Origin of the sequence: Variovorax paradoxus, assembly GCF_024734665.1 — a bacterium.
In the GTDB taxonomy this organism is placed as follows: Bacteria; Pseudomonadota; Gammaproteobacteria; order Burkholderiales; family Burkholderiaceae_C; genus Variovorax.
Map to the genome: position 1 here is coordinate 6,100,796 of NZ_CP102931.1, position 227,933 is coordinate 6,328,728.

A 227,933-nucleotide genomic window follows, 5' to 3' on the forward strand; every position below is an offset into this window, starting at 1 on the left:
GGTCTACGCGCCGGTGTGGGAGCCGCAGGAAGAACGCACGCGGCTCGACCTTGCGGCGGCGGGCATCACCAGCGTGGTCTGGTGCATCGGCTTCTCACCCGATTTCGCATGGGTCGACGCGCCGGTGTTCAACGGGCGCGGCGCACCGGTGCACCTGCGCGGCGTGACGAACGAGCCGGGGCTTTACTTTCTCGGGCTGCCCTGGCTGTACACGTGGGGTTCGGGTCGCTTCTCGGGCGTGGCGCGCGATGCCGAGTTTCTGGCCCAAGCCATTGCGCAGAGAAAAGAGGGGTTGCGCGGCAGTGCCGAAACCGCACCGCCCCCCGAGTTGCGCGCAGCCTAGGCCTGCTGCGCCTCGGTCAGCGCCTGCGCAGCCACTACCGCCTCTGTGCGGTTGCGCACATTGAGCGCCCGAAAGATGGCTGCCAGGTGGATCTTCACGGTGCCTTCGCTGATGCCCAGGCTGCGCCCGATCAGCTTGTTGGGCTTGCCCTGCGACAGCAGCTGCAGCACCTCGACCTGGCGCTCGGTGAGCACGTTGCGCAGGTGCTCCAGCGTCTGGGTGCCGCCATTGCCGCCGCCTGCGCCGCGCGTCAGCGCCTCGGTGGCCGCCTGCGGCCCCATGCCGGCCACGATGCCCGGCGGCAGCGCCGTGAGCATCATCGGCGGCACATACACGCCGCCGGCCAGCACCAGCCGCACGGCCGAGAGCATGACCTCGGGCGAATACGCCTTGGGAATGAAGCCGAGCACGCCGCGCTCGAGCGCGCTGCGCATGATGGCCGGGTCTTCGTAGCCCGACAGCACGATCACCGGCACGGCCGGATGGCGGCGGCGGATTTCGTCGATGTGGGCCTGGCCGTCGGCGCCTGGCATGTTGAGGTCGATCAGGGCCAGGTCGAGATCGTCGGTGGCTCCGGCAAGCAATTCGTCGACGCTCATCGCCAGAACGAATTCGATGCCAGGCTCCAGCTCCGACAACTTGGCTTTGACCGCCTCGATGACGAGCCGGTGGTCGTCGGCGATCAGGATTTTCATGATGTCTTTCCCCGTGTCCCAGCGTGCAGTGCACTTGCAGACGCTGAAGATACCGGCGAATGCCCCGCTCAGCAAGGCCGCCCGCCCCACCAACGGCATAGACCCCAAGCGATATGGCGCCCGCCGCGCCCCCTTTGAAAGAATGAACGCCTACTCGAAGGAACCGGGGACATGGGCATGTGCCATCGCAGCAGACTCTGGCGCCGGGCATCCTTCGCAACGCATGGCTGAGCGGGCCCGCCCATGGCTCGCCTTCTAGACTGCTTCTCCAGCTTCATCTCGTTCGGCCTCGCACTGGACGCATCGATCGCGGCCGGCACGCCCATGCTGGCGCACGATGCTGCACAGCAGCAGGCCCGCCAGCGGCTCGACGCGGCCCGCGCCGCCGCCGAGGCCTCGGGCACGCCCGCGGGGCAGATCGAATCGGCGGCTTTCGCAATGGTGGCCTGGATCGACGAAATCCTCGCGCGCCACCCCGAGGCCACCTTGGCGGCAGGCGCGGCGGCCCCGCTGCAGGTGCAGCTCTTCAACTCCAACAACGCGCACAGCGAGTTCTTCCACCACCTGTCGGCCCTGGGCGCGCGGGACGACGCGGTGCGCGAGGTGTACTGGCATGCGCTGGCGCTCGGCTTCAAGGGCCAGTACTACTTCGAGGACGGCGACCAGGGCGAGCTGGGCAAGCTGAAAGACCTGCACGGCAGCCAGCTGCTGCTGCGCCCGCTGTCCACCGGCAGCCTGGTGCAGGACCGCATCACGCCGCAGCCCTACGAGGTGCCCGACCCGCGCGGCCCCAACGACACGCGCCGGCGCGACCGCACGCTGCTGCTGAGCAGCGCCGCGCTGGCGCTGGCGCTGCCCCTGCTCTACCTGCTGTGGCTGTGGTCCACCGGGTCGCCCGCGGCCGCCACCGGCCTGAGCCAGCGCGTCGAGCAGCACCTGCAGACTTTTGCCTGCGCCGACCTCACTGCCACCGTCGACCGCGACGGCCGCACGCAAGTGACCGGCTTCGTCTCGCTGCCGGGCGACCTGCCGCGCGTGGAGCATGAAGTGAGCGCGCTGCCCGGCGTGAAGGCGCCGCGCTTCGACATCGGCCTGCGCGTATGGCCGCACTGCGAGGTGTTCGCCATCCTCAAGCCCTACCAGATGCGCAACAACGAGAAGGTCTACGGGCTGGACGTGACCGCGCCCTCGGCCCGAGAAGGCCAGCTGCGCGAGGGCGACAACGTGCGCGTGCAAGTGGTGGCGCCGCGCCACGACAGCTACATCTGGGTCGACTACTACACGGTCGACGGCTCGGTCATGCACCTCAATGCCGGGCAGATGCCCACGCGGCTGCACGCCGGCGAAACGCTGGAGCTGGGCCGCGACATTCCGTCGAGCTGGCTGGTGAGCCCGCCCTTCGGCAACGTGCTGGTCACCGTGCTGTCGTCGCCGACGCCATTCAGCGAAACCTCCGATCGTCCGCCCTACGAGTTGGCCTCCGCCTACCTGCTGCGGCTGCGCGAGGCGCTCGCGGCCGGCAAGAGCAGCGAGCGGCTGATCGCCGACTTCGTCTTCCTCGAGACCGTTTCCCGATGAACGCCCTGCTCTCGCCCACCCATCGCTTCTGGCTGCTGCTGGCGCTGTGCCTGCTCGGCTTCGGCCTGCTGTACGCGGTGGTGCGCGATGCGGGCCGCGGTGCGCGCCGACGGGGGCTGCAGAAGCGCATCGCGGCGCTCGGCGCGCCATCCACCGGCGCCGACGAGGCTGCCATCGACGCCCTGAGAGACGGCATGGCGCAGGCGCAGCAAGCCCTGCGCCGCTCGCCACGGCCGAAAGCCGTGGTGCCCGCGCCGTGGTTCCTGTGCTTCGGCGACGCGGCAGCCAACCTGCCCGGCCTGTTCGCTACAGCGCACGCCGAACGCGTGCCCCCGCCCGCCCCCGCGAGCGGAGGTGGCAGCGGCGAACCCTTCGGCGCGACGTGGTGGCACTGGTGGCTGACAGGCGCGACGGTGTCCATAGAGATCCATCCGGGCGCGCTCGGCGACACGGCCGGTACGCCGCCGCTGCGCGGCTTGTGGCTGCAGTCGCTGCTCGCGCTGGCCGAGCGGCGCAACCGGCTGCCGCTCAACGGCCTGGTGGTGGGCGTGGCGGCGGGCGAGCTGCTGCATGCCGATGCCACGGAGCTGAAGTCATTGGCCGCGCGAGCGCGCCGCCTGCTCGACGAAACCAGCGACACCCTGCGCCTGCAGCTGCCCACCTACCTCGTCGTGACCGGGCTCGAACAGCTCACGGGCTATGCGGCCCTGCGCGGCGCGCTGCCGCCTGAGGTGCTGGCGCAGGTGCTGGGGCACCGGCTGACCGACGCCTCGCCCTTCATCGAGACACCGGCCGGCGAGCGGCTGGATACCGTGTTCGACCCCATCGCGAAGCACCTGCACGCGCTGCGCATGGCGCTGCTGCGCGAGCAACCCGGCGCCGCAGGACGGCTCGCCATTCATGAATTCGTGGAGGCCGTGCGCGCGCTGCAGCCCGGCCTGCGCCAGTTCGCGCAGGTGCTGTTCGAGAACCACGGCAAGTCCTCGCGCACGCCGCGCTGGCGCGGGCTCTACCTCACGGCAGCCGCATCGGACTCAACCCGCGGGGCCTTCGTGAATGATCTGTTCGAGCACTTCCTGCCCGCCGACCAACCGCTGGTGCGGCCAGGGCGGCCGTCATGACCCGCCCCCGAGGAAAACCGCAGCGCCTACTTCGCGTCGATGCGCATTGCGCGTGCGCCGAAAGTCACGTCGAGCGCCTGCGCCTTGCCCGTGGTAACCGGACGCACTTCGCGCCAGCGCGCACGGTCGAGATCGCGGAACGCCGCCATCACGCCGATGGACTTCGCGTCGGGCGGCAGGTTGAAGTCGAGCTTCTTCGTCTCGCCGGGCCGCAGCAGCACTTCTTCGCGCTGCACGAGTTCGGCGCCGAGCGTGGCCTGGTCTTTCTCGAACAGCGAGAAGAAATCGGCGCCCTCGAACGGGCCAGGCGACTTCAATGCATACACGCGCACGGTGAGCGGCGAGGCCCGGCCGCGCGCATCGGGGTTGGCGTCGGCGCCGGCCGTGAGGGTCACGGCCACCGTGGTGACCACCGGTTTGCTCGCGCAGCCCGCGATGAAAAGACCCGCTGCAGCAAGGCCAAGAGCTGCGATGCGGCGCCGCGTTGCCGCGCCAAGGAGGCCTTCATAGGACGAATGGTGTGTACCCAGCGTGCGCATGCTATTCCCTTCGTTGCATTGACCGGTCAAGACGCATCTTTGATTATCACCAGCGAACTCCAACAGGCAACATGCTGACCAACGAACTCGCAGCCACACTGCTCGCGCCCATCGGCGAGGCCTCGCCGTGCGGCGACGATCTCGAGTACGACGCGGACTTCATGACGCTGGTCTCGGCCGCGCAGGGAAAGCCCGAGCAGCAGTTCGGCGACACCGTGATCCCCGCGGTCGAACCCGAGTGGCGCGAAGTGGGCGAACGGGCCGACGGCATCCTGCGCCGCAGCAAGGACGTGCGCGCCGCGGTGCTGCTGCTGCGCGCATCCACCCGCATGCAGGGCGTGGAAGGCTTCGCCGCCGGGCTGCGCCTGCTCAACGGATTGCTCGACACATTCTGGGACGGCATACATCCAAAGCTGGATGCCGACGACGACAACGACCCGACGATGCGCCTGAACGCGCTCGCGCCGCTGACCGACGAGAGCATGGGCCTGCGCGACCTCTACGAGGCGCAGATCGGCATCGCGCGCGGCGTGGGCCCGATCCGTGTGCGCGACATTGCCATTGCCCACAACACGCTCACCGCCGTCGGCGGCGAGGCCGCCTACTCCGCAGCGCAGGTGCATGGCGGGCTCGAAGCCATCCAGGCCGAGCGGCCCGAGGCGATCCAGGCCGCACTCGGCGTGCCCGCGCTGGTGGAGCAGCTGAAGAAACTCGTCGCCGATCACACCGGCCGCGCCGATGCCGTCGACCTCGAGCCGCTGCGCACCATCGCCCGCGTGCTGCAGAAGGCCTGCGCCGCCGCCAGCGGCGCGCCGGCCGACGCCGCTTCGGATGCCTCCGGCGACACGGCCGCCGATGCACAGGCGAACGGCAGCGCGGCCGCCCGCCCCGCCGCAGCACGCGGCGAGATCCAGAACCGGCAGGACGCGGTGCAGATGCTCGACCGCGTCATTCGCTACCTCGAGCAGGCCGAGCCGGGCAACCCCGCGCCGCTCTTGATCGAGCGCGCCAAGAAGCTCATCGGCGTGAGCTTTCTCGAAATCATGGCCAACCTCGCGCCGAACGCGATGGACACCATCGAAACGGTCACGGGCCGCCGCCCGTCCGAGTAAGCCAACACCACCCCACACCCGCCCCCATTCACACCCGCAAGGAGCATCTCCATGGCCAAGAGCAGTCAGAAATTCATCGCCCGCAACCGGGCGCCCCGGGTCCAGATCGAGTACGACGTGGAGCTCTACGGGGCAGAGAAAAAGGTGCAGCTGCCCTTCGTGATGGGCGTGCTGGCAGACCTCTCGGGCAAGCCGGCCGACCCGCTCGCGCCGGTGGCCGATCGCAAGTTCCTGGAGATCGACGTCGACAACTTCGACTCGCGCATGAAGGCCATGAAGCCGCGCGCGGCCTTCGCGGTAGAGAACTCGCTCACCGGCGAGGGCGACCTGAAGGTGGAGCTCACCTTCGAGAACATGGAAGACTTTTCGCCCGCCGCCGTGGCACGCAAGGTGGGCGCGCTGAACAAGCTGCTCGAAGCGCGCACGCAGCTGTCGAACCTCGTCACCTACATGGACGGCAAGGGCGGCGCCGAAGACCTGCTGGCCAAGGTGCTCGAAGACCCTGCCCTGCTGCAGACGCTGGCCGCGAGCAAGAAGCCCGAAGACGCCGGCGGCACACCCGCCGCCTGACGACGACACCCATCCGACCGCCACACAGGATCACGAGGAGTAAACCACCATGGCCACCGAAGCACTCGAACAGAGCGCGCTGAAAGATGTCGCGTATGCGGGCAGCGACTTTTCGTCGCTGCTGCAAAAGGAATTCAAGCCGCGCAGCGACGAAGCCAAGAGCGCCGTCGAAGCCGCGGTGCTCACGCTGGCGCAGCAGGCGCTGGCCAACAGCACCGTCATCGGCAAGGACGTGACCAAGTCGATCCAGGCCATGATCGCCGCGATCGACGCCAAGCTCACCGACCAGGTGAACAAGATCATCCACCACCCCGAATACCAGAAGCTCGAGAGTGCGTGGCGCGGCCTGCACTACATGGTGAACAACACCGAGACCGACGAGAACCTGAAGATCCGCGTGATGGACATCTCCAAGACGGATCTGGCCAAGAGCCTGAAGAAGTTCAAGGGCGCGGCCTGGGACCAGAGCCCGATGTTCAAGAAGATCTACGAGCAGGAGTACGGCCAGTTCGGCGGCGAGCCCTTCGGCGCGCTGGTGGGCGACTACCACTTCGACCAGAGCCCGCCCGACGTGGAACTGCTCGGCGAGATGGCCAAGATCGCCGCTTCGGCGCATGCACCGTTCATCACCGGCGCCAGCCCCAACCTGATGCAGATGGAGTCGTGGCAGGAGCTCGCCAACCCGCGCGACCTGACCAAGATCTTCCTCACGCCCGAGTACGCCGGCTGGCGCAGCCTGCGCGAGTCGGACGACTCCAAGTACCTCGGCATGTGCATGCCGCGCTTCCTGGCGCGCACGCCCTACGGCGCCAACACCAACCCGGTGGAAGAGTTCGACTTCGAGGAAGACACCGCCGGCGCCGACCACAGCAAGTACGCCTGGGCCAATGCGGCCTACGCGATGGCGACCAACATCAACCGTTCGTACAAGCTCTACGGATGGGGTTCGCGCATCCGCGGCATCGAGTCGGGCGGCGCGGTGGAAAACCTGCCGCTGCACACCTTCCCGAGCGACGACGGCGGCGTGGACCAGAAGTGCCCAACCGAGATCGCCATCAGCGACCGGCGCGAAGCCGAACTGTCGAAGGCCGGCCTGCTGTCGATGATCCACCGCAAGAACTCCGACTTCGCGGCCTTCATCGGCGCGCAGTCGCTCAACAAGCCGGCCGAGTACGACGACCCGGACGCCACGGCCAACGCCAACCTGGCGGCGCGTCTGCCCTACCTCTTTGCCTGCAACCGCTTTGCGCACTACCTCAAGTGCATCGTGCGCGACAAGGTGGGCAGCTTCAAGGAGCGCGAGGACATGCAGCGCTGGCTGAACAAATGGATCATGAATTACGTGGACGGCGACCCGGCCAACTCGTCGGAAATCACCAAGTCGCAGAAGCCCCTGGCGGCCGCCGAAGTGGTCGTCGAGGAAGTGGAAGGCAACCCGGGCTACTACACGTCCAAGTTCTTCCTGCGCCCGCACTACCAGCTCGAAGGCCTCACGGTTTCTTTGCGCCTGGTGTCGAAGCTGCCGACGGCCAAGGGCGCCGGCTGAAAAAAATCTGGGGATTCTTCTTGAATTCCCGGTTCCGTTTCGTTCTATGAGTAGCTGCCGGGCATCGGAACTTACCTCCCACCGCCGGCAGCCATTTTTCTCGTTTCGATCATCAACCGCCCGAACGCAATCGGGTTCCAAGGAGTAGGAACATGTCATCTGACTTTCACATCAAGCTCGACGGCGTCAAGGGCGAGTCTTCCCACAAGGACCACAAGGACGAGATCGAGATTTCGTCGTGGTCCTGGAGCGTGGCCAACGCGTCGGGCGCGGGCTCTGGCGGCGGCTCGGGCAAGGGCAAGGCCACGCCCGGTGAATTCCACTTCACGCACACCTACGACAAGGCCTCCCCGGTGCTGGCCAAGAACTGCGTGAGCGGCAAGCACTTCAAGGACATGGTCCTGACCTGCCGCAAGTCGGGCGAAGGCCAGCAGGAGTACCTGAAGGTCACGCTGAAGGAAGTCTTCATCTCCAGCGTGGGCCCCGGCGGCGCGCAAGGCGGCGACGTGTACGAACAAGTGATGTGCTCGTTCAAGGACATCGAGTTCGCCTACAAGGCCCAGGACGACAAGGGCGCCGGCGGCGGCGAAGTCAAGTTCGGCTGGAACGTGGCGACCACCGAAACCCGCTGACGGGCGACGGACCGCCGGGCACGGCATCGGGCGCGCCAGTGCCCGGTGCGGTTTCCATGCGTCCTCACCGCACCGGAGCAATGCAATGGCATTCAGCACCCCAACCATCAGCAGCAGCGGCGCGCTGCTCACGACCTACAACACCGACTGGTCGGTCGGTCGGATCGGCTCCAACACACGTGAAGACGTGATGCTCGTGCAGGCGCTGTTCAAGATCTTCTACTACGAACTGCTCGGCTTCAACCACGATCTGGAGCCGCCTCCCGGCCAGACAGAGGTGATCGTCGTGGACGGCTACTACGGGCAGATCACGCAGAAGCACATTACGCACTTCCAGACGCAGGCGATAGCGCTCGGATACAAGGTTCTGCCGGACGGCATCTTCGATCCGTTCCGGGAGCCCGGTGCGTCCAGCACGATCAGCAAGACACGCTATGCGCTCGACCTGCTCAACAACGCCTGTGCCAACTGCTGCAAGGAGCAGGGCATCGACAACTACACGAACCTGCCGAACCGGGACGACATGCCCCTGTTGCTGCGCAGCGCGTTGAAGAAGGTCAAGAAGACGGCCAGGAAGTACAGCTGAGCGGCCCCAGCGACCGCCAGCCTGGCGCCCGTCCGATGGACGGGCGTTTTTCTTTAGGGGCTCAGGTGTCCGTCGATGCGGCGTTCTCGGGCATCAGCCGCGTCGCGTCGTCTTCGTCGTCCTCGATCACCCACAGCGTGAGCGCCGTGTAGTTGTCGTAGCCCGGCTTCGCATTCGCCTTGACCTGCGCGTCGAGCAGCTCGGTCCACTGGCTGGGCGTGCGCGAGGCGTGCAGCGTGTCGATCAGGCATTCGTCGCCCAGCGGCTCCCACACGCCGTCGCTGCACAGCAGGAGCACGTCGCCGGGCAAGAGGCGCATGCGGTCCGACACGGCGATGTCGGGCGCTTCCTCGACCGAGCCCAGCGCCGACAGCAGCATGTTGCGCTGCGGATGCAGCCGCGCACCCTCTTCGTCGAGCATGCCGCCAGCCACCATCTGCTGCACCAGGCTGTGGTCGGTGGTGCGCGCCACGATGGCGCCGCCACGGAACAGGTAGGCCCGGCTGTCGCCACTGTGCACCCATGCCAGAGCCTGGCTTTCGAGGTCGATGGCCGCGAACACGATGGTCGAGCGCATGCCCGCGAGCTTGCCGCCCTCGGCCTGGCGCGCCACCACGTCGAGGTTGGCCTGCTCCACCAGCCGGCGCAGCGTGGCTTCGTCCAGCCCCGGCGCAGCCGAGAAGCCGCCGAGCATGCTGCCGCGCGCGGTGGCCGCCGCCACGTCGCCGCCGCCATGGCCGCCCGCGCCGTCGGCCACCAGGCAGGCGACATAGCGCTCGTCGTGCCAATGGCCGTGCACGTCCTCGTTGTAGGTGCGGCCTCCCTGCCGGGAGAGCGTGACGATTTCGATTTCCAAGCGGGGTGCCTCGCGGGTGCTGGGGTTGTTCTGGTTTTCTTCAGGCGTCGGACTTCAGGCGCGCCATCTGCTCTTCGTAGGCCTCGAGGAAAGCCTTGCCGAAGAGGCTGTGGAAGTCGTCCTCCGCCTCGCTCGCGATGCCGCCGTAGAGCGACACGAACTGGTCCCAGAGCTTGGCCTTGCGGTTGGCGCTGAAGAGCGCGTCGAGCGCCGACTTGGCACTGATCTTCTTCTCAAGCTCCGCCGGCTCGAAGCGCCCGATGACGTGGGCCAGCGCCGCGCGCATGCCCACCATCACGCCGAATTGATGCGCGCGCAGGTCGTTGAAGGCGTCGCGCATCGCGGCCTCTGGCGGCATGAAGCCGCGCACGCCGGGCCCCAGCAGATGGGCCAGCGCCACCTCGACAGTAGGCGAGAACTTCAGCGGATTGTTGGCCTGCGCCGCGATCATCGTGACCTCGGCGCGCACCTCGCGCTTGAACTCCTGGCGCGTGAGCAGCAGCTGCAGCGTGCCCTCGGTGGCGCTGCGCAGCATCGAGCCAATGCGCTCCATCAGGCCCGGCGTGAGCATCTCGGGCGGCTGGTGCGTGCTGGCCAGGCCGCGCAGGAAGGCGGCGAGCAGCTCGTCGTCGGTGGCGATGCGCTCGGGCGGCGTTGCTGCGCGCCTGGCTGGCGGCGCGGGCGCGATGTCGATGGGCGGCGGCAGCGACTCGACGGGCCTGCCGGAACTCTCGGGTCCGCTGATGCGTATCGGCTGGCCGGTGATGTCGTCGAACTGCGCCAGCGGTTGCACGGGCGCCGGTGCAGCCACCGGAGGCAGTGCAGGCGGCGGCGGTGGTGGTGGCGGCTCGATGGCCTTCGGCGGCGTAAAGCCGAACTGGTCGATCGGCAGATGGTCGGAGCGCGGCGTGGGCGTACGCGGCGCCGCGTGCTGCAGCGCGGCCAGTGGATCGGCTTCGGAAGCGGTGTTGGGCTGCAGCAGCGGATCGGCCAGCGGCGACAGCGCGAGCGGATCGCCTCCGATGCCGCCGCCACCACCCATGCCACCGAACAGCTCGTCGATGCCCGCGGCCTTGCCATGCGCGGGCGGCGCGCCGAGGTCGGAGAAATCGTCGAGCGCACCAAGGCCGGCCGCTGGCGTCGACGACGGCGTGGGTCCGAGCAGGTTCGCGAAAGGATCGATCTGCGCGGCCTGCACGTTGCGCGAGCCGCTTTCCATCGGGTCGGGGAACAGCAACGAATCGGGCAGTGCCGCGGCAGGGGTCGGGGCAGGCGCCGCGGCTGGTGCGGCCGGCGGCGCGAGGCCGGCCAGCAGGTCGGCGAAGGGGTCGTCGCTCGAAGGTGCGGCTGGCGCGGCCATGGCAGCCCCTCCAAGCACCGTGCTCGGGATGGCCAACGACGGCGGCGCGACGGCGGCAGTCACGCGCACCGTGAGCTCGAAGCTGCCTACCACCAGCCGCGCGCCATCGGTCAGCGCGGCCTCTTTACCCGAGCCCAACGACACGCCGTTGCACTGCATCGGGTTGCTGCCCCGGTCGATGACGAAGTACTGCCCGTCGCGGCACAGCACCTGCGCATGCACGCGCGAGACGGTGCGGTCCGGATCGTCCAGCACCAGCGTGTTGGTGTCGGCCCGGCCGATGGTTCCGCCATTGGGTCCGAAGTCCGCGGCAATGGCCTGCCCCGCCGGAGCGCCTTGCCGGGTGATGACAGCGATATGGATCATGAATCGGCCCCCGAAGGCTCTGTGCCTGAATGCGCCCGAACAAACTCGCAAGGAGTATTCATTCCGTGGGGCATGTTGGCAATCTCGCCTAAAGAGGTATGCCGTCGCCAAGCCAGCGCTGCTGCCGCCACGCCGGCGCGCTGGTTGCGAACAGCGGCGCGCGCGCATCGAGCAGCGCAAGGTGCAGCGCCGCTGCCACGCGCTGGCGCTGGAAACCCTGGCGCAGCACACCCGTGCAGCTGTCGGGCGAGACCGGCTGCCCCATGAAGAGCCGCACACCAGGGGCAAAGCGCGCGCCGTTCTGCTGCCACCACGCGCGGATCTTGTCGACATCGGGCCAAGGCAAGGCTATGTCCTCGGGCAGCTCCACGTTGTCGTCGTCGGGGTCGTCGGTCGGCCCATCCTCGAAGCCATCGGGCGGCGGAACCTCCATCTGCGCGAGATTGAAGTCCACGCCGGTAATGGTCACGAAGGCCTCGGCCGCAATGCGTGCCGTGGCCGGCTGCGCCATCTGCTCGATGAGCCAGGGCACATAACGCGCATCGCCGATGAAACCGGAGCCGATGACGCGCAGACGCTGCGCCTCGGGCAGCGCGGCACTGTCGAGCAGCAGCGCGTGGCCAGGTGCGAGCTCCATCACCTGCAGCGCGAGCTGGAACGCGCGCGGCTGGCGCGGCCCGCTCTTCAGCGCAAAGGTTGAGAGCGCATCGAGTGCCTGCGCCCGGTCGCCGAGCAGCACCGCCGCCCACGCGGCCCAGAAGCGCAGCTCGGGCTTGGCCTCGCCGAGCAGCGATTGGGCCTGCGGCAACAGGTCGGCACGGCCCAACTCGCCGGCCGCGCGCAGCGCGCGGATGCGCACGCTGTCTGGCGCACTCGCGAGCAGTTGCCCGAGCAGCGAACCTGCGTCGCGCCGATGCAGCGCGCAGGCTGCCACGCCGAGCTTCTGCCGCAGCGGAGAGGTGTCTTCGAGCAAAGCCCTGACGCGGCCGCCGAGATACTTCGGCTCGACCCAGCCCAGCGCAGAGATCAGGCCGGGCACGACTTCGGGCAGGTCCTTCGCGCGCTCGACCAGATCGTCGAAGCGACCATCGACCGCTTCGATGGCGAGCACGGCGGCGACGAAGAAGTCTTCGGGGCCTTCGTTGTCGGTAAGCGCCAGTGCTTGCTGCCAGCCTTCGTCACCGGCAACGCGCAGGCCGTCGATGTGGGCGGCGAGGCGTTCGTCGAGGTCGGCGAATTGCTGGGGCGAGTAGTTGGGGGCGTGGACTGCGCTGGCGCGTTGGAGCCAGAGGAAGGAGGCTTCGTCGGCGTGCTCTGCGACAACGGAAGACAGCGTGTCGGAGTCCATGGGCAAACTCCTATTCGAAGTGCAGCCGCACGATGGGCAGCGTCTCGTGCCAGGCGCAGCAGAGATTGATGATGAGATCCCACGCCTCGGCGTCGGCGTTGTCCCAGACCCATTCGTGATAGTGGATCGTGCGCGGATCGTTGAACATGGCCTGCGCGCCGCCGGCTTCCACGGGAAGGTCAGGATCCAGAGGGTAGGCCAGCGTGAGGGCATCCCACAACGCCAGGGTGGAGAGCAGCTTCTGGCCCACATCCGGGGGCACCGGATGCGCGAATTCGATCTCCACCAGCAGGGCGTAGTTGCCGCCCATGTCCTCCGGGAACTCGACCTCGAAGGGCGGGAATTCCGACGCCGCCGGACGCACCCCACTGTCGATCTGCAGGTCGAACTCGCGCTGCCCCAGAACGGCACGCGCGGACTGGATGAAGGCGTCGCGGTGGCGCCCGTCCGCCAGCATGCCGGCCAGCACGGCCAGGGCCGCCACGGGCAGATCGTCGACGTCCACCCGGCCGTGCACTGACGCACCTGCGACGTAAAGTTCCAGCGGCGCCGAAGGACACAGCCTTGCGGGGAAGAAGAAGCCAGCGCCGATCGCATCGATGAAGCTGCGAAGCTGCCGCTCCACCACCTCGATCGCGTCTGCGGGACCCTGCGCCGGTGTCACCTCCAGCAGGAGCAGACCGCCGTAGCGCTCAGACGAAGAAACGTCGAAACCACTCATAGGCGTCGTCTCCCTGCATGCCATCGACCGCGACCTCGTCGAGTGCCTCGTCGGGCGCCACGACGGGCGCCACCATGCGGCCGACTGCGTGGTAGACGGGCAGAGGGTCCCGCCGATTCACATCCCCCAGCGCCGGCGCCTCTCCGGCGCGCAAGATCGCCCCGCCCGGACTCAGTGGCAGCACGCTCACTTCCGTGGGTGCGTTCTGTGCCAACGCCTTGCCTCCCCCCAGCGCGGCCGTCAATCCGGGGCCGAGCAGGGTCAACCAGCTCACCACGGCCAGGCCCGCCTCGGAGGCATTCGCGACAGACAGCGGCTTGCCATAGCCGAGGCCCGGATGGCGTCGCAACAAAGGGGCGGCCCACTCGCAGATCGCCTGGTCCACCGAAGGGTCGCGGTCCCACAGCAGCGAGTAGCCGCAATAGCCGCTCGCCAACGGAAACTCGGCGAGCGCATCCTGGGCCAGCCGCACCACCTGGTCCGGGCTGTCGCCCGACTCGACGGGCAGGACCATTCGAAACACATAGCGCTGGGGTTCGAAGTTGCCCATCAACGATATGTCGAGCGCCGGCGCGGCGATGTCGCGCGCAGTGGCGCCCGCATGCGCCTCGAATCCCAGCACCTTGGTCGCCAACAACGCGGGGTCGGAGAACCAGTGGCGCGGTCCCTCGAGTGCCTTGGGATCGAAGGGACGGAAGCGCTTCATGTCGCCGGTGCGATAGACCGAGAGGCGATCACCGAATGCCTCGCAGAACACGCGCAGGAATCTCGCGAACCCGGCGCCGTCGGCGGGAACTCCGAACGAAAAGGCGACGAGCTCGAGACAAGGCACCGCCGCCACGCGCTCGTCGAACTTCAGGGTGAGTTTCTCGGCATCCATCTGGAGTCCTTTCAGGTGCACAGGCAGTCGGGAGGGGGTTTGGCATTGGGGTCGGTGCCGACGGTCATGGTAGTTACTTTGTCCTTCTGCGATTTCGGCATCGAGTCCATCAGGGACTGCTGATTCTTGGTGAGCGTGTCATTCGGAAACTTGACCTCGACGAAATGCTTGATGTCCTTGACCCCCAGCGACTTCACTCCGGGGGTGACTCCGGCCGCGGTAATGACGATGTCCCACTTGACGAAGGCACGGCCATTGGCGACCTTGGAACCCCATTTGCCGATGAGGTCCTTGCCCGCCTGTCCCACCTCCGTGATCAGCCCCGGGTTCTTGGTCCCGCGCTTGCGCGGGTCCAGCAGGTTGCGCATCTCGTTCTGGAACTTGCTGGTCGAGGGCTTCTGCTTCTTCTTGTTCTGCTTGGCCTTCTTCTTGGCCTTGTTGTCGCCCTTCTTCTTCTTTTCCATCGCCTTGCAGGCGGCTTCGCAGAGCTTCTGCGCCAGGGCCTGGTCCCCGTCCAGCGCATCGATCAGCGGCTGCTGCGCCACCCCACCCAGATTCGCCGCGTTCTCCGAGTTATGGAACATCTTGTCCGTGAGCCGGGCCGTGTTCTTGCCGTCCATCTTCACGTCGAAGGAGTAGAGGATCCAGGTTGCCTCCTTCATGAAGGTGCTGGACTTCACGCCCCCCGCCACACCTGCGTTGTCACCGTTGGACAGCGCGAACTTCGAGCCCTTGTTCGCGGCCATCGCCTTGTCGCCTTTGACGGTGCTGGTGCCGCTCGACAGCGTGATCGAGTTGGCGATGTTCGGATAGGGAACCGGCACGGGACCACCGGGGCTCGGCGTCTTGCACACGTCGGGGATGGTCGCGGTGCTGATGCCGATGCTGAACTTGTGGACCAGCGTGAGACTGGTGCCATTGACCCTGATGGTGAGCGGCATGACTCAGCCTCCCATCGGTTCAGCGCAGCGCACCAGCACCGCCCCGCGTTCGCCCGACTCGGAACTGCCCCATATCATCGACAGCGGCCCCTTGGCGTAGCGCTTGCGATTGGCGATGACAGCCAGCGCCATGTGCAGCGGCGAACCCGCCGCACCCACGTCACCCCAGCAGTCGGCTGGCGCGATGAAATCCGATGCTGCGCGAAAGTGTTCTCCGTTGCGCAGCGTGGCAAAGCCGAACTCGTCGGCCCGGTAGGGCTCTCCGTTGAGATCGCAGAACACGTTGTGCACTTGCTCGCCAGGCGCGAGGGCCCGCAGCGCGGCGCGGAAGGCCTGGGTCAAGCCCTCGCCGATGCACACCGCATCCGTCTTGATGACCTTGGACTCCATGCCAATGCCAACCGACACCAGTTCCCCCAGGGGCACGATGCCGCACAGCTGAGCCAAACGGGGCGTGCCAAGCAGCACCGCACCAGCGGCCTCGCCGGGGATGAAGCCCCAGGCATTGTTGAGCGGGCCGCCGCCGTGGAGTTGATCGCAGGCTTCGACCCATTCGAGCGTCTCGGGCGTGAGGTACGAGTCGGTGCCCGCCACCACACAAGCATCGAAAGCATCACGCGCGCAACCTGCCTCGGCCGCAGCTATGGCCATGTGGCCCGCTGCGTGGCCGACTTCGAAGCGCGCGATGCGGGCGAATCGATCCCCCATGCGTTCCCGTATGGCCTCCAACACGTCATCGGCCAAGCCATCAGGCTGCCCGGGGCGCGGCGGCGGCAGCGCCAGTGCAAGGCCGATGCGCGGCGACACGTTTCCGCCAGGCTCCGTCAACGGTGCCAACGCCTCCTCGATGGCCGGCAGCAGCAGCGCGCCCAGGCGCGCGGCGCCGTCGAGGCCAACGTCGAGCCAGGGCGCTCGCGCGATACGCATCGCCTCGCCGGCCGTGTCGACCATGTACGGGTGCTCGGAAAATCCACACACGCCAGCGCGCGCCGCCGCGGCACTGGCCCACACATTGCGTCCTATCGGCGTGCTGGCGCCGAGCCCGAGGATCTGCAATGCGTTGCCGGCCATGCTCAGGCCTCCACCGCCTGCTCGGGCACAGTCTCGCCCAGGCGCAGTAGCCGTTTCTCGACGATGCGCGTCTTCAGCAGCTTATGAACCTTGGGATGGCAAGGCAGCGCGCTGTGCCAGACCAACGAAACGCGCATCACCGCCGGCTCGAGGATCACCGTGTGCAACTGCGGTCGCTCATGCAGCACCTTCGTGTCGTCGGAGAAGAAGGTTTCGAGACCCAGCAGCACGCGCGGCAGCGTGAAGCGTATCTCGGACTGCTGCGCCAGATGCACCATCAACACCGGCTCGTCGCCCACCAGCAACTGCGGCGCCTGCTGATCCACAGGCGCACACTGATAGTGCCGATCATCGAAATCCACCGGCAGCAGCGGCAACCGATCTCGCTGCCACGCCTCGTCATACGTCCCCGCAAACCCCGCGCGTGGCTGCCAGTGATTGCACAGCGGCCCGAAGCCCGCCGGCTCCGGCCTGTCGCTCCACGCCCGCACGCATTGATCCGGATATTCGATATTCGGCAGTCGCACACCTTCCGCATGCGCAGCCTCCATCACAAAGCCCGTACCCACCGGATTGCGCACATCGAACTGCGGCAACGGCGCATCGCGCATCCACGGATCGACACCGCCGTATGCGCGCTCCCACACCAGCGGCATGGTGCTGAAAGGCTCGGGCTCCGATGGCGTGCCGCCGAGCCACACGCGGTCGCCTGTCACGCGCAGCCGCTTGGCAATCGGGCCGACGCGCAGGCCCACGTCGAGCTGCGTCACGGGCACTCCACCGGGCGCATGCGCATTGCCGATCAACAGCACGTCGGTCGTCAGCTTGGTGCGCACCAGGTCCATCTCGTAGAGCAGGCTGGGCTGCGGCGCGGCCTCGTCGACGAAGACGGGCGCCTGCGCGACGGGTGGTTGTTCGGGGGCAACGCTCGTCTCGCCATCGGGCGAAATGTCGAAGCTGCACTTCACCGCCACGAGCCAGATCTCCGCACCATCGCGGTCGCGCACCCAGGTGCGTTCGGCGGCATAAGGCGTACGGTTGTCGAGCTGCCACATGGCGTGTGCCTCGTTCGTCAGTTGATGCCCACGTAGGCACCCTTGACGCGATTGGCGCCGCGCGAGCGAGACAGCACGTAGTTGCCGTTGATCAACACCTTGCCCGCACGCGTGAGCACGATGCTGGCCTCGCCGCAGCGCAGCTCGATGCGCTCGCGCCCCTGCAGCACGACGCGCTCGCCATCCACGCGCGCATCGAGTGCCGGTGGTGCCTCGGTGCGCAGCGGCTGCACGCGTCCGACGATGACTGGGTGCCGCACCTCGCCCTGCTCGAAGGCCACGACGATCGCCGTGCCTGCATCGCCAGGTGCCAGGCCTACTGTCGAGAGCGCCTGCACCGGCGCCATGCCTTCGCCCAGCGTGACCAGGAAGCGCCCCTCGGCATCGAAGCCGGCAAAGGCGGCCACCGCCACGCCCTGGCCCGACAGCTTCGACCAGGCCGCCACGCTGTGCAGCACGCTGCGCGCGCTCTGGAGATCGGTTTGGTCTTCCACGGCGTCAGTCCTCCCCCAGGTTGGAGCCCTTGATCTTGATCGAGCCACCGGCCTTGAACGATGCGCTGCCGTCAGCCTTGATGGTGATCTTGGCGCCCTTGATGGTGATACCGCTGGCGTTCATGACGATCTTGCTGCCGCCCGCCTTGAGCATGATGGTGGGCGCCTCGACCATGCAGATCGCGCCCGCCTTGATCTTGATCGGCCCCTTCGATGTCTCGGAGATCACCGCGGCCGAGAGCTTGTGCGGACCACCCACCGAGATCGACTGCAGCGCGCCCACGCTCACCTTCTGCACGCCGCCCACACTGACCATCTGCGCGCCGCCGACGCTCACGGTCTGCACGCCGCCGACATTGATGGCCTCCCCCGCGCCCACGCTGTGCATGCGGCCCGCGCCCACGGTGTGCGCCTCGGCCACCGAGATGGTGGTGGTCTGCATGCCATTGACGGTGTGACTGCGCCCGCCGTTCACGGTCACGGTCTCGCCGCCGTTCACGGTCTCGGTGCGGTGGCCGGTGATGACGATGGTCTCGGTGCCGCCCACAGTCTCGCTTCGGTTGGAGCCTATCGACACGGTCTGGTCGACGCCCACGTGCTGCTTCTGGTTGTTGCCCACGCTCTCCGAGTCGTCCACGTCGATGGTGTCGGTGCGGCTGTTGTGCACTGTGGTCGTCTGGTTGTTCTCGACCGTGGTGTTCATGTCGTACTGGCCGTGGATGGTCACCTTCTCCTTGCCGGCGGTGTCGTCCATCGACAGCTCGTTGTAGCCCTTGCCCTTGTGCGTGTTCGACTTGATGCCGCTCACCACGGCACCGGCCGGCAGGCCGAAGGGCGCCATCGATTCGCCGTTGTAGAAGCGGCCGACGATGATGGGCTGGTCGGGGTCGCCGTCCAGAAAATCGACGATCACTTCCTGGCCGATGCGCGGAATGCTGATCGCGCCCCAGCTCTTGCCGGCCCAGGGGTGCGACACGCGCACCCAGCACGAACTGTTCTCGTCGTTCTTGCCGTAGCGGTCCCAGTGAAACTGCACTTTCACGCGGCCGTGCTCCTCGGTCCAGATCTGCTCGCCGCTGCGGCCGGTGACGATGGCGCTCTGCGGGCCGGGCATGGTGACGCGCGGCGTCAGGCGTGGCGGGCGCCAGGGCGTGTTCAGCGGAATTACCGTGAGCAGAAAGCTGCTGCTCGCGCGCTGGCCGGTGCTCAGCGCCGGCGTCTCTGCGATCAGGTCGCCCACCAGTTCGCCCAGCCCGGTGTTGACGGGGTCGTCGGCCAGCGCGTCGTGCAGCACGACGTCGATCGAACGCTGGCTCTCGGGAAAGTTCGCGCCCTCGTAGCCGGGGTGGCTCGCGACGAAGGTGCAGGCCGCGATCAGATAGTCGCCGTCGCGCTTGCCGTCGGGGTCGCCCTTGAACGCGAAGCTGCGCCCGGCCGTCACGTCGGGCCAGCTGGTCAATGCCCAATGGCGCTGCCGCCGGCCGATGAGTTCGTCGAGCCGCAGTTGCGCAAGGTTGTCGGTGTCGTCGCCCGACTGATAGCCGCCCGGGAACTCGAACACTTCGAGGTCCGACAGCTCGTGCGTGTCGGGATCGCCCTTGTCGGCGCGCAGCTGCTTGCTGATGACCTTGAAGTCGCGGTCGCGCGACGCGAACTTGCCCGATTCGAACTGGCGCGAGCTGATCCAGCGCGTGATCTCGTTGAAGCGCCCTTCCGACGCACCGCGCTCTGCATGGTTCAGCGTGTCGGCAACGGGCAGTTTCTCGTGCGCCAGCGTGCTGCTGTCCGACAGGTACAGGGTACCGGGCGCGTCGTGCGCGTCGAACCAGTAGTAGATGCCCTCTTCTTCCAGAAGGCGCGAGAGAAACTGGTAGTCGCTCTCCCGGTATTGCACGCAGTACACGTGGGGTTCATGGGGGCCGACCACGCCGCCCGCCTTGAGCTTCTTGAGGCTGCCGATGGGGCTGTCGTCGAGCACGGCATCGATCACGCCCAGCACCGGCTTGTTCTGCAGGATGCGCGCGTTGACGCGCTTGCTCAGCAGCCAGAACCACGAGCGCAGGCTGATGCGGTATTCGAGGAAGCGCCCACTCTGCGCCACGCGCGTGAAGCGCACGGCATGCCCCTGGCAGTGCCGCTTGTGGATGTCGCCGTCGGCATCGGCGAACTCGATCACCACGTCGAAGGAGCGGCCCAGCACGTCCGCTGCATCGATGCTTTCGTTGTCGGTCAGCACGGTGAGTTCGTAGGCCGACGGGCGCGCAAGCACCTCGTGGCCCACGATGCGCCAGAACATGAGCTTGTCGACTACGGGCGAATCGCCCTGGATGCTGAACTTGTGATCGGCCATGTTTTCCGTCCCTTTTTTGCGTTCCCTCTCCCTGGCGAACCGCACCGTCGTGCGGCCCGCGCGGCCACCCCGCCTAGGGCGCCAGCAACAGCACCAGCGGCTGGCTCGGCACCGTGCGCACACCGGGGCAATTCGTGCTGTTCTGCAGCGACGTGCTGGTGAGCCGCGACGCGGGCATGCCCATCCACAGCACCGTGAAGGCGCCGGTGAGATGGCGACTCGGCCCCATCACCGTGCCCGAGGCCACGCCCAGCATCACGCCCGGGTTGTCGCCGTTGGTCATGGGAATGGTGGTGCCGAGGTTGTGCGCCGGCCCGCCCATGATGAGGATCGTGGGGCAGTTCGGAATCGCCATCGGCCCCATCGCGATGTTCGGATACGGCACCGGAATGGGCGACGGCGCGGCGGGCGTGATGCAGACATCGGGAAAGCCCATGTCGGTGCCCATCAGCTGGCAGTTGGCGAACATTTCCTGTTCTCCCTTTTCGCTTCAGCCGAAGTGGATCTGCGCGCCGCGCGCCTTGATGAGCTCGCGGCCGTTGACCAACGTGTGCTCGCCTTCGAGCCGCAACAGCTGCTTCGCCTCGCACTCCAGGTGCGTGGCCGCCACGCGGTCGATGCCGTCGGTGGTGCGCAGGTAGTGCTTGCTGAAATGCTGCACGCGGTCCATTACCGAAGACAGCACCGAGCCGACCAGCTTGATGCCGGTGCCCACCACGGTGAGCTGGCGGCCGATGACGTCGGCGGTGTCGGTGGCGAGGCGGGTGCGCTGGGTGGCCACGTCGAGCTCTTCGGCCGCGAGTTCGAGCCGGCCGCCTTCCACGGCGATGCGCATGTTGTTGCCTTCGCAGCTGACGACGTTGGCGGTGCCTTCCTCGCGCTGCAGCACGGCCATGACCCAGACCTCGTCGGGCGCGATGCGCAGGCAGGCAACGCTGTCGCCGGCGGCGGGTTCGAGCAGGCAGCTCGCCGCTCGCCGCGTGCGAAGCCGCAGGCCGCCGCTGTCGACGACGAGCGCCCCGACCTCGTCGAGGCCGAGCACGCCGACGCACCACTGGCCGGTGATGGCCTGAGCGGGCGCTGGTTTCAGGCTGCTTGTCTTCATGGTGTGTTCCTCCGTTACGTGCTTCGATGTGGTGTGGCTGCGATGTGGCGTCATGCGACCAACGGCTGCCAGCGCTCGGATTTCTCCAGCTCCGGGTCGCTCTCGATGGCGCGTGCGCGGTCGGTCATCTGCGCGTCTTCCGTATTGGCGCCATGCAGCACGGTGCGCATCAGCGTGGCGTGGCGCAGGTCGGCGGTGCCCAGGTCGGCATGGCGGAAATCGGCATAGGTGAGTTCGGCGCCCGTGAAGTTGGCGCCGCGCAGCTTCGCGCCCGCGAAGTGCGTCTGGTACAGGTCGCAGCCCGAGAAGTTGGCCTGCGGCAGCGTGGCTCCGGTGAACAGCGCCTGCCTCAGCTTCGCGCCCGAGAAGTCGCACCCCGTGCCGCTCGCCTCGCAGAAGATCGACGAGGGCGCCACCGCCTTGGTGAACTTCGCGCCGTCGAGCCGTGCACCCTGGAAGTTGCACTGCCGCAGCACGATGCCGCTGAAGTCCGCGCCGCCCAGGTCGGTAAACGAGAACTGGCAGCCCTCCAGCTCCAGCCCCGCGAACGACATGCCCTTCAGCGAAGTCTTGAAGAACACGTTGCGCAGCATGCGCGCGCCGGTCCACGTGAGGTGCGACAGGTCGCACTCGTTCACCGTGGTGTAGTGCCAGCTGGTGTCGTCGGCGCACACGTCCAGCAGCACCGACTGGCTGAACACCGCCGAGTCGAGCTGCGCGCCGCGCAGCACCGCGTGGTCGAGCCGGCACTTCGCGACGGTGGCCATGGTGAGCACGGTGCCGGCCAGCTGCGCGTGCGTCAGGTCGCATTCGGTGAACACCGCGCCGTGCAGGTTGGCCTCGCGCAGGTCGACGTGGTCGAGCAGGCAGCGATTGAACACGGCCTTGCGCAGGTTCGCACCCGAGACGAGCGCGCCGCGCAGGTCGCACTGGTCGAACACGGTCTCGCGCAGGTCTGCTGCGCGCAGGTCTGCTTCGGCGAAGTTGACCTTGGAGAACACGCCGCCGCCCAGCAGCAGTTTCGCGAACTGGCCCTTGCGCAGGTCGAGTCCTTCCAGCGTCTCTCCGACGCCCACTGCAATGGCGAGCAATTGGGGTGTCATGCTGCAGCCTGCTGTTCAGGGGTGAGCCGGGGCCACGTGCGCGCACGCTGGAGCAACGCGCCGTCGAAGCTGGTCGAGCCGTCGAGCCGCACGCGGCTCAGGTCGGCACCGAAGAGGTTGCTGCGCCGCAGGTCGGCGCCGCGCAGGTCGGCCGACTGGAACACCGCGTCGCTGAAGTTCACGCCCGACAGCAGCGCGCCAGTGCACACGGCTTTGCGCATCAGCACGCCCTTGGCGCTGGCCAGCCGCAGGTCGGCCCCGTCGAGCCGCGCATCGCAGAGGTTGGCGCCGTCGAGCACGGAACGCACCAGCTTCGCACCGCGCAGGTCCGAAGCGCCGAAGTTGAAGTTGCGCAGGTCGGCCAGGCCCATCTCGGCATCGGCGAGGCTGGTGCCCTTCACGGCCACGGCGCCGGCGCACTTCGCGCCCATGAGCCGGGCGGCGTCGAGCTTGCAGGTGACGAAGGTGGCGGCTGCGAGTGTGGCGTCGTGCATGTCCACGCCCGTGAGGTCGCATTCGATGAAGTTGCAGGCCGACAGGTCGGCCTCGGGCCAGCGCATGCCCTTGAGGTCGAGCTTGTGGAAAACCTGGCCCGCGAGCAGTGCACCGGTCCAGTCCGCCTCGCCCCAGGTGGTGTCGAGCAGCTGGGCTTTCGTGAAGTTGGCGCGCCGCATCTGCGTGCCGCCGAAGGCGCAGTGCATGAGCATGGCCTGCGAGAAATCACAGCCGTCGAACACGGCGCGCGCGAGCCGCGCTTTGCCGAGGTTGGCCTCGCGAAAGCTGGCGCCGATGGCAATCGCGCCCTCGAGGTTCGCATGCGCGAGCACGGCCCCCGCGAAAGTGGCGCCCGAGAGGTTGGCATTGCTGAAGTTGACGCTCTCCAGCCATGCGCCTTCGAAGTTCACCTCACGCAGGTCGAGGCCCGAGAAGTCGGCGCCCGTGAAGTCGGCGCGCGAAAACAGCTTGATGCCGGCCGCGATGGCACGCGTCATTTCCGCACGCAATGCTGCTGCCGCTTCGGCCGGCATCGCAAAGGCCGGCGGCTGCACATGGGCGGACTGCAGGTAGCCCTTGCGCTGCACTTCCTCGAGTTCGCAGAGCTTGGGGAACATCGGCGTCAGGTCGACCTTGCGGGTGCTGCCTGCCGCCTGCGCCTGCATCTCGGCCAGATGCTTCTCGGCGTGGTAGAGCGGCGGCCCGCGGTGCTGCACCTTGGCGAGGTCGATGCGGTGCTGCTCCGCCGCTTCCAGTGCCTTCTCGAGCACGGTCACGGCGTCTTCGACGGCAGCCCAGCCCTGCGCGTTGGCCTCCTTCATCTTCTTCTCGAGGTACGGTGGCAGCTCATCGCCCACCGGCACCTTCTCGCGCGGCGGCATCTTGATGCCGAGCGCGTCGGGGTCCTTGCCCATTTCCACGGCCTTGTCGCGCGCGAACTCGACGTCCATCTCGGCCCGGCGGTACTGCGCCTCGCCCTGCAGGCCGTCCATGCCGAACGGTGCCTTGGCGGCTTCGACGTCGGGATCGAGCGTGCTGATGCCTTCGGGCAGCAGGTCGCTGTCGATGATGGCGTAGACGGGGCCCATCTTCGGGTCTGCGCGCTTCGCGGCGGCCTCAAGGTAATGCGCGTCGCTGCGCGGCTCGCCGGTGCGCTCTACCGCACCCATCAGGCTGGCCACGTCGGAGCCGTCGTCGGTGCCGACCTCGGCCAGCCCCTGGAAGATCGCGATGCAGCGCTCAGCGTGCGGGAAGAACCACACGGTGGTCAGCCGCAGCGGCACCTCACGCACCTTGGGCTCGCTGCTGCCGGCAATCCTGTAGCCGACGAACACGCGCGCGCGCAGGCCCGGCAGGCGGCCTTCGATGCGCGGCTTTTGCGGGTGCATGTTGTCGAAGGCGAAGGGCTCGTCGCCGGCGAGCGGCACGGCCATCCACTGGTCGGGAGGCGCGAGGTTGAAGTAGCGCCAGTCGGTGTCGGGCGCAAAGCCTGGCGCATGCAGCTTCAGGTAGTCGGCGTCGTAGGTGCCGCGGTACTGCGCGCGCTGCGGATGCATCAGGTCGAGCGCGCCGAAGCCGGCCGGCGCAATGGCCTGGTCGGGCCGCAGCAGGCGGTCTTGCGGCAACTCGGTGTTCGGCAGCCACAGGACGCCGTCACGCGCCTGCCGGCCCCGGCCTTGCGGGTTCTGCGCGAAATCGGCGCCGCCGTATGCGGCAGCCCAGTCGAGCGGCAACGACTCGAAGGACTGCGGCGCGGTGGCGCGCGTGCCCTCCCAGTGCCGCTCGCCGAAGACGAGCAACGTCTTCTCGCACGCGCCGAAGCGCGCGCGCACCGCGCAGGCATCGGGTCGGTCGGCCGGCGCGAAGGCCTTGCCGTGCACCAGGAACTCGGGCGTGAGCTTGGCAACGCCTTCGTCGATCAGCGGCTGAGCCATTTCCTTCGCAAGAAAGGACCACATCGACTGCTCGGCCCACAGCGTGCCGCGCTCGCCCTGCGCGAACGGCAGGTGCAGGTACGCGCTGACGCTGAGTCCGAACCGCTTGCGGAACTCGATGGGCCGCGTCGAGAGGCCGAGCGCCTGGGGCTTGAGGACTTGCATTCGGCGCCCCGGCTAGTCGTCTTCGGGCTCGCGCTCTGCGGGCGGCCGGGCCGAGCCGTCGGGCTCGACGGCGTTGTTGACCTTGCCGAGATCGGCGGTGCCGCTGGGGTCGCTGGTAAAGACCTCCGCGATCGGCAGCCCCAGCCCCATGATCGGCACCAGCCCGAGGATGGCGTCGAAACGCCGGTTGCTGGCCTTGCCCGCCAGCGACCGCAGCCGGTCTTCCAGGCTGTGCAGGCCTTCTGCATGCGCGTCGTCGGCGGCCTTGCCCAGTGCCGTTGCCGCATCGGCGTACTGCTTGAGCGTGGCGCCGATGTCGACATAGGCCGAGGCGGCACCCGCCACGGCGGCCAGGCCGCCGGCCACCGCGGCTGCCCCGGCGCCCGCGCCACCAGCGCCCGGCGTGAAGGTGTGCAGCGCCGATTGCTTGACATCCATCGCCACCGCCGCGATGTCGGGCGCCGCGCAGTTGGTCAGCTTCACGCCCGCCGTATTCTCGATGTTCACGCCAAGCACGTTGGCCATGGCCAGCGCCAGCGCGTTCTCGATGCTCATGCCGATGAAGGTCGAGCGGGTCACGCCCATGTTGGCTTCGCTGTTGGTGCCGATGTAGCCGCTCGAATTGGAGCCCAGTACCGTGGTGTTCGAGCCGATGGAGGTGGCGTTGATGTCGCCCACCGCCATCATCTCGATCTTGGTGTTGCTTATCAGCTTGATCTTGTCCGCCATCAGCCCCAGCGGGCCGCTGGGCACGGTGATGTACTTGGAGTTGGAGCCCGTCACCAGCCAGTCGATGTGGGCGGCCTCGAAGCTCATCTTCGCAGCCTTGTAGGTGACGTTGCCGCTGACGGTGATGGTCTGGTTGCCGGTGACGTTGCGGGTTTCGCCGGCGCGCGAGGTGTCGGTGCGCGCGCCGGTCACGTCGCTCAGGCTGGTGCCCGTGACCATGGTCTTGTCGTCGCTGTCGATGAAGGTGGTGCGAGTGCCAACCACCTGGTTGTTCTGCTTTCCCTTGACCGTGTTCTTCTGGTCGACCACCACCATGTTGGTGTCGTTGCGCGTGACGGTGCTCTTGCGGTCGCGGTCTACCAGGCTGGTCTGGTCGCGCTTGACGGTGACGGTCTGGTCGCGGTCGATGGTGGTCGAGTCGTCGCGCTCCACGCTGCGGCTCATGTCGAGCTCGGCGTGGATGTTGATGTTCTCCTCGCCCTTCTTGTCCTCGAACATGATCTCGTTGTAGTTCGCAGGACCGCCGCCGGGCGTGGAGCGGGTCTTGAAGCCGCTCTGCGTGGGCGACTTGTACGGAATGGGCTGCTCGTCGTTGTAGACGCGCCCGACGATGATCGGCCGGTCGGGGTCGCCGTTGAGAAAGTCGACGATCACCTCCTGCCCGATGCGCGGAATGAAGTAGCCGCCCCAGCCCTTGCCGCCCCAGGGCTGCGACACGCGCACCCAGCAGGTCGACTTCTCGTTGCTCTCGTCGTAGCGGTCCCAGTGAAAGTGCACCTTCACGCGGCCGTGGTCGTCCACGTGCAGCTCGTCGCCCTTGGGGCCGACCACGATGGCGGTCTGCGGGCCCGGCATGGTCACGCGCGGCGTGAGGCGCGGCGCGCGGAACAGGCGTTCGGCCGGCAGCACGGTGAGCAGGAAGATGCTGCTGCCGGTCTGCGCAGCGGCCAGCGCGGGCGTGGCGGCGATGATCTCCTCGAGCACCGGCAGCGTGTCGGCGTTCACCGCGTCGTCGCGCAGCACGTCGGCCAGCGCGTTGTGCACGGGACGCGCCGCGGCGCTGGCGCTCACGCCTTCGTAGCCGCGGTGGCTGGCGACGAAGGTGCAGGCGGCAATGACGTAGTCGCCGTTGCGCGTGCCGTCGGGGTCGCCCTCGTACTTGAAGCCGCGCCCGGCGGTGACGTCGGGCCACGGCGTCACCGCCCAGTGGCGGTCGCGGCGCGCGTTGAGTTCATCGCCGCGCAGCTTGGCGCGGGTCTCGGCTTCGTCGCCGGTGAAGTAGCCGCCCGGAAACTCGAACAGCTCCAGGTTGGCCAGTTCGTGGTCGTCCGAGGCGTCGATGTCTGCACCCAGCTTTTTCTTGATGGCCTTGAAGTCGCTGTCGCGCGAGGCATGCTTTCCGGTGTCGAACTGACGCCCACTGACCCAGCGCGAGATTTCGTTGAAGCGCGGCTCGGCGGCGTTGGTGGCCATGTGGCGCAGGGTGTCGGCGGCGGGCAGCTTGTCGTGCGCCATGTCGCTGGCGTCCGAAAGGTGCATGGTGCCGGGGGCGTCATGTGCGTCGAACCAGTAGTAGATGCCTTCGTCCTCCAACAGGCGCGACAGGAACTGGTAGTCGCTTTCCTGGTGCTGCACGCAGTAGCGGCGCGGGTTGTGCGTGCCGACGACGTTGTCGGCCTTGGTCTTCTTGAAGCGCTTGATGGGGCTGTCCTCGAACACGGCGTCGAGCACTTCGAGAACTTTCTTTTCTTGCAGGATGCGGGAGTTGGCGCGCTTGGTGAGCAGCCAGAACCACGAACGCAGGGTGATGCGATATTCGTAGTGCCGCCCCATGTGGCCGGCGCGCACGAAGCGCACCGCGTGGCCCTGGCAGTGGCGCTCGTGCGTGCCGCCGTCGGCGTCCTGGAACTCGATGACCACGTCGAAGGCATGTCCCAGGATGTCCTTGGCCTCGATGGCCTTGTTCTGCGAGATCACCGTGAGCTCGTAGGCCGACGGACGCGCAAGCGCCTCGTGGCCGACGATGCGCCAGAACATCAGGTCGTCCTTCGCGGGTGAATCGCTTTCTATGCGGAACTCGTGGTCGGCCATTTTCTTTTTTCTCAGTTGGGTCGTTCGAGGCGTTCTTGTTCGGGGCGCGTGCACAGGACACCGGGTACTCCCCTCCGCGAATGTCCCCCGCCTTCGGCTCCTCCTTTATTTCGCTGCGGGGAGCACCCGATGCCCTGTGCACGGTGAGCGCCGCGCTTGTGCTGGTCGTTCAACCGCTGCGCTGGACGATCACGCCGATGGGGTGCCTTGCGCAGCGAAATAAAGGAGGAGGCCGCAGGCCGGGGGACATTCGCGGAGCAAGGCACCCCGTCGGCGTGATCGCGCCCCGAGCCAACGCAGCGAATAAAAGAGCAAGGCGACATCTCAGTCGAACGCGTAAGTGAAGTCAGCATCCTTCACGTCCAGCGCAACACGGCGGATCTCCCCGCCGGAAGCAAGACGCTGCAGATACTCGACAGAAATCGTAGGCAGCACGGTGTTGGTAAGGATCGCGTCGATCACGCGCCCACCCGACTCCGGGTCCTGGCATCGCGCGACCACCTGCTCGACCACCGCTTCGCTGTACTCGAAGGGCACGCCGTGGTTGGTCTCGACCCGCTTCTTGATGCGGCCCAGCTGCAGCCGCACGATCTTCTTCATCATCTCGGGCGACAACGGGTAATAGGGAATGGTGACGATGCGGCCCAGCAGCGCGGGCGGGAACACCTTCATCAACGGCGCCTTCAGCGCATCGGCCAACGCGTTGGAGTCGGGCAGCAACTCGGGGTCGCGGCACATGCTCATCACCAGCTCGCTGCCGGCGTTGGTGGTCAGCAGGATGATCGTGTTCTTGAAATCGATCATGCGACCCTCGCCGTCTTCCATCCAGCCCTTGTCGAACACCTGGAAGAAGATCTCGTGCACGTCGGGGTGGGCTTTTTCCACTTCATCGAGCAGCACCACGCTGTAGGGGCGGCGGCGCACGGCCTCGGTCAGAATGCCGCCCTCGCCGTACCCCACGTAGCCCGGAGGCGCGCCCTTGAGCGTGGAGACGGTGTGCGCCTCCTGGAACTCGCTCATGTTGATGGTGATGATGTTCTGCTCGCCGCCGTACAGCGCCTCGGCCAGCGCAAGCGCGGTCTCGGTCTTGCCCACGCCGGAGGTGCCGCAGAGCATGAACACGCCAATGGGCTTCTGCGGGTTGTCGAGCCGCGCGCGAGAAGTCTGGATGCGGCGCGCGATCATTTCCAGACCGTGCTTCTGGCCGATGACGCGCTGGTTGAGCGTGTCGGCAAGCTTGAGCACCGCCTCCACTTCGTTCTTCACCATGCGGCCGACGGGAATGCCGGTCCAGTCTGCGACGACCGAGGCCACGGCCTGCTCGTCGACCGAGGGCAGGATGAGTGGCGACTCGCCCTGCACCGCGTGGATCTTGGCCTGCAGCTCGTGCAGCTCGGCGAGCAGCGCTGCACGGTCGTGCGCGGGCTCTGCCGCGGCGGCTGGTGCCGCATCGGTGACGGTGGCCGCAGCAGGCGTATCCACCGGCTTGTTGCCCGCGCGCAGCTTGCTGCGCAATTCAAGCAGCCGGTCGACCAGCCCCTTTTCTTCCTGCCAGCGCGCATTCAGCGCATCGAGCTGCACCTTCGATTCGGCCAGCAGCGCTGTGACCTGCGCTGCGCGCTTGGTCACGTCGATGCCGATGGCTTCTTCGCGGCCGATGATTTCCTGCTCGACCGTGAGCCCTTCGATGCGGCGCATGCAGTCTTCCACCTCGGGTGGCGTCGCGTGCTGCGACACGGCCACGCGTGCGCAGGCCGTGTCGAGCAGGCTCACGGCCTTGTCGGGCAACTGGCGCGCGGGAATGTAGCGGTGCGACAGCTTCACGGCCGCTTCGATGGCCTCGTCGAGCAGCTGCACGCGGTGGTGCTTCTCCAGCACGCTGGCCACGCCACGCAGCATCAGGATCGCCTTGGTCTCGTCGGGCTCCGGCACCTGCACCACCTGGAAGCGACGGGTGAGCGCCGGGTCTTTCTCGATGTACTTCTTGTACTCGGCCCATGTGGTGGCGCCGATGGTGCGCAGGTTGCCGCGCGCCAGAGCCGGCTTCAGCAGGTTGGCCGCGTCGCCCGTGCCTGCCGCGCCGCCCGCACCCACCAGCGTGTGGATCTCGTCGATGAACAGGATGATGGGCGTGGGCGAGCTCTGCACCTCGTCGATCACCTGGCGCAGGCGCTGCTCGAATTCGCCCTTCATGCTCGCGCCGGCCTGCAGCAGGCCGATGTCGAGCGTGAGCAGCTTCACGTCTTTCAGCTGCGGTGGCACGTCGCCGCGTGCGAGGCGCTGCGCAAAGCCTTCGACCACGGCCGTCTTGCCGACGCCGGCCTCGCCGGTGAGCAGCGGATTGTTCTGGCGGCGGCGCATGAGGATGTCGACGATCTGGCGGATCTCTTCGTCGCGCCCGGTCACCGGGTCCATCTCGCCCTTCTTCGCCTTCTCGGTGAGGTCGACCGCGAACTTCTTCAGCGCATCGCCCTTGCCCATGGCGGCCGGCGCCATCGCGCCCGAGTCTTCACCTGGTGCGCCGCTGCCCATGCCGGTGCCGTCCTGCGCGCGCATCTGCGCTTCGGGCGAGGCATCGCAGATTTTTGCGAAGTTGTCGGCCAGGTCTTCGACCTTGACCTTCTCGAACTGCTTCGACAAGCCGAACAGCGGGTTGCGCAGGCTCTGCGTCTTCAGCATGCCGACCAGCAGGTAGCCGGTGCGCACCTGCGCTTCGCCGAACTGCAGGGTGGCATAGGTCCATGCGCGCTCGATGGCGTTCTCTATGTGCGGAGAAAAGTCGCTGATGGCAGTGGCGCCGCGCGGCAGGCGGTCGAGCGCGGTGGTCATGTCTTTCGCGATGACCGATACGTCGAGCCCGTAGTGCTGGATCACGCGGTGCAGGTCGGAGTCCTGCGCCTGCAGCAGTTGCGCGAACCAGTGCTCCAGCTCCACGTACGGATTGCCCCGCATCTTGCAGAACACGGTGGCGCCTTCGATGGCCTTGTAGGCCAGCGAGTTGAGTTTGCCGAAAAGGGCGGTGCGGCTGATTTCACTCATGAGGGACTCCGTATCTCTTCTGAACGAATGAAGATGGGTTTGTTGAAAGACTGGTTGCCGATGCGCACGTCCGCTGCATCGCGCGAACGCTTGCGCTGCCCGAGCCACGACACCCAGCCCAGGCGCGGTGCATTGCCCTTCGCGTCGCCAAGGCGCGTGAGCGGAACCTGTGCTTTCTCGAGCACCAGCTCGGCGTCCCACTCGAGCTCGTCGCCGAGCAGTTGCTGCATCCAGCGCTGCAGCACGGGGCGCGCATTGCCGATGGGGAGAAACATGCGGTACTGCTCCAGCGTGAGCGGGCCCAGGTGCAGGCGCACGCGGTGCTGGCGGTCCCAGGCGCGGGTGCCGAGCATGGCGCCCATGCCCATCGAGCGCGAGCTCTCGCCCTGCCCCAGCCGCGTGAGCTCTGCTACCGGCAGGCTCATCCAGTGGCCAACCCAGCGCTCCAGCTTCACGGGCACGCCGAAGTAGCTGCACAGCACCGACTCCACGCTCTCCACGTTGTGCACGCGGCGCGCGAGCCAGCCCGAGAAATGCAGGCGCGCGTCATCATGGATCTCGTCGCGGTCCACGCGGCCCGGCGTGCCGATGCCGACCAGCGCACCAACCTGCAGACGGAAGCGGTCTTCGCCCGGCCGGTCGAGCGCCACGGCCGGCCGCGACTGCGCCCACGCGCGATAGAAGTGCAGCGAGAAGCGGTGCGAAAAGCTGTCGAGAAAGGCCAGCCACGTCGGGTCGCCATGGTTCAGGCTGCGCTCGCGGATGAAGTCGCTCAGGTGCACCGGCAGCGGGCCGTTGGGGCCGATGTAGCTGAAGAAGTGCTGGCGCAGGCGCGGCGGCGAATAGGCGGTGGCGGGCTCGAAGCGGCTGAAGCTCGCGGGTGCAAACGAGAGCGAAGGCTCCTGCCCCACGCGCACCGGCTCGGCGCTCGGCAGCAGCGCGCGGCCCCAGCGCGGCGTGGTCTTGGCGACGGACTCCAGCCGGCGCATCACCGCGAAGTAGTCGAACGACCACGGCTCCGCGGACCACCCGCGCAGCGCGTTGTCCACCCGCGTGCTCACAGAATCTGTCGCGTCCCGCACAGCGGCCTCCAGCGCATGGTCTCGCCCTTGCCTGCGATGCGCAGCACGGTCTCGACGAAATGGTTCACCTCCACATGGCGCGAGAGAAAGCGCGCGAGCACGGCGCCGAACAGGAAGGCGCTGTGGCCATGAAAGGCGTCCTTGTCGACTTCGAGCGTCACTTCGAGCCCGCGCCCGAAAGCGATCGGGCCCTTGAGCGGCAGGCGGCGCGCAACGGGCTTGCACTTCACCGACAGCAGGCCGCGCACCTGGCCCTGGCGCATCTCGTCGGCATGCACGGCATAGAGCATCAGCGTTTCGCGCAGCGCGGCCGCGCCCTGCTCCGGCGTGCTGTCGGACAGCGACAGGTAGTTGAGCGCGAGGTGATCGACCACGCGCCACCCCAGCCCCTGGCTCACCACCGGCGACACCGGCCGCGACGGCCCGCGCACCATGCGCACGCGCTGCACGGGAAATGAATCGACGCAGTCGAAGTCGTTCTCGCGGCCAAGCGGCATCAGGAGCGGCAGGTCGCGGTTTGTGCACAGCGCCGTCACCGCCAGCTGCCGCAGTGTGGCCGCGTACGGCGCCTGCTGCGGATCGACGATCTGCATGTAGACCTCGGAGCCGATGTGGCTGCTGCGGTTGCCCTCGGTGCGCTGTCGCACCGACAGCATGCGCGGCTCGCGCGTGGTCGTGAAGTAGGCCGGGTGGCTGTTGCGGCTGCCGTGAAAGGCCGAATAGAAAGGCCTGAAAGGCTGCTCGGCCGCGACCGCATCGGCGCCGGGCGCGCCGTGGCCGATGACTTCGGTGATGGTGTGCACCTCGAAGTCCTGCGGGCGCGTGCGGTCGGGCACCAGGTGGAACTGGCTCACGCCCTCGCTCATGGGCACGCGGTCGAGCCGCTTGCTGAACAGGTTGACGGCAGGCACGCAGTGCAGCTGCACGTTGTCGGCGCTCACCAGCTTTTCGAGTGCTGCGTCGCCGCGCGAGAACAGCAGCACGATTTCGACGTCGGTCACGGGCATGGCCGCGAGCAGCGCCTGGAGTCCGCCGATGCGCACGAACTGGAAGCGCTGCGGAAACGCGAAGTACTCCTGCAGCAGCCGAAAGCCCGAGAAGCCGGTGGCGGTGGTGGGCAGCAGCGCTTCGTCTTCCTCGAAGCCGACCGCGCCGATGGCGCTGGCCGGCAGGCTCTGCGCTGTGCCTTGCAGCGCACCGCTGGGCGCGAGCGGCCGCACCAGCACGCCGATGGGCTGGCCCAGCGCGCATTCGTGCAGTTGCCAGGCCACGTCTTCGGCACCGCCGAAGTGCAACACCAGATCGTCGAGTGCGATCTGGCTGAAGTTCAGGCCGGCCGTGGCATGCAGCGCAATGCGCAGGCCGCCGCGGATGGCGCGCGATTGCGGGTGCGTGTTCAGCGGCAGGTCGGGCGCGTAGGTGAAGTACTGCGCGCGCTGCACTTCGATGGGCCAGATGCGCAGCGCGCTGGCCGTGCGGAACTCGCAATGCGTGTTCTGCCCCACCGCCTGCCGTGCGCGCAGTCCGCTGCCGCGCGGCAACGTGGGGCCGGTCGCAAGGTTCGCGTCGTCGGGGTCGGGCACGAAAGACACGACCACCATCGCCGGCGTGGGCGAAAGAAAGTGCGGATAGACGATGTCGAGCAGGTGGCCCGTGAAGCGCGGGTATTCGGCGTCGAGCTTCAGGCCCACCCGCGCCGAAAGAAACGCCGTGGCCTCGATGAGCCGCTCCACATACGGGTCGGCCACTTCCTGGCCCTCGATGCCAAGTCGATGCGCAATCTTTGGAAATGCCCGCGCGAACTCGGAGGCGCTTTCGCGGAAGTAGCGCAGCTCCTGTTCGTACAGGCTCAGCAGCCGAGGGTCCATGCGGGACTCACCTTGGGTTTTGCGCCATGTCCACGATCTCGATGCGTCCTTCTTCCAGGTCTACGCGGCTTCGCATCAGGAACTCGAGCGGCACCGGTTGCGCCCACAGCATGCCGCGTATCTGCAGGCCGATGCTGTTGTGGGAGTCCAGTGCCGGGCCTTCCATGACGAGTTCCACTTCGAGTGTGCGGGACAAAATGCGCGGCTCGAACTGCAGGATTGCGTTCTTCAAAGCCTGTTCCATGCTGACACGCTGCACCGACGAGGTGAACTGGCCAGACAGCATAGGCAATCCGTAGTTGATGACCGAGCGCGCCGCGTTCGGGTATTGCTTGTCGTCCATCGAGAGGCCGTAGCCGGTGGCGTTGAAGAGCCAGCCGAGGTCGCGCAGCACGGCCTGGCGCAGTGCCTGCTTGGTCAGCGTGCGCTTCTCGTCGCCCTCGCGCTTTTCGTCGGGGGCGTTGTCGACGAGGCGATCGAGCAGCGAGGGCTGCAGCCGCTCCTGCGCGGTGAGCTCAGCCATCGACTGCGCCTTCGGCGGGCGCCTCGGCCTGCGTGAACAGGATCTCGCGCACGTCCATCAGCGCGTACTCGCCCGCGTCGCTGCCGAGCACGCGCTGGCCGTAGCCGGCCCAGACTTCGGGGCGCAGCTCGCGCCACTCGGTCTTGCGCGCGAGACGCAGCTCGCCGTCTTCCACCTTTTCTGTGCCCTCGTAGCGCGTGGGAATCAGCGCAAGGGTTTCGCCGCCGTTCTCGAACTGCAGGTGCGCGGGCATCCACACGCAGTCGCGCAAGTCTTCGGGCGGTTCGATCTTGATGTGCGCGAGGCGCGCATACGGAATCCAGTAGTACTTGCCGTTGACGAAGGCTTCGAGCACCGGGCCCAGTCGCATGTCTGCATCGGCCAGCCATTCGAAGGGTGCGCCATCGATGGTGCCGCTGATGGCGGGCGCGCCGTCGAAGGCGCGCTGGCGCAGGTCCTCGGCCAGTTCGCTCTCGCCGCGGCCCTGGCGCAGCAGCGACTCGATGAGCAGCGCCAGCCATTGGTCGGGCTGGCCGAAGATCATGGGCGTGCGCGTGCCGGCGAACACTTCGGCGCGCAGGCCCTCGCAGCGCACGGCCTCGCCGTAGACCTGTTTCATGGGCACGGCGAGTGCGTCGAGCTCGGCCGCAACGGTCAGCTGGTTGAGCGCGCGCTCCCACTGCCCGAGCACGCACAGCAGCTGCGCCATGAACACGCGGTGCTTGCTGTCGGAAGGCTTGGCGCGCACGTCGTCGCTCAGGGCCTTGAGCGCGGCGGCCGGATCGGCGGCCTTGAGAAATTCGGCGGCGGTCGTCATGGTGTGCGGCTCCTGGGTGGGGTGATGAGGCTCAGGCGCGGGTGAACTGGCATTCGCGCACCGCGCCGCGCAAGCCGGTGGTCTTCTGCGGTGCCGACTTGACCTTCACCGTGCGGTAGCTGATGGAGATCAGCTCCGAGGGCACGCCCCAGTGGCCGCCGGAGTTGAGCACCAGCCGGCAGATGCGCGCGTTCTCCAGCACCATCTCGAAGGTCGACTGCGCATCGGGCGAGCGCTCGTCGCCGCCCGACTTGAAGGCGCTGATGACGACCTTCAGGTCTTTCTCCTGCGCGCGCAGCAGGCTGGCGATGGTGGCGGTGGCCGCGTCGCTGCGGCGCGCAACGATCAGGTTGTTGGGCACGACCTGGTTCTGGCTGGAAGATTCGGGCACCTGCACCGACCAGTAGTAACCGCCGATGTTCATGCGCGCCTTACCGTCGTCGAAGGGTCGGTCGAGTTCGCCTTCGACCGGCGCGCCCTTGTTCTCGATCAGCATGACCAGGTCGGTTTCGGCCGAGCCGGTGCCGATCAGTTCGTAGAACCGCTGGGCGTCTTCAGGGCTCCAGGAGCCATCGTCTAGAAATGCCATATCACCTCCGGAAATCGAAACGAAGAAAAGAAACCGTGATCTCGGACCGCGTCGTCATGGCCGGGCTCCGCCACCATCCATGGCGCCGCCACTCCTGCGCAGCAGGGCCGCGAACACCTGCCGCTCGCCGCTCTCTGCAGGTGGCTGGCCGCCGCGCACGCGCACTTCCGACACATCGGCCTGCGCATAGGCCACGCCGAACAGGCGCGGCGCGCTGTAGGGCGTGGCGGGCACGGCCATGACCAGCAGTCGCGCATCGCCAGCAGCATCGAGCCAGGGCAGGTCGAAGCGCTTGACCGAGGGCTGATCGGGCGTGCCGCGCTTGAAGCGGTTGGTTTCGCCGACGAGCTCGTCGGGGTAGACCGACTGCAGGTTGCCGCGCGCGTCGATGCCGGCGATGACGAGATCGAGCGAACGGCCGCTGGTGTTGCGCACGTTCAGGCGCAGGCGCTCGCCGGTGCGCAGCGAGGGCAACGCGCTCGCCGCTTGAGCAACGGGCGTGCTGCGCAACATGCGGTCGGCGCTCCACACTTCGAGCGCGGCATCGAAGCCGTCGAGCTGGCCGTCCTTGCCGTAAGCCTGCAGCTGCGCGAGCCACTTGAGCTGCGCCAGGGCCTGCAGGCGGCGACGCAACGTGGCGGTGTCGGGCAGCACCACAGTGGAAACCGTGGCGCCGAACAGCGGCGAGAGCAGTTCGAGGCGCTGGCCCGAGGGGCCGAGGTCAGTCCAGCGCACGTCGGCGGTGGCCGCATCGTCGGTGGGGCGGATCGCGGCCGGGTAGTCGAGGCTGAGGCCGGCGGGCAGCGGCTTGTCCGCGCGCACGCGCAAGGCGGTGGCGGCCGGCTCGCTCATCGGCGTGACGCTCCAGAACGCAGCGCCCGATACATCCTTCAGCGCCGCCGGCACGGCCAGCCATGCGCCGCCGAGCTTGATCTGCGACACGGTGGCCGGCGCGCTGCGCACGGCGCCGTCTTCGAGCGTGGCGAGCACGCGCAGCTCCTGCTGCTGCGCGAGACCGTCGAGCAAACCGGCCTTGATGGCCAGGCTGTCGCCGCTGCGTTGCGCGCGCCACACGGGGCGCGTGGATGCGGGCGCGCCGCTGTTGGCGAACAGCGGCGCATCGAGGTTGCCTTCGGCCACCGGCGACGGCAGCTCGCGCGTAGGAAAGCGCTGCGCGAGTTCGTCGATGACCGGCGGGTACTGCGCGAGCACGCCGTCGAACAGGTCGCGCCAGGTGGCGGGCTTGCGCGACAGCGCCTCCACCACCGCCCAAGTCAGCAGGCCCTGCGGCCGGGCATTGCGCGCCTTGCGGGGCAGGCGCAGCTCGGGCGTGATCTGGTGGCTTTCGGACGCGAAGAAGGCGACGTAGCGGGCGCGTGGCACGGCTTCGGCCGGCACGGGCGGCGTCTGCGGTCGCGCTGGCGGTGCGCCACCCGTCAGTTGGGTCACGCGCAGGCCGCGCCAGCGCACTTCGTCGTCGGGCGGACCTTCGGCGGTGGCGGGTGCATCGGCCGTGCCGCGCGTCATGGAGTTGGCGGAGCAGGTGTCGAACACCGAGGCGACGAACACGTTCTTCGCGAGGAAGGACTGGATCCACGCGTCGAAGTCGACGTCGCGCAGGTCGCCCGTGAGCACGTTGTCGCTGCCGAGCGTGCCGCGCACGTCGCGCGCGAGAAAGTTCTCCGACAGCCCATCGGGCTCCTGGTAGCGCTTGGCGATGTCGCGCAGGCGGGTGCCGTGGCCGGAGAAGTACAGCAGCACGAAGTCGCCGCTCTTCGACTGCGCGAGCAACCTGGCCAGCGCGTCGTGGATGGCTTGCGATTCTGGCAGCGCGGCGCCGCTCACGCCGTCGGCGAGCACTGCGATGTCGGGCGCCGCGAAGCCCTGCTTGAGCAGCGCGTCGCGCATCAGCATCACGTCGTTGCGCGGCGCCTGCAGCCACAGTGCCTGCGGCTGGTTGACGAGTTCGGAGACACCGACGAGCAAGGCGCGCGGGGTGGCGAAGGCCAGGGTGCAGCAGGCGAGCAGCCACAGCACGAGCAGCACCTGGAGAAAGCGCAATTGCGTGACGCCCTTCCCCTTGGGCCGCAGGTGAAGGTGCAGACGGGCAGCATGCCCGAGGGCCGCGGCGCGTGTCATGGCCGCTGCTCCCCGGCCGGCCCGGCCGACTCGACCAGCGGCGAAGCCGCGAGCACCGCCAGCGCATCCACCGGCTCCGGCACCCGCAGCCGCCATACGCCATTGCCACCCGGATCGCCCGGCCCGCCCACCACGTCGGCCGATATCGACTGCAGCAGCCGGTCGGCCTCGTCCATGCGCACGCCGGCCTTCCAGCGCACCACCAGGTCGGCGCGCGCCGGCGCGGGTGCGGCTGGCACGTCGCGGAAGCGCACCTCGTCTTCCTCGGGAGCACCGCGGCCGCCGAGCAGCCCGACGTTCTGGATCACCACGAACAGCGCCAGCACTGCGAAGGCCGGGCGCGCCCAGCCTTCCGCGCCGAACCAGCGGCGGATGCTGCCCCACCAGCCGCCTTCGGGACGGGGCTGCGGCCGCGCGGGCGATGGAGCGGGAGAAGAAGAAGCCTCGTCACCCTGCGGCCGCGTCAGCGCCTTTCCTAGCTGCAGGCCCGCGTCGCGGTACAGCTCCTGGTAGTCGGCACGCGGGTCCTGCGGCCCGAGCGGCGTGCCCGACAGCACCGAGAACACGCCGCCCACGCCGCGCAACGCGATGCGCCCCGGCTCCGGCGCAATGGCGAGCGATGCGTGCGCGGCCCACTCGTCGTGCACCGCGCGGATCGCGGCCAGCCGCGTGGCCGAGACCTCGCCGAGCACGCGCGCGCAAAGCTGCGGAGCGGGTGCCAGCGTGAGCACGTTCCAAGACTGGATCACGCCGAACATCGGCTCGAAGGGCTCGTCGTCAGGCTCCAGCAGCACGTCGAAGGCAGATGCCCAGTCGGCTTCGCCGGCGGCCATCCAGCCTTGCCAGAGCTCACCGTGGATGCAGCGGTCGAGCAGCACGCCGAGCAGCCGCCCTTCGTGCACCACGCTGACAAGGCGGCCCGGCGCCCAGCGGGCCGGAAAGGCGCGCTGGGCGACAGCCTCGCGGCGCCGGGCCAATTCGACAAGAGGCAGCAGCAGGTCGGATGCGGCGGCCACCCGGGGGGCCGGTGCAGCGCCCGTTGGAGGGGACGTTCCCGGCATGGCCACGGTGGCCGTGCCGGGTGCGCTGTCCGGCGCATCGTCGGGCACGGCCGCGCCGGTTTCCAACGCGTGGCGGATCACGCTGAGCGGGGGCCAGAGGTCGTGGGTCATGGCGTCTGTTCCTGAATGGCTATGTCTTCAGGCATAAGACGCTTCAGCACCGAGGATTTTGAAAACCTGCAGGATCGCGGCCATGTTGTCGGGCTCGATGGCGATGCCCAGCGTCTGCTGGAGCCAGCCGCCGATCCGGGTTTTGGCGTAGTCCGCGGTCAACCCCTCGCGCTTGTGCACGAGGCCCAGCCGGCCCGCGCGGTAGTGATAAGAAGCAATGGCGTGGCGCGAGGCGATGCCCGACAGCCCGCCCTCGGCCTCCTTGCCGAAGCCCTCGCACAGCAGCAGGCGCTCGGGCTCGGGCAGTTCGGCGATGAAGGCGCGCGCGGCCACTTGCACGGCCTGCGCGCTCAGGCCATGCTCGGCCAGGCAGCCATCGAGGTCTTCGCCCGCGCCGATCTCGTCTTCGAGCTGCGCCTCGGTGATCTGGTCGCCGATGGAGAGCTTGCGGCGGAAGGAACTGGCGCGCGTGCAGTCGATGAGGTAGCGGCGGAAGTAGGCGCACAGGGCAAAGGCGGTGGAAGGCGCGCTGTGGCTGGCGCGCTCGTCGGCCTCGTCCGGGTCGGCATCGAGCCGCAGCACCTTCACGTAGATGAACTGCGCCACCAGCTCCTGCCGGCCCTCGCCCAGCACCTGCAGCTCGGGCGGATTGCAGGCCACCAGCGCATCGCCCACGATGCGGTACATGGCGCCCATGTCGTTCGGGGACAGCGTCTGACGCCGCCGCCAGAGGCGGACGAGCTCACTGCTTTCCGCGGACGAAAGGGTTTCCTGCATGAGGAGTCAAGGCGCCCGATCGATCAGTCGTCGACGCAGCTGCCCTCCGAAGGCACCAGGCACTGCGGCAGGTTCGCGCCCACCGGCCCGCCGCGCGTGCGGATGGCCGACGACACCGCGGCCTGCGCCACGGCCAGGCCGCGCGGCAGCAAGATCCACAGCTGGCCGCGCTCCTTCATGCGGCGCGCATTGGTCGCGGCCTGCTGGCCGTTGCCGAAGAAATAGTCGGCCCGCACCGCGCCGCGGATGGCGCCGCCGGTGTCCTGCGCGATCGTCAGGCGCTGCATCGGCGCGCCGCTGCCGGGCGTGCGCGTCGACACGAACACCGGGTAGCCCAGCGGCGTGCTGCGCGGATCGACCGCAATCGAGCGCCCCGCCGACAGCGGCACGCCGAAAGCGCCCACCGGTCCGCCCACGGGCGAGGTCGATTCCTTGAAGAACACATAGCTCGGGTCCTTGATGCCCGAGCCCGACACCGCGCCGGCCGCGCGCCGCCCCGGCACCACGACCGGGCCGCTGGCAACGGGCCGCGCGAGCGTGAAGCCGCGCGTGCGGATGGTGCCGCTGTCGACCGCGCCGACGTCGTCGTCATCGCCGTCGTCAAGCTGCAGCTCGATGGACGAGCCGCGCACCTTCACCGGACTGCGCGGCTTGCCGTTGGAAGCCTGCGCCAGCGTCGGGCGGAAGGGCTGGCCGTTCTGCTCGGCGTAGGCGACACGAACGATGTCGCCGTTGGCCAGCTTGATGCGGCCCGAACCCTGGATCTGCATTTCGTACAGCGCGGTGGCGCTGCTCACGAAGGCCAGCACCTTGGCGTTGGGCGCGCCCTTGGTCTCGATTTCTTCGCGCGTGTAGTACGGCAGCAGCTGCTTGCCCTCGACCCGCAGGCGCACCTTGCGGTCGAGCGTGTCGCGCGAAATGGCCGAGAGGTCGAGCGCATAGAGGCCCGGCGCGCCCATGTCGCGCGTGCTGAGGCCGGTCTGCACCACCACGTTGCGCCCTTCCACGCGGGCCGCCACCGTGCCGTTGCCGGCGGGCAGCTTGCGCGCATCGGCGAACAGCATGTCGTCGGGCTGTCCGTACACGGGGTAGATGAAGGGCGCGCCGTACTGGCGGGCGCCGGCGATCTCGGGCTCGAAGTAGCCGGTGACCACGCCGTCGGGCTTGCGGTCGTCGTCGCGAATCTGGTAGGCCGAGAACTCGCCCTCGAAGAAGCCCCGGATGGCGTTGTTGTTCTTGCCGTCGACCTTGAGCGCGCGGTCGCACACCTCTTTCCATTCGGCGCCGCGCCCGGTCAGCACCTTGCAGCTGCCGAGGAAGGCGGGCCAGCTTTCGGAGAAATCGTCGCGCGACCAGCCCGGCACCGAGTCGAAGCCCACCGAGGTGTAGGTGGCGAGCTGGGTCGAGAAGGTGCGCGCCTGCCCTGCCACGCTGGCGCCGGTCGGCGGCGGGCGCGAGGCGCTGCTGCTGGTGGCGGTGTCTGTCGTGGCCGCGCCGCTGCCCGTGGCGCCTGGTGGCGGCACGGCGCAGCCTGCCAGCGAGGCGATGACGGCAACAACGGCGGCAGTAGCGGCCCACTGGAGCACATAGTTGAGGCGCTGTTGCTGTTGTTGTTGCTGCTGCAGTGCTTGCGAGGTGGTCATGAAAGTCTCCTTGTCCGGAAAGTGGCGACCCGAGGGGCCAACGCTCTACAGACGATTACTTCTCGACGATTTTGAAATTCCCGACGCCATAGACGTCGTTGCACGGGGCGCCGGGTGCGCACACGGGTTTGCCCAGCAACGGCGAGGGGCCGGTACCGCGCGTGGCTTCGAGCGCGGCCAGCACCGGCAGCGGGAACACCGGGAACACGCCGTCGTTCTGCACGCCGGCGGCGCTGAAGTCGCGCTCGTGCTCGCTCACGAGCACCGCGAACTGGTCGGTGCCGGCCGGGCCGCCCGCGTCCATCGGCCACGAAGCGCGCGGCAGAGAAAGCGAACCGCCCGCGGTGATCTTGTTGTACTTGTCGAGCAGGTTCGGGAACAGCAGGAACATCTCGCCGCCGCTGGACAGCAGGAACACGTAGACAAAACCTTCGCGCTTGCTGCGCACCTCGAAGGCGAGGCGGTCCTTGCCGATGGCGACTTCGGCCTTCTTCGGCGTGGCCGTCACCTCGAAGCCGGGCGCAGCGCCGGTTGCGAGAGATTGCAGCGATTCGGCGGGCGTGCGCGGGGCCGGAGGGGGCGGTGGTGGTGGTGGCGGTGCTGGGGGAGCCTCTGCGATCTTTGTGTCGGGTGGCGGGGCCGGCGTGGTGGTGACGACCTTCGTGTCATCGGCGTTCGTGTTGCCGCCGGTGCGGCCCTGGAACCACCACCAGCCGCCACCGGCCGCGGCTGCGAGAACGGCGACCGATACGAGTGCGGCGACGGTCTTGTTGCTCTTGCCCCCGCCGCTGGTGGGAGCGGGCGCGGGCGCCGGCGCCTTGCCACCTGCCTTGCTCTTGCCGCTCGCGATGACTGTCGCGGCGTCGGCATTGCTGTTGCCGCTGCGCGCGCCCGAAGGCGGCTGCGTGCGCGGCGTCGGCGCGATGCTGTGCCCCACTTCGAGATCGAGCGCGGCGCGCAGCTCGGCCATCGACTGCGGCCGCTGCTCGGGCCGCACGCCAAGGCCCGCATCGATCGCCTCCAGCAGCCGCAGGCTGTAGCGCTGCCGCAGGATCTCGTTGCCCGCGAGCGGCACATAGCTGTCGGACAGCAGCCGCGCCACCGACGGCGGCGGCGCGCGACCGCACACCGCCACGTGCATCACGGCCGCGAGCGCATACACATCGGTCCACGCGCCCTGCGACATGTCAGGCATCTCGGCGTACTGCTCGATCGGTGCGTAGCCTGGCTTGAGGATGACGGTGATCGCCTGCGTCTTGTCGGTGATCACGCGGCGCGCGGCGCCGAAGTCGAGCACCACCGGGCGGCCCGAGCCTTCGAGCAGGATGATGTTGTCGGGGGCGATGTCGCGGTGGTAGCAGTTGGCGTTGTGCATCACCGCGAGCGCCTGCGTGACGCCGTCCATGATGCGGATGAGCCATGACTCGTCTACGCCTGCGGGGATGGCTACCAGGGCCTCTCTCAGCGTGTCGCCTCTGTAGAAAGGCATGACCATGTAGGTGGTGCCTTTTTCTTGCCAGAAGCGGTAGACCTTCAGGAGCGACGGGTGGTCGAACTGGGCGAGCAGGCGGGCTTCGTTGATGAAGCTGCGCATGCCGAGATCGAAGGTTTCCCTGTGGCGTTCGGACAGGGGGACTACTGTGCCGTCGTTCTGTCTTGTCGACAGTGACGTAGGGAGGTATTCCTTGATTGCTACCACGCGTTCCAGCGTGTGGTCCCACGCCTCGTAGACGACGCCGAAGCCGCCTTGGCCTATGACTCTTGTGACTTCGAATTCGGCCAGGCGGCTGCCTACTGGCAACAGACCGGCGTCTGTGGTGCCTGTGGCTGGGCTGGTCACCGGGGTTGCGCCTGCGGTGATGACTGTGGAGGCCGTGTCGCCGGTTGTTGTTGGCTGGCCTTGCTTGGGGACTACGCGGGTGCGGTCGTCGTTGGAGTCAGTCATTGACTGGCTCCTTTGTTGTGGGTTTGCTTTCCGAGGCCGGGTCTCGGCCCGGCGGCCGACCTACTTTTCTTTGCTTCGCCAAAGAAAAGTAGGCAAAAGAAAGGCGACCCCACTGTCTGCGACCCCTTCGCGTAGCGAAGGGGCAACCTGCGGTGCTCGCGTTTCGCGGGGTCCGCAGAACTCGCTTCGCTCAAACAGCTGCGGCCCTGATCCGCGAAACGCTCCGCTCCTCGGCGCAGCCAGAGGGGAGTTGGAGACAACACGGGCCATCGCTTCGCTCGGCACGGTGCGACTGCAGGCGCGCAGCGCCTGCAGTCGCACGGTGGCCGAGCGAAGCGATGGCCCGTTCGGTTCCCCAAATCCCTTCTGGCTGCGCCGAGGAGCGCAGACGTAGGAGGGATCAGGGCCGCAGCTGTTTGAGCGAAGCGAGTTCTGCGGACCCCCTCCGGAGTCGAGCACCGCAGGTTGCCCGTAGCGAAGCGAAGGGACGCAGACAGTAGGGTCGCCTTTTCTTTGCTTACTTTCTTTTGGCGAAGCAAAAGAAAGTAAGTCGCCCGCCGGGGCGAGACCCGGCCTCGGAAGAACAAACGAGAAGAGGCCTCCATCACCCCTCCTCCGCAAACCCAAAGAACAGGGCTTCAAACTGCTCATCCCGAGGCAACCCAGTACAGAGCATCCGAACCCCATGCTCAGCAGCAGGATCACCCAACCAAATCGAAGCCCCCGCCAGCGGCAAAGCCAGCGATTCAACACCACTCTCACGCCCGTCAGAAGATGCACCGTCAACAAACAGCCGATGCAACACTGCATCAAACCGCAGCGCATCCAGATCCCCATCAAGCCCTTCCAACGCAGCCTGCGTAGCATGAGCCCACCACTGCAACGCCATAGCCAGCGCCTCCCCCTGCAGTTGCCCGGAAACAGACTGATCAAGCTCCATAGCCAGAGCAAACGGAAAGTACCGCCCCACCCCATCGACAGAAGGCATCAACACCCCAATCCACGCCTGCTCCCCCGCCACCTGCCGCCCCAACGCAAAACACCAGATAGGCGCTTCGAGATACCGCTCAGTCCAGTCCGCATGCCGATCCCGCAGCCGGGCCATGCCCCGCTGCAGCCACTGATCCCACACAGCACGAAACGCCTCCGGCAGCCGCCGATGCGCAAAGTCCCCCATGCCCGGCAACTTGCCGAACCACCCCGGCAACGCAGTCGAGGCAAAGAGCAACGGTGAAGAAGAGGAGGCCTCGTTCACAGCCCCTCCGGACAAGAAAACTCCCGCAACTCACGCAAGCGAATCGGATGCTGCACGCTGTTAGTCGTCACCTCGAAGCGCGTCTTCCGAGCACCGATCTGGAAGGTAATGAAGAACTTCTCCGGTGCATCGCCGGCTTCGAGCTGCCCGTCGTCAAGCGCCCGGAACAGCGCCCACGGCCCATCCACAGCCGCACCCGAACTGCCAGTGGTCGAAGGCGGGCTGACCTGGATGCGCACCTGGTTGCTGCCCTTCGGCCCCGGCCACTGCACGGCCATCGGCACCACCGGTCCGTGCGCGTACTTCACGAGCTGGCCGTCGACGTCGAGGATGAACTGCGTGATGCCCGCATCCATCTCTACCGGCTTGAAGTCCAGCCGCATCGAAGGCCCACGGCCGCCGCCGCGGAAGAAGATGTCCTTGATGCGCGCGGCCCGCTCGAACTGCGCCAGCGCCTGAGTAGTGATGGCACCGCGCTCGGCCACGGGCTTGTAGCGCCACGGCTTGGTGCTGGTGTCGACCAGCGCGGCCAGGCGCTTCTGGAAGAAGTCGTCCATCAGGCCACCAGGGCCGAACATCTGGCCGAAGTCTTCGGGCAGCACGTCGCGCTTGCTGGTGCTCACGAAGGGGTAACGGCCCGCGATGGCGCGTGCGCAGAACTCGGCCACGGGGCGCAGGTCCTGGCTCAGGTTGCCGCGCTCGGCCGTCTGTGCCTGCGCGGCGCCAGACTGGCTGAGGTTCTCGACCATCGATCGCACCGGCTCTGGCAGGCGGCCCGCGTCTGACTTGAGCTTGCCGGCCACGTCGCCGGGCGGTGGCGAGGTGCGGCCCTTCACGGCCGTGTCGACGGCGTTGAGGTACACGTACACCTCGTTGAAGAGCTTCAGCGCATCGTCGATGGGTGCAGGCTGGTTGGGGCCGCCGGCGGTGACGAGGCGGCGCAGCGACTCGAAGCGGTCGTCCACGATGCTCTCGATGCGCTTGCCCGGGGCCACCTGGCGGCCGGGGTCGCTGCCGAACAGGTCTTCCAGGCCCTTGCGCGTGTTGCGCACTGTCTCGGTCGCCTTGCTGACCACGTCCTTGTTGGCGTCGGCCGCCGGGATCAGCGTGGTCTGCTTGACCACGGCGCGCAGGAAGTTCGCAAGCGGGGAATCGACGCCCGAAAGAATGCGCGCGGTCTCGATGTTCTTCTCCAGGCCGGTGGCGCGAATCAGGCGCACGTCGGCGAGCAGTGCTTCCCACTGTTTGACGTATTCCTCCAGGTACAGGCGGCGCACGCGGTCGGTCAGCGCGCCGAGCGCGGCCACGTCGCGCAGGCGGTCGGCGGCGTTGCGGTCCTGGCCCAGCACCCACGGATCTTCGTTGGCGAGCAGGCCGGTGAGCACGGTCACTTCGTTCTGGAAGCGCTTGTGATAGCCGTCGTAGGTGAACATGCCCGGCACGCCTTCGGTCAGCGGCTTGCCGCTGATGCGTTCGAACACCAGCGGGCCCGAGGGGCCGGTGGCGGTGGCCACGCTGAAAGCCGGAATGTCCTTGGTGGCGCGCTGGCGCTTCAGGCGGCTGAACACACGCTGCTCCAGCGGGTAGCTCGCGAGCACGGCGCGCACGCTGCGCACCAGGTTCTCGTCCATCTTCAGCGGCGAGCGCGGCGGGCCCTGGGCAATGAGCACGTCGAGCTGGTCTTCGAGCGCCTTGCGCTGGTCTTCGGGAATGCCGCGGTCGAGGTTGCGCGACCAGTCGAGCGTGATCCAGGCCTTCAGGGCCTCGGCGTCGAAGTGCTCGGGCTGGTAGAGCATCAGGTAGCTCTTGAGCGCCTCGTACGTGTACTCGAGGTTGTCCTTCTGCGCGGTGCGCAGCTGGTCTTCGATGCGCTTGGCGATCTGCGGCAGGAAGGCGTCGTTGAGCGCGCGCTGGTGCGTGAGCATCGCGGCGGCATCGAGCTTGTCGCCCTGGTAGAGGCCCAGCGTCATCGACAGCGGCTCGTCGCCCTGATGGTTGTCGGGCGTCTTCCAGATGTCGCGCAGGCTCTGCAGCACGGGCGCGACCTCGACCAGGTTCTGCACGCGCGCGGGCAGCGCCGCAAGGTTCTGCTTGGCGGGCTCGACGCGGGCCTCGACCGACTTCAGGTAGTTCATGTTCTGCAGCGTGCTGTAGCCCCAGGCCGCGAGCAGGCCGACGGTGACGAGTGTCATCGCCGTCACGCCGATCACGCGCAGCGTGTGGCGGCGGCGCTCCAGCTTCACGTCGGCGCCGGCCAGGCGCTGCTCGGGGAACACCACCTCGCGCAGCAGCGAGGTAAGAAAGTAGCTGCGCCCGCTCGACTTCTGCGGCGCGAGCATCGCGCGCTCGATGCCGAAGCTGCGCGCAAGGCTGCCCATCACGCGGTCGATCGGGCTGCCCTCCTGCGTGCCGCTGGTGAAGTACACGCCGCGCACCCACGGCGGCTGCGCAAAGCGCGAGCCGGTGAACACTTGTTCGAGCAGGTCGGACAGCAGCGAGCCGATGGAGCCGAACTGCGCCGGAAAACCGAAGATGGCGGCGCGGCGCGTGCCGTCGGTCTCGCGCTGCATGCGCGCGATGAGGCCGTCGTTCACGCGGTTGTGCAGCAGCGCGAACTCGCGATTGAAGGCCGTGGAAAGGCCCTTCTCTTCCAGCTGCACGTTCTCGTTGGCCGGCAGCGTGAAGCCGAACACTTGTGCGCGCTGCTCCTTGCCGAGGTCGTCGAAGTAGTCGGTGAAGCCGTACAGCAGGTCGCTCTTGGTGACGAGCACATACACCGGCAGGCGCGTGGTGAGCTTGCTGTCGAGTTCGAGCAGGCGCGCACGAATCGAGGCCGCAAGCTGCGTGCGCGCCTCGGGGCCCTGGCTCAGCAGGTCGGCCACGCTCACGGTGAGGAACACGCCGTTCAGCGGACGGCGCGGGCGCGCCTTCTTCAGCAGGCCCAGGAAGCCTTCCCATGCGCTCTTGTCTTCCGATTGGTGGCTGTCCTGCGTGGTGTAGCGCCCGGCGGTGTCGATGAGCACGGCCTCGTCGGTGAACCACCAGTCGCAGTTGCGCGTGCCGCCCACGCCGCGGATGGCGCCGGGGCCGAACTTCTCGGCGAGCGGGAAGCTCAGGCCCGAGTTGACCAGCGCCGTGGTCTTGCCCGCGCCCGGCGCGCCGATGAAGACGTACCACGGCAGGTCGTACAGGTAGCTACCGCCCGAGATCGACATCCAGTCGCGCCAGCCCGGCTTCTTGCCGGCGGCATGCAGGCGCATCTGCTTGAGCGTGGCCACGGCTTCGCTGAAGCGCGTGTCGAGGATCTTCTGCTCGCCGTTGACGGGTGCGTCGGTCTTCGCGGCCGGCGCCTTCATGAGGCCGTCGGTCAAATGCTGGCTCGCACGGCGCGCGCGCCAGCGGCGGTACAGCGCGCGCAGCACCACGATGAGCACGATGACGCCGATGACGATGGCGCGCGTCATTTCGCTTTCGAGCGGCGCGAGCGAGCCGATCTTCACCAGCGGGCCGATCCACCAGATCAGCAGCGCGACGACGATCAGCGCGAGCAGTGTCAGCAGCAGCGGGCTGAACAGGAAGCCGAAGATTTTCTTGATCATTTCGTCGCTCCTGGTGCGGGAGCAGCCGGCGCGGCGGCAGCGAGCCGATCGGGTTCGGTCAGCAGCACGATGTCGACGCGGCGGTTCTTCGCGCGGTTGGCCGGCGTGTCGTTGGCGGCGACGGGCTCGGCGTCTGCCTTGCCGTCGGAGCGCATGCGCGCGGGGTCGACCAGCGTTGTCAGCGCGCCCTTCACCGCATCGGCGCGCGCGGCCGAGAGGTGCCAGTTGGAGGGATAGCGCAGCGAGCGGATCGGCTGGTTGTCCGAGTGGCCGGTGATCAGCACCTCGCCCTTCACCTCGGCCAGCGCCTGGCCGATGCGGCGCAGCACGGGCAGCGACTGCGCCATCGGCTCGGCGCTGCCGGAGCCGAAGAAGGAGTCGCCGCGCAGGCGCACCACGCTGCGGTCGGCCTCGTCGGTCACCGTGACCAGGCCCTGCTTGATCTCGGGTTCGAGAAAGCGTGCGAGGCGCGGCGTCTTCGCCGGCAAGGCGGGCGGCGCGATCTGGATGTTGGGCGCACGCAGGCTCGACACCGCGGCGTAGGTGGTGTCGGAGCGGTAGTTGAGCGTGAGCCGCAGGCCGAACCACGCGAGCGCGAGCAACAGCGCAAAGCCGGCCGCGAACACCCACAGCGGCAGCGACTCGCGCAGCCGCACCGTGCCCGCGCCCTGCCCGCGCCAGTGCGGAGAAAGCTCGGGCTCCACGGCCGGGCGGTCTTTCGCGATCAGGTCGGCGAGGCGCTGGCGCACCGAGTCAAGCTGCGCGCGGCCGTTGTCGACCACGCGGTAGCGGCCTTCGAAGCCGAGCGCGAGCACGCTGTAGATCAGCTCCAGCAGCTGGCGGTGCGTGGGCACGTCCTGCGCGAGCTTGGCGAGCAGCTGGAAGACTTTTTCGCCGCCCCAGGTTTCGTTGTGGAACTGCACCAGCAGGCTCTGCTTGTTCCAGCCGGCCTGCACGCCCCAGGGCGTGTTGGCCACGGCTTCGTCGAGCGCGGTGCACAGCACGTAGCGCGCGGCGAGCACCGATTCATTGCTGACGCCAGCGCGCCGCGCATTGGCGTCGAACTGATTGACAGCATCGGCAGTGGAGGCGCGCAGCGCCGGCACGTTGGGCGGCTGCGCAAGGTTGCGCAGCTTGCCGATCAACACCAGTAGCTTGCCGGCGGCCGACACCAGCGGGTTGAGCAGGCCGAGCTCGCCGACGTCGGCGGCCGGTGTGGGATCGGCACCGCCGAAGAAAGGCGCCGGTGCCGGCGCGGGCGGCGTGCCACCGGGCGTGCGCGGCTTGGGCTTGATGACCGTGCGTTCCGACTCGAAGGCGGCGAAGGGGTCGGGAGGTGTGCTCATGATGGTGTTCCGTTTCCGTCAGCCCATGTGGCTAGGAACGAATGGCCCAGAACGCGAGGTCCAAGCCGGGGAAGTCGCCCGCGATATGCATCGCGATGCCGCCGGATTGCTCGAGCTGGCGCCACAGGTCGCTGTTGCGCGTTTCGAGTTCGAAGTAGTTGGCGCCGGTGTGGAAGGGAATCTGCCGCGGCGCGACCGGCATCGGCGTGAGCGTGACGCCCGGCAGCGCAAGGTTCACCAGATCGCGAATGCGCTCGACCGGACCGATCTTCACCTGCGTGGGGAAGCGCGCGCGCAGCGCTTCGCTGGGCATGTTCGCGTTCACCGCGAGCACGAAGGTCGCCTTGCGCTGCAGTTCCACGTCCGTCACCATCGCCACGCGCACACCGTGCTTGCGGTCATGCAGCTCGATGCGGATGGCCGATTGCTCGAACACCATCGAGAGGCTGCGACGCAGGTCGTCCATCACCGGGCGGAAGCTCAGCGCAAGGTCGTCGTGGATGTAGGGGCCGAAGCGCGCGACGCGGCGCGAGTCGCGAAAGCTCGAAAGGTCGCCGGCCAGCCCGAGGGCATGTTCGAAGAAATGCTGCGGGTGCAGCATCGCGCTCTTTGCCAGGTGCGCGAAGATGGCTTCGTTGCGGTTCACGGCCTGCAGCAGCATGAAGTCGGCGATCTCGGCCACGCCGCCGGTGCCGCCCTGCGTCATGCGGCCCGCCAGCGCTTCGCCGCGCTGGCGCAGCAGCCCCAGCAGTTCGTCGAGCCAGGCGCGAATGACGGCATGGCCGGCCACGTCGAGCAGCGGCGGCAGCATGGCGCGGTCGAGCTGCACCTGGTTGTCGACGCGGCGCTCGACCACGCGGGCAACGCCGATGGTGGTCCAGGCGTCGGTGGCTTCGCCGGCACGCATCAGGCGCGTGTGGAGCTGGCCCAGTTGCAGCATCGCCGTGCGCTCGCCGGCGGTGTTCGAATCGGGCACTTCGGATTCGAGCACGCGGTGGCGCACCAGCTCTTCATATTCTTCGGCGTCGGCCTCGCGCGCACCGGCGCGGCGCAGCGGCAGTGCGAGCACCACGGCCTCGTCGCGCATGGACGAAGGAATGTCGATGGGCTCGGGCAGCGGGTCGACCGCCGGCATGTCGAAGACCGTACCGTCGCCGAAGATGCCGACCGCCCGCACCAGCGCCAGCTTGCCCAGCGTGAGCGCAGCGGCGTCGATCTCCAGCTCGGCAAAGCCCCAGGCGTAGGGGGTGGTCGAACGCAGAAGCACATGCCTCGCATGATCGGCATGACGCTCGCTCTGCTGCAGGTGCTGAGGCTGCAACAGCATCCCCTCGCTCCAGACCACTTTTGTTCGCCAACTCATCCGCACTCCGTCAACGGCAAGGGTGCCTGAAAGAAACACGAAGTTTCCGGCGCGGGGGACGGGAGGCAAATCCGCCTTAAGGCCTAGCTAATGGCCTAGGCGGGGGGATTTGGAGCTACGGCGAAGGGACTAGGTTGAGAGTCGAACCCGGCGTTCAGCGCGCCGGAGCCACGCGCAGGATCTCGACCTGCTCCGCGTACGTCTTCTCGATGCGCTGCAGCCGCTGTTCGCGCGCCGCGTCGTTGACCCACGAGGCGGCCATGGCGCGCTGCCTGCCCAGCTGATGCTCCAGCCGCGCCTCCGGCAGCAGTGCGCTGTCGTCGGCCGCAACGTAGCCGTAGGCCGCGCGCAGGGTCTTGAGCACTTCGCGCTCGGCGTCCGCGCGCGGTCCCTTGCCCTTGCCGTAGCCGGTCAGGAAGTTCTGCAGCCGCGCCTGGAACTCGGGCGGAAAGTCGCGCCGCACCACCATCGGCGCGCCGGGCGGCGGCTCCGATTGCCACACCACCTGCAGCCGCTCGGCCTCCACCGGGAACTGCTGGCGAAAGCGCTCCAGGTCGGTGGTGTTGTTGGTGGCCACGTCGGCGTCGCCGTTGGCCACGGCCAGTGCGGTGGCCTGGTGGGTGCCGACGAATTCGCTGCGAAAGCGCGTCTCCATCTCGATGTTGTTCGGCAGGAAGAGCTGGCTCTGCGGCACGATGAAGCCAGTGACCGAACGGCTGTCGCCGCGCGCGAGCCGCCATTTCTCCGGCTGCGCGAGCACGCCTTCGAGGGTGTTGAGCGGCCCGGCCTTGCGCACCAGCAGCACGGCGCGGTGCTCGGGCACGCTGGGGTGCCGGGCGATCTGCGCCACCACCTTCATGCGCCGCTGCATCACGGCGTCGAGCGCCATCTTGGCCGAGAGGAAGGCCATGTCGATCTCGTCGCGGCCGATGGCACGGTCGAGCTCTTCGTACGTCGGCACCGAATAGGCGCTCACCGGAATGCCGAGGCTGCGGCTCATGTCGGCCATGAGCGGGGTCCACAACGCGCGCGATTCGACGGTGCCGCCCAGCGGCAGCACGCCGAAGCGGATCATCCTGATCGGCACTGGCGCGGCCTTCTCTGCTGTCTTCTCGGATGATGCGGCGGCCCCCTGCGCCATGGCCGGCAGCGGCCCGGCCAGCATGGCGGCGAAGGCCAGCACCAGCACGGCAGCCACGCGCCAAGGCTTCATCACGGCGTCACGTCCTTGAGCACGCTGACCTGCTCGGCGTAGCCGCTCTCGATGCGCTGCAGGCGGGCTTCGCGCGCGGCGTCGTTCACCCATTGCGCGGTCATGGCGTTCTGTTTGGCGAGCTGGTAGGCCAGCTTGGCCGCGGGCTGCAGCGAGCTGTTGTCGGCAGCCACGAAGCCGGCCAGGTCGTGCAGCGACTTGAGCACCAGGCGCTCGGCGTCGCCGCGCGGCCCCTTGGCGCGACCGTAGCCGGTCAGGAAGGCCTGCACGCGCTTGCGCAGCTCGGGCGTGTATTCGCGGCGCACCACGATCTGCGCGTGCGGGATCAGGTCCGACTCCCACAGCACCTGCAGCCGCTCGGTCTCGGCCGGAAAGCGCAGCTTGAAGCGCTCGAAGTCGGCCGTGTTGTTGGTGGCCACGTCGGCTTCGCTGTTGGCCACGGCCAGTGCGTTGGCCTGGTGGGTGCCCACGATCTCGCTGCGAAAGCGCGTCTCCATCGCGATGTGGTTCGGCAGGAAGAGTTGCAGCTGGGGCACGATGAAGCCCGACACCGACTGCTTCTCTCCGCGCGCCAGCCGCCAGCGCTCGGGCTGGTCGAGCATGTTCTTCAGCGAGTTGAAGGGCGGCGCCTTGCGCGCCAGCAGCAGCGCGCGGTAGCCGGGCAGCCCGTCGTGCCGCACCACCTGCGCCACCACCTTCATGCGCCGCTGGGTCACGGCGTCGAGCGCCATCTTTCCGGACAGGAAAGCCATGTCGACCTCGTCGCGCTGGATGGCCTGCTCCAGCGCCTCGTACGAGTTGACCGACAGCACGCTCACCGGGCGGTTGATGGCGCGGCTCAGTTCGGCCAGCAGCGGGTCCCAGTCGCTGCGCGACTCGAAGGCGCCTCCGAGCGGCAGGATGCCGAAGCGCACCGGCCCGTCCAGCGGGCTGGCCTGGGCCGCGGCCCACAGCGGAAAGCCCATGAGCAAGGCCAGTGCCGCCGTACGGAGGGCACCCGGGAAATCGACGAATCGGCGCATGAAAGCCTGCATTTCTGGACCTAAAGAGATAGGGCCGTTGCGCACCGGCGGGTCTAACATGGGCAGCGCGGACGCCATTAAATATCAATTGCAAGCAATTTTTGTGATGTTTTTCCTGTCTTTCCAGTTCCGGACCGCCCCCCCAAGCTCGGCGCCCATGCGTCCGATGCCCCCATGAACTGGAACTTCCGTGTCCTGCGCGGCCTGGCGCGCCTGACCTTCGCCCAGCAGCTGATCCTGCTGGCGATGGTGCCGGCAACGCTGGCCACGCTGGCGGCCATCACCGTGCTGACGCGGCAACACCTGGACAACCTCACCGAGCTGATGCGCGCCAATGCGCAGACGGTGGCGCTGCAGGTGGCCACGGTGGCGCAGGCGCCGCTGGCACGCATGGACCGCCGCGCGCTGGCGCGCACCGCCCAGTCGGGCACCTACCAGCCCAACGTGCAGCAAGTGCAGATCTGGACGGAAGACGGCGAGATCGTGGCCAACTCCGAAACCGTCGACCGCGCCCGCGGCGACGGCCTGCAGGTGGTGGTGCCCATCGTGGGCGACGACGGTCGCCACAACGGCCAGGTGATGGTCGAGATGAGCCTGGCCGCGGTGCAGAGCGCGCGCCGCTCGGTCTGGTTCAACGTGGGGCTGGTGCTGGTGATCAGCCTCGTCGGCGTGGGCCTGGCGGGCTGGTGGGCGGCGCGGCGCATCAGCGAGCCGATCCGCGCGCTCGGCAAGGCGGTCGACCGCCTCGGCGCTGGCGAGGACGCGAGCGTGGCCATCGAGGGCACGTCTGAAGTGCGCCACCTGCAGCACGGCTTCAACCAGGCCGCGCGCGCACTCGCGGAAAGCCATCGGCTGCTGCAAAGCCGCATCAACGAGGCCACAGCCGAGCTGGCCCGCAAGAACCAGCAGCTCGAAGTGGCGAGCCAGGCCAAGACCCGCCTGCTGGCCGCCGCCAGCCACGACCTGCGCCAGCCGCTGCATGCGCTCACGCTGTTCTCCGACGGGCTGGCCAACGGCGAGCACGACCCGGTGAAGCTGCAGCGCATCGGCCACATCCGCGAATGCGTCGATTCGCTCGACCGGCTGTTCTCGGAGCTGCTGAACCTGTCGCAGCTCGACGCGGGCGTGCTGCAGCCGCAGTGGATCGACTTTCCGCTCGACCGGCTGTTCGATGAAATCAGCCGCAACTTCCGCCCGGTGGCCGAGCAGCAGAGCCTGCGGCTGGTGGTGCGCAAGACCGACATGTGGGTGCGCTGCGACTACGTGATGCTGTCGCGCATCCTGAACAACCTGGTGTCGAACTCGCTGCGTCACACCATCGAGGGCGGCGTGCTGATCGGCGCGCGGCGACGCGGCAGGGGCGTGCGCATCGACGTGGTCGACACCGGCGTGGGCATTGCCGCGCAGCACCAGGCGCGGGTGTTCGAGGAGTTCTACCAGGTGGAGCCCACCGGCCGCCAGGCGGCGCGCGGCGCGCGCGGCATGGGGCTGGGCCTGGCCACGGTGCAGCGCCTGGCCGAGCTGCTCAACACGCGCGTCGAGCTGAGCTCGAAGCTGCACAAGGGCACCTGCGTGCGGGTGCTGGTGCGTTCGGCTCCGGCCGCACTGCCACCGCCGGCGGGGTCGCCTGCCGTTGCCGCCATCGAGGAAGAAGAAAGCCTGGCCAACGTGCGCATCCTCGTGATCGACGACGAGCGCACCATCCTCGAAGGCCTGACGGTGGTGCTCTCCAACTGGGGCGCCGAGGTGCTGCCCGCGCAGACCCGCGCCGAGGCGCTGGCGCTGGCCGACACCTGGGAGCAGCCGCCCGACGTGGTCATCAGCGACCTGCTGCTGCAGGGCGGCGACAACGGGCTCGACGTGATCGCCGCGCTGGAGCGCCATCCGCGCGGCATCGGCGCCGGCACCGCGCGCCTGCTCGTCACCGGCGAGACCAAGCCCGACCGCCTGCGCGAAGTGGCGAGCGCGGGCATCACGGTGCTATACAAGCCGGTGTCGCCGCGCGTGCTGCGCCAGGCCATCCAGGCGCAAAGGGCCGTTGCGGCGCTGGCGGTAGGTGCGTAGGTAGTCCATCGGACATAGGCCGTGCGGCTGCTGCCGTGTGGAATCCGTCACACGAGCAGGCCCCCGCCGACAGGGACATAAGCCCTCCGCCTTATCGCGCCAAGCCGGGTCCGTCCTTACATTGGACTATCGCCCCCTCGCTGCGGAAGCAGTCCATGTTTGTTGCCGTGAATTCCTTTCTCTCGCCCTTCCCCGGAAGGTTGCGCCGCGCCGTGCTGGCCGTGGGCTTCGTGTGGGCCGGTACCGCCTCGTTCGCTGCTCCGGCCTCGGCCTCCAGCCTCACGGTGCTGATGGGCGACGATGCCGCGGCGTCTTCCGAGTTCGTGCAGCAGCTGCGCGCGGACCAGGAGCCCGGCGGCAAGTTCGAGCTGGTGCGGCTCACGCCGGCTGGCACCGATCCGCAACCGCCCACGGAGGCAACAGACACCGAGCGCGCCGCGAACGCCGGCGTGCGCACGCGCAGCCTGCGCACCGCCTCCGATGCGCCCCTCACCATGGCCGTGGGCCCTGCCGCCGCGCGCGCCGCCGTCGAGCGGCCGGGCCAGGAGCCGCTGGTGCTGGCGATGCTGAGCCGGCTCGAATACGAAACCCTGAAGGCCAGCAGCCCCGCCCTGCGACGCGGCGACCGGCGCGTGGGCGTGCTGCTGCGCGACCCGGCCATGGCCGACCAGCTTGCGCTGATCACCGCCGTGCTGCCGCAAAAGCACCGCATCGGCGTGGTCGCCACGCCCGAGTCGGAGCCGCTGGTGCGCGAGCTGCAACGCGCGGCGCAGGGCGCAAACCCGCCCTGGGACCTGCGCGTGGAATACGCGCCCGACGCCAAGTCGCTGGCCAACGCCCTGCGCCAGGTGGTGCCGCTGAGCGACGCGCTGATGGTGCTGCCCGACCTGATCGGCGACAGCCAGGCGGCCACGCTCTCGGTGCTGCGCGCCGGCGCGAGCGCGGGCCTGCCGGTGTTCGGCGCAAGCGAAGGACTGGTGCGCTCGGGCGGCCTGGCCGCGGCGGTATCGACGCCGTCGCAACTCGCGCAGCAGGCCCGGCTGCTCGGCCAGAAAGTGGCGAGCGCGGGCACGGGCAGCAGCAACAGCAATGCGCCGCTGGTGGAAGCGGCAACGCCCGCCACCGTGCGCGTCAACGCCACCGTGGCACGCGGACTCGGCCTGCGCATGCCGGAGGAACGGGAACTGACCGACCGGCTCGCAGCCCCGCGATGAGCACCGCACCGCCCTCTCAAGGCCCGCCGGGAACAAACGGGGCCGGTGCGCCCATGCCCACGCCGACACCACCGCCCCCCCAGTCTCCCCACACGCTGGTCGTGCGCGGCAACCTGCAGCGCGATTTGTTCCGCCTCGGCGTGGTGCCGTGTGCGGCGGTGGCGCTGGCGCTCACCGGCTGGTTCACGCACAACCGGCTGCAGACCCTCGAAGCCGCATTCGACGCCGAAGGCCAGGCCGTGGCGCGGCAGGTGGCGGCCATGTCCGATCTGAGCCTCTACGCCGGCGACCTGCCTGCACTGCAGAACGTGGCCAATGCCGCACTGCGCGGCGGCCAGGTGACGCGCGTGGAGATCAGCAACAGCGCGGGCGTGTACGTCACGGCCGGGCCCAAGACACCGCCGCTGGCGCAGTTGCGCATATTCACCTCGCCGGTCACGCTGCGCGAGGCCTCGCGCGCGAGCGCCTTCGCACCCGCCGGCTCCACCGCTGCGGGCGACACGCCCATCGGCCTGGTGCAGACCTTCCGCGACACCACCGCCTACACGCGCGAGCGCAGCCGCTCGCTCTTCGCGGGCATCGGCATTGCGCTGGTGGCGCTGGTGGCGGCCTGGGCCTCGGTGCGCCACATGGCGCGCACGGTGGCGCGGCCGCTGCGGCGCGTGTCGCGCACGGTGGCGGCGCTGGAGTCGGGCCATTTCGAGGTGCGCTGCGACGTGGTCGAGGGCGGCACGCGCGGTACGCACGAACTCGCGGTGCTCGCGCACGACATCGACCGCCTCGCCGAGCGACTGCAGCGCAACCGACAGGTCAGCGAGGAGCGCGTGCGCGAGGCCACCGCCGTCGCATTGCAGCGCATGGCCGAGGCCGAGCAGGCAGCACTGTCGCGCGCGCGATTTCTGGCGGCCGCGAGCCACGACCTGCGCCAGCCTCTGCATGCCATGGGCCTGTTCATCGACGGCCTGCTGCCGGGCGCCTCGCCCACGCAGCGCCCGGCCGTGCTGCGGCTGCAGGAGAGCACCGAGTTCATGGGCGTGCTGCTCGACGACCTGCTCGAGATCTCGCGGCTCGATGCGCAGGTGCTGACGCCGGCGATTGCCAAGGTGCCCCTCGCCGCGCTGTTCGACCAGCTCGATGCGCAGCACGCCGCCACCGCCGTCGAGGCCCGCGTGCGGCTGCGCTGGAGCGACCGCGGCCTGGCCGTGCGCACCGACGCGGCGATGCTGCGGCGCATCGTCGGCAACCTGGTGAGCAACGCGCTGCGCCATGCGCCCGAGGGCGGCACGGTGCTGGTGGCCGCACGGCGCAGTCCGGCCGGCGTGCGCATCGAGGTGCGCGACAACGGCGTGGGCATCGCGCCAATCCACCAGGGCCGCATCTTCGAAGAGTTCTACCAGGTGGCCAACACCGAGCGCGACCGGCGCCGCGGCTTCGGGCTGGGGCTGGCCATCTGTGCGCGCATTGCCGCGCTGCTGGGAACCCGCATCACCGTGCGATCGGCGCTGCAGGCGGGCAGCACTTTCAGCTTCACGCTGCCCGAGGCGCGCCTGGCGGACATCACGCCACCCGAGCCGCCGCCGCTCGCCGTCGCGCCCCTGGCCGGCCTGCGCTGCCTGGTGGTGGACGATGACCCCGCCATCCTCGACGGCAGCCGCGCGCTGCTGGAGCAATGGGGCTGCCAGGTCGAATGCGTGACCAGCGGCTCCGAGGCCATCGCGCGGCTGGGCACCGGCGACATCCACTACGACGCCGTGCTGTGCGACCTGCAACTGGCGGGCGAAGGCGACGGCGTGGACGTGATCGACGCCGCCAAGCGCCTGCAGCCCGATGCGCTGGCGGTGCTGGTGTCGGGCGCCACCGGGCCGGAGGTGCTGCAGCGGCTGCGCCATGGCGGGGTGATGCTGCTGACCAAGCCGGTTGCGCCGGCGAAGCTGCGGGCGTTGCTCACCACGCGGCGGCACGTGCACATCGCCTGACCCCCGGCGCTTTCTTTCTGTGTCTACGCCCGCGAGAACTGCCGGCGATACACCGTCGGCGACACCTTGAACGCCGACATGAAATGCTTGCGCAACGACACCGCCGAGCCGAAGCCGGCACCGGTCGCCACGCGCTCGACTGGGTGATCGGTGGTTTCCAGCAGCCGCTGCGCCAGCGCAAGGCGCTGGTTCTGCACCCATTGGCCGACGGTGGTACCGGTGGATTCGCGAAAGCGCCGCGTGAAGTTGCGCCGGCTCATCAGCGCGCGCCGCGCCAGGTCGTCGAGTTCGTGCGGCGTGTCGAGGTGCCCGCCCAGCCACTCCAGCAGCGGCGCGAGGCGGTCGCGCTCGGCTGTTGCAGGCACGGGCTGCTCGATGTACTGCGCCTGCCCGCCCTGCCGGTGCGGCGCGACCACCATGCGCCGCGCGGCGCGGTTGGCCGTCTCGGCGCCGTAGCGCACGCGCAGCAGGTGCAGGCAGCAGTCGATGCCCGCGGCCGTGCCGGCGGAGGTGAGCACGCTGCCGTCGTCCACGTACAGCACCTCGGGCTGCAGCTGCACCTTCGGATATTGCTTGGCGAAAGCGGGGGCCAGCTTCCAGTGCGTGGTGGCGGGCCGGCCGTCGAGCAGCCCCGCCTCGGCCAGCACGAATGCGCCAAGGCACAGGCCGACCACGGTGGCGCCGCGCCGGTGCGCGGCCTGCAGCGCGCGGATCAGCTCGGGCGGCGCCGCGCTGCCGTCGTCGCGCCATGAAGGCACCACCACGATCTGCGCCCGGCGTATCGCCTCGAGCCCGTGCGGCACCACGAGCGTGAAGCCCGCGTTGGTCTGCAGCGCTCCGGGCTCCGGCGCGCACACCCGCATGCGAAAGCGCGGCGCGCCGGTCTCCGTGCGGTCTTCACCGAAGACCATGCAGGGCACGGACAGGTGGAAGGGGCTGATGCCGTCGAAGGCGACGACGGCGATGGTTTCGATGGCCGGATTGCGCATGGCCCGATCTTATCGATGAATGGCTTTCGGGCCACTGTCGTCAAACGGTGCAAAGGCGAAGAATCAGGCCATCCGAACAACCAGAGAGAAGGAGCATTTCATGAGCAACACCACAACCCCACGCCGCGCCCTCGTCGTGATCGACGTGCAGAACGAATACTTCGAAGGCGGCGGCCTGCCGATCGAGTTCCCGCCCATCGAAGGCACGCTGCCCAACGTGACGAAGGCCATGGACGCCGCCCGCGCCGCCGGCACGCCCGTTGTCGTGGTGCGTCACCATGCCCCCAAGGGCGCGCCAGTGTTCCAGGCCGACACGCACAACGGCCAGCTGCACCCCGAGATCGCAAAGCGCCCGCACGACCATCTCATCACCAAGAGCTTTCCGAGCGTGTTCACCGGCACCGACTTCGCCGACTGGCTCGCGCGCCACGAGATCGACACGCTGAGCGTGGCCGGCTACATGACGCAGAACTGCGACGCTTCCACCGTGTTCGAGGCCATGCACCGTGGGCTGAACGTGGAGTTTCTGGCCGACGCCAGCGGCGCGCTGCCGTACGAGAACGCGGCGGGCAAGGTCACGGCGGAAGAAATCCATCGCGTCTTCAGCGTTGTCTTCCACAGCAACTTCGCGGCCGTGACTTCGACCGACGCGTGGATCTCGGCGATGCGCGAGGGCCAGGTCATCCCGAAGGACAACGTCGTGATGTCCAACCGCCGAGCACGCGGCGTCGCCTGAACCGGACGCGGATCAGTCAGAAGTCTGCGCAGCCGTTGCGCTTTTCGGTGTCCACGCAACTCGACAGGTTGGGCCGCGAGCGCACGCGCGACCATTCGCGCGCCAGCACGTCGCTGCCCTGCGTTGCGCGGTCGCCTTCCAGCGGCCCGGTGGCGAAGCAGATCGGCGGCGGGCCGATGTTGCGGTCGTACACCCAGGTGGCGGGCAGGTCGCGCAACACGTCGGGGCGCGGCAGGTTGGGCAGCCCGCCGACGAACAGGGTGCCCGGCACCACGTTGACCGCATAGCCCTCGGCCGAGGTGAAGGTTCCGTTGATCGGGTACGCGCCCTGCGGGCTGGCCTGCAGCGCCGGCGAGAACAGGAAGCCGGCGAAGCCCGCACCCGTGTCGCCCAGGATGAGCCCGCCGATGCCGTAGCTGAACAGCGGGTTCGGATAGCCGAAGGGCCGGCTCGCGTTGGCGATGATCACCGTCGCCACCGGCTGCTGCGCGTAGATGAAGTGGTTGGCGCCCGCGGGAATGCTCACCGCGCACAGGCCCGAGTACGCGCAGTGGTACAGGTTGGGGTACAGCCCCGAGCCCGCCAGGCCGCCGCGCGTCTCGCCCACCCAGGTGTCGGCCCACACGCGCCACGGCGCGCCGGCGATGGTGTAGCCGCCGGTGTTCTGGAAGCGCGAGGCCGCCACGAGATCGGTGCCGCTCGTGCTGCTCACGTTGGCGCCCAGCAGCAGGTCGCCGCTGAGCGTGCGCACGAACACGGTGTCGGCCGCCATCGAGGTGGCCGACACGACCTGCGGCGCATTGCCGGCGGCGTCGTAGCCGGCGACGCTCACCGAGCCCAGCTTCACCGTGTCGACATCGACATACCGGAAGGCGCCGGCCGCGCCGCCGCCCACGGTGTCGGCGCTGACGTTGTTCGCCGCCTGGTCGAGCAGCACGCTGCCGCCGGTGGAGCGCGCCAGCAGCGTGCCGGCGGTGATCGGCGCGGCGGCTGTCTGCGTGATGTTGCCGCCCGAGATCAGCCCGATCTTCGACGCCGTGAGCGCGCCGCCGAGCTGGATGTTGCCGCCATCGCCGTTCTGCAGCGTCAGCGCGTTGGGCACGCTCAGCGGCCCGACGACGTTGATGTCTGCCGCGTGCGCGTTGCTTCCGGCGACGATGGTGGGCGCGTCGAGCCGCGTGAACTCGTCGGCCGACACCGCAAAGCCGGTGGCCGCCGTGCCGCCGAGCGTGATCGGGTTGGCCGTGCGATCGACCGCGTTGCCTGCCGCGTCCACGCCTCCGGGGCGCAGGTTGAGCACATTGCCCGCGCGCACGTTTCCGCCCACGACCAGGGCATCGACGGTGCCGCTGTTGCTGGCTCGCAGCACCACGTTGTTGTTGCCGTTCACCTGCGCGCCTGCGGCGATGGTGACACCAGTGCCGTTGGCCTGCGACTCGCCCGCGATGTCGATGTTGCCCACGCCGAGCGTAGTGACCAGCGCTGTACCAGCCAGCAGCACGCCGCCCGAAGGCGCATCCAGCGGACCAGGCGTCACAAGGCCGCGAATGCCGATGTTGCCGTCTACGCTGCGGACCACCGTCGCGCCGGTGATCTCGACGCTTTGCACGGACAACGGAGAAAGACTGTAGTTGTAGCTGGCGCCGATACCCACGATGTCGATGTCGCCGCTGGTGGTCAGTATCTGGCTTGCCGCCGTGCCGTTCTGAATGCGCACGCCATCGCCATGCTGACCGACGCCGGTGATCGAGACATCGCCGGTGCTGCTCTGGATGGTGACGCCCGTGAGGTCGACCGTGGGCACCGTGCTGAAGACGGTGGTCGGCAGGGTACGCCTGCCGCTCAGTTGCACGAAACCGCTCGGCCCGCCGTCGCCGCCCGCGATGGTGCGCGTGTCGATCTTCGTTCCGTTGAGCGACAGCGCCGAGTTGCTGTTCGCACCGGCATCGGCGTTCATCGTCACATTGCCGCCGTTGGTATTGATCGTGCCGTTGAAGCTGATCGTTCCACCCTGCCCGCCCACGCCCGCGTTGAACACCACGTTGAGTGCGCCGTCAGCCGACTGGATGGTGTTGCTGTTGCCCGATCCGCTGATGTTGTGCGCGGCGTCGAGCTGGAAGGTCAGGGGCGCACCGCCGGTCGTGCGCTGGATCGCCGCCAGCGTGTCGAAGCTGATGTTGCCGTCGGTCGCCACACCGCCGGTACCGGTGGTGATGGTCACGCTGGTGCCCTTGTCGAGCGCGGCGTTGATGTCGCCGTCCTGCACCGTCGAATTCGCCATCGGCGCGAAGGGATCGCCCGTCAGGCTGCCGCTGGCCGTGCCATGGGCGATGATGACGTTGTAGGGGTCGATAGTCCACGTGCCGGCCGTGCCTACAGGCGCCGAGGCGTCCACGCGCACACCGGTCAGGTCGAAGTGCGGCGCCGAGGTCTCGATGTTGCCGCCGTTGCCGCCGGCACTGCCGCCGCGCGCCGACAGGCTGCCGTAGCCGCGCAGCGTGTCGCCCGCGATCACGTTCACCGTGCCGCCGTTGCCCGTGGCCGACTTCGCGTCGGCGCGCAGGCTGGCCTGGTCGCTGATGGCGATGGTGCTGGTGGCGCGCACGTCGATGGTGCCGGCCTGGCCCGCGCCGCCGGCGTCGATGGTGGTCACGTTGTCGAACGCGTCGGTCACCAGCACGTTGCGCCCGCTGAGGCTGACGGTGCCGCCCGCGCCGGTGCTGCTCGATACGTCGAGCACCGGCAGGATGGTGATGCCCGACTCCAGGTCGCGCAGGTTCACGCGCCCCACGCGCACGTCGCCGCCGCGGCCGTCGATCGCGATGCGTCCGCCCTCGGCGCGCACGGTGCCGCCGGCTTCCATTCCGAGCACCACCGCCGATGCGTCGTTGCCGACGGTCGCGGCGCCGTTCGCCACGTCGAAGCCCTTGCCGCCCGCCGTGCCCGAGATCGACACGTCGCGCCCCTTGCCGGCCGTGATGCTGCCCCCGAGGATGGAAACGCCGTTGCCCGCGCCGTAGCTCATGCCGGCGCCGCCGTTGGCGGCCGATGCCGAGGTCAGGAAGGCGCTGTTCGCCGTCAGGCCCTGCATGTCGCTGCCGGTGCCGTCGATGGCCACGCGCCCGCCGGCATCGATGATCGCGCCGCGCATCGAGATGCCGCCGATGTTGCCCGTGGTCACGTCGGGGAAGGAGCTGTCGACGAAGTCCACGGTGCTGCCGTACACCGCGACGGGGTCCGTGGCCGTCCAGTTGCGCGAGCTGCCGGTGATGTTCACGTCGCCGGTGCCGGTGCGCAGCACCGTGTCGTTGCTCTCGGTGCCGTCCAGCAGCACACCACCCGCGCCGATGCCGCCTGCGCCGGTGATCGCGATGTTGCCCGCGCCGGTGGTCAGGCTGCTGCCCGAGACTTGCACGCCATCGGAGCTCACGTAGTAGCTCGGATCGCCCGCCGAGCTGCTGGTGCCCTGCCCGCGCAGCGTGATCGCGCCGCTGCCGCCGCAGGCGCCCGAGGCCATCGCGCAGGTGTTCAGCGTGCTGTCGAAGAGCGAGATGCCCGCGCGGCCGATATTCGGCCCGCCATCGGTGGGCGCAATGCCGCCGACCGCGTAGCCGTTGGCCGCGTCGCTCTGCCCGTAGAAGCGGATGTTGCCGCCGTTGGTGGCGATGCTCGCGTTGTTGAGTTCGATCACGCCGCCGTCGGTGCCGCCGGCCGAGTTGGCGTTGAAGTCCACGTGCAGCGCGCCGCTCTCCGAGCGGATCGACGAGCCGCTGGACATCTGGATGTCGCGCAGCGAATCGACCGTGAGGCGCGCATCGCGCCCCTGCGACTTGACGATGCTCGCGTTGTCCTGGAACACCACGTCGTGCGACTCGCCATCGTTGGAGCCGGTGCGCAGCGTCACGTCGGTCGAGCGGCCCAGCGCGTTGCCGATGGCTGCCGTGCTGATGCGCGTGTCGGCCGTGTTCTGCGCGTAGTCCGACGGGTCGTAGGGCGGCACGGTGTTGTCTACATTGAGCGTGCCCTTCGACTCGACCACCCAGGTCCCATTGGCGCCGCTCGCGCCGCCCGCCGCGTCGATCTGCGCCAGCTCGGTCACCTCGACCTGCCGCGCCGTGGTGGTGATGGTGCCGCCCGCGCCGCTGCCCGCGCCGCGCGCCTGGAGCTGGCCGGAGACGTGCGTGTAGTCGGCGCTCAGGTCCACTGTGCCGCCTTGTCCGTTGGCACCGGTGGCGTTCGCGCGAAGCACCGAATCGGGCGACATGCTCACTGCGCTGTTGCCCGTTACCTGGATCTGCCCGCCCTTGCTGCCGCCTGCATCCGCGGTCAGGGCGGACAGGCGCACGTAGTCCGCGCTCGCGGTGATCGAGCCGCCGGCCACGCCCGCTTCGGTACCCGTCACATCGAGGGTGCCGCCGAGCAGCATCTCGTTCGAGCGCGCCGGCGACTGGCCACCGTCGAGCACGATCTCGCCGTTGCGCGTGGACAGCGAGAGCGCCCGGATCACGCCGGTCTGGCTCACCACGAGCTGGCGTGCATCGACATCCGCCGCGGCCGCCATCAACACCACGCGACCGCCATTGGCCGTGATGTTGCTGGTGTTCATGAGCTGCGCGGTGGTGGGACTGTTCTTGTCCCCGATCGTGTCGGTGGCCTGCAGGTCCGCGAGCTTGAAGGTGGTTTGCCCGTCCAGCGGCACCTTGAAGGTCGTGAGCCCGTCGCCGTCGAAGTCGAGGTTCATCGTGAGCTTGCTGGCCGACACCAGGCCCACCGAGCCGCGCGCGACGTTGATCTCGCCGTCGTTGCGCACCGAGCCGCCGACCAGCGCCACGGTGCCGCCCTGCGATGCGGTGATCGACGCGCCGCCCTCCACCCTCACCTGCGCAATGCTGCCCGAGGGGCCGACGAAGACAAGCTGCTCGCTCTTGTCGAAGGCCTTGTTCTCCGAGCCCGCGGGCATGAAGTTGTTGTTGGCGATGTCCAGCGTGGACGCAACCAGCCCGCCCACGTTGACCGACGAGCCCTTGCCGAACACGATGCCGCTCGGGTTGATGAGGAACACGCTGCCGCCCGGCAGGTTCGGACTTCCGATCAGCGAGGTCTTGAGCGTGCCGTCGATGCGCGATGCCTGGATGGTGCCGCCGTCACCCACCACGCGATTGAGCAGCACCGCACGCGTGCTGGGTTGTGCGATGTCGACCGTGTTGGCCGCACCGATGGAGAAGGTCTGCCAGTTGACGATGCCGCGCTGGAACGGCTGATTGATGTTCAGCACGTTGCCGTTCCGCGTCATCGTGACGTTGCCGACGATGGCGCCAGGGAGCGTCGAAACGGCGGGCAGTACCTGCGCCATCGCCGGCGCGAGGCCCGCGCACAGGAGCGACAGCGCAACGGGCCGCAGTTGAAGCCGCCGCTGTTGTGGAATTCGATTGCGTTGCTTCATGGTCAGAACGCCTTGATGAGCTGCACGTACAGCCTCGGGTTGCGGCCACCGCCATCGGTCAGCGCGGGCGGCGTGCCGGCGCGCCAGGCGAGCGTGGCGTTGATCGAGAAATTGCCCGGCCGCGACCAGCTCAGGCCCACGCCGTAGCCGCGCAGGCTGTGGCTGTTGATGCCGTCGTAGGGCGTCGGGTTGCGCACGATCTTTCCGTGCGCGGCGTCGTAGAAGAGGAAGGGCGTGAGCTCTTCGTTCAGCGACCAGCGCCATTCGACCGTGCCGATCACGCCCTGGTCCACCAGCAGTTCGCCCGAGGGGTAGGCACGCACCGCGCGCGCGCCGCCGAGTGCGAGTTTTTCCGAGGCGTCGAGGTTTTTGCTCGCCCATTGCCCGCCCACCGACAGGTACAGCGAGTGGCGCGGCACGATGGCCTGCAGGCGCGAGAGCTGGAAGCTCAGCTTGGTGAAGCCGCCTTCGGTGTTGTGGCCGGTGATGCTGCGATCGAAGTCGCGGCTTTCCGGGTCGCGGATCGAGAGGTTGCCGTGGTACAGCGTGCCCGAGCTGGCCCAGTAGCCGCCACCCAGCAGATCGTCGCGGCGCTCCCAGGTCCAGCCCAGGCTCAGGCCGTTGACGCGTTTCTTCGAGCTGAAGTCGGCTGCGCGCAGTTCGTCGGTAAGGTCTTTCACATCGACGCCCAGGCGCAGGAACAGGTTCTGCTGGCGCTGGCGGATCAGCGGATAGTTGAGCGAAAAATCGAGCACGTTGGCACGGCCGCGTGCATCGAGGTCGACGAACTGGCCGCCGAGCTCGTAGCTCACCCGCGACAGGCCGACGCCCGCGCGAAGCCCGCTGGTGCCGATGGGCGCCTCGTAGGCAATGCGGCCGTATTGCAGCGCGTTGCTGTCGGACACCATCACGCGCATGTCGAGGTTGTCGCCGATGCCGAAGGGGCTGAGCCAGCGCGCCGTGCCGCCCACGCGGTAGCGGCCCGATTCCTTGGTGCCGTGGTTGTCGGCCTCTGCCGTGAAGGCCCAGCGCGGCGCGGCCGCCACTTCGACCGACAGGTCGGTGGTGCCGGCCTGCGCTCCTTCCTGCAGTCCCGAGGACACCTTGACGCCGGGCTGGTCCGACAGCAGCAGCATCGCGCGTTCATAAGCCGGCGCGCTCACGGCCTCGCCGGGCTGCAGTGGCGCGAGGAAGCCGCGCACGCGCGACTCGGCAATGGGCGCGTCGGGCGCAACCACCACGTCGACCTTGCCGAGGCGGCCTTCGATGACGCTGATCTCGACGATGCCGTCGCGCACGGTCTGCACGGGCACCACGGCCTGCGCGAGGAAATAGCCTCGTTCCTTGTAGCGGGCGGTGATGGCCTTCGCCAGTTCTTCGAGGTCAGTGAGCGTGACGTCGCGGCCGATGTAGGGGCCGGTGATGGTCTGCAGCTCTTCGTTTGTCAGCGCTTTGACGCCGTTGAGCCGCAGGTCGTTGAGCTTGAATGTCGCGCCTGTGGGGCGTGGTGGTGCGGGCAGGCTCTGCGGTGCGACGGCGCCGGTTGCTTGCGCGAGCGGGCGGTCGCAGGTGCCGCAGGGGTCCTTGGTGGGCAGCAGTTCGGTGCTGTCGCCGGCATCGTTGGCCGACGTGGCTTGCGGCTCGGCCTGCGCCTGCTCCTGGGCATGCGCGCGATCGGCAGCCATGAAGAACATGGCCGACACCAGCGCGCCGGCGGCCCAGGCAACGGGACGCAGCGCGCTGCGCGGATCAAGAGCAAGGGAGCGGTTTCTGTTCATGGCATTGCGCATGGCTCAGCTCCCTACCGTCAGGCGCCAGTTGCCGATGAGGTTGAACGGCGCCCAGAAGAAGGGATGGGACATCTTTGGGTCCTTCAATACAGCGAGTTGCCCGGCCTGCATGGCCTTCTGGATGTCGCGGCCCTTGGCCAGCTCGCCGTAGAGCGTGCTCATGAGCACAGCGGTCGCGTCGTCCGACACCGGCCACAGCGAGGCGATCAGGCTGGAGCTTCCAGCCGAGAGAAACGAGCGCGTGAAGCCCAGCACCTCGTCGCCCTGCGCGATGCGCCCCAGCCCCGATTCGCAGGCCGACAGCGTGACCAGCGCGGTGCCGTCCATCGGCAGCTCGAGGATCTCGTGAGCCTCCAGAAAATTCTGCTTGCCGCCCTCGTTGGCCAGCAGGATGCGCGAGTACAGCGGATCGACCGCATCCGCCTCTGCATGCGCCGCCACGTGCATCAGCGGCGAGCGCGAGGCCACGTCGCGGAACTGCGTCTTGGTGGCGGCCGCGCCCATGTACACGGTGTTGCGCGGGAACAGCTGTGCGAGCTGCTTCACTTCCGTCTCGGCGCCGGGCAGGTCGTACTTGTCCTCGATGCGCGGATTGCCGAAGGCGGTGAGCGATGCGTTCACGCGCGGCGTGCGCTGCGCGAGCTGCACCGCGATGCTGATCGACGGCGCCACCGCCACCGGATGCGTCTCTATGACGTAGCGGCCGTCGAGCCGCAGCGCCTGGAACGGCAGGTAGTGCAAGGGCCCGTGCGGCACCACGATCAGCCTCTGCCCCGGTGCCAGGCCGAGCGGCCCGAGCAGTGCGGCGCCCAGCTTGTCTGCGTTGGTGATGGCGGTGCGGCGGCCGCGCACGATGGAGTTGCGGAAAGTCTCGACCAGCTCGTTGAGCTCGTCGCGCTTCACCGCCACCGTCTTCTCCGTGATGCTGCTCGAGCTCACGACCCACACCACGAGCCGGTCGGGCAGCGAGTGGAACTGCACTACGCGTTCGTCGGGCGCCAGCGTGCGCTGCAGCGTGGCAAGGTCGACTGTGTTGGCGGCCTGCTCGTTGATCTTCGCGCGGCCGCGCACCGCATCGAGCAGCGCGCGCGAGCGGCTGTGCTCGCTCACCTCGAATGCAGCCCGCGCATCGCCCGCGTCGCTGTAGACGGCCACGCCGCGCTCGAACACCGTCTGCAGGTCCGAGAACAGGCCCATCTTGAATTCTTCGCTGCGGAACTTGGCGCGCACCTTGTCGACATCGCCCAGCGCGCGGCCCACGGCCTCGGCCGCGGCCTGCTTCTGGCCCAGCGCGAGTTCGCTGCGCGCCACACCGTCCCAGGCCCAGAGACGGTAGTACTCGGTGTCCGCGCCGACCTGGCGCGCCGTGAGCGCGCGGTACATGTCGCGCGCCTCGGCCGGCTTGTTCTCGGCCAGCAGCAGGCGGGCGCGGGTGCGGTCGAGCTGCGCGGTGAGTGGTGCGTCCTTCGGCGGCGCCATGGTGCCGAGCACTTCGCGTGCCCGTGCGGGGTCGCCCGATTCGATCAGCGCATTGACCAGCGAGGCCTGCACCAGCGGCGCGTAGCGCGGCGAGCTGTTGGCCAGTGCCTCGTCATAGCTGAGCACCGCGCCGGAGAAATCGCCGCGGCGCGTGCGCACGTCGCCGATCACCTTCTGCACGGGGCCGACCACCAGCTTGGGGTCGCGCGCCTGGTGCCTGAGCGCTTCGCGTGCGAACTCTTCGGCCTTCTCGAGCTGGCCCGAATAGCTGTAGACAATGGCCAGGTCGCGATTGGCCATGGCCATCAGGTTCGGGTCGTTGGTGGCGTTCGCCAGGTGCAGCGCCTTGCTCGCGGCGCGCACGCTCTGGCGAAACTCGCCGGCCTCGGCCAGCGCAACGGCCTGGCTGCAGTACTGGTAGCCCGAGAGCTTGACCGCGTCCTGCCCATAGAGAACAGCGCCTTCGCTGGTCAATGCCAGCAAGGTGTCGGTGTCGGCCAGTCGGGCCTGCTCCATCTTGCTGGCCGCGGCTTCGGCGCTCGTCGCCTGCTGCGCCGATGCCAAAGAGCCGTAGCCCAGGAGAAGAATGCCAGCCAGACCGAGCGCACCTGCGAAGCCCGCACGATGACGTGCAGGGCGCTCCCATCCCCATCTTGAAAACCACGCCATTGAACCCCCTGCGTGCGGCCCATGCATCCGCTGCTGCGGATGTTCGACGCCGCGGGAGTGCGCGCCGTTCAGGCCTCGGGGGGAAAGTCTAGGAGCGGCCTCCTGCCGCGCCTATTCTCAATACGGTCTAGCGCTAAAGGACTAAGAGGGTGCTTGCGCCAGGTCAATTTACCGTGTGTGCGCCCAGGCCGTCGGAGGTGTCCTCTGGCAAACCGATCCATTGCACCGACGGATCGAAAGCAAGGCCCGGGTTTCGATCCCCCGCCTTGACGTCGGGCTTGCGGCGCAGGGTCCGGTTCAGTGTGCCGACTCCGCCGACGGTCCACTCGGTTCCGGGATCAAAGCCGACTTGACCGAAGCGATCGATGACCACGCCCGACTTTTCCAGCGTCAGGGCATCGTCGCCATTGAAGTTGACTACGCCGCTGGTGAGTGTGCCTGCGGGCTTGAAGGCAGCCGCAGCACTGGCGTTCGCCAGCACCAGCACGCCACCGGCGGGCAAGGAGCCGGAAAGCGCCTGGGAGTTGGTTGGCGGCGTAGCCGTGCCGTTGGAATACAGCCTGACGGTATACAGGCTCAGGTCCACTGCCGATGCGGTCGGGTTGTAGATCTCGATCGCCTTGTTGCTCGCCGTGCCTTCCACGTATTCGCTGAAGAACAAGTCCGGCGGCCCGGGCGGTACTACCACGACCACCGCGCTCACGTTCACGCTGCCCGATTGCGTTGCGGTCTGGCCGGCGGAGTTGGTCAGCGTGGTCACCACGTTGTAAGTGCCCGCGGCCGCGTAGGTATGCGTCACCGTGCCGGTGCCAGGTGCTGTCGTGGCGCCGCTGCCGTCTCCCCAATCGACTGCAAGAGAAGTCAGCGTGGTCGCGCCGCCGGGTGTGGCTTCGAAGATGTTCACGCTGTAGGTTTCCCCGACCTTTGCGGCCGTCGGCATCGACGCGCTGACGATGGGCTGCGTTACTGCGGCATCGGCCGCCAGGGTCAGGCCGACAAGCACCGGGTCATGGTCCGATGCCCGGAAGGGCGTGGGCGCATAGCGGTCGTCGGTGGTGAAGTCGGTGTTGTAGTCCAGCGCGGTGGGCTCGTCGGCGTTGATGTGCCACACGCTCACGCCGCTGACCTGCGAGCCCAGCGAAGACGATGCATAGGCATGGTCGAGCGCGCCAGTTTCGCCGCCGAAGACGTAGGTGTACCGGTTGTCGGCGGGCATGCGCTTGAGCAGGCTCTCGTTGCCGGCGGCTTCGAGCACCTTGGTCGGGTCTTCCAGCAGGTAGCTGTTGAAGTCGCCCATCATCAGCACGTCGGTCTCGTCCTCGTCCATGAGCTTGAGCTTGGCGACGAAGCTGTTCAGTGCCGTCCCCTGCTGGGTGCGCGCCAGGTTGAAGCAGCCCTGCCCCTGATCGACGTCGCCGGTGGTGGGGCAACTGCCCTTGCTTTTGAAGTGGTTGACCACGAACCAGAAGCCGCCGTTGTTGCCCACCGCGCTGAATCGCTGGGCCAGCGGCGGCCGTCCGCTTGCGGCGGTGTAGTCGGTCAGATCCGTGCCCGTCGGAAGAACTGCGTTGCCGACGCGCTGGACTTTCGCGGGCTTGTACAGGATGTCTACCTTGATGGCATCCGTGCCGAACACGCCGCTGTTGACGGCGGCATAGGTGTTCGGGCCGACTTTGGCATTGAGGGCAGCCAGCAGGTCGTTCGTTGCCACGTCGGAGTTCTGGATTTCCATCAGGCCCACCACGTCGGCATCGAGGCCCGCAATGGCGGCCACGATCTTGGCCTGCTGCCGCTGGAACTCGTTCAGGTTATTCGCGCCGCGGCAGTTGGCCGCGGATGCAGGACCGGTTCCGAACGAACAACCCTGGCCGGTCTGGCCCGATGAGGTTTCTCCGTTCACGAACGTGGTGAAGTAGTTGAGCACGTTGAAGCTGGCCACCTTGAGTTGGCCGCTGACGACCGGTGCGGTCGGCGAGCGCGGATTGGCCTGCGCGAACACGGGCGCCACCGTCGGCTGGATGCGATAGGCCGCGAAGTTGTGGCTCAGGATGCCGGTGACTTTCTGCGTCGTATCGCCGATGCGCCGGGTGCCGTCTGTGCCGGCTGCGCTCAGGTACGGAATGGGGCTCGGGTTCTGGCGCGAGGAGCCGTCGTCCAGCACGATGCGCGAAAGCAGGTTCTGCGCATGGGTCGCCGCTGCGTTGCCGTTGGTGGCGTTGAACTGCCGCCCGTTCAATGCCAGCACCATCTGGCCATAGCGGCCCAGCTCGAACAGTTCCGTCACGGCCAGGGGCTGCGCAATTTCGACCAGCATGCCTTCGTAGCGCTCCAGCGTTGATTCGTCGGCCACCGGTAGCGTGATCTGTGTCGGGCTGATGGCAATGCCGGAAGCGCAGACGCTGATAGCCAGTGGGTCCGCTGTCGTGCCGGCAATCTGCGTGAGGCTGTCGGGCTTTGCCCCGGCGCCTGCGGTCTGGCCGAACTCGGTCACCACGCCGGAGACCTGAACGAAATCGCCAACGGCCACACGGGTGGCGCTGTTCGGTGCATAGACAAAGACGCCTTCCGAGGTCAGCGGATCGGCATCGGGCACGAGCTGCTGCACGAAGAATCCATTCAGCTTCACGGTTGTGGTGCCGGTGTTCTGGAAGTCACCGACGACCACGCCACGCACCGTCACTGCTTGCGTTGCCAGAGGACTCGTGTCGCCCGTGCCTTGAACGGATGAAATGGCCGTGACCGGCGCGTTGGACGGGACAGCGGCGGTACATGTGGGCGGTGGCTGCTCCGCAACCGGCGGTGCCGTGTCGGTCGGCGGCGGCGTGTTCGGCTGCGTGGTGCCCGTAGAAGGCCCGGGGATCACCGGGAAGGAGGTCCCGCCGCCACCACCGCCGCCGCAGGCGGTCAGCGCAAGGACCAGTGTCAGTGCCAGAGCTTTGAACTGCCGGATTGGCCTCGGTGCGGGATGAGTCATGTGGGTTTCTTTGAATGGAGGGGGAAACAGCGAGCAGACAGCGCGCGTTTATATGGACCATGTGTGTAGCCCCCGAGAAACCCGGACCCGTCATGGGTGATTGCCTGCATTGGCGCGGCGCGCCACGCGCTGCAGGCCGCATGCGGCCTGCAGACAGATACGTCAAAAGCTTGCTAGGCCGGCACTGCGTCGATGTTCACGCGATCCCAATGCCGATGCTTCGCGATGGCGACGATGAAGTCGTGCGCGATCTGCGTTGCGGCAGTCGCATCGCCCAGGTTTGTGACCGGCGTGGCGGCCACGATCACGCCTGCTGGAGCATCGGAGTCGGCGGCAATGCCCAGCGTCGAGAGCAGTTGCACGCCCTCTCCCACCGTGCAGATCGCCTTGCAGTGCTTGTAGGCCTCCAGCATGAAGTGCACGGCATCGCCGATGCCCGCCAATGCAGCGGCGCTTTCGCTCCCGGCGGGCACCAGCACCGCATCGAACATCACCGACGGCGTGTTCGCGAACGTCATGTCGATGTCGATCTGCCGCTTCGACGCGCTGGCTACCGTGCCCAGCCGCGGCCCGACGACCTTGCATTGCGCGCCCGCCTGTTCGAGCGCATCGCGTATCGGCTTCAGCGAAGCCGAATCCACACCGTCGGCCACGAGGATCGCGACCTTGCGCGTGCGGATCGAACCGTCTCCGGTATCGGCCATGCTGAGTGCGGGCGATTCGTCGATGGGCAGCTCGATGCGGTGGTCGCGAAAGCCCGCGCGACCCGCTGCCGCCTTCGCATCGGGCTCGCCGATGCCCAGCGGCTCGGCCACGCGGCGCGCGAGCTTCTCGTCCACGTGCGCGAGGTTGTCGACCATGCGCTGGCGGATGGCGGGCACTTCGAGCTTAGACAGCTCGAAGCGGAAGGCCGCGATGATGTGTTCCTTCTCGGCCGCGCTCTGGCTGTTGAAGAACAGGCGCGCCTGCGTGAAGTGGTCGTCGAACGACGGGCTGCGGCGGCGCACCTTGGGCGGATCGATCTCTTCGGGAAAAGACTGGAAGCCGTGCTGGCCGCCGTCCACGCGAAACTCCGTGCCGCTGCCCAGCGTGTTGGGCTCGTAGGCCACCTGTCCTCGCGCGATGGTCTGCCTGTGCATGCCGTCGCGCTGGAAGTTGTGGAACGGGCACACGCCCTTGTTGATCGGCAGCTCGTGGAAGTTGGCGCCGCCCAGCCGCGAGATCTGCGTGTCGGTGTACGAGAAGAGGCGACCCTGCAGCAGCGGGTCGTTGCTGAAGTCGATGCCGGGCACCACGTGGCCCGGATGGAAGGCCACCTGCTCGGTCTCGGCGAAAAAGTTGTCGGGGTTGCGGTTGAGCACCAGCTTGCCGATCTTCTGCACGGGCACCATCTCTTCGGGAATCAGCTTGGTGGGGTCGAGCAGGTCGAAGCCGAGCGAGTGTTCCTTGTCCTGCGGAATCATCTGCACGCCGAGCTCCCATTCGGGGAAGTCGCCGTTCTCGATGGCTTCCCACAGGTCGCGGCGATGAAAGTCGGCGTCTTTACCCGCGATCTTCTGCGCCTCGTCCCATGCCAGGCCATGGATGCCGAGCTTGGGCTTCCAGTGGAACTTCACGAAGTGGCTCTCGCCGCGGCTGTTGACGAAGCGGAAGGTATGAACGCCGAAGCCTTCCATCATGCGCAGGCTGCGCGGAATGGCGCGGTCGCTCATGGCCCACATCAGCATGTGGGTGCTCTCGGGCATGAGCGAGGCGAAGTCCCAGAAGGTGTCGTGCGCGCTCGCAGCCTGCGGCATCTCGTGGTGCGGCTCGGGCTTTACGGCGTGGATGAGGTCGGGGAACTTCATCGCGTCCTGGATGAAGAACACCGGAATGTTGTTGCCCACGAGGTCGTAGTTGCCCTCGCGGGTATAGAACTTGACGGCGAAGCCGCGCACGTCGCGCACCGTATCGGCGGATCCACGCGAGCCGGCCACGGTCGAGAAGCGCACGAAAACGGGCGTCTTCTGGTCCGGGTCCTGGAGAAAGTCGGCGCAGGTGAACTGCGACATCGACTTGTAGACCTGGAAGTAGCCGTGCGCCGCCGAGCCGCGCGCATGCACGGCGCGCTCGGGAATGCGCTCGTGGTCGAAGTGCGTGATCTTCTCGCGCAGGATGAAGTCTTCCAGCAGCGTGGGGCCGCGCACACCCGCTTTCAGCGAGTTGTGGTTGTCCGGTATCTGCAGACCCTGGTTGGTGGTGAGGGTCGTCGGATGCTCGACGGTGAAGCCTTCGAGTTGCTGCTGCTTGGCGTTGCTGCCGTCGCTCGCCTTGGTGGCGCTGACACGGCGGCCTGCGGCGGCCTTGTTCTGTGGCGTCATCGTGGATCTGCTGGAATCTTTCATGGGGTGGGCACTCAGCCTGTTTCGTTGTTGCTGTCGAGGAACATGTCGAGCACGTTGACCACGGCGACGAGGCATATGCAGCCCGCCACGGCGGCGACGGCCCACACGAGGATTTCGTCGCCCCAGGTACTGGCGAGCGTGTCGAAATGAGAAAAGAGCTCCATATGTGTCCCTCCGGGGATGCAAGCGAATTGCAAGGTTATGTTTCGCACCGCCCGAACCCCGTAGTGGCCGCCCTTCCCCGTCTGTGGGAGAAAGCGTGTGTGCAAGGTAGGAGCGCACCGACAGCGCATCGCACCCGCCTACGCTGCTTCGCGGGTACTGGCTGTGGAGCCTGAAAGATTCGTCGCATAGCATGGGCCCACAGGACGGCACTGATCGTGCTTGTCATTCATCGCACTGCCTCGCGCACCGGCCGCACCGCCCGGATCCCCTCAGGGAAGAAAGAACCCCATGCAGATCAGGATCGGCTTCGACATCGAACTCGGCGTCACCGCCCCCACGGCGGTGATCTACATGCTGCAGGTGCACCCGTCGCGTGCCCAGGACCTGCAAGGCGGCGAGAACATCACCCTCAGCCCGCCGATGGCCACCGACCACTACCAGGACAGCTTCGGCAACAATTGCGCGCGCGTGCACGTTCCTGTCGGGGTGAGCAGCGTGCGTTTGCGCAACCACGCGGTGGTGTTCGACACCGGCTGGCCCGACCCGGTGGACTTCAGCGCCAGCGAGCATGCGGCGGCCGATCTGCCGGTGGAGACGCTGCCTTTCGTGCTGCCGAGCCGCTATTGCGAGGTCGACGGCGAACTGCTGCAGTTCGCCTGGGCCAACTTCTCGAACGTGGCGCCGGGCTGGTCGCGCGTGCAGGCAATCTGCGACTTCGTGCACCGGCATCTGCGCTTCGACTACCAGAATGCACGGGCCACGCGCACCGCTTTGGAGGGTTTTCGCGAGCGCACGGGCGTGTGCCGCGACTTCGCGCACCTTGCAATCACGCTGTGCCGCTGCATGAACATACCGGCGCGCTACGTCACGGGCTACCTCGGCGACATCGGCATTCCGCCGGTGCGCTTTCCGATGGACTTCAGCGCGTGGTTCGAGGTGTACCTGGGCAACCGCTGGCACACCTTCGACGCGCGGCACAACACGCCGCGCATAGGCCGCGTGGTGATCGCGCGCGGGCGCGACGCGGCGGACGTGCCGATCACGATGGTGTTCGGCGCGAACACGCTGCAGCGCTTCGAGGTGACGACGGAAGAAGTGCTGCAGTAGCTCTTGCAGGTCAGGCCAGCGCCGCGGGCCTGGCGATGTAGCGCTCGCGGATCGCCTTGGCCGACCAGTAGGTCAGCGCCGCCACCAGGCCGGTCGGGTTGTAGCCCAGCCCCTGCGGGAAGGCCGACGCGCCGGGCACGAAGACGTTGTGCACGTCCCAACTCTGCAAGTAGCGGTTGACCGCGCTGGTGCCCGGGTCGGTGCCCATGATCGCGCCGCCGTTGAGATGGGTGGTCTGGTAGCTGGTCGTGTCGAAGTGCTCGCCGAAGTTCTTGACGAACACGCGTACGGCCTTCGGGCCCATCGCCTCCGCGATGCCGTGCATCTTCTCGGCCATGAAGCGGGTCATGCGGACGTCGTTGTCCTTCCAGTCGAAGGTCATGCGCAGCAGCGGCAGGCCCCAGGCGTCCTTGTAGGTCGGGTCCAGGCTCAGGTAGTTGTCGTGGTAGCTCATGTGCGCGCCATGCGCATCCATCGACATCGTGTGCGTGTAGTTGTCGGCAACGGCCTGCTTCCACGCGCTGCCCCAGCCGGGCGCGCCCTCGGGCAGCGAGATGCCGCTGATCGGCTTCACGCCGGCCTGGTTGACCCACATCGGCGAACCGCCGACAAAGCCGAACGGGCCGTGGTCGAAGTTGTCGGCATTGAAGTCATCGATCGCCACGCCGTTGCCGCCCGCGCCGATGAAGGGGTTGGCGTGCACGTCCTTGTCGAAGAAGGCCTTGATCGTCGCCATGTTCTGGTAGGCGAAGTTGCGCCCGACGGTGCCCTTGCCGGTCGCCGGGTCGTAGGGCGTGCCGATGCCCGACAGCAGCATCAGCCGCACGTTGTGGAACTGGAACGCGCAGATGACGACGATGTCCGCCGGCTGCTCCACCTCGCGCCCTTGCGCATCGATGTAGGTAACGCCGGTGGCGGTGCGGCGATCGGCCGCGAGGTTCACGCGCAGCACGTGCGCATGCGTGCGCAGTTCGAAGTTCGGCACCTGGCGCAGTGCCGGCAGCACGTTGACGTTGGGCGAGGCCTTCGAATAGTTGTAGCAGACATAGCCACTGCAGTAGCCGCAGAAATTGCACGGCCCCATCTGGCAGCCGTACGGATTGGTATACGGCCCCGAAGCGTTGGCCGATGGCAGGTCATAGGGGTGATAGCCCAGCTTCGCCGAGGCATCGCCGAAGCGTTGCGCCGACACCGTGCGCTTCTGCGCGGGCAACGGAAAGGCGTGCGAGCGGTCGGCCGCAAACGGGTTGCCGCCCTTGCCTTCTCCCACTTTCTGGCCGGCCACGGTCCATGCACTACCCGATGTGCCGAACACCTTTTCAGCAAAGTCGAAATGCGGCTCCAGCTCTTCGTAGCTGACGCCGAAGTCCTGGATCGTCATGCCCTCGGGAATGAACTTCTTGCCGTAGCGTTCTTCGTAATGGCTGCGCAGGCGCAGTTCGGCGGGGTCGACGCGGAAATGCACGCCCGACCAGTGCAGCCCCGCGCCACCGACACCGGTGCCGGGCAGGAAAGCACCCAGCTGCCGATAGGGCAGCGCCGTGTCGTTCACGCCGTGGCGGATCGTCACCGTTTCGCGCGAGATGTCCTGGAACAGCTTGCGGCGGATGTTGTAGGTGAGCTCGTCCAGCACCTTGGGGTAGACACCGTCGGTGGCCGTGTCCTGCATCGGGCCGCGCTCGAGCGCGACCACGTTCAGGCCGGCCTCGGTCAACTCCTTGGCCATGATCGCGCCGGTCCAGCCGAAGCCGACGATCACCACGTCGGCTTTCTTCATCGTGTTGCCGGCCATGCTCAGCCTCTCTGCCCGCTCAAGGCCACGGGTGGCAGCGGGTACTTCACGTCGCGCTCGACCCAGTCCATGAAGTCGGCGCGCGCACCGGGAAACCCGATCAGCTTCCAGCCCGCGAGACCGCGATTGCCGCCATGCACCGGATCGGCGAAGAAGCCTTCGCGCACGTTCTGCAGCAGCATCGAGAAGAACAGCTGGGCCGGCACGGCTTCGAACACGGCCTTGCCCGATTCGATTTCATGCAGCGCCGCATCTTGCGCATCCGCTGCGAGTTGCACGAAGGATTTGCCCTGCGCCTTCTGCACGAAGCCGTTGGCGGCATCGATTCCCAGGCGATAGATCTGCTGCGGGGTGAGCTGCGATTGATAACCCATCGTGGCCGGTGCGTCGGCGTTGAACGGCCCTTGCATGTACCAGAGCTTGCCGGTGGCCCAGGGTGTGTCCATCTGCCGATCGATGTACTCGGGCACGCCGGCTTCCACCGCCCCTGGACCCGATGCGTCGTTCGGAATCAATCGCGCGCTGGCGGCGTTGACGAAGGCCCACTCGCCTGCGGTGAAGAAGCGCGGCGAATAGGTGCTCGGTGCCGGGCTGCTCGTGGGCGCTTCACCCTGCGCGGCGGTTGCCTGCCGGGTGTCGCATCCGGGAAGCACCGCGACGGCGAGGGTCGCTGCGCCCAACCCCTTGAACAACTGGCGCCTCGATGACGGTGGTTGCGATGAGTCCGGTGCGGTCACGGGCATGCTCCTGTCTGGTTCATGAGGCGATCAATCAAATCAACGCGCGGGAGCGGCCTGCGCGGACCGCTCCTTCTCGATGGCGCTGCGGATCTTGCCGACTTGTGCGGCCTGCACGGCCGAAGCCTTGTTGCCCCAGCTCTGGCGCGTGAAGCTTGCGAGCTGCGCCACTTCGTCGTCCGACAGGCGCCAGCCGAAGCCGGGCATGCCGAGCTCCGATGGCGCGACACGCGTGGCGGGCAATTTGCTGCCTTCGAGGATCAGGCGGATCACCGAACTCGGGTCGCCTGCCAGCACGGTGGAATTGCCGGCGATGCGCGGAAATACCTGCACGTAGCCCAGGCCGTCGCTGCGATGGCAGGCCGCGCAGTTGTCGACGTACAGCTCGGCGCCGCGCGTCGAGTTGACGCCCTGCCACAGCGCCTTGGCGGTTGCAGGGTCGGCATTGAACGACGATGGCGCATGGGCCGAAGGCGGCAGCGTCTTGAGGAATGCAGCAATCGCTTTCAGATCGTCGTCGCTCAGGTGCTGCGTGCTGTGCACGATGGCATCGTTCATCGCACCGCCGACCACCGCATGCGACGCGTTGCGCGCGCTGCGCAAGATCGCGACGATGTCAGCGACGGACCATGCGCCCAGTCCGTCCGCCGGATTGCCGCGCAGGTTCACCGCCACCCATCCGTCGATGAGCGGCCCGCCGGCCAGGTACTCGGGGCTGGACTCGTCCAGCGCCTTCTCCTGCATCGTCGGCGCCCGCGGCGTATGGCAACTGCCGCAATGCCCCAGGCCCTGCACCAGATACGCACCCCGCGCCACCGACATGTCGGCATAGCGGGCGGCGTCGAAGGCCACGGCATCTGGTTGCGGCGCGAATGCCTTGCGCCACAGCGCCATTGGCCAGCGCATCGACAGCGGCCAGGCAATGCCGCGTGGATGCGGTTGCGACGGGGCCGGCGCCACGCCATGCATGAAAAAGGCATACAGCGCGCGAACGTCGTCGTCACTCATGCGCGCATACGACGGATAAGGCATCGCGGGGTACAGCGAGTCGCCGTCGATCCGGATGCCGTGGCGCACCGCGCGATCGAAGTCGGCGAGCGTGTAATTGCCGATGCCGCTGTCGTGATCGGGCGTGATGTTGGTGCTGTACATCGCACCGATGGGCGAAGCCAGCGGCAGCCCGCCAGCGAATGGCGCTCCGCCCGGCGACGTGTGGCAGGCCACGCAATCGCCCGCCTGGGCCAGGTAGCGGCCCTTGTCGATGAGGGCTTTCGAATTGCTGTCGGACGCGGCGGCGATGGCCCGCGTGGTCGTGGGCCACAGCGCAAGAGCCAGCACTGCAATGATGATGAGTACGGTGATGCCTGCGAAAGGCCACAGAAGTTTCTTCATCGTCGTTGCAGTCTCCTTGCGCCGCTGAATGACGTCAAGCAAATGATGAAGAGGAATGGCTCTTGATACTTTCGGATCAGCGCATCACTCCGGCTTTATAGCCGAGCAACTTCATCGCGGCAGCGAGGCCCTTGCGGCTGCGCTCCATCGCGGCCCAGGGCTTGTTGCCGATGTCGAAGCGCTGCGCCGCGTTGGCGACTGTCCATTGCGCAGCGCTCGTGAGCTCCGGCAACTCTTCCCACGCAAGCGGCACCGACACACCCAGCCCCGGGCGCGAACGCGCCGACCACGCGCTGACGGTGGTCGCGCCGAAGCCGTTGCGCAGGTAGTCGACGAAGACCTTGCCCACGCGGTTGCGCGGCCCGCTCTTGGCGACGAAGCGCGCCGGAATGGTCTGCGCGAGATGCGCCACCACGGCCTGCGAGAAGCCCTTGACGGCGTCCCAGTCGTACTGGCGCCGGATGGGCACGACCACGTGCAGCCCCTTGCCGCCGCTGGTCTTCAGGAACGAAGGCAGGCCCAGTTCGTCGAGCAGCGTGCGCACCAGCATCGCGGCCTCCTGTATCTGCGGCCATGCCACGCCTTCGCCGGGGTCGAGGTCGAAGGTCATGCGGTCGGGCTTGCCGATGGCGCGCGAGGTGGCGTTCCAGGTGTGCAGCTCGATGACGTTCATCTGCGCGGCGCCGAGCAGGCCCTGCTTCGTGTCGATCTGCAGCAGCGGCTCGTGGCCCGGGTCCAGCGCGGGATCGAGCAGGCGCACGCCGGGAATCTCGCGGTTCTGCAGGTGCTTCTGGAAGAACAGCTCGCCGCCCACGCCCTCGGGCGCGCGCACCAGCGACACCGGCCGGCCGCGCAGGTGCGGCAGCATGAGCTTGGCCACGCCGTCGTAGTAGGCGGCGAGCTCGCCCTTGGTGATGCCGCTGTGCTTGTCGATCACGCGGTCGGCGTGGGTGATCTTCTGCTGGGACATGGGGGTGCTCTTTCTCTTTTCTTCCTCCGGCCGCTCGCGGCGGATGTCGCGAGCGGGCTTGTCGGCGCGCAGGCCTTGAAAGACGGCCTGGCGCACGCGGTCTTCGCGCGTCCACTCGCCGAACGAGACCTCGGCCACGAGTGATGGCTTGACCCACTGCGCCTTGATGCCGCGCGGCGTGGGCGTGAACGGGCAGTCGTCGGTGGACAGTCTGTCGAGCTTCGTCTTGATGTCGGCGAGGCGATTGGCGTCGAAGCCCGTGCCGACGTTGCCGCAGTAGCGCAGGCGCCCGGTGGCCTCGTCGTGCACGCCGAGCAGCAACGAGCCGAAGCCCGTGCGCGTGCCCTTGGGCGTGGTGTAGCCGCCGATCACGAATTCCTGGCGCTGCTGGTTCTTGAGCTTGATCCAGTCGGGCGAGCGGCGCGACACATACGGCGAGCCCTTGCGCTTGCCGACAATGCCCTCGAAGCCGATGCGCGCCGACGACGCGAGCAGGTCGCGCGGCGAGGCGTCGAAGGCTTCGCTCAGGCGCAGTGGTGCGGGCGGCTTCTTGCCGAGCAGCTGCGCGAGCCGTGCGCGGCGCTCCTCGACCGGCATGTCGCGCAGGTCTTCGCCGTCGAGAAAAGGCGCGTCGAACAGCCAGTAGACGATGGACGATGTCGCGCCGCTGTCGAAGGCGTTCTGCAGCGCCTGAAAGTCGGGCGCGCCGTTTTCGCCATCGACGGTGATCTCGCCGTCGAGCCAGGCCGAGTCGGTAGGCAGCTTCGCGAGGGCCTTGGCGAGCGTGGGCAGCTTCGCGGTCCAGTCATGGCCATTGCGAGTGAAGCAGCGGACCTTGCCCTTGTCGATGCACGCGAGCAGGCGGTAGCCGTCGAACTTGAGCTCGTAGAGCCAGTCGTTGGGGGACGGCGGTGGCGAGGCTGCGAGCGTGGCGAGCTGTGGCTGAAAGGTGGCGGGGAGTGCTGTCTTCTTTGCGGGCGCCTTCTTCGTTGCGGCTTTCTTCGGCAGCTGGTCCACCTCGTCCACGCCGCGCCCGGTGATCACGCTGGCCGGTTGTTCTTCGAGCACGTCGTAGTCGTCGAGCGCACGCGCATCGCCGTCGCGCTCCTTGATGAGCAGCCAGGGCTCGTGCTTCTCGTCGCCCTTGCCGTGCATGCGCACCAGCGTCCAGTGGCCGTGCAGCTTCTCGCCGCGCAGCTCGAACTTGAGCTTGCCGGCCGCGAGCGCCTTGCGCGCATCGCCGTCGGGCAGCCAGTCGCCGCGGTCCCAGACGATGACGGTGCCCGCGCCGTACTGCTTCGGCGGGATGGTGCCCTCGAAGCCGGCGTACGAGATCGGGTGGTCTTCGACGTGCACGGCCATGCGCTTCACGGTCGGATCGAGGCACGGCCCCTTCGGCACGGCCCAGCTCTTGAGCGTGCCGTCGAGTTCGAGCCTGAAGTCGTAGTGCAGATGGCTCGCGTGGTGCTTCTGGATGACGAAGGACAGCACGCCCTTGCCATTCCTGCCGCCGGCCTTGGGCTCGGGCGTGCGGGTGAAATCGCGCTTGCCGTGGTAGCGCGCCAGCGCCTTGCGCGCGGTCGATGCGGTGGTGCCCATGGCGGCAGGCCGGCGTCAGGCTGCGCGGCGATGGCGGACCGGGGCCTTGCGCGCTGCTGTCTTGGCGGCGGGCTTGCGCTTCTTCGCCGCAGCCTTGGGTGGGGGAGCTTCTTCTTCGCCGGCAGCCTTCGCCTTGCCGCGCAGGCTGCGCTGCAGCAGTTCGGTCAGGTCGATGATCTTGGCGCCGCGGCCTTCGGTGGACTGCTCTTCTTCAGGCTCGGGCTGCGTCACGGTCTCGGTCTGGCCGGCCTTCACCTTCTTGTCGACAAGCCGCAGGATCTCGTCCTTGAACTCGTCCTTGAATTCGTTCGGGTCCCAGTCGGCGCTCATGTCGTCGACCAGTTGCTTCGCCATCTTGAGCTCGCGCTCGCTCAGCCCGGCCTTCTTCGCGTCTTCGGAGGGCAGCGGCAGGTCGGTCCACGGGCGGATGTCGGCGCCCCAGCGCAGCAGGTTCAGCACGAGGCCGGGGCCGACTGGCACCAGCACGGCGAGGTGCTGCTTGGTCTGGATGACGACGCGCGCCACGCCCACGCGCCCGCTGCGCTGCAGGGTTTCGCGCAGCAGCGCATACACCTTGGCGCCGCGATTGATCGGTGCCACGTAGTAGGGCCGCTCCAGGTACACGAAGGGAATGCCGTTGGCCGGCACGAAGGTCTCGATCTCGATGGTCTGCGTGGTCTTGGGGTAGGCGGCCGCGATCTCCTTGTCGCTGATCACCACGTACTCGCCGTCCTCGTATTCGACGCCCTTCACGATCTGCTCGCGCGCGATTTCCTTGCCGGTCTTCTTGTTGATGCGCTTGTAGCCGACCGGGTCCATGGTCCGCTTGTCGAGCCAGTCGAAATCGATGCCGTGGTCGGTGGTGGCTGAATACAGCGCCACCGGAATGTGGACGAGGCCGAAGCTGATGGCGCCCTTCCACAGGACGCGCGGTGCGGGGGCTTTTTTCGAGACTGGCATGGGCACACTCCTTCAGTCTTGGAATGTGCGCCGCCCATGTGCGGGCGATGTAGGAGCGCGGCGTCAGGCGTCGTCAGGCCGTGCCGGCCACCGGCCCGAGCCGGCGCTCGCTCGGGCGCGCGAAATAGAACCACTCGGCGCCCGGCAGCGCCATCGCGTTGGGGAACACGATGAAGCCGTCTTCGGGCGCGCTCAGCAGCGTGCCGTCGTGGCGCATGCCGATGGGCTCGCCGCGCTGCACTTCGTCGAAGGTGGCCCAGTCGCGCACGAAGCTGTCTTCCTCGTGCAGGCGGTCGGTCACGCTGGCAAGGCGCAGCAGCTTGGGCGGCTGTTCCGGCGCGCCCGACAGCCCTTCGGGCAGCGCCGCCATGCCCAGCAGCGCAAGCGTGCGGCGGATGGCGCGCCACGCCACTTCGGGGGCCTGCGGGTCCAGGTGCTGGCCGCATTCGAGCGTGACGCCATAGCCGCCGCGGCTGCGGATGTATTCGTTGGTGCCGCGGCCGAAGTCGAGCGCAGCCTCGTCGGCCGGCGTGCCGCCCGCGCGCTGCGCGAGGCCGGCGGCGTAGATGTCGAGCCAGCCCTCCACCACGATGGGCGTGCCGATGTGCAGCGCGAGCTGGCCCTCTTCAAACGAACGGGCGAAGGGCTCCAGCGTGCCGGTGTTGTCGCGCGGGCCGATCATGGCAAAGGCCTCGCCCTCGCTCTGGAAGGAATGCAGGTCGAGCAGCACCTCGTGGCGCGCGATCAGCGGGGCCAGCACGTTGGTCACGCGGGCTTCGTAGTCGACGGGTGCTTCGGTGGGGCGGAACAGGCGGTTGAGATTGCGCTCGCCCTCGCGCTGCAGTCGGCGCCGTGCGAGCGGATTGGCGACGGGCACCAGGGTCAGCTCGCCGCGCTTCAATTGCAGCGTGCCGGCCTCGAACTCGGCCAGGATGCGCTCGATGCCCAGGGTGCCGGAGACTTCGTCGCCATGCACGCCGCCCATCACGAGCAACCGGGGACCGGGGTTCAGCGAGGCGAAGGCGTGGATGCGCAGGCTGTCGGTGGCAATGCCGGCAAATGGATCTGAAGGATCGGAGGACATCCGGGGATTATTGCGGAGCCCCTTCCCTGCGCGCAAAGGCGCTACTCATTTCATAGCAGACCGCAACACCTACAGGGGCTGGCTTGCATGTCCTACCGACCAGGCGGCGGTCGCGACGCAGGCTCGTTCTTCATTGAAGGAGCCCCGCATGAGCAAGAGCAGCAAGAGCAAGACCGCGCCGGCCGATCCTCAAAAGGATGCCAGCGGCGGCAATACCAAGGTGGAGCAAGGCGGCGAATCGGCGCCGCGCCTGCCACACGAGCACGACCAGTCGTCCGACAGCCAGCAGACGCCGGACGGCCGTCCGACCGAGGTGGGCCGCCAGGCCCATGAAGACGTGGAGCGCGGCCTGGTCGATACCGACCGCGGGCTGGAGGCCAACCGCGTCTACAAGAGCGGGAAGATCAAGCGCTGACGACGCCGGCCAGCTGCTTGCGCATGTCGGTGATGACGGCGCCGTAGTCCTTGGCGTTGAAGATGGCGCTGCCCGCCACGAAGGTGTCGGCGCCGGCCGAGGCCACGCGCGCAATGTTGTCGGCCTTGATGCCGCCGTCCACCTCGAGGCGGATGTCGCGTCCGCTCTGCTCGATGCGCTTGCGCGCGAGTTCGATCTTGCGCAGGGCCGAATCGATGAAGCTCTGGCCGCCGAAGCCGGGGTTCACGCTCATGATGAGGATCAGGTCGATGTCGTCGATGGCCCAGTCGAGCGCCTCGAGCCCCAGCCCGGGGTTGAACACCAGCCCGGCCTTGCAGCCGGCCGCCTTGATGGCCTGGATGCTGCGGTGCGTGTGGGGCGAGGCGTCGGGGTGGAAGCTGATGTAGTCAGCGCCCGCTTGCGCAAAAGAGGCCGCCAGTGCGTCAACCGGCTGGATCATCAAGTGCACGTCGACGGGCACCGGGGTGCCGTCGGCGGTCTTGGCGTAGGGCTTGAGTGCCTGGCAGATCATCGGGCCGAAGGTCAGGTTCGGCACGTAATGGTTGTCCATCACGTCGAAATGGATCCAGTCGGCGCCGGCCGCAATCACGTCGGTCAGTTCTTTGCCGAGGTGCGCGAAGTCGGCGGACAGGATGGAGGGCGCGATGCGAAACGGGGTGCTCATGCCCCGATTGTCGCTTCAGCCCCGCCCGCTTGTCCTTGGAGCAAGGAGTACTTCCCGATACATTTGTGTGGCCCATAGAGGGCGGCACTACAGGACGGGGGAGCTTCCATGGACGAGGGCTGGTGGTACGCACAGGGCGAAGACAGGCAGGGTCCGCTGTCGAGCGCGCAGATCCATGAACGCATTCGCACGGGCATCATCGACGCGCAGACGCTGGTCTGGCGTCCGGGCCGGCTGGCCTGGAAGCCCCTGCACCAGGTCGAGGAACTGATGCTGCCCGGCATGCGCATGGAACCCGTGCTGCTGCAGGACTTCGGGCCCGCCGCAGTGCGCGAGGCGCCGCCTTTGCCCGACGAGCAACCAGCCCCGGACCGCCCGATGCCCGCGCCGCAGTCCGCGCGACCCGACCCGGAACCGTGGCTGTCCGACGGTCCCCTGGAGGCACCCGCACCGCAAAGGCGCACCCCCGGCCTGCCGGCGGCCGGCCCGTGGCGCCGCTTTTTCGCCCGTCTCTTCGACGTCTGGACGATGTGCCTGCCCGCCGGCTTCTTCATGGCCGCGGTGGTGGGCCGCATCTGGCCGGCCTTCGGCCTGTGGATGGAAAACCCGTCGTCCACGCCAACGCTCGGGATCATCTTCCTGCCCGTGGCGCTGGTCTTCGAAGCCATCGTCTTCGGCCTGTTCGGCACGACGCTGGGCAAGCTGCTGTTCGGCGTGCGGGTCAGGCTTCACGACGGCGGGCGGCCCACTTTCCTCCAGTACCTGGGGCGCGTGGCGTGGATGTACCTGTCCGGCCTCGGCCTGGGCATTCCCTTCGTCACGCTGTTCACCATGGGCCGCCAGTTCTTCGAGGTGAAGGAGGGCCGCCCTGCCACCTACGACGCGAAGCGCTACCTGGTGCAGGCGGCGGGAACGGGCGTGTTGCGCACGGGCCTGGCCGTGACCGCACTGGCGGGCCTCGTGGCCGGCGTGGTCTTCATCAACCAGCGCGAGGCGCAAAGAAGCATGCGCTTCTACGCCGGCTTCGAGTGGACGAACCCCGTCACGAAGCTGCGCGCGAGCATCCCGCGCGGGTGGCAATACCGGGAGCAGTCCAACACCACTGGCGACGTGGTTCACACCTTCTTCTCGGACACCGTGGTCGCGGTCTTCGCCGTGGAAGGTGGCATGGAGCAGGTGAGCCTGGACGAGTACCAGCGAATCTGGGCGATGGCGGTGCGCCCGTCGATGGAGCTGGACGCACGCGCGCGCCCCATCAACGTCAAGGGCCGCCTGGGCCTGCAGATGAAGGGTGCGATGACCGCGGACGCCTCGCGGCACGTGGATGCCACGCTGCTGAAGAGCGGCACCCAGGTCTGGCGCATCGTGCTGGTCGGCACCTCGGACCGGGACCCGGACACGGCCGCCACCGCGGCGCTGCGCGACCTGCTGTTCCAGACCGTTCCGGCCGCAGCGCCCGAGAGCACGCCGAAGGGCAACACGGTCTGACATCGCCCGGCGGACGTGGGGGAGAGGGCCTGCAGTTACCATCGCGCCCATGTCACACAGCCCCTTCAGCGTGCAAGTCGAACCGCGCTACCTGGCCGAACAGTCGTCGGCCAAGGACAACATCTACACCTTCTCGTACACGGTCACCGTCACCAACACGGGGACGGTGGCTGCCCAGCTGATCGCCCGCCACTGGCTCATCAACGATGCCTCGGGCCATGCGCAGGAGGTCAAGGGCCTGGGCGTGATCGGCCAGCAGCCGCTGCTGGCGCCCGGCGAATCCTTCCGCTACACCAGCGGCTGCCGCCTGCAGGCGCCCAGCGGCACGATGCATGGCAGCTATTTCGTGGTGACGGAAGAAGGCGAGCGCTTCGACGTGCCGATTCCGATGTTCGTGCTCGAAGCGGACGTGGGCGGAGCCCCCGTCTCCCGCGTGCTTCACTAGGTACTCCCCCAGGCTTCGCGCACTTCGTGTCGCTTCGCCACCCCCCTCGCCCGGGGGCAACACCTGCGGCCCGGCAAAGCCGGTTCCGCGGTGTTCCCCGGCGCTTGACGAGATCGTTCCATGGCTGCCGCATCGCGCGACTTGCAGGGGCTGCTTGCCGGCCTCGACCCGACAGCCGACGTGGCACAGCGCCACATCTGGCTCATCAATATCTTCGACTGGCTGCGCGGCGACCGCGCCTCGCCCCAGGCGGCGATCGGCCGCGTGCAGTTGCTGCTCGACGCCATCGAGGCGCGGCCCGAATTGCGAGAGCGGCTGCGCGCCTGGTGGCGCGTGTTCACGCAGGCGGTCGACCTGACCACGCTGCTGGCCGACTACGGCTTCGCCCCGCGCACCGCCTTCGCCAGCGAGCTGGGCGAGCGGCTGCGCCGCAAGATCCTGCCCGGCACGCCCGAGACCACCGACGCGTCAGACCTGTTCCGCATGGTGCTGCCCGGCGTGTTCGACGCGGGCTGGATCGCTCTGCTCGACGAGACGCAGCTGGCTCGCATCGGCGCGCTGCTGGCCGACGCGGCGCTGGACGACGACGGCGCGCCGCGCTGGCGCCACACGGTAATGGACGCCGTCACCTACTGCAGCAGCCAGGTGGTGGCGGCCGGGTTCTCGCCGGAGCTGCGCCTGCGCATGAGCACCGAGGTGCTGGGCCAGGGGCGCCCTTTTCATTCGCTGATGGCCGATCTCGACGAACTGCGCGAGCAGATGTTCGACCGGCCCGGCGAGCCCCGCGACGAGGAGGCGCTGCAGGCGGCCTTCTTGGCCTTCCGCGACCGGCTCGACGCCTGCCGGGCCGGTGCCGCCTCGGTCTACACGCACCTGGAAGACAACGGCATCTCGGTCGGGCTGGTGTTCCGGCTGCGCCAGTTGCGCGAGCGGGTGCTGCGCATCCGCGAACTGCTCGACTGCCTGATGGCGCCCAACCCCGCGCCCAGCGTGGCTCGGCTGGTCGGGCGGCTGGTGCTGGCGGGCGGCGAACGCAACAGCATCCGCGCGCTGATCGCCTCCAACTCGTCGATGCTGGCGGCCAAGGTGACCGAGCGCAGCGCCGAGACCGGCGAGCACTACATCACCCGCGACCGCGCCAGCTACCTGCAGATGGTGAAGAAGGCCGCGGGCGGCGGCGCGCTCACGGCCATCACGGTGCTGCTGAAGTTCGGCATCTACGCGCTGGGCTTGTCGGCCTTCTGGAGCGGGCTGGGCGCGGGGCTGATGTATGCGGCCAGCTTCGTCGCAATCCAGCTGCTGCACCTGACGCTGGCCACCAAGCAGCCCGCGATGACGGCGCCGGCCATGGCGGCGCGGCTGCGCGACATCGATTCGGACGGCGCGGTGAGCGATTTCGTCGATGAGGTCGCGAACCTCGTGCGCTCGCAGGTGGCGGCGGTGCTGGGCAATGTGCTGGTGGTGGTGCCGGCGGTGGTGGGCATCGCCCTGCTGGCCCAGCTGGCGCTGGAGCGGCCCCTGCTCGACGCCGCGCATGCCGCGGCCACGCTGAAATCACTCTCGCTGGCCGGGCCGACCGCGCTTTATGCGGCAATCACCGGCATCCTGCTGTTTTCGGCCAGCATCGTCGCCGGATGGACAGAAAACGCCTTTGTCCTGCATCGCATGGACTCCGCCATGCGTTACAACCCCCGCATCGGCGCTTTTCTCGGCGCCGCACGGGCCCGCCGCTGGGCCGATTTCATGCGCACACACATCTCAGGCTTCGCCTCCAACATCTCGCTGGGACTCATGCTCGGGCTGCTGCCCGCGTTCGCGGGTTTCTTCGGGCTTGGCCTTGATGTACGGCACGTGACACTCTCGGCCGGACAGATCGCCGCAGCCGCGGCATCCACCGGCCTCGGGGTGCTGCAGCAGCCCGCGCTGTGGTGGGCGGTAGCGGCGATCCCGGTCATTGGCGCGCTCAATGTGAGCGTGAGTTTCTACTTCGCTTTCCGCCTGGCGCTGCGCGCGCACAGCGTGAGCCTCGGTGACCGCGCCCGCATCCGCAGCGCGATCTGGGCCCGCTGGCGCAGCCGGCCGGTGAGCTTTTTCCTGCCTGGATGAATTTGACGAGCTTCCTCAACGATCTGCTGGGCTTCTGGTCCGAATGGGTGCGCCCCTCGGCGGGCCTGCCCACCGTGCTGTGGTCGCTGCTGCTGGCGGCGGCGGCGGCTTCCGGCCACCTGGTGCAACGCTATCTCGGGTTTCCCAAGGTCATCGGCTATTCGCTGGTGGGCGCTGTGGTGGGCTTTGCCGGCTTCGAAGGCGCGATCTGGCCGCTACGGGGCATCAGCCTCTTTCTGCTCGAACTCGGCGTGGCCGTGGTGCTGTTCGAGGCCGGTGGGCGGCTGCCGCTGCGCTGGTTCCGCCACAACCCGATGGTGCTGGTGCAGAGCCTGCTCGAAGCCACGCTGACCTACTTCGGCGTGTACTGGGTGCTCACGCTGCTGGGCCTGCCCGAGCCGGTGGCCAACCCGATCGCGCTGATGGCCATCGTCGCCTCGCCGGCGGTGCTGAGCCGCGTGATCATCGACACCCGCGCCGCCGGCCCCGTGACCGAACGCGCGATGACGCTGGCCACGCTCAACACCTTCTACGCGCTGGCACTGGGCTACGCGCAGGCCGGGCTGATCGAGCGCGCGCCGCAGACGATGCTGCAGAAGCTGTATCCGGTGGCGGTAGTGCTGGGCCTTTCGTTCGTGGTCGGCGGGATCATGGCGCTGGCGCTGCGCTCGGCCCTGCGGGTGATGAGCCCGTCGAGCGAGAACACGTCGATCCTGCTGCTGGCGATCATCGCGGCGGGCGCCGCGCTCACCGCGCACATCGGCGGCTCGGCGCCGCTGGCCGCGCTGATCGGCGGCGTGCTGCTGAAGACGCTCAACCCCAAGCCCTGGGCCTGGCAGCGGCAGCTGGGCACAGCGGCTTCGCTGCTGACCATGCTGATGTTCGTGCTGGTATCGATCGTTGCGGCGCAGGCCGACTGGACATTACCGGTGGCCAGCGTGGTGCTGGCCGTGATCGGCGTGCGCCTGCTGGCCAAGATCGCCGGCGTGGCCATCGCCAACCCGGGCAGCGGCGCAAGCTGGAAGCAGGCCTTCTGGGTCGGCTGCGCGATGTCGCCGCTGTCGTCGATTGCGCTGCTCATTGCCTCCAATTTCGCCACAGCATCGCCGCTGCTGGGCACGATGATCACGCAGGTGGCCCTGCCCTCGATTCTGTTGATGGAGGTGGTGGGCGCGATGCTCGCCACGGTGGCCATCCATGCGGTGGGCGAGAGTTCGGTGCCCTGGATGCCCCAGGCCTTCAGCATCACGGAGGACACGCAGCGATGAGCACCGCAGTCAACAACAACAGCCCCGTCGACCCGGACAGCGACGACGTGCGCTCGGCACCGCTGCCTTCAGACCCGGAGAGCCGCGCGGTCAAGCTCGAACCCTTCAACAAGTCGGAGGCGCTGTCGCTCGGCGTGGAGCTGGAGCTGCAGCTCGTGAACACGCACGACTACGACCTGGCCCCCTACGCCGAGGACATGCTGCGCCTGATGGCGCAGACCCCGCTGCCCGGCAGCGTGGTGCCCGAGATGACGTCGAGCATGATCGAGATCTCGACCGACATCTGCCACTCGGCGCAGGACGTGATCACGCAGCTGTCGCCCATTCGCGAAGCGCTGATCCGCAATGCCGACAAGCTCAACATCGCGGTGGTGGGCGGCGGCACGCACGCGTTCCAGCAGTGGCACGAGCGGCGCATCTATGACAAACCGCGCTTTCGCGAACTGTCGGAGCTGTACGGCTACCTGAGCAAGCAGTTCACCATCTTCGGCCAGCACGTGCACATCGGCTGCCCCGACGCCGATGCTGCGCTGCTGATGCTGCACCGCATGTCGCGCTACATCCCGCACTTCATTGCGCTGTCGGCGTCTTCGCCCTTCGTGCAGGGGCAGGACACGCAGTTCGACTCGGCGCGGCTGAACTCGGTGTTCGCGTTTCCGCTGTCGGGCCGCGCGCCCTTCACGCTGAGCTGGAAGGAATTCGAGGCGTATTTCGAGCGCATGACCCGCACCGGCGTCGTGCGCAGCATGAAAGACTTCTACTGGGACATCCGCCCCAAGCCCGAGTTCGGCACCATCGAGATCCGCGTGTTCGACACGCCGCTCACCGTCGAGCGCGCCGCCGCGCTCGCGGGCTACGTGCAGTCGCTGGCAGCGTGGTTCCTGCAGGAGCAGCCCTTCGAGCCGACGGAAGACGACTACCTCGTCTACACCTACAACCGCTTCCAGGCCTGCCGCTTCGGGCTCGACGCGGTGTACGTCGACCCGGCCACCGGCCAGCACATGCCGCTGCGCGACCACATCCTGATGACGATGACCCAGCTCGAATGGCACAGCGAGGCGCTCAACGCCACGCAGGCCCTGGGCGAGCTGCGCACCAGCGTGGAAGCCAACCGCAACGACGCGCGCTGGCTGCGCGAGAAGCAGGGCAAGGAGCGGCTGCTGGCGGAGGTGGTCCGGCAGGCGTCGCTGCGCTTTCGCGGGCAGGCTTGAGCCGCGACCGGTCGACACACGATCGGGCTTTTCCTTCGCGCCCGAATCAGGCCTCGTCGTCGAGAAATGGCGCGGCAACGGCTGCGCATCGCGGCAACAGTGCCGGGAGTTCACTGCGCACGAATGCAAGCGCGGCCTCTTCATCCTCGCAATCGATGAGCAGATGATCGACCCGGTAGCCGAAGGCCACGGCGGGCTCGGACAGCTCTTCGCCCATGCAGCCTCGCGAGGCCCAGCTTGCGAATGCCAGCGTCGACACCGTCGAGTCGAGCTGGGTTTCGATCGCGCGAACGCAGAACTGCTGGAGGTAGCTCATCGACGCCGGGCGCGGAGGAAAATCGTGCTGGGCCCGCTTCAGGCATTGCTCGGGCCCATAGGTCACGAGCTCGAAAAGCTCTTGCCGTGACTCGCCTGGCCTGGCAACAGCGGCGCTGGCCCAGTCGACAATGGCTTGCGAAGATCGAAGGCCTGAAGCCCAGAGGCCGAGCATGTTCTCGATCGATCGCATCAAGGAAGTCCTGTTACGGGCATGGCGCATTTGAGCATTGCACGCCACCTGCCCGGCCTCACCCCTTATGCTCGCTGCCCATGGGTGAATTCGACCTGATCACGCGCTACTTCAAGCGCCCCGCCACACGCTCCCCGCTGGGCGTGGGCGACGACTGCGCACTGCTTGCGCCCGCTGCGGGCATGCAGCTCGCCGTGTCTTCCGACATGCTGGTCGAGGGCCGGCACTTTCTTTCCACCGTCGATCCGGCGCGGCTGGGCCACAAGGCGCTGGCGGTGAACCTCAGCGACCTGGCGGCCTGCGGTGCGAAGCCACTGGCCTTCACGCTCGCGCTGGCGCTGCCGGGCGTCGACGAGCCCTGGCTCGAAGGCTTCTCGCGCGGCCTGTTCGCGCTGGCCGATGCGCATGGCTGCGAGCTGGTGGGCGGCGACACCACGCGCGGCCCTCTCAACATCTGCATCACGGTGTTCGGCGAAGTGCCGGCCGGCGCTGCGCTGCTGCGTTCGGGCGCGCGCGCGGGCGACGACATCTGGGTGAGCGGCACGCTGGGCGATGCGCGGCTGGCGCTGGAGGTGTTCCGCGGCACGGTCGCGCTGTCGGCCGAAGCTTTCGAATCGGCGCGCATGCGCATGGAGCAGCCCACGCCGCGCGTGGCGCTGGGGCAGGCCTTGCGCGGCATCGCCTCTTCGGCGGTGGATGTGAGCGATGGGTTGATCGGCGACCTGGGCCACATCCTCGGTTCTAGCGGCGTGGGCGCCACGCTCGATGCCGATGCGACCACGGCCCTGATCGCTACCGAAGCGCCCGGCCTGCGCACCGAGATCTTGCGCACCTGCGCGCTCTCGGGCGGCGACGACTACGAGCTGGTCTTCACCGCGCCCACTTCAGCGCGCGAAGCGGTCACGCAAGCCGGCTTGAACAGCGCCACGCGCATCACGCGCATTGGCCGCATCGAGGCCGATGCCGGCCTGCGCATCGTCGATGCAACCGGCGCGCCGGTGTCACAGCGCTTCGGATCGTTCGACCACTTCGTCTGAGCTTTGTCTGAAGGCTTGTTGCGCCGCTCCGGTCAGGAGCCGCGCACCATGGCCTGCATCTTCTGCTGCGCCGCGTTGATGGCGGCCGACTGGCCGTTCAGCTGCTGCAGCATCTTGCCGAGTTCGGCCTGCACAGCAGGGTCGGTCACGGTGACCGAGGCGCCTGCGACCTGGATCTTCGACTTGTTCTTCTCCATGAAGTCGCCGATGGCCAGCGCGCTGTTGAACACCGTGTCGAGCGCGGGGAACACTTCCTTGAAGGTGGTGGACGGCGCGGTCACGGTCTTGTCGAAGGCCTTGTCGTAGACCTGCTTCAGGTCGTCAGGCTGTTTGAGTTGCGCATGCGCGGCATCGGCCTTGGCGGTCTGTTGGTCGAGCGCGGTGCGCAGGGCGGTCAGGCCGTCCTTCGCGGCCTTGAGGTCGTCGCGGCGCGCCGGCAGGTCGGCAATGGAACGCAGCGCGCCTTTGGCCATGATCTGCGTCATGGGCTGGCTCACCGACTTGTTCATGCCTTCGTTGAAATCGGTGATCACGGCGTAGTGCTTCGCGTAGTCGCCGAACGAGGTTTTCTCTTCCTCGTTAGGCACCGGCACGCGCAGGCCGGGCTTGTCGAGCACGCGGGTCTGCAGGAAGGTGGTGAAGGCCTTGCGCTGCTCGGCTTCCTTGTTGCCGCAGGCCACCAGCGCGAAGCTGAAGGCCACCAGGAGCGACAGGGCCCCGAGACGTTGAATGAAAGTTCTCATGGGGACTGGCCCTCCCGTGTGTTGTGGATCGAAAAATTATAGGGAGCGCTTCAGGGCCTCTATGAAGGCGCGCGCCGCGGCCGAGAGCGAGTGGCCGCGCTTGGTGACGATCGAGATGTCGCGCGCCACGCGCGGCGAACTCAGTATCTTGATGACGAGCGAGGGATTGGCCTCCGCGCGCGCGAAGGCCGAGGGCATGATCGACGCGCCCATGCCGGCGGCCGTCATCCAGATGGCGGTGGAGAGGAACGAAACCTCGTTCACCACATCAAGCGCCACGCCCGCATCGGCCGCAGTGCCATCGATGAGCGGGCGCACGCCGTAGCCCGGGCGCACGGTGATGACGGGATGGCGCGCCAGGTCGGTCCAGCGCACCACCCGCGCCTTGGCCAGCGGGTGGTCTTCGCGGCACACCAGCGCGAGGTGGTCGCGCATGAGCCGCTGCACCTCGACCTCGGCGCCTGGCCGCTCGGGCGTGCCGATGCCGAAATCGACATGTTCGCCGAGGATGCGCGAGATGAACTGATCGGGCGCGCAGTCGTTCACCAGCACGCGCACGCCGGGGTGCTGCTCGTTGAACGCGCGCATGGCATCAGGCAGAAGCAAGGCCGAGAGCGTGGGCGTGATGGCCAGCGTGACACGGCCACGCTCGAGCGTGGCCAGTTCGCGGAAGTCGGCCGAGAGCGAATCGACGTCGCGCAGGATGCGCTCGACCGTGACCATCATCTGCTCGGCCGCCGCCGTGGCCTTGAGCGAGCGCGTGGTGCGGTCGAACAGGCGCGTGTCCAGTCCGTCCTCGAGCTGGCGGATCAGCATGCTCACCGCAGACTGGGTAACGAACAGCCGCTGAGCCGCCGCGCTGAGCTTTTTCAGCTGGTAGACCGCGAGGAATGCACGCAGCTGGCGGATCGTAGGACTGAAGTTCGTATTCATCAGCAAAGATGATATTTCATTAGAAATTTCTTGATTTACGAATGAATGCTGTCATCGTTCAATCATTGAAAAGACAGATCACATTCAAGGAGCCTCGATGGCAGTACCTCTTGCCGACGGGAAGAGCGCGCTTCGCAGGCAGCTCATGCTGGGCGCGGTTGGCGCGGCATTGACCGGCGGCTCGGCTTTCGCGCAGGCCCCTGCGCCCACGCCATCTCCGGCCGGCGGCGACTTCCCGAACAGGCCCATCCGCATGGTCGTGACCTTTCCGCCGGGCGGCAGCGCCGATGCGGTGGTGCGACTGATGGTGCCCCGGCTCAACGAGAAGCTGGGCCAGCCCTTGGTGGTCGACAACCGACCCGGCGCCGGCGGCAACGTGGGGCTCGCGCTGGTGGCCAAGACGCTGGCCGACGGCTACACGTTGGGGCTGGGCGCGGCCGGCGCGCTGACCGCCAACGCCAGCCTGTACGCGCAGATGCCCTTCGACCCGGTGAAGGACTTCAAGCCCGTGGGCATGGTCGCGGCCACGCCCTTCGTGATCGTGGGACACCCTTCCCTGCCTGCGCGCACGCAGCGCGAGCTGATCGCGCTGGCGAAGGCAAAGCCGGGCACGCTGTCGATCGGCCATGGCGGCAACGGCACGGCCATGCACCTGTCGGCGGCGCTGTTCGCGCAGATGGCCGACGTGAAGCTGGTGGAAGTGCCTTATCGCGGCTCGGGCCCCGCGGCGCTCGACACCATGGCGGGGCAGATCCAGCTCGCGCTGGTCGACCTGCAGGCTTCGCTGCAGCAGATCCGCGCGGGCAAGCTGATCGCCTTCGCGGTGACCAGCGCACAGCGCGTGCCGATGCTGCCCGAGGTGCCCACGGTGTCCGAGGCCGGCCTGCCCGGCTACGACTCCACGGGCTGGTTCGGCGTGGTGGCGCCTGCGGGCACGCCCGCGCCCATCGTCGCGCGGCTCAACGCCGAGATCAACGCCGCGCTCGCCGACGAGCAGATCAAGGCCGCGATGCGCAACCTCGGCGCGGAACCTGCGCCGAGCTCGACCGAGGCCTTCGAGGCCTACATCCAATCCGAGACGAAGAAGTGGGCGAAGGTGATCCAGACCGCCCACATCCGGCTCGACTGACGGCACGCTCCCTTTCGCCCTCTTCCGAACATGACCGACCACCACACAGCAGCACTGCAAGCGGACGTGATGATCGTCGGCGCCGGCCCCGTGGGCCTCACGCTGGCGATGGACCTCGCCTCGCGCGGCGTCTCGGTCGTCATCTGCGAGACGCGCCGTTTCGCGGAGCCGCCGAACGTGAAGTGCAACCACGTGGCCTCACGCACCATGGAGCAGTTCCGCCGCCTGGGCGTGGCGCAGAAGCTGCGCGATGCGGGGCTGCCGGCCGACTACCCCAACGACGTGGTGTTCCGCACCAGCGTGACGGGCACCGAGCTCACGCGCATTCCGATTCCGTGCCGGCGCGATCGCTACACCGAGACCGAGGGCCCCGACGCGTGGTGGCCCACGCCGGAGCCGCCGCACCGCATCAACCAGATCTACCTGGAGCCCATCCTGCTGAAGCACACGGCCGCGCTGCCGGGCGTGACGCTACTGAACCGCACGCAGTTCGCGGGCTTCACGCAAGACGATGAAGGCGTGACGGCGATTGCCACCGACATGGACAGCGGCGTGACGCGCAGCATCCGATGCCGCTACATGGCGGGCTGCGATGGCGGCGCCTCCATCGTGCGCAAGCAGATCGGCGCAAGGCTCGAAGGCACGGCAGTGATCCAGCGCGTGCAGTCGACCTTCATCCGCGCGCCGCAACTGCGCGCGCTGATTCCGGGCAAGCCGGCGTGGTCGTACTACGCGATGAACCCGCGCCGCTGCGGCACCATGTTCGCCATCGACGGGCACGACACCTGGCTGGTGCATAACCACCTGAATGCCGAGGAGCCGGAGTTCGATTCGGTCGACCGCGACAAGTCGCTGCGCGAAATCCTCGGCGTGGGCCCCGATTTCACGTACGAGATCATCAGCAAGGAAGACTGGATCGGCCGCCGCCTCGTAGCCAACCGCTTCCGCGAGGGCCGCGTGTTCCTCGCGGGCGACGCGGCGCACCTGTGGGTGCCCTATGCGGGCTACGGCATGAATGCGGGCATTGCCGACGCGCTCAACCTCTCGTGGCTGCTGGGTGCTGTTGTGCAGGGCTGGGGCGACGAGGCCATCCTCGACGCCTACGAGGCCGAGCGCCAGCCGATCACCGAGCAGGTGTCGAACTTCGCGATGGACCATGCGCAGAAGATGATCCGCGCGCGCCGCGCCGTGCCGCCGAACATCGAGGAACCCGGCCCTGCCGGCGATGCGCTGCGTGCCGACATCGGACGCGAGGCCTACGAGCTGAACGTGCAGCAGTTCTGCTGCGGCGGCCTGAACTTCGGCTATTTCTACAGCGGCTCGCCGATCATCATTGCGGACGGCGAACACATGGCGCCGCCCTACTCGATGGGCGAGTTCACGCCGTCCACCGTGCCGGGCTGCCGCGCGCCGCACTTCTGGCTTTCGGACGGCCGTTCGGTCTACGACGCCTTCGGCCCGGGCTACACGATGCTGCGCTTTGACCGCAGCGTGGACGTGCGGCCGCTCGAACGCGCCGCGGCCGCCTACAGCATGCCGCTCACGGTGCTGGACATCGAGACCGAGGACGTGCCCAAGGCCTACACGCACCGCCTCGTGCTGTGCCGCCCCGATCAGCACGTGGCCTGGCGCGGCGCGCACCTGCCGGCCGAGGTCTACGACCTGGTGGGCCTGCTGCGCGGCGAAGGCCTGCGGGTGCGGGCGCGCCGGCGGGCGCTCGCGTGGGAAGGCGTGGTGGCCTGAGCCTTCTCTTCTTCCAGGGCTGCCCTGCTCACCAGCCGCGCCGTGCGACAGCTCGGTACGCGAGCCACACCGCCAAAGCCGGCGCGAGCGCGAAGCTCGCGAACAGCCACACGGCCGCCGACCGCGCGCCTTCGACGCCGCCCGGCACGGTGAGCCCCGCCGCATTCGCCACCAGCCCCGCCACCGCCGCGCCTACGGCCATGCCGTAGAGCTGCACGGTGGTGATCGAGGCCGAGGCCAGGCCTTCCTCACCCTTGGGCGCCAGCGACATCACGCGCGTGATCAGGTGCGGCCAGCCGATGCCCACGCCAAGCCCCACGGCCGCCAGCGCAATGGCTATCAGCAAGGTCTCGAAACCGTCACCGAAGAACCCCGGCGACGGCAGCAGCCACGCCAGCGCCACAAGCCCCAGCGTGCAGATCACCGGGCCGGCGCGCAGCATGCGGTCGGCCCCCGTGCCGCTGCGGCCCGAGGACAGCAGCGAGCCCGCGCTCCAGCCACCCGCCATCGCAGCCGTGAGGTAGCCCGCCGCCAGCGGCGAATGGCCGTGCAGCAGCTGCAGGAAGTACGGCACGAAGATCTCTGTGGTGCTGCCGATGAGCAGCAGCGCCACGCTCGCGTAGATGGCGCCCAGCGGCGCGCTCATCGAATAGGCGCCGCTCGGCAGCACGCGCACGGCGGCGCGGCTGTCGATGCGCGTGGCCGCGAAGCCGATGGCCAGGCCCAATGCGACGCCGACGGCCTGCCAGAGCAGTTCGGGCCACAAGCCGCTGGCCGCAATCACCAGTACCGACAGCGCGAGCAGGCCGATCTGCATGCCCGGCACGCGCGGTGGAACGTCGGGCCGCGCGTGCTTCACGCCCATCGAGGGCCGCAATTGCACGAGCACCAGCAGCGCCTGTGCCGCCGCCACCGGCAGCAGGAACCAGAAGGCCCAGCGCCAGTGCCCGGCCTGCGCGAACAGCCCGCCCACGGCCGGCCCGCACAGCGTGGCGACGCCCCACATGCCGGACACCAGCGCCACTGCGCGCGGCCACAGCCGCTGCTCGAACACCAGCTGGATCAGCCCGTAGCTCAGCGCCGCGAGCAGCCCGCCGCCCAGCCCCTGCACCGTGCGGCCCGCGAGCATCCACGGCATGGCCGGCGCGAGCGCGCAGCCGATCGAGCCGGCGCTGAACACCGCCAGCGCCGCCAGGCACGCGCCGCGCGGGCCGAGCACGGCGAGCAGCCGCACCGACAGCGTGGCGCCGAGGATCGAGCCGACCACGAAGAGCGTGGTGCTCCAGGCGTACCAATCGAGCCCGCCGATTTCGCGCACCACCGACGGCAGCACGGTGGTCACGATGTGCACGTTGACGGCATGCAGCGCGACGCCGCCCGTCAGGGCCAGCGCGCGCCAGCCGTTGCGGCCGCTGAACAATTCGCTCCAGGCGGCGGTGGCAGGTGGAGGACGCAGGGCGGCGGAAGAGGAAGACATGGCGCGGAGACGAAGCTTGGAAAGGAGTCCGGATGGTAGGCGGCCTGCGTTAATTAAACAAGTTATCTCTTTGATAAATAAAACTGTGCCGAACCGTGCCGGCGCAGATGCGCGACACTTCTGCCCCGATGCAAGCCGCTTCTTCCTCTCCTTCTTCCTTGTCCACAACGACCACCGGCGCCATGCCCCAACCCCCGATGCGCCGCGCCACGCTGCGCTTTCTGCTGTCGCACCCCGCGCACTTCATCGCGCTGGGCTTTGGCTCGGGCCTGTCGCCCTTCGCGCCCGGCACCGTGGGCACGCTGTGGGCCTGGGTGGCTTTCGCGGTGATGCAGCTTTGGTTCACGCCCGCCACCATCGGCTGGATCATCGCGGCCTCGCTGCCCATCGGCTGGTGGGCCTGCACCGTGGCCGCGCGCAACATGAACGTGGCCGACCCCGGCGCCGTGGTGTGGGACGAGGTGGTCGCCTTCTGGATCGTGCTGTGGCTGGTAACGCCGGCCGGCCTCTTCGCGCAGGCCGTCGCCTTTGCGCTGTTCCGTTATTTCGATGCCGCCAAGCCCGGCCCGGTGGCCTGGGCCGACGCGCTGTTCAAGCAGCGCGATGCGGTGCAGGTGCGCTGGTGGCGCGCGGGCTTCGGCATCATCCTCGACGACCTGGTGGCGGCGTTCTGCACGCTGCTGGTCATTGCACTCTGGCGCGCATGGTGAACCCGATGGACTCTTCCTCTATAACGGCGCTCGCGGACCAGGACACGCCCGAACTGGTCGTGGCCCTGGCCGGCCTGCTGCAGAAAAAAGGCTGGATGCTGGCCACTGCCGAAAGCTGCACGGGCGGCCTGATCGGCGCGGCCTGCACCGAGCTGGCGGGGTCGAGCGCGTGGTTCGAGCGCGGCTTCATCACGTACTCCAACGAAGCCAAGACCGAGCTGCTGGGCGTGGACGCAACGGTGATCGCGGCGAACGGCGCGGTCAGCGAGCCGGTGGCGCGCGCCATGGCCACGGGCGCGATTGCGCATTCGCAGCCGTCGCGCGTGGCGCTGGCCGTAACCGGCGTGGCGGGTCCGACCGGCGGCACGCCCGACAAGCCGGTGGGCACGGTGTGGTTCGGCTGGTCGGTCGACGGCGACGTGCGCACCGAGCGCCGCCGCTTCGACGGCGACCGCGCCACGGTGCGCGCGGCCACGGTGCATCACGCGCTGAAGACGCTGGTCGAGCTGCTCTCGCACTGAGCGGCTGGCCCCGCCGCGCCTTCAGGCCGTCATGAAATCGCCGATTGGCCTGCGCGGCGCCGCGGGCACCGGCGCCATCGGGTAGCCGAGGCGGCACATCATCTGCACCGTCGGGCCGTGCCTGTCGCCCGGCCGCGCGGTGCCCAGCAACAGGTCGTGCGCGACCGCACGGCACGGCGCCATCTCCGCGAACTCTTCGAGCGGCTGGCTCATCGGGTGCATGCCCAGGCCCAGGTCGGTGGCGCGCAGTTGCTGGCGCACGTGGGCGCGGCCCGCCGCGATCTGCTCGGTGCGGCTGTTGCCGCGCGTGCTGAGCCAGACGAAGCCCATCGCGGTTTGGGCCTGGTCCTCGAACATCTGCAGGGTCTGGCGGAATGAAGGGCTGTCTTCGGGCGCGGGCGTGCTGCGGCTGAACTGCCCCAGCGCAACGGCGATGCGCAGCGCCGGATCGTTGACCGAGAAGCCGTCGCGGTGTTCGAGGATCTCCTGCGGGCCGATGCGCAGCAGCTGCAGGTTTTCCATGGCGGTGCCGGGCGTGGCGAGCTCCACGCGCGCAGCCGCCGCGCAGAGCCTGCGCAAGGGCAGCACGCGCACCATCTCGACCGTGCCGGCCGAACTCACCATGCCGCCCGCCGGTACCACCGATGTGAGGCCCTGCAATATGTCGGCCGACACTGGCCGCGTGAGGTCGAAGCGCTGCTTGGGCGTGCGCCGCCGCAGCACCTGCGCGAACAGCGGATCGGGCACGCCGCCGTCCGCCAGCCGCAGCCGCGCCACCGGAATGTGCGGCCAGTGCCGCGGCTCGCCGATCAGCTCGCCCTGCGGCCACAGCTGCACGCTGGCCTGCACGCCCTGCTGCGCGAGCGCCATCACCAGCAACTCGATGAAGGCGCCGTGGCCGATGACGACCTGCCGGCCGAAAGGATCGGACTCGGGCTGCACGCGCTCGCGGTCGCAATAGACCACGATGGCATCGGGCTCGCGCAGGTCGACCAGCCAGGGCTGGCAGTTGTACGCGGTGGGGGCGGTGACGGCATAGGCGACGGCGCGCTTGCGCACGTCGGGCTCGTTGCCGGGGCCGTTCCATATCTCCAGCGCGGCCGCCGGCATGTCGGAGTTCAGCCACCAGGCTGCCAACGCGGCCGCACCCGCCGCTACGACAACGCCGCCTCCCAGCAGCCGGACAAAGTTTCTTCGCTCATCCATTGGGCGAATTATCGAAAGCGCGCCCGCAGTTCACAATGCATCAAGCTTCCATAACTGCTATTCAAAACTGAATACCCGATGAAACCCGACAAGGAACTGGGCTTCGACTGGCGGCTGGTGCGCGCGTTTCTGGCCGCGCTCGACCATGGCAGCCTGCTGGGAGCGGCGCGCGCCGTGGGCGCGAGCCAGCCGACGCTGGGCCGCCACATCGCCGAGCTCGAAGCGCAACTGGGCGTGGTGCTGTTCGAGCGCACCGGCCGGGGCCTGCGGCCGACCGAAATGGCCACGCGGCTCGCGCAGGCCGCGCGCAGCATGGAAAGCGGCGCGCTCGCGCTGTCGCGCAGCGTGTCGGGCGCCAACACCGCGCTGGCCGGCACGGTGCGCATCTCGGCGAGCCAGGCCACGGCGCGGCACCTGTTGCCGGCGCTGCTGGCCCAGATGCGGCGCGAGCTGCCCGAGATACAGGTCGAGCTGGTGGCAACCAACGAGGTCAGCAACCTGCTGCGCCGCGAGGCCGATATCGCACTGCGCATGAGCCCGCCCGAGACCGGCTCGGTGATCGCCCGGCGCGTGGGCCGGTTCGCGCTCGGCACCTTCGCCCAGCGCGACTACCTGCGCCGCCGCGGCACGCCGCGCCAGATCACCGACCTGCTCAGGCACGACCTGCTCGGCTACGACCGCGACGACAGCATCCTGCGCAGCTCCGCCCAGCTCGGCGCGCCCCTGAAGCGCGAAGATTTCTGCTTTCGCACCGACGACGTCAGCGTGTACTGGGAGGCGCTGCGCCAGGGCATGGGCATCGGCTTCGTGAGCGAGTCATTGGCCCACACCGACGGCGAAGTGGTGCGCGTGCTGCCTTCGATCAAGCTGCCGGTGCTGCCCGTGTGGCTGGCGGTGCACCGCGAGGTGCGCACCGACCGGCGCATCCGCTCGGTCTATGATTTCCTCGCCCGCACCATTCCCCAGGTGCTGTGACTCCCCGCCATTCATACCAAGAGGCCTCATGACCGCAGCCACCAATGCCCAGACCATCGAGCGTTTCTACAGCGCGTTCGCCAAGCTCGACGCCGCCACCATGGAGGCCTGCTACGCGAGCGACGCGGTGTTCGACGACGAGGCCTTTTCGCTGCGCGGGCGGCGCGAAGTGGGCGGCATGTGGCGCATGCTGGCAGGCGGCACCCGGGCCAAGGGCGCCGACGTGTGGCGCCTGACCTGGCGCGACGTGAAGGCCGACGACAACACCGGCAGCGCCCACTGGGACGCGCACTACCGCTTCAGCGCCACCGGCCGCCTCGTCGACAACAGCATCGACGCGCGCTTCACCTTCACGCCCGAGGGGCTGATCGCGACGCACCGCGACAGCTTCCCGTTCTGGACCTGGTCGCGCCAGGCGCTCGGCACGCCGGGCCTGCTGCTCGGCTGGACGCCCATCCTGCGCAACAAAGTGCGCGCCACCGCCGCAGCCAACCTCGCCACTTTTCTTGCACGCCAGCCATGAGCAACAACACCGCCCTCACCTTTTCCAACAACGAAGCCCAGCACCGCTACGAGGCCACGCTGGATGCCAAGCTCGCGGCCTATGCCGAGTACAACCTGCTGACCGACGCGATCATGTTCACGCACACCGAGGTGCTGCCGGAGCACGAGGGCAAGGGCGTGGGCTCGGGCATCGCGAGGCACGTGCTCGACGAGGCGCGCGCCAAGGGGCTGCATGTGATTCCGGTGTGCCAGTTCATCGCGGGCTACATCCGCAAGCATCGCGAGTACGCAGACCTGGTGCGGCCGGACATCCAGCGCGCCTTCAAGATCTGACGGAATCGGCCTTCGGCGCGGGCAGCCACGCGAAGGCCGCGATGCCCAGCACCAGCAGCACGGCAATGGTGGCCAGCACGGCCTTCAGCGGATCGCCGCCATGCGCCGACGCCACCGAGGCGGCCACGCCCGTGCCCCACTGCATGAGCGCCACGCCGAGGAACATCGCCATCGTGAACACAGCCATCGCGCGGCCGGTGAGCGTGGCCGGGTAGGCGCCGCGCACGTCGGCGTACTGCCAGACGATGAAGCCCGAGAGCACGCCGATCAGCACCATGCCGGCGATGTCGAGCCAGGCCGAGTGCAGCACCGCGATGAGCGCGAAGAGCCCCGCATAGCCGAGCGCGCAGATCACGATCCAGCGGCGCCGCCCGGCGCCGTCGCGGTCGAGCCGGCCGAAGAGCGGCGCGCCGAACAGCGAGATCACCGACACCGCCAGCGCGACGTTGCCGCTCTGCACCAGCGAGTAGCCGTGGCGCTCCATCATCAGCGGGCCGAGCCACAGGCCGCGCAGCGAGATGAAGGCGGCGTAGGTGACTGCCCCCAACACCATGATGCCCAGCGTGTGCGGCATGGCGAACAGCGCACCGAACTGGCGGATCGCCTCGGGGATCGACTCCTTGACCTGCGGCACGGCCGAAGCGGGCTCGTGCACCCAGTACCAGATCGCGAGCCACGCCAGCGCGGCCGCCACGGCCAGCACCAGGAAGCCCGCGCGCCATGAATGGGCCTGCACCAGCCACGCCAGCGGTGTGCCGGTCGCCAGCATGCCGAGGCCGCCAACGGCCAGCACCATGCCCGACACGGTTGCGAAGCGCGCCGCAGGAAAGTGCCGCGCGATGAACACCGTGCACACCAGGAAGGCCGGCGCGCAGCCCACGCCGATCAGTGCCTGTCCTGCCACCAGCACGAGGTAGCTGGACGACACCGCCGACAGCAGCGCGCCCGCGATGGCAACGGGAAAGGCCACCAGCACCGTGCGGCGCACGCCGTGCAGGTCGATGCCGATGCCCATGAACAGCTGCATGGCACCGAACGCAAAGTGAAAGGCCCCCGAGAAAATCCCGAGGGCCTGAGCGGAGAGATGAAAGTCGGCCTGCAGCGGACTCGCCATGATGGCGCCGACCGTGCGGAAGGCCTGGCTCAGCGCGACCCCGGCGCACAGCGCCAGGACCATCACCCAGGCCGCGCGCGGCGTCAGGGGTGCGTTGTCAGAGCCAATGCCGGTGCTAGGTGGCACCGTGGCACTTCTTGTATTTTTTTCCGCTACCGCAGGGGCACGGGTCGTTGCGGCCGGGCTCGGCCTGCTTGCGGATGGTTTCGGCCTTCGGGCCCAGGCTCTTCCAGAGCTGGCGCAGGTCGTACACGGCCCAGATGGCGGCACCGAAGTCGTCCAGCCGCTGCTGGCTCACGCTGGGTGGGGCGTCGTCGCTGTACATCGACAGCGTGGGCTTGGCGTTGTCGTCCTCGGTGAGGGCGACGATGTTGTCGAGCGCGTCGTCGAGCATTCGCGCAGCATCTTTGTCGCGCGGCGTGGCCCAGTCTTCGGGCCAGTTCTCGACCGCGTACATGAAGCCCAGCGCCCAGACCTGCGCGAAGGAGGGAATCGCTTCGCCGGCCACTTCGGCACGTTCTTCCTCAGGCAGCGAGGCGATGGCGCCGCGGGTGTCGAGCACCTCGGGCTGCCAGCTGCGTTCGTCGTCGAGGGTTTCGACGGGGGCGTCGAGGCCTTCCTCGATCTCGACCCAGCGGCGCTTCCAGTTCCAGACGAACTCCATGTGCTGCGCGGACGAGAAGCTGTCGCCCAGCAGCACGGGCCAGTATTCGGACGGCATGATGGGCCGGCGGGTGCAGATCAGCGCGGCCATGAAGCCTTCGCAGAACTCCCACTGGGGGATTTCCTCGTCGTGCTCGCGCATGGCGTCGAGCGCCTGGTCGAGTGCGTCGAAATCGTCGGGGCCGAGGGGGGACTGGGCTGCGGAGGTGGCCTCTGGGGGCGAAATGGGGTCGGGAATGGTCGTCATGGCAAGTTCGGGGCAGCCCTCTATGATGCAGCAGGCTCCGGTCGAGACTATTTCTATGCCCACGATTATTCCGTTTCCGACGCGCTATAGCGCCTTCGCCCTGTGCGTGGTCGGTCTGGTGGCCTGCCTCGCCTTCGTTCTGGTGTCGCCGCACCTGTGGCTGGCCTGGGTCGGCGTGGCAGTCTTTGCGGTACTTACAGGTACCGGCGTGCACGACCTGCGGCAGGCCCGCCACGCCATCCTGCGCAACTACCCGGTCATCGGGCATCTGCGCTTTCTGCTGGAGTTCATCCGGCCAGAAATGCGGCAGTACTTCATCGAGAGCGACTCCGAAGCCGCGCCCTTCTCGCGCGCCCAGCGCTCGCTGGTGTACCAGCGCGCCAAGGGCGACCCCGACAACCGGCCCTTCGGCACGCAGCTGAACGTGACCATCGCGGGCTACGAGTGGATCAACCACTCGATGCAGCCGACGAAGCTGGAGAACCACGATTTCCGCATCGTGATCGGCGGCACGCCGCAGCCGGTGGGCGCCAACCCGGCGCAGGTCTGCACGCAGCCCTACAGCGCCAGCGTGTTCAACATCTCGGCCATGAGCTTCGGCGCACTGTCGGCCAACGCCATCCTCGCGCTCAACAAGGGCGCGAAGATGGGCGGCTTTGCGCACGACACCGGCGAGGGCTCGATCTCGCAGCACCACCGCGTGCACGGCGGCGACCTGATCTGGGAGATTGGCTCGGGCTACTTCGGCTGCCGCAACGACGACGGCACTTTCAACGAAGAGCGCTTCACCGCCAACGCGCGCGACCCGCAGGTCAAGATGATCGAGATCAAGCTGAGCCAGGGCGCCAAGCCCGGGCACGGCGGCGTGCTGCCGGCGCCCAAGGTCACGCCCGAGATCGCGGCGGCGCGCGGCGTGCCGGTGGGCGTGGACTGCATCTCGCCCTCTTCGCACAGCGCGTTCTCCACGCCAACCGAGATGATGCATTTCGTCGCGAGGCTGCGCGAGCTGTCGGGCGGCAAGCCGACCGGCTTCAAGTTCTGCCTGGGCCATCCGTGGGAATGGTTCGGCATCGTCAAGGCGATGCAGGCCACCGGCATCACGCCCGACTTCATCGTGGTCGACGGCGCCGAGGGCGGCACCGGCGCGGCGCCGGTCGAGTTCAGCGACCACGTGGGCGCGCCGCTGCAGGAAGGCCTGCTGCTGGTGCACAACACGCTGGTGGGCGTGAACCTGCGCCACCGCATCAAGATCGGCTGCGCCGCCAAGGTGATCACCGCCTTCGACGTGGCCCGCATGATGGCGCTGGGCGCCGACTGGTGCAACGCCGCGCGCGGCTTCATGATGGCGCTGGGCTGCATCCAGGCGCAGAGCTGCCACACCGGCCATTGCCCCACGGGCGTGACCACGCAGGACCCGCTGCGCCAGCAGGCGCTGGTGGTGCCCACCAAGGCCGACCGCGTGCGCAACTTCCACCGCAGCACGCTGCATGCGCTGCAAGAGCTGGTGCAGGCCGCCGGGCTCGACCACCCGCAGCAGATCACCGCGCACCACATCGTGCGCCGCATTTCCGACACCGAGGTGCGCCTGTTGAGCAACCTGGTGATGCAGGTGCAGCCGGGCGCCCTGCTCGGCCCGCTCGACGAGCAGCACAATGTTTTCCGTACCTACTGGCCGCTGGCCAGTGCTGAGAGTTTTCAGCCCGTGACACAGGGCCCGCAAGGGCTGGTGGCGGGCTTTGCATTGGCCGCATGAACCCATTGAGACGAGGCGCCAACGCGCGCCTGCAAACGCGCAAGGGCGCAGCTTCGGCGCCCGCGCCCCTCGACGCGCTTTCCCCGAATCCGCCGGCGCCCAGCGACTACGCGGAATTCCTGCGCACCACCCTGCCGCAGCAGCAGAAGAACGTGGCCAGCCACCGCTTCGGCAGCGAGCGCGTGTGGCTCAAGAAGGCCGGCCCCCGGCATGGCAAGTGGGGCTACCGCGTGATGGCGGCAGTCGCGCGCATGGCGCGGCTGGACATCATCAAGCCAGTGCCCAACCCGGGCGGCGAAGCGGCCATCGCGACCGAAGCGCGTCGGCTGAAACAGCTCGCCGCCGCCGGCCTGCGCGTGCCGGTGGTGCTGGCGCAGCAGGCCGATGGCCTGCTGATATCAGACCTGGGCGAAAGCGGCCGTGCAACGGTCGTGCTACAGGAGCGGATCGACCAAGCCGCCGCCGCAGGCCCCGCCGCGCTGCTCGCCGTGTGGCGCGAGGGCCTTGTCGCCATCGCCGCCGTGCACGTGCGAGGCCAGCACCTGAGCCAGGCCTTCGACCGCAACCTCGTGCAGTGCCCCGACGGCGTGATCGGCTACATCGATTTCGAGGACGACCCGGCCGAAGTCATGACGCTGGCGGAATGCCAGGCGCGTGACTGGCTGAGCTACCTGCATTCGACGGCCATGATGCTGGAAGCCGCGGCGCCGCAGGCTGCAGGGCAGCACTGGCACGCGGCACTGGCCGGCGTGAACGAAGAGGTCCGCGAGCGCATCGCGAACGCGGCGCGGCGCATGAAATGGGCGCAGAAGCTGCCGGCTAGTCGGCGGTGGGGGCGGGATACGCAGCGGGTGCGGGCTGTGGCGCGGCTGCTGGGGCGGTGGTATTTGGCGCCTCCGACGAGTTGAACGGCGAGCGCGACCCGACCATGTACGCTTGGCCCAAGTCACCATCGTTCTTTGCAAAGTTGAGTTCATACCAATGGCTCACGGGCCCGATGAGCTTGTAGAAGACAAAGCCGAGCGCAATCGCTCCGGCACCGATGGAGAGGATGCGAGCGGCAGATCTCATGGCCCAAACGCCGCCTGCACCGCCACCCCACGCAGCGCCAGCCGCTTCTTCATCGACAGCACAGCCCGATCCTTGCTAAGCAGCAGCGCCCGATGCGCCACGGCTAGGTCGATGAACACCTGGTCATCAGGATCGCTGCACACGCAGGGCGCGCGCGGCGGGATGCCTTCCACCATCTGCACCCGCGCATCGAAATCGGCGAGCACCGTCGGCACTTGCAGCTTCCGCTGCGCCATGCGTCTTGCAATCAGCGGATAGCCCAGCACGCGTTCGAGTTCTGTGCGCATGGCGGCCGTAACCAGCCAGCGCAGTTCTCCTGCCGCAAGCCGTGCGGTCAGCGGGCCCCATGCCGGATCTTCGAAGACCAGCAGGTCGAGCGCGATGTTGGTGTCGATGACGACGGGGGCGGAGGGTTCTGTCAACGTCATGGAATGTGCGGGGGATATCGCCGATGTTGCACCATGCGAAGCCGGCGTCAGGCCCGAGTCGGCTCGGCCGACGACAATGCCTCCGGCGCTTGCGCGCCCTGCCTCATCACAGCATCCGCCCTCTTTCATGAAACGTCTCCCGCTGTTCTGCCTCGTCCTGCTCGCCTCCGTGGGTGTCCGGGCCGAGTGGTTCACGCTGTCGGGCACGCCCGGCGACGCCACCAGCAGCTATGTGCAGGTCGAGCCGACCAGCGTCGAGGTGGATGGATCGAACCGCCTCGTGAGCCTGCGCATGAGCCTGCCGGAAGACCGCACGGGCCGCGACGGCATCAGGTTCCGCTCCTTCCAGGCCCGAGCCAAGGTCGATTGCGAGGCCCGCAGCGCGCGCTACGTGAGCGCCACCTACTTCGGCCATCCGGACTTCGTCGGCGAACCCGTCGCGGTGAGGCATTTCGAGGAGAGCGACGTGCGCACCGTGACCCTGGCCGGCGCGCGCGACCTCGTCACGCGAACGATCAACGCAGCCTGCGCCGTTCGCCCCAAGGAAGCCAGGGAACAGCAGCAGCAGCCCAAGCCCGAAGGCGAGCTACTTCCGCGCTGAGCCCGCGACCATGTCGAAGCGGAACAGCCGGCATTCGATCGGGCCGTTCCACATCGGCACGCGGCGCGACTCCTTCAGGCGCATCTGCTTGGGCAGCTTCAGGTCGGGCGTGAGCACCCAGGCGGTCCAGCCGGCGTAGTTCTTCTTCCAGTGGGTGGCGAGCTGCGGGAAGAATTCGCCGCCGTCGCCCTCGCCACCTGCTTCACCGCCTGAGGTCTGCGCCGATTCGCGCGCACCCGAGCGCCCCGTGCCGGCCACGCCGCCCACCTCGATGCGCTCACCGTACGGCGGGTTGAGCATGATCACGCCGCCCTCGGCCGGCGGCATGCGCTGCAGCGCGTCGCCGCCGCGGAACTCGATGGCCTGCGCCACACCGGCGCGCTCGGCGTTGCGTTCGGCAAAGTCGACCATGCGGTGCGACACGTCGGAGCCGAAGATCGCCACGCTGCCCTCGCGCACGGCCGTCTCGGCCTCCTGCCTGATGACCGTCCACACGTGCGTCTGGAACGGCAGCAGCTTCTCGAAGCCGAAGCGCCGCAGCGACCCGGCCGCGATGCCTCGCGCGATCTGCGCCGCCTCGATGGCGATGGTGCCGCTGCCGCAGCAGGGGTCGTACAGCGGCTGGGTCGACACCTCGCCGGTCTCGGGGTTCCACCAGCCGCTGGCGGCCAGCATGGCGGCGGCCAGGGTTTCCTTCAGCGGGGCGTCGCCCTTGTCCTGGCGCCAACCGCGCTTGAACAGCGGTTCGCCCGAGGTGTCGATGTAAAGCGTGCAGGTGTCGGTGGTCAGGTGGGCGAACACGCGGCAGTCGGGCCACTGGGTCTCGATGCTCGGGCGCACGCCGTTGGCCTTGGCGCGGAAACGGTCGGCAATGGCGTCCTTGATGCGCAGGGTGGCGAAGTTCAGGCTCTGCAGCGGGCTGTGCTGGGCGGTGGTCTCGATCTTGAAGGTCTGTTTGGGGGTGAACCAGATCTCCCAGGCCACGCCGTTGGCAATGGCGTACAGGTCGTTCTCGCTGCGGTAGGGCGCGTGGGCCAGTTCGACCAGCACGCGTTGGGCGAGCCGGCAGTGCAGGTTGAGCTTCAAGGCGTCGCGCCAGTCGGCACGCACCCGCACGCCGCCGCGCAACGTGAGCAGGTCTTGCCCGACGCGGCCGGTCAGGGCGTGCACCTCCTGGGCGAGGAATTCCTCGACGCCGGCGGCGCAAGGCAGGAAAAAGGAGAGATCGTTCACGGAAATTAGGCCATCGGGGAACCCGACTAGGGGACTCCATTGTCGCCGCGTCACGCGCCTTCTCTATATAGTCGATTCGCCGATGACCCCCACCCCCGCATCACCGACCGCGCCGGCCGCCGCCAGCGACAGCAGCGACGACCGCTTCGCGATCCAGTGCGAGGTGCTGCGGCTGTCCGTGCGGCCCATCGGACCGGTGCTGCTGGTGCAGTACCTGCTGAACTGCGGCGTGGCGGCGCTCTTCGCCTGGCAGTACTCGCTGACGCGCGCACTGATCTGGATCGCGCTGGTCACGGGGGTGACGGTGATGCGCGGCTTCTTCCCCCAACGCCTGCCAGAGCCCTTCACGCCCGAAACGCTGCGCGAGGCGCAGCGCACGCACACGCTGCGCACAGCCATCTGGGAGCTGGCGCACGGGCTGGCCGGGGTGCTGCTGTTCAACCCCGCGAGCGCCGACCTGCAGCTGCTGCTGGGCCTGATCCTGATGGGCATGACGCTGTCGTCGGCCTTCTCGGTGTCGTTCTACACGCCGGCCACGCAGCTCGCCATCACGCTGCTGCTGGCGCCGATCATCGTCACCGGCCTCTGGATGGGCGCGCCGGTGATGATGGCCGTGGCGGTCATCGGCATCGGCCTGATCGCGATGATGTGGAAGCTGGTGGCCGAGCGCTCGCGCCAGCTCGAAGAGAACATCGGCCTGCGGCTGAACGAGCGCACCCTGCGCGAACAGGCACTGGCCGGCCTGCGCGCCTCCGAACACGCGCAGGCCGAGCGGCTGCGCTTCTTCTCGGCCGCCAACCACGACCTGCGCCAGCCGGTGATGGCCATCGGCCTGCAGGCCGAGGTGCTGCGCCAGCAGCTGAACAACGGCGCGGACATGGAGGCGGTGCAGCACACGGTGGGCTCGCTGGCGCGGGCGCAGCAGGCGCTCGAAGGGCTGACCAACCAGCTGCTGGAAATCGGCCGCATCGAGGCCGCGGTCGATCCGCTGCGCCCGGCGGCGGTGGCGCTGGCGCCGCTGCTGCAGGAACTGGCGCGCCAGGCGGGCGACGGCCGCGTGCTGGTGCGCTGCCCGCACGATGCAATCGCCTGGAGCGACACGGTGTCGCTGCGCCGCGTGCTCGCCAACCTGGTCGACAACGCCGTCAAGTTCACGCCGCGCGGGCGCGTGCTGCTGGCGGTGCGGGCGCGGCGACGAGGCACCGCCCGGGCCTGGCGCGTGGAGGTGCGCGACAGCGGCATCGGCATCGCGGCCGACGCGCAGCAGCGCGTGTTCAACGACTTCGAGCAGATCGGCAACGTCGAGCGCAACCTGCAGCGCGGCCATGGGCTGGGCCTGGCGATCGTGCGGCGGCTGGCGGCGCAACTCGGCATTGAGGTGTCGCTGCGCTCGGCACCGGGGCGAGGGTCGGTGTTCAGCTTCGAACTGCCTGCAGCGCCGGAAAGCGCTGTGGTTGCGGCGCGCCCCGCTGCCGCGGCGCAGGACGATGGCGACGAGGCGACGCGCACGCCGCTGCGCCCCGGGCTCGCCGTGCTGGTGGTGGAAGACAACACGGTGGTGGCCGACAGCCTCTCGGCCCTGCTGCTGCAATGGGAAGTGGAGCCGCGCGTCTATGCCAGCGCCGCCGAGGCGCTGGCGCTGGCCGACCTGCGCGCGCTCGACGCGGCGCTGTGCGACATCCGCCTGCCGGGTGCGCTCGACGGCATCGCGCTGGCCGAGAAGCTGCAGCGGCAGAAGCCGTCGCTCGCGATCGCGCTGATTTCGGCCGACATCAACGAAGCCACCCAGCGGCTGGCCGCCGAACGCGGCTGGCATGCGCTGCGCAAGCCGGTGCAGCCGGACGAACTGCGCGGCGTGCTGCTGAAGGCGCAGCAGCAGCTGCGGAGCTGACCGAGGCCACCGGGCTGGCACGGCCCCTGCTGTGCTGTCATGGCTTCCGATATATGCTCCGCGCACAGGCCGCCAGCCCTGCCTTCGATGTCCATCGACACATCCCCCCCTCTCCTCGCCGCTGATCCACGCAGCCCGCGCTACGACCCGCTCGCGATCGCGCTGCACTGGCTGCTCGCGGCCCTGATCGTCGGCTCGTTCGGCGTCGGGCTCTACATGACGGGCCTGCCGTTCTCGCCGCTGCGGCTGAAGGTGTACAGCTGGCACAAGTGGGCGGGCGTCACGATCCTCGCGCTGTCGGCGCTGCGGCTGCTGTGGCGGCTGGGGCACCGCCCGCCGGCGCTCCCGCCCGGCATGACGCGGCTGCAGCTGGCCAGCTACCGCATCAGCCACACGCTGATGTACCTGCTGTTCTTCGCGGTGCCGCTGTCCGGCTGGGCCTACAGCTCGGCCATGGGCATGCCGGTCGCGTGGTTCGGTGTGCTGCCGCTGCCCGACTTCGTGCCGGTCGACCACGACTTCGCCGAGGCGGTGCTGCAGCCGCTGCACCGCAACTGTGCCTTCGTGCTGGCGGGCGTCACGCTGCTGCACGTGGCTGCCGTGCTCAAGCACCACTGGATCGACCGCGACGGTCTTCTGAAACGCATGTGGCCGGGGCCACGCAAGGAATCTGCTCGATGATGAAGCGCCTGTTTTTCCGCCTCTTGCCGCCGCTCGCGGCGCTGGCCTTCGCCATCGCGTTGCCGGCCGGCGCCGAGCCTGCGGCCGCGAAGCTCGTCGCCGACAAGAGCCAGATCGTCTTCGTCACCAAGCAGATGGGCGTGCCGGTGGAAGGCACGTTCAAGAAATTCGACGCACACGTCGCCTTCGATCCGAAGAAGCCCGAGGGTGGCAGCGTCGCGCTGCAGATCGACACGGCCAGCGCCGGCTTCGGCGTTCCGATGAGCGATGCCGAGCTGCCCAAGCAGTCGTGGTTCGACGCCGCGCATTTCCCGCAGGCGAGCTTCCAGTCGAGCGCCATCAAGGCGCTGGGCGACGGCAAGTTCGAGATGGCGGGCAAGCTCACCATCAAGGGCACGGCCAAGTACGTGACGGTGCCCGTCAGCATCGCAGCGGCCGGCGGCAACTACGCGGTGGCCACCGGAAGCTTTACGATCCAGCGGCTCGACTACAAGGTGGGCGACGGCGAATGGACCGACACCTCGATGGTCGGCAACGAGGTGCAGGTGCGCTTCAAGTTCACGCTCGCGGGCCTCGGGCCGCTGTGAACCGCCTGGCCGATCCGCCTTCTTCCATCCGTTTTTCTCTTTCATGATCCACACCACCACCGCCATGAAAAAGCTTCTTCTCGCCATGGCCCTGTCGGCGTCCGCCGCGTTCACCGGTGCCAGCGCACAGGAACAACAGCCATCGGGGTTCGCGCCAGCCGTGGCCGCAAAGCCCACGGGCGGACCGGTGAAAAACGCCAACTACGTCGTCGACCCGACGCACACCTTCGTGATGTACGAAATGGGCCACTACGGCACCACCACCAATCGGGGCCGCTTCAGCACCAAGGACGGCTCGGTGCAGATCGACGGCACCGGCGCCAGCGGCAAGGTCGACATCACGATGGACATCAGCTCCATCAACACCGGCGTCGACCTGCTCAACCGCCACGTGCAGAGCAAGGACTTCTTCAACGTGGCCGAGTTTCCGACCGGCCGCTTCGTGGCCGACCGCATCGACTTCAGCGGCGACAAGGTGGTCGACGTGCCCGGCACGCTCACGCTGATGGGCCAGACCAAGCCGGTGACGCTGAAGGCCGTGCGCTTCAACTGCTACCTGAGCCCGCTGATCAACCGCCAGGTGTGCGGCGGCGACTTCGAGACGACGGTGGAGCGCAGCGACTGGGGCATCACCTGGGGCCTGAACTTCGGCTTCGAGAACAAGGTGAAGCTGCTGGTGCAGGTCGAAGCAGTCAACGTGCAGTGACACCGGAGAAGGCAAGGCCATGATGGACACCACCCTTTCCCTGCTCGGCATCGCCGGCGCCATGACTGTGGGCGCGATGAGCCCCGGCCCAAGTTTCGTGATGGTGGCCCGCACCGCCGTGAGCTCTCGCGCCGACGGACTGGCTGCCGCGTTGGGCATGGGCGCTGGCGGGCTGGTCTTCGCGATCGCCGCGCTGGCCGGGCTGCAGGCGGCGTTCCTGGCCGTGCCGACGCTGTACGTGGCCATCAAGGGCCTGGGCGGCGCCTACCTCGTCTACCTGGGCATCCGGATATGGAGCGGCGCGCGCCAGCCGCTGGCGGTGACGCAGGAAACGGGCGCCTCGCCGCGCCAGCAGGGCCGCAGCGGCCACACCTTCCTGCTGGGCCTGGCCACGCAGGTCAGCAACCCGAAGACTGCCGTGGTCTACGCCAGCATCTTCGCGGCCTTCCTGCCGCGCGAGGTGCCGCTGGTGCTGGCACTGGCGGTGCCGGCAGTCATCTTCTGCATCGAGACGGGGTGGTACGCCATCGTCGCTCTCGCACTGTCCTCGGCGGCGCCGCGTTCGGCCTACCTGCGCTACAAGGTCTGGATCGACCGCGCAGCCGGCGGCGTGATGGGCTTGCTGGGCCTGCGGCTGATCTGGTCGGCCGTGCGCGGCAACTGAGCCGACGCTACAACAAGCTCTCTGGCGTCAGCGGCGCCAGGATCTCGAGCATGGTCCGATCCCAGAAGCCGGAGTCGGGCTCCTCGGTCAGCACGGTGAGCTTGCCGGCGTCGTCGCTGACCCATTCGATACGCGACTCGTTGCTGCCCTCGGCAAAGCGCAGCCGGTACGCACCCTGCTGCTTGAGCACGTCGATGAGCTTCAGCGCCTGCTGCGCCATCTCGGCGCTGCGAATGAAGAGGCCTATCTCGGTGTTGTACGTCTCCGAGCGCGGGTCGAAATTCATCGAACCGACGAAAAGAATGCGCCGGTCGATCACCGCCGACTTGGCGTGCAGCCTGCCTACCGAGGTGCCGAACAGGCCGAGTCGCACGCTGCGCCGGGTGCGGGTGGAACTCAGCTCGTAGAGGTCGGCGCCGAGCTTGAGCATGTCGGGCCGATAGCGGCGGTAGGCGGTGTGCACCAGCGGCTCGTCGGTGGCGGCCAGCGAATTGGTGACTACGCTGATCTTCACGTTGCGGCCCCGGATCTCGCGCATCACCTCCAGCCCCGAGGCGCCCGGAATGAGGTAGGGCGAGACGATGGTCACCTCGGAGCGCGCGCGGCGCATCTGCTCGACCACGTTGTAGCGCACGCTGTCGACGTCCAGCAGCGGCACGCCGCCGTAGGAGGCGGTCTTGCCGATCACGCGCTCGGGCGAATCGGCGTAGGCCTCGGCGGTGGCCCAGATCAGGCCGAGCTTGCCGGTGTTCAGGTCTTCCGCCATCGGGCTGTAGCCGAGCAGGTCGTTGGGCGCGGGCGGCGGCGGTGGTGGCGTGGTGTCGGGGCCGGTGGCGACGTCGAAGCGCTTCTGCAGTTCCTCGCGCGACAGGTCGCTGGCCACCACCGACTGGACCGGCCGCACGTAGATGCTGTTCCAGTACTGGTCGAACAGGCTGCCCAGCCGCGGGATCAGCGCGCCGGTGACGAAGGTGTCGAGGTCTAGAAAGTTCTCGCCCGCGGTGCGCCTGAAGTACTGGTTGCCGATGTTTCGCCCGCCCGCCACCGCCATCGCGCCGTCGGCAATGAACAGCTTGTTGTGCATGCGGCGGTTGACGCGGCTGAAGTCGAAGAGCGAGGCGCTGAAGCGCTTCAGCAGGCTGCCGCGCCCGGCCGGGAACGGGTTGAACAGCCGCAGCTCCACGTTGGGCGTGGCAGCGAGGCCGAGCAGCAGCTCGTCCTCGCCGGAGGTGTAGAGGTCGTCCATCAGCAGCCGCACGCGCACGCCGCGCAGTGCGGCATCGCGCAGGGTGCGCATCAGGTAGCGGCCGGTCTCGTCGTTCTCGATCTGGTAGTACTGCACGTCGAGCGTGCGCTGCGCGCGGCGGGCCAGCTGGATGCGGGTGTCGAAGGCAAAGTCGCCGCCGGGCATGAGGCGAAAGCCGCTCAGGTCGGGGTCGGGCTGCGAGGCCAGCGCGATCTTTCCGAGAGCGGTGTCGGCCGACACGGTCATGGCCTTGGTGGGCGGGCGCGGTGCCTCGTCGGGCAATGTGGCGCAGCCTGCGAACAGCAAGACCGCCGCCATGACGAAAACCCAATGCCCACAACGCGACAGCGACAGCAGGCGACGGGTCATCGGCGTCTTTCTACAGGGCCTTGCGAAGGTTGGCGGGCGCGATGCGCAGCGCCTCGCGGTACTTGGCCACGGTGCGGCGCGCGCACTCGATGCCCTGCTCTTTCAGCATCTCGGAGATCTGGCTGTCCGACAGCGGCTTCTTGATGCTCTCCGAGCTGACGAACTGCTTGATCAGCGCGCGCACCGCGGTGCTCGACGCATTGCCGCCGGTCTCGGTGCCCAGCGCCGAGCCGAAGAAGTACTTGAGCTCGACCGTGCCGAAGGGCGTGGCCATGTACTTGGCGGTGGTCACGCGCGAGATGGTCGATTCGTGCAGGCCCAGCTCGTCGGCGATCTCGCGCAGCACCAGCGGACGCATCGCAAGCTCGCCGTGCACGAAGTAGCTCTTCTGCCGCTCGACGATCGCGTTGCTCACGCGCAGGATGGTGTCGAAGCGCTGCTGGATGTTCTTGATGAACCAGCGCGCTTCCTGCAGCCGCTGCGACAGCGCCTGGCTGCCTTCGCCCTTGTGCGACTTGAGCGCGCCGGCGTAGATGTCGTGTACGCGCAGGCGCGGCATCACCTCGGGGTTCAGCATGACGCGGAACTTCACGTTGGTGCCGCGGCCCGTCTTGGTGACTATGACGTCGGGAATGACGATGTTGCGCTCGACGTCGACGAAGCGCCGGCCCGGCTTGGGCTCGAGCCGCGCAATGATCTGCAGCGCCGAGCGCACCAGTTCCTCGTTGCTGCGGGTGAGCGTGGCCAGGCGCTTGAAGTCGCGGCGCGCGAGCAGCTCCATTGGCTGCTTGCAGATGGCAATGGCGATCTTGCGGACCAGCTCTTCTTCGTCGGTCTCGTCCTCGCGGGCCAAGGCGCGCAGCTGGATGCCCAGGCATTCGCCGAGGTCGCGCGCGCCGACGCCAGCCGGCTCCAGGCTCTGCAGCAGGCCGAGCGCCACCTGAAAGTGATGCACGAGGTCGTCGAACTGGTCGTTGTCGTCGCCGGCCAGGCCCGAGGCCAGTGCGGGCAGCGAGTCTTCGAGGTAGCCGTCGTCGTTGAGCGATTCGATGAGAAAGCGCAGCGCGGCGCTGTCGTTTTCGTTCAGCCGCAGGCTCAGCGCCTGGCGGTGCAGGAAGGACTGCAGCGATTCCTGGCTGCGCGCGAGTTCGGTGGCGTCGGCGCGTTCGTCATCACCCAGGTTGTTCTGGCGCGCGGGCGCGTCGCTGCCCCATTCGCTGTCGTCGGGCGCCATGTCGACGGTGCCGTCGCCTTCCCAGTCGGGCTCGCGCTCGGTGATTTCGGCGGCGGGGCCGTCGGTGTCGGCCGTGGTGGTGGTGCTTGTTTCGGTGGAAGCAGTGGACGCGCTGGCGGCGGGGGAAGCGAAGTCGCTCTCGCCGTCGCCGCTATCGCCGCCGTCGTCGCGCGGCACCGGGGCATCGGCCGTGTCGAGCCCGAATTCCTCGCGCGCCGCTTCTTCAGCCGTGCGCTCGAGGAACGGGTTCTCGTCGAGCATCTGCTCCACCTCCTGGCTCAGTTCGAGCGTGGAGAGTTGAAGCAGCCTGATCGACTGCTGCAGCTGTGGCGTCAACGCCAGATGCTGCGAAACGCGAAGGGATAGCCCTTGCTTCATGGGAACCGCCCCCGCCCTTACATGCGGAAGTGTTCGCCCAAGTACACCCTGCGTACCTCGGCGTTGTCGACGATCTCCGAGGGTGTGCCTTGTGCCAGCACATGCCCGTCGCTGATGATGAAAGCGTGATCGCAGATGCCCAGCGTTTCACGCACGTTGTGGTCGGTGATGAGCACGCCGATGCCGCGCTCCTTCAGGAAACTGATGATCCGCTGGATTTCGATCACGGCGATCGGGTCGATGCCGGCGAAGGGCTCGTCCAGCAGGATGAAGCGCGGCTGCGTGGCCAGCGCACGCGCAATTTCGACGCGGCGGCGCTCGCCGCCCGACAGCGCGAGCGCGGGCGAATCGCGCAGGTGGTCGACGCGCAGGTCGGCCAGCAGTTCGGCCAGGCGCTCGTCCATGTGCTGCTTCGACAGCGGCGCCATCTTGCCGTTCTCGTCGGGCTCGCTCTGGAGCTCGAGCACGGCGCGCACGTTTTCCTCGACCGTGAGCTTGCGGAAGATCGAGGCTTCCTGCGGCAGGTAGCTCAGGCCCATGCGGGCGCGGCGGTGAATGGGCATGTGGGCGATGGGCTCGCCGTCGATGCTGATGTCGCCCGCGTCGGCGCGCACCAGCCCCACGATCATGTAGAACGAGGTGGTCTTGCCCGCGCCGTTCGGCCCGAGCAGCCCGACGACTTCGCCCTTCTGCACGTCGAGCGAGACGTCTTTCACGACCGTGCGGCTGCCATAGCTCTTCTTCAGGCCGCGCGCGATCAGGCGGCTGCCCGGTGCGCCGTTGGCGTCCTGCGTTCCAGCGGTTTCGATCACTTGCGGGTTTCTCCCTGGTCACTGAGCGTGGTGCTCGGGCGCAGGCCCTTGCCGGGTGCGGGCGTGGGCGCCGGCGGCGCCGCCTTCGCACCGGCCGGGGCCGAGGCACCGGCCGCCGGTGCGGTGGCGGCCTTGGGGGTCAGGATGGTCTTGACGCGCCCGCCCGGGGTGGACGCGTTGACGGCGGTGTTCGGCGGCACGGTGGAACCGTTGACCGTGTAGGTGTCGTTGCTCTGGTCGTAGACGATCAGCGCGCCCTGGCTTTCGTCGTTCGGCGTGGCGCCGAGCAGGCGGCGCATGGTGGCGTTGCGGATGAACTTGACGTTGTCGGCACGGCTGTCGTACTCGATGACTTCCGATTCGCCCTCGATCCACTCGTCGGGCGCGTTGCGCTTCTGCTTGTAGTAGGCCCGCTTGCCCGGAGCCGCCGTGACCACGCCGTACTGGTAGCCCTCGGGGTCCTGGCGTACATCCATGCGTGCGCCACGGATGATGATCGTGCCCTTCGTAACGAGCACGTTACCGGTGAACACGCTGGTCTGCTTCAGGTCGTCGTAACGCATCGAGTCCGACTCGATGTTCATCGGCTTGGTGCGGTCGGCGGTTTCGGCCAGTGCGCCCGAGGCAAGGCCGGCCAGCAACAGCGCGCCGACAGCCAGGCGGCCGATGCGACGGAAGAAGGGAGTGGTGGGGTGAGAGTGCAATGTCATAGAGGCACGAAACTTGCTCAGCATTGTATGCGGCTGATTGCGTCAGCCCCGCACGCACAGATGAAAAAGCCCGCCGATGCGGGCTTGACTTTCTTCCTGGATTCCTCTCAGGAACACCGCGGAACCGGCTCCGCCGGTCCGCGATCTTGGGGGGGTCAGCCCTTCTTTGCTTCGCCGATCAAGTAGTTCACGACCTGAAGCACTTTGGTCATGTTGCCGGCGGTTTCGCCGTCCACATACCAGCGGCCGGCCACGGCCATTGCCGGCACGCCAGCCACCTTGTAGGCGTCGGTCATTTGCGAGGCGCGCTTGGCCTTGCTGGCCACGCCGAACGAGGTGAAGACTTCCTTGAACTTGGCGCCGTCCAGGCCGTTCGCGGCGGCCCAGGCAATGATGTTGGCGTCGCCGTTCACGTTCTGGCGCTGCGCGTGGATCGCGTTGAACACCTTCGGCTGATATTCGTCGACCTTGCCCATGGCCTCGAGCGCGTAGTACAGGCGCTGCTTGGCTTCGACGTCGTTGCCCACGAAAGGCACAGGGATGCGGCGGAAGGCGACTTCCTTGGGCACGGTCTTGATCCAGGCTTCCAGCGCCGGCTCGAAGTCGTTGCAATGCGGGCAGTTGTACGAGAAGAACTCGACCACCTCGATCTTGCCGGCGGGCGCGTCGACCGGCACGCGCTTGTCGAGCACCAGGTACTCGGTGCCGGCCTTGGGCGCGCGCGCCTGGGCGTGGGCCGGGTTGGCGGCCAGGGACAGCAGCCCGAGCGAAGTGGCGGCCAGCGAAAAGTCACGACGTTTCATTGAAAGAGCTCTCCAGTTGTTACGGCAGACTGAGCCGGCGCGCGGCGGGGAGTTCCCCCGTGTCCAGCGCGCCCGAGGCAGTGGATGGTGGCGGCAAACGCCGCGCGGCGAAGCTTAGGGGCTATTTGCGTCGGCTGCCGGGTCAGCGCTGCACGCGAACCAGCGCCGAATCCATGCCGCCGCCGTCCAGCCGCTCCTTGAGGCGGTCGGCGTCGTCCTTCTTGTTGAAGGGGCCGGCGCGCACGCGGTAGACGGTGCGGCCCGCCTGCTCGCGCTCGGTGACCTTGGCCTCGACGCCCATCAGCGACAGCTTGGCGCGCTGCGCCTCGGCGTCGTCGGTGGTGCGGAAGGCGCCGGCCTGCACGAAGTACATGAACGGATCGGGGCCCGAACTGCTGCTGCCGGCGTTGCTGTTGCTGCTGGGTGCGGCCGACGCTGTGGTCGTGCTGCCGGAGCTGGAGCCACCGCCCGAGCGCGCCCGGGCCAGGTCGCCCAGCGGATCGTTCGACGGCGGCAGTGCGTTGGCTTCGGCCGGTACCGGCGCAGGGCGCGGCGGCTTGGGCGCCACCACCACGGGCACCGGCGGTGCAGTCGTGGGTGGGGCGGTGGCAGGGGCCACGGCCGTGGTGGCCGGCTCGCCGGTGACGGGGTTGACCGGGCCGGTGGGTGCGGGCGCCGGCTTGGCGGCGCCTGCCTTGCCGGCCAGCGGCGCGTTCGGGTCCCAATCGCGGTTCTTGCGGGCTTCGGCCTCGTCCTGCTCGGCGCCGCCGCGCTGCGTCTTGGTCACGAACGGGATCGGCACCTTGGTCACGTAGACCGCAATGCCCAGCGCGACGCCCAGGCCGAGCACCAGCCCGATGATCAGGCCGATGACGATGTTGCCGCGTTGTCTGGTTGTCTTCTTCATGGTGAGGGGAGGTTCACATCTTGCTCGGCGCACTGACGCCGAGAATCGCGAGGCCATTGTGCAGCACCTGCGCGGTCGCGGCGACCAGCGCCAGGCGGGCCAGCTTGACCTTTTCGTCGTCGACCAGGATGCGCTCGGCGTCGTAGTAGCTGTGGTAGCTGGCGGCCAGCTCGCGCAGGTAGAACGTGACGTCGTGCGGGGCGAAGTCCTTCGACGCGGCCGTCAGCATGGCCGGGTACTTGGCCAGCAGCAGCATCAGCGCCTGGGCGGCCGGGCTTTCGAGCGGCGACAGGTCGACGTCTTTCAGCGTGGCAGCGTCGCCGCCCCAGCCGGCCAGCACCGAGCAGATGCGCGCATGCGCGTACTGCACGTAATAAACCGGGTTGTCGTTGTTTTTCGTCACCGCGAGGTCGACGTCGAAGGTGTATTCGGTGTCGGGCTTGCGGCTGAGCAGGAAGAAGCGGATGGCGTCGGTGCTGGTCCACTCGATCAGGTCGCGCAGCGTGACGTAGCTGCCGGCGCGCTTGCTGATCTTGACCTCTTCGCCGCCCTTCATGACGCGCACCATGGTGTGCAGCACGTAGTCGGGGTAGCCCTCGGGAATGCCTTCGCCCGCCGCCTGCAGGCCGGCGCGCACGCGCGCGATGGTGCCGTGGTGGTCGGTGCCCTGGATGTTGATGACCTTGTGGAAGCCCCGCTCCCACTTGGCGATGTGATACGCGACGTCGGGCACGAAGTACGTGTACGTGCCGTCCTGCTTCTTCATCACGCGGTCTTTGTCGTCGCCGTAGTCGGTCGACTTCAGCCACAGTGCGCCGTCCTGTTCGTAGGTCTTGCCGGCAGCCACGAGCTTCTGCACGGCAGCTTCGACGCGGCCGCTGGTGTAGAGGCTGGACTCCAGGTAGTACTGGTCGAAGTGGACGCGGAAGGCCTGCAGATCCAGGTCTTGCTCTCGGCGCAGGTAGGCCACGGCGAACGCGCGGATCGCGTCGATGTCCTCGATGTCGCCGCTGGCGGTGACTTCGCGGTCTTCCGACTTGACGGTCTTCTTCGCCTTGAAGTCTTCGGCAATGTCGGCGATGTAGTCGCCGTTGTAGGCCGGTGCCTTTTCGCCGCTGGGCCATTCGGCGTCGCCGGGCTTGAAACCGCGGGCGCGCAGTTGCGTGCTGGTGGCCAGCGTCTGGATCTGCACGCCGGCGTCGTTGTAGTAGTACTCGCGCCAGACGCTTTCGCCCTGCGAGGCGCGCAGGTTGCAGATGGCGTCGCCCAGCGCCGCCTGGCGGCCGTGGCCGACGTGCAGCGGGCCGGTCGGGTTGGCCGAGACGAACTCGACCAGCACCTTTTCGCCGGTGGCGGGTTGCTGCCCGAAAGTATTCCCGGCCGACAGCACCTCGCGCACGATCTGCTGCTTGGCCGTCGTCTTCAGTCGGATGTTGAGAAAGCCGGGCCCGGCGATCTCGATCGCCTCGACCCATTGGCCGAAAGCGGGGGTGGCGAGCAGCGCAGCGCTCAGTTGCTCGGCCAGTTCGCGAGGCTTGCGCCCCAGCGGTTTGGCGAGCTGCATGGCGGCCGTGCTGGCGAAATCGCCATGCGCAGCCACCTTGGGCGACTCGAACGCGGCTTTGGAGCCAGCGCCGGGCGAGAAGGATTCGAGCGTGTTCGCGAGCGCCGCGAGCAGCTCCTGTTTGACCAATAGCATCCGGGAATTTTACCGGGGGCAAACCCGGGTGCAGTTGACGATGGTCATCCGATTGTTGGCTTGGCCCGTTAGGATGGTCGGCCCCGAGGCGGGGCTCCTGTCACAACCCAACCTTGCAAGGACACATCACCATGAAGAAGCTCCTTTCCCTGCTCGCACTCGGCGCCTGCCTTTCCTTCGGCGCCGCACAGGCTCAAGACAAGGCCGCCACCCCGGCACCAGCCCCCGCCGCCGCTGCTGCACCCGCCGCCGCCGCTGGCGCAAGCTGCGAATCCAAGGCTGTGGACAAGAATGGCAAGGCCCTCGCTGGCGCGGCCAAGGCCAGCTCCATCAAGAAGTGCGAGAAAGACACCAAGGCTGCAGCGGCTCCCGCCTGCGCTGCCAAGGCCGTCGACAAGAACGGCAAGGCACTGGCCGGCGCCGCCAAGAGCAGCTTCATCAAGAAGTGCGAGAAAGACGCCAAGGCCTGAAACCACGCCGCACTGACAATTGTGAAAAGAGGCCCGCCGCGTGCGGGCCTTTTTCTTGGCCACGCCAATGCTCCACGCTACTTCAGCACACCCAGCAGGTTGTTGAAGTCGTCGGTCCAGGGCCGCTGCCCCGGCTTCGTGGCGATCGGCGTCGCGGCCTCCCGTATCAACTCGCGCGCCAGCACCTGCGGATCGCGCGCGACCAGCACCCAGTCGGTGCGGTGCAGCCAATCGGATTGCTCGGCTTCGTCGTGCACCAGCACCGCGTGCAGTCCCCGGGCCTCGGCCACCTTGGCGATCACGGGCGCGAGCGCCAGGAACCGGTTGGTCACGTGAAAGGCGATCACGCCGTCGGGCTTCATGTGCCGCAGGTAGACGTCCATCGCCTCGGCCGTGAGAAGGTGCACCGGCACCGAATCCCCTGAAAAGGCGTCGACCGCGAGCACATCGAAACCCTGCGCCGGCTCTCGCTCCAGCGCCAGCCGGGCATCGCCGAGCACCCGTTCGATGCGCGCCTCGCTGTCGCGCAGGAAGCTGAACTCCTTGTCCGCCAGCGCGAACACCTGCGGATTGATCTCGTAGAAGCGGTAGACGTCGCCGCTGCGGCCATAGGTCGCGAGCGTGCCGGCACCCAGCCCGATCAGGCCCACGCGACGCGGTGCGGCCGGTGCGGAGTCGATCGCGCGGCCGATGCCGGAGGTTTCGCCGTAGTAGGTGGTGGGCTCGTGCCGGCGCTCCGGGTCCAGGAACTGCGAGCCGTGCTTGATCGACCCGTGCGCCAACTGGCGCACGTTGTCTGATGGCGGATCGCCCGTCGTGTCGTAGACCAGCAGCGCCCCATAGAAATTGCGCTGCAGGCTGCGCGCGCCAGACCGGTCGCTGCCGACCTGCAGCAGCAGGAAGAGCGTGCAGCAGGCGGCCAGCACCACGCAGCAGACCCGCAGCCACACCCGCTGGCGCAGCACGGCCGCAGCAGCCAGCGCAGTCAGCATCAGGCCGAGCCCCAGTTCGTAGTACGCCGCCAGCACATGCGGCGCGACAAGCCCGACCGTTACCCCGCCCAGCGCCCCGCCGAGCGACATCATCAGATAGAAGCGCGTGAGGTAGCGCGGCCCCGGCCGCAGCTTCGCGGTTTCGCCGTGCAGGAACATGCACAGCACGAACAGCCCCGACACATACAGCGGCAGCGCAATGCGGACCTCGGCGCCGATGTGGTGCTGCAGGCCGAAGGCGCACAGCAGCAGCATGACGGCCGCCAGCGGCAGGAATACGCCGCGCCTGTACCAGCGGTCGCTCTCGAAGCACAGGACGAAAGTCAGCAGGTACAGCGACAGCGGCAGCACCCACAGGAAAGGCACCGCGGCAACGTTCTGGGTGATGTGGTTCGTCACGGCCAGCAGCAGCCACGACGCCAGCGCCGGCAGCGCGAGCCACAGCAGGTAGTCGGCGATGCGCGGCGGCTTGTCCTCCACGACGGCTTGGGCGGCCTGGCCCGGAGACGACGGCTGCGGCACTGCCTCGGCCGTCAATCGCCGCGCCATGTACAGCGTCGTGCCGGCACACAGCACCACGAACGCGGCATAGCCCCACGACCATCCGTGCGCCTGCTGCAGCAGCGTACTGCGCGGCTCGATCAGCACCGGATAGCTCAGCAGCGACAGCAGCGACGCCAGGTTCGACAGCGAGAAGTATCGGTACACCTGCGCGCCCCAAGGCGTGCGCGCCACCCACGACTGCACCAGCGGCCCGGTGGTCGAGAGCAGGAAGTACGGCAGGCCGATGGTGCCGAACAGCAGCCCCAGGATCCGCCAGGCCGGGTCTTCGGTGCCTGTGGGCTTCCAGTTCGCGCCCACCACGATCGGAAGAAACGCCAGGCTCGCGAGCAGCAGCGCCACGTGCAGCACAGCCTGCGCCCGCATGCGCAGATGGCGCGTGACCCAGTCGGAATACGCATACCCCGCCAGCAGCACCACCTGGAAGAACACCATGCAGATCGACCACACCGCGGCCGAGCCGCCGAACCACGGAAGAATCTGCTTCGCGATCAGCGGCTGGACCAGGAACAGCAGGAACGCGCTGCTGAAGATGGTGCCGGCAAACAGAAGCTGGATGCCGGGGTGTCCCATGCCAGGCTTACTTGCCGAAGCCGCGTGCCAGGAACACCGCTACCAGCGGAATCAGCGCTATCAGGTGCGCCTGCACCATCACCAGCTTGCGCGTTTTCTTGATGTCGGCCTCGGCCGGCAGCTTGCCGGTGGCGCGCAGCGTCTTGCGCCAGCGGAAGTAGGTGAGCGTCGGGAAGATCGAGAGCACGCCCACGATGATGAAGAGCCCCAGCTTCACGTGCAGCAGCGGATTGGTCCAATACCAGGCCGTGCCCTTCACGCCCCACCAGGTGCGCGCGATGCCCGTGGCGAGCACCGCGATGGCGGCAATGCCATAGACCATGTCGACCTTCGCCAGCCGCTCGACCACCGCGGCATTGAGCCACTGCACGCGGCATAGCGCCGCTTCGCTGGAAATGAACACCACCATCGTGAGGATGGCAAGCAAGTGCAGGTACGCGAGGATGGCTTCGAGCGTCATCGATGGCTTTCTTCCGAGTGGGGTTGCAAATGCAAACAGATTGTGACGCCGCCGATGCGCCTCAGGCCCTTCCACCCCAGAATTCCGGGTTCCCGTATTGCTCCTTGAGGAAATCAAGCCACAGTCGCACCCGCAGCGGCAGGTGCTTGGCGCCCGCGAACACCGCGTAGATGCCGTTGGGCGGCGCGGCGAACTCGTCGAGCAGGGGCACGAGCAGGCCGGCATCGATCTCGGCCTCCACCTCCCAGGTGCTGCGCCAGGCGATGCCGTGGCCGGCCAGGCACCAGTCGTGTAGCACTTGGCCGTCGGAGCAATCGAGCGGGCCGCTGGGGCGCAGGTGGATCAGCTCCTGGTTGCCTTCCTCGTTGACGATGCGAAAGGCCCAGCCGCGCGTCTGCGAGGCGTCGCTCGACAGCGTGAGGCAGGCAAAGCGCGAAAGCTCGCCCGGGTGCTTCGGCTTGCCGTGCCGGCGCACGAACTCGGGCGTGGCGACGCAGCGGCGGCGGTTGTCGGCGAGCCGCACGCTCACGAGCGATGAATCGGGCAGGTCGCCCACGCGCACCGCGCAATCGAAGCTCTCGCCGGTGACGTCGACCACGCGGTCGCTGAGGTTCAGCGAAATCGTCACTTCAGGGTGCAGCGCATGAAAGCGCGGCACCAGCGGCGCGACGTGTCTACGGCCGAAGCCCGCTGGCGCCGTCACGCGAAGGTGGCCGCTGGCTTTGATGCCGCCGGCGCTCACGCTGGCTTCGGCGTTTGCGAACTCGGCCAGAAGGCGCTGGCAGTCTTCGAGGAATGCGCTGCCTTCGTGCGTGAGCGTGATGCGGCGCGTGGTGCGTACCAGCAGCTTGACGCCCAGGCGCTCTTCGAGCGCATCGAGCCGGCGCCCCATGATCGCGGGCGCCACGCCCTCTGCCTTGGCCGCGGCCGTGAGCCCGCCGCGGGTCGCGACCGAGACGAAGGATTCGAGCTGCTTGAGGCGGTCCATGGGGCGGAAACTATATCGCCCGCCTGTTTGTTGGTTAGTTGGAGGGCGCCTATTCGGGCCGCACGCCCGCCTCGCGCACCGCTGCGCCCCAGCGTGCATGCTCGGCCTTGACGTACTGCGCCGCCTGCTCCGGACTGCCGCCTACGGGCGTGCTGCCTTCGGCCAGCAGCTGCGAAATGGTCGCGGGCTTGGCCAGCGCCTTGTCGACGGCGGCGTTGAGCTTCTTCACGATGTCGGCGGGCGTGCCGGCCGGCACGACGAGCGCCTTCCAGTCCACCGCCTCGAAGCCCTTGTAGCTCTCGCCCACGGTCGGCACCTCGGGCATCACCGGCAGGCGCTTGGCCGAGGTGACGGCCAGCGCGCGCAGCTTGCCGCCCTTGACCATCGCGAGCGCGCCCTGCGGCGTGGCGAACATATAGTCGGTCTGGCCGCCGAGCAGGTCGGTGATGGCGGGCGCGGCGCCCTTGTACGGCACGTTGAGCACCTGGAAGCCCGCGCGCTTCGCGAGCACCTCGCCGGCCATGTGGCCCAGCGTGCCGGTGCCGGCGAGCGCCTGCTTGATCTCGCCGGGCTTGGCCTTGGCCGCGGCAATCAACTCTGCCAGCGACTTGTACGGCGCGTCCGCGCGCACCACCAGCACCACGGGCTGCGAGGCCACGACCGACACCGGCACCAGGTCCTTCAGCGCGTCGTAGGGCATCTTCGGGAATAACGTCGGGTTGATCGCGAGGTTGGCGGTCTGGCCGAGGCCGACGGTGTAGCCGTCGGGCTTGGCCTTGGCCACCACGTCCATGCCGATGTTGCCGTTGCCGCCCGCGCGGTTGTCGACGATGAAGGTCCACTTCGTGTCGTCGACGAGCTTCTGCGCGACAAGGCGCGCCACGATGTCGGTGGCGCCGCCGGGCGTGTAGGGCACGACGAGGCGCACGGGCTTGTCGGGCCAGGCTGTGTCGGCCAGGGCAGGAGCGGCGTTCAGGCATGCGGCGGCCGCGGCGCACGCCAGCAAGGCGCGCCGTGTGATGAAAAACATGGGGTCAGTCTCCGAGGGTGATGTGTTGTGTTTCGAGCGCGGCGATTTCTTCGTCGCTGTAGCCCACTTCTTTCAGCAGCTCGCGGCTGTGCTCGCCGACGTGCGGCGGCTGCAGCCGGATGCCGGGCCGTTCGCCTCCCAGCGTGAACGGCATCAGCGGCACCTTGGCCGTGCTGCCGTCGTTCATGCGCACCGGCGCGAGGCCACCAGTGGCGTTCAGGTGCGGGTCGTCGAACAGCTCCTGCGGCTTGGTGATGGGGGCGAAGGGCAGCTCGTTCTGCTCGAACACCGCACTGAGCTCGGCCGCGCTGTGGTTCGCGAGATGCGAGCGCAGGATGGGCATCATCCATTCGCGCGCCAGCACGCGGTCGTTGTTGGTCTTCAGGCGCGGGTCGGCCAGCATGTCTTCCAGGCCGAAGGCCTTGCAGAAGATGGCCCACTGCTTGTCGCTCACGGCCGCCAGGAAGATCTGCTCGCCATCTTTCACGGTGAACACGTCGTACACGGCCCAGGCCGAGATGCGGCTGGGCATCGGGTCGGCGGCCTTGCCGGTGGCGGCGAACTGCATCATGTGCTGCGCGACCAGGAACACGTTGTTCTCGAACAGCGCGGACTGCACTTCGCAGCCCTTGCCGGTGAGGTCGCGCTGGCGCAGCGCGGCCATTGCGCCAATGGCGCCGAACATGCCGCCCATGATGTCGTTCACGCTGGTGCCGGCGCGCAGCGGGTCGCCCGAGCGGCCGGTCATGTAGGCAAGGCCGCCCATCATCTGCACCACCTCATCGAGCGCGGTGCGGTGGTCGTACGGCCCGGGCAAGAAGCCCTTGTGGCTCACATAGACGAGGCGCGGATTCAGCTTGCTGAGCGTGTCGTAGTCGAGCCCCAGCTTCTTCATGGTGCCGGGCTTGAAGTTCTCGCTGACGATGTCGGCGGTGGCGATGAGGCGCAGCGCGGCCTCCACGCCTTCGGGCTTCTTCAGGTCGAGCACGATGCTCTTCTTGTTGCGGTTGAAGGTCGGGAAGAAGCCCGAGCCCGAGCCGAGCAGGCGGCGCGTGTTGTCGCCCTCGATGGGCTCGACCTTGATGACCTCGGCGCCGAGGTCGGCCAGCAGCAGGCCGCAGGTCGGGCCCATGACCATGTGGGTGAATTCGACGACGCGGACGCCGGCATAAGGAAGAGGATTGGCTTCAGACATGTTGTGCGGTGTGTTCCTGGACGAAGCCCTTGGGCAATCCGGCCTCGGGCGTCATGCCGTAGACCGGTTCGCCGGGCAGGCCGGCCATGAGCGGCGCGCGCGCCGCGATGAGTTTCTGGATGTCGATGCCGGTGCGCACGCCCATGGCCTCGAACATGAAGACGAGGTCTTCGGTGACGGCATTGCCCGAGGCGCCCGGCGCATACGGACAGCCGCCGAGGCCGCCGAGCGATGCGTCGAAAGTGCGCACGCCCTCATCCCAAGCCGCGAGGCAGTTGGCGATGCCGAGGCCGCGCGTGTTGTGCATGTGGGCCGCACCGGCGTGCCTGCCGATCTCCGCGCGCAGTCGCTTGAAGAGGCGGCGCACCTGCGCGGGGTTGGCGTAGCCCACGGTATCGGACAGGCCCGATTCGTCCGCGCCGGCCTCTATGCATTGCGCAGCCAGGCGGATCACGTCGTCTTCGGGCACCAGGCCCTGCAGCGTGCAGCCGAAGGCGGTGGAGATGCCGGCTTCGAGCTTCACTTGCGGCGCAATGGCGCGGCGCAGATCGGAAATGGCGCGCACCTCCTCGACCATTTCGGTCGGCGTCTTGCGCACGTTGGCCAGCGAATGCGCCACGCTGGCCGACACCGGCATGGTGAGCTTGTGCACGCCGGCTTCGAGCGCGGCCTGCGCGCCCTTGCGGTTGGGCACCAGCGCCATCACCACGAGGCCGGGCAGCGTGACGGCGTGGCGCACCACGTCGGCGGCATCGGCCATCTGCGGCAGCAGCTTCGCGGGCACGAAGGACGCGACCTCGATCTCGCGGATGCCGGCGGCGTAGAGCGCGTCGATCCAGAGCAGCTTGTCGGCCGTGGGCATGGTGGCCTTGACCGACTGCAGGCCGTCGCGCGGGCCGACCTCGCTGATGAGGACGTCGGGGAGTGTCATCGGATTTGTCTCCTTCGATGGAATCGTGGAATCGCTTGACTGTTCTATCTTGCAGAACTATATTCTGTTAAACAGAATTAGACCGTCGAACCATCCGACTGTCAAGCCGACTCGTTCCCTCCCCTCCTGCTCCTCATGCCCCGCAAAGCCCAGACCGAATCCGTGTCAGACCTCAATGCCGCCCCCGGCGGCGCAGCGGCGGTCGACCGCGCGCTGAGCCTGCTCTCGGCCTTTCAGCCGGGCGACGAGGCGCTGTCGCTCGCGCAGTTCGCCGAGCGCACGCAGCTCTACAAGAGCACCGTGCTGCGACTGCTGGCCTCGCTCGAACATGCGCGGCTGATCCGCCGGCAGGATGACGGGCGCTACGCGCTGGGCATGGAGATCGCGCGGCTGCACGGGCTGTACGCGGCGTCGCTGTCGCTCGACCGCATCGTGCTGCCGGTGCTGCGCTCGCTCGCCGCAGCCACGGGCGAAAGCGCTGCGTACCACGTGCGGCAGGACCAGGGCGACAGCTGGGTGCGCCTGTGCCAGTTCCGGGTCGATTCATCGCACGTGGTGCGCGACCACGTGCGCGTTGGCGACCTGCTGCCCAACGACCGGGGCGCGGGTGCGCGCGTGCTGATCGCCTTCGGCCCGGAAGCCGAGCGGCCGCGCGGTGCGAAGGAACGCAAGCTGTACGACGGCATCCGCGTACAGGGCTATTGCGCATTGGTGGGCGATCGCACGGCCGAACTGGCGGGCATCTCGGCGCCGGTGTTCCATGCGGACGGCAGCCTTGCCGCGGCCGTTACGCTGACCATGCCCACGCACCGCTACGACGAGCGCTACATCGAGCCTGTGCGCGCCGCGGCGCGGGAACTCAGCGGCCAAGTCTGATGGTCTTGCTCCTTCCCCTTCCGGGGGAAGGTTGGGATGGGGGCAAGCGGCCTTGGATGCACGGCTGACGATTCATGCGCCGCTTGCCCCCACCCCTGCCCTCCCCCGGGAGGGGAGGGAAAAATGCGGGAGCCTCAGGACTCTGCTTTGAAGCCCGAGTTCTTGATCGGCATTTCCCAACGCTTCAGATGCGCCGCCTGAATGGCCGCGAGCTCGCCCGGCCCGGCATGCGCAGGCACCAGCCCCAGCGAATAGATCTTCTCCTGCACATCGGGCATGCGCAGCGCATCGGCCACGGCCTTGTCGATCCGTGCGACCACTTCGGGCGACATTCCCGGCGGGCCATAGAGGCCGAAGAAGGCATCGGCCGTCACGTTGATGCCCGACTCCTTCAGCGTCGGCACGTCGGGCAGCGCGCGGCTGCGCTGCTCGCCCGTCACCGCGAGGATGCGGACCTTGCCGGCGCGGTGGTGCTCGATGGTTTCCGAGGCCGTGTCGACCATCAGCGGCACCTGGCCGCCGATCAGGTCTTGCGCCGCCGGCGCGCCGCCGCGATAGGCCACGTGCGTCATCGGCACGCCGGCCGCCTGGGCGATCAGTTGCCCGGCAAAGTGCGGCACCGTGCCCGCGCCCGAGGTGGCGTAGTTGGCCTTTGCCGGATTGGCCTTCATCCACGCCAGCACCGTCTTCAGGTCGCCGGCGGGCGCGCCGGGCCCGGCCGTCACCGCGAAGTCGAAAGTGCTGCCGAGCGCGATCGGGGTGAAGTCCTTCGCCGGGTCGTAGCCGAGGTTCGGATACAGCCACGGGTGGATCACCATCGCGCCGCTCGGCGAGAAGACCAGCGTGTTGCCGTCCGGCGCCGCGCGCTTGAGTTCGCCCAGCGCGAGCCGCCCCGCCGCACCGGGCTTGTTGTCGATGATGACGTTCTGCCCGAGCGACACGCGCATCTTCTCGGCGAGCACCCGCGCCACCACGTCCGCCGAGCCGCCCGGCGGAAAGCCGACCAGGATGCGCACCGTGCGGTCTTGCTGCGCGAACACCAGCGGCGTGACGGCCGTAGCGGCAAGGGCGGCAGCAGACTGCGCTGCGAACTGACGGCGTTTCATGGTTCTTGTCTCCTCGGGGAGTTGTGGAAGAAGCAGTGCCGCTCAGCGCAGCGCGGCCAGCACCGCGCGGTTCTGCTCTGGCAGGCCGATGCTGATGCGCAGCCACTGCGGCAGGTCGTAATTGCCGAGCAGCGAAACCTCGATGCCGGCCGCCAGCAGGCGCGCGTGCACGGCCTGCGCGTCGCCGACCTGCACCATCAGGAAATTGCCCGACGAGGGAACGTACTCAAGGCCGAGCTCCTTGAAACCGGCGGCGAGCTGGTCGCGCCCGGCGGTGTTGAGCTCATAAGTGCGCGCGAGGAAATCCGCATCGCCCAGCGCCGCCACCGCCGCAGCCTGCGCCGGTGTCGTCACGTTGAAGCGCGGGCGGTGCGCGTTCATGCGCGCCGTGAGCGCCGGCTGCGACACGCCGTAGCCGATGCGCAGCCCGGCCAGGCCGAAGGCCTTGGAGAAGGTGCGCGCCACGATCAGGTTGGGCAGGCGGCGCACCCACTCGATGCTGTCGTAGCGCTGCGCGGGCGACAGGTATTCGGTATAGGCCTCGTCGAGCAGCACCGTCACGTGCGCGGGCACCGATTGCAGAAAGGCCAGCAGCGGCGCAGCATCGATGAAGGTGCCGGTCGGGTTGTTCGGGTTGGCCACGAACACCAGCTTCGTGTCGTCGCCGAGGGCGGCGCGCATGGCGCCCAGGTCATGGCCGAAGTCGCGCGAGGGCACGACAGTTGCGTGCGCATGGGCATGCGCCGTGGCCTGCGCGTAGACGACGAAGCCGTACTGCGAATAGACGACGCCCTCGCCCGACTTCAAGTTTGTCTGCGCAGCAAGCTCGAGGATCTCGCTCGATCCGCTGCCGAGCGTGAGCCAGTCGGTCGGCACGTCGAGCCGCGCGGCCAGCGCGTTCTTCAGCGCGGTGCCGTTGCTGTCGGGGTAATTGCCAGCGCCTTCGAGCGCAGCGGCGGCCGCGCGGCGGGCCGATTCGGGCATGCCGAGGGGGTTTTCATTGGAAGCCAGGAGGATCATGGAAACAGGTCGAGATTTATTTAAGAAGTTAAATATATCCCTCGCCTGCGGTGTTTTTATCAGTGCCTACCCTTTGCGCCCCAGGCCGCCCGCCAGCGATTACCTTCATTTTTGTCACGGATAAATCCCGCTTCCGGCTCTTACTCGCCAGCAAAGTATCGAATAAAGTTCGCCCCAGGATTGCATTTTTCTCAAGGAGAAACCCCCATGACCGCCCGCACCACCGCCCACGGACTCCAGGTCGCGACCGAGCTCCACCGCTTCATCGAAGACAAGGTCCTGCCCGCCAGCGGCGTGGCCAGCGACGTCTTCTGGAAGGGCTTCGACGCCATCGTCAGCGACCTCGCGCCGAAAAACATCGCCCTGCTCGCCGAGCGCGACCGCCTGCAGAGCGAACTCGACGCATGGCACAAGAAGAACCCCGGCCCGATCGCCGACATGCCGGCGTATCGCGCCTTCCTCGAAAAGATCGGCTACCTGCTGCCCCAGCCCAAGGGCACGAAGGCCACCACGGCCAACGTCGACTCCGAACTCGCGCTGCAGGCCGGCCCGCAGCTGGTGGTGCCGATCCTGAACGCGCGCTATGCGCTCAACGCCGCCAACGCGCGCTGGGGCTCGCTGTACGACGCGCTCTATGGCACCGACGCCATCTCCGAAGCCGGCGGCGCTGAAAAGGGCAAGGGCTACAACCCCGTGCGCGGCGCCAAGGTCATCGAGTTCGCGCGCAACGTGCTCGACCAGGCCGCGCCGCTGGCCAACGGCTCGCACAAGCAGGCCACCGGCTACAGCGTGAACGACGGCAAACTCGTCGTCGCGCTGCAAAGCAGCAGCACCGGCCTGGCCGATGCCTCGCAGTTCATCGGCTACCAGGGCGATGCCGCCGCGCCGTCGTCGGTGCTGCTCAAGCACAACGGCATTCACCTCGACATTCGCATCGACCGCAGCACGCCCATCGGCAAGAGCGACGCCGCCGGCGTGAGCGACCTGGTGCTCGAAGCCGCGCTCTCGACCATCCTCGACCTCGAAGACTCGGTGGCCGTGGTCGATGCGGCCGACAAGGTGGTCGCGTATTCGAACTGGCTCGGCATTGTCGAAGGCACGCTGACGGAAGAAGTCGCCAAGGGCGGCAAGACCTTCACGCGCGGCCTGAACCCCGACCGCGAATACACCGGCGCCGACGGCAAGCCCGTCAAGCTGCACGGCCGCTCACTGATGTTCCTGCGCAATGTGGGCCACCTGATGACCAACCCGGCCATCCTGTACGCAGGCGGCAAGGAAATCCCCGAAGGCATCCTCGATGCCGTGGTGACCACCACCATCGCCACCATCGACCTGAAGCGCAAAGGCAACTCGCGCACCGGCAGCATCTACATCGTCAAGCCGAAGATGCACGGCCCGGCCGAAGTGGCCTTCGCGAGCGAGCTGTTCGGCCGCGTCGAGCAGCTGCTCGGCCTGCCCGCCAACACCGTGAAGCTCGGCATCATGGACGAAGAGCGCCGCACCAGCGTGAACCTGAAGGCCTGCATCGCCGAGGCCGCCGCGCGCGTCGCCTTCATCAACACCGGCTTCCTCGACCGCACCGGCGACGAGATGCACACCGCCATGCAGGGCGGCCCGATGATCCGCAAGGGCGACATGAAGTCCAGCGCGTGGATCGGCGCCTACGAAAAGAACAACGTGCTGGTCGGCCTCTCGTGCGGCCTGCGCGGCAAGGCGCAGATCGGCAAGGGCATGTGGGCCATGCCCGACCTGATGGCCGCCATGCTCGAACAGAAGATCGGCCACCCCAAGGCCGGCGCCAACACCGCCTGGGTGCCCTCGCCCACCGCCGCCACGCTGCATGCGCTGCACTACCACCAGGTCAGCGTGACCGCCGTGCAGCAGGAACTGGAAAAGATCGACGCCGATGCCGAGCGCGACAACATCCTCAACGCGCTGCTGCAGGTGCCGATCGCGGCCGATGCCAAGTGGACCGCCGAAGAGCGCCAGCAGGAAATCGACAACAACGTGCAGGGCATCCTCGGCTACGTGGTGCGCTGGATCGACCAGGGCGTGGGCTGCTCGAAGGTGCCCGACATCCACAACGTCGGCCTGATGGAAGACCGCGCCACGCTGCGCATCTCCAGCCAGCACATCGCCAACTGGCTGCTGCACGGCGTGGTGACCAAGGCGCAGGTCGACGAGACCTTCCAGCGCATGGCCAAGGTGGTCGACGAGCAGAACGCGGGCGATGCGCTGTACCAGCCGATGGCCGGCAACTTCACGACCTCGTCGGCCTACAAGGCGGCGCAGGACCTGGTGTTCAAGGGCATCGAGCAGCCGAGCGGGTATACCGAGCCTCTGCTGCATGCGTGGCGGTTGAAGGTGAAGGGCGAGGCCTGATCCACCCAGGCCCGGCACGCTGCCGGGCTTGAAGCATGAAAAGAACGGCGCCCGAGGGCGCCGTTCTGCATGAGGGGCGGCGTGCCATTAGCATTCGTCGCTCTCCCTCCCTCCCGATCCTTCCCTTTCGATGAACACGAACGCGGTATCGCCGCCTCCGCCTCGCTGGTCGACTTCGGCGGCTGCCATGCTCGTGGCACTGGCCTCGGCTTTCGCCCTGAGCCAGGCCTTCCGCACCGTCGGTGCCATGATGGCCACGCCACTCAGTGGCTACTTCGGCCTGACGCCCCAGCAACTCGGCATGTGGGCGGGCACCTTCCACTTCGCCTTCGGGATCATGCAGCTCGCGATGGGCGTGTCGATCGACATCTTCGGCGTGCGCCGCACGGTGCTGACGGCCTTTCCCCTGGCCATCGCGGGCGCAGCGCTGTGCGCGGTGGCGCCGAACTTCCACGCGCTGCTGCTGGGGCAGGCGCTGATCGGCGTCGGCTGCGCGCCTGCGTTCCTGGCCTGCACGGTGTTCATCGCGCGGCATTTCGATGCATCGCGCTTCACCGCAATGTCGGGGCTGGTGATGAGCATGGCCGGCCTGGGCATCCTGTTCACCGGCACGCCGTTGGCCTTGCTGATCGAGGCTTCGTCGTGGCGCGCCGGCTACGCAGTGCTGGCCGCGTTCGCTGTGCTCTCGTGGCTGGTCATCTTCTGGCGCGTGCGTGAGCCCGCTGCACTCGCGAACCCGCAGACCGTGCCAGCCGAGCGCCAGTCGCCGCGCAAGGCCGTGCGCGAACTGGTGCCTCTGTTCGCGATGCCCCACACGTTGGGGCTGGTGTGCTTCGCATGCGTGTCGTATGCGGCCTTCATTACGCTGCGCGGCCTGTGGCTCGGCCCGGTGCTGCACGACCGCCACGGCCTCTCGCTGGTGGCCAGCGGCAACGTCGCACTGGTGATGACCGTCGCCGGCATGATCAGCCCGATGCTGTTCGGCCGGATGGACCCGGGCGGCGCGCGGCGCACGCGCTGGATGATGGGATGCGCGTTCGCCGGTGCGCTGATGTTCGGCGCGATGGCGCTCACGCATTCGCGCATCGTGGACATTGGCCTGCCGATCGTCTACGGGCTGCTGTCCGGCTACAGCGTGCTGCAGTACGCGTACACCAAGAATGCCTACCCGGCGGCCATGACGGGGCGTGCGATGGCGCTGATGAACATGGCCATGTTCCTCGGCGTCTCGCTGATGCAGTGGACGACCGGCGTGGCGGCATCGTGGGCCGTGGCGCATGAGGTCGAGCCGTACCGCGCGGTGTTCCTCACGGTGGCGGGCATGCTGGCCGCGGGCACGATTGCGTTCCTCGTGCTGCCGCGGGCGCCGGCGCGAGCTGGCTAGCGCTTGATCGCCAGCATCAGCACACCGCCCGCGATCATCGCGACGCCGGCCCATTCGCGGCCGGAAGGGCGCTCGCCGAGGAACATCACGGCGAAGAGCACCACCAGCACGACGCTGAGCTTGTCCACCGGCGCGACGCGCGAGGCGTCACCCACCTTGAGCGCGCGGAAGTAGCAGACCCACGACGCGCCGGTCGCGAGCCCCGAGAGCACGAGGAACAGCCAGGTGCGCGGCGACAGTTCCAGCGGGTTCGTCCACTTGCCGGTGGCGCGCACGAAGGCCGCGAGCACGACAAGGATCACCACGGTGCGCACCAGCGTGGCCATGTCGGAGTCGACGCCGGCAAGGCCGAGCTTGGCGAGGATGGCTGTCAGCGCGGCGAAGATGGCCGACAGGGCGGCCCAGACGAACCAGTTGGAGGCGGTGATGCTCATGGTGCTTCTTTCATCGGCGGTGATGCTGCACCTCCATCATGCGCGATCGAACACGCACCGCATCAGGCACCCTCGCCAAGCCGCGCCCGCACAGCCTTGCGGCTGAGTTGACGCTTGGTCGCCGCATAGACATCCGGTCGCCCGTACATGGCCTGATTGCTGGACACGCCGAAGTCCGGCCGCCCCCATGCGCAGGACGTTGTGACGAAACACCGTCGCAGCACGTCGTAGCGCTTCTCCCAGACACCCGGGGCCTTCATCGGCGGCGTGGGCGCCAGCGTGATTTCGAACCAGTCGCCGTTCACGCAGTGCCATTGCCTGAGATCGTCGATCACGATGAAGGACGCATGCGGCTTCTTGCCACGCCGCTCGTCGCTCTCGCCCCGAGCCCATTGCCGGGCCTGGGTGAGACGCCGGTTGGGCAGCAGGATGCCGGTGACCGGATGCACGAACAACTCGACATGCGAAGCCTGATGCAGTGGCGCGCGGCTGCCGTCGTTCCACCAGCGTGCCCGCACCCACACCTCGCCATCGCGCAGCACTGCCTCGCGTTCGACGAAGTCGTCGATGTGCTCGAAGATGTGTGCCTGCACTGTGCTGCGGCGATCAATGCCGCTGCAGAGTTCGGCATACACCTTGTCCCACGGCCGGTGCACCTGCTTGTGCAACCAGCGCTTGAGCGGCGCGAGGTTTTCGCTGAGCCACTTCGGGTGGGCATGGCCACGCTTCATGCCCAGGTGCGAACCCCGGTCTTTGCTGTTGCGCCACTTGCGCCCATCGCCCTGCACGCGCCAGCCGCCTCGTGGCCGCTCGACGATGACCTTGTCCATGTCTTCACGCATCGTCGCCCCTCCCGCCCAGGCTGCGCGCAGCCTTCTGCAGCGCCACCTTCTGCGCACGCCGCTCCGCGCGGTGCGTACGCAGGTGTCGTCCCGCGCCCTGGCTCGATTCGCCGCGCGCCATCGCGGCCACCACTGGATTGCGAGGTGCCGCAGTCGGCACCGAAAAGTAAAACCGGCCCAGACGCTTGTCGTCGTCGCGGGCCTTTCGTTGAGCACTCATGTGCACACACTCCGAAAAACAAAAAAGCCCCGGCGAATGGCTGCGCGGGGCCTTTGTCGATGGGCCTCGGCGGATGCGTGGATGCACGTCCGGCCGGGGCGGTCGGTGTGCGGGTCAGGTGTTCAGGAAACGGTTCATTGAATTGGTTTGTCGCCCGGGAGGTTGGTCGTCGCCAGGCGCGGTGAAAAGAAACTGTTGCTGAAAAACGAAGGGCGGATTCTGTCGAGCGCGCTCGTGATGCGCAAGCGCCGCACGCGCGGTTGTGGCGCAAAGCCGACGCGTGAATCCAGTTGCGCGGCCGCGCCGTATTCGACTCAAGCGCATCGCGCCTCCGAGCTGCCGGCGGTTTCCGCAGAGAACTTCAAGAACCATTCTTTCCAGGAGCCTTCAATGAAAAAACTCATGATTGCAGTCGGCGTTTCGGTCCTGCTCGGCGCTTGCGCGGGCGGCATGGGCGGCAGCAGCGGCGGCATGTCGTCGACGAACCCGATGGTCGGCGGCGCCGCGATGTACCCGACGAAGGACATCGTCGACAACGCCGTGAATTCGAAGGACCACACGACGCTGGTCGCCGCAGTGAAGGCCGCGGACCTTGTCGGCACGCTGAAGAGCCCCGGCCCGTTCACCGTGTTCGCACCGACCAACGCAGCCTTTGCCGCACTGCCGGCCGGCACGGTCGACACGCTGCTCAAGCCCGAGAACAAGCCCACGCTGACCAAGGTGCTGACCTACCACGTGGTGCCCGGCAGGATGGACGGCCCGGCGCTCATGAGCGCCATCAACGCAGGCGGCGGCAAGGCCGTGCTGAAGACCGCGAGCGGCGGCACGCTGACCGCGACGATGAGCGGCAGCAACGTGATGGTGACCGACGCCAAGGGCGGCACGGCGATGGTGACCATCGCCAATGTCTACCAGTCGAACGGCGTGATCCACGTCGTCAACAAGGTGCTGCTGCCGGGTTGATCGTCAGTCAGCTTCGCTGCGCGGCCTCGGCTTCGTCGCGCAGCCACTGCGCGAAGTCCTGCGCGTCGCGGTTGCCCGCGGCGCGCCTCGACATCTCGATGAAATAGCCGCGGTGCGATGCGGCGCCCTCGCCGAGCGGCGCCACGAGCCGGCCATCACGCACCAGTTCGCTCAGCAACGGCAGCCGGCCGATCACCACGCCCTGCCCCGCCACAGCGGCGGCCACGGCGTCGGCGTACTGCGTGAAGCGCAGCGTGCTCTTCATGCGCAGGTCTTCCAGCCCCATCACCTTGAGCCAGGGTTCCCAATCAGCGGTAGGGGCTTCGCTGTGGTCGGGGTATTCCACGGTCAGCAGTGTGAGCTTCGAGAAATCCGACAGCTGGCGCAGCGACGCGGCAAGCTGCGGCGAACACAGCGGGATCACGGACTCCTCGAACAGCGCCGCTCCGATGCCGCGGCCAATGGGCACGAAACGCACCGCAAGGTCGATGCGGCTGCTTTCCAGATCGAGCACGTCGAGCGTGGCCGACACGCGCACGTCGACCTGAGGATGGCTGCCGGTGAAGCGCGCCAGCTTGGGAATGAGCCAGATCGACGCAAAACCCGGCGTGGTGGTGATCGCCACCTGGCGCGGTGCAGAGCTGGCACGCACCCGCGCCGTGGCGTCGCGCAGCCGCTCCAGGCTGTCGGTAACGGCGCGCTGCAGCACGCCGCCGGCCTCGGTGAGCGCCAGCGCGCGGTGGCGGCGCTCGAACAGCAGAACGCCCAGGTTGGCTTCGAGCTGCTGGATCTGCCGGCTCACGGCCGATTGCGTCAGATGCAGTTCGCCAGCCGCCAGCGTGAAGCTCAGCCGGCGCGCGGCCGCCTCGAAACTGCGCAGAAGTTCGAGCGGCGGCAGCTCGCCGCTCATGGCGCCGGGGGCTTTCACATTCTCTGGAGGCATGCAACGAGTTCCGAATGACCGTGTGCAAAGGGGGAATCGGCTCACTATATTCATTCGTATCACGAATGCAATGGAGCTTGCCATGAGCACCTCTTCTTCCAAACCATCCCGCTTCCACGTCAGCCTGTCGAAACGCTCTGTCTTCACCGTGCCCGATGGCTCGGGCGTGGGCATCGAATGCCGCAGCGGTTCGGTCTGGGTCACGCTCGACCGCGATACGCGCGACATCGTGCTGGAGCCCGGCGACCGCTTCGAGAGCACCGACCACCGGCGCGTGCTGGTGTCGGCGCTGGAGTCGTCGTGCATCACGGTGTCGGATGCGCAGCCGGCCGCGATGCCGCTACCCGCGCGTTCGCGCACATGGTCGCCTTGGCGACTTCTGCCCCACGGGTTGTCCCCGGCTTGACCGGTCTTCGCGTGCGCCGAACCATCGATGCCCATGAGCACCGACGCACCGACACAACCCTTCATCCTCCAGGAACTGGCCGACGGCATCGCGACGCTCACGCTGAACCTGCCCGCCAAGCTCAACCCGATCGCGCACGGCTTGCAGGTCGAACTGCGTGATGCGCTTGAACGCATACGCGACGACCGCTCGGTGCGCGCCGTGATCCTCACGGGCGCCGGCAAGGCCTTCTGCGTGGGCGCCGACCTGAGCGCGATGGCGCCGGGCGAAAAAGACAAGTCGCTCGGCACGCAAACAGCCGAGTGGATGCAGGAGCTCAGCAACCCGCTGATCGAAACGCTGCGCAGCTTGCCGGTGCCGGTGGTCGCCGCGGTCAACGGCCCTGCGGCCGGTGCCGGCGTGGGCTTGGCGCTGGCGGCCGACGTGACCATCGCCGCACGCAGCGCGTATTTCTACCTGCCCTTCCTACCCAAGCTCGGCATCGTGCCCGACCTCGGCTGCACCTGGGCCATTCCGCGCCGCGCCGGCCGGGCGCGCGCCATGGGCATGGCCCTGCTCGATGAGCGTGTGGGCGCGGGGCGCGCGGTGCAGTGGGGCTTGATCTGGGCCTGCGTGGACGACGAGCAGTTGCTTGAAGAGGCGAAGGGCATCGCGCAGCGCCTTGCCCGCCTGCCGGCGCATGCCGTGCTCGAAGCGCGCGAAGCCTTCGAGGCCTCCGAGCACCACACGCTGAAGGAACAGCTGCACTACGAGAGCGAGCGCCAGCGCGAGCTGATCGACCGCCCGAGCTTCCGCGAGGGCGTGAGCGCCTTCCTGCAGAAGCGGCCGCCGGTTTTCGAGAGCCGCTGACATCCTGACACGCCGGCACTGGCGTCTGCCGTAGGGCTGCGGGAGAATCCCGCGCATGCCCATCCTCAATGCCTTCTACGCCCAGTCGGGCGGCGTCACCTCGGTCATCAACGCGTCGGCCTGCGGCGTGATCGAGACGGTGCGCCGGCACCCCGACCGCATCGGCAAGCTCTACGCCGGGCGCAACGGCATCATCGGCGCGCTGACCGAGGAGCTGATCGATACCGGCGCCGAATCGGCCGAAGCAATCGCGGCGCTGCGCAGCACGCCCTCGGGCGCCTTCGGCTCGTGCCGCTACAAGCTCAAGTCGCTGGAGAAGAACCGGCGCGAGTACGAGCGGCTGATCGAGGTGTTCAAGGCGCACGGCATCGGCTACTTCTTCTACAACGGCGGCGGCGATTCGGCCGACACCTGCTTCAAGGTGAGCCAGCTGTCGCAGTCGATGGGCTATGCGCTGCAGGCCATCCACGTGCCCAAGACCATCGACAACGACCTGCCGCTGACCGATTGCTGCCCGGGCTTCGGCTCGGTCGCGAAGTACGTGGCGGTGTCGACCATCGAGGCTTCGTTCGACGTGCGTTCGATGGCGGCAACGTCGACCAAAGTGTTCGTGCTCGAAGTGATGGGCCGGCACGCAGGCTGGATCGCCGCGGCAGGCGGCCTTGCGGCGGACCAGGGCATTCCGGTAGTGGTGCTGTTCCCTGAGATCGAATTCGACAAAGCGCGCTTCATCGCGCGTGTCGATGAGCTGGTGAAGCAGCACGGCTACTGCTCGGTGGTGGTGTCCGAAGGCTGCCATCACCCCGACGGCACCTTCCTCGCGGAGCAGGGCACGCGCGACGCCTTCGGCCATGCGCAGCTCGGCGGAGCCGCGCCGGTGGTGGCGCAGATGGTCAAGGAAGCGCTCGGCCACAAGTTCCACTGGGCCGTGGCCGACTACCTGCAGCGCGCGGCGCGCCACATCGCCTCGGCGACCGACGTGAAGCAGGCCTACGAGCTGGGCCAGCGCGCGGTGGAGCTGGCGCTGGAAGGCCGCAACGCGGTGATGCCGACCATCGAGCGCATGTCCGACGTGCCGTATGCCTATCGCATCGGCAGCGCGCCGCTCGAATCCGTCGCCAATGTCGAGAAGCCGATGCCGCGCGATTTCATTTCGGACGACGGCTACGGCATTACCGAGAAGTGCCGCCGCTACCTGCTACCGCTGATCGAGGGCGAGGACTATCCGGCCTACAGCGGCGGGCTGCCGGTGTACGTGACGCTGCAGAACGTGGCCGTGCCGAAGAAGCTGCCGGCCTTCGAGATCGCATGACGACTCTGGCGGCAGTCCCGGGTCTGATCGACGCCACGCGCTGTCCGCTGTGCGGCGAGCCGAACCGCTGCGCGATGGAAATCGAACGAGAGACGGGGCAAACGCAGCCGCCCTGCTGGTGCATGCAGGTCGACTTCAGCCAAGCGCCGCTCACGAACCTGCCGGAAGACATGCGCGGGCTGGCGTGCATCTGCATGCGCTGCGCGACGGGCGCACTGCCGCCTCAAGGCTGACCGGGGTTCTGCGACTGAGATTGCGATTGCGCCTGTGATTGCACCTGCTCGGGTGCAGGGTCGGCCACATCGCCGGCCACCACCATCGTCGGCGCATCGCCCGGCCGCTGCTGCGTGATCACGCGGTGAATGAACTGCAGCTTGCCCACCGCCACGCGCGGCAGCACGAAGGGGTAGTAGTCGGGCTGGCCCATGCTGCGCGACAACTCGTTGAGCACGTTGGTGAGCAGCACCCAGCCGTTGATGAAGTCCAGGAACTTGCCGGCATCGGGATCTTCCGGCTGCCACAGGTCGTCGAGAGTGAACAGGTCGCTCGTGAGCTCGACGTTGGTCGCGTCGACGCCGAAGCTCATGGCTGTGTCTGCGGTGTCGGCCATGTGCAGGTAGTGAGCCCAGGTCTCGGCCCAGTCTTCCCACGGATGGGTGCTCGCGTAGCTGCTCACGAAGCGGTCGGCCCAGTCGGGCGGCGGGCCCTGCTCGTAGTGCGTCTGCAGCGCGGCGGCGTAGTCGGCGCGCTCGTCGCCGAAGAGCGCGCGGAAGTCGTCGATCCACGGCGTGGGCAGCACCAGCAGGTCCCAGTAGTAGTGGCCGATCTCATGGCGGAAGTGGCCGAGCAGCGTGCGATAGGGCTCGCGCATCTCGGCGCGGATGCGCTCGCGCACGGCGTCTTCGGCTTCTTCTGCGTTGAGGGTGATCACGCCGTGCTCGTGACCGGTCATCACGTGCGGACCGCCCGGCATGTTGCTGAGGAAATCGAAGGCCAGCCCATGCACCGGGTCGGCATGGCGGCTCACCACCGGCAGGCCGAGCGCAAGCAACTGCGAGATGAGCCGGCGCTTGGCGGTTTCGAGCTTGCGCCAGAAGCCGCCGTTGCTCTCCACCGAGAGATCGGGGATGGTGCGCGTGACGCTGCAGGCCAGGCAGTAGCCCGGCGCAAGGCCCTGGGTATCGGGAGGCAGTTGTTCGCCGTCGCGCGCGGCGGGCACCATCCAGCTGCAGGCGGCCGGCGTCATGAGGTTCGCGCAGCGGCGGTAGGTGTTGCCGTGCGGATCGCCGAATACGGTGAAGGTGTCGGGCTGCGCGCCCTCGCCCACGGCCGGTGCGAGCGGCATGACTCCGAGCCGGTCGATCACGTAACCCAGCGGCGTGTGGCAGGCCAGGCATTCGCTGTTGCGCAGGAAAACGGGGCGGCCGCACTGGCATCGATAGGCGCGGCTGACGGTCGGTGAGGCCAGTTCGGCCGCGAGCGTGGGCGCGCCTTCGGGCTCGATGGAGGCCTGCGGGGCATTGGCTTGTTCGTCGGGTGAAGAGTCCATGTTCTTGTCTTGATTTTCTTGACGCGGAGGGGACAGCGGATGCATTGTGCGGCTGCCTCGCGCAGCCCCGGCCGTGCAAAGACCGATATGCTTGTAGGACGACGGACCCCGAGACATTCCGCCGCCCCATGACCTCCCCACAGACTCCCGAAGCCGCGATCGCGCCGGCCCCGCCTTCCATCGGCTCGCTGCGCGAGCGCTATGGCGAACGCTACCGCTGGTACCTGCTGCTGTCGGTGATGGTGGGCACGATGGCGTCGATCATGTCCTCGACCATCGTCAACGTCGCGATCCCGGGCATGAGCCATCACTTCTCGCTCGGCCAGGAGCGCGCGCAGTGGGTGAGCTCGGGCTTCATGGTGGCGATGACGGTGTCGATGCTCACCACGCCGTGGCTGCTGTCGCGCTACGGCTACCGGCGCACGTACGTGGGCACGATGCTGCTGCTGCTCGCGGGCGGCATTGTGGGTGGCGTGGCCAACGATTTCTCGCTGGTGCTGTTCGCGCGCGTGGCCGAAGGGCTTGCGGCGGGGGTTGTGCAGCCCATTCCGGCCATCATCATCCTGCGCGCCTTCGAGCCGCACGAGCAGGGGCGCGCGAGCGGCATCTTCGGCATGGGCGTGGTGCTGGCGCCGGCCATCGGGCCGAGCATCGGCGGGGTGCTGGTCGACCTGTTCGGCTGGCGCTCGATCTTCTTCATGGTGGTGCCGTTCTGCCTGGCCTCGCTCTGGCTGGCCTACAAGTTCGTGCCCAAGACCGCACCCGGCGGCGTGGCCGCGGTGCGCGGCAGCGGGCTCGACGCGCGCGGGCTGGCGCTGGGCACGGTCGGCACGCTGTGCCTGCTGAACGGGCTGGTCGCGCTGCGCGGCGATTCACCGCTGCAGGCGGGCCTGCTGCTGGCCGGTGCGCTGGTGGCGTTCGGCGTGTTCGTGTGGTGGCAGCGACGGCTCGCGGCCTCGGGCGGCACGCCGCTGATGAACCTGGCGCTCTTCCAGTACCGGCAGTTCGCGATGGGCAGCGTGGTCGCCTTCATCTACGGCACGGCGCTGTTCGGCTCGACCTACCTGCTGCCGGTGTACATGCAGGTGGGGCTGCATCTCTCTGCATCGCACGTGGGCACCATCCTGCTGCCGGCGGGCATCGTGCTGGCACTGACCATCGCCGGCGTGGGCCGGCTGGCCGACAAGCATCCGACCTGGGTGCTGGTGACCATCGGCCTCGTGCTGCTGGCGGCCTCGTTCGCGCTGATGATGGTGCTGCGGCTCGACAGCGCGCTGTGGCTGCTGGTGGCCTTCGCGATCATCGGGCGCATCGGGCTGGGCTTCATCCTGCCCTCGCTCAACCTGGGCTCGATGCGGCCGCTGGCCAAGCCGCTGATCCCGCAGGGCGCGAGCGCCATCAACTTCGTGCGCATGCTGGGCGGCGCGGCCGGCGTGAGCCTATGCGCCATCGTGCTCGAGTGGCGGCTGGCGGCGCACGGCGATTCACTGGCCAATCCGATGAGCAGCCCGGCGCGGCTGGCGGCGTTCGACGAAGTGTTCGCGATGCTGGCCGGGCTCTGCGCGCTGGCGGTTTGTGCGGCCTGGCAGTTGCGCCAAGGGCCGGCGCGCAACACGGGGTAAACCCGGGCGGTGGAGCATGACGGTTTCGCATCCAATTGTTATCAGTTGTATCAATAGCGAAATGGTCCCATGCATCGCAGAAATTTCATTGCCGCCTCGGCAGCGGCGGCGGCCGGACTCGGCCATTTCTCCGTCCCGGCCCAAGCCGCCGAGAACGGCGTCACCGACGGTGAAATCGTCCTCGGCCACACCGGCATCCTGAGCGGTCCGCTGGGCGTGCCGGTCAAGGTCGTGATGGCCGGGGCCGGACTGGCCTTCGATGCAGTCAATGCGCAGGGTGGGCTGTCGGGCCGCAAGATCAGGCTGGTGTCGCTCGACGACGAGCTGAAGCCCGAGAAGGCAGTTGCCAACTACGAGAAGCTGCTGGCTGAGCATCGCGTCTTCGCCTTCTTCGGCTGTGTCGGCTCGGCCACCACCGCCGCAGGGGCCAAGGTGCTGAACCAGAGCGGCGCGCCAACGGTGGGCGGCTATGCGGTGTCGGACTCGGCCCGCGAGAAGGTCGGCGGCGCCGGCTATTTCGTGCGCGCCACCTTCGCGCGCGAAGCCCAGGCGCTGGTGCAGCACCTGACGACCATCGGCGTCTCGCGCATCGCCGTGGCCTACCTCGACAACCCGGGCGGCGCGGAAGTCGCCAAGCTGGTCGAAGCCGCGCTGGCCACGCTGAAACTGACACCGGAGGCCGCGGTGGCGGTCAAGGGCGACGGCACGACCAACGAGGCGGCGGGCAAGGCACTGGCCGACAGCAAGGCGCAGGCCGTGATCATGTACCTGGGCGGCGGCATCGGCGGCGAAGTGATGAAGGCCGCCTGGGCCGCGGGCGGGCGCCAGATGTACTACGGCATGTCGATCGTGCCGGGCGACGTCACGGCCAAGCTGGTGGGCGACAAGACCAGCGGGCTGGCCATCTCGCAGATCGTGCCCTACCCCTGGAGCGAGGTCGACGCCACCGCGCGCGAGTTCCGCCAGCTGACCGAACGCGCCAAGGTGGACATGGGCTACCTGGCCTACGAAGGCTATGTGAATGCGCTCGTGATGCTCGAGGGCCTGCGCCGCACCGGCCGCGAACTGACGCGCGCAAAGCTGCATGCCACGCTGAAGGCGATGAAGCTGCGCATCGGCGGCATGGAGATCGATTTCACCGGCACCAGCAACACGGGTTCGCGCTTCATCGAGATGGTGCGCGTCACGAAGGAAGGCAAATTCATCCGCTAGCGGCGGTTTGACGCTCGGGTAAGCGGAGCGGCGGGCAAAGCGGGCGGGGAATCGCGGTCTAATCGCAGCCATGTGCCAATTGCTAGGGATGAACTGCAACACGCCGACCGACGTGACCTTCAGCTTCACGGGGTTCGCGCAACGCGGCGGCCGCACCGACCACCACGCCGACGGCTGGGGCATCGCGTTCTTCGAGGACCGCGGGCTGCGCCACTTCGTCGACCACCAGCCGGCGAGCGAATCGCCGGTGGCTGAGCTGATCCGGCGCTACCCCATACAGAGCCGCAACGTTGTTGCGCACATCCGCAAGGCAACGCAGGGCGAGGTCAATCTGCAGAACTGCCACCCCTTCGTGCGCGAGCTGTGGGGGCGCTACTGGGTGTTCGCGCACAACGGCGATCTGAAGGAATTCCGTCCGCGCCTGCACGGCAACTTTCATCCGGTGGGCAACACCGACAGCGAACACGCCTTCTGCTGGATCATGCAGGAGCTGGCCAAGTCGCATGCGGGCGTGCCGAGCATCGAAGAGCTGACGCTCACGCTGCGCGAACTGGCGCCGCAGCTCGCGAGCCACGGCACCTTCAACTTCATGCTGTCCAACGGGCAGGCGCTGTGGGCGCATGCCTCGACCAACCTCTGGTACGTGGAGCGCCGCCACCCCTTCGTGACCGCGCAGCTGTCGGACGAAGATGTGGAAATCGACTTCGCGCAGCACACCACGCCCAACGACCGCGTGGCTGTGGTCGTCACCGCGCCGCTGACCACCAACGAGACCTGGACGCCCTTCGCGCCGGGCGAGCTGCATGTGTTCGTGGACGGGCAGCGATCCGGGTTCTGATTCAGGAGTGAGGCCTTTCGACTGACACTTTTTTGCAACATTGCAAGAAAGTATCAACAGGTGGATGCAATCGAGTGAACAATAACCGTTCTCATTTGCATCTTATCTGGATCGTCCATGCCCGCTCCCCGTTTCTTCCTCCGGCCGACCGTGGTCGCGTCGCTGCTCGCGCTCAACACCGTGGCCGCCATTGCCCAAACCACCACTGCCGAGCCGGCTGCGGCATCGGCCAGCGGCACGCTCTCCACGGTGACCGTGGAAGCCAGCGCCGATGCATCGGCCGAAGGCCTGACCAAGCCCTATGCGGGCGGCCAGGTGGCGCGCGGCGGGCGGGTCGGCATCCTGGGCAACCAGGACATGATGAGCACGCCGTTCTCCAGCACCAACTACACCAACGAATTGATCCAGGATCAGCAGGCCAAGAGCGTGGCCGACGTGCTGCTGAACGATCCGTCGGTGCGCCAGGCGCGCGGCTTCGGCAACTTCCAGGAGCTGTACGTGGTGCGCGGCTTCCCCGTCTACTCGGACGACGTCTCGTACAACGGCCTCTACGGCATGCTGCCGCGCCAGTACATCGCTTCTGAATTCTTCGAGCGCGTGGAAGTATTCCGCGGCGCCAACACCTTCCTGAACGGCGCCGCGCCCGGCGGCAGCGGCATCGGCGGCGCGATCAACCTGCTGCCCAAGCGCGCGCCCAACGAGCCGCTCACCCGTGTCGGCTTCGGCGTGCAGACCGGCGGCCAGGGCTTCGTCAACCTCGACCTGGCGCGCCGCTTCGGTCCCGACGACAGCCTGGGCATTCGCGTGAATGCCGTGCGCCGCGAGGGAGGCACCGGCGTGAAGAACGAAAGCCAGCAGCTCAGCGCCTTCGGCGTGGGCCTCGACTGGCACAACCGCAATGTGCGCCTGTCGGCCGACTTCGGTTACCAAGACTACGACCTGAAGGACGGCCGCCCGAGCCTGACGCCCTCTTCGACGCTGCCGATTCCCCGCGCACCCGACGCCCGCACCAACTTCGCCCAGCCCTGGACCTACTCGAAGGAAAAGGACAAGTTCGCCACCTTCCGCGGCGAAGTCGACATCACCGACAACATCACGGCCTGGGCCGCCGGCGGCGTGCGCCGCAGCGACGAAGACAACGTGCTGTCGAACCCCACGCTCACCGACTCGTTCGGCAACACCAGCAACACGCGCTTCAGCAACACCCGCAAGGACCGCATCGGCACCGCTGAACTCGGCGTGCGCGGCAACTTCGCGACCGGCCCGGTGAAGCACACTGTGGTGGCCTCGGTCGCCAAGTACAGCAACGACCGCGACAACGCGTACACGATCTCGCGCGGCACCATCCGCAACAACATCTACGCACCGTACGCAACGGCATACCCGGTCGCCAACGCCTTCACCGGCAACACGCTGGAAGACCCGCGCCTGACCGACAAGATCGACACCTCGAGCGTGGCCATCGCCGACACCATGTCCTTCATGGACGACCGCCTGCTCGTCACGCTCGGCGCGCGCCGCCAGACTATCGAGCAAACCAGCTTCGCCTACACCACGCTCAAGCAGACGAGCACCTACGACAAGAGCAAGACCACGCCGGTGGCCGGCGTCGTGTTCAAGATCACGCCGACCGTGTCGGCCTACGCCAACTACATCGAAGGCCTCGTCAAGGGCAACGTCGCGGGCACCACCGTGAACAACCGCCCCGTCACCAACGCTGGCGAAATCTTCGCGCCCTACCAGGCCAAGCAGAAGGAAGTCGGCGTCAAGTACGACGGCGGCACGCTCGGCGCCAGCGCCGCGTTCTTCACCACCGACCAGCCCACCTACTACTACTCGGGCCAGACCTACGGCCTGTACGGCAAGCAACGCAACCAGGGCCTCGAGTTCTCGGTGTTCGGCCAGCCCACCAAGGGCCTGCGCCTGCTCGGTGGCCTGACGCTGCTCGACGCGAAGCAGAAGAACACGCAAGGCGGCGCGACCGATGGCCTCACCGCCATCGGCGTGGCCAAGCAGCAGGCCAATCTCGGCGCCGAATGGGACGTGCCCGGCGTGCGCAACCTGTCGCTGAACGCACGCGTGCTGTACACCTCGAAGCAGTACGCCAACGCCACCAACACGCAGTCGATACCGTCGTGGACGCGCTTCGACATCGGCGCGCGCTACCTGGTCGACCTCGGCAACGGTCGTGCGCTCACGCTGCGTGCGCGCATCGACAACTTGTTCAACAAGTCGTACTGGGCCTCGGTGGGTGGCACGCAGGGCAGCAACTACCTGGTGCTGGGTGCACCGCGCACCTTCGCGGTGAGCGGCACCATCGACTTCTGACCTGCTGCTGCGTCAGCGGCCCTGCTTGCGCAGGGTCTCTTCCAGCGCATCGATGAACATCGCCGGCACGTCGAAGCCGGTCTGTTCGGTGATTTCCTGAAAGCAGGTCGGGCTGGTCACGTTGATCTCGGTCACCGAGTCGCCGATCACGTCGAGCCCGATCAGCAGCAGCCCGCGCGGCGCGAGCGCACGGCCCACGGTCTCGGCGATCTCGCGGTTGCGCGCGGTCAGCGGCTGCGCCACGCCCTTGCCACCCGCCGCCAGGTTGCCGCGCACTTCGGTGCCCTGGGGAATGCGCGCCAGCACGAAGGGCGCCGGCTCGCCCGCGATGATCAGGATGCGCTTGTCGCCCTGCACGATCTCGGGCACGAAGCGCTGCACCATGATCGTCTCGGCGCCGTCCTTGTTGAGCGTCTCGACGATGGAGCCGAGGTTCAGCGCGTCTTGCCGCACGCGGAAGATGCCCATGCCGCCCATGCCGTCGAGCGGCTTCAGGATGATGTCGCCGTGCTCGGCGTGGAAGTCGCGCACGGCCTGCGAGCTGCGCGTTACCAGCGTGGGCGTGGTGAACTGCGGAAACTCCATGATCGCGAGCTTCTCGGGGTGGTCGCGCAGCGCGCGCGGCTTGTTCACCACCTGCGCGCCCTCGCGCTCGGCCTGCTCCAGCAGGTGCGTGGCGTAGATGTATTCGGCGTCGAAGGGTGGGTCCTTGCGCATCAACACGGCGTCGAAGTCCTTCAGCGCCTTGGCCTCGGTGATGTCGACGCTGTACCAATCTTTCGGGTCGCCGGTCAGCGTGATCTGTTGCACCGTGGCCGTGACCACGCCGCCCGACTTCCACTGAATGTCCTGCGGCAGGCAGGCCGCGATGCGGTGGCCGCGGCGCTGGGCCTCGCGCATCATCGAGAAGGTCGTGTCCTTGTAGATCTTGAAGTGATCGAGCGGATCGGCGACGAAGAGGATGTTTTTCATCAGGCGTTCTTTCTTGCGGTGCCGGGAGCGGCGGCTGCCACCGGGATATCGGGCGCGATGTTGCCGGAAGCGGCGATGTCCTTGCCGGCCGGGGCCTTTTCTTCATGCGTCCGGCCGGGCTTGAGGAATCGCATCGGGCGATTGTGCCGGGAGGCCGACAGCACCAGATGGTCAACAATCTGAATTCCATAATGTCAACCATCAGGCACGGGAATTGCACGAACGCAGTCGCGACACCCCGCCGTGCACCGCCATGGCCCAGCAAGATTGGAGAACCCCGTGGACGCATCCGTTTCGCAGCAAAGCAACCCCGCGCTCGACCCCGCCGCCGTGGTCGACGAGTTCCTTCGCCTGGTGATGATCCCCGACCCGCAGTCGGCCTCCCGCTTCACCGCACCCGACATCCGCATCCGCTTCACCGGCAACCGCCCGATGCAGGCGCCCGGCGACACCTCGGCCTTCAATGCGAAGCGCTATGCATGGGTCAAGAAGAAGATCGAGCGCACCGAAACGGTGGCCGGCGGCACGCCTGAAGAAACGGTGGTCTACAGCCTCGGCACGCTCTACGGCGCATGGCCCGACGGCACGGCCTTCGAAGGCAATCGCTATGTCGACCGCTACGTGGTGCGCCACGGCCTGATCGTGCAGATGGACGTGTGGAACGACAGCGCCGAATGGCTGCTGGTGCGCGCCGGCCTCGCCGTGCTGTGAGGCCATCGGCATGACGACACGCTGGCCCGACCGGCTTCCCACGCACGACCGCTTCGACTACCGGCCCATCACGCGGCGGCCCGACTACGTGTGGCCGAACGGCGCGCGACTGGCGGTGTACATCGGCTTCAACGTCGAGCACTTTGCCTTTGGCGACGGGCTGGGCGCATGCATCGGCCCGGCCTCGCCGCAGCCCGACGTGCTCAACCACGGCTGGCGCGAGTACGGCAACCGCGTCGGCGCGTGGCGCTGTCTTGAGCTGTTCGACGCGCTTGCACTGCCCACCAGCGCGCTCGTCAACACCGCGCTGTACGACCACTGCCCCGAGCTGGTCCAGGCGCTGGTGGCGCGCGGCGACGAACTGATCGGCCACGGGCACAGCAACGCCGAACGCCAGGGCGTGCTCGACGAGGTGCACGAGCGCGCGCTGCTGCAGCGCTGCCGCGAACGCATGTTGCGCGAGAGCGGGCAAGCGCCTGCCGGCTGGCTCTCGCCATGGATTTCGGAAAGCACCGTCACGCCCGACCTGCTGGCCGAGACCGGCTACAGCTACACGCTCAACTGGTGCCACGACGACCAGCCGCTGCGCATGCGCACACGCGGCGGTAGCTCGCTGTGGTCGGTGCCGTATCCGCAGGAGCTCAACGACATCCCGATGATCATCGGCCGCCTGATGGACGCGAAGGACTTCAGCGCGATGGTGATCGACAACTTCGAGGAGATGCTCGAACAGTCGCGCACGCAGCCGCTGGTGATGGGCTTGGCGCTGCATCCGTACATCGTGGGCCAGCCCTACCGGCTGCGGCACCTGCGCACCGCGCTCGCACACCTGGCGCAGGCGCGCGACCGGGGCGAGATCTGGTTCACCACGCCGGGCGCGATCGCCTCGCACGTGGAAGGGCTCGCGAAGGAACGGCCGGGGGAATTCGACTGAGGCGCCCTGCCCAGCGCCTCAAATTTCGATCTTGGAGCCCAGCTCCACCACCGCGTTGTTCGGCAGCCCAAGGAACGCAGCCGCCCCGCTCGCGTTGTGGTGCATCTGCGCGAACAGCTTCTCGCGCCACGGTGCCATGCCGCTGCCAAGCGTCGGGATCACGACGTCGCGCGACAGGAAGTAGCTGGTCGTCATCGGTTCCAGCTGGCAGCCGCGCATGCGCGCGTTTTCGAGTGCGCGCGGCAGGTCGATGTCGTTCTTGAAGCCGTAGTGCACGATGATCTGCCAGCAGTGGTGGCCGAGCGCCTCGATCTCGATGCGCTTGTCCATCGGAATCCACGGCACCTCGTGGTTGCGCACGGTGACGAACATGTTCTGCTCGTGCAGCACCTTGTTGTGCTTCAGGTTGTGCAGCAACGCATTGGGCACGGTGCCCGGTTCGGCCGTGAGGAACACCGCCGTGCCGTCGACACGCGCCGGCGGGCTCACGAACACCGAGCCGAGAAAGGACTTCAGGTCGATCGCGTCGGCATGCTGCGCCTCGCCCATCAGGCGGCGGCCTTCCTTCCACGTCATCATCAGCGTGAAGACGAAGCCGCCGATCAGCAGCGGGAACCAGCCGCCCTCGAACAGCTTGAGCAGGTTCGATGCGAAGAACAGGAAGTCGACCACGAAGAAGACTGCGGTCGACGCGATGCACAGCGCCAGCGGCAGCTTCCACGCGTAGCGGATCACGAAGAAGGTCAGCACCGTGGTGATCAGCATGTCGGTGGTCACGGCAATGCCGTAGGCCGCGGCCAGGCTGCTCGACGAGCGGAACATGACCACCGCCAGCACGATGGCCACGAACAGGCCCCAGTTGACCAGCGGAATGTAGATCTGGCCCGCGGTGCGCACGCTGGTGTGCTCGATGTTCAGGCGCGGCAGGTAGCCCAGCTGGATGACCTGGCGCGTGACGCTGAAGGCGCCCGTGATCAGGGCCTGCGACGCGATCACCGTGGCCGCCGTGGCCAGCAGCACCAGCGGAATGAGCGCCCATTCGGGCGCCATCATGAAGAACGGGTTCTTCACCGCCTCGGGGTTCTCCAGCAGCAGCGCGCCCTGGCCGAAGTAGTTGAGCGTCAGCGCCGGCATCACGACCGAGAACCACGCGATGCGGATCGGGCTCTTGCCGAAGTGGCCCAGGTCGGCGTACAGCGCCTCGGCGCCGGTCACGCACAGCACGGTGGCGCCCAGCAGGATGAAGCTGGTGCCCGGGTTGTCCCACATGAACTTCAGCGCATAGAACGGATTCAGCGCCTTCAGGATCTCGGGGTGATGCAGGATCTGCGACACGCCGAGCACGGCAATCGCCAGGAACCACACCAGCGTGACCGGCCCGAAGAACTTGCCGATGCCCGCCGTGCCGCGCTTTTGCACCACGAAGAGGCAGAACAGCACGACCAGCGTGAGCGGAATCACGTAGTGCGTGAAGTGCGGCGACACCACTTCCAGGCCCTCGACCGCAGAGAGCACCGAGATGGCCGGGGTGATGACCCCGTCGCCATAGAAGAGCGAAGTGCCGAAGATGCCGACCACCAGCAGCAGGTGGCGCAGCCTGGGCTTGTCGGCCACCGCGCGGGAGGCCAGCGCCAGCATGGCGACGAGGCCGCCCTCGCCTTCGTTGTCGGCGCGCAGCACGAGCACGACGTACTTGATGGAGACGATGACGGTGAGCGTCCAGAAGAACATCGAGAGGATGCCGTAGACGTTCTCGATGGTGAACGGCACGTGGCCGTGGCCGAACACTTCCTTGACGGCATACAGCACGCTGGTGCCGATGTCGCCATAGACGACGCCGATGGCGCCGACGATGAGGCCGGCTGAGATATTTTTGGGGGCTGACACGAAGTCGATGGGAAAAGGGCAGGCTGCTGGAATCGACGCGTCAGACACGCCGGGGTGAGGCAAGTGTGAACTTTAGTCCACCTGCGTCACCCTCCCGCCCTTTTGTTTCCGTTGCTGTGGGGCCGCTATTTTGCCGTTGCCTGTGGTCGGCGCAAGCCGCCACAAGCCGCCCCTGGCAATCATTCGTAGATTTCGGCGTCCGGATCGGTCGCTTCCATCTCGTAGCTGGCGGCCACCATGGCCAGCCGGCCGACCACGCCGTACATGTAGAAGCGGTTGGGTGCACTGGCGCCAGGCTTGGCGCCTGGCTGTGGCAAGTGCGCACTTTCAGAAAAAGCCAGCGGCACGAAGCTCGCGCCCGGCAGCTTCAGGTTCTCGTCGGCGGCGCGCTCGGCATGCACACGGTAAAAACCGCCGACCACGTAGCGATCCATCATGTAGACCACCGGCTCGGCCACGCCGTTGTGCACGCGCTCGTTGGTGAGCACGCCTTCCTGGACGATCAGCTCGGTGGGTTCGCGCAGCTCGCGGCTGGCGCCGGTCTTGGCGGCCGGGGCGCTGCTGGCGGTGCCGCGCGGCTTGCCGATCAACGCCTCGACATCCTTGGCATCGCGCACCGTCACCACGCCCGGGCTGCCGCTGCCGCTGTGGCCGCCCTTGACGACCACGAACGGCTTTTCGTTGATGCCGTATTCCTTGTACTTGCGGCGCACCTTGGTCAGCACCGCGTCCACATGGCTGGTCAGCACGTCGATGCCGCGGCCTTCGGCCACGTCCACGCCTTCGGCGCGCGCATAGATCGGGTTGATGAGCCACGGGTCGATGCCCAGCAGCTTGCCGAGGCGCTTGGACAGTTCCTCGTAGCTGTGCAGGTGGTTGCTCTTGCGTCGCACCGACCAGCCTGCATGCAGTGGCGGCAGCAGATACTGCTCGTGCAGGTCTTCGAGGATGCCGGGCGTTCCCGCAGAAAGCTCGTTGTTGAGCAGAATTGTGCAGGGATCGAAGTTCTTCAGGCCCAGGCGGCGCTTGCTGCGCACCACCGGTTCGAGCGTCACGGTCTCGCCGTTCGGCAGTTCGATCTTCTTGGGCGACTTGATGGCCGGGTCGATCGACCCGATGCGCACATTGAGCCCCGCCATATGAAAGATGCGCACAAGTTGCGCGACGTTGGCGAGATAAAAGGTATTTTTGGAGTGATTTTCCGGAATGACGAGCAGGTTGCGCGCTTCCGGACAGATCTTTTCGATGGCCGCCTGCGCGGCCTGCACCGCCAGTGGCAGCATCTCCTTCGTGAGATTGTTCCAGCCGCCCGGAAACAGATTCGTGTCGACCGGGGCCAGCTTGAAGCCGGCGTTGCGGATGTCGACGGCGCTGTAGAACGGCGGCGTGTGCTCCATCCACTCGAGCCGGAACCAGCGCTCGATGGCGGGCATCGAGTCGAGCACCCGCTGCTCCAGTTCGTTGATCGGGCCGGTCAGGGCGGTGACGAGATGCGGAACCATGCGGCGGCCTTGTTGGTTTTGTGCTTAAAGGTGGAGCGGAATTGTAGGATTTGGGGATGGCCGCCCCAATGACAAGACCGCACGCGGGCGCATCGGATCAGGTCCGGACTTCGCCCTGCCCGAGCACCACGTACTTGAGCGAGGTCAGTCCTTCGATGCCCACCGGACCGCGGGCGTGGAACTTGTCGGTGCTGATGCCGATTTCGGCGCCCAGCCCGAACTCGAAGCCATCTGCGAAGCGCGTGCTCGCATTGACCATCACGCTGGCCGAATCGACCTCGCGCAGGAAGCGCTGTGCGTGCACATGGTCGCGCGTAACGATGGCGTCGGTGTGATGGCTCGAATAGCGGTTGATGTGCGCAATGGCCTCGTCCACGCCGGCCACCACCTTGATGCTGATGACGGCGGCCAGGTATTCCTCGGACCAGTCGGACTCGACCGCATCGACCACCCGGGCCTTCGGATCGAGCGCCTCGTCGGCGCGCAGGATGGCAGCAGCAGCCGGGTCGCAGCGCATTTCCACGCCCTTGGCCGCGAAGATGGCGGCGATCTCGGGCAGGAAGTCGTCGGCCACGGAAGCCGACACCAGCAGGCCTTCGGCGGCGTTGCACGGGCTGTACTTCTGGGTCTTGGCGTTGTCGACGATGCGCAGCGCCATGTCGAACTCGGCCGTGTCGTCCACGTAGACGTGGCAGTTGCCGTCCAGGTGCTTGATGACCGGCACCTTGGCGTCACGGCTGATGCGCTCGATCAGCCCCTTGCCGCCGCGCGGAATGATCACGTCGACGAACTCGGGCATGGCGATCAGCTGGCCGACGGCCTCGCGGTCGGTGGTCTGCACCAGCTGCACCGCCTCGACAGGCAGGCCGGCTTCGGCCAGTGCTTCCGACACCAGCAGCGCCAGCGCCTTGTTCGACTCGATGGCTTCCGAGCCGCCGCGCAGGATGGCCGCGTTGCCGCTCTTGATGGCCAGGCTCGCCGCCTCGATGGTCACGTTGGGCCGGCTCTCGTAGATCATGCCGAACACGCCGATCGGCACGCGCATCTGGCCCACGCGAATGCCGCTGGGCTGCTGCTTCATGCCGATGATTTCACCGATCACGTCGGCCATGCCGGCGAGCTGCTCGCAACCCAGGGCCACGGTCTCGATGACCTTGGGCGTGAGCTTGAGGCGGTCGACCATCGGCGCCGAGAGACCGGCAGCGGTGGCGCGCTCCAGGTCTTTCTGATTGGCGACGGCCAGCACCGGGCCGGCTTCGCGCAGGCGCTGGGCCAGCGCCTTCAATGCTATGTTTTTGGTAGCTGCATCCGCACGGGCCATGAGGAATGCAGCGGCTTTGGCTTGCAGACCCAGTGTCTGCATGTGCTCGCTGACGTTGAACGCATTCATGTGTTCATTTTCCCACGCCGACCTGTGACCCGGCTTACATGGGCCTTTTGATGGCTCGAGCCATCGCGCCCAAGCGGATCAGGCGCGCCGAGGAGCGGCCGCCGCGCTGCTGCATGCGCGGCACAGCATCAGCGCCAGCCGCTGCAGGGCTTGCCAGCCGCTGGCGGGCCAGTCGGGCTGTTTCAGCCCCTTCACGATGCCGTCCACCACATGCGCCGCGCGCAGCAGCCGGGTCAGCATGCGGTCGTCCAGCCGCGGCAGCACGCGCTCGAAGGCGCGCTCGCGCGGGCCCCAGATACGGTTCTCGCGCAGCGCCATCGGCAGCGGGCGGCCCGAGGCCATGGCGTCCTTCACGCGCTTGAGCGCGCGGATGTCTTCGGCAATCGTGTAGTGCACAAGCACTTCGGCCTCGCCTTCGGCCTGCAGGCCGTCGAGCATGCGTGCCACACGCTGCGGATTGCCGGCCAGCACGGCTTCGGAGAGCTTGAACACGTCGTAGCGCGCCACGTTGTTGACCGCGCCTTCGACCTGCTCCCAGCTCAGCTCGCCGGCCGGATGCAGCAGTGCGAGCTTCTGGATTTCCTGGTGCGCAGCGAGCAGGTTTCCCTCCACGCGATCGGCAAAGAACTGCAGCGTGCGCTGGCCTTCGTCGCCGGGCATCACGCGCTGGCCCTGCTGACCCAGGCGCTGCGCGATCCATTGCGGCAGCGCGCTGCGCTCGATCGGGTCGACCTGGATGCTCGCGCCGTTGTTCTCCAGCGCCGAGAACCAGGCGCCGGTGCGCGTGGCCTTGTCCAGCCGCGGCAACATCACCAGCGTGAGCGTGCCGTCGTTGCCGGGCGCGGACTCGGCCATCTGCTGCAACGCCGCGCTGCCGTCCTTGCCGGGCTTGCCCGAAGGAATGCGGATCTCGACGATCTGCTTATCGGCGAACAGCGAGAGCGAGCCCCCGGCCGCGAGCACCGCGCTCCAGTCGAAGTGCGCGCCGGCCACGGTGTAAGAGCTGCGCTCGGTATAGCCCTGCGCGCGCGCGGCGGTGCGGATGGCGTCGGCCGCCTCCTGCGCGAGCAGCGGCTCGTCGCCGTGGATCGTGTAGAGCGGCTTCAGGCCCTTCTGCAGGTGGGCCCCGAGCTGGGCGCTGGCAAGTTGCATGGAAATGGAATGACCGGAGCGCGCGGGCTCAGAGTTCCTTGACGGCCGCCAGGCGGCGCATCAGCTGCTGCGCGATGTCCGACTGCATGTCGCGGAACAGCAGGTCGGCTTCGCCTTCCTTGGCCAGCGCGTTGGTTTCGTTGAAGCTCAGGTCGCGCGTCTGCGAGACGTCGGTGGCCGGCAGCAGGTCTTTGCCACCCGGCGTGCGCAGGCGGAAGCGCACCTTCAGCTGAAGCTGCAGCTCGCGCACCAGGCCGGCCGAATTGGTCGAGATCACGATGCGGTTGCGGTCCTCGCTCAGGATCTCCAGCACCACGTCGGCGGCCGGCGCCGGGGACGAACCACCGGCGGTGGTCGTGTCAGGCGTTACCACCGTCACCGTGCCGGTTGCCCGCAGCTCGCGCCGGATCTGGTTGATCATGGCCGAGTTGCCCGACACCTGCAGCGTCTTGAACGCGAAGACAGGCGCCTTGCGCAGCTCGAAACCGCAACCGGCCAGGCCGAGCGAAGCGCCCGCCGCCGTCAGTCCAAGAAGAAAGCCGCGGCGCGGCAGCGAGACATTGCGAGTGTTCATGCTTGAGTCGTTCAAAGGACCACGTTGACCAGACGGCCGGGAACCACGATCACGCGCTTGGGCGGCGCGCCTTCGGCGAAGTTGACGAAATCGTCGCAGGCGAGCGCGAGCTTCTCGATCTCGTCCTTCGATGCGCCGGCCGGCACGCTGAGCTTGCCGCGCAGCTTGCCGTTGACCTGCAGCATGAGTTCGATCTCGTCCTGCACCAGCGCTGCGACGTCGATCGCGGGCCAGGGCGCATCGAGCAGGCCGCCCAGGCCCTTGTCGTAGCCGAGTTCGTTCCACAGCTGCTGGGCGATGTGCGGCGTGGCTGGGTAAAGACAGCGCAGCAGGATGCCGAAGCCTTCGTTCACGGCGGCCAAGTCGCCCGGGGTGCCCTCGGATTTAAAGCCCTCGAGCGCGTTGAGCAGCTTCATCGTGCCCGACACCACCGTGTTGTATTGCATGCGCTGGTAGTCGTAGTCGATTTGGCGCAGCACGGTGTGCACCTCGCGGCGCAGCGCCTGAGCATTCTTGCCGTACGTCGGCGGCCCTCCCAGGGTCACAGGCTGTTCCGCCTGCGCGGCACCGAAGTTCCACACCCGGCGCAGGAAGCGGTAGCTGCCTTCGACGGCCGCGTCGTTCCACTCGAGCGTGGCTTCGGGCGGCGCGGTGAACATGGTGTACAGGCGCGCGGTGTCGGCGCCGTATTTCTCGATCAGGTCCTGCGGGTCGACGCCGTTGCGTTCACTCTTGCCCATCTTGCCGACGCCGCCGTACTCGACCTTCGTGCCGTCGGCGGTGGTGCCGCCGATGATGCGGCCCTGCGCGTCGAGCACCGTCGTGACTTCAGTCGGCGGGAAGTAGTCCTTGCCGCCCTTTTCATTGCGCTTGTAGAAGATGTGGTTGAGCACCATGCCCTGCGTCAGCAGCTTGCTGAAGGGCTCGTCGGCCTTCACCAGGCCAAGGTCGCGCATCACCTTGGTCCAGAAGCGCGCGTACAGCAGGTGAAGAATGGCGTGTTCGATGCCGCCGATGTACTGGTCCATCGGCATCCAGTAGTCGGCGCCGCCGGCCACCATGGCTTCGTCGTTCTTCGGATCGCAGTAGCGCATGAAGTACCACGACGAATCGACGAAGGTGTCCATCGTGTCGGTTTCGCGCCGCGCGGGCTTGCCGCAGACGGGGCAGACCACGCCAGCGTGGAAGCCTTCGTGCTTGTTCAGCGGGTTGCCCGAACCGTCCGGCACGCAGTCGGTGGGCAGCACCACGGGCAGGTCTTTTTCGGGCACCGGCACCGCGCCGTGTTCGTCGCAATGGATGATCGGGATCGGCGTGCCCCAGTAGCGCTGGCGGCTCACGCCCCAATCGCGCAGGCGCCAGGTGGTCTGCAGTTCGCCCAGGTCCTTCTGGCCCAGCGCATGCGCCACGGCGGCCACGGCCTCCTTGTACGACATGCCGCTGAAGTTGTCGGAGTTGATCGTCACGCCGCGCTGCTTGTCCGCGTACCAGTCCTGCCACTTGTGATAGTCGAAGTGCGGCTCGTCGTCGACCAGCACCACCTGGATGATCTCGATGCCGTACTTGTTGGCGAAGGCGAAATCGCGCTCGTCGTGCGCGGGCACGCCCATCACGGCGCCGTCGCCGTAGCCGATCAGCACGTAGTTGCCGACCCACACCGGCACCTGCTCCTCCGTGATCGGGTGCTTGACGGTCAGGCCCGTGGGCACGCCCTTCTTCTCTTGCGTGGCGAGTTCGGCCTCGGTGGTGCCGCCGCTCTTGCACTCCTCGATGAAGGCCGCGACCTTGGGGTCGAGCGTGGCGGCATGCGCGGCCAGCGGATGCTCGGGCGCCACGGCGCAGAAGGTCACGCCCATGATGGTGTCGGCTCGCGTGGTGAACACGTACATGCGGCCGTCCTGGATCAGCTTGCCGCTCGCGCCCTTGATGTCATGCGTGAAGGCGAAGCGCAGGCCCTCGCTCTTGCCGATCCAGTTTTCCTGCATCAGCTTGACGCGCTCGGGCCAGCCCGGCAGCTTGTGCTGGGTGTGTTCGAGCAGTTCCTCGGCGTAGTCGCTGATCTTCAGGTAGTAGCCCGGGATCTCGCGGCGCTCGACCGTGGCGCCGGTGCGCCAGCCCTTGCCGTCGATCACCTGCTCGTTGGCCAGCACGGTCTGGTCGACCGGGTCCCAGTTGACGACCTGGGTCTTGCGGTAGGCAATGCCCTTTTCGAGCATCTTCAGGAACAGCCACTGGTTCCACTTGTAGTAGCTCGGATCGCAGGTGGCGATCTCTCGGCTCCAGTCGATGGCCAGGCCCATGGCCTGGAGCTGGCCCTTCATGTAGGCGATGTTCTCGTAGGTCCACTTGGCCGGCGGCACGCCGTTCTTCAGCGCCGCGTTCTCGGCCGGCAGGCCGAAGGCGTCCCAGCCCATGGGCATCAGCACGTTGTAGCCGCTCATGCGCAGGTGGCGCGTGAGCATGTCGTTGATCGTGTAGTTGCGCACGTGGCCCATGTGCAGCTTGCCGCTGGGGTACGGCAGCATCGAGCAGGCGTAGTACTTCTTGCGGCTCGTGTCCTCGGTGACGCGGTAGGCGTCGGCGGCGCTCCATTGCGCCTGGGCAGCGGACTCGACGTCGCTGGGTTTGTAGCTGGGATTCATGGCGGTTCGGCAAGAGCCCGGCTCGGAGCGGCCGGGAACGCGGGATTATCGCGCCCGGGCGAAAGCCCTGGCCGGCAGACTCTAGACTCGGGGCACGTAACCTGCGTGTTGCGCGGGTAACGCCTGCCGTCCGACAGGTTTTTCGCACCGCCTGGAACACCATGAAACTGCGCCTGAAACACCTCGCCCTGGGCCTCGCGGCCGCCGCCGGCCTCGCCGCCACGCCTCTGTGGGCCCAGCAGAACGACAAGCCCCTGCGCATCGTCGTGCCCTTTGCCACCGGCGGCGCGCAGGACGTGATCGCGCGCTACCTGGGCGCCAAGCTCACCGACAAGCTGGGCCAGCCCGTCATCATCGACAACAAGGCCGGCGCGGGCGGCATCGTGGCAGCCGACGCGGTGGCCAAGGCAACCGACGGTGCCACGGTACTGCTGGCCACCGGCGGCGCGATCACGATCGCGCCCCACCTGCAGCCCAAGCTCCCCTACGACCCGGTGCACGAGCTGGTGCCGGTGGCCCTGGTGGCCGACACGCCGATGACGCTGTCCGTGCGCACCGAGAGCCCCTACAAGACGGTGGCCGACGTGCTGCGCGACGCCAAGGCCAGGCCGGGCCAGGTGACCTATGCCTCGACCGGCAACGGCACCGTGTCGCACCTGACCGGGGCACTGCTGGCGCAGGCGAGCGGCACGAACCTGCTGCACGTGCCCTACCGGGGCGCCGCGCCCGCCATGACGGACCTGCTGGGCGGGCAGGTGGCCGCCATCGTCACCAGCGTGGCCTCGATCGAACCCATGGTCGCCAGCGGCAAGGCGCGCGTGCTCGGCACCTTCTCTCGGGTTTCCCTTCCCAGCATGGGCTCGGCCCCGACCATCGGCGAAGCCACGGGCCTGCCGGGGATGGAAGTGCCGGTCTGGGTCGGCGTGATGGCGCCCGCGCGCATGCCCGCGGCGAGCGTCGAGAAGCTGTCGGCGGCGCTGGTCGAGGTGTGCAACCTGCCGGAGACGAAGCAGCGCTTCGCCCAGTTGGGCGCGGTGAATACCTGTGGCGGCCCGGCTGCCTTGGGCAAGGTCGTGACGGAAGACAGCCAGCGTTGGGCGAAGGTGATCAAGCAGGGCGGGATCAAGGTTGACTGAGGTTTCGGGCAAGAAGTACCACGTCGGCATCGCTGGCGCTGGGGCGATCGCGCTGGCCAGCGCGGCTTGGCTGCGACAGGCGGGCCACGGCGTCACCGTGTGGTCGCCGGGCGGCCAGGGCGCAGAAGCCTTGCGCACGCAGGCGTTGGAGGCCAGCGGCATCCAGTCGTTTTCAGTGACCGTCGAAGTCGCCGACGACGCGGCCGGGCTGTGCGCAGCCTCGGACGTGCTGCTGCTCGCCCTGCCGGTCAACGGCCACAAATGCGTGATGGATGCGCTGCTGCCCTGCCTGCGCGATGGCCAGACCGTGATCGTCAGTTCGATGGCCTCGCTGTCGTCGCTCTATCTCCATGAAGCGGCCCGCCGCGCCGGCCGGCAGATCACCGTCGCCAGCTTCGGCACGACCGTGCTGACCGCGCGCCGCGAATCGGGCACGCAGGTCAGGGTGATGACGCGGCGCAAGGCCGTCGGCGTTTCCGCCCTGCCCGCCTTCGAGACGGCCCAGGCCGTCGCGCTGTGCACCGACCTCTTCGGCGACGGCTTCTCCGCGCAGGGCAGCGCCCTCGCCAGCGCCCTGGCCAACGTCAACCCGCAGTCCCACGGCCCGCTCGCGGTCTTCAACTGGACCCGCATCGAGCGCGCCGAGAACTGGCCGCAGTACCACTGCATGACGCCCGGCGTGTCGCGCGCGATCGAGGCGCTTGACCAGGAACGCCGCGCCGTGGCCGCAGCCTTCGGCATCGAGCTCGGCCCCATCGAGGCGCACTTCGCGCGCTCCTTCGGCACCACGTCGGAAAAGCTCGAAGACATTGCCGCCGAGCTGCACGCCAAGCGCGGCGGCCCGCCCGGTCCCACGCAAACCGACACCCGCTACGTGACCGAAGACATGCCCTACGGCCTGGCCTTCGTCGAGGCGCTGGGCGCCATCGCCGGCGTGCCGACGCCCGCGACGCACACCATCGTGGATGCGGCCTCGCTGGTCAACGGCGTCGACTTCCGCCGCGAAAACGACCTGCTCGAACCGCTGGGCCTGGCGAACGAAACTGTCGCCGGGCTGCTCGCGCGCCTATGACGCTGCGGCCTCGGGGAACACCGGCTCCCCGAGGTTGAGCATCAGCCGGTTGGCCCAGGCGAAGATGGCAACCGAGTGGATCAGGTCGAGGATTTCCAGCTCGGTCAGCCCGACCTCCTTCAACCCGCGCACGTCGTCGGCCGAAATCTTGTCGGGTTCCACGCCGAGACGAATCGAAAACTCGACGATGGCCTTCTCGCGCGCCGTAGTGCCCGCGCCCATCGGCTCCTCGAACACCTGAGAGATCACGTCGTTGCGCTTGGCCAGTTGCTCGAAGCGCTGGGCATGCACCGAGGCACAGTACACGCAGCCGTTGACGCGCGACTCCACCGTGGCGCCCAGCTCGCGCTCGGCGCGCGGCATGCCACCCGGCGCGAACATGATCGCGTTGAAGGCAATCGAGCGCTGCAGCAGTATCTCGGGCTGATGCGCCAGCACCAGAAAGTACGGCGAGGTGCGCGCCTGCGGGCTCATCTCGTCCAACGCCGCCAGTTGCGCCGGCGTGGCGGTGTCGACGTTCACCGTGTCGAGCCACGGCTTCCACTTCAGCACTTCGTTGGTAAAACCCTTGATGCGGATCGGGGCCGTCATGCCGCCACCTCCACCGCTGCCAGCGCCTTAAGGCCCGCGGCAACGCGGATCTGGTACGACAGGAAAGCGATCAGCTGGCTCATTGCCACGATGGCAGGCGTCGACAGGCCGCTGTCGGCCAGCGACTGCACGGCCGCCCTGTCGCCCTCGATGGGGCGTTCGATCAGCTTGCCGGTGAAGGCCAGCACGGCCTGCAGGCGCGCATCGGCCACGGGCTTGCCGGCATCCACCGCCGCAATCACGGCGCCGTCTGCGCCTTCGGCCACCAGCCGGTCGCGGTAGTGCGCGGCCAGGCTGTCCGCCTTCGACACGCAGCAGGCATGCAGCGCCACCAGCAGCCGCTCGCTCACTGACAGGCCTTCGACGGCCGGGGAAAACATCGCGTCGTAGCTGCCCTGCGTCGCGGCGACGACCTTGTCGCGCTGGCGGCGCAGCGCCCAGGCGGGGTGGTCCGGTGCCAGCGGGACGGCGGCATCGATCACATCGAAAGTGAGAGTGCTGGTTGTCATGGTTCAGTTTCTTTCCTGAGGCGGCAGCGCGGGCGTCCATTCGTCGCCGAAGAGTTCCGGCTCGGCGTAGGCCTCGAGGTTGGCGTAGTGGTGGTCGAAGTCTTCGCGGTAGAACAGGCTGGCGATGCCGCTGGCCAGCCGCTTGGCGCCATCGCTGATGGCCGGGATGTCGCCCGACACCGTGCCGTGCGACAGCGCCGCCGGGTAGCAGAAGCAGTGGATGCGCCCGAGCCCCGGGCATTCGCCCGGCACGCGCTCCTGGAATTCGAAGACCGGCCCGAGGTCGGGCGAGTCGGCCAGTTCCTGGTCTTCGTCGCCGGGGGCGGGCACGAAGCGGTCTTTCCAGGTGCGCACCTGGGCGGCGATGCCGTCGAACTCGGGGCGGTTGGGCCAGTCGACCTGGAAGCCGGTCGAGACGATGAGGAAGTCGAATTCGAAGTCGCCCTTCGGCGTCGACACGCGCATCGAATCGCCCTTCGGCTCGATGGCCAGGATCGGGCAGCCGAAGTTGAAGAAGGCATTGGCGTGCCCCGACACCCGCAGCGTGCTGCCGTGCGGCGGCGGCACATTCGCCACGTTGATGTAGTGGCGGATGCGCCATTTGAGCTCGTCGGGCAGGTCGTAGTGGCCCTGTGTGAGCCCCGGCACGCCCGCGCCCTTGCCCTTGTTGACTCGCGGCAGATCGGGCCGGCGGATCAGCAGTTCGACACTGCGCGCGCCGGCCTCCAGTGCGGTGCCCGCGCTGTCCATGGCCGAGGAGCCCGCGCCGACCACGCCCACGCGCAGGCCCTTGAGCTGGCCGTAATCCATTTCGTCGGAGGAATGCGCCCATTTCGAGCGCGGCAGCGCGTTGACGAAAGCGGGAATGGCCGGCCCGCCGAGGCCGTCGCGCCCGGTGGCGAGCACGATGCGGCGCGCCAGCACGCTGCGTTCGCCTTGCGGCGTGCGCAGGTCCAGGCGCACGCCGGTCGCGTCAGGCAGGGGGTGGATGCCAGTCACGGCCGTGTCGTTGCGCACGTCCACGCCCATCACGCGGCGGTACCAGACCAGGTAGTCCATCCACTGCAGGCGCGGGATCTTGTCCATCGCCGTCCAGGCCTCCAGCCCGAACTGGGCCTCGAACCACGCCCGGAAGGTGAGCGACGGCAGGCCCAGCGCGGGACCGGTGAGCTCCTTGGGCGAACGCAGCGTCTCCATGCGCGCCGTGGTCGCCCAGGGGCCTTCGCTGCCCGCGGGCGAGCGGTCGAACACCACCGCGCGGATGCCCAATTGCGCCAGCGCGACCGAGGCAGCCAAGCCGGCCTGCCCGCCGCCGATGACGACCACGTCGAGCATCGGTTCACCGTCAGCCTGCCGCGCGGGCATCCAGTTGCGCCCGGGCCAGCCGAGGTATTCGAGGTCCTGGGCGAGCCGCGCTTCGAGCGCGGCGAGGGAAGAAGAGGCGGAATCTGATGTCGTCATTTTGAAAAGCGGGAGCGGCGTCCAGTGTAGAAAGCTTCACGGGTCTTCGCGCCATGCACCGCCGCCCCGCACCTGCGTATCACTGGCCCGAATTTCGCATGCCACAATGATTTCAGACCACAGGGACCGGCATGGGCAGCAATACCGACAGCAGCGAATGGTGGCGCGGTGCGGTGATCTACCAGATCTACCCGCGCAGCTTCATGGACAGCAACAGCGACGGCATCGGCGACCTGCCGGGCATCACGTCCCGGCTCGAGCACGTGGCCAGCCTCGGCGTCGATGCCATCTGGGTTTCTCCTTTCTTCCGTTCACCGATGAAAGACTTCGGCTACGACGTGGCCGACTACCGCGCCGTAGACCCGATGTTCGGCACGCTGGCCAACTTCGACGCCATGCTGGCGCGGATGCACGAACTGGGCCTGAAGCTCGTCATCGACCAGGTGCTGTCGCACACGTCCGACCAGCACGCCTGGTTCGCCGAGAGCCGTTCGAGCCGCGACAACCCCAAGGCCGACTGGTACGTCTGGGCCGACCCCAAGCCCGATGGCACGCCGCCCACCAACTGGCTGTCGGTGTTTGGCGGCTCCGCCTGGCAGTGGGACTCGCGGCGGCGGCAGTACTACCTGCACAGCTTCCTGGCCGAGCAGCCCGACCTCAACTTCCATTGCCCCGAAGTGCAAAGGGCCCTGCTGGGCGAGGTGCGCTTCTGGTGCGAGCGCGGCGTGGACGGCTTTCGCTTCGACGCCTGCAATCACCAGTTTCACGACGCGCAGCTGCGCGACAACCCGCCGGCCTCGCTGGCGTCGATCGGCGAAGTCAGCACGGTGCGCGCCGACAACCCCTATGCGATGCAGCAGCATCTGTACGACAAGAGCCAGCACGAGAACCTGGCGTTCCTCGAAAGCCTGCGCCGGCTGCTCGACGGCTACGGCGCGGTGGCGCTGGGCGAGGTCGGCGACGAGAACGCGCCGCCCGTCATGGCGCAGTACACCGATCGCGGCAAGCGTCTGCACCAGGCCTACAGCTTCAGCCTGCTGACGGCCGACCACAGCCCAAAGCACTTGCGCCACCAGGTCGAGGCGCTCGACGAGGCGCTCGAACCCACGAGCGGCTGGGGCTGCTGGGCGATGTCGAACCACGACGTGCCGCGCGTCGCCACGCGCTGGAGCGACGGCGGCACACCCGACACGCGCCGCGACCGGCTCTGGCTGACCCTTCTGCTCGCGCTGCGCGGCAGTGCCAGCATCTACCAGGGCGAAGAACTGGGCCTGCCCGAGGCCGAAGTGCCGTTCGAACTGCTGCAAGACCCATACGGTCGTGCGTTCTGGCCCGAGTTCAAGGGCCGCGACGGCTGCCGCACGCCGATGCCGTGGACTGCCGAGGCGCCGAACGGCGGCTTCACCACCGGCGCGCCCTGGCTGCCGGTGTACGGCCCTCACCTGCCGCTGGCCGTCGAACGGCAGGCCGCGGACTCTGGCTCGATGCTGGCGTTCAGTCGCGCGCTGCTGCACTGGCGGCGCACGCAACCGCTGCTGCGCACCGGTGGCATCCGCTTCATCGATGCGCCCGAGCCGCTGCTGCACTTCGAGCGGCGCGACGGAAAGCTCTCGCTACAGGCGGTCTTCAACTTGGGGAGCGAGCCGGTATCGATGCCGTTGCCCGACGGGCTGATGCCTCTCGTCGGACAGCCGCTTGAGCACACCGCCGTCATGCAGACCGTGGATGTAAAGCGCATGCTGACGCTGTCGCCGTACGGCGTCTTCTTCGGCACGCCCGCCGTTGAAGGACAAAGCTGACCACCATGCCCTTGAAGCCGCTGCCCGAGTCCGAAGTCCATGCGCTGATGCGCGCGGAGCACGGCGATCCGTTTTCCGTGCTGGGCCCGCACGAGAGGCCCGAGGGCCTGGAAGTGCGCGCGCTGCTACCCGGCGCGCAGCGCGTGGCCGTGGTGCATTCGCGCACCGGCTGGCCGCTGGCCATCCTCGCGCGGCACGAAGGCTCGGACCTGTTCAGCGGACTGGTTCCGGCGGCCGAGGCCCGCATGGGCTATTCGTTCCAGGTCGACTGGGAGGCGCACACCTCGCGGCTCGAAGACCCGTATCGCTTTCCGTTCGTGCTCGGCGAAACCGATGTTTGGCTGCTGGCCGAGGGCACGCACCTGCGGCCGTGGGAGCGGCTGGGCGCGCACCTGCGCGAGATGGACGGCGTGAAGGGCGTGGCCTTCGCGGTGTGGGCGCCGAATGCGCGGCGCGTGTCGGTGGTCGGCAACTTCAACAACTGGGACGGCCGGCGCCACATGATGCGACTGCGCCGCGAGTGCGGCGTGTGGGAGATCTTTGCGCCGCACGTGACCGTCGGCGACAGCTACGAGTTCGAGATCCTGTCGGCGCAGGGCGAGGTGCTGCGCAAGGCCGACCCCTTCGCGTTTTCCTCGCAGCTGCGGCCCGACACGGCCTGCGTGGTGCAGCCCCTGCCCGCGCCGGTGAAGATGCCCGAAGGCCGCGCCGCCGCGAACGAGCGCCACGCGCCGATCAGCATCTACGAAGTGCACCTGGGCTCGTGGCGCCGCAAGAACGGCCACGAATGGCTGGACTACCGCGACCTGGCCGACACGCTGGTGCCCTACGTGCGCGACCTGGGCTTCACGCACATCGAGCTGCTGCCGATCACCGAGCACCCCTTCGATGGCTCATGGGGCTACCAGCCGATCGGCCTGTACGCGCCGACCTCGCGCTTCGGCACGCCGGGCGACTTCCGGCATTTCGTCGAGGCCGCGCACGCGGCCGGACTGGGCGTGATCCTCGACTGGGTGCCCGCGCACTTTCCGACCGATTCGCACGGCCTCGGCCGTTTCGACGGCACCGCGCTGTACGAGTACGCCGACCCGCGCGAGGGCTTCCACAACGACTGGCAGACGCTGATCTTCAACTACGCCCGCACGGAGGTGCGCAACTACCTGGTCGGCAATGCGCTGTACTGGCTGGAGCGCTACGGCGTGGACGGCCTGCGCGTGGATGCGGTGGCTTCGATGCTGTACCGCGACTACAGCCGCAAGGCCGGCGAGTGGGTGCCGAACGTGCTCGGCGGACGCGAGAACCTGGAGGCCATCGACTTCCTGCGGCGCATGAACCGCGTGGTGGGTGTCGAGCGGCCGGGCGCGGTGACGCTGGCCGAGGAGTCGACGAGCTTCCCCGGCGTGACCCGCCCGCCTGAAGACGGCGGGCTGGGGTTTCACTACAAGTGGAACATGGGGTGGATGAACGACACGCTGTCGTATGCGGGCACCGACCCGGTCTACCGCAAGCACCATCACCAGCAGATCACCTTCGGGCTGATGTACGCGCACAGCGAGAACTTCGTGCTGCCGCTGTCGCATGACGAAGTGGTGCATGGGAAGGGATCGCTGATCGGGCGCATGCCCGGGGACGAGTGGCAGAGGTTTGCCGGCCTGCGCAACCTGTACGGCTATCTCTGGGCGTATCCGGGGAAGAAGTTGCTGTTCATGGGCGGGGAGTTTGCGCAGTACGCGGAGTGGAATGCGGACCGCGGCCTGGACTGGCATCTGCTGGAGCATGCCTCTCATCAAGGAGTGCGGCGGCTGGTGCGCGACTTGAACAACGTGTATCGGCACTTTCCTGCGTTGCACGAGCTTGACCATGACGGGGCGGGGTTCGAGTGGATCGTGCATGACGATGCGGATCAGTCTGTATTCGCGTTCGTACGGCGGGGGCGGGATGGGGCGTTTGTTGTGGCTGTTTGCAACTTCACGCCTGTGCCTCGGCATGGGTATCGGTTGGGGGTGCCTGTTTCGGGTTCCTACCGGGAGGTCATCAATACGGATGGGGCTGTTTATGGGGGGAGTGGGGTTGGCAATGGGGTTGTCGAAAGTGCTCCTGTTGCCTGGCATGGGAAGGTGGATTCGATCTCGATCAGCGTGCCTCCGTTGGCTACTGTGATGTGGGTGTTGGCTTGAGTTGCCTGGGTCTGGTTTGCTTTCCGAGGCCGGGTCTCGGCCCGGCGGCCGACTCACTTTCTTTTGCTTCGCCAAAAGAAAGTAAGCACAGAAAAGGCGACCCTACTGTCTGCGTCCCTTCGCTTCGCTACGGGCAACCTGCGGTGCTCAACTCCGGAGGGGGTCCGCAGAACTCGCTTCGCTCAAACAGCTGCGGCCCTGATCCCTCCTACGTCTGCGCTCCTCGGCGCAGCCAGAAGGGATTGGGGAACCCAGCAGGCCATCGCTTCGCTCGGCCGAACATCCAATACCAACAGCCAATACCAACCACCGCAGGCGCGCAGCGCCTGCGGTGGCATGGTGGCCGAGCGAAGCAAAGGCCCGAGTTGTCTCCAAGCCCCTCTGGCTGCGCCGAGGAGCGCAGCGTTTCGCGGATCAGGGCTCGCCCTTGTCTGAGCGAAGCGAGTTTGGGCGAGACCCCGCGAAACGCGAGCACCGCAGGTTGCCCCTTCGCACAGCGAAGGGGTCGCAGACAGTGGGGTCGCCTTTCTTTTGCCTACTTTTCTTTGGCGAAGCAAAGAAAAGTAGGTCGCCCGCCGGGGCGAGACCCGGCCTCGGAAAGCAAACCCATCCAAAGGCCAGCCAAATGCTGAGCGCAGGTAACCCCTTCCCCTTGGGCGCAACGTCTTCACCACAAGGCGTCAACTTCGCCCTGGCAGCCCCAACAGCAGAAGCAGTAGAGCTGTGCATCTTCGACAGCACAGGCAAGAACGAACAACAACGCCTCAAACTACCAGCGCAAACAGACGGCATCTGGCACGGCCACCTCCCCAGCGCAACTCCAGGCCTGGTCTACGGCTACCGAGTCCACGGCCCTTGGTCCCCTCACGAGGGAACCCGCTTCAACCCAGCCAAGCTACTGCTCGACCCCTACGCCCGAGAGATCGTAGGCAGCTACGACGGCAGCGACATCTTCCTTGGCCACGCCCCAGCGAATCCAGACAAGAGAGACACCCGAGACAACGCCGCAGTAGCCCTCAAAGCCCGGGTAACTGCACCCAATCCGGCACCAGCAGCCACCCCAGGCCACGCGCGCATCGCGGTAGGCGACCGCGTCCTCTACGAACTGCACGTCAAAGGCCAGACAAAGCTCCACCCCGCCATCCCCGCAGCCCTGAGAGGCACCTACGCCGGCCTGGCGGAACCCGCCGTACTCGACCACCTCCAGGCCCTGGGCATCACAACCCTGAGCCTCATGCCCGTCCAGCACCGAGCCGACGAACAGCGCCTGCTGCGCATGGGCCTGAGCAACTACTGGGGCTACACCACCATCGGCTGGTTCGCCCCCGAAGCCCGCTACTGGAGCGGCCGCCCCGGCACCACCCCCGCCGGCGAATTCCGCGCCATGGCCGACGCCATCCACGCGCGCGGCATGGAACTGGTGATCGACGTCGTCTACAACCACAGCGCCGAAACCGATGAACTCGGCCCCACGCTCTCGCTGCGCGGCATCGACAACGCGCTGTACTACCACCTGCGCCCCGACGACCGCGCCCTCTACGAGAACTGGACCGGCTGCGGCAACTGCCTCAACCTCGGCGAGCCGCGCGTGCTGCAACTGGTGATGGACAGCCTGCGCTTCTGGGCCTGCGAGATGGGCGTGGACGGCTTCCGCTTCGATCTCGCGCCGGTGCTCGGGCGCGATGCACAACGGGGGTTCGATGCGCGCGCGCCCTTCTTCGCCGCCATCGCCCAAGACCCGGTGCTCTCGCGCACGCTGCTCATCGCCGAGCCCTGGGACATCGGCCCCGGCGGCTACCGCCTCGGCGAGTTCCCGCCCGGCTGGCTCGAATGGAACGACCGCTACCGCGACACGCAGCGCGGCTTCTGGCTGCGGCAGGTCCACGACGACAAGGCAAGCCTCGGCGACTTCGCCCATCGCTTCACGGCCTCCAGCACCCAGTTTGCGCACAACGGCCGCGCGCCGACCGCGAGCGTCAACTTCGTCACCGCGCACGATGGCTTTACGCTGCGCGACCTCGTGAGCTACAACGAGCGCCACAACCTCGCCAACGGCGAGAACAACCACGACGGCCACGGCCACAACATGAGCAACAACTGCGGCGTCGAGGGCCCGAGCGACGACCCCGCCGTGCTGGCATTGCGCACCCGCCTGCAGCGCGCGCTGCTCGCCACGCTGATGCTGTCCCAGGGCACGCCCATGCTGCTGGCCGGCGACGAACTTGGCCACAGCCAGCAGGGCAACAACAACGCCTACTGCCAGGACAACGAAACCACCTGGCTTGCATGGATAGGCGCGTCCGCCCCCGGCAGCGACGCGGCCCGCATGAGCGCCTTCGTGGCGCGCCTTGCCGCCCTGCGCCGCGAGGCGCCGGCCCTGCGCAGCACTCGCTGGTGGCCGGCCGAAGCGCCGCAGGGCACGCCACCGGGCATCCGCTGGCTGCGCCCCGACGGCGAATCGATGACGCCCGCCGACTGGAACAGCACGGGCACGGCCCTTGCAATCCTCTTCGGCGATGGCACCGACGACAACAGCAGCGCGTGGCTGGTGATGGTAAACGCAGGCCCGCAGACCGTGTCCTTCACGCTGCCCGCGGGTACGTGGCGTCTGAGCCTTTCTACCGATCCCGGGCACGACCCGGGCGAGGTGGGCCAATCGCTCGGCGACACGGCACAAGTGCCTTTTTCGAGCATCGGGATTGCAAGAACGTAGGAGCCAGGCGCGCGGCGCGGTGCTAGTCTCGATGCAGAAACTCTGACGACGAATTCCAACAAGCGAACGATCGAACGAACGGAGACACAGGATGGACAACCTCACACCGCAAGCGCACCCGCAGCAGGAGCTGCAGGCCCATCAACTGGTACGCCGCACCATAGCCCTGGTGCTGGCCGGCGGGCGCGGCTCCCGCCTCAAGCAGCTGACCGACCGACGCGCCAAGCCGGCCGTGTACTTCGGCGGCAAGTTCCGCATCATCGACTTCGCGCTGTCCAACTGCCTGAACTCGGGCATACGGCGCATGGCGGTGGTCACGCAGTACAAGTCGCACTCGCTCATGCGCCACCTGCAGCGCGGCTGGAGCTTCTTGCGCGCCGAGCTCAACGAGATGGTCGACGTGCTGCCCGCGCAGCAGCGCGTAGGCGACGAGCACTGGTACCGCGGCACGGCCGATGCGGTGTTCCAGAACCTGGACATCATCCAGACCCGCTCCACCAAGCACGACTACGTGGTGGTACTTGCCGGCGACCACATCTACAAGATGGACTACTCGATCATGGTGAAAGACCATGCCGAGCACGGCCTGGGCTGCACTGTCGGCTGCATCGAGGTGCCGCGCATGGAAGCCACGGCCTTCGGCGTGATGGCCATCGACGACGGCCGCCAGATCACGGCCTTCCTGGAAAAACCCGCCGACCCGCCCGCCATGCCCGGCCACCCCGACGTGGCGCTGGCGAGCATGGGCATCTACGTGTTCGACTCCGAATACCTCTACCAGCTGCTCGAAGAAGACAGCGTCAACCCCGATTCGAGCCACGATTTCGGCAAGGACATCATTCCCCGCGCCGTGGCCCAGGGCCGCGCGCTGGCCCATCCTTTCGGCATGTCGTGCGTCACGCGGGCCTCGCGCGGACCCGACGCCAAGGCCTACTGGCGCGACGTGGGCACGATTGATGCATTCTGGGCAGCCAACCTCGATCTGGCCTCCATCACCCCGGAGCTCGACATCTATGACACGGACTGGCCCATCTGGACTTACCAGCGGCAACTGCCACCGGCCAAGTTCGTGCTCGACCGGCACGGCCAGCACGGCATGACGGTCAACACCATCGTGTCGGGCGGCTGCATCGTCTCGGGCTCCAAGGTCAGCAGCTCGGTGCTGTTCTCGGGGGTGCGCATCCATTCCTTCTGCGAAATCAACGAGGCCGTGCTGCTGCCCGACGTGGAAGTCGGCCGCGGCGCCCGGCTCAACCGGGTGGTGATCGACCGCGCCTGCGTCATACCCGACGACATGGTGATCGGCGAAGATGCCGCGGCCGACGCCGCCCGCTTCGAGCGTACCGAGAACGGCGTGGTGCTGGTCACGCGCGAGATGCTCAAACGACTGACCGCCTGAGGCCACAACGCCCCACGATGCGAATCCTCCAGGTCAGCGCCGAACTCTTTCCCCTCCTCAAGACCGGCGGCCTGGCGGACATTGCCGGCGCCCTGCCCCTGGCGCTCATGGCCGAAGGCGAGGACGCGCGCGTGCTGCTGCCGGGCTTTCCGGCCATCGTGGCGGGCGTGCGCGACCTGGCGCCCGTGGACGGTTTCAACGCGCCCTGGGGCGAGCGCTTCGGGTTGCGCCTCGGGCACATCGACATCGACGGGGCGCCCGGCATCCCGGCCTACGTGATCGACGCGCCGGCGCTCTACGGCCGGCCCGGCAATCCTTACGAAGACACCTCGCGCCAGCCCTACGGCGACAACCACCGCCGGTTCGCCCTGCTCAGCTGGGCCGCGGCGCAGCTGGCGCAAGGGCTCGATCCGCAGTGGCAGCCCGAGGTCGTGCACGCGCACGACTGGCACGCCGCGCTCGCGCCGGCCTACCTGCACTTCGCGCGGCAGGCCGGCGGCCCGCACGTAGGCAGCGTCTTCACCGTGCACAACCTGGCCTACCAGGGCATCTTCGCGCCCTGGAACTTCACCGAGCTCGGCTTGCCCGGCTCCGCGTTCCAGATGAACGGGCTCGAATACCACGGCCAGGTCTCGTTCATGAAGGGCGGCCTGTATTTCGCCGACCGGCTCACCACGGTCAGCCCGACCTACGCGCTCGAAATCCAGACGCCCGAGCAGGGCTGCGGACTCGACGGCCTGCTGCGCCAGCGCAGCGGGGTTCTCAGCGGCATCCTCAACGCGGTCGACGACAAGGTCTGGAACCCGGCGAGCGACGCCGCGCTGGTTCAGGGCTATCACACGCCCGAAGGCCGCCACATGGCCGGCAAGGCGCGCTGCAAGTCGGTGCTGCAGCATCAGCTGGGGCTGGCCGAGCGGCCGGATGCGCCGCTCTTCATCCTCGTGAGCCGGCTCACCGAGCAGAAGGGCCTGCATCTGGTGCTGGGCGGGCTCGATGCGCTGCTCGCCCAGGGCGGCCAGCTGGCGCTGCTGGGCAGCGGCGAGACCTGGCTGGAGGAAGCCTTCCGGCAGCGCGCGGCGGCGGCGCCGCAATCGGTCGGCGTCACCATCGGCTACAACGAGACGCTGGCACACCAGATGTTCGGCGCGGGCGACGTGACGCTGGTGCCCTCGCTCTTCGAGCCCTGCGGCCTCACGCAGATGTACGGCCTCAAGTACGGCAGCCTGCCGCTGGTGCGCCGCGTCGGCGGGCTGGCCGACACGGTGGTCGACAGCTCGCTCGAAGACATGGCCAGCGGCGAGGCCACGGGCTTCGTGTTCGACAGCTTCGAGGTCGCCGACTACGAGCGCGCCGTGCGCCGCGCCTTCGCGCTTTACGAGCGTGCACCCGACTGGCGGCGCGTGCGCGGCAACGCCATGCGGCGGCCGGCCGACTGGGCCACTGCAGCCGCGCAGTACATCGATGTCTACCGGCAGGCGCTCGAACAGCCGCGTGCCTGACCACCACAACAACTTCCACGCAACAAGGGCGCCCATGACGATCAAAGACTTCGCCTATGACCACCCCGACCGCGACGTCGCGGCCTTCAAGCGCGCGGTGGCCAACAAGCTGATCTACGCGGTCGGCAAGGACCCGGTCGCCGCCAGCCAGGACGACTGGCTCAACGCCACCTCGCAGGCCGTGCGCGACCAGCTGGTCGAGCGCTGGATGATGACCACGCGCGCCAACTACGCGCAGGACCTGAAGCGCGTCTACTACCTGTCGATGGAGTTCCTGATCGGGCGCACCTTCACCAATGCGCTCTTGGCCGTGGACCTCTACGACACGGTGCGCGAAGCGCTGGCCGACTTCGGCGTCGACATGGACGCGCTGGCCGAGCGCGAGCCCGACGCAGCGCTGGGCAACGGCGGCCTGGGCCGGCTCGCGGCCTGCTTTCTCGACTCGATGGCCACGCTCGGCGTGCCGGGCATGGGCTACGGCATCCGCTACGAATACGGCATGTTCCGCCAGCGCATCGTCGATGGCCAACAGGTCGAGACGCCCGACTACTGGCTCACGCGCGGCAACCCGTGGGAGTTCCAGCGGCCAGAGGTGAACTACCGCGTGCGCTTCGGCGGCCACGTTCAGAAGCGCGAGGGCACCAATGCCCCCTACGGCGCAGCCGACTGGGTCGACACGCACGACGTGCTGGCCGTGGCCTACGACACCATCATTCCGGGCTACGGCACGCAGGCCACCAACACGCTGCGGCTGTGGTCGGCGCGCGCCACCGAGGAAATCGACCTCTCGGCCTTCAACCGCGGCAACTACATGGGCGCGGTGGAGAGCAAGAACCAGTCGGAGAACGTCTCGCGCGTGCTCTACCCCGACGACTCCACGCCCTCGGGCCGCGAGTTGCGGCTGCACCAGGAGTATTTTTTCTGCAGCGCGAGCGTGCAAGACCTGCTGCGCCGCTACCTGCGCAACCACAAGACCTTCGACCAGTTGTCGGAGAAGGTCAGCATCCACCTGAACGACACGCACCCGGTGCTGGCGGTGCCCGAGCTCATGCGGCTCTTGCTCGACGAACACGGCCTTGCGTGGGACGTGGCCTGGGCGCACACGCAGAAAGTGTTCAGCTACACCAACCACACGCTGATGCACGAGGCGCTGGAGACCTGGCCGGTGGAGATGCTGGGGCGCATCCTGCCGCGGCACCTGCAGATCATCTACGACATCAACGCGAAGTTTCTCGCCACCGTGACGCAGAAGGTCGGCAACGACGTGGAGTTGATGCGCAGGCTGTCGCTGGTCGATGAAGCCGGCGAGCGGCGCGTGCGCATGGCCTACGTGGCGGTGCTGGCGAGCCACTCGATCAACGGCGTGTCGGGGCTGCACTCGGAGCTGATGAAGCAGTCGATCTTCTCGGACTTCGCGAAGATCTTTCCCGAGCGCTTCAACAACAAGACCAACGGCGTCACGCCGCGCCGCTGGCTGGCGCAGGCCAACCCGCCGCTGGCGGCGCTGCTCGATCAGCGCATCGGCAAGGGCTGGCGGCGCGACCTGTCGCAGCTCGAGGCGCTCAAGCCCATGGCCGCGCAACCGGCTTTCGCGCGCGCCTTTCGCCATGCCAAGCGCGAGAACAAGCTGCGGCTGGCCAACTGGGTCGAGCAGCACCTGAAGATCGACATCGACACCGACGCGATGTTCGACGTGCAGGTCAAGCGCATCCACGAATACAAGCGGCAACTGCTCAACGTGCTGCACGTAGTGGCGCGCTACCACCGCATCCTCGACGCGCAGGCAGCGGGAGGCCCCGTCGACATCGTGCCGCGCGTGGTGGTGTTCGCGGGCAAGGCGGCTTCGGCGTACGCAATGGCCAAGCTCGTCATCCGGCTCGTCAACGACGTGGCGAGCACCATCAACGCCGACCCGCGCGTGGGCAAGCTGCTGAAGGTGGTATTCCTGCCGAACTACAGCGTGAGCCTGGCCGAGATCATCATGCCGGCGGCCGACCTGTCGGAGCAGATTTCCACGGCGGGCACCGAGGCCTCGGGCACAGGGAACATGAAGTTCGCGCTCAACGGCGCGCTCACCATCGGCACGCTGGACGGTGCGAATGTGGAAATGCGCGAGAACGTGGGGCCGGAGAACATCTTCATCTTCGGCAACACCACGCCCGAGGTGGCCGACATCCGCGCGCGTGGCTACCAGCCGCGCGAAATCTACGAAGAGAACGCCGAACTCAAGCGCGTGCTCGACGCGATCCGCGACGGCGCGTTCTCACCGGGCGAACCGGCGCGCTACCAAGGCATCTACGACGCACTGGTGAACTGGGGCGACCACTATCTGCTGCTGGCCGATTACGCGAGCTACGTGGCCAAGCAGGCCGAGGTCGATGCGCTGTACCGCGACTCGGATGCGTGGACGCGGATGGCGATTCTCAATGTGGCGGGGATGGGGGCGTTCTCGTCGGACCGCACGATTGCGCAGTACGCGCACGAGATCTGGCACACCAAGCCGGTGGTGCTGGGCTGATGACCAGCTGACCGGTCAGCTTCCAGGCTTCTTCGGCGGCTCGGCCTCGGTCACGAAGCCGATGCGGCTCAGCCCGGCCTTGTTCGCGATGCCCATCAGCGCCACCACCTTGCCGTAGGGTACGGTCTGGTCGGCGCGCAGTTGCACTTCGGTGTCCTTGCTGTCGGCGGCGGCCTTTTCGAGGCGGGTGGCCAGTTCTTCGTCGGTCACGGACTGGTCGTTCAGGAAAACCTTGCCCGAGGCATCGACGGACAGGCTCACGAACTTGGGCGCGTCGTTGGGCTGGCCGGCGTCGGTCTGCGGCAGGTCGAGCTTGATCGAGCTGGCCATCAGCGGCGCGGTGATGATGAAGATCACCAGCAGCACCAGCATCACGTCGACCAGCGGCGTGACGTTGATGTCGGACAGCGGCCGCTGCGCGCCCGCTCCCATGGCACGCCCACCGCCGCCGGCGCTGCTACCCAATGAAGTGCGACCGAAGGCCATGGTGTGGGGTGCTCAGACCGGCATCGGCCGCGCTGGCGGCGGCGCAGCTGGCTCTGGCGGAGCGCCGAAGCTGCCCAGCAGGTCGTGCGCGAAGCCTTCGAGCTCAGCTTCGATGCGACCGATGACGCGGCCGAAGACGTTGTAGGCCAGCACGGCCGGAATGGCCACGGCCAGGCCGAAGGCCGTCATGATCAGCGCCTCGCCCACCGGGCCCGCCACCTTGTCGATGGTGAAGCCGCCGGTCTGGCCGGCAATGCCCGTCAACGCGCCGTAGATGCCCCAGACCGTGCCCAGCAATCCGACGAAGGGCGCTGTGGCGCCGACCGTGGCAAGCAGAATCTGCCCCGCCTGCAGCCGGCGCAGCGCGCCGTGCAGCGCGTCGCGCAGCACGCGCGTGAGCCGCTGGTTGCGGTCGACCGTGGCGCCCAGCGTGCCGGCCGGCGCACCGGCGGCTACGCTCTTGATGGCCGACACGGCGGGCGACACCAGCGTCGCACGGTCGAATGCCTTGAGCTTCTGCTCGGCATCGGCCAGCGTGGACGACTGCCAGAACGCCGCGATGCTGCGCAGCACGTCGCGCGTGCCGCCGCGCAACAGCCACGCCTTCCAGAGAATGATGACCCAGCTTGCGATCGACATCGCCAGCAGCAGCGCCGCCACCGAACGGCTGACGCCGTCGCCATGGGTCAGCAGATCGAGCACGCTCATCGGCGGTCCTTTTGGTTAGCGCAAGCCCAGCACGTCGTACATGTCGAACAGGCCGGCGCGCTGTTCGGCCAGGAAGCGCACCGCGCGCAGGCTGCCCTGGGCGTAGGTGGTGCGGCTCGACGACTTGTGGGTGATCTCGATGCGCTCGCCGGTGCCCGCGAACAGCACGGTGTGGTCGCCCACGATGTCGCCGCCGCGGATGGCCGAGAAGCCGATGGTGGAAGAGTCGCGCTCGCCAGTGATGCCTTCGCGGGCGTACACGGCGCAGTCCTTGAGGTCGCGGCCCAGCGCATCGGCGATGACTTCGCCCATCTTGAGCGCGGTGCCCGAGGGCGCGTCGACCTTGTGGCGATGGTGCGCCTCGATGATTTCGATGTCGTAGCCCGTCGACATGGCCTTGGCCGCCATTTCGAGCAGCTTGAAGGTGACGTTGACGCCCACGCTCATGTTGGGCGCCATCATGATCGCGATGTCTTTGGCGATCTCGGCAATCTCGGCCTTCTGCTCGTCGCTGAAGCCGGTGGTGCCGATGACGGCCTGCACGCCGAGTTCGCGGCAGGCCGCGAGGTGCGCGAGCGTGCCTTCGGGGCGGGTGAAGTCGATGAGCACCTGCGCGTCCTTCAGGCCGGTACGCAGGTCGGACACGATGGGCACGCCGCTGTCGAAGCCCAGGAAGGCGCCGGCATCGGTGCCGAGGGCCGGGCTGCCCGCGATGTCGAGTGCGCCGGCCAGTCGCAGGTCGGGCGCGTTGCGCACGGCCTCGATCAGCATGTGGCCCATGCGGCCCGAGGCCCCGGCGATAGCCACGCGGCGCGGTGCGGCGGTGGAACTGGAAGGAGTGGAGGTGGATTCAGTCACGCGGATTCAGTCTTCGAAATTTCGAAACGGCCAATGGCATGCATGGACACGGGACGGACGCCGCCTGACTGGGCGGGCGCCGCCCGCTGCTGCTTGTGCTGCGCTCAGCGCGCGGCTTCGAGCGGGGGGTAGGCGGCCGGCAACGGCGGCAGGGAGGCCGACGTGTCCGCGGCGGTGCCGGCTTTTTTCTCATCCTTGGAAGGAGCGAATTTCTTGAGCTCGTCTTCCGAGGCCTCGAGCGGCGGCACCTTGCCCGATTTTTTACGGGTGTCGAGCGTGGCGACGAATTCTTCTTCGCTGGGCATTTCGTCGCCCTCGAAGCGGTCCATGAGCTCGCCGTTGAAGAACACTGTCAGGTGGCGTTCCTGCGGGTCGACGCCCTGGCGGCGGATCGTGAACACATAGTCCCAGCGGTTGGCGTGGAACACGTCGTTCAGCAGCGAGGTACCGAGGATTTCACGCACCTGCTGGCGCGACATGCCCGGCTTGAGCGCCGCGACCTGTTCCTTCGACACGAAATTGCCCTGCACCACTTCGACTTTGTAAGGAGTTACAGCAGCCAGCGCGCCACGCGTGCGATCGCTGAAACCGCTGCAGGCACCAAGGCAGAGCGTTGCGGCAACGGCAGCAACCAGCAGCCAGGGACGGCGTTGGAGAATGGCAGGCATGGGAGGAAAAAGGGGTAGCGATATGATCGGCCATTGTAGCGGCTGGCCTTTTTCGGGGCCTTTTTGCCGCAGCCCCAGGGCGCAGGAACCAACATGGCCAACATCGACGAACTGAAGAACACCGGCCTCAAGGCCACTCTACCGCGCCTGAAGATCCTCGAGATCTTCCAGACCGGCAGCCAACGGCACATGACGGCGGAAGACGTGTTCCGCGTGCTGCTGAACGAACACTCCGACATCGGCCTGGCCACCGTCTACCGGGTGCTGACGCAGTTCGAGCAGGCCGGCATCCTCGAGCGCAGCCACTTCGAAAGCGGCAAGGCCGTCTACGAGCTGAACGAAGGCACGCACCACGACCACCTGATCTGCACTTCCTGCGGCAAGGTCGAGGAGTTCTACGACGCCGAGATCGAACGCCGCCAGCAGATGATCGCCAAGGACAAGGGCTGGATCCTGCAGGACCATGCCATGTCGCTTTATGGCCTGTGCGGAGACTGCGCGAAGAAGCGCTGATCCGTCTCCCTCGTTTTCAGTCCCCGTCGCGGGAGTTTTCCATCGCCTTGTGGTGGCGCGCCACGAAGTCGGCGTACGTGTCGATGCCGCGCAGCTGCAGGATCGAATTGCGCACCGCCGCTTCCACCAGCACGGCGATATTGCGCCCCGCCACCACCTGGATGATGACCTTGCGCACCGGGATGCCCAGCACGTCCTGCGTGAGCGGCGCCGAGGGCATGCGCTCGTAGTCGCGCTCGAAGCTGTCGCGCCGCACGAGGTGCACGATGAGCTTCAGCCGCATCTTCCGGCGCACCGCCGTCTCGCCGAAGATCGCGCGGATGTCCAGCAGGCCGATGCCGCGCACTTCGAGCAGGTTCAGCAGCAGGTCGGGGCAGCGGCCTTCGATGGTGTTCTGGTTGATGCGGAACAGGTCGACCGCATCGTCGGCCACGAGGCCATTGCCGCGCGAGATCAGCTCCAGGCCGAGCTCGCTCTTGCCCAGGCCCGACTCGCCCGTGATCATCACGCCCATGCCCAGGATGTCCATGAACACGCCGTGCATCGAGGTGCGCTCGGCAAAGTGCTTGGACAGATAGGCGCGCAGCAGGTCGATCACGAAGGCCGACGACTCGCGCGTGGCGAACAACGGCAGCTGGGCGCGCTCGCAGATGGACAGCAGCTCGTCGGGCGCAGCCTGGCCGTCGGCCAGCACCAGCATCGGCGGCTCCAGCGTGACGATGCGGGCGATGCGCCGCGCGCAGTCTTCCTCGCTGCCGCGCGTCAGGTAGGCCACCTCGCGGGCGCCCAGGATCTGCACGCGGTACGGGTGGATGTAGTTGAGATAGCCAACGAGGTCGGCCGCCGACTGTGCGCGGCTGATGACTTCGGGGTCGAACTGGCGCTCCGAAGCACCGAGCCCCGCGAGCCATTCCCAGCGGAGCGAGCCGCGGAACTCCTCGAACATGGCATCGGCGCTGATGACGGTCGGCTTCATGCGTTCAGGAGACGGCGCCCGGCGCCGGCATTGGATGAGTGACTGGAAGAAGAGCCGCGCAGCTTATCAGCAGCCGCACGCGCCGACACATGCGCTCAGGCGACTTGCGTGGACTGCCAGCCGGCGATGAGGCCGTGCAGGGCAGTGGCGTCGGTGCTGGACTTGATCTGTTCGCGCAGGCTGGCGTCGCTCAGCAGTTCGGCGATTTCAGAGAGGATTTCGAGGTGCTTCTGCGTGGCCGCTTCGGGCACCAGCAGGAAGATCAGCAGCGCGACGGGTTGCTCGTCGGGTGCGTCGAAGCCAATGGGATTGGCCAGTTGGAACACCGCCGCCATCGGCGCCTTGAGGCCCTTGATGCGGCCATGCGGAATGGCAACGCCGTGGCCCAGGCCGGTGGAGCCGAGGCGCTCACGGGCAAACAGGCTGTCGGTGATGAGGGCACGGCCCAGACCGTGAAGGCTTTCGAACAGCAGGCCGGCTTCTTCGAAAGCACGTTTCTTGCTAGTAGCGTCAACGCTCACAAGCACTTGAGCGGGCGGCAGGATGGACGCGAGGCGATTCATGGTGGGTGCAGAGCGGGGGCGATTATGCACCCGCTTGGTAAAAACCCCCAGTCCCCCTATTTACTTTCTGTCTACATGTTGTCCTGAGGCCTCGTGCTTCCCTCTGGGGGCTTGCCAAAGCCCTACCGCAACAGTCGGAAAACAAAAAGCCGCCCGAAGGCGGCCTTGATGCGAGCCGGGGGCTCTTACATCACGCGCTTGGGCGCCGCGTGATGGTGGTCCTGCAGGCGGTCCTTGTGGCGCACCACCTGGCGGTCGAGCTTGTCGACCAGCTCATCGACCGCAGCGTAGAGATCAGCGTGGCTCGACTCCGCGAACATGTCATTGCCCTTGACGTGAATGTTGCACTCCGCCCTTTGGCGGCGTTCCTTTTCCTTCTGCTTTTCCACCGTGAGGATCACCTTCACATCGACAACCTGGTCGAAATGTCGGGTGATCCGGTCCAGCTTGCTCGTGACGTAGGTGCGCAAGGCAGGGGTGACGTCGAGGTGATGACCGCTGATCGTCAAATTCATGAATGACCTCCTGGAATTGACGGTTGGGGAAATGACCGCACTACGGAATGCAGCGTGGCCGGCGAAAAACGGGAGTTTTGAGAGGGGGAACGGGAGAAGGGAAGAAGAGGAAAGAGGGGTGGGTCGATTCACTATGCCCAAGCTGTCACGGTATTGCAATACCTGAGTTGCCCGGGGTTTTGCGGCTTCGTGCGCAGCTTTTCACACGCTAGCGAATCAATAGCAGCTGGCGCTCGCGGGGCAGGCGATGCGGCGCTTCGGGAACAAATGTTTCAGCCTCGGTCCACGTGTGACCCTGCCACCGGAAGGGCCAGCAGCCCGCTCAGCGGTTCAGCGCCAGGCCGCGCGCATCCGGTTGCGCAGGTCGATCACCGCGCTCGGCGGCGGCACGGCCGGCGGGCGCTCCGGCGGAGGCGGCCAGGTCTGCTGCTCGAAGCCTTCGAGATCGGCATCGGCGATGAAGCGCGTGCGGTTGGCGTACAGGTGCCGATCGCCGCGCGCCGCCTGCTGCGTAATGTGGAAGCGCTGCGGTATCAGCAAGTGCAGGTGGTCGCGTGCCCGGGTCATCGCCACGTAGAGCAGCCGGCGCTCTTCTTCCAGCTCGTGCGCGCTCTGCGCCACGTCGGCCGGCAGGCAGCCGTCGACCACGTTGAGCACATGCACCGAATTCCACTCCTGCCCCTTGGCCGAATGGATGGTCGAGAGGATCAGGTAGTCCTCGTCGAGCAGCGGCGGCCCTGGGCGGTCGCTGGTGGCTTCGGGCGGGTCGAGCGTGAGCTCGGTAAGGAAGCGTTCGCGCGAGGCATACCCGGCAGCGAGCCGCGCGAGCTGCTCCACGTCTGCGCGCCGCACGCCGGAGGTGTCTTCGTACAGGCGCTCCAGATGCGGCAGGTACCAGTCCATCGCCAGCTCGACATCGGCCGGCCACTTCAGCGCGGGTTCGCGCAAGGCGGCGTAGGCCTCGGCAAAGTCGACCCACTGCGCGCGTGCCGCTGAAGGCGGCACGAACTCGCGCACCGCCGCGGCGGGGTCGGCCGCCTGGTCCATCGCATCGAGCAGGCGCGTGCCCGTGACAGGGCCGATGCCCGGAATCAGCTGCGTCACGCGAAAGCCTGCCATGCGCCCGCGCGGGTTCTGCGCAAAGCGCAGCACCGCGAGCAGGTCCTTCACGTGCGAGGCCTCGAGAAACTTGAGCCCGCCAAATTTCACGAACGGGATGTTGCGCCGCGCCAGCTCGAGTTCGAGCGCCGCGCTGTGCGTCGAAGTGCGAAACAGCACTGCCTGCGACTTGAGCGCCAGTCCGCCCTCGCGATGCGCCAGCACCTTGTCGGCCACCCAGCGCGCCTGCCCCGCTTCGTCGGGCACGAGCACCAGCAGCGGCTTGCCGGCCGAGGGCTTGTCGGTCCACAGCGCCTTGGCGTGCCGCTCGGCCGCATGCGCGATCACGCGGTTCGAGACATCGAGGATCGGCTGCGTCGAGCGGTAGTTGCGCTCCAGCGTGACCACGCGCGCGGCCTGCGTGAACTGCGACGGAAAGTCGAGGATGTTGCGCACCGTCGCGCCGCGAAAAGAATAGATCGACTGCGCGTCGTCGCCCACAACTGTCACGCCGCGCCCGTCGGGCTTGAGCGCCAGCAGGATCGAAGCCTGCAGCAGATTGGTGTCCTGGTACTCGTCGATCAGCACATGGTCGAAGCGCTCACCGATGTGCGCGGCCAGCGCGGGCTCGGCGGCCATCTCGGCCCAGTAGAGCAGCAGGTCGTCGTAGTCGAGTACGTTCTGCCGCTGCTTGGCCTCGACGTAGGCGCCGAACAGCTTCTTCAGTTCGGCCTCCCATTCATCGCACCAGGGAAAGGCCTCCTTCAGCACATCGGCCAGCGGTGCGCGCGTGTTCACGCAGCGCGAATAGATCGACAGGCAGGTGCCCTTGCGCGGAAAACGATTGACGGTGGAAGACAGGCCCAGCTCGTGGCGCACCAGCCCCATCAGGTCTTCGGCATCGCCGCGATCGTGGATGGTGAAGTTCTCGTCGAGCCCGATCTGCGGCGCGTACTCGCGCAACAGCCGCGCGCCGATGCCGTGGAAGGTGCCGGCCCACGGCAGCGCGGGCGGCGCCTCCGACTTCAGGCCGAGCACCCGTGCCAGCACCTGGCCTGCGCGGCGCTCCATCTCCTGCGCGGCACGGCGAGAGAAGGTCAGCAACAGCAGGCGCTGCGGATCGACACCGCCGGCAATGAGGTGTGCGACACGGTGCGCCAGCGTGCTGGTCTTGCCCGAACCTGCACCGGCAATGACGAGCAGCGGCCGCTCGTCACGCTCGGCAATGGTCGCACCCACCCCATGTTCGACCGCCGCGCGCTGCGCGTCGTTGAGCGTGGCCAGCGCGGCGGCCAGGCGCTCGGCCTGGGTCTTCGCGGCAGCGGAAAAAACGGGGAGCGCAGCGGTCTGCATGGGCACGACTTTACTGTATGCCCGTCCAGTCCAGCCACCGCGCTGCCATGTGGCCGGTGACATAATCGCGCCTCGCTGCAACCGGAGATTCTTCCCAATGGAAACCGCCCCGTCTCGGCAGCTTTCAACTCCCCTTCACTGACGCGTTTTTCTTAGCGCACGTCGGGCCCGGGAATTGAAAGCGCCCCTCCCTCGCCCATCGTTCAGTCATTCCCGGGAGTGAGCCAATGCTCAACATCTTCACGCTCGCCAACGGCCGCCTCGTTCAGGAAGAGATCGAGGCGCTCGAAGAGCTCTCCAAGTTCCAGCCGATCTGGGTCGACCTCGAGTCGCCCACGCTCGAAGAAAAGCGCTGGATCAAACAGTACTACGGCCTGTCCATTCCCGAAGACGCGATGGACGAGGACATCGAGGAGTCGGCCCGCTTTTACGAGGAAGACAACGGCGAGCTGCACATCCGCTCCGACTTCTTGATCGACGACGACGAAGACCCGCGCACCGTGCGCGTGGCCTTCATCCTCAACCAGCACAACACCGACCTGCGCAGCCGTGGCGTGCTGTTCTCGATCCACGACGAAGACGTGCCCGTGTTCCGCCTGCTGCGCATGCGCGCGCGCCGCGCACCGGGGCTGATCGAAGATGCCAAGGAAGTGATGCTCAAGCTCTTCGACGCCGACGCCGAATACTCGGCCGACACGCTGGAGAACATCTACGACGAGCTCGAAGTGGCCGGCAAGAAGGTGCTCTCGGGCAATGTCACCGACGAGCTGGCCGGCGAGGTGCTCGGCCTCATCGCGCGGCAGGAAGACTTGAACGGCCGCATCCGCCGCAATGTGATGGACACGCGCCGCGCGGTCAGCTTCATGATGCGCAGCAAGATGCTCAATGCCGAGCAGTTCGAGGAAGCCCGTCAGATCCTGCGCGACATCGAGTCGCTGGACAACCACACGGCCTTCCTGTTCGACAAGATCAACTTCCTGATGGATGCGACCGTCGGTTTCATCAACATCAACCAGAACAAGACCATCAAGATCTTCTCGGTGGCCAGCGTCGCGCTGCTGCCGCCCACGCTGATCGCGAGCATCTACGGCATGAACTTCAAGTTCATGCCGGAGCTCGACTGGGCCATGGGCTATCCGTATGCCATCGTGCTGATGGCGGCCAGCGCGCTGGTGCCGATGTGGTACTTCCGCCGGCGCGGCTGGTTGAAGTAGCAGCCAGTACAGGGCGCCGCAAGGGGCGCCGGGTGCTAGAGTGGCTGCCGGCCCAGCGCCGCCCCCGGAGAGCCCCGTGCGCAGACTTCGCTTCCTCACCAACCGCCACCGCGCGCCGTCGACCAACACCGCGCTCGGCCTGCTGCTGGCCTTCAATGCCGGGGCCGTCAACGCGGGCGGATTCCTTGTGCTGCACATGTACACCTCGCACATGACCGGTTTCGCCTCGCAATTGGCGGACGGCATCGTGCTGGGCAACCTCACCCTGCTGCTGAATGCGCTGGGCGCGATCCTGGCGTTCACGACCGGCGCCGCGGTGTGCGCGGTGCTGGTGAACTGGGCGCGGCAGCACCGGCTGCACGGCGTCTATGCGCTGCCTCTGCTGCTGGAAGCCGCGCTGATGTTTCCGTTCGGACTCGCGGGTGCCATCACGCTGACCTGGGCAACGCCGTTCGCAGTGCCGCTCACGGTGCTGCTGCTGTCGTTCATCATGGGCCTGCAGAACGCCGTGGCGTCGAAGACCTCGGGCGGCAGCACGCGCACCACCCACATGACCGGCAACATCACCGACATGGGGATCGAGCTGGGCAAGATGCTCTACTGGAACCGGCACATGCCGTCGACACCCCTGCCGGTGCGCCACGACCGCAGCAGGCTGCGCCGCTGCGGCGGGTTGGTCGGCATGTTCGTGCTCGGGGGTACGGTGGGCGCGCTCGGCTTCAAGTACGTGGGGTTCGTCTGCGTCGTGCCGCTGGCCGCCCTGCTGCTGGTGCTGTCGATCCCGCCCCTGCTTCGCGACCTTCCGCGTTGGCGGCGGATCACGCCGTAGCTCAGGCCCTTTTCGCGCCCTGAGCGGCCAGCCACGCGTTCACCAGCGCGAGGCTGTAGCGGCTCGCGACCTCGGCGACGAAGCGCGAGAAGTCGCCATGCGCCTCGTCGTCTGCCCGGTCCGAGATCGTCCGCATGGCCGCGAACGGCACGCCGTAGTCATGGCACACCTGCGCCACCGCGGCACCTTCCATCTCGACCGCGAGCGCTTCGGGCAAGCTGAGGCGCAGCGCTTCGCTTTCGGCGGCAGTCGAAACGAAGCGATCTCCACTCACCAGCAGGCCGCGATGCACCTTCGGCGACTGGAGGCCGAACTCGTCGACGGCCTCCTGCCCCACCAGGGCCACCGGGTCATGCAGCGTCACTTTGGCAACGCCCGCCAATGCATCACTGATCGCCGCATCGGCCGTAAAGCGCGAAAGGCCCAGCAAGGGCACTTCGTATTTCGGAAAGATGGGCGAGGCATCGAGGTCGTGCTGCAGCAACTGCGTGGCAACGACCACGTCGCCGACATTCACCCCCGGTGCGAGTCCACCTGCGACGCCGGTGAAGACGATGGCCCCGACGGCGAATCGCTCGAGCAGCATCGTGGCCGTCACCGCCGCCGCGACCTTGCCGATGCGCGACAGCACCGCGACCACAGGCTGGCCATGCAGATGGCCGACCCAGAAGTCTCGCCCGGCGATGCGCACGCGCTGCTCATCGGGCATCTGCGCGAGGAGCGCGCTCAGCTCCTCGTGCATTGCCGCGACGATGGCGATGGGCGCAACCACCTGTTACTTGATGTCCACGCCGTAGAAGGTGTGGCGCCCGAACGGGCTCAGTTTGAAATCGACCACTTCCTTGCGCACCGGCTTCAGCTGCACCGCATGCGCGATCGTGAACCACGGCGCCTGCTCCTTGAAGATCACCTGGGCCTTCTTGTAGAGCGCGTCGCGGTCGGCCTGCTTGGTCGTGCTTTTGGCCTTCACCACGAGGTCTTCATACGGCTGGTAGCAGAACTTCGAGATGTTGCTGCCGCTGGCCGACTTGGCCGAAGCACAACCCAGCAGCGTGTACATGAAGTTGTCCGGGTCGCCGTTGTCGCCGGTCCAGCCCAGCATGCCCATCTGGTGCTCGCCAGCCTGCAGGCGCTTGCGATACTCGCCCCACTCGAAGCTCTTGATCTCGGCCTTGACGTTGATCTTGGCGAGGTCTGCCTGCATCAGCTCGGCGATGCGCTTGGCGTTCGGGTTGTACGGGCGCTGCACCGGCATGGCCCACAGGTCGGTCGAGAAGCCGTCGGGGAAGCCGGCCTGCGCCAGCAGCTTCTTGGCGGCTTCGGGATCGTACGGGTCGTCCTTCACGGCATCGTTATAGGACCACATGGTGGGCGGAATCGGGTTCTTCGCGGCCACGCCGGTCGAGAGATACACGCCGTCGATGATGGCCTTCTTGTTGATCGCCATGTTGATGGCCTTGCGCACGCGCACGTCGTCGAAGGGCTTCTTCGTCGTGTTGTACGAGAGGTAGCCGACGTTCAAGCCGGGCTGCTCCAGCAGCTGCACGTTCGGGTCCTTGCGGATCGCGTCAAGGTCGGCCGGGTTCGGGTACGGCATGACGTGGCACTCGCCCTTCTGCAGCTTGGCCCAGCGCACCGAGGCGTCGGGCGTGATCGCGAACACGAGGTCGTCGATCTTCGCCTTGCCGCCCCAGTATTGCGGGAAGGCCTTGAAGCGGATGATCGCGTCCTTCTGGTACTGCACAAGGTAGAAGGGGCCGGTGCCGATCGGGTCCTGGTCGACCTTCTCGGGCGTGCCGGCCTTCAGCATGGCAATGGCGTATTCCTTCGACTGGATGCCCGCGTACTGCATGGCCAGGTTTGCGAGGAACGGCGCCTCGGGCTGGTTGAGCACGATCTTCACCGTGTAGTCGTCGATGCGGTCCACCGTCTTCAGCAGCTTGGGCATGCCCATGTCGTTGAAGTAGGAGTGGTTCTGGCTCGTGACCTTGAAGAAGGGATCGCTCTCCTTCCACTGGCGCTCGAGCATGAAGATGAAGTCGTCGGCGTTGAAGTCGCGCGTGGGCTTGAAGCTCTTGCTCGTGGTGTGCCACTTCACGCCCTTGCGCAGGTGGAAGGTGTAGACCGTGCCGTCGGCGGAGATGTCCCATTTCTCGGCCAGGCCCGGCACGACCTTGGTGCCACCGCGCTCGAACTCGACGATGGTGTTGTAGACCTGCGTGGTCACGTCGAACGAGGTGCCGGTGGTGTTCATCCCCGGGTAGAAGTTCTCGGGGCTGCCTTCCGAGCAATACACCAGCGTCTTGGCAGACACTGCGCCACAGGCCAGGGTAAGGGCCGCAAGCGCTGTCGGTGCCAGGAGCGCCAGGCTTCGTGAGCGGCGCGAAACGGTGGGCTGGGTCTTCATATGGACTCCTTGAGACACGGTTGAAAAAGCGAACGTTAAGGGTTCGTCGCCATCGCGATGGCGGCGGAGGGGACATCGGCGCGCACGAGCGGCGCGCCGTCGAGAAACTTCTCGGAGAAGTGGCAAGCCACCAGCCGCTCGTCGAGCATGCGCAGCAGCGGTCGCTCCTCATGGCAACGCGGTGCCACGTGCGGGCAGCGCGTGCTGAACACGCAGCCCGAAGGCGGATTCAGCGGCGACGGCAGCTCGCCCTTGAGCACGATGCGCTGGCTGCTGAGGCCCGGCGTCGAGGCCAGCAGCGCCTGCGTGTACGGATGCAGCGGCCGCGCGAAGATGCGCGACTTGGGGCCCTGCTCCACCGCGTGGCCGAGGTACATCACGAGCACGTCGTGCGCGATGTGCCGCACCACGCCGAGGTCGTGCGAGATGAAGAGATACGCCAAGCCCAGTTCGGCCTGCAGGTCGGCCAGCAGGTTCAGCACCTGCGCCTGGATCGACACGTCGAGCGCCGACACCGGCTCGTCGGCCACCAGCAGGCGCGGGCTCAGCATCAGCGCGCGTGCAATCGCGATGCGCTGGCGCTGGCCGCCCGAGAACATGTGCGGATAGCGGTTGGCGTACTCGGGCCGCAGGCCCACGCGCGCGAGCATGTCGCGGGCCTTGGCAGCGCGCTCCGACTTGCCCATGGTGGTGTTGATGGCCAGCGGATCTTCGAGCACCGTCGAGATCTTCTTGCGCGGATTGAGCGAGCCGTACGGGTTCTGGAACACCAGCTGCACAGCCTGGCGCAGCTCGCGCTTGCGCTCTGGCGGCGGGTTCACCGCGTCGGCGCCGACCAGCGTGAGCTGGCCTGCCGTGGGCTTTTCGATCAGCGCGACCATGCGCGCCAGGGTCGACTTGCCGCAGCCCGATTCGCCGACCACGGCCAGCGTACGCCCGCGCTCGATGCGAAACGAGATGTCGCCCACCGCGCGCAGATGCGACGGCGCGCGGAACAGCCCGCGGCGGATGTCGTAGGTGCGCTGGAGGTTGTTCGCCTCGACAACCACTTCATTCGATGCGCTGGTCGATGCTTCGCTCATGACAGCACCTCGGCCGCTTGCTGCTTCGGCGGATCGCTCTCGATGGCCGCCTTGCGCCCCGGTTCGCCGAGCGGAAAGTGGCAGCGCACCTCGGCGCTCTGCCACTCGCGCAGCGCGGGCCGCACCTGGCAGGCACGCTCGGTGACGTAGCTGCAACGCGGCGCGAACAGGCAGCCTGCGGGCCGGTCGTGCACGCCGGGCACAACGCCGCTGATGGTGGCGAGCCGGCCCTCGGGCGCGGCGCGCTCGGGCAGCGCCGCGAGCAACGCCTCGGTGTACGGATGCTGCGGCGACGCGAAGAGCCGGTCGACGCGCTGGTGCTCCATCACCTGCCCCGCGTACATCACGGCAATGCGCTGCGCCATTTCGCTGACCACGCCCATGTTGTGCGTGATGAGCACAAGCGCCATGCCGCGCTCCTTCTGCAGGTCGCGCAGAAGGTCGAGGATCTGCGCCTGGATGGTCACGTCGAGTGCGGTGGTCGGCTCATCAGCGATCAGCAGGCGCGGGTTGCAGGCGATGGCCATGGCGATCATCACGCGCTGGTTCATGCCGCCCGAAAGCTGGTGCGGATAGCTGCCCAGGCGCGACGACGCGGCCGGTATGCCCACCTGCTCGAGCAGTTCGGTCGCGCGCTTCTTCGCTTCGCGCTTGTCGAGCTTCAGATGCAGTCGCAGCGTCTCCATCAGCTGGAAGCCGATGGTGAAGCAGGGGTTGAGGCTGGTGGTGGGCTCCTGGAAGATCATCGCGACCTCCTTGCCTACCAGCGCGCGGCGCGCCTTGTCTGAGATGCCGAGCAGCTCCTTGCCCGCAAAGCGCATGTGGTCCGCGCGCACGCGGCCCGGAAAGCCGACAAGGCCCATCAGCGCCATCATCGTGACGCTCTTGCCCGAGCCCGATTCGCCGACGATGCCGAGCACCTCGCCTTCTTCGAGCGTGAGGCTCACGCCGTCGACCGCATGCAGCACGCCGCCCTGGGTGGGGAACTCGACGTGCAAATCCTTTATTTCAAGCAAAGGCATCTTTTCTTTCCTTTGCTTCAGCGCTTGAGCTTGGGGTCGAGCGCGTCGCGCAGACCGTCGCCCAGAAGATTGAAAGCCAGCACCGCCGCGAGGATCGCCATGCCCGGGAAGGTGACGACCCACCACGCGCGCAGCACGAACTCGCGCGCATCGGCCAGCATGGTTCCCCACTCGGGCGAAGGCGGCTGCGCGCCGAGCCCGAGGAAGCCGAGCGCTGCCGCATCAAGGATCGCGGTCGAGATGCCGAGCGAGGCCTGCACGATCAGCGGCGCGGCGCAGTTGGGCAGCACCTCGCTGAACATCAGGCGCAGCGTGCCGGCGCCGCTCACGCGCGCGGCGGTCACGTAGTCGCGCGAGACCTCGGCGATGACGGCGGCGCGCGTGATGCGCACATAGTGCGGCAGCACGACGATGGCCACCGCGAGCATCGCGTTGACCAGCCCCGGCCCGAGGATCGCGACGATCACGATGGCCAGCAGCAGGCTCGGCAGCGTGAGCACGATGTCCATCAGCCGCATGATCGCGATCTCGAGCACGCCGCGGAAAAAGCCCGCGATCAGCCCGAGCACCACGCCCACGACCACCGACAGCGCCACCACCGCGACACCGATCGACAACGACAGCCGCGCGCCGTACATCAGCCGCGAAAGAATGTCGCGCCCGATCGCGTCGGTGCCCAGCAGGTAGCTGACGGAGCCGCCCTGCTGCCACGCCGGCGGCTGCAGGAAGACGGCGCTGTTGGTTTCGTTGGGCGCATGCGGTGCGATCCACGGCGCGAACAGCGCAACGAGCAGCAGCACGACGATGGTGGCGAGCCCGATGACCGCGCCGCGGTTGGCCGAGAACGCCGTCCAGAACTCGCGCCACGGACCGGGAGGGGCGGTGCTTTTCGCACCGGTGGAAATGGTTTGTGTCGAGGCCATGAGCTCAGCGCCGGATGCGGGGGTTGATGACGCCGTAAGCCACGTCGACGAGCAGGTTCACCAGCATCACGATGCCGCCAAGCAGCAGCATGCCGCCCTGCAGCACCGGATAGTCGCGCCGGCCGATGGCCTCGATGAGCCACTTGCCGACGCCGGGCCAGGAGAAGATGGTCTCGGTGAGGATCGCCCCCGTGAACAGCACACCCACCTGCAGCCCGATGACGGTGACGACCGGAATCAGCGCATTGCGCAGCGCATGCAGCCCCACCACGCGAAAGCGCGACAGGCCCTTGGCACGCGCGGTGCGGATGTAGTCCTCGCCAAGCACTTCGAGCATGGCCGAGCGCGTCATGCGCGCAATGACCGCAAGCGGCACCGTGCCGAGCACGATGGCCGGCAAGATGAGGTGATGCAGCGCCGACCAGAAGGCATCGATGTCGCCGGCACGCAGCGAGTCGATCAGCAGGAAGCCGGTGTCGGGCTCGATGTAGTACTGCACCGCAATGCGCCCCGACACGGGCGTCCATCCGAGCTGCACCGAGAAGAACAGGATGAGCAGCAGCCCCCACCAGAAGATCGGCATCGAGTAGCCGGTGAGCGATGTGGCCATCACGCCGTGGTCGAAGATGGAATTGCGCCGCACCGCCGCAAGAATGCCAGCCGGCAGCCCCAGCAGCAGCGCGAAAAGAATGGCGCAGACCGCAAGCTCGACAGTGGCCGGAAAGAGCGCGAGGAACTCGCTCATCACCGTGTCCTGCGTGATGAGCGACTTGCCGAGGTCGCCGTGCAGCACGCGGCCGATGTAGATGCCGTACTGCACGATCACCGGCTTGTCGAAGCCGTAGGCGGTGCGCAGCTCGGCATGGCGCGCGGGGTCGATCCCGCGCTCGCCGGCCATCGTTTCAATGGGGTCGCCCGGCACGAGCCGGATGAGGAAGAAGGCGAGCAGTGTCATGCCGATGAAAGTCGGCACCAGCAGGCTCACACGGGTCAGTAGGAATCGAAACATCGACCCGCGAATATGCAAGATCGATGCCGCGGCCCCACCCGGGCCGAACCCTTACTTCAGCGCTTACTTCTTGGCGTCGCGCAGCTCGCGGCGAAGGATCTTGCCGACCGGCGTCTTCGGCATGTCGCTACGAAACTCTACGATTCGCGGCTGCTTGTAACCCGTAAGGTTTGCTCTGCAGTATTCGCGCACCTGTGCCTCGGTGAGCGAAGGGTCTTTCTTCACGATCACGAGCTTCACGGCCTCGCCGGTCTTGTCGTCGGACACGCCGACCGCCGCGCATTCGAGCACGCCCGGAATCAGTGCGACCACGTCTTCGATCTCGTTCGGGTACACGTTGAAGCCCGACACCAGGATCATGTCCTTCTTGCGGTCGACCACCTTGAAGTAGCCGCGCTCGTCGACCACGCCGATGTCTCCGCTCTTGAAGTAGCCGTCGGGCGTCATGACCTTGGCAGTTTCGTCGGGGCGCTGCCAGTAGCCGGCCATCACCTGCGGGCCCTTGATGGCGATTTCGCCGCGCTCGCCGGTCGGCACTTCGTTGCCGTCATCGTCGAGCAGCTTGAGCAAGGTGCTCGGCAGCGGCAGGCCGATGGTGCCGGTGTAGGCGGTGCTGTTGGTCGGGTTGCAGGTGGTTGACGGCGATGTCTCCGACAGGCCGTAGCCTTCGCAGATCGGGCAGCCGGTTTTCTCGAGCCAGAGCTTCGCGACCGCGGCCTGCACCGCCATGCCGCCGCCGACCGAGACCTTGAGGTTCTTCCAGTTGACGGTGTTGAAGTCGGGGTGGTTCGCCAGTCCGTTGAACAGCGTGTTGACGGCAGGGAAGCTGTGGATGGTGTGCTTCGACAGTTCCTTCAGCACGCCGGGAATGTCGCGTGGATTCGGAATCAGGATCAGCTTGCCGCCCGTGCGCATGTTCAGCATCATGCCGACCGTGAACGCGAAGATGTGATACAGCGGCAACGCGCACACGCTGGTGGGCTGTTCGTTGGCCGGCACCTTGTTCATGACCGGCTCGTTCCAGGCTTCGGACTGCAGCACGTTGGCGATCACGTTGCGATGCAGCAGCACCGCGCCCTTCGACACGCCGGTGGTGCCGCCCGTGTACTGCAGCACCGCCACGTCGTCGGGGCCGATGGCCACGGGCTTGAGCGATGCGCTCGCGCCCTTGTCGAGCGCGTCGTTGAAGCGCACCGCGCCCGGCAGGTTGAACTGGGGCACCATCTTCTTGACGTTGCGCACCACGTAGTTGACGAGCGCGCCCTTCAGGAAGCCGAGGCGGTCGCCCATCGAAGCGAGCACGATGTGCTTGACCGGCGTGGCCCCGATGCATTGCTGCAGCGTGGTGCCGAAGTTCTCCATGATGATGATCGCCTTGGCGCCCGAGTCCTTGAGCTGGTGCTCGAGTTCGCGCGGCGTGTACAGCGGGTTCACATTGACCAGGATCAGCCCGGCGCGCAGGATGCCCGCGACCGAGATCGGGTACTGCGGGCAGTTGGGCATCATGACCGCCACGCGGTCGCCCTTGGCGAGGCCCAGGCCCTGCAGGTAGCCCGCGAAGGCCTTGCTCTGCTTGTCGGTTTCCGCGTAGCTGATGTCCTTGCCCATGAAGCTGTAGGCCGTGCGATCGGCGTACTTCGTGAAGCTCTCTTCCATGAGCGCGACCAGCGAGGGGTACTGCGAGGCATCGATATCGGCGGGCACACCCTGCGGGTAGCTGCTGAGCCAGGGACGATCGGTCATTGGATTTGTCTCCTCCAGGAAGTCGGACTTGTTGAAAACGAAAACGGCGCTCGAAGTGGCGCCGCGAAGAACTCGCCCGCCGTGCGGGCAGGGACCTTCGGCCTATTCGATGGCCTTGCCCATATCTTCCACTACTTTTTTGGCATCGCCAAAGACCATCATGGTCTTGTCCATGTAGAAGAGCTCGTTGTCCAGACCGGCATAACCGGCGGCCATGGAGCGCTTGTTCACGATGACGGTCTTGGCCTTGTAGGCCTCCAGGATCGGCATGCCGTAGATCGGGCTGCCCTTGGTGTGCGCGGCAGGGTTCACCACGTCGTTGGCGCCCAGGATGATCGCCACGTCGGCCTGGCCGAACTCGCCGTTGATGTCTTCCATCTCGAACACCTGGTCGTACGGCACCTCGGCCTCGGCCAGCAGCACGTTCATGTGGCCGGGCATGCGGCCCGCCACCGGGTGGATCGCGTACTTCACGGTGATGCCCTTCTCGGTGAGCTTGGCCGCGAGTTCCTTCACCGCGTGCTGCGCGCGTGCGACTGCAAGGCCGTAGCCCGGCACGATCACCACGGTCTCGGCATTGCCGAGCACGAAGGCCGCGTCGTCGGCGCTGCCGGTCTTCACTGGGCGCTGTTCCTTGGCCGCGCCGCCGGCCGTGGCCGCCTCGCCGCCGAAGCCGCCCAGGATCACGTTGAAGAACGAGCGGTTCATGGCCTTGCACATGATGTAGCTCAGGATCGCACCCGAAGAGCCCACAAGCGAACCGGCCACGATCAGCATCGCGTTGTTCAGGCTGAAGCCGATGCCCGCGGCCGCCCAGCCCGAGTAGCTGTTGAGCATCGACACCACCACCGGCATGTCGGCGCCGCCGATCGGGATGATGATGAGCACGCCCATCACGAAGGCCAGCGCCAGCATCGCGAAGAAGGCCGGCCAGCTTTCGGTGAAGACGAACACCAGGCCCAGGCCGACGGTGGCCAGGCCCAGCACGAGGTTCAGCATGTGCTGGCCCGCGAACTGCACCGGCGCGCCCTGGAAAAGGCGGAACTTGTACTTGCCCGAGAGCTTGCCGAAGGCGATGACCGAGCCGCTGAAGGTGACGGCGCCGATGGCCGCGCCCAGGAACAGTTCGAGCCGGTTGCCGCTCGGGATCGGGTCGCCCTTGATCGCGATGCCGAAGGCATGCGGCTCGGCCACTGCGGCCACCGCGATGAACACCGCAGCCAGGCCGATCATGCTGTGCATGAAGGCGACCAGCTCGGGCATCTTGGTCATCTCGACCTTGTTGGCCATGTAGGCGCCGAGGCCACCGCCGAGCACCAGCGCGACCAGCACATAGCTCAGCCCGTTGAGGTTGCCGCTGGCGAGCTTGTAGATCAGCGCGCCGGTGGTCAGCACGGCGATGGCCATGCCGGTCATGCCGAAGATGTTGCCGCGGATCGAGGTGGTGGGATGGCTCAGGCCCTTCAGGGCCTGGATGAAGCAGATGCTGGCAACGAGGTACAGCAGCGTGACGAGGTTCATGCTCACTTGGCGGCTCCCTCTTCAGCCTTCGGTGCGACGGCCTTCTTTTCTTTCTTCTTGAACATCTCCAGCATTCGCCGCGTGACGAGGAAGCCGCCGAAGACGTTCACCGCGGCCAGCGCCACGGCCAGCACGCCCATGGTCTTGCCCAGCGGCGTGTCGGTGAGCGCGGCCGCCAGCATGGCGCCCACGATCACGATGGCCGAGATGGCGTTGGTCACGGCCATCAGCGGCGTGTGCAGCGCGGGCGTGACGGTCCACACGACGTGGTAGCCGACGTAGATGGCCAGCACGAAGATGATCAGGTTGATGACTGTGTGCGAAACGATGTCCATGTTCTTCTCCTCGGCGGGCGTTATTTCTTCGTGACCTGGCCGTCTTGCGTGACGCGGCAGGCGGCGACGATGTCGTCCTCGAGGTCGATCTTCAGCGCGCCCTCCTTGGTGACGATGAGCTTGAGAAAGTCGAGCACGTTGCGCGCGTAGAGCGCCGAGGCATCGGCCGCCACGAGCGCCGCGAGGTTGGTTTCACCGACGATGGTCACGCCGTGCTTCACCACCGTCCTGTCTGCTTCCGACAGCGGGCAGTTGCCGCCCACGCCGCCCGCGCCCTTGCCTGCGGCGATGTCGACGATGACGGAACCCGGCTTCATCGACTTGACCATGTCCTCGGTGATGAGGGTCGGCGCGGCACGGCCCGGAATGAGGGCGGTGCTGATGACGACGTCGGCCAGCGCCACGCGCTTGGCGACTTCGACCTGCTGGCGCGCGAGCCAGCTCGCAGGCATCGGCTTGGCATAGCCGCCGACGCCGACCGCGGCTTCTTTTTCTTCATCGGTGTCGTAGGACACTTCGATGAACTTGCCGCCGAGCGATTCGATCTGCTCCTTGACGCTGGGGCGCACGTCGGACGCCTCGATGACAGCGCCCAGGCGCTTGGCCGTGGCAATGGCCTGCAGGCCCGCCACGCCGACGCCGAGGATGACGACGCGCGCGGCCTTCACCGTGCCGGCCGCCGTCATGAGCATCGGAAAGAAGCGCTGGTACTTGTCGGCCGCGATCATCACGGCCTTGTAGCCGGCGATGTTGGCCTGCGACGAGAGCACGTCCATGCTCTGGGCGCGGGTGGTGCGCGGCGCGGCTTCGAGCGCGAAGCCGACGACGCCGGCAGCCGCCAGGCGCTGAAGGCCGGCTGCGTCGAAGGGGTTGAGCATGCCGATGACGACGGCACCGGACTTCAGCAGCGCGGCCTCGGCATCGGTGGGCGTGCGCACCTTGAGCACCATGTCGGCGGAGAAGGCCCCGGCCTGGTCGGTGATCTCGGCGCCTGCGGCCTGGTACGCGGCATCGGTGACGCTGGCTGCAACGCCGGCCCCCGACTGCACCCGTATGGAGTGCCCTGAGGCGACCAGTTTTTTCACCGTCTCAGGTGTAACAGCCACGCGGGTTTCGCCAGCCAGTGTCTCGGCGGGCACGCCTATCAGCATAGAGATCTCCTCAGAGCAAGGGGGCACAGGGAATGCGGGCAGAGCTTACAGCAAGATTACAGCCGCCCGCCGTCGCCAAAACGCTCTGTGGTTTTGACCCCAAAGTGCCGATGAATGCTGCCGTCATTGCTACTCAATTGATAGCAAACTCGGGTATTCGATAGCCGCCTCGCGCAGACTGGGGCACGTGTTCAACCTCGCGCCGGCCGAACTCCAGGCGGTTTGTCCAGCGAGAAATTGTCGATGGGCGCCAATAACGCCCTTCATTCAAGATCTCGATTTGTATTCAATTGCTGTTAACTTCGTTAACAAGTGAACTGAAAACCCCGATTTGCGTGCATTAGTTGCAATTCAAAAACTTTACGTTAGTCGCAGATAGATACACTTCAGCCCAATCGCCAGTTCACAGAGACTGACGAAGGGGAGGAAGAAGGGGATGGAATGCGAATCGCGGTACTCAATGACGGTGTAGATCAATTCAAGCGAATCAATCGAACCATGGCGGCACTCGAGCACGAGTGCCATCCCTACACGGAAGGAAAAGCGCTGTTGCAGGCAATGCGCCGGCAGACCTTCGACCTGCTGATACTCGACTGGAACCTGTCCGACATGGAGGGCCCAGACGTGGTGAGGTCCATCCGTCACGAACTCAACAGCCGGCTTCCCATTCTTTTCGTGACCGACAAGCGTGACGAGGCGGACATGGTCGAAGGCCTCAACGCGGGCGCGGACGACTTCATGGTCAAGCCCACCCGTGCCGGCGAACTCGAAGCGCGTGTGAACGCGCTGCTGCGCCGGTCCTACCCGGCCCAGCACGAGATGGAACTGGTCTTCGGCCCTTACCACTTCTATCCGCCCTCGCGCGTTCTGAAAGTTCGCGGCGTGCAGGTAGAGCTGAAGAACCGGGAGTACGAGCTCGCGCTGTTCCTGTTCCAGAACGTCGGGCGACTGCTTTCGCGGGAGCACCTGCACGAGGCCGTCTGGGGCCTTGGCATCGAGGCGCTGTCGCGCTCGCTCGACACCCATGTCTCGCGCCTGCGAACCAAGCTCGACCTGCGCCCCGCAAACGGCTTCCTGCTGCTGGCCATCTACGGCCTGGGCTATCGGCTGGAAACAATCGAAGCCGATGCCTTGTCCGGCATCGGCGCGCGCTGAGTCGGGAATCTCCGGCACGCTACAGTCTCCAACGGCACCCCGCCGTCATGTGCTTGCGCCACAAGGAATGAGACGAATGAATCCGATGATCCGGTTGCTGCTCGCCACCACGTTGTTCTGGAGCTGGCTCAGCCCGGCCGCTGCGCAGGAGGTCGAAGCCAGCGACATGGTGCGCGGCGGCATGCTGGCGATTCAGATGATCGACCAGGGCAAGGCCGGCGAACTGTGGGACGGCGCCACCCCGGCCACCCGCAAGCGCGTGACGCGCGCCGACTTCACCGGCCAGGTCGCCAGGAGCCGCGCCCCAATTGGTGCACCGCAAATGCGCACCTGGGTGGCGGTCAATCGCCAGGTCGTGGCTGACCCCGACGGCGAAACGGCCGGCCAGTACGTCAGTGTCGAATACGAGACCCGCTTCGCGAACAAGCCCGACGGCACGCTGCGCGAACTCGTGAGCTTTCACCTCGACAGCGACCGCGTCTGGCGCTTCAGCGGCTACGTGCTGAAATAAGCGCCTAAAACACGGCAAATCCCATGGCAAGCCAGCGCTGGAAACCCAACGTCACCGTGGCCGCGGTAATCGAGCGCGACGGGCGCTTCCTGCTGGTCGAGGAGCAGACCAGCGATGGCCTGCGACTCAACACGCCCGCAGGGCATCTCGACCCCAGCGAATCCCCCGCCGAGGGCTGCGCACGCGAAACCCTCGAAGAAACGGCCCATCATTTCACGCCAACAGCGCTCATCGGCGTCTATATGGCGCGTTCCCGGCCACTGGCCGAGCGCGGCGAAGACACCACCTATATGCGCTTCGCCTTCACAGGCACGCTGGGTGCGCTTGAAGAAGGCCGACCGCTCGACGAAGGCATCGTGCGCACTATCTGGATGACAGCGGATGAAATCCGCGCCAGCGTGGCGCGGCATCGCAGCCCGCTGCTGCTGCAGTGCATCGAAGACCACCTGGCCGGCAAGCGCCACCCGCTGGACCTGATCCACGTCGACGAATCGGTGCGATCAGCGCCCTGAACAATCAATCAGACGATGACGCCGCCGCCAAGGCAGCGTTCGCCGTCATAGAGCACGGCCGATTGCCCCGGCGTCACGGCCCATTGCGGCTCGCCGAAACGCAAGCCGAACGCGGCAACATTCGCGCCTTCGTCCCCCGCATCCATCTCGCAGGCCGCATCGGCCTGCCGGTAGCGCGCCTTCGAGCCATAACCGCCCGGCACCGGCGCCTCGCCGGAGACCCAGCTCGCATCGTCCGCCTTCAGCACCGACGACAGCAGCCACGGATGGTCGTGCCCCTGCACCACCCAGAGCGTGTTCTTCTCGACGTCCTTGCGCGCCACGAACCACGGCGAGTGGTCGCCCGAGCCGCGCTGCGCGCCCTTCTCCTTCACGCCGCCAATGCCCAGCCCTTGCCGCTGCCCCAGCGTGTAGAAGCTCAGCCCCTGGTGCTCGCCCAGCTTGCGGCCGCGGTCGTCCTTGATCGGGCCCGGCTCCTTGGAGATGTAGCGGTTGAGGAAATCGCGGAACGGCCGCTCGCCGATGAAGCAGATGCCGGTCGAGTCCTTCTTCTTCGCGTTGGGCAGGCCGATTTCCTCCGCGATGCGGCGCACCTCGGTCTTGTGCAGCTCGCCAACCGGGAACAGCGTCTTCGACAGCTGTGCCTGATTCAGGCGGTGCAGGAAGTAGCTCTGGTCCTTCGACGGGTCGAGCCCCTTCAGCAGCTCGTGCTTGCCGGTTGCCTCGTTCAGCCGCACGCGTGCGTAGTGCCCGGTGGCGATCTTCTCTGCGCCCAATCGCATGGCGTGGTCGAGAAAAGCCTTGAACTTGATCTCGGCGTTGCACAGCACGTCGGGGTTCGGCGTGCGGCCGGCCTTGTATTCGCGCAGGAATTCGGCGAACACGCGGTCCTTGTAGTCGGCCGCGAAGTTGACGTGCTCGATCTCGATGCCCAGCACGTCGGCCACGCTGGCGGCGTCCACGAAGTCGATGTTCGACGAGCAGTATTCGCTGTCGTCGTCGTCTTCCCAGTTCTTCATGAAGATGCCGACCACCTCGTGCCCCTGCTGCTTGAGCAGGTGCGCCGTGACCGCGGAGTCCACTCCGCCGCTCAGTCCCACCACGATCCGTTGCTTTGCCATAAGCCCGCCATTGTCCCAGCCCGGCGGTAGGGGCTTCTGGCGTGTGGGAAATCGGGAAAACCCCTGTCGCCGGCTTGTCAGGCCCAGGTCCACAGCGCAAAGGCCCGGCGCTACAGTGCCGCTGAAGAAGGCGGCGCAGACCCGCCACGCGATTTGCAACAACAGCACAGCGGAGACAAGACGCATGGCCACCCCCTCCCCAGCCGCCCTTTCCGGCGACAACACCCCCTGGACACGCGCCTACCCGCCGGGCATGCGCTGGGACGCTGAACTGCCCGTGAAGCCGGTGCAGCAGATGCTCGACGAGGCTGTCGAGCGCTGGCCCGACAACTCCGCCGTCGAGTTCATGGGCCAGGCCATCACCTACCGCCAGCTCGGCGCCGCAGTCGACCATGCCGCCAAGGGCCTGCAGGACCTGGGCGTGAAGCCTGGCGTGCACGTCGGCCTCTACCTGCCCAACACGCCTCACTACCCGATCGCCTTCTTCGCTGTGCTCAAGGCCGGCGGCACGGTGGTGAACTACTCACCGCTCGACGCCGAGCGCGTGCTGGCCCACAAGATCGAGGACAGCCGCACCGACATCCTCATCACGCTAGACCTCGTCAACCTGTACCCGCAGATGGCGCGCCTGCTCGACAACTCGCGCCTGCAAAAGCTGGTGGTCGGCAGCCTCGGCGACTACGGCGCGATGGGCGACAAGGTGCAAGCCCAGTTGCAGGGCGCCGGCCAGATCGCCCCCGTGCCCACCGACGACCGGCATGTGCGCTTCACCGAGCTGCTGAAAAGCGAAGGCACGTACAAGACCCATCCGCTCGGCGACCTCGCGGAAGAAATCGTGGTGCTGCAGTACACCGGCGGCACCACCGGCCTGCCCAAGGGCGCGATGCTCACGCACGCCAACCTCACGTCGGCCTCGGCGCAGTACTACGAATCGACCAAGGGCGATCCGCCCATCCTGGCCGAAGGGGCAGAACGCTTCCTGGTCGTGCTGCCGCTTTTTCACATCTTCGCGCTCAGCGCCGCGATGCTGCTCGGCGTGCGCCTGGGTGCAGCGCTGGTGCTGCACACGCGCTTCGATGTCGACGCGGTGATGAACGAGCTCGCGGCCAGCAAGATCAGCGTGTTCCCCGGCGTGCCGACGATGTACACCGCGATCCTCTCGCACCCCAAGGCCAAGGAGATGGACCTGCGCTCGCTCAAGTTCTGCGGATCGGGCGGCGCACCGCTGCCAGTGGAGGTGGAGCAGCGCTTCTTCGAACTCACCGGCTGCCACCTCAACGAAGGCTGGGGCATGACCGAGACCTCGCCCGTGGGCACCTTCACGCCCGCGCGCGGCGTGCGCAAGGCGGGCTCGTGCGGCATGCCGCTGCCGCAGGTGCGCATCAAGCTCGTGAGCCTGGACGATCCGGCGAAGGACGTCACCGCGTTCGGCGAGCCGGGCGAGCTGTGCATCAAGGGCCCGAACGTGATGAAGGGCTACTGGAACAACCCGAAGGCAACCGCCGAGTCGATGACGGCCGACGGCTACTTCCGCAGCGGCGACGTCGCGAAGATGGACGCCGACGGCTACTTCTACATCGTCGACCGCACCAAGGACATGCTGCTGTGCGGCGGCTACAACGTCTATCCGCGCGTGCTGGAAGAGGCGGTGTACGAGCACCCTTCGGTGGCCGAGGTCTGCGTGATCGGCATACCAGACGAGTACCGCGGCCAGTCGCCCAAGGCCTTCGTGAAGCTGAAGGAAGGCGCGAGCGAACTGACGCTCGATGCGCTCAAGGCCTTCCTGAAGGACCGCCTGGGCAAGCACGAGATGATCGGCGCGCTGGAGATCCGGCCGGAGCTGCCCAAGACCGCCGTGGGCAAGCTCTCGAAGAAAGACCTCGTGGACGAGGAAGCCCGCAAGCGGGCCTGAGCTTTACTGCTTCGGCGTCTGTCCGAACGCGCCGGCCAGCAGCTCATAAGAGCGCAGCCGGGCAGCGTGGTCGAACACCTGCGAGGTGATCATGAGTTCGTCAGCGCCGGTGCGCGCGACGAACGCTTCCACGCCCTTCTTCACCGTCTCGACCGACCCCACCGCGGAGCACGAGAGCACCGAGTCGAGCAGCGCGTTCTCCGCGGGCCCGACCTTCTGACGATAGTTTTCCACCGGCGGCGGCAGGCGCCCCGGCCGGCCGCTGCGCAGGTTCACGAAGGCCTGCTGCCACGAGGTGGCGCGGAACTCGGCCTCTTCATCGGTGTCGGCCGCGAACACATTGAAGCCCAGCATCACATACGGCTTCTGCAGCTGTGCCGACGGCTTGAAGGTCTCGCGATAGATCTGGATGGCCTGCATGATCTGCTGCGGCGCGAAGTGCGAGGCAAAGGCATAGGGCAGCCCCAGGTGCGCCGCCAGCTGCGCGCCGAAGGTGCTGGAGCCGAGGATCCACACCGGCACTTCGAGCCCCGCGCCGGGCACGGCTCGCACCGGCTGCTGCGGCGTCTTCGACATGAAGTCCATCAGCTCGATCACGTCCTGCGGAAACTGGTCCGTGTCCGATTCGAGGTTGCGCCGCAAGGCCCGCGCGGTGCGCTGATCGGAGCCGGGCGCGCGCCCCAGGCCGAGATCGATGCGCCCCGGGTACAGCGACTCCAGCGTGCCGAACTGCTCGGCAATCACCAGCGGCGAATGGTTCGGCAGCATCACGCCGCCTGCACCGATGCGGATGGTGGAAGTGCCCGCCCCCACATGCGACAGCAGCACGGCAGTGGCCGCGCTCGCAATGCCCGGCATGCCGTGGTGCTCGGCCAGCCAGTAGCGCGTGTAGCCCAGCTTCTCGCCATGCTGCGCCAGCGAGAGCGAGTTGCGGAACGACTGCGCGGCGTCGCTGCCCTCGGTGATCGGGGAAAGGTCGAGGATCGATAACGGAATCATGGGCGCGATCATGGCGCGAACCGCCCAACGCCGTCGCCCGAGGGGCTATTCGGTTTGGTATAGCGTCGTCACGCTCGCGAAGTCGCGGCCGTTCTGCTCCACGTTCACCTGGAACGGCACGCTCTCGCCCGGCGCGATGGCCGGCAGGTTCTCCACCAGCTTGAAGCCCGTGAGCTGCCCGTTGCGGTCGCGCAGGCTGACCCACAGCCGCACCTTGCCAACGATACCCGTGCCCGGGTTCTTCACGCTGCCCGTGACTTCCACGCTCTTGTAGGTGAAGCGCTGGCTGAAGTTGAGCAGCACGCTGCCGGTCTCGGCCTTGGTGCCCGTCACCTTCACTTCCAGCGGCTTGCGCGGGCCCGGCAATGCCGCGCGGCGCATCGGCTTCCATTCGATGCGGGTCGCGGTGATGCGCTCCATGTCCTCGGGCTCGAGGAAGATCGGAAAGCGCTCGCCCGGATAGAGGTACGCCAGCCCCGCGATGTTGGTCGTGCCATGCGCCTTGCTGCCACTGAAGCGGGAGATCACGCCGCCCGGCGCGAGCACCACTGCATCGGCGCTGCGGTTCACCAGTTCGCCCAGGAACAACCGCTGCTGGATGTTGTTGCGCCCGTCTACCAGCGGCAGCAGTTCGAGCTGCTTGTCGTCGAAGCGCTCGCTGTCGTCGGCCAGCAGGTCGTCAGTGCCCAGGCGCAGTTCGGGGTTGAAGGCCTCGGGGCCGCCCGCCGTGCGGATCACGCGGTCGGCGTTCAGCACCGGCGTGCGCGTACCCGAAGACTCGACCGTGCTGTAGCCGATGCGGTAGTCCCATGCCGCGATGGCCGTCGCGCGGCCGAAGCGCGCGATGCTCACATCCATCGAGGTCCGCGTGCCCGGCTGGATCTCGTTGGCCTGCCCGTAGCCATGGCCGAAGCCGATCACCTGCCCCGCATCGTCGTACAGCGTGACCAGCACCTCGAAACCGCCGAGCACGGTGGCGTCCTTGCGGTCGTTGGCGATGCGGCCCACCAGCCGCACGCGCTCGCCCTGCTGGATGAGCCGCACGCGCGAGAAGGCCATGCGCGGCCCCTGCACCGCGCTGTAGGGCTCGGCGAGCTTCTGCACGCGCAGCTCCTGCCGCGTGACGTTCTTGCCGCTGGGCATGTCGATCAGCACGGGCGCGCTCTCGCCGGGCTCCAGCACGGACACCGGCAGCATCTCGCTGCGCTCGTCGAGCTTGCTGTCGCCGTCGTAGTACGTGGCGCGAATGCCCGCGCGCGACAACGACTTGCCGGTTTCGTTGCGCGCCACCACCAGCAGCTTGGGCATGGCCGAACTACCGCTGCCCACCAGCACCTGGCGCGGCTCGTTGAGCTTCAGGCCATCGACGGAAATGGTGCGGTCGACCGCAGCGGCCACCACGGAGCGCGGCGCGCCGGACGCGGCATCGCGGGAGTCGAAGAGAAACAGCCCGACCACGCGAAAAACCAGCACCACGCCCAGCAGGATGGCTATGGCTATGCCGACCTTGCGCAGCACCAGCTTCTGCCTCAGCGCCTCTTCGGCCGCGAGCTGGCGGCCCGCTTCGCTCTTCACCTGGTTGAGCACGCGCTCCAGCCGGTCGGACACGTTGTCTTCCACCAGCGTGACCGAGCCGCAGTGGTCGCAGGTGTATTCGTTGAGGCCGGTGCGCTTGAGCACGCTGCTGCCGCATTCGCCGCACTTGAGCGTCTGGAGGTCGATGGTCATTGAAGTGCTGCTCCCGTGTTGTTTTTACCTGCGACGCGCCAGCGGACTACCAGTCGAACAGGTCCGCGATGTCGCCGGCCTCGCTGGCGCCGATCAGCGGCGTGAGCCGCTCGATCAGGCGCGCGCGGTGCACCGGGTTGACGGAATCGTCGTCCATGAAAATGTCCTCGCCCGCCTCGTCCCAGACCTGGCCGATGGTGCCGAGGCACGCGGCCATCTCGAGGATGTCGGCAAAGATCGGGGCATCGTCTTTCCACGCACCCGCGCCGTGCCGGGCGAACTGTATCGCGCCCGTGTTCAGGTCGAAGATGAAGGGGTCCGCGCCCTGGTCGGCCACCACCAGCCAGTGATCGGGCCAGTCGGCAATGCGCTCGCCGGTGATGCCGTGCCAGCGGTAGCCGGCCTGCAGCTCCCACAGGCGCGCGAGCGTCGGAATGCTGAAGGGGTTGCCAGCGGTCGGCACCGTGAGGCCCGCATGGCCCACGCGGTCGTTGATCCACTCGCCGAGCGGGCCGACCTGTGCGTAGAAGGTTTCGATGGCGGCCGGCAGAGGGATCTCTCCGCGCCAATGCTCGGCGGCGGATTGTGGCGCCAGCGCGCCATGGGAAGCCAGCGCCGCGCGGGCCTGTTCGATCGATGCCATCTGTCCTCTCCGTTCAGGGGATGCAAGTAGCCTGCAATGCGGCGCGCAGGGCCTCGACGTCGCCCGGTGCTACCTCGCGCACGCCGGTCGAGCCTGCGAGGCCGCATGCGGTCGAGGCCACCACGGGTACGCCGGCAGCCACAGCGCGCAGCACCGCGCGCGGTGCGTGCTCGACGTGCGCAGGCAGCACGACGACGCTGGCACCAGCCAACCAGTCGCCTTGCCAGTTCATGTGTTCGATGTGCGCGATGCCACGCCAGAGTTGCGCGTCATCCGAAGGCGAACCAAGCACGCGCAGCCGGTACGGCCAGCCTTGCAGTGCCGCGGCGAGTTCGCGCGCGCCCTTGCGTGCCAGTGCGCTTGCGGCGAACACGACGAGCGGCGGGCCCTTGCGTTCGACGGCCACGGCTTTGATCGGGGGCAGCATCCAGTCGAGCCGCGTCAATGCTGCTTGCGGCGCCGCCTTCGCGAGCTGCCGTGCGACCTCCGCGTGCGGCGTGACCACGGCCTTCGCACGGGCAAGCGCCAGCGCCTCGGCACGCACCAGTGCCGGATCGGCACGGAAGTCGCGCAGCGTCGCATCGCCGGGCCAGTGCCGGGCCGCGGCATCGAGCCGCTGTTCGATTTCGGCCATCGGCAGCGCGCTGGCCAGCACGGTGATGCGGCGCCCGTCGAGCGCACCGATGCGCTGCAGGTGCGGCAGCAGTGCCTGCTCGACCACCAGCTCCGTGTGCTCCGGCGTCAGGCGGCTTGCCAGGGCGTGCGCGAGCCAGCGCTGGCCGTCGATCAGGCTCGCCTGCCGCCGGCCTGCATGCCGCGCCCAGAGCCGCTGCCACAGCGCGCGGCGCAGGCTCACGGCCCACAGTGTCTGCGCTGGCACTGCTGTCTCACGGTGCCAGCCCGTCGCGGGCAGGCGCCAGAACGCCAGCCGCAGCGGCGCCGGCTGCAGGCGCTGCGCGTCCGGATGTTTCTCGCGCAGGTAGCGGGCGAACTCCGGCGTCCAGCCATCGACCAGCACCGCCGCGCGGCCCTTGGGTCCGACGGCGACCTGGGGACGATGGCGAAAGCACGTGGTCTGTTCGCAGCTCAGGCAACCGCGCGCCAATGGCAATGCTGCGCCCGCGTCGTCATCCGTTCGGCGCAGCATGACAAGCGCGACCGGTGCCGCCAGCGGAGAACGCGCACGGATGCGCAGCACCAGTTCGCTGTCGGTCAGTTCCACTTCGAGCCGCCACGCATGCCTGGCGCGCAGCTTGAGATCGACATAGTTCCAGAACACCGTCGCATCGACCGCGTCGCCGTCGGCCGCGCCGGCCTGCTCGATGCGCGCCGTGTGCCCATGGCGCTCGACCAGTTCGAAGCCCGCGCGCACCGCCACGGTGGCGAGCGCGTTCGACAGCTGGCAGAGCCCGCCAGCCAGCGTCGGCACCACGCAGCCGCCGCGCAACTCGCGGCCCTGCACAAAGCCGCGCCATGCGCCCGGCCGCCCCAGCTGGCGCCAGAAGCTCAGCACTTCGCCGGTCGGCACCTCGATGGCATCGAAGGCGCGCCGCGCCACGCGCAGGTTCTGCACTTTGCCGGCCACGAGCGGAAATTCTTCGGCGCGGCCGTCGGACCACAAAGGGGTTCGGTATTGCGCGAGCACCGGCGCACCAGCCAGTGCGTTGTCGCCGCCATGCCATCGCCGGGCCGAAGGCCGCAGCGTCTCGCGTAGCGCATGGGCCGTGGCCAGCAGCCGCGAGCGCAGCCAGAAGTCGATCGCGTCGATGCGGCGCGGCGGCTGCCAGGCCTGTTGCACGCTCACGCGGAGGGGCCGCGCTTGCGCCATTGGCCGAGGTCGGCTTCGATGCGCTGGTCGATGTTGCCGCTCCATTGCACGCTGAAGCCGGCCGTGCGCAGCAGCTCGACGATGCGGTGGCCCACCACCACGGTGTTGGCTTCGCGCTGCTCGATCTCGGGGATCATGCCGCCGCTGAAGGCCAGGTGCAGGCGGCCGGTGCGCACCGCCGCGTCGAGGTCTTGCGCGTGATAGAAGCAGCAGCCGCGAATGCCCGAGTCCATGCGACCCGCGGCCCGCCAGTGCTCGCGCACGTCGTCGTGGCCATCGGCCAGCGTGTTGCCTGCGCGGTGCAGCGCAATGATCTTTTCGCTGCGCAGCTGCGCGAACACGGCTTCGAGCCGGTCGTATTCGGTCTGCGCGGGCCACCCGGCCTCGGCCGCGCGCTTGGCGGCACAGGCACTTGCGGCCTCGGCCTTGACCCAGGCCCGGTCTTCGGCGGTGATCTCATCGGGATCGAGATACTCGTCGGTGATCAGCCATTCGACATCGGCGTCGGGATAAAAGCCGCTCCACACCAGGTCGTGGATGCGTCCGCGCGTGTCTTCGGGGTCGAGAGTAAGGGCCATGCGTGTTGAGTTGCCGCCTCGGCTGCAACGGGATCATGCTTTCTTTTTTCCTGACGGAAGCGTGCTCGTATTTTCACCCGGCCGCACCACGATGACGCACTAATGCGAAAGCATGAAGTCTTGCGGCCACCCCTTCCGCGCCGCGCAATCATGAAGGATGCGCCGTGGCAAGGCAATGCGCCTTTTGGCGAAGGCGGCTCTGCCACTTGGCCGGGAGCCGCACCGGCGTGGTGCTGCCTGCCTGCATGCTGCGCGACTGGCTATGCTCGGCGGCTCTTCATGCTGCAGCGCCATTCCTCCATTGACCCGATCGCCCAGCCGGACGATGAAAGGCTGCCCACCGAATGGACCTCGCGCGCCCTGCAGGCCACGGAGCGCGCGCCGAAGTCGGTCGCGGACTGGGCCGCATGGCTGGTCGCACTCGCGGTGCTGGTGTTCATGGCGGTCTTCGGCTTGCGGGCGATGACCTGGGCGCTGGCCGGTGGCTGGCAATGGCTCTGGCTGGCGGTGGGGCTGCCGTTCTTCGGGGTCTTCTCGGTGTCGGCGGTGCTGCTCGTCGTCACGAGGCTGCGCGAGCGCCGCCGGGTGCGCGTGGCGCTCGAAGACATGTCGCTGGAGCGAGGGGAAGGCTTTCGCATCGGCGAGCCGTTCGAACTGCGGCTGCGTGCGACGGTGCCCATTGCGCGGGAAGGCGAACGCACAGTGGCGCCGGAACACATCGCCATGCGGCTGATGCGGCGGTCTTTTCTTGATGCGCCCGATGGCACGCGGTCGCTGGTCAATGAGTGCTGCGATGAAGCCATCGCGTCCCGGGAGGATGCGAGGGCAGGAAGGCTGCTCTACGCCTGCGAACTTCGTGCAGGCTCCGGATACGGCGACACCGCTCAATGGTTCGTCGAACTGCACGACCCGACCGACGACGACAACGCGCCCTTCCTCATCGCCGCGCTGCGGCTGCTGCCCGCGCGCTGACTCGGCGCAGCAAGCCAGACGCAAAAAGGCCGGGCCATGCATCGCATGGCCCGGCCTTTTGTCTCAGACCCTGTGGGGAGACTGATTACAGCGGCAGTGCGTCACCACGAGCAGCGGCGCGGGCTGCGGCACGCACCGCAGCGCGGTCGACCGTGCTCGCCACGACCGGTGCGACACCAGCGGAAGCGCCTTCGGCGTACGGGTCAGCGCTGTGTGCAGCGGCAACTGCATCGGCGCGAACGGCGGCACGGCTGGTCGTCGAGACGATCACGCGAGCGGGGCCAGCGTCGGCGCCGGTGGCGTAGGGGTTGGCGCTGTGGGCTGCAACCACGGCCTGGCCGGCGACGTCGGCGCGGCTGGCGGCCGAGGTCACTTGGTGCACGCCTTCGTACGTTTCAGCATGGGCGGCGCCGGCAGCGGCCAGCAGGGCGATGGAGATAGCGGAGAGGAGCTTCGAGGCGGTCATTTGGATGTCCTTTGTTCGTTCAGTTTTTTGCACTTGGATGATTTCGAACCGGTCTTGGGTGGGTCACCGTCCCTCCGGGGGCGGCCACCTCGCTCGGGGCCCTGTTCACCCAGATCGGCTTGGGGGCCGGTCTGTGAGATGAATTGTGCGCCGTTGTCTAAGTAAAAACCCTTAGAGAAAAGAACCACGGCGTTCACGAAGTGGAAACAATCAGCCGCTTCAAAGGGAGATCAGGGCTTGTCGTAGAGTCTTTGCATGAGCGCGCCGGCCCCTGCCTTTCCACCCCTGTCCTTCTGGAGCACTGCGGACACCGTCTTCGACGGGCTGGTGGGTGCATGGGACCTGGAACGAACCATCGAGGGCCAGGCCTCCATGACCGGCACAGCCGTGTTCACGCTGCTCGAGACAGGGATGTTGAGGTACCGCGAAGAGGGCCGGATCCGTCTTGCCGACGGCAAGGAATTCGACGGCCACCGCGAATACCTCTTCGAACGCGCCCCGGGCGGCTTCGTAGTGCACTTTGCCGAGACCCCGCCGCGCCTGTTCCACGCCATCGAAATCGTGCGCGACGGCGACGCGCTCGCCGGTTCGGCCACGCACCTGTGCACGCCCGATACCTACGACAGCAGCTACCGCTTTCTGGCCGACGGCTCCTTCATGATCCGCCACACGGTGCACGGCCCGCGCAAAGACTACCTCTCGGCCACCGTCTTCAGGCGACGCGGCAAATAGCTCAGTCGCGGTCGAGCCGCCAGCCCGGCATGCCGCGCATCACCGTCTGCACGAGCATCGCGCAAATGCCGCACTTGATGAGATCGCCGGGAATGAACACCAGCATGGCCAGCGCGGCCTGCGACAACGACATGTGGGCGATCAACGAAAGCCCGACGATGCCGAAGCCGTAGACCACGAGAATCCCGCCGACCACCGACGACACAAAAGCCGCAACCACCAGCCCCACGCCCGTGGCCCCGCCCATGCGGCGCACGGCAAGGCGCATCAGCAAGCCGCAGGCGAAGGCCCCGAACATCCAGCCGAACAGGAAGCCTCCGGCCGGCGCCACGAACACGCTCAGGCCGCCACGGCCACCGGGCAGCAGCGGCAGGCCCAGCGCCACCGCGAGCAGGAACAGCGCAATCGCCAGGAAGCCACGACGCGGCCCGAGCAGGCAGCCCGCCAGCATCACACCCAGCGACTGCAGCGTGATCGGCACGCCGAACGGCAGGTCGATCTTCGGGATCAGGCCGAACACCGCCATCAGCGCCGCGAACAGCGCGATGTACGACAGGGAGCGGGAAGAAGTGAGGGAGCCTGAAGTGGTGGTCATGGCAATCGCAATCGAGAAAAGGGAAAGAAGCTCAGCGCCCGAGCCGCGCGGCCAGCGCATCGGCCACGCGCTCCGCCGTCTGCAGCGTGCGGATGGTCAGCGGCGCCAGCAGCCGCAGGCCGCCGCCGTGGCCCGAACGCGCGCGGTAGGCATCGTCGAGGCGCTGCCACTGCACATAGAAATTTTCGGCGAAGCGCAGCATCAGGCCAAGGCCCAGTGCGATCCGCTCGGTCGGCACGCCAAGGCGCTGCAGCGGATGCAGCACCGCTTCGAGCACCGCCAGCAGGTCTTCGAAGCGCGTGGTCAGCGTGAGCATCAGCGCGAGCGTGGCCGCGCTGGCAAGGCGCAATGCGCTGGCCACGCCGAGCGGGATCGTTCCCATCGCCCAGTGAAAGCCGACGATCAGTCCACCGGCGATCGCCACGCCGACCAGCATGCGCACCCGGCGCCACGCGGGCGGCCCGAGCGAGGCGAAGATCAGCAGCACCACCGCACAGGCGATGGCCAGATGCACGGGCCGCTCGACCAGCACCAGCAGCGTGCCGCACACCGACAGCACTGCGAGCTTGACCCACGCCGCCATCGCATGCATCCACGTCGGCTGCTCCGAATACAGGCTACGCATGGCGGCCCCGCTCCGCCACGGCGCGCTCGCGCACGTTCTCGGCATAGGCCTCGCACACTTCGCGGCCCGGCCCGTCGGCGCGCACCTTGCCCTGTTCGAGCCACAGCACACGTTCGAAGTCGTAGACATGCTCGAGCAGATGCGTGGACACGAGGATCTGGTGGTCGCTCGCCTCGAGCTGCGCGGCCAATCGCGCCTGGCTCAGCAGGTCGAGGCTGGCAAAGGGCTCGTCGAGCAGCAGCGTGGCGGGCTCGCTGATCTGCAAGGCCAACAGGCACACCTGCTGGCGTTGCCCCTGGCTCAGCTCACCCACGGCGCGCCCGGCCCAGGCTTCGAGCCCGCGCTGCGCAAGAAAATCGCGCGCCTGCTGCCGCGCCGCCTGCCGCGTTTCGCCACGCGCAGTGAGGCTGAAGGCCAGCTCCTCGGCCACGGTCGGAAAGATGATCTGGTCGTCGGGGTTCTGGAACATCAGCCCCACGTGCTTCGACAACTGCCTGCGGTCGGCTTGCGTGTCGCAGCCATGCACGACCACGCGCCCCTGCTGCGGCTGGTCGAGCCCACTGATGAGACGGAACAGGCTGCTCTTGCCGGCTCCGTTGTCGCCGATCAGGCCGATGCGCGTCTCCTGCAGGCTGAGCGTCAGCCCCTCGAAGACATGCTGGTTGCCGCGCACCAGCGTCACCGCCTCGAGGCGGATGCTGTGCGGGGAACTGGGTTCTGGCGGGGTCGGCTGCGGCAAGGGGCGCCCACTGTACCCGAACGCGCCCCCGCGCTACTGGGCTCAGGCAGTGGCGGCAAAGAGCCCGTTGATCTCGCCAACCGACAACATGCCCTCGCCCATCGTGCCGAAGCGGCCATGCTCGAAAGCCTCCTTGGCAATGCGGCCCACCAGCCCAAGCGCCGACTGCAGCGGGCCGCAGCCCAGGCTGATGCGCCTTGCTCCGGCTTGCGCAAGGCCATCGGCCGACGGTGCGCCGGCATAGCCCGCGTACACGTTCAAGGGCACGCCCAGCGCACCGGAGAGCCGCCCGATTTCTTCCAGGCTGGACATGCCGGGCACGAAGATGCCGTCCGCACCCGCCGCCGCGTAGAGCTTCGCGCGGCGCAGCGCCTCTTCGAATCGCGCCGCCGGATCATCCCAAGGCACGAAGTAGACGTCGGTGCGCGCGTTGATGAAGAAGCGCGCGTCGAGCTTGCGGATGGCGGCGATGCGCTCGCACATCACCTCGGGCGCCGCCAGCTCACGCGTGCCCGGTCGTGTGCCGTCCTCGATGTTGATGCCGGCCGCGCCCATGTCGATCAGCGCGCTTGCCACGTCGCCCACCGCCTGCGTGCTGTCGCCGTAGCCCTGTTCGATGTCCACGCTCACCGGCACTCCCGTCACGCGGCAGATGCGCTCGCAGGCTGCGATCAGCTCGCTAACGGGCATGCGCTCGCCGTCTGCGTAGCCAAGCGACCAAGCCATGCCTGCGCTGGTGGTGCCGATGGCCATCGCACCGGCGCGCTCGACGATGCGGGCGCTGGCGGCGTCCCAGGCGTTCACGAGAACCAATGGATCAGGGCCGGCGTGCAGCCGGTGAAAGGCATCTGTCTTCTGTTGCGCGTCGCTGGATCGCATGTCTGGTCGTTCCAAAGGAGTTGAAGGATGACCGCAGCCTAGACGCAATGCGCCACCGGGACTTGGAAAAAACTGCTGTCCGCGCCGCGACCTGCCTACATCAGCCCGACCACCGGATAGCGCCGCCACCCCGGCTCCGCATGGCGCCGGCCGTGAGCGAAGAGAAAGCCCAGCACCGCTTGCGGATCGGTCAGCTTCTCGGGGTAGTCCGCCTTCCATTGCTCGAACTGGCGCTTCAACTCGGGCTCGTCCTCCAGCATCTGGAGTGCGGTGTCTTCGAACACGTAGGCCGAGAAGTTCTCCTTCTTCTCCAGCACGCTGTTGAAGAAGCCCCAGCGGAAGAAGCTGTCGTGGGCCTCCGGCTCCAGCGTCTCGACCGCGTAGCGGGCGTTGGGCTGGTCCAGCCGAACCAGCACGTCACCCGCGCGCGCCTGGAAGCGCTCGGTGTGCGTGGCGAGCACCAGCTGGTCATGGAACATGTGGCCTTCGTAGGCGCTCGCGCGCGAGGTCACGCTCTGCACGCGGTACACCCGAGCCGCATCGAACAACTGGTCCGCTTCCAGGCGCTGCGACTCGACGCCGTTCCACGCCAGCCGCTCGATCACTTCGCGCCAGGCTTGCGGCACCAGATAGGCCATGGGCGCAGCCACTGCCAGCTCTTCCACGCAGCGATCGAAGTGCACGATGTCTTTTTCCCACGGCTGGCTGCGGTCGTAGGCCAGGCGCTCGTAGTTCCCGAGCCGGCTCGGCGTGCGAACCGCGCGATAGCCCTTGAAGCGCAAGCTGGCCGGCCGGCTGCGGTCGTTGCGCCATGTCAGCGGCCAGCGCGCCTGCTGCGCTGCAGCAGCCCTGGCGTCGCGGCGCAGCGCCTGAATCTGCGCCGCGTGCGCGACGGTGAACTCCAGCACCACCTCGACCAGCGTCCGCATGGAAGCCACGCGGTCGGCAAAGGGCTTGAGCATGTGGGTCTCGGGCATGAAGCCGATGGTGTGGTGCAGCGCCGCATAGCCGGTGGAAAAGCGCGGCAGGTCGAGGAAGTCTTCGATGCCGTCGTCGGGTGTCTCGGCCAGCAGGTTCATGTACGGGCAGGTGGGCCAGCCGCGTTGCGCCATGTCGCCGTAGATCGCAGGCAGCATGCTTTCGCGCAGGAACTGCCCGAGCCCGCCGCCCAGCTTGTCGGGCTGGGTCGGGATCAGCGTCATGGTGTAGCTGTAGTCCGCGCCGTTGGAGGTGTGGGTGTCGACCATCACGTCCGGGTCCCACGCGGTGAAGAACCGGTTGAACACCTGCGCCGCCAGGCTGTCGCACTTGATGAAGTCGCGATTCAGGTCCAGGTGCCGGCCGTTGCCGCGGAAGCCGAACGACTCGGGCCCGAGCTGGTTCACGCGCGAGGTGTTCTGCCGGTTGATGCTGCCGTCCACGTTGTAGACAGGGATGAACAGGAACACCGTGCTGCCCAGCGCCGCCAGCCGCTCGGGCTGCGTGCAGAAATCGCGCACCAGCGCCATGCAGGCGTCGATGCCTTCTGGCTCGCCGGGGTGGATGCCGTTGTTGTTGAAGAACACCGGGCGACGCTGCTGCTTCAGCGCTTCGCGGTCGAACACGCCATCGGCAGTGACCACGCCGGCGTGAAGGGGAACGCCTGTGTCCGACACGCCGATCTCACCCCAGCGCAGCACGCCGGGAAACTGCCCGGCCAGCCGCTCGTAGAAAGCGATGCATTCGGCCCAGGTGGTGGTCTGGTTGCCGTTGCCCGATTCGAACGGCGTGGGGTACCGGGTGTCTGTTGGAGCAGTCATGGGAAGAAGGCTACAGTAGTCGCCCCGATCCGGTCATCCAGCCCTTCTTTCTGCAAAGAGCCAGGAGCCTGCCAGGCACGGCCGCACGCACAACACACATTCAAGGAAACAGACATGGGCGCCCAATGGAAAGCGAAACACAAGGATCTGGCGGCCAATGCCAAGGGCCGGCTGTTCAGCAAGCTTGCCAAGGAAATCATGATGGCCGCGCGCAACGGCGCCGATCCGGCCTCCAACTCGCGCCTTCGGCTGGTCGTGGAGCAGGCACGCAAGGCCTCGATGCCCAAGGACACGCTCGACCGCGCCATCAAGAAAGGCGCGGGCCTCACTGGCGAGGCCGTGCATTTCGAGCACGTGATGTACGAAGGCTTCGCTCCGCACCGCGTGCCGGTGATGGTCGAGTGCCTGACCGACAACGTGAACCGCACCGCGCCTGAAATGCGCGTGCTGTTCCGCAAGGGCCAGCTGGGCACCTCGGGCTCGGTGTCGTGGGACTTCGACCACGTCGGCATGATCGAAGCCGAGCCCGCCAAGCCCGACGCCGACCCCGAAGTGGCCGCCATCGAAGCCGGCGCGCAAGACTTCGAACCGGCCAGCGAAGGCCATCCCGCAGTCTTCCTGACCGACCCCACCGACCTCGACCTCGTGAGCCGCGCACTTCCGGCCCAGGGCTTCACCGTGCTGTCGGCCAAGCTGGGCTACAAGCCCAAGAACCCGGTCGATCCGGCGAGCCTGAGCGCGCACGACCTGGAAGAAGTCGAAACCTTCCTGGCGGCCATCGACGCGAACGACGACGTGCAGAACGTGTTCGTGGGCCTGGCGGGCTGACGCAGCTTCTTCATCGGCCGCATGCTCGCGGGAAAGTGCCTCTGCGGTGCCGTCCACTACACGGTGGCGGATGAATTCGCCTACGCCCTGAACTGCCACTGCTCGGACTGCCGGCGCGCGACGGGCTCGGCCTTCAAGCCCTTCGCGGGCATCGAGCGCGGCAAGCTCGCCATCACGCAGGGCGAAGACGCAGTGATGATCTACGGCAAGAAGGACGCGGGCGACATTCACTGCGCAAAGTGCGGCTCGCTGCTCTATTCGGTGGTGCGCGACGGCCAGTTCGTGCACGTCACGCTGGGCACGCTGGTCGATGCGCCAGCGATTCGCCCGACCGCGCACATCTTCGTCGGCTCGAAGGCGCCGTGGTTCACGATCACGGACGACCTGCCGCAGCACAAGGGCCACGTCGGCGAGAACTGAGCGCCGCCCGCGCAAGAAGATGCCACCGCGGCGCCGACAACCGCATCCTGTGCCGTGACGCGGCCCCACTTCGGGCCGGCATTCGCAGGGTGCGCACCTATGCTCGATGAAGTCCTCTTCTTCATCCCTGGAGCGTTTCCATGTCCCTGCAAGATTTCAAGGTCCTCACCTTCGACGTCGTCGGCACGCTGATCGATTTCGAGGGCGGCATGCTCGCCTACCTGCGCAGCGCGGCGCCCGATGCCGACGTGAGCGACGACGACTTCCTCGCCGCCTACCGGCGCGCGCGCGCCGACGGCAACGCCGGCTGGTACCCCGACGACCTGGAGCGCTGCTGGCACGCCGTCGCACCTGCGCTCGGCCTGCCCGACACCGACGCCATCGCACAGGGCCTGCGCGACTCGGTCGCGCAATGGCCGGCTTTCCCTGATTCGGTGGAAGCGCTGAAGCGGCTCGGCAAGCGCTTCAAGCTGGTGACGATGACCAATGCGCAGGCCTGGGCATTGGCGCATTTCGACAAGACCCTGGGCTCGCCCTTCGACATGCTGCTGAGCTGCGACGACGCGCTGTGCGAGAAGCCCGACGCGCGCTACTTCGCCTATGCCCGCGGCCGCTTCGAAGGCGCCTGGGGCTACAAGCAGGCCGACAACCTGCACGTGGCGCAAAGCCAGTACCACGACATCGGCATCTCCAAGCAGTTGGGCATCACCACCTGCTGGATCGAGCGTCGCCATGCGCAGAAGGGTTCGGGCGGCACCATCGAGTCGAAGCACACCGTGCCCGACTACCACTTCCATACGCTGGCCGAGCTGGCAGATGCGGTCGAGGCGGGGCGTTGAGCACCGTGGGTATCACCATCCTGCGCCAATCGGCCACCATCGGCGGCCTGCAAGACCAGGGCACGCCTGCGCGCCCTTTGAGCCAGCCGCCCTGCCGGCTGAGCGGCATCGATGTCGAACTTGCAGGCGCAGGCGACAACAAGAGCGGCATCTGGGAATGCGAGCCCGGCCGCTTCGAGCGCCAGCTGGCCAATGCCGAGGTCATGCACATCCTGGCCGGTGCCTGCACCTTCACGCCGACCGATGGCGCCGCGCTGGAGATTCGCGCGGGCGACACGCTGTTCTTTCCAGCGCACACCACCGGCGAGTGGCATGTGCATGAGACCCTGCGCAAGGTCTTCGTCGTGATGACGCTGTAGGCAAGCGGCCGCGGCCTCAGGCCGCCTGCTTCGTCAGCTCATTCGCGAACCGGCTGATCGAGAAGCTCTCGATGGGCGTCGACGTCTGGCCGGTGGCGATCAACTCGGCCATCGTCTCGCCCACACCCGGACTGATCGCAAAACCCTCTCCATTGAAGCCGAAGGCGTAGTGCAGGCCCGGCACGCGGGCGCTCGGGCCCATCACGGGTTGCCAGTCGGCGGTGTAGCCCTCGATGCCGCTCCACACGCGGATCAGTTGCACGTGCTCGAAAGCCGGCACGAAGCGGCGCAGCTCGCGCAACTGGCGCAGCACGTTGTCGGGCTTCACGTAGGCGCGGATGTGCTGCGCATGCGCCGGCCCCTTGAGCCCACCGCCGAAGACGATGTTGCCGCGCGCGATCTGCCGGAAGTACAGGCCTTCATGCTCGATGGGCGACGAGATGCCGATGGATGGGCCGATGGCGTAGGGCAGCGGCTCGGTCACGCCCATCTGCGGCCCGCGCGCATCCATCGGCACGGCCTCGCCGAACTGTTCGGCCATGCGGTTCGACCACGCGCCGCAGGCCACGAAAAGCTGCGCCGCGCGAAAGCGCCGGCCGTCCGCCGTGTGGGCCACGAAGCCCGCGCCATCGCGCTCGACCTGCATCACCTCGGCCTGCTCGACGATGTTCGCGCCCGCGCGCCGCGCTGCCCGCGCAAATGCCGGGCCGGCCAGGCGCGGATTGGCATGGCCGTCGTTCGGCGACAGCGATCCGCTCACGATGCCGGGCGCGAAGATGCCCCAGCGCCGGCGCAGATGCTCCGCATCGAACAGTTCGAGATCGAGGCCGAGCGGCTTCACGTCTCTTGCGTGCTGCTCCAGCACCGCGGCCTGCTGCTCGGTGTAGCAGACGCGCAGGTGGCCGTAAGGCACAAACTCCAGGTCTTCGCCGAGCAGCTCCTTCACGCGGCCCCAGACAGCGCGCGCGCGGTTGGCCAGCGGCATCTGCGCCAGCGCGCGGCCCTGCCTGCGCACATTGCCGAAGTTGGTGCCGCTGGCCTGGCGGCCCACGAGCTCGCGTTCGAGCACCGTGACCGACAGGCCATGCTGGCGGCGCAGGAAGAAAGCGGCGGTGGTACCCATCAGGCCGCCGCCGAGCACCAGCACGTCGGTAGTGGTCGTCGCGTTGCTGCTCATGCCTGTTGCACCTCACGCGTGTTCATCATCAGCGGCTTGACCGGCGCCTGCGAGCGCAGGCGCCCCACCAGTTGCACGGGCACGCCGCTGGCCTGCGCCACGATCTCGGCCGAGGCGTGGCCGCAGAAGCGGCCCTGGCAGCGCCCCATGCCGACGCGGCTGAAGGCCTTGGCGCGGTTGACTTCATGGCTGTCCATCTCATTGACGCAGCGGCGCAGTTCGCCTGCCGTCACGGCCTCGCAGCGGCACACGATCGCGTCGTCGGGCAGTGCCGCGGCCTGTGCATGCGGCCATGGAAAGGCACGCGCCAGGCCTTCACGGAAGCGATTCATCTGCGCCAGCGTGCGGCGCAGCGCGGTGGACTCGGCGTCGTAGAGCGCACGGCCCGGCGCATGGCCGAGATCGGCCAGCGCGGCGAGCGCTGCCAGCCGGCCAGCGGCCTCCGCGCCATCGGCCCCGAGAATGCGAACCCCGTCGCCGGCCAGGTACACGCCCTTGGTGCTGCTGCGGCCATCGGCGTCGATGCGTGGCAGCCACTGCCGGCTCAGCGGCTCGAATTCGAAGTCGCAGCGCGCAATGTCGGCCAGCTGCGTTTCGGCGCGCAGATGCCAGCCGAGGCCCACGGCGTCGCATTCGAAGCGCTGCTCGCGCCCCTGCGCATCGCGCACGGCCACGGCCTGCACGCCCAAGCTGTCGTCGCCGTCGATGCGCAGCGGCGCCACGCCCTGCAGCACCGGCACGCCCGCGCGGCGCAGGCTGCGAATCAGCGCGAGCCCGCGCAGCGCCAATCGCGGCCTTGCAAGCAAACCGGCCACTGCGCCCCAGGGCTTGGTGGCCGGTGCTGTGTCGAACACCGCCGCCACCTGCGCGCCGGCCTGTACGTACTGCGAGGCCACGAGATACAGCAACGGGCCACTGCCCAGGAAGACGACGCGCGAACCAATGGCGCAGGCCTGCGCCTTCAGCGCGATCTGCGATGCACCCAGGCTGTAGCAGCCGGCGCGGTGCCAGCCCGCCACGGGCATCAGCCGGTCGGTCGCGCCGCTGCACACCAGCAGGGCGTCGAAGGGCAGCGTCTGCGGCTCGCCGGCATGCACGACGTGCAGCGCGCCTTCGCTCACGTTCCAGGCCAGCGTGTCGCCGCGGTAGTCGACGTGATCGCGCAGCGCGTCGAAGTCGCGGTGCAGCGCCTGCGCCTTCTCGGCCTCGGTGCCATAGAGCTTGGCGTAGGGGCGCTTGAAGCCTTCGGGCTGGCGACGGTAGATCTGGCCGCCGTCGCGCCGGCTTTCGTCGACGACGATGGGCCGCACGCCGGCACGCACCAGCGCCTGCGCGGCGCGCACGCCGCCGGGGCCGGTGCCAACCACCACGATGCGCGGTGAAGCAGAAGGAAAAGAAGGAGGCGCCCCGCTCATGCGCCGCCCTCCGGCGCACGGCGAGACAGCGACTGCTGCAGGTCCGGTGTCGGCAACCAGTGGTCCGCTGGCGGGCGCGTGAGCACCGACATGCCCGCCTCCACGGTCGTCGAACAGGCGCGCAAACGCTCGCCGGCCGGCGTCCACACCCAGCAGTCCTGGCAGGCGCCCATCAGGCAGAAGCCGGCGCGCGGCCCGTCGCCGAACTCGCTGTCGCGCACGCGCCGTCCGTTGCTCAGCAGCGCCACCAGCAGCGTGTCGCCGGCCAGTGCGGTGCGGGCCTCGCCATCGATGTGCAGGGTCAGCACGGGCCGGTCGGTTTCCGCGAGCCGTACGAAGCGGGCGGGTGGCTGGAAGCGAGGCTTGGGTTCGGGCATGGAGAGTCGAAGGCGCCGGTCAGCGCTCGTGGGGGAAAAGCCGTTCGATCGGGCAGTGCGTCTTGATGAACGGCGACTTGATGACGATGTAGCTGAAGTACTTCGCAATGCCGATGTTGCGTTCGAGCAGCCCCTCGATCACTTCCTGGTAGTGGTTCACGCCACGGGTGAGAAAGCGCAACAGGTAGTCGTAGCCGCCGCTGACCAGGTGGCATTCGAGCACCTCGTCGACCTCGCGGATCGCGGACTCAAAGCGCACGAAGTCCTCGCGGTGGTGGTCGGACAGCGTGACCTCGGTGAACACGGTCAGCGTGTCGCCGAGTTTTTCGAGCCGCAGGTGCGCGCCGTAGCCGGCGATGTAGCCGGCCTGTTCCAGCCGCTTCACGCGAATGAGGCAGGGGCTGGGCGACAGCCCCACCGCATCCGCCAGGTCGACGTTGGTCATGCGCCCGTTCTTCTGCAACTGGGCCAGGATGCGAAGGTCGAGTCGGTCGATCTTGAAAGCTTCTGACATGGCGGTGCCTGATAACGAGAGAAAGCCCGATTCTGCGTCGTCGGCCGCCGGTCTTGCGGGCTTTGCGTGCCTGTTCGCTCAGGCCGCCATCGCGGCGCGGACGTCGGGTGCTTCCAGCACTTCGTCGAGCGTCTTCTTCAGGCGCGCGAACATCTGCGCAAACTCGTCCTCGGTGAAGGTGAGCGCGGGCGCAAAGCCGAGGATGTGGTCGCCGAAGGAGCGGAACACCAGGCCGTTGCGGTAGCCGGCGGCGAAGATGCGATCGGACAGCCCCAGTGCCGCATCGAAACGGCGCTTGCTGGCCTTGTCGCTCACCAGTTCCAGCGCGCCCAGCAGGCCGCGGTGGCGCGAATCGCCCACCAGCGGATGCGCGAGCAGCGCGTCGAGTCCGGCCGCAAAGTGCGCCGCGCCGCGCTGGCCGTTGGCGAGGATGCCGCCTTCCTCGTAGAGCCGCAGCACTTCGAGCGCAACAGCGGCGCCGACCGGGTGCGCCGAATAGGTCGCGCCGTGGCCAATGGAGGCGCCCTCGGGCGCGCCGTCGGCAATGCCGGCGTAGACCTTCTCCGACATCATGGTCGCGCCCATCGGCACGTAGCCGGCCGTGAGACCCTTGGCCATGGTCATCAGGTCGGGCTCCACGCCTTCGGCCTCGCAGGCGAACATGGGACCGGTGCGGCCAAAGCCGGTGATGACTTCGTCCACGACGAAGAGGATGTCGAGCTCGCGCGCGGCCTCGCGCATGGCCTTCAGCCAGCCCTTGGGCGGCACGATGACGCCGCCCGAGCCCTGGATGGGTTCGCAGAAGAAGGCAGCCACGTTGTCCGCGCCCAGCTCGGCCACCTTGGCGCGCAAGGCCGCAACCGACGAGGCGATCAGCGCCTGCGGATCGGCGCCGTCGGCATGGCGATAGGCGTAGGGCGACGCAATGTAGTGCTGCGTGGGCAGCGGCAGGTCGAAGCCGCGATGAAAGGCCGGCAGCGCCGTAAGGCCCGCGCCGGTGGACGACGAGCCGTGGTAGCCGCGCTCCAGCGAAATGAACTGCTTCTTCGACGGCCGGCCGGTCGCGTTGTAGTACTGCACGATGAAGCGCACGGCGGCATCGACTGCCTCGGAGCCGCCCAGCGTGAGGTACACGCGGGTCAGCGAGGCAGGCGTGATCTGCACCAGTTTTTCAGCAAGACGGATGGCCGGCTCGCTGCTGAAGTGGAAGTAGCCGGTCGCGTACGGCAGCTTGCGCATCTGCTCGGTGGCGGCCTGCACCACGCTCTCTTGCCCGTAGCCCACGTTCACGCACCACAGGCCCGCAAAGGCGTCGAGCAGTTCGTGGCCGTTGCCGTCGGTCAGCCAGGCGCCACGGCCCGAAGACAGCACGGTGGGGCCGCGCTGCTCGTGCACGCGCCAGGGCGAGACGGGGTGGATCAGATGCGCGCGGTCGATCGCGTCGAGTGCGGCTTGGTGGGGCAATGCGGTGGGGTGCGTCATGGCGGTGTTGGAGGGAGCGAGAGCGAAGGAGCTTTCGATGCCCTCAGCTTAGGCGGCGCACCGCGCGAGGTGGTGCTGCTTTGGGGGTGCCGCACAAAGCAGGCTGCGGTTGTGTGCATGGCACGCAGCAGATCGTGCGGTCGGTCTTCCTTCTTCCCTTCTTCAATAGCCGCGTGCGCGATCGACCAGCCCGACCATCGGCTCGCCGGCTTCGAAGCGCTCGAGGTTGTCGAGCACCACTTCCGCCGCGCTCAGCGGCTGCGTCATGCTCGCTATGTGCGGCGTGAGCTGGATGCGCGGATGGCGCCAGAAGGCATGCTCTGGCGGCAGCGGCTCGGGGTCGGTCACGTCGAGCACCGCATCGCCGACCTGCCCGCTCGCGAGCGCGACCAGTAGATCTGCATCCACCAGCTGCGGCCCGCGCCCCACATGCACCAGCCCGGCGCCCGTGGGCAGCAGCGAGAACAACCGCGCATCGAGAAAGCCACGTGTCGAATCGGTCAGCGGCAGCAGGCACACGAGGATGTCGGTGCGCGCCAGAAAGGCCGGCAGCTCATCGGCGCCGGCATGGCATTGCACGCCATCGACCTCGTGCCGCGAACGGCTCCACCCCGCGCAGTCGAAGCCCAGCGCAACAAGCTGCGCCAGCACGGCCTGCCCGAGCGAGCCCAATCCGAGCACGCCGATGCGCCGCTCACCAGCGGGCCGCACGGGCAGCGGCTTCCACAGGCCCTCCTGCTGCTGGCGCCGGTATTGCGGCATGTCGCGATGCAGGCCGAGCACCGCATGCGTCACGTACTCGACCATGCCGCGCACGATGCCGGGCTCGACCATGCGCACGATTGGCAACGAGGCTGGCAGTGCCGCGAAGTCGAATTGGTCGACGCCCGCACCGGAAGAAAACAGCACTTCCAGATTGGGGAAACGCGTTGCCAGATCTTCCGGCGGCTCCCACGCTGCGAGAAAGCGCACTTGCGCCGGATCGCCTATGTCGGGCCAGATGCGGAAGTCGATGTCCGGCGCGCGGCGGCGGAACACTTCGGCCCACAGGCGGCCTCTCGCCGGGTCGGACTTGTAGAGGAAAGTAGTTTTCATGATCGACTGGACTCGACTGAGAACGCGTTCAGGGTGCGTGCCGGTGGTTCGACCGCTGCGCCCGACGATCACGTCGATGGGGTGCCTTGCGCAGCGAAATAAAGGAGGAGGCCGAAGGCCGGGGGACATTCGCGGAGCAAGGCACCCCATCGGCGTGATCGCTCCCTGAACAGCAAGCGCTCATCCAACAGCCTGAGTAACGATGGCAAAGAGCGAAGGCCCACCCGCCGGCGTGACAAGCGGTGCCCCTCGCACCATCGTCGTGGGCGCATCCACACGCAGCAGCCCGATGCTCTCCAGGCACTCAGACAGCCCACTGTCGAAGTCGATGTCAATGCGCGTGAAGTGCCCGGCATTCACACTGGCCAGATGCGCGATCAACGCCTTGGCACCATCGACATCAGGCGCAACCACCGGCCCTATCGAATGACCGCGCCCGAAGCGACGCAGCATCGCGAAACCGCGCGGTTCGTTGTCGTGGTCCAGCACCACGCAGGCTTCGGCGCTGGCCAGCAGGTCGGCGATCAGTGCATCGCGCGGCATGCCACGCGCCGCCGCGTCAAGAGCCTGCAGCGCCGCGGCCTCGTGGACTCCCGCAG

196 protein-coding genes (2 of these 196 running past the window's edge) are annotated in these 227,933 nt (G+C 67.7%); 71 read left to right on the top strand and 125 right to left on the bottom strand.

The features are described from left to right. Nucleotides 1-343, top strand: partial view of an MSMEG_0569 family flavin-dependent oxidoreductase gene (locus NWF24_RS28675; RefSeq protein WP_258351483.1) — the end only. 965 nt of this gene lie to the left of the window's left edge; 343 of the gene's 1,308 nt are visible here — the last part of the coding sequence; its start codon lies beyond the left edge, outside the window; the stop codon is at nt 341-343. Here the strand turns inward: NWF24_RS28675 and NWF24_RS28680 are convergent. Next, the gene (locus NWF24_RS28680) at nt 340-1,038 is read right to left on the bottom strand and encodes a response regulator transcription factor (protein WP_258351484.1); all 699 of its coding nucleotides are present in this window, start codon (nt 1,036-1,038) and stop codon (nt 340-342) included. The genes NWF24_RS28675 and NWF24_RS28680 overlap by 4 nt on opposite strands. Nucleotides 1,039-1,281: 243 nt before the next feature. Here NWF24_RS28680 and NWF24_RS28685 point away from each other — a divergent pair, with 243 nt between their 5' ends. Beyond that, nucleotides 1,282-2,616 carry a DotU family type IV/VI secretion system protein gene (locus NWF24_RS28685; protein ID WP_258351485.1) on the top strand — a complete coding sequence of 445 codons (1,335 nt, stop codon included), beginning with the start codon at nt 1,282-1,284 and terminating at the stop codon, nt 2,614-2,616. After that, on the top strand, nt 2,613-3,737 hold the full coding sequence (locus NWF24_RS28690) for a type VI secretion system protein (protein ID WP_258351486.1): 1,125 nt from the start codon (nt 2,613-2,615) through the stop codon (nt 3,735-3,737). The genes NWF24_RS28685 and NWF24_RS28690 overlap by 4 nt, the downstream gene beginning before the upstream one ends. Nucleotides 3,738-3,763: 26 nt before the next feature. Here NWF24_RS28690 and tssJ read toward each other — a convergent pair whose 3' ends face one another. Beyond that, on the bottom strand, nt 3,764-4,276 hold the full coding sequence (tssJ, locus tag NWF24_RS28695; RefSeq protein ID WP_258351487.1) for a type VI secretion system lipoprotein TssJ: 513 nt from the start codon (nt 4,274-4,276) through the stop codon (nt 3,764-3,766). Between the two features lie 71 nt (nt 4,277-4,347). Between tssJ and tssA the strand changes: the two genes are divergently transcribed. From tssA to NWF24_RS28720, 5 genes are all read left to right on the top strand, one after another. Next, nucleotides 4,348-5,388 carry a type VI secretion system protein TssA gene (gene tssA / locus NWF24_RS28700; protein WP_258351488.1) on the top strand — a complete coding sequence of 347 codons (1,041 nt, stop codon included), beginning with the start codon at nt 4,348-4,350 and terminating at the stop codon, nt 5,386-5,388. Nucleotides 5,389-5,439: 51 nt separating this feature from the next. Next, a complete protein-coding gene (tssB, locus tag NWF24_RS28705) occupies nt 5,440-5,958 on the top strand; it encodes a type VI secretion system contractile sheath small subunit (RefSeq protein ID WP_093058765.1) in 519 nt (172 codons plus the stop codon). A 49-nt stretch (nt 5,959-6,007) separates the two neighbouring features. After that, nucleotides 6,008-7,504, top strand: coding sequence for a type VI secretion system contractile sheath large subunit (gene tssC, locus NWF24_RS28710; RefSeq protein WP_093058764.1), 1,497 nt, complete (start codon nt 6,008-6,010; stop codon nt 7,502-7,504). Nucleotides 7,505-7,656: 152 nt separating this feature from the next. Further along, nucleotides 7,657-8,136: an Hcp family type VI secretion system effector gene (locus NWF24_RS28715; protein ID WP_258351489.1), complete on the top strand. Its 480-nt coding sequence runs from the start codon at nt 7,657-7,659 to the stop codon at nt 8,134-8,136. Nucleotides 8,137-8,221: 85 nt separating this feature from the next. Then, nucleotides 8,222-8,722, top strand: coding sequence for a peptidoglycan-binding domain-containing protein (locus tag NWF24_RS28720; protein WP_258351490.1), 501 nt, complete (start codon nt 8,222-8,224; stop codon nt 8,720-8,722). 61 nt (nt 8,723-8,783) lie between these two features. On the opposite strand, the gene NWF24_RS28725 is transcribed toward NWF24_RS28720, so the two are convergent. The 32 genes from NWF24_RS28725 to phnD (NWF24_RS28880) form a co-directional block, all read right to left on the bottom strand. Then, nucleotides 8,784-9,578, bottom strand: coding sequence for a PP2C family protein-serine/threonine phosphatase (locus tag NWF24_RS28725; RefSeq protein WP_258351491.1), 795 nt, complete (start codon nt 9,576-9,578; stop codon nt 8,784-8,786). A gap of 40 nt (nt 9,579-9,618) precedes the next feature. Next, entirely contained in the window at nt 9,619-11,304 is a 1,686-nt protein-coding gene (tagH, locus tag NWF24_RS28730; RefSeq protein ID WP_258351492.1) for a type VI secretion system-associated FHA domain protein TagH, read from the bottom strand. Nucleotides 11,305-11,392: 88 nt separating this feature from the next. Beyond that, nucleotides 11,393-12,652 carry a TIGR02270 family protein gene (locus NWF24_RS28735; RefSeq protein WP_258351493.1) on the bottom strand — a complete coding sequence of 420 codons (1,260 nt, stop codon included), beginning with the start codon at nt 12,650-12,652 and terminating at the stop codon, nt 11,393-11,395. A 10-nt stretch (nt 12,653-12,662) separates the two neighbouring features. After that, entirely contained in the window at nt 12,663-13,373 is a 711-nt protein-coding gene (locus tag NWF24_RS28740; protein WP_258351494.1) for a hypothetical protein, read from the bottom strand. Beyond that, complete coding sequence (locus NWF24_RS28745; RefSeq protein ID WP_258351495.1) at nt 13,345-14,253, bottom strand: DUF3396 domain-containing protein; 909 nt, start codon at nt 14,251-14,253, stop codon at nt 13,345-13,347. Before NWF24_RS28745 ends, NWF24_RS28740 begins: the two co-directional genes overlap by 29 nt. An 11-nt stretch (nt 14,254-14,264) precedes the next feature. Further along, entirely contained in the window at nt 14,265-15,194 is a 930-nt protein-coding gene (locus NWF24_RS28750; RefSeq protein WP_258351496.1) for a DUF4150 domain-containing protein, read from the bottom strand. Nucleotides 15,195-15,197: 3 nt separating this feature from the next. Then, nucleotides 15,198-16,265 carry a hypothetical protein gene (locus NWF24_RS28755; RefSeq protein ID WP_258351497.1) on the bottom strand — a complete coding sequence of 356 codons (1,068 nt, stop codon included), beginning with the start codon at nt 16,263-16,265 and terminating at the stop codon, nt 15,198-15,200. A gap of 2 nt (nt 16,266-16,267) precedes the next feature. Further along, nucleotides 16,268-17,320: a DUF2169 family type VI secretion system accessory protein gene (locus NWF24_RS28760; protein ID WP_258351498.1), complete on the bottom strand. Its 1,053-nt coding sequence runs from the start codon at nt 17,318-17,320 to the stop codon at nt 16,268-16,270. Nucleotides 17,321-17,337: 17 nt separating this feature from the next. Continuing rightward, on the bottom strand, nt 17,338-17,814 hold the full coding sequence (locus NWF24_RS28765) for a DUF6484 domain-containing protein (RefSeq protein ID WP_258351499.1): 477 nt from the start codon (nt 17,812-17,814) through the stop codon (nt 17,338-17,340). A gap of 4 nt (nt 17,815-17,818) precedes the next feature. Continuing rightward, entirely contained in the window at nt 17,819-20,164 is a 2,346-nt protein-coding gene (locus tag NWF24_RS28770; RefSeq protein ID WP_258351500.1) for a type VI secretion system Vgr family protein, read from the bottom strand. 73 nt (nt 20,165-20,237) lie between these two features. Next, a complete protein-coding gene (locus NWF24_RS28775) occupies nt 20,238-20,633 on the bottom strand; it encodes a DUF4150 domain-containing protein (protein WP_093058752.1) in 396 nt (131 codons plus the stop codon). A gap of 21 nt (nt 20,634-20,654) precedes the next feature. Further along, nucleotides 20,655-21,269, bottom strand: a complete 615-nt coding sequence (locus tag NWF24_RS28780; RefSeq protein ID WP_258351501.1) for a DUF3540 domain-containing protein — start codon at nt 21,267-21,269, stop codon at nt 20,655-20,657. Nucleotides 21,270-21,319: 50 nt separating this feature from the next. Continuing rightward, nucleotides 21,320-22,372, bottom strand: coding sequence for a pentapeptide repeat-containing protein (locus NWF24_RS28785; RefSeq protein ID WP_258351502.1), 1,053 nt, complete (start codon nt 22,370-22,372; stop codon nt 21,320-21,322). Next, nucleotides 22,369-24,966, bottom strand: a complete 2,598-nt coding sequence (locus NWF24_RS28790) for a DUF2169 family type VI secretion system accessory protein (RefSeq protein ID WP_258351503.1) — start codon at nt 24,964-24,966, stop codon at nt 22,369-22,371. Before NWF24_RS28790 ends, NWF24_RS28785 begins: the two co-directional genes overlap by 4 nt. A gap of 12 nt (nt 24,967-24,978) precedes the next feature. Beyond that, entirely contained in the window at nt 24,979-27,786 is a 2,808-nt protein-coding gene (locus tag NWF24_RS28795) for a type VI secretion system Vgr family protein (RefSeq protein WP_258351504.1), read from the bottom strand. A gap of 324 nt (nt 27,787-28,110) precedes the next feature. After that, nucleotides 28,111-30,825: a type VI secretion system ATPase TssH gene (gene tssH, locus NWF24_RS28800; RefSeq protein ID WP_258351505.1), complete on the bottom strand. Its 2,715-nt coding sequence runs from the start codon at nt 30,823-30,825 to the stop codon at nt 28,111-28,113. Then, on the bottom strand, nt 30,822-31,886 hold the full coding sequence (gene tssG / locus NWF24_RS28805) for a type VI secretion system baseplate subunit TssG (RefSeq protein ID WP_256216773.1): 1,065 nt from the start codon (nt 31,884-31,886) through the stop codon (nt 30,822-30,824). Before tssG ends, tssH begins: the two co-directional genes overlap by 4 nt. Next, the gene (gene tssF / locus NWF24_RS28810; RefSeq protein ID WP_258351506.1) at nt 31,883-33,775 is read right to left on the bottom strand and encodes a type VI secretion system baseplate subunit TssF; all 1,893 of its coding nucleotides are present in this window, start codon (nt 33,773-33,775) and stop codon (nt 31,883-31,885) included. The genes tssG and tssF overlap by 4 nt, the downstream gene beginning before the upstream one ends. Before the next feature lie 7 nt (nt 33,776-33,782). Continuing rightward, nucleotides 33,783-34,298: a type VI secretion system baseplate subunit TssE gene (tssE, locus tag NWF24_RS28815; RefSeq protein ID WP_093058744.1), complete on the bottom strand. Its 516-nt coding sequence runs from the start codon at nt 34,296-34,298 to the stop codon at nt 33,783-33,785. Beyond that, on the bottom strand, nt 34,291-35,115 hold the full coding sequence (locus tag NWF24_RS28820) for a type VI secretion system accessory protein TagJ (RefSeq protein ID WP_258351507.1): 825 nt from the start codon (nt 35,113-35,115) through the stop codon (nt 34,291-34,293). Before NWF24_RS28820 ends, tssE begins: the two co-directional genes overlap by 8 nt. Nucleotides 35,116-35,146: 31 nt before the next feature. Then, entirely contained in the window at nt 35,147-35,704 is a 558-nt protein-coding gene (locus NWF24_RS28825; protein ID WP_258351508.1) for a type VI secretion system tube protein Hcp, read from the bottom strand. Between the two features lie 54 nt (nt 35,705-35,758). Continuing rightward, on the bottom strand, nt 35,759-37,843 hold the full coding sequence (locus NWF24_RS28830) for a caspase family protein (protein ID WP_258351509.1): 2,085 nt from the start codon (nt 37,841-37,843) through the stop codon (nt 35,759-35,761). Beyond that, entirely contained in the window at nt 37,840-39,015 is a 1,176-nt protein-coding gene (locus NWF24_RS28835) for a hypothetical protein (protein ID WP_258351510.1), read from the bottom strand. Before NWF24_RS28835 ends, NWF24_RS28830 begins: the two co-directional genes overlap by 4 nt. Before the next feature lie 27 nt (nt 39,016-39,042). Beyond that, nucleotides 39,043-39,711, bottom strand: coding sequence for a hypothetical protein (locus NWF24_RS28840; protein WP_258351511.1), 669 nt, complete (start codon nt 39,709-39,711; stop codon nt 39,043-39,045). 104 nt (nt 39,712-39,815) lie between these two features. Continuing rightward, nucleotides 39,816-41,435: a murein transglycosylase A gene (gene mltA, locus NWF24_RS28845; RefSeq protein ID WP_258351512.1), complete on the bottom strand. Its 1,620-nt coding sequence runs from the start codon at nt 41,433-41,435 to the stop codon at nt 39,816-39,818. A 55-nt stretch (nt 41,436-41,490) separates the two neighbouring features. Further along, on the bottom strand, nt 41,491-43,380 hold the full coding sequence (locus NWF24_RS28850) for a serine/threonine-protein kinase (protein ID WP_258351513.1): 1,890 nt from the start codon (nt 43,378-43,380) through the stop codon (nt 41,491-41,493). A gap of 604 nt (nt 43,381-43,984) precedes the next feature. Continuing rightward, nucleotides 43,985-44,635 carry a type VI secretion system-associated protein TagF gene (gene tagF, locus NWF24_RS28855; RefSeq protein WP_258351514.1) on the bottom strand — a complete coding sequence of 217 codons (651 nt, stop codon included), beginning with the start codon at nt 44,633-44,635 and terminating at the stop codon, nt 43,985-43,987. Next, complete coding sequence (gene tssM, locus NWF24_RS28860; RefSeq protein WP_258351515.1) at nt 44,632-48,234, bottom strand: type VI secretion system membrane subunit TssM; 3,603 nt, start codon at nt 48,232-48,234, stop codon at nt 44,632-44,634. The genes tagF and tssM overlap by 4 nt, the downstream gene beginning before the upstream one ends. Beyond that, nucleotides 48,231-49,580 (bottom strand): DotU family type VI secretion system protein, encoded by a 1,350-nt coding sequence (locus NWF24_RS28865; protein ID WP_258351516.1) that lies wholly within the window; start codon nt 49,578-49,580, stop codon nt 48,231-48,233. The genes tssM and NWF24_RS28865 overlap by 4 nt, the downstream gene beginning before the upstream one ends. A 31-nt stretch (nt 49,581-49,611) precedes the next feature. Then, nucleotides 49,612-50,943: a type VI secretion system baseplate subunit TssK gene (gene tssK, locus NWF24_RS28870; RefSeq protein WP_258351517.1), complete on the bottom strand. Its 1,332-nt coding sequence runs from the start codon at nt 50,941-50,943 to the stop codon at nt 49,612-49,614. 154 nt (nt 50,944-51,097) lie between these two features. Continuing rightward, complete coding sequence (phnD, locus tag NWF24_RS28875) at nt 51,098-52,156, bottom strand: phosphate/phosphite/phosphonate ABC transporter substrate-binding protein (RefSeq protein ID WP_258355375.1); 1,059 nt, start codon at nt 52,154-52,156, stop codon at nt 51,098-51,100. Continuing rightward, entirely contained in the window at nt 52,156-53,190 is a 1,035-nt protein-coding gene (gene phnD, locus NWF24_RS28880; protein WP_258351518.1) for a phosphate/phosphite/phosphonate ABC transporter substrate-binding protein, read from the bottom strand. The genes phnD (NWF24_RS28875) and phnD (NWF24_RS28880) overlap by 1 nt, the downstream gene beginning before the upstream one ends. 162 nt (nt 53,191-53,352) lie before the next feature. Between phnD (NWF24_RS28880) and NWF24_RS28885 the strand changes: the two genes are divergently transcribed. The 3 genes from NWF24_RS28885 to NWF24_RS28895 all read left to right on the top strand — a co-directional run bounded on the left by NWF24_RS28885 (nt 53,353) and on the right by NWF24_RS28895 (nt 58,432). Beyond that, on the top strand, nt 53,353-55,242 hold the full coding sequence (locus NWF24_RS28885; RefSeq protein ID WP_258351519.1) for an ATP-binding response regulator: 1,890 nt from the start codon (nt 53,353-53,355) through the stop codon (nt 55,240-55,242). A gap of 167 nt (nt 55,243-55,409) precedes the next feature. After that, nucleotides 55,410-56,456 (top strand): ABC transporter substrate binding protein, encoded by a 1,047-nt coding sequence (locus NWF24_RS28890; protein WP_258351520.1) that lies wholly within the window; start codon nt 55,410-55,412, stop codon nt 56,454-56,456. 53 nt (nt 56,457-56,509) lie between these two features. Further along, entirely contained in the window at nt 56,510-58,432 is a 1,923-nt protein-coding gene (locus NWF24_RS28895) for an ATP-binding response regulator (RefSeq protein ID WP_258351521.1), read from the top strand. 23 nt (nt 58,433-58,455) lie between these two features. Here NWF24_RS28895 and NWF24_RS28900 read toward each other — a convergent pair whose 3' ends face one another. After that, a complete protein-coding gene (locus NWF24_RS28900) occupies nt 58,456-59,421 on the bottom strand; it encodes a GlxA family transcriptional regulator (protein WP_258351522.1) in 966 nt (321 codons plus the stop codon). Nucleotides 59,422-59,521: 100 nt separating this feature from the next. Here NWF24_RS28900 and NWF24_RS28905 point away from each other — a divergent pair, with 100 nt between their 5' ends. Next, complete coding sequence (locus NWF24_RS28905) at nt 59,522-60,157, top strand: cysteine hydrolase family protein (protein ID WP_258351523.1); 636 nt, start codon at nt 59,522-59,524, stop codon at nt 60,155-60,157. Nucleotides 60,158-60,173: 16 nt separating this feature from the next. Here the strand turns inward: NWF24_RS28905 and NWF24_RS28910 are convergent, their stop codons facing one another. From NWF24_RS28910 to NWF24_RS28935, 6 genes are all read right to left on the bottom strand, one after another. Then, entirely contained in the window at nt 60,174-65,600 is a 5,427-nt protein-coding gene (locus NWF24_RS28910) for a two-partner secretion domain-containing protein (RefSeq protein ID WP_258351524.1), read from the bottom strand. 2 nt (nt 65,601-65,602) lie between these two features. After that, nucleotides 65,603-67,378, bottom strand: a complete 1,776-nt coding sequence (locus NWF24_RS28915) for a ShlB/FhaC/HecB family hemolysin secretion/activation protein (RefSeq protein WP_258351525.1) — start codon at nt 67,376-67,378, stop codon at nt 65,603-65,605. Between the two features lie 15 nt (nt 67,379-67,393). Beyond that, nucleotides 67,394-69,538 carry a CHAT domain-containing protein gene (locus NWF24_RS28920; protein WP_258351526.1) on the bottom strand — a complete coding sequence of 715 codons (2,145 nt, stop codon included), beginning with the start codon at nt 69,536-69,538 and terminating at the stop codon, nt 67,394-67,396. 163 nt (nt 69,539-69,701) lie between these two features. Further along, entirely contained in the window at nt 69,702-72,512 is a 2,811-nt protein-coding gene (locus tag NWF24_RS28925) for an ExeM/NucH family extracellular endonuclease (protein ID WP_258351527.1), read from the bottom strand. 173 nt (nt 72,513-72,685) lie between these two features. After that, nucleotides 72,686-74,872 carry a catalase HPII gene (gene katE, locus NWF24_RS28930; RefSeq protein ID WP_258351528.1) on the bottom strand — a complete coding sequence of 729 codons (2,187 nt, stop codon included), beginning with the start codon at nt 74,870-74,872 and terminating at the stop codon, nt 72,686-72,688. Between the two features lie 35 nt (nt 74,873-74,907). Then, nucleotides 74,908-75,060, bottom strand: coding sequence for a hypothetical protein (locus NWF24_RS28935; protein WP_258351529.1), 153 nt, complete (start codon nt 75,058-75,060; stop codon nt 74,908-74,910). A 289-nt stretch (nt 75,061-75,349) separates the two neighbouring features. Between NWF24_RS28935 and NWF24_RS28940 the strand changes: the two genes are divergently transcribed. Further along, complete coding sequence (locus NWF24_RS28940; protein ID WP_258351530.1) at nt 75,350-76,168, top strand: transglutaminase-like domain-containing protein; 819 nt, start codon at nt 75,350-75,352, stop codon at nt 76,166-76,168. Nucleotides 76,169-76,178: 10 nt separating this feature from the next. Here the strand turns inward: NWF24_RS28940 and NWF24_RS28945 are convergent, their stop codons facing one another. The 6 genes from NWF24_RS28945 to NWF24_RS28970 form a co-directional block, all read right to left on the bottom strand. Beyond that, nucleotides 76,179-77,960, bottom strand: coding sequence for a GMC family oxidoreductase (locus NWF24_RS28945; RefSeq protein ID WP_258351531.1), 1,782 nt, complete (start codon nt 77,958-77,960; stop codon nt 76,179-76,181). 2 nt (nt 77,961-77,962) lie between these two features. Further along, a complete protein-coding gene (locus NWF24_RS28950) occupies nt 77,963-78,697 on the bottom strand; it encodes a gluconate 2-dehydrogenase subunit 3 family protein (RefSeq protein WP_258351532.1) in 735 nt (244 codons plus the stop codon). Between the two features lie 39 nt (nt 78,698-78,736). Then, nucleotides 78,737-80,089, bottom strand: a complete 1,353-nt coding sequence (locus NWF24_RS28955) for a cytochrome c (RefSeq protein ID WP_258351533.1) — start codon at nt 80,087-80,089, stop codon at nt 78,737-78,739. 76 nt (nt 80,090-80,165) lie between these two features. Further along, nucleotides 80,166-82,658 (bottom strand): DNA ligase D, encoded by a 2,493-nt coding sequence (gene ligD, locus NWF24_RS28960; RefSeq protein ID WP_258351534.1) that lies wholly within the window; start codon nt 82,656-82,658, stop codon nt 80,166-80,168. Between the two features lie 15 nt (nt 82,659-82,673). Then, entirely contained in the window at nt 82,674-83,618 is a 945-nt protein-coding gene (ku, locus tag NWF24_RS28965) for a non-homologous end joining protein Ku (RefSeq protein WP_258351535.1), read from the bottom strand. Nucleotides 83,619-83,691: 73 nt separating this feature from the next. Then, nucleotides 83,692-84,702 (bottom strand): succinylglutamate desuccinylase/aspartoacylase family protein, encoded by a 1,011-nt coding sequence (locus NWF24_RS28970; protein ID WP_258351536.1) that lies wholly within the window; start codon nt 84,700-84,702, stop codon nt 83,692-83,694. A 148-nt stretch (nt 84,703-84,850) separates the two neighbouring features. On the opposite strand from NWF24_RS28970, the gene NWF24_RS28975 reads away from it, so the two are divergent. Next, a complete protein-coding gene (locus NWF24_RS28975) occupies nt 84,851-85,117 on the top strand; it encodes a hypothetical protein (protein WP_258351537.1) in 267 nt (88 codons plus the stop codon). Here the strand turns inward: NWF24_RS28975 and rpe are convergent. Next, nucleotides 85,107-85,802, bottom strand: coding sequence for a ribulose-phosphate 3-epimerase (gene rpe / locus NWF24_RS28980; protein WP_093054169.1), 696 nt, complete (start codon nt 85,800-85,802; stop codon nt 85,107-85,109). The genes NWF24_RS28975 and rpe overlap by 11 nt on opposite strands. A gap of 108 nt (nt 85,803-85,910) precedes the next feature. Between rpe and NWF24_RS28985 the strand changes: the two genes are divergently transcribed. The 5 genes from NWF24_RS28985 to NWF24_RS29005 all read left to right on the top strand — a co-directional run bounded on the left by NWF24_RS28985 (nt 85,911) and on the right by NWF24_RS29005 (nt 92,320). Next, the gene (locus NWF24_RS28985; protein WP_258351538.1) at nt 85,911-87,290 is read left to right on the top strand and encodes an RDD family protein; all 1,380 of its coding nucleotides are present in this window, start codon (nt 85,911-85,913) and stop codon (nt 87,288-87,290) included. Nucleotides 87,291-87,339: 49 nt separating this feature from the next. Next, nucleotides 87,340-87,735, top strand: a complete 396-nt coding sequence (apaG, locus tag NWF24_RS28990; protein ID WP_093054165.1) for a Co2+/Mg2+ efflux protein ApaG — start codon at nt 87,340-87,342, stop codon at nt 87,733-87,735. Between the two features lie 120 nt (nt 87,736-87,855). After that, nucleotides 87,856-89,841 carry a site-specific recombinase gene (locus NWF24_RS28995; RefSeq protein ID WP_258351539.1) on the top strand — a complete coding sequence of 662 codons (1,986 nt, stop codon included), beginning with the start codon at nt 87,856-87,858 and terminating at the stop codon, nt 89,839-89,841. Then, on the top strand, nt 89,838-91,109 hold the full coding sequence (locus NWF24_RS29000; RefSeq protein WP_258351540.1) for a cation:proton antiporter: 1,272 nt from the start codon (nt 89,838-89,840) through the stop codon (nt 91,107-91,109). The genes NWF24_RS28995 and NWF24_RS29000 overlap by 4 nt, the downstream gene beginning before the upstream one ends. Then, a complete protein-coding gene (locus NWF24_RS29005) occupies nt 91,106-92,320 on the top strand; it encodes a YbdK family carboxylate-amine ligase (protein WP_258351541.1) in 1,215 nt (404 codons plus the stop codon). Before NWF24_RS29000 ends, NWF24_RS29005 begins: the two co-directional genes overlap by 4 nt. A 46-nt stretch (nt 92,321-92,366) precedes the next feature. Here NWF24_RS29005 and NWF24_RS29010 read toward each other — a convergent pair whose 3' ends face one another. Continuing rightward, nucleotides 92,367-92,810, bottom strand: a complete 444-nt coding sequence (locus NWF24_RS29010; protein ID WP_258351542.1) for a hypothetical protein — start codon at nt 92,808-92,810, stop codon at nt 92,367-92,369. Between the two features lie 98 nt (nt 92,811-92,908). Between NWF24_RS29010 and thiL the strand changes: the two genes are divergently transcribed. Beyond that, entirely contained in the window at nt 92,909-93,865 is a 957-nt protein-coding gene (gene thiL / locus NWF24_RS29015; RefSeq protein ID WP_258351543.1) for a thiamine-phosphate kinase, read from the top strand. Nucleotides 93,866-93,897: 32 nt separating this feature from the next. Here thiL and NWF24_RS29020 read toward each other — a convergent pair whose 3' ends face one another. Both NWF24_RS29020 and NWF24_RS29025 read right to left on the bottom strand, forming a co-directional pair. Next, on the bottom strand, nt 93,898-94,608 hold the full coding sequence (locus NWF24_RS29020) for a DUF3053 domain-containing protein (RefSeq protein ID WP_258351544.1): 711 nt from the start codon (nt 94,606-94,608) through the stop codon (nt 93,898-93,900). A 36-nt stretch (nt 94,609-94,644) separates the two neighbouring features. Next, nucleotides 94,645-95,541: a LysR family transcriptional regulator gene (locus NWF24_RS29025; RefSeq protein ID WP_258351545.1), complete on the bottom strand. Its 897-nt coding sequence runs from the start codon at nt 95,539-95,541 to the stop codon at nt 94,645-94,647. Between the two features lie 97 nt (nt 95,542-95,638). Between NWF24_RS29025 and NWF24_RS29030 the strand changes: the two genes are divergently transcribed. After that, nucleotides 95,639-96,670 carry a Bug family tripartite tricarboxylate transporter substrate binding protein gene (locus NWF24_RS29030; protein ID WP_258351546.1) on the top strand — a complete coding sequence of 344 codons (1,032 nt, stop codon included), beginning with the start codon at nt 95,639-95,641 and terminating at the stop codon, nt 96,668-96,670. 30 nt (nt 96,671-96,700) lie between these two features. Next, nucleotides 96,701-98,413, top strand: a complete 1,713-nt coding sequence (locus NWF24_RS29035) for an FAD-dependent oxidoreductase (RefSeq protein ID WP_258351547.1) — start codon at nt 96,701-96,703, stop codon at nt 98,411-98,413. A 28-nt stretch (nt 98,414-98,441) separates the two neighbouring features. Here the strand turns inward: NWF24_RS29035 and NWF24_RS29040 are convergent, their stop codons facing one another. After that, nucleotides 98,442-99,890, bottom strand: a complete 1,449-nt coding sequence (locus tag NWF24_RS29040) for an MFS transporter (protein WP_258351548.1) — start codon at nt 99,888-99,890, stop codon at nt 98,442-98,444. Between the two features lie 182 nt (nt 99,891-100,072). On the opposite strand from NWF24_RS29040, the gene NWF24_RS29045 reads away from it, so the two are divergent. Further along, complete coding sequence (locus tag NWF24_RS29045; protein ID WP_258351549.1) at nt 100,073-100,600, top strand: phosphatidylglycerophosphatase A family protein; 528 nt, start codon at nt 100,073-100,075, stop codon at nt 100,598-100,600. After that, entirely contained in the window at nt 100,594-101,121 is a 528-nt protein-coding gene (locus NWF24_RS29050) for a CinA family protein (protein WP_375338425.1), read from the top strand. Before NWF24_RS29045 ends, NWF24_RS29050 begins: the two co-directional genes overlap by 7 nt. Nucleotides 101,122-101,142: 21 nt before the next feature. On the opposite strand, the gene NWF24_RS29055 is transcribed toward NWF24_RS29050, so the two are convergent. Next, nucleotides 101,143-102,327, bottom strand: coding sequence for an Acg family FMN-binding oxidoreductase (locus tag NWF24_RS29055; protein ID WP_258351551.1), 1,185 nt, complete (start codon nt 102,325-102,327; stop codon nt 101,143-101,145). 78 nt (nt 102,328-102,405) lie between these two features. Here NWF24_RS29055 and NWF24_RS29060 point away from each other — a divergent pair, with 78 nt between their 5' ends. The 3 genes from NWF24_RS29060 to NWF24_RS29070 are packed head-to-tail and all read left to right on the top strand — an operon-like array spanning nt 102,406 to nt 104,139. Further along, the gene (locus NWF24_RS29060) at nt 102,406-103,302 is read left to right on the top strand and encodes a LysR family transcriptional regulator (protein ID WP_258351552.1); all 897 of its coding nucleotides are present in this window, start codon (nt 102,406-102,408) and stop codon (nt 103,300-103,302) included. 28 nt (nt 103,303-103,330) lie between these two features. Beyond that, nucleotides 103,331-103,825, top strand: a complete 495-nt coding sequence (locus tag NWF24_RS29065; RefSeq protein ID WP_258351553.1) for a nuclear transport factor 2 family protein — start codon at nt 103,331-103,333, stop codon at nt 103,823-103,825. After that, a complete protein-coding gene (locus NWF24_RS29070) occupies nt 103,822-104,139 on the top strand; it encodes a GNAT family N-acetyltransferase (protein WP_093054135.1) in 318 nt (105 codons plus the stop codon). Before NWF24_RS29065 ends, NWF24_RS29070 begins: the two co-directional genes overlap by 4 nt. Here NWF24_RS29070 and NWF24_RS29075 read toward each other — a convergent pair. Next, on the bottom strand, nt 104,129-105,316 hold the full coding sequence (locus NWF24_RS29075; protein ID WP_258355376.1) for an MFS transporter: 1,188 nt from the start codon (nt 105,314-105,316) through the stop codon (nt 104,129-104,131). The genes NWF24_RS29070 and NWF24_RS29075 overlap by 11 nt on opposite strands. A 52-nt stretch (nt 105,317-105,368) precedes the next feature. Further along, nucleotides 105,369-106,163 carry a UPF0149 family protein gene (locus NWF24_RS29080; RefSeq protein ID WP_258351554.1) on the bottom strand — a complete coding sequence of 265 codons (795 nt, stop codon included), beginning with the start codon at nt 106,161-106,163 and terminating at the stop codon, nt 105,369-105,371. 55 nt (nt 106,164-106,218) lie between these two features. Between NWF24_RS29080 and NWF24_RS29085 the strand changes: the two genes are divergently transcribed. Together NWF24_RS29085 and NWF24_RS29090 are read left to right on the top strand one after the other, a co-directional pair. Then, nucleotides 106,219-107,916, top strand: a complete 1,698-nt coding sequence (locus NWF24_RS29085) for an FMN-binding glutamate synthase family protein (protein WP_258351555.1) — start codon at nt 106,219-106,221, stop codon at nt 107,914-107,916. Beyond that, a complete protein-coding gene (locus tag NWF24_RS29090; RefSeq protein WP_258351556.1) occupies nt 107,913-108,824 on the top strand; it encodes a hypothetical protein in 912 nt (303 codons plus the stop codon). The genes NWF24_RS29085 and NWF24_RS29090 overlap by 4 nt, the downstream gene beginning before the upstream one ends. Nucleotides 108,825-108,983: 159 nt before the next feature. Here the strand turns inward: NWF24_RS29090 and NWF24_RS29095 are convergent, their stop codons facing one another. Further along, nucleotides 108,984-109,415, bottom strand: a complete 432-nt coding sequence (locus tag NWF24_RS29095; protein WP_258351557.1) for a putative toxin-antitoxin system toxin component, PIN family — start codon at nt 109,413-109,415, stop codon at nt 108,984-108,986. Nucleotides 109,416-109,542: 127 nt separating this feature from the next. Between NWF24_RS29095 and NWF24_RS29100 the strand changes: the two genes are divergently transcribed. Further along, nucleotides 109,543-110,016, top strand: coding sequence for a surface-adhesin E family protein (locus NWF24_RS29100; RefSeq protein ID WP_258351558.1), 474 nt, complete (start codon nt 109,543-109,545; stop codon nt 110,014-110,016). Here NWF24_RS29100 and NWF24_RS29105 read toward each other — a convergent pair. Continuing rightward, on the bottom strand, nt 110,002-111,249 hold the full coding sequence (locus NWF24_RS29105; RefSeq protein ID WP_258351559.1) for a THUMP domain-containing class I SAM-dependent RNA methyltransferase: 1,248 nt from the start codon (nt 111,247-111,249) through the stop codon (nt 110,002-110,004). The two genes, NWF24_RS29100 and NWF24_RS29105, sit on opposite strands and share 15 nt — an antisense overlap. An 82-nt stretch (nt 111,250-111,331) precedes the next feature. Here NWF24_RS29105 and NWF24_RS29110 point away from each other — a divergent pair, with 82 nt between their 5' ends. The 5 genes from NWF24_RS29110 to NWF24_RS29130 all read left to right on the top strand — a co-directional run bounded on the left by NWF24_RS29110 (nt 111,332) and on the right by NWF24_RS29130 (nt 115,778). Next, nucleotides 111,332-113,140 (top strand): ATP-binding response regulator, encoded by a 1,809-nt coding sequence (locus tag NWF24_RS29110; RefSeq protein WP_258351560.1) that lies wholly within the window; start codon nt 111,332-111,334, stop codon nt 113,138-113,140. A gap of 87 nt (nt 113,141-113,227) precedes the next feature. Further along, nucleotides 113,228-113,821 carry a cytochrome b gene (locus NWF24_RS29115; protein WP_258351561.1) on the top strand — a complete coding sequence of 198 codons (594 nt, stop codon included), beginning with the start codon at nt 113,228-113,230 and terminating at the stop codon, nt 113,819-113,821. Next, nucleotides 113,821-114,408 (top strand): YceI family protein, encoded by a 588-nt coding sequence (locus NWF24_RS29120; RefSeq protein WP_258355377.1) that lies wholly within the window; start codon nt 113,821-113,823, stop codon nt 114,406-114,408. Before NWF24_RS29115 ends, NWF24_RS29120 begins: the two co-directional genes overlap by 1 nt. Nucleotides 114,409-114,472: 64 nt before the next feature. Next, nucleotides 114,473-115,114 carry a YceI family protein gene (locus NWF24_RS29125; RefSeq protein WP_258351562.1) on the top strand — a complete coding sequence of 214 codons (642 nt, stop codon included), beginning with the start codon at nt 114,473-114,475 and terminating at the stop codon, nt 115,112-115,114. Between the two features lie 19 nt (nt 115,115-115,133). Next, nucleotides 115,134-115,778, top strand: coding sequence for a LysE family translocator (locus NWF24_RS29130; protein WP_258351563.1), 645 nt, complete (start codon nt 115,134-115,136; stop codon nt 115,776-115,778). A 7-nt stretch (nt 115,779-115,785) separates the two neighbouring features. Here the strand turns inward: NWF24_RS29130 and NWF24_RS29135 are convergent, their stop codons facing one another. From NWF24_RS29135 to argS, 7 genes are all read right to left on the bottom strand, one after another. Next, nucleotides 115,786-117,393 carry a phospholipase D family protein gene (locus NWF24_RS29135; protein ID WP_258351564.1) on the bottom strand — a complete coding sequence of 536 codons (1,608 nt, stop codon included), beginning with the start codon at nt 117,391-117,393 and terminating at the stop codon, nt 115,786-115,788. A 10-nt stretch (nt 117,394-117,403) separates the two neighbouring features. Next, nucleotides 117,404-119,005: an RNA polymerase factor sigma-54 gene (gene rpoN, locus NWF24_RS29140; RefSeq protein ID WP_093054107.1), complete on the bottom strand. Its 1,602-nt coding sequence runs from the start codon at nt 119,003-119,005 to the stop codon at nt 117,404-117,406. Between the two features lie 17 nt (nt 119,006-119,022). Further along, on the bottom strand, nt 119,023-119,817 hold the full coding sequence (lptB, locus tag NWF24_RS29145) for an LPS export ABC transporter ATP-binding protein (protein WP_093054106.1): 795 nt from the start codon (nt 119,815-119,817) through the stop codon (nt 119,023-119,025). Further along, complete coding sequence (gene lptA, locus NWF24_RS29150; protein ID WP_258351565.1) at nt 119,814-120,527, bottom strand: lipopolysaccharide transport periplasmic protein LptA; 714 nt, start codon at nt 120,525-120,527, stop codon at nt 119,814-119,816. Before lptA ends, lptB begins: the two co-directional genes overlap by 4 nt. A 155-nt stretch (nt 120,528-120,682) precedes the next feature. Continuing rightward, a complete protein-coding gene (locus NWF24_RS29155) occupies nt 120,683-121,330 on the bottom strand; it encodes a thiol:disulfide interchange protein DsbA/DsbL (protein ID WP_093054102.1) in 648 nt (215 codons plus the stop codon). 142 nt (nt 121,331-121,472) lie between these two features. Continuing rightward, nucleotides 121,473-122,237 carry an SPOR domain-containing protein gene (locus NWF24_RS29160; protein ID WP_258351566.1) on the bottom strand — a complete coding sequence of 255 codons (765 nt, stop codon included), beginning with the start codon at nt 122,235-122,237 and terminating at the stop codon, nt 121,473-121,475. Between the two features lie 13 nt (nt 122,238-122,250). Beyond that, nucleotides 122,251-123,936, bottom strand: a complete 1,686-nt coding sequence (gene argS, locus NWF24_RS29165) for an arginine--tRNA ligase (protein WP_258351567.1) — start codon at nt 123,934-123,936, stop codon at nt 122,251-122,253. Between the two features lie 131 nt (nt 123,937-124,067). On the opposite strand from argS, the gene NWF24_RS29170 reads away from it, so the two are divergent. After that, nucleotides 124,068-124,406, top strand: a complete 339-nt coding sequence (locus NWF24_RS29170; protein WP_258351568.1) for a hypothetical protein — start codon at nt 124,068-124,070, stop codon at nt 124,404-124,406. A 77-nt stretch (nt 124,407-124,483) separates the two neighbouring features. Here NWF24_RS29170 and NWF24_RS29175 read toward each other — a convergent pair whose 3' ends face one another. The 6 genes from NWF24_RS29175 to NWF24_RS29200 form a co-directional block, all read right to left on the bottom strand. Then, the gene (locus tag NWF24_RS29175; protein WP_258351569.1) at nt 124,484-126,532 is read right to left on the bottom strand and encodes a spermidine synthase; all 2,049 of its coding nucleotides are present in this window, start codon (nt 126,530-126,532) and stop codon (nt 124,484-124,486) included. 7 nt (nt 126,533-126,539) lie between these two features. Next, complete coding sequence (locus NWF24_RS29180) at nt 126,540-126,992, bottom strand: DUF2214 family protein (RefSeq protein ID WP_093054094.1); 453 nt, start codon at nt 126,990-126,992, stop codon at nt 126,540-126,542. A 61-nt stretch (nt 126,993-127,053) separates the two neighbouring features. Next, nucleotides 127,054-127,980, bottom strand: a complete 927-nt coding sequence (locus tag NWF24_RS29185; RefSeq protein WP_258351570.1) for a LysR family transcriptional regulator — start codon at nt 127,978-127,980, stop codon at nt 127,054-127,056. 49 nt (nt 127,981-128,029) lie between these two features. Beyond that, nucleotides 128,030-129,010 carry a Bug family tripartite tricarboxylate transporter substrate binding protein gene (locus tag NWF24_RS29190; RefSeq protein ID WP_258351571.1) on the bottom strand — a complete coding sequence of 327 codons (981 nt, stop codon included), beginning with the start codon at nt 129,008-129,010 and terminating at the stop codon, nt 128,030-128,032. Between the two features lie 4 nt (nt 129,011-129,014). Further along, nucleotides 129,015-130,205: a CaiB/BaiF CoA transferase family protein gene (locus NWF24_RS29195; protein WP_258351572.1), complete on the bottom strand. Its 1,191-nt coding sequence runs from the start codon at nt 130,203-130,205 to the stop codon at nt 129,015-129,017. Next, nucleotides 130,198-131,136: a hydroxymethylglutaryl-CoA lyase gene (locus NWF24_RS29200; protein WP_258351573.1), complete on the bottom strand. Its 939-nt coding sequence runs from the start codon at nt 131,134-131,136 to the stop codon at nt 130,198-130,200. The genes NWF24_RS29195 and NWF24_RS29200 overlap by 8 nt, the downstream gene beginning before the upstream one ends. Before the next feature lie 135 nt (nt 131,137-131,271). Here NWF24_RS29200 and NWF24_RS29205 point away from each other — a divergent pair, with 135 nt between their 5' ends. Then, nucleotides 131,272-132,012 (top strand): IclR family transcriptional regulator, encoded by a 741-nt coding sequence (locus tag NWF24_RS29205; RefSeq protein ID WP_258351574.1) that lies wholly within the window; start codon nt 131,272-131,274, stop codon nt 132,010-132,012. A 134-nt stretch (nt 132,013-132,146) separates the two neighbouring features. Here NWF24_RS29205 and NWF24_RS29210 read toward each other — a convergent pair whose 3' ends face one another. After that, the gene (locus NWF24_RS29210) at nt 132,147-133,118 is read right to left on the bottom strand and encodes a Bug family tripartite tricarboxylate transporter substrate binding protein (RefSeq protein WP_258351575.1); all 972 of its coding nucleotides are present in this window, start codon (nt 133,116-133,118) and stop codon (nt 132,147-132,149) included. Between the two features lie 42 nt (nt 133,119-133,160). Beyond that, nucleotides 133,161-134,138, bottom strand: a complete 978-nt coding sequence (gene hisC, locus NWF24_RS29215; RefSeq protein ID WP_258351576.1) for a histidinol-phosphate transaminase — start codon at nt 134,136-134,138, stop codon at nt 133,161-133,163. A gap of 207 nt (nt 134,139-134,345) precedes the next feature. Between hisC and NWF24_RS29220 the strand changes: the two genes are divergently transcribed. Together NWF24_RS29220 and NWF24_RS29225 are read left to right on the top strand one after the other, a co-directional pair. After that, nucleotides 134,346-136,520 carry a malate synthase G gene (locus NWF24_RS29220; protein ID WP_258351577.1) on the top strand — a complete coding sequence of 725 codons (2,175 nt, stop codon included), beginning with the start codon at nt 134,346-134,348 and terminating at the stop codon, nt 136,518-136,520. 130 nt (nt 136,521-136,650) lie between these two features. After that, complete coding sequence (locus tag NWF24_RS29225; protein ID WP_258351578.1) at nt 136,651-137,904, top strand: MFS transporter; 1,254 nt, start codon at nt 136,651-136,653, stop codon at nt 137,902-137,904. On the opposite strand, the gene NWF24_RS29230 is transcribed toward NWF24_RS29225, so the two are convergent. From NWF24_RS29230 to NWF24_RS29240, 3 genes are all read right to left on the bottom strand, one after another. Beyond that, a complete protein-coding gene (locus NWF24_RS29230; RefSeq protein ID WP_446001728.1) occupies nt 137,901-138,338 on the bottom strand; it encodes an EamA family transporter in 438 nt (145 codons plus the stop codon). The two genes, NWF24_RS29225 and NWF24_RS29230, sit on opposite strands and share 4 nt — an antisense overlap. A 62-nt stretch (nt 138,339-138,400) precedes the next feature. Then, entirely contained in the window at nt 138,401-139,180 is a 780-nt protein-coding gene (locus tag NWF24_RS29235; RefSeq protein WP_258351579.1) for a hypothetical protein, read from the bottom strand. Beyond that, nucleotides 139,173-139,400, bottom strand: a complete 228-nt coding sequence (locus NWF24_RS29240) for a hypothetical protein (protein ID WP_093076983.1) — start codon at nt 139,398-139,400, stop codon at nt 139,173-139,175. Before NWF24_RS29240 ends, NWF24_RS29235 begins: the two co-directional genes overlap by 8 nt. A gap of 390 nt (nt 139,401-139,790) precedes the next feature. Here NWF24_RS29240 and NWF24_RS29245 point away from each other — a divergent pair, with 390 nt between their 5' ends. Beyond that, the gene (locus NWF24_RS29245; RefSeq protein ID WP_375338426.1) at nt 139,791-140,363 is read left to right on the top strand and encodes a fasciclin domain-containing protein; all 573 of its coding nucleotides are present in this window, start codon (nt 139,791-139,793) and stop codon (nt 140,361-140,363) included. A 7-nt stretch (nt 140,364-140,370) separates the two neighbouring features. Here the strand turns inward: NWF24_RS29245 and NWF24_RS29250 are convergent, their stop codons facing one another. Then, on the bottom strand, nt 140,371-141,306 hold the full coding sequence (locus tag NWF24_RS29250; protein ID WP_258351580.1) for a LysR substrate-binding domain-containing protein: 936 nt from the start codon (nt 141,304-141,306) through the stop codon (nt 140,371-140,373). 82 nt (nt 141,307-141,388) lie between these two features. Between NWF24_RS29250 and NWF24_RS29255 the strand changes: the two genes are divergently transcribed. The 4 genes from NWF24_RS29255 to NWF24_RS29270 are packed head-to-tail and all read left to right on the top strand — an operon-like array spanning nt 141,389 to nt 144,106. After that, nucleotides 141,389-141,712: a DUF2917 domain-containing protein gene (locus NWF24_RS29255; RefSeq protein ID WP_258351581.1), complete on the top strand. Its 324-nt coding sequence runs from the start codon at nt 141,389-141,391 to the stop codon at nt 141,710-141,712. Nucleotides 141,713-141,745: 33 nt separating this feature from the next. Beyond that, nucleotides 141,746-142,561, top strand: coding sequence for an enoyl-CoA hydratase-related protein (locus NWF24_RS29260; RefSeq protein WP_258351582.1), 816 nt, complete (start codon nt 141,746-141,748; stop codon nt 142,559-142,561). 55 nt (nt 142,562-142,616) lie between these two features. Beyond that, nucleotides 142,617-143,873 carry a 6-phosphofructokinase gene (locus tag NWF24_RS29265; RefSeq protein WP_258351583.1) on the top strand — a complete coding sequence of 419 codons (1,257 nt, stop codon included), beginning with the start codon at nt 142,617-142,619 and terminating at the stop codon, nt 143,871-143,873. Continuing rightward, nucleotides 143,870-144,106 carry a cysteine-rich CWC family protein gene (locus tag NWF24_RS29270; protein WP_258351584.1) on the top strand — a complete coding sequence of 79 codons (237 nt, stop codon included), beginning with the start codon at nt 143,870-143,872 and terminating at the stop codon, nt 144,104-144,106. The genes NWF24_RS29265 and NWF24_RS29270 overlap by 4 nt, the downstream gene beginning before the upstream one ends. Here the strand turns inward: NWF24_RS29270 and NWF24_RS29275 are convergent. Further along, nucleotides 144,097-145,422 (bottom strand): zinc-binding metallopeptidase family protein, encoded by a 1,326-nt coding sequence (locus NWF24_RS29275; protein ID WP_258351585.1) that lies wholly within the window; start codon nt 145,420-145,422, stop codon nt 144,097-144,099. The genes NWF24_RS29270 and NWF24_RS29275 overlap by 10 nt on opposite strands. A gap of 128 nt (nt 145,423-145,550) precedes the next feature. Here NWF24_RS29275 and NWF24_RS29280 point away from each other — a divergent pair, with 128 nt between their 5' ends. From NWF24_RS29280 to NWF24_RS29295, 4 genes are all read left to right on the top strand, one after another. Beyond that, the gene (locus tag NWF24_RS29280) at nt 145,551-147,044 is read left to right on the top strand and encodes a DHA2 family efflux MFS transporter permease subunit (protein WP_258351586.1); all 1,494 of its coding nucleotides are present in this window, start codon (nt 145,551-145,553) and stop codon (nt 147,042-147,044) included. Nucleotides 147,045-147,113: 69 nt separating this feature from the next. Next, a complete protein-coding gene (locus NWF24_RS29285) occupies nt 147,114-148,256 on the top strand; it encodes an ABC transporter substrate-binding protein (RefSeq protein WP_258351587.1) in 1,143 nt (380 codons plus the stop codon). Between the two features lie 70 nt (nt 148,257-148,326). Next, a complete protein-coding gene (locus NWF24_RS29290) occupies nt 148,327-149,094 on the top strand; it encodes a class II glutamine amidotransferase (protein ID WP_093054034.1) in 768 nt (255 codons plus the stop codon). A 117-nt stretch (nt 149,095-149,211) separates the two neighbouring features. Further along, nucleotides 149,212-151,422, top strand: a complete 2,211-nt coding sequence (locus NWF24_RS29295; RefSeq protein ID WP_258351588.1) for a TonB-dependent receptor — start codon at nt 149,212-149,214, stop codon at nt 151,420-151,422. A gap of 12 nt (nt 151,423-151,434) precedes the next feature. Here the strand turns inward: NWF24_RS29295 and gshB are convergent, their stop codons facing one another. Next, entirely contained in the window at nt 151,435-152,394 is a 960-nt protein-coding gene (gshB, locus tag NWF24_RS29300; RefSeq protein WP_093076974.1) for a glutathione synthase, read from the bottom strand. Next, nucleotides 152,394-152,528: a hypothetical protein gene (locus NWF24_RS29305; RefSeq protein ID WP_258351589.1), complete on the bottom strand. Its 135-nt coding sequence runs from the start codon at nt 152,526-152,528 to the stop codon at nt 152,394-152,396. Before NWF24_RS29305 ends, gshB begins: the two co-directional genes overlap by 1 nt. Nucleotides 152,529-152,673: 145 nt before the next feature. Between NWF24_RS29305 and NWF24_RS29310 the strand changes: the two genes are divergently transcribed. Both NWF24_RS29310 and NWF24_RS29315 read left to right on the top strand, forming a co-directional pair. Then, nucleotides 152,674-153,105, top strand: coding sequence for a hypothetical protein (locus tag NWF24_RS29310; protein ID WP_093175659.1), 432 nt, complete (start codon nt 152,674-152,676; stop codon nt 153,103-153,105). A gap of 10 nt (nt 153,106-153,115) precedes the next feature. After that, nucleotides 153,116-154,039 (top strand): polysaccharide deacetylase family protein, encoded by a 924-nt coding sequence (locus NWF24_RS29315; protein ID WP_258351590.1) that lies wholly within the window; start codon nt 153,116-153,118, stop codon nt 154,037-154,039. An 18-nt stretch (nt 154,040-154,057) separates the two neighbouring features. Here the strand turns inward: NWF24_RS29315 and NWF24_RS29320 are convergent, their stop codons facing one another. From NWF24_RS29320 to leuS, 6 genes are all read right to left on the bottom strand, one after another. Next, a complete protein-coding gene (locus NWF24_RS29320; RefSeq protein WP_258351591.1) occupies nt 154,058-155,926 on the bottom strand; it encodes a potassium transporter Kup in 1,869 nt (622 codons plus the stop codon). Between the two features lie 179 nt (nt 155,927-156,105). Then, nucleotides 156,106-157,428, bottom strand: a complete 1,323-nt coding sequence (gshA, locus tag NWF24_RS29325; protein WP_258351592.1) for a glutamate--cysteine ligase — start codon at nt 157,426-157,428, stop codon at nt 156,106-156,108. Between the two features lie 97 nt (nt 157,429-157,525). Further along, the gene (locus NWF24_RS29330) at nt 157,526-158,818 is read right to left on the bottom strand and encodes a glutamate-5-semialdehyde dehydrogenase (protein ID WP_258351593.1); all 1,293 of its coding nucleotides are present in this window, start codon (nt 158,816-158,818) and stop codon (nt 157,526-157,528) included. Nucleotides 158,819-158,896: 78 nt separating this feature from the next. After that, nucleotides 158,897-159,970 carry a DNA polymerase III subunit delta gene (gene holA, locus NWF24_RS29335; protein ID WP_258351594.1) on the bottom strand — a complete coding sequence of 358 codons (1,074 nt, stop codon included), beginning with the start codon at nt 159,968-159,970 and terminating at the stop codon, nt 158,897-158,899. A gap of 28 nt (nt 159,971-159,998) precedes the next feature. Further along, nucleotides 159,999-160,544, bottom strand: a complete 546-nt coding sequence (locus NWF24_RS29340) for an LPS-assembly lipoprotein LptE (RefSeq protein ID WP_258351595.1) — start codon at nt 160,542-160,544, stop codon at nt 159,999-160,001. An 11-nt stretch (nt 160,545-160,555) separates the two neighbouring features. Next, a complete protein-coding gene (gene leuS, locus NWF24_RS29345; RefSeq protein ID WP_258351596.1) occupies nt 160,556-163,186 on the bottom strand; it encodes a leucine--tRNA ligase in 2,631 nt (876 codons plus the stop codon). A gap of 161 nt (nt 163,187-163,347) precedes the next feature. On the opposite strand from leuS, the gene NWF24_RS29350 reads away from it, so the two are divergent. Further along, nucleotides 163,348-164,322 (top strand): Bug family tripartite tricarboxylate transporter substrate binding protein, encoded by a 975-nt coding sequence (locus tag NWF24_RS29350; RefSeq protein ID WP_258351597.1) that lies wholly within the window; start codon nt 163,348-163,350, stop codon nt 164,320-164,322. Then, nucleotides 164,315-165,394 (top strand): NAD/NADP octopine/nopaline dehydrogenase family protein, encoded by a 1,080-nt coding sequence (locus NWF24_RS29355; RefSeq protein WP_258351598.1) that lies wholly within the window; start codon nt 164,315-164,317, stop codon nt 165,392-165,394. Before NWF24_RS29350 ends, NWF24_RS29355 begins: the two co-directional genes overlap by 8 nt. Here NWF24_RS29355 and NWF24_RS29360 read toward each other — a convergent pair. The 3 genes from NWF24_RS29360 to NWF24_RS29370 are packed head-to-tail and all read right to left on the bottom strand — an operon-like array spanning nt 165,389 to nt 167,955. Beyond that, on the bottom strand, nt 165,389-165,985 hold the full coding sequence (locus NWF24_RS29360; protein WP_258351599.1) for a peroxidase-related enzyme: 597 nt from the start codon (nt 165,983-165,985) through the stop codon (nt 165,389-165,391). The two genes, NWF24_RS29355 and NWF24_RS29360, sit on opposite strands and share 6 nt — an antisense overlap. After that, nucleotides 165,982-166,494, bottom strand: a complete 513-nt coding sequence (locus tag NWF24_RS29365) for a CMD domain-containing protein (RefSeq protein WP_258351600.1) — start codon at nt 166,492-166,494, stop codon at nt 165,982-165,984. The genes NWF24_RS29360 and NWF24_RS29365 overlap by 4 nt, the downstream gene beginning before the upstream one ends. A 3-nt stretch (nt 166,495-166,497) precedes the next feature. Beyond that, nucleotides 166,498-167,955, bottom strand: coding sequence for an NAD(P)-binding domain-containing protein (locus NWF24_RS29370; RefSeq protein WP_258351601.1), 1,458 nt, complete (start codon nt 167,953-167,955; stop codon nt 166,498-166,500). A gap of 131 nt (nt 167,956-168,086) precedes the next feature. On the opposite strand from NWF24_RS29370, the gene NWF24_RS29375 reads away from it, so the two are divergent. The 6 genes from NWF24_RS29375 to NWF24_RS29400 all read left to right on the top strand — a co-directional run bounded on the left by NWF24_RS29375 (nt 168,087) and on the right by NWF24_RS29400 (nt 180,060). Further along, complete coding sequence (locus NWF24_RS29375) at nt 168,087-169,754, top strand: alpha-glucosidase (RefSeq protein WP_258351602.1); 1,668 nt, start codon at nt 168,087-168,089, stop codon at nt 169,752-169,754. A 5-nt stretch (nt 169,755-169,759) separates the two neighbouring features. After that, a complete protein-coding gene (glgB, locus tag NWF24_RS29380; protein WP_258351603.1) occupies nt 169,760-171,931 on the top strand; it encodes a 1,4-alpha-glucan branching protein GlgB in 2,172 nt (723 codons plus the stop codon). A 625-nt stretch (nt 171,932-172,556) separates the two neighbouring features. Then, nucleotides 172,557-174,644 carry a glycogen debranching protein GlgX gene (gene glgX, locus NWF24_RS29385; protein WP_258351604.1) on the top strand — a complete coding sequence of 696 codons (2,088 nt, stop codon included), beginning with the start codon at nt 172,557-172,559 and terminating at the stop codon, nt 174,642-174,644. A gap of 91 nt (nt 174,645-174,735) precedes the next feature. Then, nucleotides 174,736-176,043 carry a glucose-1-phosphate adenylyltransferase gene (glgC, locus tag NWF24_RS29390; RefSeq protein ID WP_258351605.1) on the top strand — a complete coding sequence of 436 codons (1,308 nt, stop codon included), beginning with the start codon at nt 174,736-174,738 and terminating at the stop codon, nt 176,041-176,043. 17 nt (nt 176,044-176,060) lie between these two features. Beyond that, entirely contained in the window at nt 176,061-177,542 is a 1,482-nt protein-coding gene (gene glgA / locus NWF24_RS29395) for a glycogen synthase GlgA (RefSeq protein WP_258351606.1), read from the top strand. A gap of 34 nt (nt 177,543-177,576) precedes the next feature. Beyond that, complete coding sequence (locus NWF24_RS29400; RefSeq protein ID WP_258351607.1) at nt 177,577-180,060, top strand: glycogen/starch/alpha-glucan phosphorylase; 2,484 nt, start codon at nt 177,577-177,579, stop codon at nt 180,058-180,060. Nucleotides 180,061-180,075: 15 nt separating this feature from the next. Here the strand turns inward: NWF24_RS29400 and NWF24_RS29405 are convergent, their stop codons facing one another. From NWF24_RS29405 to NWF24_RS29420, 4 genes are all read right to left on the bottom strand, one after another. Continuing rightward, nucleotides 180,076-180,546, bottom strand: coding sequence for an ExbD/TolR family protein (locus NWF24_RS29405; protein WP_258351608.1), 471 nt, complete (start codon nt 180,544-180,546; stop codon nt 180,076-180,078). A gap of 12 nt (nt 180,547-180,558) precedes the next feature. Then, complete coding sequence (locus NWF24_RS29410; protein WP_258351609.1) at nt 180,559-181,254, bottom strand: MotA/TolQ/ExbB proton channel family protein; 696 nt, start codon at nt 181,252-181,254, stop codon at nt 180,559-180,561. Between the two features lie 15 nt (nt 181,255-181,269). Continuing rightward, nucleotides 181,270-182,112: a 4-hydroxy-tetrahydrodipicolinate reductase gene (dapB, locus tag NWF24_RS29415; RefSeq protein ID WP_258351610.1), complete on the bottom strand. Its 843-nt coding sequence runs from the start codon at nt 182,110-182,112 to the stop codon at nt 181,270-181,272. A gap of 104 nt (nt 182,113-182,216) precedes the next feature. After that, a complete protein-coding gene (locus NWF24_RS29420) occupies nt 182,217-182,780 on the bottom strand; it encodes an outer membrane protein assembly factor BamE (protein WP_258351611.1) in 564 nt (187 codons plus the stop codon). Nucleotides 182,781-182,873: 93 nt separating this feature from the next. Here NWF24_RS29420 and fur point away from each other — a divergent pair, with 93 nt between their 5' ends. After that, nucleotides 182,874-183,293 (top strand): ferric iron uptake transcriptional regulator, encoded by a 420-nt coding sequence (gene fur, locus NWF24_RS29425; protein ID WP_019655576.1) that lies wholly within the window; start codon nt 182,874-182,876, stop codon nt 183,291-183,293. A 16-nt stretch (nt 183,294-183,309) separates the two neighbouring features. On the opposite strand, the gene hprK is transcribed toward fur, so the two are convergent. From hprK to NWF24_RS29445, 4 genes are all read right to left on the bottom strand, one after another. Then, nucleotides 183,310-184,269 (bottom strand): HPr(Ser) kinase/phosphatase, encoded by a 960-nt coding sequence (gene hprK / locus NWF24_RS29430; RefSeq protein WP_093053985.1) that lies wholly within the window; start codon nt 184,267-184,269, stop codon nt 183,310-183,312. Between the two features lie 95 nt (nt 184,270-184,364). Beyond that, complete coding sequence (locus tag NWF24_RS29435; protein WP_258351612.1) at nt 184,365-184,832, bottom strand: PTS sugar transporter subunit IIA; 468 nt, start codon at nt 184,830-184,832, stop codon at nt 184,365-184,367. Between the two features lie 185 nt (nt 184,833-185,017). Then, nucleotides 185,018-185,347 carry a ribosome hibernation-promoting factor, HPF/YfiA family gene (hpf, locus tag NWF24_RS29440; RefSeq protein ID WP_056515121.1) on the bottom strand — a complete coding sequence of 110 codons (330 nt, stop codon included), beginning with the start codon at nt 185,345-185,347 and terminating at the stop codon, nt 185,018-185,020. Between the two features lie 330 nt (nt 185,348-185,677). Further along, nucleotides 185,678-187,798: an ATP-dependent helicase gene (locus NWF24_RS29445; protein ID WP_258351613.1), complete on the bottom strand. Its 2,121-nt coding sequence runs from the start codon at nt 187,796-187,798 to the stop codon at nt 185,678-185,680. 227 nt (nt 187,799-188,025) lie between these two features. Between NWF24_RS29445 and corA the strand changes: the two genes are divergently transcribed. Then, nucleotides 188,026-189,012: a magnesium/cobalt transporter CorA gene (corA, locus tag NWF24_RS29450; protein ID WP_257862784.1), complete on the top strand. Its 987-nt coding sequence runs from the start codon at nt 188,026-188,028 to the stop codon at nt 189,010-189,012. Between the two features lie 76 nt (nt 189,013-189,088). Beyond that, complete coding sequence (locus tag NWF24_RS29455) at nt 189,089-189,841, top strand: YoaK family protein (RefSeq protein WP_258351614.1); 753 nt, start codon at nt 189,089-189,091, stop codon at nt 189,839-189,841. Between the two features lies 1 nt (nt 189,842). Here the strand turns inward: NWF24_RS29455 and NWF24_RS29460 are convergent, their stop codons facing one another. From NWF24_RS29460 to NWF24_RS29505, 10 genes are all read right to left on the bottom strand, one after another. Continuing rightward, entirely contained in the window at nt 189,843-190,613 is a 771-nt protein-coding gene (locus NWF24_RS29460) for a 5'-methylthioadenosine/adenosylhomocysteine nucleosidase (RefSeq protein WP_258351615.1), read from the bottom strand. Nucleotides 190,614-190,616: 3 nt separating this feature from the next. Continuing rightward, a complete protein-coding gene (locus tag NWF24_RS29465; RefSeq protein ID WP_258351616.1) occupies nt 190,617-192,248 on the bottom strand; it encodes an ABC transporter substrate-binding protein in 1,632 nt (543 codons plus the stop codon). Nucleotides 192,249-192,283: 35 nt separating this feature from the next. Beyond that, nucleotides 192,284-193,330, bottom strand: a complete 1,047-nt coding sequence (locus NWF24_RS29470) for a dipeptide ABC transporter ATP-binding protein (protein WP_258351617.1) — start codon at nt 193,328-193,330, stop codon at nt 192,284-192,286. Beyond that, nucleotides 193,327-194,352, bottom strand: a complete 1,026-nt coding sequence (locus NWF24_RS29475; RefSeq protein WP_258351618.1) for an ABC transporter ATP-binding protein — start codon at nt 194,350-194,352, stop codon at nt 193,327-193,329. The genes NWF24_RS29470 and NWF24_RS29475 overlap by 4 nt, the downstream gene beginning before the upstream one ends. A gap of 17 nt (nt 194,353-194,369) precedes the next feature. After that, the gene (locus tag NWF24_RS29480) at nt 194,370-195,275 is read right to left on the bottom strand and encodes an ABC transporter permease subunit (RefSeq protein ID WP_258351619.1); all 906 of its coding nucleotides are present in this window, start codon (nt 195,273-195,275) and stop codon (nt 194,370-194,372) included. 4 nt (nt 195,276-195,279) lie between these two features. After that, complete coding sequence (locus tag NWF24_RS29485; RefSeq protein WP_258351620.1) at nt 195,280-196,284, bottom strand: ABC transporter permease subunit; 1,005 nt, start codon at nt 196,282-196,284, stop codon at nt 195,280-195,282. A 63-nt stretch (nt 196,285-196,347) separates the two neighbouring features. Further along, nucleotides 196,348-198,027 (bottom strand): long-chain-fatty-acid--CoA ligase, encoded by a 1,680-nt coding sequence (locus NWF24_RS29490; RefSeq protein WP_258351621.1) that lies wholly within the window; start codon nt 198,025-198,027, stop codon nt 196,348-196,350. Between the two features lie 102 nt (nt 198,028-198,129). Continuing rightward, nucleotides 198,130-199,554 (bottom strand): NAD(P)(+) transhydrogenase (Re/Si-specific) subunit beta, encoded by a 1,425-nt coding sequence (locus tag NWF24_RS29495; protein WP_258351622.1) that lies wholly within the window; start codon nt 199,552-199,554, stop codon nt 198,130-198,132. Beyond that, nucleotides 199,551-199,883 (bottom strand): NAD(P) transhydrogenase subunit alpha, encoded by a 333-nt coding sequence (locus NWF24_RS29500; protein WP_093053957.1) that lies wholly within the window; start codon nt 199,881-199,883, stop codon nt 199,551-199,553. The genes NWF24_RS29495 and NWF24_RS29500 overlap by 4 nt, the downstream gene beginning before the upstream one ends. Before the next feature lie 20 nt (nt 199,884-199,903). After that, nucleotides 199,904-201,034 carry a Re/Si-specific NAD(P)(+) transhydrogenase subunit alpha gene (locus tag NWF24_RS29505; RefSeq protein ID WP_258351623.1) on the bottom strand — a complete coding sequence of 377 codons (1,131 nt, stop codon included), beginning with the start codon at nt 201,032-201,034 and terminating at the stop codon, nt 199,904-199,906. Between the two features lie 441 nt (nt 201,035-201,475). Between NWF24_RS29505 and NWF24_RS29510 the strand changes: the two genes are divergently transcribed. From NWF24_RS29510 to NWF24_RS29520, 3 genes are all read left to right on the top strand, one after another. Next, nucleotides 201,476-202,189, top strand: coding sequence for a response regulator transcription factor (locus NWF24_RS29510; protein ID WP_258351624.1), 714 nt, complete (start codon nt 201,476-201,478; stop codon nt 202,187-202,189). Between the two features lie 76 nt (nt 202,190-202,265). After that, nucleotides 202,266-202,700, top strand: a complete 435-nt coding sequence (locus NWF24_RS29515; protein WP_258351625.1) for a DUF4019 domain-containing protein — start codon at nt 202,266-202,268, stop codon at nt 202,698-202,700. A gap of 23 nt (nt 202,701-202,723) precedes the next feature. Next, entirely contained in the window at nt 202,724-203,212 is a 489-nt protein-coding gene (locus NWF24_RS29520; RefSeq protein WP_258351626.1) for an NUDIX hydrolase, read from the top strand. An 8-nt stretch (nt 203,213-203,220) separates the two neighbouring features. On the opposite strand, the gene mnmA is transcribed toward NWF24_RS29520, so the two are convergent. Then, nucleotides 203,221-204,333, bottom strand: a complete 1,113-nt coding sequence (gene mnmA, locus NWF24_RS29525) for a tRNA 2-thiouridine(34) synthase MnmA (protein ID WP_258351627.1) — start codon at nt 204,331-204,333, stop codon at nt 203,221-203,223. A gap of 184 nt (nt 204,334-204,517) precedes the next feature. On the opposite strand from mnmA, the gene NWF24_RS29530 reads away from it, so the two are divergent. After that, entirely contained in the window at nt 204,518-206,245 is a 1,728-nt protein-coding gene (locus tag NWF24_RS29530) for a long-chain-fatty-acid--CoA ligase (RefSeq protein ID WP_258351628.1), read from the top strand. Nucleotides 206,246-206,248: 3 nt separating this feature from the next. On the opposite strand, the gene NWF24_RS29535 is transcribed toward NWF24_RS29530, so the two are convergent. The 5 genes from NWF24_RS29535 to NWF24_RS29555 are packed head-to-tail and all read right to left on the bottom strand — an operon-like array spanning nt 206,249 to nt 212,021. Then, a complete protein-coding gene (locus tag NWF24_RS29535) occupies nt 206,249-207,244 on the bottom strand; it encodes an LLM class flavin-dependent oxidoreductase (RefSeq protein WP_258351629.1) in 996 nt (331 codons plus the stop codon). A 45-nt stretch (nt 207,245-207,289) separates the two neighbouring features. After that, nucleotides 207,290-208,972, bottom strand: a complete 1,683-nt coding sequence (locus tag NWF24_RS29540; RefSeq protein ID WP_258351630.1) for a TFIIB-type zinc ribbon-containing protein — start codon at nt 208,970-208,972, stop codon at nt 207,290-207,292. A gap of 46 nt (nt 208,973-209,018) precedes the next feature. After that, nucleotides 209,019-209,615, bottom strand: coding sequence for a hypothetical protein (locus NWF24_RS29545; RefSeq protein ID WP_258351631.1), 597 nt, complete (start codon nt 209,613-209,615; stop codon nt 209,019-209,021). Nucleotides 209,616-209,628: 13 nt separating this feature from the next. Then, nucleotides 209,629-211,419, bottom strand: a complete 1,791-nt coding sequence (locus tag NWF24_RS29550; RefSeq protein WP_258351632.1) for a VanW family protein — start codon at nt 211,417-211,419, stop codon at nt 209,629-209,631. Next, nucleotides 211,416-212,021, bottom strand: coding sequence for a DUF6891 domain-containing protein (locus tag NWF24_RS29555; RefSeq protein ID WP_258351633.1), 606 nt, complete (start codon nt 212,019-212,021; stop codon nt 211,416-211,418). Before NWF24_RS29555 ends, NWF24_RS29550 begins: the two co-directional genes overlap by 4 nt. 279 nt (nt 212,022-212,300) lie before the next feature. Between NWF24_RS29555 and NWF24_RS29560 the strand changes: the two genes are divergently transcribed. Further along, on the top strand, nt 212,301-212,993 hold the full coding sequence (locus NWF24_RS29560) for a hypothetical protein (RefSeq protein WP_258351634.1): 693 nt from the start codon (nt 212,301-212,303) through the stop codon (nt 212,991-212,993). Between the two features lie 85 nt (nt 212,994-213,078). Here NWF24_RS29560 and NWF24_RS29565 read toward each other — a convergent pair whose 3' ends face one another. After that, nucleotides 213,079-213,459, bottom strand: a complete 381-nt coding sequence (locus NWF24_RS29565; protein WP_258351635.1) for a helicase SNF2 — start codon at nt 213,457-213,459, stop codon at nt 213,079-213,081. A 255-nt stretch (nt 213,460-213,714) separates the two neighbouring features. Here NWF24_RS29565 and NWF24_RS29570 point away from each other — a divergent pair, with 255 nt between their 5' ends. After that, nucleotides 213,715-214,191, top strand: coding sequence for a DUF6314 family protein (locus NWF24_RS29570; RefSeq protein ID WP_258351636.1), 477 nt, complete (start codon nt 213,715-213,717; stop codon nt 214,189-214,191). A 1-nt stretch (nt 214,192) separates the two neighbouring features. On the opposite strand, the gene NWF24_RS29575 is transcribed toward NWF24_RS29570, so the two are convergent. The 5 genes from NWF24_RS29575 to NWF24_RS29595 form a co-directional block, all read right to left on the bottom strand. Then, nucleotides 214,193-214,786: a biotin transporter BioY gene (locus tag NWF24_RS29575; RefSeq protein WP_258351637.1), complete on the bottom strand. Its 594-nt coding sequence runs from the start codon at nt 214,784-214,786 to the stop codon at nt 214,193-214,195. Between the two features lie 31 nt (nt 214,787-214,817). After that, on the bottom strand, nt 214,818-215,411 hold the full coding sequence (locus NWF24_RS29580; RefSeq protein ID WP_258351638.1) for an energy-coupling factor transporter transmembrane component T family protein: 594 nt from the start codon (nt 215,409-215,411) through the stop codon (nt 214,818-214,820). Next, entirely contained in the window at nt 215,404-216,150 is a 747-nt protein-coding gene (locus NWF24_RS29585) for an energy-coupling factor ABC transporter ATP-binding protein (protein WP_258351639.1), read from the bottom strand. Before NWF24_RS29585 ends, NWF24_RS29580 begins: the two co-directional genes overlap by 8 nt. 42 nt (nt 216,151-216,192) lie before the next feature. After that, nucleotides 216,193-217,029, bottom strand: coding sequence for an isocitrate lyase/PEP mutase family protein (locus tag NWF24_RS29590; protein WP_258351640.1), 837 nt, complete (start codon nt 217,027-217,029; stop codon nt 216,193-216,195). A gap of 95 nt (nt 217,030-217,124) precedes the next feature. Beyond that, nucleotides 217,125-218,828, bottom strand: coding sequence for a M14 family zinc carboxypeptidase (locus tag NWF24_RS29595; RefSeq protein WP_258351641.1), 1,704 nt, complete (start codon nt 218,826-218,828; stop codon nt 217,125-217,127). 114 nt (nt 218,829-218,942) lie between these two features. On the opposite strand from NWF24_RS29595, the gene NWF24_RS29600 reads away from it, so the two are divergent. The 4 genes from NWF24_RS29600 (at nt 218,943) to NWF24_RS29615 (ending at nt 221,274) form a co-directional block, all read left to right on the top strand. Beyond that, on the top strand, nt 218,943-219,656 hold the full coding sequence (locus NWF24_RS29600) for a YebC/PmpR family DNA-binding transcriptional regulator (RefSeq protein WP_258351642.1): 714 nt from the start codon (nt 218,943-218,945) through the stop codon (nt 219,654-219,656). Between the two features lie 21 nt (nt 219,657-219,677). Continuing rightward, a complete protein-coding gene (locus tag NWF24_RS29605) occupies nt 219,678-220,076 on the top strand; it encodes a GFA family protein (protein WP_258351643.1) in 399 nt (132 codons plus the stop codon). A gap of 140 nt (nt 220,077-220,216) precedes the next feature. After that, nucleotides 220,217-220,915, top strand: a complete 699-nt coding sequence (locus tag NWF24_RS29610) for an HAD-IA family hydrolase (protein WP_093076906.1) — start codon at nt 220,217-220,219, stop codon at nt 220,913-220,915. A gap of 5 nt (nt 220,916-220,920) precedes the next feature. Beyond that, nucleotides 220,921-221,274: a cupin domain-containing protein gene (locus tag NWF24_RS29615; RefSeq protein ID WP_258351644.1), complete on the top strand. Its 354-nt coding sequence runs from the start codon at nt 220,921-220,923 to the stop codon at nt 221,272-221,274. A gap of 16 nt (nt 221,275-221,290) precedes the next feature. Here NWF24_RS29615 and NWF24_RS29620 read toward each other — a convergent pair whose 3' ends face one another. The 7 genes from NWF24_RS29620 to NWF24_RS29650 form a co-directional block, all read right to left on the bottom strand. Beyond that, a complete protein-coding gene (locus tag NWF24_RS29620; protein ID WP_258351645.1) occupies nt 221,291-222,451 on the bottom strand; it encodes an NAD(P)/FAD-dependent oxidoreductase in 1,161 nt (386 codons plus the stop codon). Continuing rightward, nucleotides 222,448-223,866, bottom strand: coding sequence for an FAD/NAD(P)-dependent oxidoreductase (locus NWF24_RS29625; RefSeq protein ID WP_258351646.1), 1,419 nt, complete (start codon nt 223,864-223,866; stop codon nt 222,448-222,450). The genes NWF24_RS29620 and NWF24_RS29625 overlap by 4 nt, the downstream gene beginning before the upstream one ends. Continuing rightward, nucleotides 223,863-224,243: a (2Fe-2S)-binding protein gene (locus tag NWF24_RS29630; RefSeq protein WP_258351647.1), complete on the bottom strand. Its 381-nt coding sequence runs from the start codon at nt 224,241-224,243 to the stop codon at nt 223,863-223,865. The genes NWF24_RS29625 and NWF24_RS29630 overlap by 4 nt, the downstream gene beginning before the upstream one ends. Before the next feature lie 19 nt (nt 224,244-224,262). Continuing rightward, nucleotides 224,263-224,757, bottom strand: a complete 495-nt coding sequence (locus tag NWF24_RS29635) for an Lrp/AsnC family transcriptional regulator (protein WP_097200498.1) — start codon at nt 224,755-224,757, stop codon at nt 224,263-224,265. Between the two features lie 78 nt (nt 224,758-224,835). Beyond that, nucleotides 224,836-226,239 carry an aspartate aminotransferase family protein gene (locus NWF24_RS29640; protein WP_093053907.1) on the bottom strand — a complete coding sequence of 468 codons (1,404 nt, stop codon included), beginning with the start codon at nt 226,237-226,239 and terminating at the stop codon, nt 224,836-224,838. Between the two features lie 162 nt (nt 226,240-226,401). Further along, nucleotides 226,402-227,334: a 2-hydroxyacid dehydrogenase gene (locus NWF24_RS29645; RefSeq protein ID WP_258351648.1), complete on the bottom strand. Its 933-nt coding sequence runs from the start codon at nt 227,332-227,334 to the stop codon at nt 226,402-226,404. Between the two features lie 180 nt (nt 227,335-227,514). After that, nucleotides 227,515-227,933: the final stretch of a GNAT family N-acetyltransferase gene (locus NWF24_RS29650; protein WP_258351649.1), read on the bottom strand. Its footprint extends 460 nt past the window's final position; the window shows 419 of its 879 coding nt (coding positions 461-879); the start codon falls outside the window, past its right edge; it ends in the stop codon at nt 227,515-227,517.

What these genes read in the sequence shown, in the direction of transcription:
- NWF24_RS29075 (WP_258355376.1), bottom strand. Translation starts at nt 105,316, where the DNA reads ATGGTCCTGGCGCTGTGCGCCGGGGTCGCGCTGAGCCAGGCCTTCCGC.
- NWF24_RS28715 (WP_258351489.1), top strand. Translation starts at nt 7,657, where the DNA reads ATGTCATCTGACTTTCACATCAAGCTCGACGGCGTCAAGGGCGAGTCT.
- NWF24_RS28740 (WP_258351494.1), bottom strand. Translation starts at nt 13,373, where the DNA reads ATGAGTGGTTTCGACGTTTCTTCGTCTGAGCGCTACGGCGGTCTGCTC.
- NWF24_RS28935 (WP_258351529.1), bottom strand. Translation starts at nt 75,060, where the DNA reads ATGGAGCTCTTTTCTCATTTCGACACGCTCGCCAGTACCTGGGGCGAC.
- NWF24_RS29605 (WP_258351643.1), top strand. Translation starts at nt 219,678, where the DNA reads ATGCTCGCGGGAAAGTGCCTCTGCGGTGCCGTCCACTACACGGTGGCG.
- NWF24_RS29590 (WP_258351640.1), bottom strand. Translation starts at nt 217,029, where the DNA reads ATGCGATCCAGCGACGCGCAACAGAAGACAGATGCCTTTCACCGGCTG.
- NWF24_RS29360 (WP_258351599.1), bottom strand. Translation starts at nt 165,985, where the DNA reads ATGACGGCCCCGATCCGCATCAAGGGTTTTACCAACGAAGTGCTGAAG.
- lptA (WP_258351565.1), bottom strand. Translation starts at nt 120,527, where the DNA reads ATGACATTGCACTCTCACCCCACCACTCCCTTCTTCCGTCGCATCGGC.
- phnD (WP_258351518.1), bottom strand. Translation starts at nt 53,190, where the DNA reads ATGCAGGCTTTCATGCGCCGATTCGTCGATTTCCCGGGTGCCCTCCGT.
- NWF24_RS29235 (WP_258351579.1), bottom strand. Translation starts at nt 139,180, where the DNA reads ATGCGTGAAGACATGGACAAGGTCATCGTCGAGCGGCCACGAGGCGGC.
- NWF24_RS29275 (WP_258351585.1), bottom strand. Translation starts at nt 145,422, where the DNA reads ATGGACTCTTCACCCGACGAACAAGCCAATGCCCCGCAGGCCTCCATC.
- NWF24_RS29330 (WP_258351593.1), bottom strand. Translation starts at nt 158,818, where the DNA reads ATGAATGCGTTCAACGTCAGCGAGCACATGCAGACACTGGGTCTGCAA.
- NWF24_RS29135 (WP_258351564.1), bottom strand. Translation starts at nt 117,393, where the DNA reads ATGACCCGTCGCCTGCTGTCGCTGTCGCGTTGTGGGCATTGGGTTTTC.
- NWF24_RS29100 (WP_258351558.1), top strand. Translation starts at nt 109,543, where the DNA reads ATGAAACGTCTCCCGCTGTTCTGCCTCGTCCTGCTCGCCTCCGTGGGT.
- corA (WP_257862784.1), top strand. Translation starts at nt 188,026, where the DNA reads ATGCTCAACATCTTCACGCTCGCCAACGGCCGCCTCGTTCAGGAAGAG.
- katE (WP_258351528.1), bottom strand. Translation starts at nt 74,872, where the DNA reads ATGACGCCACAGAACAAGGCCGCCGCAGGCCGCCGTGTCAGCGCCACC.
- NWF24_RS28735 (WP_258351493.1), bottom strand. Translation starts at nt 12,652, where the DNA reads ATGGACTCCGACACGCTGTCTTCCGTTGTCGCAGAGCACGCCGACGAA.
- fur (WP_019655576.1), top strand. Translation starts at nt 182,874, where the DNA reads ATGGCCAACATCGACGAACTGAAGAACACCGGCCTCAAGGCCACTCTA.
- NWF24_RS29170 (WP_258351568.1), top strand. Translation starts at nt 124,068, where the DNA reads ATGAAGAAGCTCCTTTCCCTGCTCGCACTCGGCGCCTGCCTTTCCTTC.
- NWF24_RS29490 (WP_258351621.1), bottom strand. Translation starts at nt 198,027, where the DNA reads ATGACCGATCGTCCCTGGCTCAGCAGCTACCCGCAGGGTGTGCCCGCC.
- leuS (WP_258351596.1), bottom strand. Translation starts at nt 163,186, where the DNA reads ATGAATCCCAGCTACAAACCCAGCGACGTCGAGTCCGCTGCCCAGGCG.
- NWF24_RS29155 (WP_093054102.1), bottom strand. Translation starts at nt 121,330, where the DNA reads ATGAAACGTCGTGACTTTTCGCTGGCCGCCACTTCGCTCGGGCTGCTG.
- thiL (WP_258351543.1), top strand. Translation starts at nt 92,909, where the DNA reads ATGGGTGAATTCGACCTGATCACGCGCTACTTCAAGCGCCCCGCCACA.
- NWF24_RS29080 (WP_258351554.1), bottom strand. Translation starts at nt 106,163, where the DNA reads ATGACGACCATTCCCGACCCCATTTCGCCCCCAGAGGCCACCTCCGCA.
- NWF24_RS29600 (WP_258351642.1), top strand. Translation starts at nt 218,943, where the DNA reads ATGGGCGCCCAATGGAAAGCGAAACACAAGGATCTGGCGGCCAATGCC.
- NWF24_RS28900 (WP_258351522.1), bottom strand. Translation starts at nt 59,421, where the DNA reads ATGCGCAATCCGGCCATCGAAACCATCGCCGTCGTCGCCTTCGACGGC.
- NWF24_RS28680 (WP_258351484.1), bottom strand. Translation starts at nt 1,038, where the DNA reads ATGAAAATCCTGATCGCCGACGACCACCGGCTCGTCATCGAGGCGGTC.
- NWF24_RS29045 (WP_258351549.1), top strand. Translation starts at nt 100,073, where the DNA reads ATGCCCCAACCCCCGATGCGCCGCGCCACGCTGCGCTTTCTGCTGTCG.
- NWF24_RS29520 (WP_258351626.1), top strand. Translation starts at nt 202,724, where the DNA reads ATGGCAAGCCAGCGCTGGAAACCCAACGTCACCGTGGCCGCGGTAATC.
- NWF24_RS29435 (WP_258351612.1), bottom strand. Translation starts at nt 184,832, where the DNA reads ATGAATCGCCTCGCGTCCATCCTGCCGCCCGCTCAAGTGCTTGTGAGC.
- NWF24_RS28975 (WP_258351537.1), top strand. Translation starts at nt 84,851, where the DNA reads ATGAGCAAGAGCAGCAAGAGCAAGACCGCGCCGGCCGATCCTCAAAAG.
- gshA (WP_258351592.1), bottom strand. Translation starts at nt 157,428, where the DNA reads ATGGTTCCGCATCTCGTCACCGCCCTGACCGGCCCGATCAACGAACTG.
- glgC (WP_258351605.1), top strand. Translation starts at nt 174,736, where the DNA reads ATGGACAACCTCACACCGCAAGCGCACCCGCAGCAGGAGCTGCAGGCC.
- NWF24_RS29000 (WP_258351540.1), top strand. Translation starts at nt 89,838, where the DNA reads ATGAATTTGACGAGCTTCCTCAACGATCTGCTGGGCTTCTGGTCCGAA.
- NWF24_RS29625 (WP_258351646.1), bottom strand. Translation starts at nt 223,866, where the DNA reads ATGAGCGGGGCGCCTCCTTCTTTTCCTTCTGCTTCACCGCGCATCGTG.
- NWF24_RS28830 (WP_258351509.1), bottom strand. Translation starts at nt 37,843, where the DNA reads ATGACACGCGCCGCGGCCCTCGGGCATGCTGCCCGTCTGCACCTTCAC.
- NWF24_RS29240 (WP_093076983.1), bottom strand. Translation starts at nt 139,400, where the DNA reads ATGAGTGCTCAACGAAAGGCCCGCGACGACGACAAGCGTCTGGGCCGG.
- ku (WP_258351535.1), bottom strand. Translation starts at nt 83,618, where the DNA reads ATGCCAGTCTCGAAAAAAGCCCCCGCACCGCGCGTCCTGTGGAAGGGC.
- NWF24_RS29175 (WP_258351569.1), bottom strand. Translation starts at nt 126,532, where the DNA reads ATGGGACACCCCGGCATCCAGCTTCTGTTTGCCGGCACCATCTTCAGC.
- NWF24_RS28775 (WP_093058752.1), bottom strand. Translation starts at nt 20,633, where the DNA reads ATGTTCGCCAACTGCCAGCTGATGGGCACCGACATGGGCTTTCCCGAT.
- NWF24_RS29530 (WP_258351628.1), top strand. Translation starts at nt 204,518, where the DNA reads ATGGCCACCCCCTCCCCAGCCGCCCTTTCCGGCGACAACACCCCCTGG.
- NWF24_RS29010 (WP_258351542.1), bottom strand. Translation starts at nt 92,810, where the DNA reads ATGCTCGGCCTCTGGGCTTCAGGCCTTCGATCTTCGCAAGCCATTGTC.
- NWF24_RS29315 (WP_258351590.1), top strand. Translation starts at nt 153,116, where the DNA reads ATGACGACACGCTGGCCCGACCGGCTTCCCACGCACGACCGCTTCGAC.
- hisC (WP_258351576.1), bottom strand. Translation starts at nt 134,138, where the DNA reads ATGATCCTCCTGGCTTCCAATGAAAACCCCCTCGGCATGCCCGAATCG.
- tssJ (WP_258351487.1), bottom strand. Translation starts at nt 4,276, where the DNA reads ATGCGCACGCTGGGTACACACCATTCGTCCTATGAAGGCCTCCTTGGC.
- NWF24_RS29250 (WP_258351580.1), bottom strand. Translation starts at nt 141,306, where the DNA reads ATGCCTCCAGAGAATGTGAAAGCCCCCGGCGCCATGAGCGGCGAGCTG.
- NWF24_RS28760 (WP_258351498.1), bottom strand. Translation starts at nt 17,320, where the DNA reads ATGTGGCAGCTCGACAACCGTACGCCTTATGCCGCCGAACGCACCTGG.
- NWF24_RS28690 (WP_258351486.1), top strand. Translation starts at nt 2,613, where the DNA reads ATGAACGCCCTGCTCTCGCCCACCCATCGCTTCTGGCTGCTGCTGGCG.
- tssH (WP_258351505.1), bottom strand. Translation starts at nt 30,825, where the DNA reads ATGAGTGAAATCAGCCGCACCGCCCTTTTCGGCAAACTCAACTCGCTG.
- NWF24_RS29110 (WP_258351560.1), top strand. Translation starts at nt 111,332, where the DNA reads ATGACCCCCACCCCCGCATCACCGACCGCGCCGGCCGCCGCCAGCGAC.
- NWF24_RS28820 (WP_258351507.1), bottom strand. Translation starts at nt 35,115, where the DNA reads ATGACGACCGCCGCCGAATTTCTCAAGGCCGCCGATCCGGCCGCCGCG.
- NWF24_RS28795 (WP_258351504.1), bottom strand. Translation starts at nt 27,786, where the DNA reads ATGGCCGACCACGAGTTCCGCATAGAAAGCGATTCACCCGCGAAGGAC.
- NWF24_RS29470 (WP_258351617.1), bottom strand. Translation starts at nt 193,330, where the DNA reads ATGAGCGAAGCATCGACCAGCGCATCGAATGAAGTGGTTGTCGAGGCG.
- NWF24_RS29035 (WP_258351547.1), top strand. Translation starts at nt 96,701, where the DNA reads ATGACCGACCACCACACAGCAGCACTGCAAGCGGACGTGATGATCGTC.
- NWF24_RS29180 (WP_093054094.1), bottom strand. Translation starts at nt 126,992, where the DNA reads ATGACGCTCGAAGCCATCCTCGCGTACCTGCACTTGCTTGCCATCCTC.
- NWF24_RS29560 (WP_258351634.1), top strand. Translation starts at nt 212,301, where the DNA reads ATGCTGCAGCGCCATTCCTCCATTGACCCGATCGCCCAGCCGGACGAT.
- NWF24_RS28865 (WP_258351516.1), bottom strand. Translation starts at nt 49,580, where the DNA reads ATGAGCACACCTCCCGACCCCTTCGCCGCCTTCGAGTCGGAACGCACG.
- NWF24_RS28755 (WP_258351497.1), bottom strand. Translation starts at nt 16,265, where the DNA reads ATGGCCGGCAACGCATTGCAGATCCTCGGGCTCGGCGCCAGCACGCCG.
- NWF24_RS29095 (WP_258351557.1), bottom strand. Translation starts at nt 109,415, where the DNA reads ATGACGTTGACAGAACCCTCCGCCCCCGTCGTCATCGACACCAACATC.
- NWF24_RS29120 (WP_258355377.1), top strand. Translation starts at nt 113,821, where the DNA reads ATGAAGCGCCTGTTTTTCCGCCTCTTGCCGCCGCTCGCGGCGCTGGCC.
- NWF24_RS29410 (WP_258351609.1), bottom strand. Translation starts at nt 181,254, where the DNA reads ATGAGCGTGCTCGATCTGCTGACCCATGGCGACGGCGTCAGCCGTTCG.
- NWF24_RS29545 (WP_258351631.1), bottom strand. Translation starts at nt 209,615, where the DNA reads ATGGCATCGATCGAACAGGCCCGCGCGGCGCTGGCTTCCCATGGCGCG.
- NWF24_RS28955 (WP_258351533.1), bottom strand. Translation starts at nt 80,089, where the DNA reads ATGAAGAAACTTCTGTGGCCTTTCGCAGGCATCACCGTACTCATCATC.
- NWF24_RS29090 (WP_258351556.1), top strand. Translation starts at nt 107,913, where the DNA reads ATGAACCCATTGAGACGAGGCGCCAACGCGCGCCTGCAAACGCGCAAG.
- NWF24_RS29060 (WP_258351552.1), top strand. Translation starts at nt 102,406, where the DNA reads ATGAAACCCGACAAGGAACTGGGCTTCGACTGGCGGCTGGTGCGCGCG.
- NWF24_RS29340 (WP_258351595.1), bottom strand. Translation starts at nt 160,544, where the DNA reads ATGAACACTCGCAATGTCTCGCTGCCGCGCCGCGGCTTTCTTCTTGGA.
- NWF24_RS29055 (WP_258351551.1), bottom strand. Translation starts at nt 102,327, where the DNA reads ATGGATGAGCGAAGAAACTTTGTCCGGCTGCTGGGAGGCGGCGTTGTC.
- NWF24_RS29515 (WP_258351625.1), top strand. Translation starts at nt 202,266, where the DNA reads ATGAATCCGATGATCCGGTTGCTGCTCGCCACCACGTTGTTCTGGAGC.
- tssM (WP_258351515.1), bottom strand. Translation starts at nt 48,234, where the DNA reads ATGATCAAGAAAATCTTCGGCTTCCTGTTCAGCCCGCTGCTGCTGACA.
- NWF24_RS29510 (WP_258351624.1), top strand. Translation starts at nt 201,476, where the DNA reads ATGCGAATCGCGGTACTCAATGACGGTGTAGATCAATTCAAGCGAATC.
- NWF24_RS28940 (WP_258351530.1), top strand. Translation starts at nt 75,350, where the DNA reads ATGCAGATCAGGATCGGCTTCGACATCGAACTCGGCGTCACCGCCCCC.
- NWF24_RS28840 (WP_258351511.1), bottom strand. Translation starts at nt 39,711, where the DNA reads ATGGGCGCCATGTACCGCATCGTGGGCGATGCGCTGGTGGCCTGCAAT.
- NWF24_RS29405 (WP_258351608.1), bottom strand. Translation starts at nt 180,546, where the DNA reads ATGGCCTTCGGTCGCACTTCATTGGGTAGCAGCGCCGGCGGCGGTGGG.
- NWF24_RS29260 (WP_258351582.1), top strand. Translation starts at nt 141,746, where the DNA reads ATGAGCACCGACGCACCGACACAACCCTTCATCCTCCAGGAACTGGCC.
- NWF24_RS29065 (WP_258351553.1), top strand. Translation starts at nt 103,331, where the DNA reads ATGACCGCAGCCACCAATGCCCAGACCATCGAGCGTTTCTACAGCGCG.
- NWF24_RS29540 (WP_258351630.1), bottom strand. Translation starts at nt 208,972, where the DNA reads ATGACCATCGACCTCCAGACGCTCAAGTGCGGCGAATGCGGCAGCAGC.
- NWF24_RS29500 (WP_093053957.1), bottom strand. Translation starts at nt 199,883, where the DNA reads ATGGACATCGTTTCGCACACAGTCATCAACCTGATCATCTTCGTGCTG.
- NWF24_RS29465 (WP_258351616.1), bottom strand. Translation starts at nt 192,248, where the DNA reads ATGAAGACCCAGCCCACCGTTTCGCGCCGCTCACGAAGCCTGGCGCTC.
- tssB (WP_093058765.1), top strand. Translation starts at nt 5,440, where the DNA reads ATGGCCAAGAGCAGTCAGAAATTCATCGCCCGCAACCGGGCGCCCCGG.
- NWF24_RS28945 (WP_258351531.1), bottom strand. Translation starts at nt 77,960, where the DNA reads ATGGCCGGCAACACGATGAAGAAAGCCGACGTGGTGATCGTCGGCTTC.
- NWF24_RS29290 (WP_093054034.1), top strand. Translation starts at nt 148,327, where the DNA reads ATGTGCCAATTGCTAGGGATGAACTGCAACACGCCGACCGACGTGACC.
- NWF24_RS29595 (WP_258351641.1), bottom strand. Translation starts at nt 218,828, where the DNA reads ATGACTGCTCCAACAGACACCCGGTACCCCACGCCGTTCGAATCGGGC.
- NWF24_RS29570 (WP_258351636.1), top strand. Translation starts at nt 213,715, where the DNA reads ATGAGCGCGCCGGCCCCTGCCTTTCCACCCCTGTCCTTCTGGAGCACT.
- NWF24_RS28780 (WP_258351501.1), bottom strand. Translation starts at nt 21,269, where the DNA reads ATGAAGACAAGCAGCCTGAAACCAGCGCCCGCTCAGGCCATCACCGGC.
- apaG (WP_093054165.1), top strand. Translation starts at nt 87,340, where the DNA reads ATGTCACACAGCCCCTTCAGCGTGCAAGTCGAACCGCGCTACCTGGCC.
- phnD (WP_258355375.1), bottom strand. Translation starts at nt 52,156, where the DNA reads ATGAAGCCTTGGCGCGTGGCTGCCGTGCTGGTGCTGGCCTTCGCCGCC.
- NWF24_RS28995 (WP_258351539.1), top strand. Translation starts at nt 87,856, where the DNA reads ATGGCTGCCGCATCGCGCGACTTGCAGGGGCTGCTTGCCGGCCTCGAC.
- NWF24_RS29265 (WP_258351583.1), top strand. Translation starts at nt 142,617, where the DNA reads ATGCCCATCCTCAATGCCTTCTACGCCCAGTCGGGCGGCGTCACCTCG.
- NWF24_RS29640 (WP_093053907.1), bottom strand. Translation starts at nt 226,239, where the DNA reads ATGACGCACCCCACCGCATTGCCCCACCAAGCCGCACTCGACGCGATC.
- NWF24_RS29480 (WP_258351619.1), bottom strand. Translation starts at nt 195,275, where the DNA reads ATGGCCTCGACACAAACCATTTCCACCGGTGCGAAAAGCACCGCCCCT.
- NWF24_RS28970 (WP_258351536.1), bottom strand. Translation starts at nt 84,702, where the DNA reads ATGTCCTCCGATCCTTCAGATCCATTTGCCGGCATTGCCACCGACAGC.
- NWF24_RS29375 (WP_258351602.1), top strand. Translation starts at nt 168,087, where the DNA reads ATGGGCAGCAATACCGACAGCAGCGAATGGTGGCGCGGTGCGGTGATC.
- NWF24_RS29050 (WP_375338425.1), top strand. Translation starts at nt 100,594, where the DNA reads ATGGTGAACCCGATGGACTCTTCCTCTATAACGGCGCTCGCGGACCAG.
- rpoN (WP_093054107.1), bottom strand. Translation starts at nt 119,005, where the DNA reads ATGAAGCAAGGGCTATCCCTTCGCGTTTCGCAGCATCTGGCGTTGACG.
- NWF24_RS29295 (WP_258351588.1), top strand. Translation starts at nt 149,212, where the DNA reads ATGCCCGCTCCCCGTTTCTTCCTCCGGCCGACCGTGGTCGCGTCGCTG.
- NWF24_RS28985 (WP_258351538.1), top strand. Translation starts at nt 85,911, where the DNA reads ATGGACGAGGGCTGGTGGTACGCACAGGGCGAAGACAGGCAGGGTCCG.
- NWF24_RS29620 (WP_258351645.1), bottom strand. Translation starts at nt 222,451, where the DNA reads ATGAGCAGCAACGCGACGACCACTACCGACGTGCTGGTGCTCGGCGGC.
- glgB (WP_258351603.1), top strand. Translation starts at nt 169,760, where the DNA reads ATGCCCTTGAAGCCGCTGCCCGAGTCCGAAGTCCATGCGCTGATGCGC.
- NWF24_RS29575 (WP_258351637.1), bottom strand. Translation starts at nt 214,786, where the DNA reads ATGACCACCACTTCAGGCTCCCTCACTTCTTCCCGCTCCCTGTCGTAC.
- NWF24_RS29630 (WP_258351647.1), bottom strand. Translation starts at nt 224,243, where the DNA reads ATGCCCGAACCCAAGCCTCGCTTCCAGCCACCCGCCCGCTTCGTACGG.
- NWF24_RS29350 (WP_258351597.1), top strand. Translation starts at nt 163,348, where the DNA reads ATGAAACTGCGCCTGAAACACCTCGCCCTGGGCCTCGCGGCCGCCGCC.
- NWF24_RS29635 (WP_097200498.1), bottom strand. Translation starts at nt 224,757, where the DNA reads ATGTCAGAAGCTTTCAAGATCGACCGACTCGACCTTCGCATCCTGGCC.
- NWF24_RS29485 (WP_258351620.1), bottom strand. Translation starts at nt 196,284, where the DNA reads ATGTTTCGATTCCTACTGACCCGTGTGAGCCTGCTGGTGCCGACTTTC.
- tssK (WP_258351517.1), bottom strand. Translation starts at nt 50,943, where the DNA reads ATGAGTTGGCGAACAAAAGTGGTCTGGAGCGAGGGGATGCTGTTGCAG.
- holA (WP_258351594.1), bottom strand. Translation starts at nt 159,970, where the DNA reads ATGCAACTTGCCAGCGCCCAGCTCGGGGCCCACCTGCAGAAGGGCCTG.
- NWF24_RS29115 (WP_258351561.1), top strand. Translation starts at nt 113,228, where the DNA reads ATGTCCATCGACACATCCCCCCCTCTCCTCGCCGCTGATCCACGCAGC.
- ligD (WP_258351534.1), bottom strand. Translation starts at nt 82,658, where the DNA reads ATGGGCACCACCGCATCGACCGCGCGCAAGGCGCTGGCGCGCTACCAC.
- NWF24_RS29125 (WP_258351562.1), top strand. Translation starts at nt 114,473, where the DNA reads ATGAAAAAGCTTCTTCTCGCCATGGCCCTGTCGGCGTCCGCCGCGTTC.
- gshB (WP_093076974.1), bottom strand. Translation starts at nt 152,394, where the DNA reads ATGAAAAACATCCTCTTCGTCGCCGATCCGCTCGATCACTTCAAGATC.
- tssC (WP_093058764.1), top strand. Translation starts at nt 6,008, where the DNA reads ATGGCCACCGAAGCACTCGAACAGAGCGCGCTGAAAGATGTCGCGTAT.
- NWF24_RS29280 (WP_258351586.1), top strand. Translation starts at nt 145,551, where the DNA reads ATGACCTCCCCACAGACTCCCGAAGCCGCGATCGCGCCGGCCCCGCCT.
- NWF24_RS29220 (WP_258351577.1), top strand. Translation starts at nt 134,346, where the DNA reads ATGACCGCCCGCACCACCGCCCACGGACTCCAGGTCGCGACCGAGCTC.
- NWF24_RS29225 (WP_258351578.1), top strand. Translation starts at nt 136,651, where the DNA reads ATGAACACGAACGCGGTATCGCCGCCTCCGCCTCGCTGGTCGACTTCG.
- NWF24_RS28685 (WP_258351485.1), top strand. Translation starts at nt 1,282, where the DNA reads ATGGCTCGCCTTCTAGACTGCTTCTCCAGCTTCATCTCGTTCGGCCTC.
- NWF24_RS29645 (WP_258351648.1), bottom strand. Translation starts at nt 227,334, where the DNA reads ATGAAAACTACTTTCCTCTACAAGTCCGACCCGGCGAGAGGCCGCCTG.
- NWF24_RS28905 (WP_258351523.1), top strand. Translation starts at nt 59,522, where the DNA reads ATGAGCAACACCACAACCCCACGCCGCGCCCTCGTCGTGATCGACGTG.
- NWF24_RS29255 (WP_258351581.1), top strand. Translation starts at nt 141,389, where the DNA reads ATGAGCACCTCTTCTTCCAAACCATCCCGCTTCCACGTCAGCCTGTCG.
- NWF24_RS29200 (WP_258351573.1), bottom strand. Translation starts at nt 131,136, where the DNA reads ATGACACTCCCCGACGTCCTCATCAGCGAGGTCGGCCCGCGCGACGGC.
- NWF24_RS29580 (WP_258351638.1), bottom strand. Translation starts at nt 215,411, where the DNA reads ATGCGTAGCCTGTATTCGGAGCAGCCGACGTGGATGCATGCGATGGCG.
- NWF24_RS28895 (WP_258351521.1), top strand. Translation starts at nt 56,510, where the DNA reads ATGCCCACGCCGACACCACCGCCCCCCCAGTCTCCCCACACGCTGGTC.
- NWF24_RS29230 (WP_446001728.1), bottom strand. Translation starts at nt 138,338, where the DNA reads ATGAGCATCACCGCCTCCAACTGGTTCGTCTGGGCCGCCCTGTCGGCC.
- tssA (WP_258351488.1), top strand. Translation starts at nt 4,348, where the DNA reads ATGCTGACCAACGAACTCGCAGCCACACTGCTCGCGCCCATCGGCGAG.
- NWF24_RS29210 (WP_258351575.1), bottom strand. Translation starts at nt 133,118, where the DNA reads ATGAAACGCCGTCAGTTCGCAGCGCAGTCTGCTGCCGCCCTTGCCGCT.
- NWF24_RS28790 (WP_258351503.1), bottom strand. Translation starts at nt 24,966, where the DNA reads ATGCAAGTCCTCAAGCCCCAGGCGCTCGGCCTCTCGACGCGGCCCATC.
- NWF24_RS29420 (WP_258351611.1), bottom strand. Translation starts at nt 182,780, where the DNA reads ATGCCTGCCATTCTCCAACGCCGTCCCTGGCTGCTGGTTGCTGCCGTT.
- NWF24_RS28885 (WP_258351519.1), top strand. Translation starts at nt 53,353, where the DNA reads ATGAACTGGAACTTCCGTGTCCTGCGCGGCCTGGCGCGCCTGACCTTC.
- NWF24_RS29365 (WP_258351600.1), bottom strand. Translation starts at nt 166,494, where the DNA reads ATGACAACCAGCACTCTCACTTTCGATGTGATCGATGCCGCCGTCCCG.
- NWF24_RS29610 (WP_093076906.1), top strand. Translation starts at nt 220,217, where the DNA reads ATGTCCCTGCAAGATTTCAAGGTCCTCACCTTCGACGTCGTCGGCACG.
- NWF24_RS28910 (WP_258351524.1), bottom strand. Translation starts at nt 65,600, where the DNA reads ATGAAGCAACGCAATCGAATTCCACAACAGCGGCGGCTTCAACTGCGG.
- NWF24_RS29445 (WP_258351613.1), bottom strand. Translation starts at nt 187,798, where the DNA reads ATGCAGACCGCTGCGCTCCCCGTTTTTTCCGCTGCCGCGAAGACCCAG.
- NWF24_RS29305 (WP_258351589.1), bottom strand. Translation starts at nt 152,528, where the DNA reads ATGCGATTCCTCAAGCCCGGCCGGACGCATGAAGAAAAGGCCCCGGCC.
- NWF24_RS29245 (WP_375338426.1), top strand. Translation starts at nt 139,791, where the DNA reads ATGAAAAAACTCATGATTGCAGTCGGCGTTTCGGTCCTGCTCGGCGCT.
- rpe (WP_093054169.1), bottom strand. Translation starts at nt 85,802, where the DNA reads ATGAGCACCCCGTTTCGCATCGCGCCCTCCATCCTGTCCGCCGACTTC.
- NWF24_RS28915 (WP_258351525.1), bottom strand. Translation starts at nt 67,378, where the DNA reads ATGAACAGAAACCGCTCCCTTGCTCTTGATCCGCGCAGCGCGCTGCGT.
- NWF24_RS29555 (WP_258351633.1), bottom strand. Translation starts at nt 212,021, where the DNA reads ATGGCCCTTACTCTCGACCCCGAAGACACGCGCGGACGCATCCACGAC.
- NWF24_RS29130 (WP_258351563.1), top strand. Translation starts at nt 115,134, where the DNA reads ATGATGGACACCACCCTTTCCCTGCTCGGCATCGCCGGCGCCATGACT.
- NWF24_RS29005 (WP_258351541.1), top strand. Translation starts at nt 91,106, where the DNA reads ATGAGCACCGCAGTCAACAACAACAGCCCCGTCGACCCGGACAGCGAC.
- NWF24_RS29070 (WP_093054135.1), top strand. Translation starts at nt 103,822, where the DNA reads ATGAGCAACAACACCGCCCTCACCTTTTCCAACAACGAAGCCCAGCAC.
- NWF24_RS28785 (WP_258351502.1), bottom strand. Translation starts at nt 22,372, where the DNA reads ATGACACCCCAATTGCTCGCCATTGCAGTGGGCGTCGGAGAGACGCTG.
- NWF24_RS29195 (WP_258351572.1), bottom strand. Translation starts at nt 130,205, where the DNA reads ATGTCTGAAGCCAATCCTCTTCCTTATGCCGGCGTCCGCGTCGTCGAA.
- NWF24_RS29370 (WP_258351601.1), bottom strand. Translation starts at nt 167,955, where the DNA reads ATGACGACATCAGATTCCGCCTCTTCTTCCCTCGCCGCGCTCGAAGCG.
- NWF24_RS28745 (WP_258351495.1), bottom strand. Translation starts at nt 14,253, where the DNA reads ATGGATGCCGAGAAACTCACCCTGAAGTTCGACGAGCGCGTGGCGGCG.
- NWF24_RS29160 (WP_258351566.1), bottom strand. Translation starts at nt 122,237, where the DNA reads ATGAAGAAGACAACCAGACAACGCGGCAACATCGTCATCGGCCTGATC.
- glgA (WP_258351606.1), top strand. Translation starts at nt 176,061, where the DNA reads ATGCGAATCCTCCAGGTCAGCGCCGAACTCTTTCCCCTCCTCAAGACC.
- NWF24_RS29475 (WP_258351618.1), bottom strand. Translation starts at nt 194,352, where the DNA reads ATGCCTTTGCTTGAAATAAAGGATTTGCACGTCGAGTTCCCCACCCAG.
- NWF24_RS28750 (WP_258351496.1), bottom strand. Translation starts at nt 15,194, where the DNA reads ATGCCGCTCACCATCAGGGTCAATGGCACCAGTCTCACGCTGGTCCAC.
- NWF24_RS29030 (WP_258351546.1), top strand. Translation starts at nt 95,639, where the DNA reads ATGGCAGTACCTCTTGCCGACGGGAAGAGCGCGCTTCGCAGGCAGCTC.
- NWF24_RS29565 (WP_258351635.1), bottom strand. Translation starts at nt 213,459, where the DNA reads ATGACCGCCTCGAAGCTCCTCTCCGCTATCTCCATCGCCCTGCTGGCC.
- NWF24_RS29205 (WP_258351574.1), top strand. Translation starts at nt 131,272, where the DNA reads ATGCCCCGCAAAGCCCAGACCGAATCCGTGTCAGACCTCAATGCCGCC.
- NWF24_RS28850 (WP_258351513.1), bottom strand. Translation starts at nt 43,380, where the DNA reads ATGACTGACTCCAACGACGACCGCACCCGCGTAGTCCCCAAGCAAGGC.
- glgX (WP_258351604.1), top strand. Translation starts at nt 172,557, where the DNA reads ATGCTGAGCGCAGGTAACCCCTTCCCCTTGGGCGCAACGTCTTCACCA.
- NWF24_RS29190 (WP_258351571.1), bottom strand. Translation starts at nt 129,010, where the DNA reads ATGTTTTTCATCACACGGCGCGCCTTGCTGGCGTGCGCCGCGGCCGCC.
- NWF24_RS28835 (WP_258351510.1), bottom strand. Translation starts at nt 39,015, where the DNA reads ATGACCCACGACCTCTGGCCCCCGCTCAGCGTGATCCGCCACGCGTTG.
- NWF24_RS29270 (WP_258351584.1), top strand. Translation starts at nt 143,870, where the DNA reads ATGACGACTCTGGCGGCAGTCCCGGGTCTGATCGACGCCACGCGCTGT.
- tssF (WP_258351506.1), bottom strand. Translation starts at nt 33,775, where the DNA reads ATGGACCCTCGGCTGCTGAGCCTGTACGAACAGGAGCTGCGCTACTTC.
- NWF24_RS29400 (WP_258351607.1), top strand. Translation starts at nt 177,577, where the DNA reads ATGACGATCAAAGACTTCGCCTATGACCACCCCGACCGCGACGTCGCG.
- NWF24_RS29505 (WP_258351623.1), bottom strand. Translation starts at nt 201,034, where the DNA reads ATGCTGATAGGCGTGCCCGCCGAGACACTGGCTGGCGAAACCCGCGTG.
- NWF24_RS29040 (WP_258351548.1), bottom strand. Translation starts at nt 99,890, where the DNA reads ATGTCTTCCTCTTCCGCCGCCCTGCGTCCTCCACCTGCCACCGCCGCC.
- NWF24_RS29285 (WP_258351587.1), top strand. Translation starts at nt 147,114, where the DNA reads ATGCATCGCAGAAATTTCATTGCCGCCTCGGCAGCGGCGGCGGCCGGA.
- tagH (WP_258351492.1), bottom strand. Translation starts at nt 11,304, where the DNA reads ATGATCCATATCGCTGTCATCACCCGGCAAGGCGCTCCGGCGGGGCAG.
- tssE (WP_093058744.1), bottom strand. Translation starts at nt 34,298, where the DNA reads ATGGCTGAGCTCACCGCGCAGGAGCGGCTGCAGCCCTCGCTGCTCGAT.
- hprK (WP_093053985.1), bottom strand. Translation starts at nt 184,269, where the DNA reads ATGAAGCCGACCGTCATCAGCGCCGATGCCATGTTCGAGGAGTTCCGC.
- NWF24_RS28925 (WP_258351527.1), bottom strand. Translation starts at nt 72,512, where the DNA reads ATGACTCATCCCGCACCGAGGCCAATCCGGCAGTTCAAAGCTCTGGCA.
- NWF24_RS28920 (WP_258351526.1), bottom strand. Translation starts at nt 69,538, where the DNA reads ATGGCGTGGTTTTCAAGATGGGGATGGGAGCGCCCTGCACGTCATCGT.
- NWF24_RS28770 (WP_258351500.1), bottom strand. Translation starts at nt 20,164, where the DNA reads ATGGCCGATCACAAGTTCAGCATCCAGGGCGATTCGCCCGTAGTCGAC.
- argS (WP_258351567.1), bottom strand. Translation starts at nt 123,936, where the DNA reads ATGCTATTGGTCAAACAGGAGCTGCTCGCGGCGCTCGCGAACACGCTC.
- NWF24_RS29020 (WP_258351544.1), bottom strand. Translation starts at nt 94,608, where the DNA reads ATGAGAACTTTCATTCAACGTCTCGGGGCCCTGTCGCTCCTGGTGGCC.
- NWF24_RS29085 (WP_258351555.1), top strand. Translation starts at nt 106,219, where the DNA reads ATGCCCACGATTATTCCGTTTCCGACGCGCTATAGCGCCTTCGCCCTG.
- NWF24_RS29535 (WP_258351629.1), bottom strand. Translation starts at nt 207,244, where the DNA reads ATGATTCCGTTATCGATCCTCGACCTTTCCCCGATCACCGAGGGCAGC.
- mnmA (WP_258351627.1), bottom strand. Translation starts at nt 204,333, where the DNA reads ATGGCAAAGCAACGGATCGTGGTGGGACTGAGCGGCGGAGTGGACTCC.
- hpf (WP_056515121.1), bottom strand. Translation starts at nt 185,347, where the DNA reads ATGAATTTGACGATCAGCGGTCATCACCTCGACGTCACCCCTGCCTTG.
- NWF24_RS28720 (WP_258351490.1), top strand. Translation starts at nt 8,222, where the DNA reads ATGGCATTCAGCACCCCAACCATCAGCAGCAGCGGCGCGCTGCTCACG.
- NWF24_RS29185 (WP_258351570.1), bottom strand. Translation starts at nt 127,980, where the DNA reads ATGGACCGCCTCAAGCAGCTCGAATCCTTCGTCTCGGTCGCGACCCGC.
- NWF24_RS29025 (WP_258351545.1), bottom strand. Translation starts at nt 95,541, where the DNA reads ATGAATACGAACTTCAGTCCTACGATCCGCCAGCTGCGTGCATTCCTC.
- NWF24_RS28825 (WP_258351508.1), bottom strand. Translation starts at nt 35,704, where the DNA reads ATGGCATTTCTAGACGATGGCTCCTGGAGCCCTGAAGACGCCCAGCGG.
- mltA (WP_258351512.1), bottom strand. Translation starts at nt 41,435, where the DNA reads ATGACCACCTCGCAAGCACTGCAGCAGCAACAACAACAGCAACAGCGC.